The organism is Clostridium sp. HCS.1 (genome assembly GCF_047900555.1).
Lineage (GTDB): Bacteria > Bacillota > Clostridia > Clostridiales > Clostridiaceae > Clostridium.
The window spans coordinates 1807129-2037814 of sequence record NZ_CP170704.1 but is presented as its reverse complement, the minus strand read 5'-3'; the positions used below and the strand labels follow the sequence as shown (position 1 = coordinate 2037814).

At 26.9% G+C, this 230686-nt stretch carries 196 protein-coding genes, 6 pseudogenes, 2 riboswitches and 2 other annotated features (2 of these 206 running past the window's edge); of the genes and pseudogenes, 40 read left to right on the top strand and 162 right to left on the bottom strand.

Annotation, left to right across the window (positions count from 1 at the left end; genetic code table 11):
- Positions 1-416, bottom strand: partial view of a QueT transporter family protein gene (locus tag ACFYH6_RS09650; protein WP_316344759.1) — the 5' portion only. 73 nt of this gene lie to the left of the window's left edge; the window shows 416 of its 489 coding nt (coding positions 1-416); it begins with the start codon at positions 414-416; its stop codon lies beyond the left edge, outside the window.
- 240 nt (positions 417-656) lie between these two features.
- Complete coding sequence (locus ACFYH6_RS09645; protein WP_416178495.1) at positions 657-2594, bottom strand: hypothetical protein; 1938 nt, start codon at positions 2592-2594, stop codon at positions 657-659.
- A 170-nt stretch (positions 2595-2764) separates the two neighbouring features.
- Between ACFYH6_RS09645 and ACFYH6_RS09640 the strand changes: the two genes are divergently transcribed.
- Positions 2765-3742 (top strand): alpha/beta hydrolase, encoded by a 978-nt coding sequence (locus ACFYH6_RS09640; RefSeq protein ID WP_316344501.1) that lies wholly within the window; start codon positions 2765-2767, stop codon positions 3740-3742.
- Between the two features lie 22 nt (positions 3743-3764).
- Here ACFYH6_RS09640 and pyrE read toward each other — a convergent pair whose 3' ends face one another.
- The 20 genes and pseudogenes from pyrE to ACFYH6_RS09540 all read right to left on the bottom strand — a co-directional run bounded on the left by pyrE (position 3765) and on the right by ACFYH6_RS09540 (position 28582).
- Positions 3765-4448: an orotate phosphoribosyltransferase gene (pyrE, locus tag ACFYH6_RS09635; protein WP_316344500.1), complete on the bottom strand. Its 684-nt coding sequence runs from the start codon at positions 4446-4448 to the stop codon at positions 3765-3767.
- A gap of 177 nt (positions 4449-4625) precedes the next feature.
- Entirely contained in the window at positions 4626-5054 is a 429-nt protein-coding gene (locus ACFYH6_RS09630; protein WP_316344498.1) for a hypothetical protein, read from the bottom strand.
- An 86-nt stretch (positions 5055-5140) separates the two neighbouring features.
- Positions 5141-6613, bottom strand: a complete 1473-nt coding sequence (locus ACFYH6_RS09625) for a glutamate synthase subunit beta (protein WP_416178494.1) — start codon at positions 6611-6613, stop codon at positions 5141-5143.
- Positions 6613-11163 carry a glutamate synthase large subunit gene (gene gltB, locus ACFYH6_RS09620; protein ID WP_416178493.1) on the bottom strand — a complete coding sequence of 1517 codons (4551 nt, stop codon included), beginning with the start codon at positions 11161-11163 and terminating at the stop codon, positions 6613-6615. Before gltB ends, ACFYH6_RS09625 begins: the two co-directional genes overlap by 1 nt.
- 178 nt (positions 11164-11341) lie before the next feature.
- Positions 11342-11887: an ANTAR domain-containing response regulator gene (locus ACFYH6_RS09615; RefSeq protein WP_316344493.1), complete on the bottom strand. Its 546-nt coding sequence runs from the start codon at positions 11885-11887 to the stop codon at positions 11342-11344.
- 25 nt (positions 11888-11912) lie between these two features.
- Complete coding sequence (glnA, locus tag ACFYH6_RS09610) at positions 11913-13244, bottom strand: type I glutamate--ammonia ligase (protein WP_416178492.1); 1332 nt, start codon at positions 13242-13244, stop codon at positions 11913-11915.
- A 199-nt stretch (positions 13245-13443) separates the two neighbouring features.
- Positions 13444-14613, bottom strand: a complete 1170-nt coding sequence (locus ACFYH6_RS09605; protein ID WP_316344490.1) for an aminotransferase class I/II-fold pyridoxal phosphate-dependent enzyme — start codon at positions 14611-14613, stop codon at positions 13444-13446.
- Positions 14610-15092, bottom strand: coding sequence for an Lrp/AsnC family transcriptional regulator (locus tag ACFYH6_RS09600; protein ID WP_316344489.1), 483 nt, complete (start codon positions 15090-15092; stop codon positions 14610-14612). Before ACFYH6_RS09600 ends, ACFYH6_RS09605 begins: the two co-directional genes overlap by 4 nt.
- A gap of 45 nt (positions 15093-15137) precedes the next feature.
- Positions 15138-15388, bottom strand: a binding site (T-box leader).
- A gap of 99 nt (positions 15389-15487) precedes the next feature.
- Positions 15488-16822: a tRNA (N6-isopentenyl adenosine(37)-C2)-methylthiotransferase MiaB gene (miaB, locus tag ACFYH6_RS09595; protein ID WP_316344700.1), complete on the bottom strand. Its 1335-nt coding sequence runs from the start codon at positions 16820-16822 to the stop codon at positions 15488-15490.
- Between the two features lie 101 nt (positions 16823-16923).
- Complete coding sequence (locus tag ACFYH6_RS09590) at positions 16924-17838, bottom strand: GNAT family N-acetyltransferase (RefSeq protein ID WP_416178491.1); 915 nt, start codon at positions 17836-17838, stop codon at positions 16924-16926.
- A 120-nt stretch (positions 17839-17958) separates the two neighbouring features.
- A pseudogene (locus ACFYH6_RS09585) lies at positions 17959-19866 on the bottom strand (bifunctional 4-hydroxy-3-methylbut-2-enyl diphosphate reductase/30S ribosomal protein S1).
- 24 nt (positions 19867-19890) lie between these two features.
- Entirely contained in the window at positions 19891-20538 is a 648-nt protein-coding gene (gene cmk, locus ACFYH6_RS09580) for a (d)CMP kinase (protein ID WP_316344702.1), read from the bottom strand.
- A gap of 77 nt (positions 20539-20615) precedes the next feature.
- Complete coding sequence (locus ACFYH6_RS09575; protein WP_416178490.1) at positions 20616-21836, bottom strand: NAD(P)/FAD-dependent oxidoreductase; 1221 nt, start codon at positions 21834-21836, stop codon at positions 20616-20618.
- A 115-nt stretch (positions 21837-21951) separates the two neighbouring features.
- Positions 21952-22848 (bottom strand): MurR/RpiR family transcriptional regulator, encoded by an 897-nt coding sequence (locus ACFYH6_RS09570; protein WP_316344704.1) that lies wholly within the window; start codon positions 22846-22848, stop codon positions 21952-21954.
- 135 nt (positions 22849-22983) lie between these two features.
- Positions 22984-23526 carry a class I SAM-dependent methyltransferase gene (locus tag ACFYH6_RS09565; RefSeq protein WP_316344705.1) on the bottom strand — a complete coding sequence of 181 codons (543 nt, stop codon included), beginning with the start codon at positions 23524-23526 and terminating at the stop codon, positions 22984-22986.
- A gap of 9 nt (positions 23527-23535) precedes the next feature.
- The gene (locus tag ACFYH6_RS09560) at positions 23536-24261 is read right to left on the bottom strand and encodes a pseudouridine synthase (protein WP_416178489.1); all 726 of its coding nucleotides are present in this window, start codon (positions 24259-24261) and stop codon (positions 23536-23538) included.
- Positions 24262-24415: 154 nt separating this feature from the next.
- Positions 24416-24847 carry a MarR family transcriptional regulator gene (locus ACFYH6_RS09555; RefSeq protein WP_316344707.1) on the bottom strand — a complete coding sequence of 144 codons (432 nt, stop codon included), beginning with the start codon at positions 24845-24847 and terminating at the stop codon, positions 24416-24418.
- 93 nt (positions 24848-24940) lie between these two features.
- Positions 24941-25414 carry a glutathione peroxidase gene (locus ACFYH6_RS09550; RefSeq protein WP_316344708.1) on the bottom strand — a complete coding sequence of 158 codons (474 nt, stop codon included), beginning with the start codon at positions 25412-25414 and terminating at the stop codon, positions 24941-24943.
- Between the two features lie 17 nt (positions 25415-25431).
- Positions 25432-25977: a glutathione peroxidase gene (locus tag ACFYH6_RS09545; protein WP_416178488.1), complete on the bottom strand. Its 546-nt coding sequence runs from the start codon at positions 25975-25977 to the stop codon at positions 25432-25434.
- A 265-nt stretch (positions 25978-26242) separates the two neighbouring features.
- Positions 26243-28582: a TIM-barrel domain-containing protein gene (locus ACFYH6_RS09540; RefSeq protein ID WP_416178487.1), complete on the bottom strand. Its 2340-nt coding sequence runs from the start codon at positions 28580-28582 to the stop codon at positions 26243-26245.
- 551 nt (positions 28583-29133) lie between these two features.
- On the opposite strand from ACFYH6_RS09540, the gene ACFYH6_RS09535 reads away from it, so the two are divergent.
- Positions 29134-30960 carry an LTA synthase family protein gene (locus ACFYH6_RS09535; protein ID WP_416178486.1) on the top strand — a complete coding sequence of 609 codons (1827 nt, stop codon included), beginning with the start codon at positions 29134-29136 and terminating at the stop codon, positions 30958-30960.
- 38 nt (positions 30961-30998) lie between these two features.
- Here ACFYH6_RS09535 and ACFYH6_RS09530 read toward each other — a convergent pair whose 3' ends face one another.
- From ACFYH6_RS09530 to ACFYH6_RS09505, 6 genes are all read right to left on the bottom strand, one after another.
- On the bottom strand, positions 30999-32321 hold the full coding sequence (locus tag ACFYH6_RS09530) for a 6-phospho-alpha-glucosidase (RefSeq protein ID WP_416178485.1): 1323 nt from the start codon (positions 32319-32321) through the stop codon (positions 30999-31001).
- A 31-nt stretch (positions 32322-32352) separates the two neighbouring features.
- Positions 32353-33909, bottom strand: a complete 1557-nt coding sequence (locus ACFYH6_RS09525; RefSeq protein ID WP_416178484.1) for a PTS transporter subunit EIIC — start codon at positions 33907-33909, stop codon at positions 32353-32355.
- Positions 33910-34122: 213 nt separating this feature from the next.
- On the bottom strand, positions 34123-34869 hold the full coding sequence (locus tag ACFYH6_RS09520) for a MurR/RpiR family transcriptional regulator (protein WP_416178483.1): 747 nt from the start codon (positions 34867-34869) through the stop codon (positions 34123-34125).
- Positions 34870-34879: 10 nt separating this feature from the next.
- Positions 34880-36016: an NADP-dependent malic enzyme gene (locus tag ACFYH6_RS09515; protein WP_316345055.1), complete on the bottom strand. Its 1137-nt coding sequence runs from the start codon at positions 36014-36016 to the stop codon at positions 34880-34882.
- Positions 36017-36161: 145 nt separating this feature from the next.
- On the bottom strand, positions 36162-36509 hold the full coding sequence (locus ACFYH6_RS09510; protein ID WP_416178482.1) for a hypothetical protein: 348 nt from the start codon (positions 36507-36509) through the stop codon (positions 36162-36164).
- Between the two features lie 121 nt (positions 36510-36630).
- Positions 36631-38136 carry a carboxypeptidase M32 gene (locus ACFYH6_RS09505; protein ID WP_416178481.1) on the bottom strand — a complete coding sequence of 502 codons (1506 nt, stop codon included), beginning with the start codon at positions 38134-38136 and terminating at the stop codon, positions 36631-36633.
- Positions 38137-38492: 356 nt separating this feature from the next.
- Here ACFYH6_RS09505 and hisS point away from each other — a divergent pair, with 356 nt between their 5' ends.
- Positions 38493-39791 carry a histidine--tRNA ligase gene (gene hisS / locus ACFYH6_RS09500; RefSeq protein WP_416178480.1) on the top strand — a complete coding sequence of 433 codons (1299 nt, stop codon included), beginning with the start codon at positions 38493-38495 and terminating at the stop codon, positions 39789-39791.
- A 140-nt stretch (positions 39792-39931) separates the two neighbouring features.
- On the opposite strand, the gene ACFYH6_RS09495 is transcribed toward hisS, so the two are convergent.
- Positions 39932-40135, bottom strand: coding sequence for a DUF1657 domain-containing protein (locus ACFYH6_RS09495; RefSeq protein ID WP_416178479.1), 204 nt, complete (start codon positions 40133-40135; stop codon positions 39932-39934).
- Between the two features lie 193 nt (positions 40136-40328).
- Between ACFYH6_RS09495 and ACFYH6_RS09490 the strand changes: the two genes are divergently transcribed.
- From ACFYH6_RS09490 to spoVAE, 5 genes are read left to right on the top strand one after another with little or no spacing between them, the layout of a single operon-like run.
- Positions 40329-40535 carry a DUF1657 domain-containing protein gene (locus tag ACFYH6_RS09490; protein WP_416178478.1) on the top strand — a complete coding sequence of 69 codons (207 nt, stop codon included), beginning with the start codon at positions 40329-40331 and terminating at the stop codon, positions 40533-40535.
- Between the two features lie 13 nt (positions 40536-40548).
- On the top strand, positions 40549-41409 hold the full coding sequence (locus ACFYH6_RS09485) for a DUF421 domain-containing protein (RefSeq protein ID WP_416178477.1): 861 nt from the start codon (positions 40549-40551) through the stop codon (positions 41407-41409).
- A 13-nt stretch (positions 41410-41422) separates the two neighbouring features.
- Positions 41423-41902, top strand: coding sequence for a stage V sporulation protein AC (gene spoVAC, locus ACFYH6_RS09480; protein ID WP_416178476.1), 480 nt, complete (start codon positions 41423-41425; stop codon positions 41900-41902).
- Complete coding sequence (gene spoVAD, locus ACFYH6_RS09475) at positions 41903-42904, top strand: stage V sporulation protein AD (protein ID WP_416178475.1); 1002 nt, start codon at positions 41903-41905, stop codon at positions 42902-42904. It begins immediately after the preceding gene.
- Positions 42905-42919: 15 nt separating this feature from the next.
- The gene (gene spoVAE / locus ACFYH6_RS09470; RefSeq protein WP_416178474.1) at positions 42920-43273 is read left to right on the top strand and encodes a stage V sporulation protein AE; all 354 of its coding nucleotides are present in this window, start codon (positions 42920-42922) and stop codon (positions 43271-43273) included.
- Between the two features lie 61 nt (positions 43274-43334).
- On the opposite strand, the gene ACFYH6_RS09465 is transcribed toward spoVAE, so the two are convergent.
- From ACFYH6_RS09465 to ACFYH6_RS09445, 5 genes are all read right to left on the bottom strand, one after another.
- Positions 43335-43709 carry a hypothetical protein gene (locus ACFYH6_RS09465; protein WP_416178473.1) on the bottom strand — a complete coding sequence of 125 codons (375 nt, stop codon included), beginning with the start codon at positions 43707-43709 and terminating at the stop codon, positions 43335-43337.
- Between the two features lie 211 nt (positions 43710-43920).
- Positions 43921-45210, bottom strand: a complete 1290-nt coding sequence (gene uraA, locus ACFYH6_RS09460) for a uracil permease (RefSeq protein ID WP_416178472.1) — start codon at positions 45208-45210, stop codon at positions 43921-43923.
- Between the two features lie 118 nt (positions 45211-45328).
- The gene (locus tag ACFYH6_RS09455) at positions 45329-45493 is read right to left on the bottom strand and encodes a hypothetical protein (protein ID WP_416178471.1); all 165 of its coding nucleotides are present in this window, start codon (positions 45491-45493) and stop codon (positions 45329-45331) included.
- Between the two features lie 67 nt (positions 45494-45560).
- A complete protein-coding gene (locus tag ACFYH6_RS09450) occupies positions 45561-46061 on the bottom strand; it encodes a hypothetical protein (RefSeq protein WP_416178470.1) in 501 nt (166 codons plus the stop codon).
- A 13-nt stretch (positions 46062-46074) separates the two neighbouring features.
- A complete protein-coding gene (locus tag ACFYH6_RS09445; RefSeq protein WP_416178469.1) occupies positions 46075-46971 on the bottom strand; it encodes a ParA family protein in 897 nt (298 codons plus the stop codon).
- Between the two features lie 152 nt (positions 46972-47123).
- Here ACFYH6_RS09445 and ACFYH6_RS09440 point away from each other — a divergent pair, with 152 nt between their 5' ends.
- Positions 47124-47432, top strand: coding sequence for a phage antirepressor KilAC domain-containing protein (locus ACFYH6_RS09440; RefSeq protein WP_416178468.1), 309 nt, complete (start codon positions 47124-47126; stop codon positions 47430-47432).
- Positions 47433-47453: 21 nt separating this feature from the next.
- Here ACFYH6_RS09440 and ACFYH6_RS09435 read toward each other — a convergent pair whose 3' ends face one another.
- The 8 genes from ACFYH6_RS09435 to ACFYH6_RS09400 form a co-directional block, all read right to left on the bottom strand.
- Entirely contained in the window at positions 47454-48194 is a 741-nt protein-coding gene (locus ACFYH6_RS09435; RefSeq protein ID WP_416178467.1) for a DUF434 domain-containing protein, read from the bottom strand.
- A 129-nt stretch (positions 48195-48323) separates the two neighbouring features.
- Positions 48324-48839, bottom strand: a complete 516-nt coding sequence (locus ACFYH6_RS09430; protein ID WP_316342564.1) for a ferritin — start codon at positions 48837-48839, stop codon at positions 48324-48326.
- A 127-nt stretch (positions 48840-48966) separates the two neighbouring features.
- Positions 48967-49176, bottom strand: coding sequence for a hypothetical protein (locus ACFYH6_RS09425; protein WP_416178466.1), 210 nt, complete (start codon positions 49174-49176; stop codon positions 48967-48969).
- A gap of 343 nt (positions 49177-49519) precedes the next feature.
- Positions 49520-50917, bottom strand: coding sequence for a hypothetical protein (locus ACFYH6_RS09420; protein WP_416178465.1), 1398 nt, complete (start codon positions 50915-50917; stop codon positions 49520-49522).
- A 167-nt stretch (positions 50918-51084) separates the two neighbouring features.
- Positions 51085-51870, bottom strand: a complete 786-nt coding sequence (locus tag ACFYH6_RS09415; protein ID WP_416178464.1) for a DUF4489 domain-containing protein — start codon at positions 51868-51870, stop codon at positions 51085-51087.
- 212 nt (positions 51871-52082) lie between these two features.
- Positions 52083-52532, bottom strand: a complete 450-nt coding sequence (locus tag ACFYH6_RS09410; protein WP_416178463.1) for a hypothetical protein — start codon at positions 52530-52532, stop codon at positions 52083-52085.
- Positions 52533-52626: 94 nt separating this feature from the next.
- Positions 52627-53568 (bottom strand): helix-turn-helix transcriptional regulator, encoded by a 942-nt coding sequence (locus tag ACFYH6_RS09405; RefSeq protein WP_416178462.1) that lies wholly within the window; start codon positions 53566-53568, stop codon positions 52627-52629.
- Between the two features lie 28 nt (positions 53569-53596).
- Positions 53597-54778, bottom strand: a complete 1182-nt coding sequence (locus tag ACFYH6_RS09400) for an HNH endonuclease domain-containing protein (RefSeq protein ID WP_416178461.1) — start codon at positions 54776-54778, stop codon at positions 53597-53599.
- 188 nt (positions 54779-54966) lie between these two features.
- Between ACFYH6_RS09400 and dndB the strand changes: the two genes are divergently transcribed.
- Genes dndB through ACFYH6_RS09375 form a run of 5 tightly spaced genes read left to right on the top strand, consistent with a single transcriptional unit; the run spans position 54967 to position 61408 of the window.
- Complete coding sequence (dndB, locus tag ACFYH6_RS09395; RefSeq protein WP_416178460.1) at positions 54967-56058, top strand: DNA sulfur modification protein DndB; 1092 nt, start codon at positions 54967-54969, stop codon at positions 56056-56058.
- Between the two features lie 2 nt (positions 56059-56060).
- Complete coding sequence (gene dndC, locus ACFYH6_RS09390; RefSeq protein WP_416178459.1) at positions 56061-57689, top strand: DNA phosphorothioation system sulfurtransferase DndC; 1629 nt, start codon at positions 56061-56063, stop codon at positions 57687-57689.
- Positions 57679-59838: a DNA sulfur modification protein DndD gene (gene dndD, locus ACFYH6_RS09385; RefSeq protein ID WP_416178458.1), complete on the top strand. Its 2160-nt coding sequence runs from the start codon at positions 57679-57681 to the stop codon at positions 59836-59838. The genes dndC and dndD overlap by 11 nt, the downstream gene beginning before the upstream one ends.
- A 2-nt stretch (positions 59839-59840) precedes the next feature.
- Entirely contained in the window at positions 59841-60230 is a 390-nt protein-coding gene (locus ACFYH6_RS09380; RefSeq protein ID WP_416178457.1) for a DndE family protein, read from the top strand.
- Positions 60227-61408, top strand: coding sequence for a cysteine desulfurase family protein (locus ACFYH6_RS09375; RefSeq protein ID WP_416178456.1), 1182 nt, complete (start codon positions 60227-60229; stop codon positions 61406-61408). The genes ACFYH6_RS09380 and ACFYH6_RS09375 overlap by 4 nt, the downstream gene beginning before the upstream one ends.
- 33 nt (positions 61409-61441) lie before the next feature.
- Here ACFYH6_RS09375 and ACFYH6_RS09370 read toward each other — a convergent pair whose 3' ends face one another.
- The 15 genes from ACFYH6_RS09370 to ACFYH6_RS09300 form a co-directional block, all read right to left on the bottom strand.
- Positions 61442-62089, bottom strand: a complete 648-nt coding sequence (locus ACFYH6_RS09370; protein WP_416178455.1) for a hypothetical protein — start codon at positions 62087-62089, stop codon at positions 61442-61444.
- The gene (locus ACFYH6_RS09365; RefSeq protein ID WP_416178454.1) at positions 62086-65268 is read right to left on the bottom strand and encodes a hypothetical protein; all 3183 of its coding nucleotides are present in this window, start codon (positions 65266-65268) and stop codon (positions 62086-62088) included. Before ACFYH6_RS09365 ends, ACFYH6_RS09370 begins: the two co-directional genes overlap by 4 nt.
- Positions 65268-66053 carry a hypothetical protein gene (locus ACFYH6_RS09360; protein WP_416178453.1) on the bottom strand — a complete coding sequence of 262 codons (786 nt, stop codon included), beginning with the start codon at positions 66051-66053 and terminating at the stop codon, positions 65268-65270. The genes ACFYH6_RS09365 and ACFYH6_RS09360 overlap by 1 nt, the downstream gene beginning before the upstream one ends.
- Before the next feature lie 3 nt (positions 66054-66056).
- On the bottom strand, positions 66057-68528 hold the full coding sequence (locus tag ACFYH6_RS09355; protein WP_416178452.1) for a DEAD/DEAH box helicase: 2472 nt from the start codon (positions 68526-68528) through the stop codon (positions 66057-66059).
- Positions 68521-71841 (bottom strand): SNF2-related protein, encoded by a 3321-nt coding sequence (locus ACFYH6_RS09350; RefSeq protein WP_416178451.1) that lies wholly within the window; start codon positions 71839-71841, stop codon positions 68521-68523. The genes ACFYH6_RS09355 and ACFYH6_RS09350 overlap by 8 nt, the downstream gene beginning before the upstream one ends.
- Before the next feature lie 8 nt (positions 71842-71849).
- Positions 71850-73409 (bottom strand): Hsp70 family protein, encoded by a 1560-nt coding sequence (locus ACFYH6_RS09345; protein WP_416178450.1) that lies wholly within the window; start codon positions 73407-73409, stop codon positions 71850-71852.
- 12 nt (positions 73410-73421) lie between these two features.
- Entirely contained in the window at positions 73422-74042 is a 621-nt protein-coding gene (locus ACFYH6_RS09340; protein WP_416178449.1) for a hypothetical protein, read from the bottom strand.
- A gap of 2 nt (positions 74043-74044) precedes the next feature.
- Positions 74045-76822, bottom strand: coding sequence for a hypothetical protein (locus tag ACFYH6_RS09335; RefSeq protein WP_416178448.1), 2778 nt, complete (start codon positions 76820-76822; stop codon positions 74045-74047).
- Between the two features lie 9 nt (positions 76823-76831).
- Positions 76832-79945, bottom strand: coding sequence for a UvrD-helicase domain-containing protein (locus ACFYH6_RS09330; protein ID WP_416178447.1), 3114 nt, complete (start codon positions 79943-79945; stop codon positions 76832-76834).
- Between the two features lie 124 nt (positions 79946-80069).
- Positions 80070-85199 (bottom strand): DNA phosphorothioation-dependent restriction protein DptH, encoded by a 5130-nt coding sequence (gene dptH, locus ACFYH6_RS09325; RefSeq protein ID WP_416178446.1) that lies wholly within the window; start codon positions 85197-85199, stop codon positions 80070-80072.
- Entirely contained in the window at positions 85180-86565 is a 1386-nt protein-coding gene (dptG, locus tag ACFYH6_RS09320) for a DNA phosphorothioation-dependent restriction protein DptG (RefSeq protein ID WP_321129572.1), read from the bottom strand. The genes dptH and dptG overlap by 20 nt, the downstream gene beginning before the upstream one ends.
- 2 nt (positions 86566-86567) lie before the next feature.
- Positions 86568-88940, bottom strand: a complete 2373-nt coding sequence (gene dptF, locus ACFYH6_RS09315) for a DNA phosphorothioation-dependent restriction protein DptF (RefSeq protein WP_416178445.1) — start codon at positions 88938-88940, stop codon at positions 86568-86570.
- Positions 88941-89313: 373 nt separating this feature from the next.
- Complete coding sequence (locus ACFYH6_RS09310; protein WP_416178444.1) at positions 89314-91374, bottom strand: DUF262 domain-containing protein; 2061 nt, start codon at positions 91372-91374, stop codon at positions 89314-89316.
- A gap of 375 nt (positions 91375-91749) precedes the next feature.
- The gene (locus tag ACFYH6_RS09305; protein WP_416178443.1) at positions 91750-93165 is read right to left on the bottom strand and encodes a family 43 glycosylhydrolase; all 1416 of its coding nucleotides are present in this window, start codon (positions 93163-93165) and stop codon (positions 91750-91752) included.
- Between the two features lie 119 nt (positions 93166-93284).
- On the bottom strand, positions 93285-95330 hold the full coding sequence (locus ACFYH6_RS09300; RefSeq protein ID WP_416178442.1) for a right-handed parallel beta-helix repeat-containing protein: 2046 nt from the start codon (positions 95328-95330) through the stop codon (positions 93285-93287).
- Positions 95331-95528: 198 nt separating this feature from the next.
- On the opposite strand from ACFYH6_RS09300, the gene ACFYH6_RS09295 reads away from it, so the two are divergent.
- Both ACFYH6_RS09295 and ACFYH6_RS09290 read left to right on the top strand, forming a co-directional pair.
- A complete protein-coding gene (locus tag ACFYH6_RS09295) occupies positions 95529-95741 on the top strand; it encodes a DUF362 domain-containing protein (RefSeq protein ID WP_316342587.1) in 213 nt (70 codons plus the stop codon).
- Positions 95741-96322, top strand: coding sequence for a 4Fe-4S binding protein (locus ACFYH6_RS09290; RefSeq protein ID WP_416178441.1), 582 nt, complete (start codon positions 95741-95743; stop codon positions 96320-96322). The genes ACFYH6_RS09295 and ACFYH6_RS09290 overlap by 1 nt, the downstream gene beginning before the upstream one ends.
- A 192-nt stretch (positions 96323-96514) precedes the next feature.
- On the opposite strand, the gene ACFYH6_RS09285 is transcribed toward ACFYH6_RS09290, so the two are convergent.
- The gene (locus ACFYH6_RS09285; protein ID WP_316342589.1) at positions 96515-96679 is read right to left on the bottom strand and encodes a hypothetical protein; all 165 of its coding nucleotides are present in this window, start codon (positions 96677-96679) and stop codon (positions 96515-96517) included.
- 112 nt (positions 96680-96791) lie between these two features.
- On the bottom strand, positions 96792-97916 hold the full coding sequence (locus ACFYH6_RS09280; RefSeq protein ID WP_416178440.1) for a DEAD/DEAH box helicase: 1125 nt from the start codon (positions 97914-97916) through the stop codon (positions 96792-96794).
- Positions 97917-98183: 267 nt separating this feature from the next.
- Here ACFYH6_RS09280 and sstT point away from each other — a divergent pair, with 267 nt between their 5' ends.
- A complete protein-coding gene (gene sstT, locus ACFYH6_RS09275; RefSeq protein ID WP_416178439.1) occupies positions 98184-99425 on the top strand; it encodes a serine/threonine transporter SstT in 1242 nt (413 codons plus the stop codon).
- A gap of 94 nt (positions 99426-99519) precedes the next feature.
- Here the strand turns inward: sstT and ACFYH6_RS09270 are convergent, their stop codons facing one another.
- From ACFYH6_RS09270 to hypB, 8 genes and pseudogenes are all read right to left on the bottom strand, one after another.
- Entirely contained in the window at positions 99520-99846 is a 327-nt protein-coding gene (locus tag ACFYH6_RS09270) for a DUF1904 family protein (RefSeq protein ID WP_316344471.1), read from the bottom strand.
- A gap of 71 nt (positions 99847-99917) precedes the next feature.
- Positions 99918-100655, bottom strand: a complete 738-nt coding sequence (locus ACFYH6_RS09265; protein WP_316344470.1) for an ABC transporter ATP-binding protein — start codon at positions 100653-100655, stop codon at positions 99918-99920.
- 9 nt (positions 100656-100664) lie between these two features.
- On the bottom strand, positions 100665-101465 hold the full coding sequence (gene cbiQ, locus ACFYH6_RS09260) for a cobalt ECF transporter T component CbiQ (RefSeq protein WP_316344469.1): 801 nt from the start codon (positions 101463-101465) through the stop codon (positions 100665-100667).
- Positions 101458-102462: an energy-coupling factor ABC transporter permease gene (locus ACFYH6_RS09255; RefSeq protein ID WP_416178438.1), complete on the bottom strand. Its 1005-nt coding sequence runs from the start codon at positions 102460-102462 to the stop codon at positions 101458-101460. The genes cbiQ and ACFYH6_RS09255 overlap by 8 nt, the downstream gene beginning before the upstream one ends.
- A gap of 158 nt (positions 102463-102620) precedes the next feature.
- Complete coding sequence (locus tag ACFYH6_RS09250) at positions 102621-103619, bottom strand: DUF5692 family protein (RefSeq protein ID WP_416178437.1); 999 nt, start codon at positions 103617-103619, stop codon at positions 102621-102623.
- 29 nt (positions 103620-103648) lie between these two features.
- Complete coding sequence (locus ACFYH6_RS09245; protein ID WP_316344465.1) at positions 103649-103990, bottom strand: hydrogenase maturation nickel metallochaperone HypA; 342 nt, start codon at positions 103988-103990, stop codon at positions 103649-103651.
- 36 nt (positions 103991-104026) lie between these two features.
- Positions 104027-106705 (bottom strand): annotated as a pseudogene (locus ACFYH6_RS09240) (FAD-dependent oxidoreductase).
- A 27-nt stretch (positions 106706-106732) separates the two neighbouring features.
- Entirely contained in the window at positions 106733-107404 is a 672-nt protein-coding gene (gene hypB, locus ACFYH6_RS09235) for a hydrogenase nickel incorporation protein HypB (protein WP_316344463.1), read from the bottom strand.
- A gap of 323 nt (positions 107405-107727) precedes the next feature.
- On the opposite strand from hypB, the gene ACFYH6_RS09230 reads away from it, so the two are divergent.
- Positions 107728-108435 (top strand): FadR/GntR family transcriptional regulator, encoded by a 708-nt coding sequence (locus ACFYH6_RS09230; RefSeq protein WP_369076191.1) that lies wholly within the window; start codon positions 107728-107730, stop codon positions 108433-108435.
- Position 108436: 1 nt separating this feature from the next.
- On the opposite strand, the gene ACFYH6_RS09225 is transcribed toward ACFYH6_RS09230, so the two are convergent.
- The 6 genes from ACFYH6_RS09225 to ACFYH6_RS09200 form a co-directional block, all read right to left on the bottom strand.
- Positions 108437-109162 carry a YoaK family protein gene (locus ACFYH6_RS09225; RefSeq protein ID WP_316344462.1) on the bottom strand — a complete coding sequence of 242 codons (726 nt, stop codon included), beginning with the start codon at positions 109160-109162 and terminating at the stop codon, positions 108437-108439.
- 110 nt (positions 109163-109272) lie between these two features.
- Positions 109273-110352: a recombinase RecA gene (gene recA / locus ACFYH6_RS09220; RefSeq protein ID WP_316344474.1), complete on the bottom strand. Its 1080-nt coding sequence runs from the start codon at positions 110350-110352 to the stop codon at positions 109273-109275.
- Between the two features lie 25 nt (positions 110353-110377).
- Positions 110378-110881 (bottom strand): CarD family transcriptional regulator, encoded by a 504-nt coding sequence (locus ACFYH6_RS09215; protein WP_316344461.1) that lies wholly within the window; start codon positions 110879-110881, stop codon positions 110378-110380.
- 334 nt (positions 110882-111215) lie between these two features.
- A complete protein-coding gene (locus tag ACFYH6_RS09210; RefSeq protein WP_416178436.1) occupies positions 111216-112439 on the bottom strand; it encodes a radical SAM/SPASM domain-containing protein in 1224 nt (407 codons plus the stop codon).
- The gene (locus tag ACFYH6_RS09205) at positions 112429-113301 is read right to left on the bottom strand and encodes a class I SAM-dependent methyltransferase (RefSeq protein ID WP_416178435.1); all 873 of its coding nucleotides are present in this window, start codon (positions 113299-113301) and stop codon (positions 112429-112431) included. Before ACFYH6_RS09205 ends, ACFYH6_RS09210 begins: the two co-directional genes overlap by 11 nt.
- Before the next feature lie 20 nt (positions 113302-113321).
- Positions 113322-113900 (bottom strand): class I SAM-dependent methyltransferase, encoded by a 579-nt coding sequence (locus ACFYH6_RS09200; protein ID WP_416178622.1) that lies wholly within the window; start codon positions 113898-113900, stop codon positions 113322-113324.
- Between the two features lie 368 nt (positions 113901-114268).
- Here ACFYH6_RS09200 and ACFYH6_RS09195 point away from each other — a divergent pair, with 368 nt between their 5' ends.
- From ACFYH6_RS09195 to ACFYH6_RS09170, 6 genes are all read left to right on the top strand, one after another.
- Positions 114269-115393, top strand: coding sequence for a tyrosine-type recombinase/integrase (locus tag ACFYH6_RS09195; protein ID WP_416178621.1), 1125 nt, complete (start codon positions 114269-114271; stop codon positions 115391-115393).
- Between the two features lie 2 nt (positions 115394-115395).
- Positions 115396-117336: a tyrosine-type recombinase/integrase gene (locus ACFYH6_RS09190; protein ID WP_416178434.1), complete on the top strand. Its 1941-nt coding sequence runs from the start codon at positions 115396-115398 to the stop codon at positions 117334-117336.
- Entirely contained in the window at positions 117336-117725 is a 390-nt protein-coding gene (locus ACFYH6_RS09185) for a DUF6262 family protein (protein ID WP_416178433.1), read from the top strand. The genes ACFYH6_RS09190 and ACFYH6_RS09185 overlap by 1 nt, the downstream gene beginning before the upstream one ends.
- Positions 117722-118195: a DUF3888 domain-containing protein gene (locus ACFYH6_RS09180; protein ID WP_416178432.1), complete on the top strand. Its 474-nt coding sequence runs from the start codon at positions 117722-117724 to the stop codon at positions 118193-118195. Before ACFYH6_RS09185 ends, ACFYH6_RS09180 begins: the two co-directional genes overlap by 4 nt.
- A gap of 108 nt (positions 118196-118303) precedes the next feature.
- Complete coding sequence (locus ACFYH6_RS09175) at positions 118304-118546, top strand: hypothetical protein (RefSeq protein WP_416178431.1); 243 nt, start codon at positions 118304-118306, stop codon at positions 118544-118546.
- Positions 118539-118892, top strand: a complete 354-nt coding sequence (locus ACFYH6_RS09170) for a DUF2085 domain-containing protein (protein ID WP_416178430.1) — start codon at positions 118539-118541, stop codon at positions 118890-118892. Before ACFYH6_RS09175 ends, ACFYH6_RS09170 begins: the two co-directional genes overlap by 8 nt.
- 94 nt (positions 118893-118986) lie before the next feature.
- Here the strand turns inward: ACFYH6_RS09170 and ACFYH6_RS09165 are convergent, their stop codons facing one another.
- Positions 118987-119181, bottom strand: coding sequence for a hypothetical protein (locus ACFYH6_RS09165; protein ID WP_316342825.1), 195 nt, complete (start codon positions 119179-119181; stop codon positions 118987-118989).
- Between the two features lie 222 nt (positions 119182-119403).
- Here ACFYH6_RS09165 and ACFYH6_RS09160 point away from each other — a divergent pair, with 222 nt between their 5' ends.
- Positions 119404-119994, top strand: a complete 591-nt coding sequence (locus tag ACFYH6_RS09160; RefSeq protein ID WP_416178429.1) for a hypothetical protein — start codon at positions 119404-119406, stop codon at positions 119992-119994.
- Positions 119995-120124: 130 nt separating this feature from the next.
- On the opposite strand, the gene ACFYH6_RS09155 is transcribed toward ACFYH6_RS09160, so the two are convergent.
- From ACFYH6_RS09155 to ACFYH6_RS09145, 3 genes are read right to left on the bottom strand one after another with little or no spacing between them, the layout of a single operon-like run.
- Entirely contained in the window at positions 120125-120499 is a 375-nt protein-coding gene (locus tag ACFYH6_RS09155) for a hypothetical protein (protein WP_316342823.1), read from the bottom strand.
- 26 nt (positions 120500-120525) lie between these two features.
- Complete coding sequence (locus ACFYH6_RS09150; RefSeq protein ID WP_316342822.1) at positions 120526-120837, bottom strand: hypothetical protein; 312 nt, start codon at positions 120835-120837, stop codon at positions 120526-120528.
- Positions 120837-121031, bottom strand: coding sequence for a DUF4177 domain-containing protein (locus ACFYH6_RS09145; protein WP_308780589.1), 195 nt, complete (start codon positions 121029-121031; stop codon positions 120837-120839). Before ACFYH6_RS09145 ends, ACFYH6_RS09150 begins: the two co-directional genes overlap by 1 nt.
- 175 nt (positions 121032-121206) lie before the next feature.
- Here ACFYH6_RS09145 and ACFYH6_RS09140 point away from each other — a divergent pair, with 175 nt between their 5' ends.
- Entirely contained in the window at positions 121207-122646 is a 1440-nt protein-coding gene (locus ACFYH6_RS09140; RefSeq protein WP_416180558.1) for a DDE-type integrase/transposase/recombinase, read from the top strand.
- 276 nt (positions 122647-122922) lie between these two features.
- Here the strand turns inward: ACFYH6_RS09140 and ACFYH6_RS09135 are convergent, their stop codons facing one another.
- The 27 genes and pseudogenes from ACFYH6_RS09135 to ACFYH6_RS09005 all read right to left on the bottom strand — a co-directional run bounded on the left by ACFYH6_RS09135 (position 122923) and on the right by ACFYH6_RS09005 (position 150465).
- Positions 122923-123993 (bottom strand): ABC transporter permease, encoded by a 1071-nt coding sequence (locus ACFYH6_RS09135; protein WP_416179388.1) that lies wholly within the window; start codon positions 123991-123993, stop codon positions 122923-122925.
- Positions 123984-125078: an ABC transporter permease gene (locus ACFYH6_RS09130; protein WP_416179389.1), complete on the bottom strand. Its 1095-nt coding sequence runs from the start codon at positions 125076-125078 to the stop codon at positions 123984-123986. Before ACFYH6_RS09130 ends, ACFYH6_RS09135 begins: the two co-directional genes overlap by 10 nt.
- A gap of 11 nt (positions 125079-125089) precedes the next feature.
- Positions 125090-126025, bottom strand: coding sequence for an ATP-binding cassette domain-containing protein (locus tag ACFYH6_RS09125; protein WP_416179390.1), 936 nt, complete (start codon positions 126023-126025; stop codon positions 125090-125092).
- A 106-nt stretch (positions 126026-126131) separates the two neighbouring features.
- Positions 126132-126347: a hypothetical protein gene (locus ACFYH6_RS09120; protein WP_416246457.1), complete on the bottom strand. Its 216-nt coding sequence runs from the start codon at positions 126345-126347 to the stop codon at positions 126132-126134.
- A 138-nt stretch (positions 126348-126485) separates the two neighbouring features.
- Positions 126486-127130 (bottom strand): response regulator transcription factor, encoded by a 645-nt coding sequence (locus tag ACFYH6_RS09115; protein WP_416179392.1) that lies wholly within the window; start codon positions 127128-127130, stop codon positions 126486-126488.
- Entirely contained in the window at positions 127131-128282 is a 1152-nt protein-coding gene (locus ACFYH6_RS09110; protein WP_416179393.1) for a sensor histidine kinase, read from the bottom strand.
- 125 nt (positions 128283-128407) lie between these two features.
- The gene (locus ACFYH6_RS09105) at positions 128408-129337 is read right to left on the bottom strand and encodes a DMT family transporter (RefSeq protein WP_416179394.1); all 930 of its coding nucleotides are present in this window, start codon (positions 129335-129337) and stop codon (positions 128408-128410) included.
- A gap of 329 nt (positions 129338-129666) precedes the next feature.
- Positions 129667-129864, bottom strand: coding sequence for a DUF4177 domain-containing protein (locus ACFYH6_RS09100; RefSeq protein ID WP_316342813.1), 198 nt, complete (start codon positions 129862-129864; stop codon positions 129667-129669).
- A 49-nt stretch (positions 129865-129913) separates the two neighbouring features.
- A complete protein-coding gene (arsB, locus tag ACFYH6_RS09095) occupies positions 129914-130966 on the bottom strand; it encodes an ACR3 family arsenite efflux transporter (protein ID WP_416179395.1) in 1053 nt (350 codons plus the stop codon).
- A gap of 9 nt (positions 130967-130975) precedes the next feature.
- Positions 130976-131068 (bottom strand): annotated as a pseudogene (locus ACFYH6_RS09090) (arsenate reductase ArsC); the annotation flags it as partial.
- Between the two features lie 26 nt (positions 131069-131094).
- Positions 131095-132840 (bottom strand): arsenical pump-driving ATPase, encoded by a 1746-nt coding sequence (gene arsA, locus ACFYH6_RS09085; RefSeq protein WP_416179396.1) that lies wholly within the window; start codon positions 132838-132840, stop codon positions 131095-131097.
- A gap of 19 nt (positions 132841-132859) precedes the next feature.
- Positions 132860-133228, bottom strand: coding sequence for an arsenite efflux transporter metallochaperone ArsD (gene arsD / locus ACFYH6_RS09080; RefSeq protein ID WP_416179397.1), 369 nt, complete (start codon positions 133226-133228; stop codon positions 132860-132862).
- Positions 133229-133252: 24 nt separating this feature from the next.
- Positions 133253-133579 carry an ArsR/SmtB family transcription factor gene (locus ACFYH6_RS09075; RefSeq protein WP_416179398.1) on the bottom strand — a complete coding sequence of 109 codons (327 nt, stop codon included), beginning with the start codon at positions 133577-133579 and terminating at the stop codon, positions 133253-133255.
- 273 nt (positions 133580-133852) lie between these two features.
- Entirely contained in the window at positions 133853-135100 is a 1248-nt protein-coding gene (locus tag ACFYH6_RS09070; protein WP_416179399.1) for a DNA polymerase thumb domain-containing protein, read from the bottom strand.
- A gap of 16 nt (positions 135101-135116) precedes the next feature.
- Positions 135117-135374, bottom strand: coding sequence for a hypothetical protein (locus tag ACFYH6_RS09065; protein ID WP_316342807.1), 258 nt, complete (start codon positions 135372-135374; stop codon positions 135117-135119).
- A gap of 221 nt (positions 135375-135595) precedes the next feature.
- Positions 135596-137380 carry a methyl-accepting chemotaxis protein gene (locus tag ACFYH6_RS09060; RefSeq protein WP_416179400.1) on the bottom strand — a complete coding sequence of 595 codons (1785 nt, stop codon included), beginning with the start codon at positions 137378-137380 and terminating at the stop codon, positions 135596-135598.
- 181 nt (positions 137381-137561) lie between these two features.
- A complete protein-coding gene (gene uvsE / locus ACFYH6_RS09055) occupies positions 137562-138536 on the bottom strand; it encodes a UV DNA damage repair endonuclease UvsE (protein ID WP_416179401.1) in 975 nt (324 codons plus the stop codon).
- A gap of 118 nt (positions 138537-138654) precedes the next feature.
- On the bottom strand, positions 138655-139212 hold the full coding sequence (locus ACFYH6_RS09050) for a DUF6512 family protein (protein ID WP_316342804.1): 558 nt from the start codon (positions 139210-139212) through the stop codon (positions 138655-138657).
- Positions 139213-139279: 67 nt separating this feature from the next.
- Positions 139280-140278, bottom strand: coding sequence for an adenosine deaminase (gene add, locus ACFYH6_RS09045; RefSeq protein WP_416179402.1), 999 nt, complete (start codon positions 140276-140278; stop codon positions 139280-139282).
- Between the two features lie 221 nt (positions 140279-140499).
- Positions 140500-140599: riboswitch (purine riboswitch) on the bottom strand.
- 48 nt (positions 140600-140647) lie between these two features.
- Positions 140648-141466 (bottom strand): aldo/keto reductase, encoded by an 819-nt coding sequence (locus tag ACFYH6_RS09040; protein ID WP_416179403.1) that lies wholly within the window; start codon positions 141464-141466, stop codon positions 140648-140650.
- An 89-nt stretch (positions 141467-141555) separates the two neighbouring features.
- Positions 141556-143343 (bottom strand): beta-L-arabinofuranosidase domain-containing protein, encoded by a 1788-nt coding sequence (locus ACFYH6_RS09035; RefSeq protein ID WP_416179404.1) that lies wholly within the window; start codon positions 143341-143343, stop codon positions 141556-141558.
- Between the two features lie 99 nt (positions 143344-143442).
- Entirely contained in the window at positions 143443-143697 is a 255-nt protein-coding gene (locus tag ACFYH6_RS09030) for a DUF6171 family protein (protein ID WP_416179505.1), read from the bottom strand.
- 1 nt (position 143698) lies between these two features.
- Positions 143699-145174, bottom strand: a complete 1476-nt coding sequence (locus tag ACFYH6_RS09025; RefSeq protein WP_416179405.1) for an alpha-N-arabinofuranosidase — start codon at positions 145172-145174, stop codon at positions 143699-143701.
- A gap of 97 nt (positions 145175-145271) precedes the next feature.
- Positions 145272-146765 carry an L-arabinose isomerase gene (gene araA / locus ACFYH6_RS09020; RefSeq protein ID WP_416179406.1) on the bottom strand — a complete coding sequence of 498 codons (1494 nt, stop codon included), beginning with the start codon at positions 146763-146765 and terminating at the stop codon, positions 145272-145274.
- A 31-nt stretch (positions 146766-146796) separates the two neighbouring features.
- Positions 146797-147492: an L-ribulose-5-phosphate 4-epimerase gene (locus tag ACFYH6_RS09015; protein WP_416179407.1), complete on the bottom strand. Its 696-nt coding sequence runs from the start codon at positions 147490-147492 to the stop codon at positions 146797-146799.
- A 9-nt stretch (positions 147493-147501) separates the two neighbouring features.
- Positions 147502-149160: a ribulokinase gene (locus ACFYH6_RS09010; protein ID WP_416179408.1), complete on the bottom strand. Its 1659-nt coding sequence runs from the start codon at positions 149158-149160 to the stop codon at positions 147502-147504.
- Between the two features lie 219 nt (positions 149161-149379).
- Positions 149380-150465 carry a GntR family transcriptional regulator gene (locus ACFYH6_RS09005; RefSeq protein ID WP_416179409.1) on the bottom strand — a complete coding sequence of 362 codons (1086 nt, stop codon included), beginning with the start codon at positions 150463-150465 and terminating at the stop codon, positions 149380-149382.
- A gap of 144 nt (positions 150466-150609) precedes the next feature.
- On the opposite strand from ACFYH6_RS09005, the gene ACFYH6_RS09000 reads away from it, so the two are divergent.
- Positions 150610-151311, top strand: coding sequence for a LysM peptidoglycan-binding domain-containing protein (locus ACFYH6_RS09000; RefSeq protein ID WP_416179410.1), 702 nt, complete (start codon positions 150610-150612; stop codon positions 151309-151311).
- 54 nt (positions 151312-151365) lie between these two features.
- On the opposite strand, the gene hsp18 is transcribed toward ACFYH6_RS09000, so the two are convergent.
- Entirely contained in the window at positions 151366-151809 is a 444-nt protein-coding gene (gene hsp18 / locus ACFYH6_RS08995) for a heat shock protein Hsp18 (RefSeq protein ID WP_416179411.1), read from the bottom strand.
- 177 nt (positions 151810-151986) lie between these two features.
- On the opposite strand from hsp18, the gene ACFYH6_RS08990 reads away from it, so the two are divergent.
- Positions 151987-152838: a Cof-type HAD-IIB family hydrolase gene (locus ACFYH6_RS08990; RefSeq protein ID WP_416179412.1), complete on the top strand. Its 852-nt coding sequence runs from the start codon at positions 151987-151989 to the stop codon at positions 152836-152838.
- A gap of 250 nt (positions 152839-153088) precedes the next feature.
- On the opposite strand, the gene ACFYH6_RS08985 is transcribed toward ACFYH6_RS08990, so the two are convergent.
- The 9 genes and pseudogenes from ACFYH6_RS08985 to ACFYH6_RS08945 form a co-directional block, all read right to left on the bottom strand.
- Positions 153089-153241 carry a zinc-ribbon domain-containing protein gene (locus ACFYH6_RS08985; RefSeq protein ID WP_416179413.1) on the bottom strand — a complete coding sequence of 51 codons (153 nt, stop codon included), beginning with the start codon at positions 153239-153241 and terminating at the stop codon, positions 153089-153091.
- 169 nt (positions 153242-153410) lie between these two features.
- Positions 153411-154487 carry a hypothetical protein gene (locus ACFYH6_RS08980; RefSeq protein WP_416179414.1) on the bottom strand — a complete coding sequence of 359 codons (1077 nt, stop codon included), beginning with the start codon at positions 154485-154487 and terminating at the stop codon, positions 153411-153413.
- 49 nt (positions 154488-154536) lie between these two features.
- Positions 154537-154659: pseudogene (locus ACFYH6_RS08975) on the bottom strand (CatA-like O-acetyltransferase); the annotation flags it as partial.
- A 250-nt stretch (positions 154660-154909) separates the two neighbouring features.
- A complete protein-coding gene (locus tag ACFYH6_RS08970) occupies positions 154910-156160 on the bottom strand; it encodes a cytochrome P450 (RefSeq protein ID WP_416179415.1) in 1251 nt (416 codons plus the stop codon).
- A 311-nt stretch (positions 156161-156471) separates the two neighbouring features.
- Positions 156472-156747 carry a hypothetical protein gene (locus ACFYH6_RS08965; RefSeq protein ID WP_416179416.1) on the bottom strand — a complete coding sequence of 92 codons (276 nt, stop codon included), beginning with the start codon at positions 156745-156747 and terminating at the stop codon, positions 156472-156474.
- Positions 156748-156858: 111 nt separating this feature from the next.
- Entirely contained in the window at positions 156859-157140 is a 282-nt protein-coding gene (locus tag ACFYH6_RS08960) for a hypothetical protein (protein WP_416246476.1), read from the bottom strand.
- Positions 157141-157384: 244 nt separating this feature from the next.
- A complete protein-coding gene (locus ACFYH6_RS08955; RefSeq protein WP_316345361.1) occupies positions 157385-157825 on the bottom strand; it encodes a GNAT family N-acetyltransferase in 441 nt (146 codons plus the stop codon).
- Between the two features lie 28 nt (positions 157826-157853).
- Complete coding sequence (locus ACFYH6_RS08950) at positions 157854-158222, bottom strand: ACT domain-containing protein (RefSeq protein ID WP_316345362.1); 369 nt, start codon at positions 158220-158222, stop codon at positions 157854-157856.
- Positions 158223-158274: 52 nt separating this feature from the next.
- A pseudogene (locus tag ACFYH6_RS08945) lies at positions 158275-158424 on the bottom strand (cysteine hydrolase); the annotation flags it as partial.
- 241 nt (positions 158425-158665) lie between these two features.
- Here ACFYH6_RS08945 and ACFYH6_RS08940 point away from each other — a divergent pair.
- Complete coding sequence (locus ACFYH6_RS08940; RefSeq protein ID WP_316345363.1) at positions 158666-158899, top strand: hypothetical protein; 234 nt, start codon at positions 158666-158668, stop codon at positions 158897-158899.
- 133 nt (positions 158900-159032) lie between these two features.
- On the opposite strand, the gene ACFYH6_RS08935 is transcribed toward ACFYH6_RS08940, so the two are convergent.
- From ACFYH6_RS08935 to ACFYH6_RS08910, 6 genes are all read right to left on the bottom strand, one after another.
- The gene (locus ACFYH6_RS08935) at positions 159033-161003 is read right to left on the bottom strand and encodes a class I tRNA ligase family protein (RefSeq protein ID WP_416179417.1); all 1971 of its coding nucleotides are present in this window, start codon (positions 161001-161003) and stop codon (positions 159033-159035) included.
- A 57-nt stretch (positions 161004-161060) separates the two neighbouring features.
- Positions 161061-161333, bottom strand: a binding site (T-box leader).
- 93 nt (positions 161334-161426) lie between these two features.
- Positions 161427-162398 carry a Gfo/Idh/MocA family oxidoreductase gene (locus tag ACFYH6_RS08930; RefSeq protein ID WP_316345311.1) on the bottom strand — a complete coding sequence of 324 codons (972 nt, stop codon included), beginning with the start codon at positions 162396-162398 and terminating at the stop codon, positions 161427-161429.
- Positions 162399-162502: 104 nt separating this feature from the next.
- The gene (locus tag ACFYH6_RS08925) at positions 162503-163687 is read right to left on the bottom strand and encodes a M20 family metallopeptidase (RefSeq protein ID WP_316345310.1); all 1185 of its coding nucleotides are present in this window, start codon (positions 163685-163687) and stop codon (positions 162503-162505) included.
- 209 nt (positions 163688-163896) lie between these two features.
- Entirely contained in the window at positions 163897-164727 is an 831-nt protein-coding gene (locus ACFYH6_RS08920; RefSeq protein ID WP_416179418.1) for an alpha/beta fold hydrolase, read from the bottom strand.
- A gap of 342 nt (positions 164728-165069) precedes the next feature.
- Complete coding sequence (locus ACFYH6_RS08915) at positions 165070-165852, bottom strand: ZIP family metal transporter (RefSeq protein WP_316344711.1); 783 nt, start codon at positions 165850-165852, stop codon at positions 165070-165072.
- Between the two features lie 194 nt (positions 165853-166046).
- Positions 166047-167522: a protein adenylyltransferase SelO gene (locus tag ACFYH6_RS08910; protein ID WP_416179419.1), complete on the bottom strand. Its 1476-nt coding sequence runs from the start codon at positions 167520-167522 to the stop codon at positions 166047-166049.
- A gap of 231 nt (positions 167523-167753) precedes the next feature.
- On the opposite strand from ACFYH6_RS08910, the gene ACFYH6_RS08905 reads away from it, so the two are divergent.
- A complete protein-coding gene (locus ACFYH6_RS08905; RefSeq protein ID WP_416179420.1) occupies positions 167754-169235 on the top strand; it encodes an aldehyde dehydrogenase family protein in 1482 nt (493 codons plus the stop codon).
- A gap of 69 nt (positions 169236-169304) precedes the next feature.
- Here the strand turns inward: ACFYH6_RS08905 and ACFYH6_RS08900 are convergent, their stop codons facing one another.
- The 6 genes from ACFYH6_RS08900 to ACFYH6_RS08875 all read right to left on the bottom strand — a co-directional run bounded on the left by ACFYH6_RS08900 (position 169305) and on the right by ACFYH6_RS08875 (position 173209).
- Entirely contained in the window at positions 169305-169913 is a 609-nt protein-coding gene (locus ACFYH6_RS08900; protein WP_416179421.1) for a nuclease-related domain-containing protein, read from the bottom strand.
- Positions 169914-170110: 197 nt separating this feature from the next.
- Positions 170111-171133: a DUF4179 domain-containing protein gene (locus tag ACFYH6_RS08895; RefSeq protein ID WP_416179422.1), complete on the bottom strand. Its 1023-nt coding sequence runs from the start codon at positions 171131-171133 to the stop codon at positions 170111-170113.
- Positions 171134-171145: 12 nt separating this feature from the next.
- Positions 171146-171685 (bottom strand): sigma-70 family RNA polymerase sigma factor, encoded by a 540-nt coding sequence (locus tag ACFYH6_RS08890; RefSeq protein WP_416179423.1) that lies wholly within the window; start codon positions 171683-171685, stop codon positions 171146-171148.
- 61 nt (positions 171686-171746) lie between these two features.
- A complete protein-coding gene (locus ACFYH6_RS08885) occupies positions 171747-171941 on the bottom strand; it encodes a hypothetical protein (protein WP_416179424.1) in 195 nt (64 codons plus the stop codon).
- Between the two features lie 117 nt (positions 171942-172058).
- Positions 172059-172709 (bottom strand): hypothetical protein, encoded by a 651-nt coding sequence (locus tag ACFYH6_RS08880; protein WP_416179425.1) that lies wholly within the window; start codon positions 172707-172709, stop codon positions 172059-172061.
- Positions 172706-173209 (bottom strand): flavodoxin family protein, encoded by a 504-nt coding sequence (locus ACFYH6_RS08875; protein WP_416179426.1) that lies wholly within the window; start codon positions 173207-173209, stop codon positions 172706-172708. The genes ACFYH6_RS08880 and ACFYH6_RS08875 overlap by 4 nt, the downstream gene beginning before the upstream one ends.
- Before the next feature lie 219 nt (positions 173210-173428).
- Between ACFYH6_RS08875 and ACFYH6_RS08870 the strand changes: the two genes are divergently transcribed.
- Entirely contained in the window at positions 173429-173560 is a 132-nt protein-coding gene (locus ACFYH6_RS08870) for a hypothetical protein (RefSeq protein WP_416179427.1), read from the top strand.
- A gap of 137 nt (positions 173561-173697) precedes the next feature.
- On the opposite strand, the gene ACFYH6_RS08865 is transcribed toward ACFYH6_RS08870, so the two are convergent.
- From ACFYH6_RS08865 to ACFYH6_RS08845, 5 genes are all read right to left on the bottom strand, one after another.
- Positions 173698-175092: an ATP-binding protein gene (locus tag ACFYH6_RS08865; protein WP_416179428.1), complete on the bottom strand. Its 1395-nt coding sequence runs from the start codon at positions 175090-175092 to the stop codon at positions 173698-173700.
- 1 nt (position 175093) lies between these two features.
- Positions 175094-175798, bottom strand: coding sequence for a response regulator transcription factor (locus ACFYH6_RS08860; protein ID WP_416179429.1), 705 nt, complete (start codon positions 175796-175798; stop codon positions 175094-175096).
- A gap of 79 nt (positions 175799-175877) precedes the next feature.
- The gene (locus tag ACFYH6_RS08855; protein WP_416179430.1) at positions 175878-176591 is read right to left on the bottom strand and encodes an ABC transporter permease; all 714 of its coding nucleotides are present in this window, start codon (positions 176589-176591) and stop codon (positions 175878-175880) included.
- Between the two features lie 14 nt (positions 176592-176605).
- Entirely contained in the window at positions 176606-177352 is a 747-nt protein-coding gene (locus tag ACFYH6_RS08850; protein ID WP_416179431.1) for an ABC transporter permease, read from the bottom strand.
- Positions 177353-177354: 2 nt separating this feature from the next.
- Positions 177355-178266 (bottom strand): ABC transporter ATP-binding protein, encoded by a 912-nt coding sequence (locus ACFYH6_RS08845; RefSeq protein WP_416179432.1) that lies wholly within the window; start codon positions 178264-178266, stop codon positions 177355-177357.
- Positions 178267-178529: 263 nt separating this feature from the next.
- Between ACFYH6_RS08845 and ACFYH6_RS08840 the strand changes: the two genes are divergently transcribed.
- Complete coding sequence (locus ACFYH6_RS08840; protein ID WP_416179433.1) at positions 178530-179657, top strand: ABC transporter permease; 1128 nt, start codon at positions 178530-178532, stop codon at positions 179655-179657.
- Positions 179657-180343 carry an ABC transporter ATP-binding protein gene (locus ACFYH6_RS08835; protein ID WP_416179434.1) on the top strand — a complete coding sequence of 229 codons (687 nt, stop codon included), beginning with the start codon at positions 179657-179659 and terminating at the stop codon, positions 180341-180343. The genes ACFYH6_RS08840 and ACFYH6_RS08835 overlap by 1 nt, the downstream gene beginning before the upstream one ends.
- A 103-nt stretch (positions 180344-180446) precedes the next feature.
- Here the strand turns inward: ACFYH6_RS08835 and ACFYH6_RS08830 are convergent, their stop codons facing one another.
- The 8 genes from ACFYH6_RS08830 to ACFYH6_RS08795 form a co-directional block, all read right to left on the bottom strand.
- Positions 180447-180938: a CarD family transcriptional regulator gene (locus ACFYH6_RS08830; protein ID WP_416179435.1), complete on the bottom strand. Its 492-nt coding sequence runs from the start codon at positions 180936-180938 to the stop codon at positions 180447-180449.
- Positions 180939-181066: 128 nt separating this feature from the next.
- Positions 181067-181966: a GNAT family N-acetyltransferase gene (locus tag ACFYH6_RS08825; protein WP_416179436.1), complete on the bottom strand. Its 900-nt coding sequence runs from the start codon at positions 181964-181966 to the stop codon at positions 181067-181069.
- A 141-nt stretch (positions 181967-182107) separates the two neighbouring features.
- Complete coding sequence (locus ACFYH6_RS08820; protein WP_416179437.1) at positions 182108-182704, bottom strand: YdcF family protein; 597 nt, start codon at positions 182702-182704, stop codon at positions 182108-182110.
- 207 nt (positions 182705-182911) lie between these two features.
- Complete coding sequence (locus ACFYH6_RS08815; RefSeq protein WP_316345092.1) at positions 182912-184810, bottom strand: ABC transporter ATP-binding protein; 1899 nt, start codon at positions 184808-184810, stop codon at positions 182912-182914.
- A complete protein-coding gene (locus ACFYH6_RS08810; RefSeq protein WP_416179438.1) occupies positions 184800-186536 on the bottom strand; it encodes an ABC transporter ATP-binding protein in 1737 nt (578 codons plus the stop codon). Before ACFYH6_RS08810 ends, ACFYH6_RS08815 begins: the two co-directional genes overlap by 11 nt.
- Positions 186537-186612: 76 nt before the next feature.
- Complete coding sequence (locus ACFYH6_RS08805) at positions 186613-187044, bottom strand: MarR family winged helix-turn-helix transcriptional regulator (protein ID WP_316345090.1); 432 nt, start codon at positions 187042-187044, stop codon at positions 186613-186615.
- A gap of 179 nt (positions 187045-187223) precedes the next feature.
- Positions 187224-187406 (bottom strand): hypothetical protein, encoded by a 183-nt coding sequence (locus ACFYH6_RS08800; RefSeq protein WP_416179439.1) that lies wholly within the window; start codon positions 187404-187406, stop codon positions 187224-187226.
- Positions 187407-187883: 477 nt separating this feature from the next.
- Positions 187884-188681 carry a DUF368 domain-containing protein gene (locus ACFYH6_RS08795; protein WP_416179440.1) on the bottom strand — a complete coding sequence of 266 codons (798 nt, stop codon included), beginning with the start codon at positions 188679-188681 and terminating at the stop codon, positions 187884-187886.
- Between the two features lie 170 nt (positions 188682-188851).
- Between ACFYH6_RS08795 and ACFYH6_RS08790 the strand changes: the two genes are divergently transcribed.
- Together ACFYH6_RS08790 and ACFYH6_RS08785 are read left to right on the top strand one after the other, a co-directional pair.
- Entirely contained in the window at positions 188852-190573 is a 1722-nt protein-coding gene (locus tag ACFYH6_RS08790; protein ID WP_416179441.1) for an ABC transporter ATP-binding protein, read from the top strand.
- Between the two features lie 11 nt (positions 190574-190584).
- Positions 190585-192318 carry an ABC transporter ATP-binding protein gene (locus ACFYH6_RS08785; RefSeq protein ID WP_416179442.1) on the top strand — a complete coding sequence of 578 codons (1734 nt, stop codon included), beginning with the start codon at positions 190585-190587 and terminating at the stop codon, positions 192316-192318.
- A 128-nt stretch (positions 192319-192446) separates the two neighbouring features.
- Here ACFYH6_RS08785 and ACFYH6_RS08780 read toward each other — a convergent pair whose 3' ends face one another.
- From ACFYH6_RS08780 to ACFYH6_RS08765, 4 genes are all read right to left on the bottom strand, one after another.
- On the bottom strand, positions 192447-193661 hold the full coding sequence (locus tag ACFYH6_RS08780; protein ID WP_416179443.1) for a winged helix-turn-helix domain-containing protein: 1215 nt from the start codon (positions 193659-193661) through the stop codon (positions 192447-192449).
- Between the two features lie 136 nt (positions 193662-193797).
- Complete coding sequence (locus ACFYH6_RS08775) at positions 193798-195174, bottom strand: histidine kinase dimerization/phospho-acceptor domain-containing protein (protein WP_416179444.1); 1377 nt, start codon at positions 195172-195174, stop codon at positions 193798-193800.
- A gap of 4 nt (positions 195175-195178) precedes the next feature.
- Entirely contained in the window at positions 195179-195853 is a 675-nt protein-coding gene (locus ACFYH6_RS08770) for a response regulator transcription factor (RefSeq protein WP_416179445.1), read from the bottom strand.
- A gap of 9 nt (positions 195854-195862) precedes the next feature.
- On the bottom strand, positions 195863-197065 hold the full coding sequence (locus tag ACFYH6_RS08765) for a hypothetical protein (protein ID WP_416179446.1): 1203 nt from the start codon (positions 197063-197065) through the stop codon (positions 195863-195865).
- Positions 197066-197253: 188 nt separating this feature from the next.
- On the opposite strand from ACFYH6_RS08765, the gene ACFYH6_RS08760 reads away from it, so the two are divergent.
- A complete protein-coding gene (locus ACFYH6_RS08760) occupies positions 197254-198606 on the top strand; it encodes an MATE family efflux transporter (RefSeq protein WP_416179447.1) in 1353 nt (450 codons plus the stop codon).
- 63 nt (positions 198607-198669) lie between these two features.
- On the opposite strand, the pseudogene ACFYH6_RS08755 reads toward ACFYH6_RS08760, so the two are convergent.
- Positions 198670-199119 (bottom strand): annotated as a pseudogene (locus tag ACFYH6_RS08755) (GNAT family N-acetyltransferase).
- A 149-nt stretch (positions 199120-199268) separates the two neighbouring features.
- On the opposite strand from ACFYH6_RS08755, the gene ACFYH6_RS08750 reads away from it, so the two are divergent.
- Positions 199269-199838, top strand: coding sequence for a serine/threonine protein kinase (locus ACFYH6_RS08750; protein ID WP_416179448.1), 570 nt, complete (start codon positions 199269-199271; stop codon positions 199836-199838).
- Positions 199839-199885: 47 nt separating this feature from the next.
- Here ACFYH6_RS08750 and ACFYH6_RS08745 read toward each other — a convergent pair whose 3' ends face one another.
- Positions 199886-200452, bottom strand: coding sequence for a class I SAM-dependent methyltransferase (locus tag ACFYH6_RS08745; RefSeq protein ID WP_416179449.1), 567 nt, complete (start codon positions 200450-200452; stop codon positions 199886-199888).
- Between the two features lie 161 nt (positions 200453-200613).
- A riboswitch (TPP riboswitch) is annotated at positions 200614-200715 on the top strand.
- 63 nt (positions 200716-200778) lie between these two features.
- Here ACFYH6_RS08745 and thiT point away from each other — a divergent pair.
- A complete protein-coding gene (thiT, locus tag ACFYH6_RS08740) occupies positions 200779-201420 on the top strand; it encodes an energy-coupled thiamine transporter ThiT (RefSeq protein ID WP_416179450.1) in 642 nt (213 codons plus the stop codon).
- A 126-nt stretch (positions 201421-201546) separates the two neighbouring features.
- Here the strand turns inward: thiT and pulA are convergent, their stop codons facing one another.
- Complete coding sequence (pulA, locus tag ACFYH6_RS08735) at positions 201547-204393, bottom strand: type I pullulanase (RefSeq protein WP_316344488.1); 2847 nt, start codon at positions 204391-204393, stop codon at positions 201547-201549.
- 1208 nt (positions 204394-205601) lie between these two features.
- Here pulA and ACFYH6_RS08730 point away from each other — a divergent pair.
- Together ACFYH6_RS08730 and ACFYH6_RS08725 are read left to right on the top strand one after the other, a co-directional pair.
- A complete protein-coding gene (locus ACFYH6_RS08730; protein WP_416179451.1) occupies positions 205602-206330 on the top strand; it encodes a hypothetical protein in 729 nt (242 codons plus the stop codon).
- 312 nt (positions 206331-206642) lie between these two features.
- Positions 206643-208916, top strand: coding sequence for a glycoside hydrolase family 10 protein (locus tag ACFYH6_RS08725; protein WP_416179452.1), 2274 nt, complete (start codon positions 206643-206645; stop codon positions 208914-208916).
- Between the two features lie 90 nt (positions 208917-209006).
- Here ACFYH6_RS08725 and ACFYH6_RS08720 read toward each other — a convergent pair whose 3' ends face one another.
- The 16 genes from ACFYH6_RS08720 to ACFYH6_RS08645 all read right to left on the bottom strand — a co-directional run.
- Positions 209007-209924 (bottom strand): lysylphosphatidylglycerol synthase domain-containing protein, encoded by a 918-nt coding sequence (locus ACFYH6_RS08720; protein ID WP_416179453.1) that lies wholly within the window; start codon positions 209922-209924, stop codon positions 209007-209009.
- Positions 209925-210074: 150 nt separating this feature from the next.
- Positions 210075-212633, bottom strand: a complete 2559-nt coding sequence (gene xdh / locus ACFYH6_RS08715; RefSeq protein WP_416179454.1) for a selenium-dependent xanthine dehydrogenase — start codon at positions 212631-212633, stop codon at positions 210075-210077.
- Between the two features lie 54 nt (positions 212634-212687).
- The gene (locus tag ACFYH6_RS08710; RefSeq protein ID WP_416179455.1) at positions 212688-214406 is read right to left on the bottom strand and encodes a hypothetical protein; all 1719 of its coding nucleotides are present in this window, start codon (positions 214404-214406) and stop codon (positions 212688-212690) included.
- A 35-nt stretch (positions 214407-214441) separates the two neighbouring features.
- Positions 214442-215770 (bottom strand): putative aminohydrolase SsnA, encoded by a 1329-nt coding sequence (gene ssnA / locus ACFYH6_RS08705; protein ID WP_416179456.1) that lies wholly within the window; start codon positions 215768-215770, stop codon positions 214442-214444.
- Positions 215771-215993: 223 nt separating this feature from the next.
- Positions 215994-216659 carry an HAD family hydrolase gene (locus ACFYH6_RS08700; RefSeq protein WP_316343157.1) on the bottom strand — a complete coding sequence of 222 codons (666 nt, stop codon included), beginning with the start codon at positions 216657-216659 and terminating at the stop codon, positions 215994-215996.
- 17 nt (positions 216660-216676) lie between these two features.
- Positions 216677-217951: a sigma-54 interaction domain-containing protein gene (locus ACFYH6_RS08695; RefSeq protein WP_316343156.1), complete on the bottom strand. Its 1275-nt coding sequence runs from the start codon at positions 217949-217951 to the stop codon at positions 216677-216679.
- A gap of 175 nt (positions 217952-218126) precedes the next feature.
- Positions 218127-219347 (bottom strand): YgeY family selenium metabolism-linked hydrolase, encoded by a 1221-nt coding sequence (locus tag ACFYH6_RS08690; protein ID WP_416179457.1) that lies wholly within the window; start codon positions 219345-219347, stop codon positions 218127-218129.
- Between the two features lie 87 nt (positions 219348-219434).
- Entirely contained in the window at positions 219435-220004 is a 570-nt protein-coding gene (locus ACFYH6_RS08685; RefSeq protein WP_416179458.1) for an NTP transferase domain-containing protein, read from the bottom strand.
- A gap of 76 nt (positions 220005-220080) precedes the next feature.
- Positions 220081-221442, bottom strand: a complete 1362-nt coding sequence (locus ACFYH6_RS08680) for an 8-oxoguanine deaminase (protein WP_416179459.1) — start codon at positions 221440-221442, stop codon at positions 220081-220083.
- A 53-nt stretch (positions 221443-221495) separates the two neighbouring features.
- Positions 221496-221969, bottom strand: a complete 474-nt coding sequence (gene xdhC, locus ACFYH6_RS08675; RefSeq protein WP_416179460.1) for a xanthine dehydrogenase subunit XdhC — start codon at positions 221967-221969, stop codon at positions 221496-221498.
- Positions 221962-222843 (bottom strand): xanthine dehydrogenase FAD-binding subunit XdhB, encoded by an 882-nt coding sequence (xdhB, locus tag ACFYH6_RS08670; protein ID WP_416179461.1) that lies wholly within the window; start codon positions 222841-222843, stop codon positions 221962-221964. Before xdhB ends, xdhC begins: the two co-directional genes overlap by 8 nt.
- A gap of 12 nt (positions 222844-222855) precedes the next feature.
- A complete protein-coding gene (gene xdhA, locus ACFYH6_RS08665) occupies positions 222856-225147 on the bottom strand; it encodes a xanthine dehydrogenase molybdenum-binding subunit XdhA (protein WP_416179462.1) in 2292 nt (763 codons plus the stop codon).
- Between the two features lie 124 nt (positions 225148-225271).
- Positions 225272-227032 carry a sigma-54 interaction domain-containing protein gene (locus tag ACFYH6_RS08660; protein ID WP_316343149.1) on the bottom strand — a complete coding sequence of 587 codons (1761 nt, stop codon included), beginning with the start codon at positions 227030-227032 and terminating at the stop codon, positions 225272-225274.
- 227 nt (positions 227033-227259) lie between these two features.
- Positions 227260-228615, bottom strand: coding sequence for a nucleobase:cation symporter-2 family protein (locus ACFYH6_RS08655; protein WP_316343148.1), 1356 nt, complete (start codon positions 228613-228615; stop codon positions 227260-227262).
- Positions 228616-228755: 140 nt separating this feature from the next.
- Positions 228756-230111 (bottom strand): nucleobase:cation symporter-2 family protein, encoded by a 1356-nt coding sequence (locus tag ACFYH6_RS08650; protein WP_316343147.1) that lies wholly within the window; start codon positions 230109-230111, stop codon positions 228756-228758.
- Positions 230112-230491: 380 nt separating this feature from the next.
- A protein-coding gene (locus ACFYH6_RS08645) for a hypothetical protein (protein ID WP_316343146.1) crosses the window boundary here: on the bottom strand, positions 230492-230686 show its 3' portion. 30 nt of this gene lie beyond the right edge of the window; the window shows 195 of its 225 coding nt (coding positions 31-225); the start codon falls outside the window, past its right edge — the gene reads right to left on this strand; the stop codon is at positions 230492-230494.

The window sequence follows — 230686 nt, the reverse complement described above, 5'->3', positions numbered from 1 at the left end:
ACTACAAACTCACCAACTCCAACTTGAATCATAGTTAATAACATAGGTAATTCTATTACTACACTAAGCATCCATCCAATTATTACAGCATTAAATATAGTTGGCCATAAAGAGGCTATAATTAGGCTAATCATATTATATTTCATATATTTAGCTGTTAATGATATAGCACTTACACTTAAGAAGGTTGCTAAAGTACCAAAGATAATATCAGGTAGTCCATATCCACCAAAAATATTTGATAATAAACATCCTAATGTTAAACCTATTATATATGTAGGATTTATAAAAGCTAGAAGCACTAAAATTTCAGATATTCTAAACTGTATTGGCCCATAGCTTATAGGAGCTAGTATTATCGTCAATACTGCATAAATTGCTGCAATTAAAGCAGCTTTTACTAAATTGTTATTCAAATTAAATCCCTCCAATTATTTATAAAAAAATAAGGAGCCGTCCTAAAACAGCCCCAAAATCACGAATTAAGTAAAGCAATAACTAAACAATATTAGGTATAGAAATAAAAATAGAGAGTTTATATATAAACCCTCTACGAATAAATCACACTTAATATAAATTGCAATTAATAACCGTAGTTTTGTTTAGAGACAGGAGGCTTCCGAACTGTCTTATTTAATTTACTATAACAGTATATTTTATTTATTGATTATTGTCAATTCCTTAATATAATTATTAATCTTATCTAGTTCTTTATATTTATTTATCCACCAATCTCTATACCATAACCTATATATATAGATGTTATTATCCTTATAATATTTATATAGTAAAACATCCTTCTTTAATGAAGTGGTGTTTAATAAAAGTATTATTTTATAATCATTTATTTTTAACTCCATATAAGTATCTATAATAACTATATCTATAGACATGTTTTTATTTAATAAAAAGTATTTTATTTCTGATAGTATCTCATTATTTTCCTTATTTAAATAATTATTTTCTTTAGTAAACTCTATTTCTTTTAGGTTATTATCTATATCTATTAATATTATACTTTTAGATAAGTTACTTAAATAATTTAAATCAATTAGTTTGTCTCTTGCCTTTGATATTACTATAACTTTATCAAAGTATATTTTATTACTTTTAAATTCCTCAATTTTCTTATTAGAAAAATTAGATATTACGCAAGGAAAAAATCTAATTAAAGTATCATCACTTATATTATCTATATTATCTTTTAATATAGAAGAAGCATCCTTTAATTTATTATCCCATATTTTATTTATTGCTTTTGAAATTATAGTATTCTTTTTAGAATTTTCTTCATAGATATCATTTATAATACTATCATATTCCTTATATAGATTAATTATATTTATATTTTTAAACTCCTCTTCTTCTATATCTAAATAACACTTCAATAATGGAAGAAGAGATATTAATTCTTTTATATATTTTTTTTCTTCTAAATCATCATAACAATACTTTAAAATATTTTCTTCAATACTTGAAAGATTACTAATAGAGTCTATAGCGTGTCTATTTTCATATGCAACTTCGAGAATTTTCTTATAGAAAATAAGATTTTCATAAACATTTCCATTTTTTATTATACTTACTATTGCTTCATTATACTTATCTTCTTTTAAAATTAATTTCAAAAAGGATAATTTCTCCTTCAATATTTTTATTGACTTATAATTATTTGTATATTCCTCATAAATCTCATTCTTAATTCTAGAAAATATCTTTAAGTTTTCTTTTTCCTTAGCCCTATTAAACCTATGAAAGATATTAAACCATTTTTGATTAATAGGATTATTTAATAACTTATAATTATATTTTAAATTAACTGTATTAGTTAAGGATAATATATAGTCTTCATCAACAATTTTATTAGATATAAATTCATCAATAAAATCCTTGGTATATGTTGATACGCTTAAACTATAATCAATATCTTTATTATCTATTATAGTTTTTAGTGAAGTAATAGAATTATTTATTAAACTATAATCTAAAGGCATTTTAAAATATTGAGATATATCATTATCTATAAATCTTCTATGCTGTATATATTGATTGCTTATATCTGATAATAAGATATTATTACAAATTTCATTTAATTCATTATAACTATAGTTTTGAAAGGGTTTCTTTATTCTAAAGGTTCTATAATATTTGTTATAATTATTATTACTATCTAGCTTTCTTTTAGTTAGAATATATTTATCTATTAAGGGAATGTCGTTATCACAATTATTAAAAAAAATACTTATTTCTTTTAATGAATCATATTTCTTATTAATACTCCTATAAATTAATTCAACCTTACTTATTATAGTTTTACCAGTTTGATCTTGTAAATTTAATAATAAATACTTTATTAAAGCCTTAAGATTAAAGTCATTATTTAAATTTATTAATCTTTTATCAAGATCTTTAAAGCTATCATTAGCAAGAATATATTCCTCATAAGAATCTGTAATAATTAAAACTTGTTTATCTTTAAATAGATAATAAGATACTATTTCTCTTATAACTTCTAATAATTCCTTTTCATTAATTTTATAACATAGTAGGGTTTCATCATTTTTATTTAAAATATCATTAGCTATATAATTCATGCTTAATAAAGCTTCATTACCATCAAGAGTGAAATAATTACTTATAGTGACCTCCCCCTTATTTAAATATTAATACAATATATTCATATTTTTAAAAAATTATAATTAATTTCATTTATATTTTTTATTTATGTCAATAATATAAGTATTAGTTATAGGAAGGTGATTTTTTGAAGAAAGTATTTAGAATAATTACAGCTTTTTTAATTTCAATATTAATTACTACCTTTTGTATAGGAATTTACTTCAAAAATTCACTTATGATAATATATAGCATATATGAGGAATTAAAAAACTCAAATGAGTCAGTTGCGACATTAGGTAACTTAACAGATTACTATACTACAACATCTATGGATGTAAAGAATATAAAATATAAAGAAAGTATATCAAAGAATGTTTTCCTAGATATATATAAATCTGATATAGAGGATAAACCTTCACCTGTGATTTTATACGTTCATGGAGGAAGTTGGGTTTATGGTGATAATGGAATACCTAAAGGCCTAGATCCCTTATTAAATGCTTTTAATAAAAGAGGATATACAATTATAAGTGTTTCTTATGAATTATTAAAGAAAAATGTACCTTTAGAAAATCCTATAGTAGATGTTAAAGATTCAATTAGATGGGTTTATAAAAATAAAGAAAAGTATAACTTTGATACAGATAATATTGGCATTATGGGTATATCATCTGGGGCTCATCTTGCTTTAATGGCATCATATTCAGGAGAAGATAAATTTCAAGGAGATGAGGAGTTACGAAATTACTCTTCAAAAGTAAAATACCTTATAGACATCTTTGGACCAACAGAGTTAAGTACATTAAATATATCTTCAATAGATGAAGAATATAAAGAGGATATTGAAAGTATAGTAGATTCATGGGACACTTTAGGTAAATATACTCCTATTAACTATATAAGTACTCATACACCTAAAACCTTAATTATACATAGTGAAGAAGATGAAATAGTCCCTTATGAAAACGCAAAGATTCTATATAATAAATTGAAAGATAATAATATTAAAACTAAACTACTTACATTAAAATCAGGTTCTCATTACTTTACTGGTTATAATAAATTTGAACTAACAGCTCTATGCTTTGAAGTACTAAAGTTTTTAGATATAAATAATAAATAAGGACGCATTAAGCGTCCCAGTTTTATTTATTATATGTAACTCCATATTTTTCATAATAAGATTCTATAGCAGTTTTCATATTATCATCAATATATATTTTACCATTAAGTTCTCTATTATATAAATAATCTACTATTTCTCTCATAGTAACTATTGAATAGGTAGTAATTCCAAAGTTCTCTTTAATTTCTTCTTGAGCAGACTTTTCTGATTTTCCTTTTTCCATTCTATCTACTGAAATAATTAGACCCTTTATATCTACATTCCCTTGTGACTTTAATATTGGCACAGTTTCATATATTGAGGTTCCTGCAGTCATAACATCTTCAACAATAACTACCCTTTTATTATCCTTAAGAGATCCTCCTAATAAAATTCCACCTTCACCATGATCCTTTATTTCTTTTCTATTAGAACAATATTCAACATTTATATCATATAATTCATTTAAAGAAATAGCTGTTGTTACTGTTAGAGGGATTCCTTTATAAGCAGGACCAAATAAAACATCAATATCAGTTCCAAAATGTTTATTTATTGCTTTAGCATAGAATTCTCCTAATTTCTTTAATTGAGCACCTGTAGTGTAATTTCCTGTGTTTATAAAGAAAGGAGTCTTTCTTCCACTTTTAGTAGTGAAATCTCCAAATCTCAAAACATTACTATTAACCATAAATTCGATAAATTCTTCTTTATATCTATCCACAATTAATCTTCCTTCCGATACAAATATTAAACGTATAAATATAATAAACATACGTCTTTATAATTTTATCATTTTTTCGAAGAAATTGCTAATATTTTCATAGCTATAACTTAATTACATAAAAATTAGGAACTGACTTAAACAGTTCCTAATAGTTATGAATATCTATGAATTTATTTATTCTCTTGATTCTTTATTTAGCTCATAAAGCCTTTTTCTTTCGGGTAAAGTTAATTCTAAATTACCTTCTCTTTTATTAATTAGTTTTTCAAGTTCTTTAAATTTATCTTCACCAAGCTTTAGCTTTATTACATCAGCCTTAATCATTTTTAGCTCACTACACTCTGTAATAGTTAAATTTTCACCCTTATTAACTTTTTCTCTTAAAGAGTTAATTTTTGCTTTTTGAGTTTCATTAAGGTACCCTTCATTTTTAGGAGTCCAAAAGTCATCAAATTTATCTTCTTTACTTAAATTTATCCTATATTCACTAAATACCCTTAACGCATTTCCTTTAGACTTAACATCATCTGCCTTTATATTACTAAAATTAGATGAAAATATGGTAGTAGATATTATAGAAAGTAAAGCCAAATATCTTATCATCTTTTGTCCCTCCTTTTAGATATTCACATTATTATTATATGGAATTATCTAATAATTAAAGGAAGTAATATTTACTATAATTTTTTTTATTTTCCTGATAAATATTCATTTATACTTTTTGCAGCTTCTAGACCTTCTCTTATTGCCCATACAACAAGAGATTGGCCTCTACGTGCATCACCACAAGTAAATATTTTCTCTCTGCTAGTTTTAAATAGCTTATAATCTGCATTAATGTTTCCTCTATTATCTAGTTTAATATCAAAACTATTGCTTATATATTCTTCAGTACCCAAAAATCCCATTGCAATCATAACAATATCTACATCAATAATTTCTTCGCTACCCTCTTCTTCTTTAAAGGTTAATCTTCCATTTTCATCTTGATACCAATTTACTCTTATAGTTTTAGCTGCTTTTACATTTCCAGCTTCATCTGATATAAATTCTTTTACACTTGTGCAATACTGCCTTGGATCTTGTCCAAAAACTTCAATGGATTCTTCTTGTCCATAATCTACCTTTAAAGTTCTATTCCATTCTGGCCAAGGATTACTGTCTAATCTTTCCTTTGGCAATGAATTTGTTATTTCTAATTGAGTTACAGACTTACAGCCTTGTCTTATTGAAGTTGCTACACAGTCTGTACCAGTATCTCCACCACCAATTATTAGAACATTTTTATCTTTACTAGATATCTGCTTTGAAACCACTTCATTATTTAGCAAACTCCTTGTATTTTCCTTTAAGTAATCCACTGCAAAGTATATGCCTTTTAGATTTCTTCCTGGAACATTTAAATCTCTTGGTTTAGTAGCTCCAGTAGCTAATACAATAGAATCATATTCTTCTAAAACTTTATCTCTTAAAGGTTCATTTATGCATATATCTGATTTAGTGAAGAATTTAACTCCCTCAGCTTCTAACAGTTTTATTCTTCTATTAACTACTTCTTTATCAAGCTTCATATTAGGAATACCATACATTAGTAATCCTCCAAGCCTATCTTCTCTCTCAAAGACATCCACATTATATCCAAATCTATTTAGATAGTAAGCACAGGATAAACCAGCTGGCCCAGAACCTATTACTGCTACTTTTTTATTATTTCTGTACTTAGGAACTTCTGACTTCATAAGACCTTCTTTAAAAGCAGTATCAATTATATATCTTTCATTTTCCTTAATGCTAACAGCAGGTCCATTTATAGATACTGTACAGGCAGATTCACATGGTGCTGGACATACTCTCCCGGTAAATTCAGGAAATGGATTAGTTTTTAGCAGCCTATCTAATGCTATATTTATATTATTCTTATATACTAAATCATTAAATTCAGGTATTAAATTATTTAAAGGGCACCCTGATGCCATTCCTTTTATTAATAAGCCCGATTGACAAAATGGTATTCCACAATCCATACATCTAGCACCTTGTTTTGCTTGCTCTTCTTTAGAAAGCAAGTTATGAAATTCATTGTAATGAGCTATTCTTTCTTCTACAGAATCATTTTGCCCTACTTTTCTTTCAAATTCTAAAAATCCAGTTGGTTTTCCCATTACATAGCACTCCTTTCGTAAAAAGCAGCTAGAAGTGCTTCTTCATGATTTAAGCCTTCAGCTTTTTTCTTATCTATTAATGTTATTATTTTTTTATAATCATTAGGAACTATTTTTTTGAAATTCTTTATTTCCTCATTCCAATTATTTAATATTTCTGTACCACGTTTAGAATCTGTTGATTCAACATGTTCTTTTATTAGAAATTTAATTGTTTCTTCATCATCAATTTCTAAGGTTTCTATATTTACTAACTCCCTATTTAATTTGCTATTAAAAGTATCATCATTATCATATACGTAAGCTATACCACCACTCATGCCTGCTGCAAAGTTAAGACCACATTTTCCTAGTAATACTACTGTTCCACCAGTCATATATTCTAAACCATGATCTCCCACTCCTTCAACTACAGCTGTAGCACCAGAGTTTCTTACAGCAAATCTCTCGCCAGCAACTCCATTAATAAATACTTTTCCTGAGGTTGCTCCATATAATGCAACATTACCAATAATAATGTTTTCTTCTGGGTTTATATTACAATCTTCTGGATTTTTAACGATAATTTTTCCACCAGATAGCCCTTTTCCTAAATAGTCGTTACAATCACCATTTACTTTAATTGTTATTCCCTTTGGCATAAATGCACCTATACTTTGTCCACCTGATCCTTTACAGTTTAATAATATTGAATCATCTTTTAATGTATTGTATCCATATTTTCTTGTAATATTACAACCAAGTAATGTACCTAAAGTTCTATCTGTATTATTTATATCAATATCTATATTTATTGAATTATTACCATTAAAGCTTTTTTCAACTATAGGAATTAATAGGCTTCTATCTAAGGTTCTAGCCTTTACTTCTTTATAATTTTTATTAAATTTATTTTGAGAAGTAAAGAATCTTTCATCATTAATTAATAATGAGGATAAATTAACCTTACTTCTTTTAAAGCCTTTTTTACTTTCCTTTTCTTTAAGTCTATCGAATCTTCCAACCATTTCATCAATAGTTCTAAATCCAAGCTTAGACATATATTCTCTCAATTCTTCAGCTATAAAATACATAAAGTTTATTACATACTCTGGTTTACCTTTAAATCTCTTTCTAAGTTCTTTATTTTGCGTAGCAATTCCTACAGGGCATGTATCTAAATTACAGACTCTCATCATTACACAACCTAATGATACTAATGGTGCAGTTGCAAATCCAAATTCTTCTGCTCCTAGTAAAGCAGCAATAGCTACATCTCTACCAGTCATTAATTTACCATCTACTTCTAGTCTAACTCTATCTCTTAAGTTATTTAAAATAAGAGTTTGATGTGCTTCTGCAATTCCAAGTTCCCATGGTAATCCAGCATTTTGAATTGAAGTTTTAGGTGATGCACCTGTACCACCATCATGACCAGATATTAAAATTACATTTGCACCAGCCTTAGCAACTCCTGTTGCTACTGTGCCCACACCTGCTTCAGCAACCAATTTAACAGAAATATCTGCTTCGTCGTTTGACTGTTTTAAATCATATATTAATTGAGCTAAATCCTCTATTGAATATATATCATGATGTGGTGGTGGCGATATTAATCCTACTGCTGTAGTAGCTCCCCTAGTCTTTGCTATCCATGGATATACTTTTTTAGCAGGCAGTTGTCCACCTTCGCCAGGTTTCGCTCCTTGAGCCATTTTTATTTGTATTTCACTAGCATTAACTAAATATTCAGAAGTTACTCCAAATCTTCCAGAAGCTATTTGCTTTATAGCAGATCTTCTTGAATCTCCATTTTCATCAACTATAAATCTATCTCTATCTTCCCCACCTTCACCAGTATTAGATTTTCCACCGATTTTATTCATTGCAATAGCTAAAGCTTCATGAGCTTCCTTAGAAATAGAACCATAAGACATAGCGCCTGTTTTAAATCTCTTTACTATTGATTCAACACTTTCTACTTCATCTATTGGAATAGGATCACTTAAATATTTAAAATCTAATAAGCTTCTTAATGTAATAAATGAATCTTCACTATCTATTAACTGAGAATATTCTTTAAAGGTATTATAATCTCCATTTCTTGTTGCTTGTTGTAGTTTGTAAATAGTTAATGGATTGTATAAATGTTCTTCTTTATCAGCTCTAAACTTATCTCTTCCACTTGAATTAAATGTAAATTTAAAGTTAGAATTACTCTTTTTATATGCATTTCTATGCTTTCTAAGAATTTCATCTTGTATTTCCTTTAATGATATTCCTTCTATTCTACTTACAGTGTTAGTAAAGTATTTATTAATTACGTGTTCATTTATTCCAACAGCTTCAAAGATTTGAGCACCTTTATAAGATTGGATAGTTGATATACCCATCTTAGACATTATTTTAATTAATCCCTTTAATATAGCTTTATTATATTTTTTAACAGCAACATTATAATCTTCAATTAAAAGCTTATCTTCTTGTAGCTTAAGAATTGATTCATATACTAAATAAGGATTTATAGCTGAAGCACCAAATCCAATAAGAGTAGCAAAATGATGAACTTCTCTTGGTTCTCCACTTTCAACAATTAAATCAACCTTACTTCTAAGGCCTTTCTTAATTAAATAATGATGTACAGCAGATAAGGCTAATAAAGATGGTATTGGAATTATTTTATTATTAACATTTTTATCACTTAAAATTATAATATTATATCCTTCTAATATTGATTTTTCTGATTCCTTACATAACAAATCTAAAGCTAAGTCTAAATCATACTCATCATCTTTTTTACCGTAGGAAGCATTAATAGTCTTTACCCTAAAATCAGGATTATCAAATTTTCTTATTTTATTTAAATCTTCATTGGTTAAAATTGGAGTTGATAGTTTAATTTTAGGTTTATTTTCTTCCAATTCACCTAATAGATTTTCTGATGAACCAAGATATATAGTTGTAGATGTTATAATTTCCTCTCTAATTGCATCTATAGGTGGATTTGTTACTTGAGCAAATAATTGTTTGAAATAATTAAAAAGTGGTTGAGGTTCTGTTGATAATACTGCTAAAGGAGTATCTACTCCCATGGAGCTTAATGGTTCCTCACCTTTTTCACACATTGGTAAAATAGTGTTTTTTAAATCTTCGTATGTGTAGTTATAAATCTGCAGTAGCTTATCTCTATTTATATTAAAGAAGTCATTATTATTAATTAAATTCACCTTTATATTTTCTAATGGGATTATGTTATTATTAATCCAATTTAAGTAAGGCTTCTTTGAATAATATTGCTTTTTAACCTCTTCATTACTTAATATCTTTTTATTTAAGGTATCTACTAATAATATCTTACCAGGTGTTAATCTACCCTTTGAAACTATATCCTCATTTCGTATATCTAAAGCACCGACTTCTGATGATAATACTAAATTATTATCCTTTGTTATATAATATCTAGCAGGTCTTAAGCCATTTCTATCTAAAGTTGCTCCCATAACATTTCCATCAGAAAATACAATAGCTGCAGGACCATCCCATGGTTCCATTAATGTAGCATTATATTCAAAAAATGCTTTTTCTTCTTTAGAAATAAAATTATTTTTCTCCCATGGTTCTGGAACCAACATCATAATAGCTTCTTCTATGCTTTTTCCATTCATAATTAGAAATTCTAAAGTATTATCTAATATAGCTGAGTCTGATCCTTCACTATTTATAATAGGTAGAGCTTTCTTTAAATCCGTTCTTATATCTTCCTTATATAGATTTCCTTCTCTTGCTAATAAGCTATTTATATTACCTCTTAAGGTATTAATTTCACCATTATGAATTATATATCTATTAGGATGTGCTCTTTTCCAGCTTGGAACAGTATTAGTACTATATCTTGAATGTACCATAGTAATTGCTGATTGAACTTTAGCATTTGATAAATCAATATAAAAGTTTTTAAGCTGGCTTGCAAGTAATAGACCTTTATATACGATAGTCTTTGAAGACAAAGATGATATATATGCATTTTCAGTAACTAATTCTTTCTCAAATCGTCTTCTTATAATATATAGTTTTCTTTCGAAATCTCTATAATCATTAATATCTGAAGGCTTTTCAATAATAACCTGTTTAAAACAAGGCATAGATGATATTGCATATTCACCTAGTACTGATTTATTTACAGGTACAGACCTCCAAGCTAATATTTTTAAATTCTCTTCGTAGCATAATTTTTCAAATATATTAACGCAAGCTTTTTGCTCTGTTGAATCTACTGGTAAAAAGAACATACCAACTGCGTAATCTCCTTCACTAGGAAGAATCACTCCAAGTTTTTGTGCTTCTTCTTTAAAAAATCTATGAGGTATTTGAAATAGTATACCAGATCCATCCCCAGTTTTACCATCCGCTCCTGTACCACCTCTATGTTCTAAATTAATTAATATATTTAGAGCATCCTCAATAGAGTTGTGGGTTTTAATTCCATCGATATTAACTATAGCTCCAATTCCACAGGCATCATGTTCAAAAGAACTTCTGTATAGACCTATATCTTTATGCATAAATATCATCCCCTCGTTAGAATAATTTATTATATATTTGTTTCTCTAGTACAATGAATAACATTAGAGAAAACTTATTTTAGAGTTGCTAAAATAGAATTATCGAAGTACTATTTTTTTACTTCAATAATTCTATTTTTTAAATTTTATTTTCCTACTTTTAATGTAGTTTAAAATTTATTATTTATTATGATATAATTTCTTTTGCATACTCAACCATTTTTAATCCAGCATCCATGCTATTTTTTTGGATAAATCTATAAGCTTCTTGTTCACTTATTCCTTTTTGCTCCATAAGTATACCTTTTGCTTTTTCAATAATTATCCTATCATTAATTTTTACTTCTAAATTATTAACTTTGTTCTTTAATTTATTAATTTTTCTCTCACTTTGATAAATAATATCTAAGGTATTTAAAAATAACATAGTATTTATTGGACTTGATATACAAATAATATCAGTTTCCTCTTGTACAATTGATTTATAAGGTTCATTTACAATAGCAAGAAAGCTACAATCATCTCCAGTACTCTCATAGATATCAAGTAAATTCATATCATTGAACTTATAACCACTAATGACTATAGATGGAGACAACTGCTTTATGGATCGTATAAGTTCATTGCCATATTTACACACTGCTATAACATTAAATCCATTTCCTACTAGGATACTTTTTATCTTTTGAGAAGTTTCTTCGTTATTTAGTGCAATTATTACATCTATTGTCATTTACATTGCTCCCTTACAAGTAAAATTAATATTGATTTAAATAATTTTCAATTTCCCAAGCATGAACCTTACTTCTATAGTCATCCCATTCGGCTTTTTTGGCTTTTATATAATTATTAAATGTGTGTTCACCTAAAGTGTTCTTTACTAATTCACTTTCTTCCATATATTTTATTGCTTCTTCTAAGCTACCTGGAAGACTGTCTATTCCTTCTATACCCCTTTCTTCTAAAGTCATTTTGAAGATATTCTTTTCTACACTTTCAGGTGGAACTAAGTTATTTTTAATTCCATCAAGACCTGCAGCTAAAAGACAAGCTAAAACTAAATATGGGTTTGAACTTGGATCTGGACATCTAAGCTCAATTCTTGTACCATTTCCCCTTGATGCTGGAACTCTTATAAGAGGGCTTCTATTTTTTGCTGACCATGCTATATATACTGGTGCTTCATATCCTGGAACTAATCTCTTATAGGAATTAACAAGAGGATTTGTTATAGCAGAGATTCCCTTTATATTCTTTACTAATCCAGCTATGAAACTATAAGCTGTAGAACTTAATCCTAATTTATCATTTTCATCAACAAATGCATTTTTACCATCTTTACATAATGACATATTGACATGCATACCAGAACCGTTTATACCAAAGAAAGGCTTAGGCATAAATGTTGCATAAACACCATGTCTTTGAGCTATTGATTTAACAACCAATTTAAATGTCATTATATTATCAGCAGTAGTTAATGCATCTTCATATTTAAAATCTATTTCATTTTGACCCTCAGCAACCTCATGATGTGAAGCTTCAATTTCAAATCCCATGTCTTCTAATACTAAAGCTATATCTCTTCTAACATTTTCCCCTGCATCTAATGGACTTAAATCAAAATATCCTGCGTTATCTTGTGTCTTTAATACAGGTTTTCCATTTTCATCAGTATTTAGTAAGAAGAACTCACATTCAGGTCCTACATTCATTGAATATCCTAAATCTTCTGCTTCTTTTAAAACTCTTTTTAAGATATTTCTAGGATCTCCTTCAAATGGGTTTCCTTCAGGTCTATATATATCACATATTAATCTGGCAACCTTACCTTGTTGTGGTCTCCATGGAAAAATCACAAAACTATCTAAATTAGGTCTTAGATACATATCAGATTCTTCTATTCTAACAAACCCTGATATAGATGAACCATCAAACATAATTTGATTATCTAGTGCCTTTTCTAATTGCTTGTCTGTAATTGCTACATTTTTTAAGGACCCAAATATATCGGTAAATTGTAACCTAATAAACTTTACCCCATTTTCCTTGACTAATTGAATAATATCGTTTCTTGAGTATTTTGACATAATGACTTCCCCCTTTTTATTTATAAAAAAAGCGCACAATAGAAAACCTCTATTGAACGCCTTTGTTCAAAACTTATTTTTTATAATTATATTATTAAATTGTCAGAATTGCAACTATTTTTTAACAAATTTATTGGAAAGCTTTTATTATAATATTAAAACCTTACCAATACCTTAATATATTTAAAAATCTAATAATTTATATATTTAGTTTACTAATAAATCTTTTTATTCTTTTAACAGCTTCTATTAAATCTTCAGTGGAAGAGGCATAACAAGCCCTAATAAAACCTTCACCACATTCTCCAAAAGCATTTCCAGGAACAGCTAGTACATTTTCTTCTAATAATAATCTTTCACAAAATTCATCAGAGGTTAATCCAGTAGATTTTATACACGGGAATACATATAAGGCTCCTAAGGGTTCAAAACATTCTAATCCCATATCCCTAAAACCTTTAACTAAAATTCTTCTTCTTCTATTATATTCTCTAGCCATTTCTCTGACACTATCATCACCATGCTTAAGTGCTTCTATGGCAGCAAATTGAGCTGTTGTAGGGGAGCACATTATAGCATATTGATGTATTTTCTTTAATGCATCAATTAAAATAGGATGTCCACATACATAACCTAAACGCCAGCCTGTCATTGCATAAGCTTTAGAAAATCCATTAATTACTAATGTTTTATCTTTAACTTCTTCAAAGCTGGCAATAGAATAATGATCTTTATCATAGGATAATTCTGCATATATTTCATCTGAGAGAATTATAATATCTTTATCCTTTAATACATCTACAATTTCTTTAAGTTCTTCTTTAGTCATAATTGCACCTGTTGGATTATTTGGAAAAGGAATTATGACTACTTTGGTTTTTGGAGTTATGGCTTTTTCAAGAAGCTCTGCAGTAAGCTTAAATTCATCCTCTTGTCTTAAATTAATAATTACAGGAGTTGCACCGCAGAAGGTTGCACAACCTTTATAGGCTACAAAACTAGGTTCTGGTATAATAACCTCATCTCCAGGACCTACAAGAGCTCTTAGAGCAAGATCTATACCTTCACTTCCTCCTACAGTTACTAATATCTCATCATCAGGCTTATAGCTTAAATTAAATCTTCTATTTAAATAATTTGAAATTTCTTTTCTTAACTCTATAAATCCTGCATTTGATGAATAGTGAGTTTCACCTTTTTCTAGTGAATAGATACCAGCTTCAATGACATTCCATGGTGTAACAAAGTCTGGCTCACCAACTCCAAGTGATATAACATCCTCCATTTCATTAATTAAATCAAAATATTTTCTAATACCTGATGGAGGCATATTTCTAACATTATCTAATATCATTTCTTCTAATATCATATAAATATAGCCTCCCTATTTTCAGTTTTCTTTTCTTTAAATACTCTTCCATGATCTTTATATTTTTTAAGTACAAAGTGAGTTGCTGTACCTGTTACACATTCTTGTATTGCAAGTTTTTCAGATACAAATAATGCAACTTCTTTCATAGTTTTTCCTTCAACTATAACTGTTAAATCAAAGCCTCCAGAGGACATTAGATAACAAGCTTTTACTTCATTAAATTTATATATTCTTTCTGCTACTTTATCAAAGCCAACGCCTCTTTGAGGTGTAATTTTTACTTCTATTAATGCAGTTACAGTTTCCTTGCCTGTGTTTTCCCAATTTATAAGAGTTGTATAACCTGCAATAATGTTTTTTTCTTCATAATCTCTTATTGCTTCTCTAACCTCTTCAACAGTTTTTCCAGTCATAGTAGCTATTTCTTCATCTTTAAATCTACTATTTTTTTCTAATACTTCTAATATCTCATCCATATTATATCCCTCCATAAAAATAAAAAAATAAGTCCTCCATCCCCAAAAAGGGACGAAGGACATTGTTTCCGCGGTACCACCCTAATAAGTAATATTTTACTCACTCATTATGAATATATTTATATTCAATTCTCTATAACGGGAGAAATCCGTCAATATCTAATTAAGAAATATATTCTTATTTTTCAATACGAGATTCAAAGGCTGCTTTATTTAACATCCCATACTAAACTCTCACCTAACTTTAGCTCTCTTTAATGTTTAGTTAAACTACTCTTCCTTATCATTATCTTTTAAATATTACTTTTTTAATATTATAATAATAAATTTATAATATTTCAATAGATTTTATACGGAAAATCTAAATAATTTTAATTTAAATTTTTAAATTGTTATTATACAACTTCTCCTATTAATGAGAATGGTTGAGCTCTAAGTATTTTGACATTTACTAATTCACCAATATTAACATTTTCACCAGAGAAGTTAACTAGCTTTCCATTTCTTGTTCTTCCAGTGAATTTGCTTTCGTCATTTTTACTTGGACCTTCAACTAATACTTCTACTATCTTATTTTCAAATGCTTTATTTTTACTTATAACACTTTCATTAACAGCCTTTACTAATCTATCAAATCTATGATGTTTATCTTCATCTTTAACTTGGTTTAACATCATATCAGCTGGTGTATTATTTCTTCTAGAATAAATAAATGTGAAGGCTGAATCATATTGAACTTTATTTACTAAATCTAAAGTGTCTAGGAAATCTTCTTCAGTTTCTCCTGGGAATCCTACTATAATATCAGTTGTGATAGCTACATCTGGTATTTCTTTTTTTATTAAGTCAACTAATTCTAAATAAGATTCTTTAGTATAATTTCTATTCATTTTCTTAAGAATTTTACTTGATCCACTTTGAACTGGTAAATGTATTTGCTCACATAATTTATCACATTCTTTTATAGCTAATATAACCTCTTTAGTTAGATCCTTTGGATGTGGTGACATAAATCTAACTCTTTCTAAACCATCTATTTTATTTATTTTTCTTAGAAGCTTAGCAAAATTTATATCCTCTTCTAAGCCTTTACCATAAGAGTTAACATTTTGTCCTAAAAGTGTAATTTCTTTATAGCCTTTTGATACTAAATCCTTAATTTCATTTATAATATCTTCTGATTTTCTACTTCTTTCTCTACCTCTTACATAAGGAACTACACAATATGTACAGAAATTATTACATCCATACATAATAGTTACAAATGCTTTAACAGAACTTTCTCTATCTATAGGTACTCCTTCTATAATTTCTTCCTCTTTATTAAATATTTCTCTAACTTGAACACCTTCAGTTTTTACTCTATTTAAATATTCTGGGAACTTGTAAGCATTATGTGTACCGAATATTATGTTAACATGAGAAAATTTCTTTAAAATCTTATCTGCCATTCCTTCTTGTTGCATCATGCAACCACAAACAGCAATTATTAAATCAGGATTTTCTTTTTTCAAGTGCTTTAATTCACCTAAGTTACCAAATACCTTATTTTCTGCATTTTCTCTAACACAACAAGTATTATATATAATAATTCCAGCTTCCTTTAAATCATCTGTTTTACTATAACCTATGCTTTTAAGCATTCCAGATAACTTTTCAGAATCTTCCTCGTTCATTTGACATCCCCATGTCTCAATATAATACTTTAAATCCTTTATTTCTTCCTTCATAAGTATTCTCCTTTATAGAATTATATTTTCTCCAGTAACATTATAATAAAAATACTTGTTTTTTTAAATAGTTATAATAAAATTTGATAATAGTTTGCATTTTAAACCTTTCTTTCCCAAACAAGAATTTTATTAACTTCTTTAAATCCTATCCATTTATACAAATTTATAGCTTTCAAATTTGTTGAATCTACTCTTATAAATAATTCCTCTATGCCATAGTTTTTAGCTGCATCAACTATTTTACTTAGAAATATCTTACTTAATCCCTTCCCCCTATATTTTGCTACTATGCCAAAGTTAACAATGGTATACATATTTCTATTAAATATTATTTGCCCATATCCTATATAATCATTATTATGAATTCCTAAGAAGCAAAGATCTTGTATAAAATAGTCTTGAGTCATATCTGCATAAATATCATCTACATTTAGAGGTTTTCTATCTAGTTGAGCAAAAATATCATTTTGTATGTTACAACGTAGAATTTCATCCTTACCTATATTTAAATTTCTAATAGAAACATCAGCATAATTATCAATATTCATATTATATTTAAGGCTATTTTGTTTTTCATTTTCTAATTGCATCTGCAACACATTATAATTATAATTAGTAATATTCATTTTCAATAATAAGGTGTAATTTTCTTTACTAAATCCTAATTTATTTAATAATATATTTGTTATTAGGGAATCAAATTCTTCATAGCAAAGAATATTTTTATCAAAATATGATAAAGTTGAATAATTAATTAAATCTTTGAAATCAACATCTATATATAATGCCCATACTTTAATATATTGCCCATATCCACCTTCATACCATATATAACCTATATAATTATTATCTACTTTTATAAGTCGAATAAACTTTCTATAAATATATTTAATTAAAAAATTTTGTTCTTCATAGCATCTAAAGAAATCTTTATTATAACTAGCTTCTTCAAAGTTTTTATTATAAAGTTCCTTAAATATATTCATATTATTCAAAGACAATCTTTCCAACATTACCATATAACCCCTTTTAATCACTATATAATAAGTATATTTCTAATAAGATACTTTGGTCAATATATTAATAAAAATAAAAAAATAGGTCACATATAAAGTTATATGTGACCTGTTTTTTTATTTAGCATCTCTTATACTAAGTGCAATTTTCTTATTTTCTGCATCAACTGAAAGAATTATAGCTTTTACTTCATCACCTATATTTAATACATCAGCAGGATTGTTTATTCTTTCATTGCTTATCTTAGAAATATGAACTAATCCATCTACTCCTGGTTCTAATTCAACAAAAGCACCAAAATCACTAATTCTTACAACTTTTCCTAGTACTGCAGAGCCTTCTGGGTACTTTTCTTCAATATTGCTCCATGGTTCTGGAGTTAAAGCCTTAATACTTAAAGAAATTCTATTATTTTCTCTATCAGCTTCAATAATCTTTACATCAACTATTTGACCCTTTTTAAGTACGCTTTCAGCTGACTTAACATGATTCCATGATATTTGTGATAAATGAATTAATCCATCTACTCCATTTATATCAGCAAATGCTCCAAAGTTAGTAAATCTCTTAATTTCTGCCTTAACCACGTCACCAACTTTAATATTTTCCCAAGCTGCATCTTCTACAACTTTTTTAGCTTCTTCAAGAATTACTCTTCTTGATGCAACTATCTTTAATGGATTTCCTAGGGCAAAGTCAATTAGTCTAACTTCTAACTCTGTACCTACTAAGTTGCTTCTATCATTAGAAAATCTAATATCTACTTGTGATGAAGGAACAAAAATTCTTACTCCATCATAGTAACCTATTAATCCTTTTTCTATAGCATCTTTAATTTTAATAGTAAAGTTTTCTTTGTTGTTAAACTTATTTTCTAAATCCTTTAAAGTTTCTTTTTTCTCATATTCTAGTCTTGAAAGAACTACATTACCATCTTCATTTTTTAATTTTATAACTTTAGCTGTTATTTCATCTCCTACCTTTATTTTTTCAAGGTATGATTCTAAATTTTCTTCAGATGTTAATTCTTTAAAAGGTATTACTCCGTCAGATTTATATCCAACTAAAGAAATAGTAATTTCATCTCTTCCTAAAGATAAAATTTCACCTTTAATTTCATCACCAATTCTAAATCTTCTATCCATTTCGTCCATTAGCTTTAATTGATCTTCCATTTAGTTTCTTCCCTCCATAATATCAATTACTTCTTTTATTATCCAGTCAGGAGTAGATGCACCTGCAGTAACCCCAACTTTTTTACCTCTATTTTCTTCAATAAATTCATTTGTAAGTTCTTTTGAATTTTCAATATGAATTGTATTAGGGCAATTTGCCTTTGATATTTGATAAAGCTTAGTAGTATTAGAGCTATTTCTACCTCCAATTACAATCATAGTATCTACATCTTTGGATAATTCATTAGCACTCTTTTGTCTTACTTCTGTAGCAGAACAAATAGTGTTGAATGCTAATAATTCCTTAGTATTAGAAGATAAATTGCTTACTGTATTTTTCCATGTTTCTTCTTTTTCTGTAGTTTGAGATACAACACATATCTTCTTTGGTAGTTTTTGATCAAAAGTACCATCCTTAGTGATAATAGCACTATTATTACACCATCCATTAATTCCTATAATTTCTGGATGTTTGTCATCACCAAGAATTACTATATTATATCCAAGCTCTGAGTACTTATTAACTTTCTTGTGTATATTAGTAACATAAGGACATGTTGCATTTACAACTTCTAATCCTCTTGCTTCAAGATTTTCAGTAACTTCCTTAGATACTCCATGAGACCTAATTACTATTACATCACCTTCATTTAATTTATCAATGTCGTTGTAGTCAATTGCATAAATATCATTTTCTTCTAAATACATAACAACATCGTTATTATGTATTAAGGGTCCTAATGTATATATCTTCTTATTATATTGTTTTTTTACCTTTAGAGCTTCTTCGACAGCTCTTTGTACTCCAAAACAAAATCCAGCATTTTCTGCTAAAATAACTTTACTCATATTAATTCTCCTAAGATTATATTTTTATTTTTTTATACTTAGGGATATTTTTTCAACAACTTCATCAATTGAAAGATTTGTTGTATCTATTTCAATAGCATCTTCAGCCTTCTTTAACGGGTCAATTTCTCTATGGCTATCAATATAATCCCTTTTTATTATATCTTCTAATATAGTAGAATAGTCTACTGATAACCCTCTATCTTTTAGTTCCTTATATCTTCTTTCAGCTCTAGCTTCTGGAGTTGCAGTTAGAAAAAACTTAAACTTTGAATCTTTTAATACCACTGTACCAATATCTCTTCCATCCATAATAACATCAAATTTCTTTGACATATCTCTTTGAAGTTTTACTAATTTACTTCTTACTTCTTTTATTGATGCATATTTAGAAACTATACCACTAATTTCTGGCATAGTGATCTTTTCTTGAATATTTTCACCATTTAAAATTAAATCATCATTTTCAAATTTCATATCAAAAGAATCAATTATTTCACATAATGCATCAACATCTGTATCCCCTATGTTCTTTTCTTTAGCTACTAAAGCTACAGCTCTGTACATTGCACCTGTATTTATATACATTAAATCAAAATTCTTGGCAACTAATTTTGCAATTGTACTTTTACCAGCTCCAGCTGGTCCATCTATAGCAACTGATATTCTCAAAATAGTATTCCACCTTTCGTCTTTGAAAAACATTTTCATATAAATTATATTATTATTATATATTTTTAACAAGTCTATTATATATTGCTTCCAGCTAAATAACCAGTAGATAATGCAATTTGAACATTGTATCCTCCTGTGAAAGCATCAACATCTATAACTTCTCCAGCAAAGGATAAGTTATTTATTAACTTAGATTTCATTGTAGAGGGATCTATTTCTAAAGTATCTACTCCACCTGAAGTTACTATTGCTTCTTCTATTGGTCTTAAGCCCTTTATACCTACCTTTAGGCCTTTAATTAAGTTAACTAAATTTTTTCTTTCCTCTTTAGTTATTTCATTAACCTTTTTATTTTCTTCAATATTAGATAAAGAAATAACTATAGGTATTAATTTTTGAGGAAGCAATTCATCTAAAGAATTTTTAAAATCTTTATTTATATACTTTTTAAAATCCTTTTGTACTCTCTTATCCAATTCGTCATAAGTAAGAGCGGGTTTTAAATCAATATTTATATAATAACTTTTATCTTCTTCAATATATCTTGAAGCTTTTAAAATAATAGGTCCAGACAAACCATAACTTGTAAATAACATCTCACCTTGATTTTTATATATAGGTTTTTTTGAAATACCATTATATAGAGATATCTCGATATTTTTAAGAGTTAAACCAGTTAAGTCTTTTATCCATTTATCCTTTAATTCAATTGGTACTAATGATGGTTTTAAATCTATTATATTATGTCCAAGAGATTTTGAAAACCTTATGCCATCACCACGGGATCCAGTCAAAGGATAGGAAACACCGCCAGTTGCAATAATAAAATGGTCTCCCTCTATGTAATATTTGTTATTAACTTCTATAGCTTCTATTGTATTATTACTAAACTTAATATTAGTAACAAGACTATTCAATTTTAGTTCTATGTTATTTTTGATTATTTCCTTCATTAATCCTTTTATTATATCTGAAGATTTATCTGAAGCAGGAAAAACCCTACCCCCTCTTTCATTCTTTAGCTTTATTCCCTGAGATTCAAAAAAATTTATGGTATCTTCATTTGTATAAGAATATAATGCACTATATAAAAAGTGAGGATTCCCTGGTATAAAGTCAAAAAACTCTGATATATCCTTACTATTTGTTACATTACATCTACCTTTCCCTGTAATGAATAGCTTTTTACCAACCTTTTCATTTCCATCAAGTAAAATAACTTTATTATTTTTTGAGGCTGTTATAGCAGCCATCATACCTGCTGGGCCTGCTCCAATTACTATAACCTTTTTCATTACAATCCTCCAAGCATTATTTTGTCTTAATAAATATATCATTTAAAATTATTAAATTCAACTTTTATAAATGAAAAAACGACCAAATAATGGTCGTTTTTATACAATATCATAATTAATCATCAGCAACATTTTTATTATTATAAGAATAAACGTTATATTCTCTCCAAATTTCTTCTAAATTATTAAAAGTAGCAGTAATACTTTGTTTTTCTCTCATACCTACAGCTATTATTAATGCATTAATAACAGATAATGGTGCAACCAAAGAATCAACAAAGGAAGCCATGTTACTTTGTGCTATTAAAGAATAGTCTGCTTTGGCTGCTAAAGGTGATAGAAGACTATCTGTTATAGCTACAACATTAGCACCTCTATCTTGAGCAAAAGCTAAAGCATCAATGGTTCTTGAGGCATATCTTGGGAAACCTATTCCTATAACTAAATCTCCCTCTTCTAAATTAATCATTTGTTCAAAAATATCTGATATTCCATTTCCAACAGTTCTTACATTTTGTAAAATTATATTAAGATAAAAGCCTAAGAATTCTGCTAAAGCTGTAGAACTTCTAAGCCCAATTATGTATATTCTTTTTGCTTCGAATATTTTTTTTACAACTTCTTCAAAGGTATTATAATTAATTTTTTCTAATGTAGCTCTTATGTTTTCCATATCAGCTTTAAGAACTCCTTTAAGAGCGTATCCTTCACTTATATAGTCATTTGATAACTCTAATCTTTGTACTGTAGTAAGTTTATTTTTTATTAGTTCTTGCAAAGCCTTTTGAAGTTTAGGGTATCCTGAAAAACCAAGTTCATTTGCAAATCTAACTACTGTTGATTCTGAAACTCCTACAGATACACCAAGTTTAGCCGCAGTCATAAAAGCAGCTTTATCATAGCTCTTTAAAATATATTCAGCAATTAATTTTTGCCCTTTACTCAATCTTGGGAACCTTGATTGTATTAATCGCATTAAATCTTTTGAGTTGTCGTTAAGATTAGTATCCATCCGTATCCCTTCTTTTCAATAAAACTAAAAATTGTTAATTATATATTATCATTTTCTGAATAAATCATCAATAATTATTTCATTTTGTTATATATTTACTATAAAAACTTCTCTTATATTTGTAAGTTGTCAATTCTATTTTTTCTCAACTATAACTAATATAGGTGAGATATTCTGCCTATTTAAATAAGATTGAATCATTACTCCAAACTGGTTTTTTGGTAGATCCTTTAGATAATCTAAAATGCAAGTTTCTTCTATTTTACCTTCATAATGACCTCTATAAATACAAATTGTCATTATTCCACCGCTATTTAATATATCTAATCCAGCTTTAATACTTTCTAATGAAGTTTCATGTAAAGTCGTTATTTCTTTATTCCCACCTGGGAGAAATCCTAAATTATACATGATACAATCAACTGGCTCATCTACATAATTTTTTAACAAATGATGTGAATCATTTATTATATTAACATTTTCATTATTCTTCTTTATATAATTTTCACAAGCCTCCTTTTGAATATCAAAGGAATAAACCTTATGAAATAAAGATGATAAAAAATCAGTATCAAATCCGTTACCTAGAGTTCCATCTATTGCAACATTTTTATTTTCAACAAAATCTCTAATTATATAATGAGATAAGTCACTAATATTACCTACATATTTAAACATATTACACCTCTATAATGAATTTAAATATTTTAATTCATTTTCTGTTAAGTTTCTCCACTCACCCTTTTTTAGATAACCTAATTTAAGATCTCCAATAGATATTCTTTTTAAAGAAATTACAGGATGACCAAGAGCTTCGCACATTCTTCTTATTTGCCTATTCTTACCTTCATGAATTGTAATTTCTACTAAGGTATTAATAGAATTATTTTTCCCTTTTTCCTTATCTAGAATTTCTATTTTTGCCTTTGCAGTTACATAGCCGCCAATATCTATACCATTTTCAAATCTAATAAGTTCCTCTTTACTAAATTCACCTTTGCATAACACTATGTACTTTTTCCCTATTTTAACTCTTGGATGAATTATTTTATTATATATATCACCATCATTAGTTAATAAAATTAATCCAGAACTATCATAATCTAATCTTCCTATGGGATAAATTCTTTCATCTACTTTGACTAAATCTAAAATAGTTTTTCTTCCTTTTTCATCTTTCACAGAAGTAATATATCCTTCAGGTTTATTAAGCATAATATAAAGCTTCTTTTCTTCTGGCTTAATTATTTTACCTTCATAAGAAACAATATCTATTTCTGAATTTATTTTAACTCCAAGTTCATTTACTAGCTTATTATTAACTTTAACTTTCCCACTAAGTATGATTTCTTCACACTTTCGTCTAGATGCTACACCACATCTTGCCATATATTTTTGTAATCTTTCTACCATATTAATCACTCCGACTTTTTAATAAACACTTAATATAGTACTCTAGTATGTTGGTTTGTGCAATAAATTTGTTCATATAAAAAGAGCTGCAAAAAAAACAGCTCTAAAAAAAGTATTGAATTATTAATTTATAATTATTAGTTTATGTCTAAAACTATTCTAAGTTATCCAATAATTCATCTAAGCTATTTTTTAATTCAACAGCTTTTTCTACTGGAAGCTTAATATTACATAATACTTTATTAGGAATATTTTTAGCTTTTTCTTTAAGAGAAGAACCTTTCTCAGTTAGTTCAGCTATAACAACTCTATCGTCACTTTGATCTCTATACCTTTTTACAAGGCCCATAGCTTCTAGTTTTTTTAACAATGGAGTTAAGGTTCCAGAATCTAGATGTAACCTATTTCCAATATGCTTTACACTTGCTTTATCTTCTTCCCATAATACAAGCATCACTATATATTGAGTATAGGTTAAGTTCAATTCATCCAATAAAGGTTTATATAGCTTTATTATTTCTCTGGATAAAGCGTACAAAGAGAAACATAATTGATTATCTAATTTTAGACTACTATATTCATTCATATTTTTCACCTACAATATAAGTATCAAATTTAATTTTACTAAATTAAATTGATTTTACATTTTAAACGTATTTATGTCAATATATATTTTATTTTATAGTATTTTATCTAAGTCTTCTTTTATCTTCAAAGGAGATGTTGTTGGCGAATATCTTTTTACTACATTTCCATTCCTATCAATTAAGAATTTTGTGAAATTCCACTTAATATCTTTAGTAAAGATTCCCTTTTCCTGATTTTTTAAATATTTATATATTGGATGAGTATTACTTCCATTAACATCTATTTTTTCAAACATATCAAATGTAACACCGTAATTAATTTCGCAGAAGTTTTTAACATCCTTATTATCACCAGGTTCTTGATTTAAAAATTGATTGCATGGAAAACCTAATATTTCTAATCCTAAATCTTTGTACTCTTTATATAAATATTCAAGATCTTTTAGTTGAGGAGTAAAACCACATTTACTTGCAGTATTAACTACTAACACAACCTTACCTGAATAATCACTCATTGATTTTTCTTTTCCATCTATATCTTTTGCAGAATAATCATAAAAGCTCATAAATAAAACATCTCCTATTAAAGTAATTTCTTTATATCTTCAACCATATCTAGAGGATCTACAGTTGGCTCATATCTTTTTATAACATTCCCATTTCTATCTATAAGAAACTTTGTGAAGTTCCATTTTATTGAATCATCAATTAAATATTCAGGAAACTTTTCGCTTAATATACTATTTAATAATTTGCCATTTGCTTTAGTTAAATCAAAACCTTCAAAAGATTTTTCACTACATAAATATTTAAATATTGGATGAACAGAGGCCCCTCTTACATCAATTTTTTCAAATAAATCAAATGTAACTCCATAATTAAGTTCACAAAAACTTTTAACTTCACTATTATTCCCAGGTTCTTGTTCCATAAATTGATTACATGGGAAACCTAATATTTCTAATCCACTTTTATTAAATTCCTTATAGATTTTTTCTAAATCAGCATATTGAGGAGTAAAACCACATTTACTTGCAGTATTAACAACTACAAGTACTTTACCTTTGTAATCACTCATTAATCGTTCATTTCCATTGATATCCTTTGCTTTAAAATCATAAAAACTCATTTCACTTTCCTCCATTTATGTATTTATTAAAATTAAATTGTATACAATTAATTTTAGTTTATACCTTTTAAATATTTAAGTCAACTAGTCTAAGCAAATATTTATCAACTATATAACTAATTGTTTTTATAGGAAATTTTATTGAGTATAATTAGTTTATATTATATTTATAATTTTAATAATGAGATATTATATATATAGTATTGATTTTATATTTACTTAAATAAATGCTAGTAGGATTTTCTCCCTACTAGCCATTTGCTTATTATATATTAAATTCTATAATATTATTATTTAAAGTGACCTTTTTAGCATTTATATATATTTTTTTCTCTTCCTTTAAGTTATTTAATATAAATTTAACTTTAGAATATTTATTAATATAATGATTTTTAATTACTGTAAAGTATATATTTATAGTATCCTTATTTGAAACCTTTATCTCATATTGGTTATAAACTCCTTCTTTATAGTCAAAGCTTTCACCATCATCATTATAATGGGTATAATTAAACTCTCTACCATCTTCTCCTAAATAGACATTTAAAATTAGTTCATCATTATTTACTTCACCTATATAATTTTGGCTAATCCCCATTGGAATAATTGAAGATTCTTTTATAAATATAGGACAAATATCTAATGGTGAATTTTTTATTATATATTGGCCTCCATTATAATTTTCACCTGTCCAATAGTCTATCCAACTATTTCCCTTTGGTAAGTAAACAAGCTTTTGTTTCATTCCTTGCTCTAATACTGGTGCAACTAAAATACTATCTCCACAAAGGAATTCGTCATTTATTTCATAAGTATTCTTATCATATTGATATTCAAATAGAAGAGGTCTAATAATTGGTGCACCTGTACTTTCACCCTTCCACATTAAATCATATAAATATGGAATTAATTTATATCTAAGATTTATATATTTTTTATTAATTTCTTCTGTTTCTATATTAAAGGCCCAAGGCTCTTGATCTCTAGTACCCATTGCTGAATGATTTCTAAATAAAGGAGTAAATGTACCTACTTGAACCCATCTAGATAATAATTCTCCAGTACAATCATGGCCAAAACCTCCAACATCTGTTCCACAAAAGCTCATTCCACTTAAACCTAAATTCATTAGCATAGGAATTGACATTCTTAAGTGTTCCCAAGTACTTTGATTATCTCCAGTCCATACAGTTGAATATTTTTGAGTGCCAGAATAACAAGCTCTTGTAATTACAAAAGGCCTTTTATTTGTAGCTTTCTTTATTCCTTCATAAGTAGCTTTGCTCATCATATGTCCATAAATATTATGAATTTCCTTATGAGTAACCTCTAACCCATCTTCATTGAAAGTTACATCATCAGGTAAAGGTCCATTAAAACTAGCTGGCTCATTCATATCATTCCATATTCCTGAAACACCAGTATCAATGATAATTTTTTGATTATCTGCCCACCATTTTCTAACCCTTGAATTCATAAAATCAGGATATACAGATTCACCTGGCCATACTCGATTTTTATATACTATTCCATCATTATCTTTTGCAAAATAATCATTTTTAAGCCCTTGAGAATATATACTATACTCTTTATCTATTTTTACCCCAGGATCTATAATAGTTACAACTTTAAAACCCATTTTATTAAGTTCATCAATAAAAGCCTTAGGATTTTCAAAGTTTTTATTATCCCAGGTAAATACTCTAAAACCATCCATATAATCTATATCTAAATATAATGTGTCACATGGAATATTTTTCTCTCTAAAAGCTTTTGCTATTTCTAGAACTCTTTCCTTTGGAGAATATGACCATCTACATTGTTGATAACCTAGTGTCCACATTTGAGGAAGAGGAGTTTTACCTGTTAGATTTGTATATTCATTTACTACATCTTTAACTTCTGGTCCATATATAAAGTAGTAATCAACATTCCCATCTACTGCTGAAAAATAATAGTAATTAGAATTTTCTTTTCCCATATCAAAATGAGTTTCAAAATGATTATCAAAAAAGATACCAAAGGCATTATTATCCTTTAAAGAAATTAAAAATGGAATTGATTTATATAATTGTTCAAAAGTTTCTCCATGAGGACTTGGATCGTCTGTATTCCAATTTTTATAATGATATCCTTTTTTGTTTAAAGAACCTGTTCTCTCACCAAGACCATAAAAATACATATTATCCTCCATAATCTTTGGAATAAAAATCTTATAATCTTTATGTCCATTAAGATTATGACCTTCTTCTTCTGCTAAAAACAAGTTATTTCCATGTCTTACAAAGGGCTCTCTTTCACCACTATAATCTCTACATAATATATTTCTATCTTTATCATAGATATTAACTATAAAGTTATCTTTTATTTCTATTATTAGGTTAGTTGTTTTTAAAATAATACTGCTTTCTTCTTCTTCAATAGAAAAATCTACATTGGTATAATTAATTTTCTCTACTGCTTTTGAGTTTCTTTCTTTTCTGTGAAGAGGAACAAAGAAATTAATAACACCTTCAGTAATAATACTTATAGTTGCTTTAATTTTTTCATACTCTATTGTAATTTCATTTTTATTAACTTCATATCCTTTTAATTTTCCAAACATCTTATCACCTCTATAATTAAATAAATATCTTACTTTTAATAACTACATTATAAAATATAAATAATTGTATTTCTTGGATTATAGTAGCAAATAATATAATAAAATTGCTTTTTTATTATATTAATATTTTAATAACATCTATTTACTTAATAATGATAAAAGGCCTTAAGGATTACTATTTCCTAAGGCCTTTTATCTTTATTTGAATAAATCTTTTAGAATATCTTTTGCTACCTTCTTTATTTTTTCATTATTTACGATGTATTTATTTTTATATCTACTATTTAAATAAGTAATATAATTTAAATTGTCATTAATGGTGGAACAAACTGCAAATATTATTACTGGGGTTAATTTAGGGATTTTCCATATAAAACTCCTTTTAATCATTAATAATACATTATATATATTTATAAATATATTGTTATAAATAAACACTATCTTTTTATAATAAATATTTATTAATTTTTATTTACATAAGATTATAATTGTAGCAATAACTACAAAATTAATATAAAATAGGTAGGTAAATTACTTTGGGAGGAATTGATATGAAAAATATTTCGAAAAAGCTAATATATAATAACTGGCTTTTTATATTAATGGTTTTAATAATACAAGGTAAATCGATGTTATTACTATCAATGCTAAGAACAGATGATTCATCCAGTATTAATTTTGCTACAATGTATTTTGGCACTCCAGCCATTTGGGCACATTTAGTAATTATTACTTTAATTTTAAGCATTATTTATCTATTTAAGTATAAAGGGAAATTAAGAGCAGCCTTAACTATAGATATTATTATATCTATTATATTTTTGTTAGATATATGGTATTACAGAGCAAATGGTACTTTCTTATCAATAAGACATTTAATTCATCCAGAAATTTTTAATCCAATAGGAAAGAACTTATTTAATTTTAGAATTGTAGATTTATTATTCTTTGTAGATTTTATATTTTTATTTATTTTATTTAGATTCAATAAAGTTAGAAATTATAGAGATAATTCAAAATTAGTGTTTAGAATAATAAAAGCTTCAACAATATTTGTATTAAGTGGAATTATAATTTATTTAGCTCATTATTATATAGATATTAAAGGCGTTATACAAAGTCAATCATTTTTAAGATTATCTTGGGCACCTTATCAAACTTTTAGTGATATGAGTCCACTAGGATATCATGGATATGATTTATTTTATTATACAAGTCTTAATAAAGAATTAAACTCTTCTGAAATAGAAGAAATAGATAATTGGTTTAAAAACAATAATGAAAATATAAAAGATAATGAATATGCTGGATACTTAGAAGGAAAAAACTTAATAGCTATACAAGTGGAATCCTTAGAAAATTTTGTAATAAATCAAAAGATTAATGGACAAGAAATAACACCAACATTAAATAAATTATTATCAAACAGTTTGTATTTTAATAATATATATGAGCAAAATAATTCTGGGACAAGCTCTGATGCAGACTTAATGGTTAATACTTCTATTTTCCCAGTAAGAACTAATAGTACCTTTCCAACATATCCATGGACTAAATATAATAGTCTTCAAATGCTTTTAAACAATGAAGGATATAATACAATATCAACCCATGCAGAACTACCAGGGAGTTGGAATTGGGCTGAACCACATAAGGCTTTTGAAGCAGATAAGCTTTGGGATATAAAGGATTTTAATTTAGATGAAGTTATAGGACCAGGTTTATCAGATGAATCATATTTAAAACAAATTGCTACTAAGCTAAAGGATGAAAAAGAACCTTACTATACTTTTATAGCTACTTTAACTAGTCATGGCCCTTTTGATATTCCAGAGGATAAAAAGCTACTAGACTTGCCTAAGGAATTAGATGAAAATATGTTAGGGAGTTATTTTCAAAGCATAAGATATACAGATGAAGCTATTAAATTATTCTTAGAAGAACTTGCTAAAAATGGTCAGCTAGATAATACAGTTATAATGATTTATGGAGATCATTGTGGTGTTCATAAATTCTATGAAGATATGATAACAGATGCTCCACTTGATGGAGATTGGTGGAAGGATAATAATAAGCAAATTCCTTTTATTATATATAATAAGGATATAGAACCTTCTACAATTTCTAAGGCTGGTGGTCAAGTTGACTTTTTACCTACTATAGCTTATTTATTAGGTATAGATAAGGAAAAGTTCGTAGAGACTTCTATGGGTCGTATTTTAGTTAACACTAATAGAAATTCAACTATATTAAATAGTGGTGAAATTATGGGTAATCCTGTAGATGAAGAAGAAAGAACTCTTCTACAAGATATATTTAAAATAGCAGATAATATTATTGAAGGTGACTATTTTAAGGAGAAAAATAGTACTTTTTAAAGAAAAGGCCCCAAGCTTGAAGCATGGGGCTAATTTTATTATTTTAAATACCAATAATCTTTATTTACTTCCATTAAATCATCTAATACTAATTTAGCCTTTTCAGGATTTACTATAGTTCTATTTAAAGTTAATGCTTGTAATGCCTTGGTATAATTTTTCTCTAGGCATGCTTCTACAGTAAGAAGTTCATAAGCATATTGAGATTCCATAAGTCCCTTGTAGAAAGGTTTAATTTCTCCATATTGGTATGGATTAGCACCATCTTTACCTACAGTTCCTGATACTTCAACTATAGCATCCTTATTGAAGTTAGTAATTATATTACTGTTTCTTTTCATTAATATAAATTCATTATTAAGATCATAAGCTATAGATTCTGCAAGTTCAACCATTAAATTACCAAATACACTATCAGTGATAATTTCAATTTCATCAATGGACTTAGCATTTTTAGCTTTTGAACATATGTCCCAAATTTCCTTTTCCCTTGAATCTTTAGCTTCATCAGCTCTAGTATAATTAGGATCACTTTCCTCTACTATTTCATCAGGGAAAAAGTAATATTGAAGGTAAGTATTTGGTATATATTCATCAAAGAATTTCATATATTTATTTACTCTTAAGTAAGTATCTAACCAAGATTTTGAACGTTGTTCTGCATTATAAGGTTTAAAATCAGAATCTCTTAAATAAGTTCTTAATTTGTCAAAGTAATTTTTCCCATTAACATCCCTTATATCAGTAAACCACCCAAAGTGATTTAGTCCAAAGTAAGTAGCCCTTAATTCTTCTTGTGGAACTCCTAATATTTTTGCATAAGAACGCATTAAAGAGTATGGTTGATCACAAAGATTTAGGATTCTATCATCATCTGGAAAAACTTTATCTAAAGCTAATGCTACTATTGCTGCTGGATTTGTATAATTTAGTATCCAAGTATCCTTTGAATGCTTTCTAACATCCTTAACCATTTGTATCATAGCATCAATGGATCTCATACCATATGCAAAGCCACCAGGGCCACAGGTTTCTTGTCCTACTAATCCATATTTCAAAGGAATTTTTTCATCGAAACTTCTCATTTCATTCTTTCCTGCACGCATTTGACAAAAAACAAAATCTGTTTTCTCATAGGCTACATCTTTGTCTATCGTAAATACAACTTCAGTTTCAGGAGAATAAGATTTTAATACTAATCTAATGTAGTCCTCCATCTTTGAAGTTCTTTCATCATCAATATCATAAAAAATTATCTTTTTTAAAGGAAATCTATCCTTTAACTTTACTAAACTTCCTATTAATGCGGGAGTTCTTGCACTTCCTGCTCCAGTTATTGTAATTATGTTACTACTTCTCATCTTCTATCCCTCCACTTAATATTATATTAGATTACATATTTTGTAATTGCTCATCAACGGCATTTCTTACAAATTCAACTAATGGTCCATATACTATGTGTATATGTTTTGGTGCAGGTAAGAATATACCTGTACAGCCAGAACTCTCTAATAATTTACGATCTATTACATTCACTTCTCCTAAATCTATTCTTAAACGAGTAATACAATTATCTACGTTTTTAATATTTCCCTTACCGCCTAAGGCTTCAATTACTATCTTAGCAATTTCATCATATCTCTTTTCTTTTATTAAAGTATTATCTACTGAAGGTGAATCCTCTCTACCTGGTGTTTTTAAATCAAACTTTAATATTGCCCATTTGAAAACAAAATAAGTAACCACTGCTAATATTAGTCCAATTAGTATAAACCAAATCCAATTTGTTTTTTCATAAAGTAATCCAAAGATTGTAAAGTCAAATATTGTTCCTCTAATATATCCTATTCCTACATTAGCAAGAGATAAAGCAACTGCTCCTACCCCAATAATACATGCATATACAACATATAATAATGGAGCTATAAATACGAATGAAAATTCTAATGGTTCAGTTACATTTCCTAAAAGTGCTGTTAATATACATGTAACCATTAATGACTTAACTAACTTTTTGTTTTCTTTATATGAAGTTTTGTACATAGCTAATCCTATAGCTGGAAAAGCAAATAAAGTACATAACATTTGTTGTTGAGCCATAAATCTTGTTAATGATGGCATCATACTCCAATATTCACTACTAGGTCCTTGATTGAATAAAACTTCATTTAATGTAGGAACTACACCAACAAAAGTTTCTCCGTTTATTACATAGGATCCACCAGCTTCAGTAAACCTAAATAATGCATTCCAAAGATGATGTAATCCAAATGGAATAAATAGTCTTTCACCTGCAGCTGTAAAGAAAGGTCCAACTGGACTTAAGAATACTACTGATAATTTAGTTAAAGCCTTTACAAAAAACTCCCATAAGAATGGAACTGTTAAACCAATAACCATCATTATTCCCATTGTAATAATAGGAACAGATTTTTTACCAGAGAAAAACGCAAAAGCAATTGGTAACTCAAGCTTATAGAATTTATCAGTAGCCCAGGCAGCCACTAAACCAGTTATAATACCACCTAAAGCATTAATGTTCATAGTTTGAATTCCAAGAACCTTAATTTGTCCAAATTGACTCATTACTTCTGGTGCAGCTAACTTACCAGTTACTGTTAACCAAACATTCATAGAAATTATTAATATTATATATCCTATTACTGATGCAAAAACTGATATTCCTTTATCTTTCTTTGACATTCCATAAGCTACTCCCATAGCAAACATTAATGGAATATTATCAAATACAGCTCCAGCAATAGTTCTTATATTTACCAAAATTGTATTTAAGACTTCATTGCCTAGGAAAGGGAATCTTGCAATCATATAGGATTGAACCAAAGCTCCAGTTATTCCTAGAATCATACCAACAGGTGCCATTACAGCAATTGGAAGCAATAAAGTTCTACCAAATTGTTGAATTTTTTGACTAAACTCTTTTGACATGTTATTTTCCCCCATATTATTAAATTTATTTTATGAATACCTTTACTTTAAAGAGATCTCTTCTTAATGCTTATTTTAAAGACTCAAATAAAATCTTTCAATAGAAGTTAGTGATACTCTTTTTCTTTATAAATACAAAGGTCCCCTAAAATGACTTATGTCATTTTAAAGATTACAATGGATTTTTTATAAAGAAAAAGCCTGATTATAAATCTAGGCTTTTTCTTTGTAAAATATCTTAATTGAATTTATTAACATTTCGATAACTATAAACATACTTATTCTTGATATGCTATCATTATCTTTAGTTTCAGTGTCATTAGAAACACAATGTAAAGTATAATCACTTATTTTTGATAACTCATTATTTCCAAAGGAAGTTATTGCAATTACTTCAGACCCTCTTACTTTAGCAATGTTAGCGACTTCTAATATCTTAGTAGTATTTCCTGATAAAGATATTAAAATAACTAATTCACCCTCTTCTAAGGTTTTACTAACTAAAGTGAGAAGATTATAATCTTTTACAAAAATACACTTAATTCCTACAGTTAATAATAAATGATTTAAATAATAGCCAGCTGCTTTGCTTGTACCACGAGCAAATACATATACTGTTTTTGCTTTTATTACTTTTTCGGAAATTCTTTTATATAAATCTCCTTCTGCTACAATAAAAGTTTTCTCAATATTTTGTTTAAGTTCATATTGCAAATCTTCCATTATATTAATGATATCTTCAGAGTTAATATTGGATTTTAAATAATATTTTAAATCAGAAAATCCTTCAAAACCTAACTTTTGAGCTAAATTAATAATTACAGTTTTAGAAGTAAAGGTTTCTTTAGCTAAATCAGTTATTTTCATCTTCATAACTTTTTGCTGATTATAATAAATATATGTAAATACCTTTTGTTCACTATTAGTTAACTTATTAAATAATTTAGCTAAATTCTCCATATAATACTCCTTAATTTTTAAAACTATAAATAATATTACAAACTAAATTAGCAATTTTTTTATCAAATACACTTGGTATAATATTGTTTACATTTAGATCATTTTCACTTATACAACTAGCTATACCTTTAGCTACTTCTAATTGCATTTCAGTTGTTATTTTATTTATGCGAGCAATTAAAGCTCCCTTTATAATCCCTGGGAAAACTAGTAAGTTATTAATTTGATTTGGATAATCACTTCTTCCAGTTGCAATAATTTTTGCCTTTGCTTCCTTTGCAACTTCAGGCATTATTTCAGGCACTGGATTAGCTAATGCAAAAATAATAGAATCTTTATTCATAGATTCCACCATTTCTTTAGTCACTATATTTCCTGCACTTACTCCTATAAATACATCTGCATCAACTAGAGCATCTTGAAGTAATCCCTTTTTGTTTTGGTTGAATTTATATGCACATTTCTCTTGATAAATATTTCCTGCATTGTTAATAGTGATTATACCATATTTATCACAAATTACAATGTTAGTAAAGCCAGCATCATAAAGTAAATTAGAAATTGCTATTCCAGCTGCACCTGCTCCATTTACTACTATCTTTACATTACTATCCTTATTAACTAGCTTTATAGCATTTAACAATGCAGCTAATACAGCTATAGCCGTACCATGCTGATCATCATGAAATACTGGAATATTACAAATCTCATTAAGCTTTTCTTCAATTTCAAAGCAACGAGGTGCACTAATATCTTCTAAATTAATGGCTCCAAAACTACCCTCTAATAATTTTACTGTTTCAATTATTTTATTAGTATCATTACTATTTATACATAGTGGAAATGCATCTACATCAGCAAATTCCTTAAATAATACACATTTCCCTTCCATAACAGGCATAGCTGCTAATGGTCCAATATTCCCCAATCCTAATACAGCACTTCCATCAGTAATTACACCTACTAAATTAGACCTTCTAGTATATTTATATGAGTTTTCACTATCTTTTTGTATTTCCAAACATGGATACGATACCCCTGGGGTATAAGAAACTGCAAGATCCTCCCTAGTATTTACTGGACATCTACTTATAACTTCTATTTTACCTTTCCAATTTTCATGTGATTTTAAGCTTTGTTCTTTCATAATACATCCCTCCATATATGAAATAATAGGATGTATTTTTCTTTGATTCAATATACTTAAGCTATTTATGACCTAGGTAATTTTCTATAGTATAAAAAAGTAATCTTATTTACCATTATTTCCCAGTAAATAAAAATCTAATTTACTAATTAAGTCTTAATACTATTTCTAATCCATATTTATTTAATAAATCTAAAGGTACATCTTCTTCAAATTCCATTAGCTGACTTATGATTATATTTCCTTCAGTTTTATAACTTAAAATCTTACCTTTAGCTTCATCCTTAAAATCACTCCATGTCCAAAGATGAGCTGTTCCTTCAATAGCTTTAATTTCATATATATAGTTATTGGACATTAAAATATATTGAGATAATAATAACCTTCTGTTCTCTTTATCATAAATATATTCTTTAGAATATTCTTTAATACATTCTTTAATTTCTTTATCTAAATTTAAATATTTAATATATATTTCTTTAAACCTTCCCATTTAAGTACTCCATAAATATAATTTTTATAAATATTATAACATTTTTATCTTTAGTTTTTCTATTGAGTATAAAAAAGATACTGTAATACAAAGGATGTTCTGTATTACAGTATCTTTAATTCTACTCTACATCATAAATTTTATAGTATTTATTCTTTAAATAATCTATAAAGTATTTAGGGTTAAGTTCTTCACCAGTAATTCTCTTTATAAGTTCTTCTGGAGTATAAATAGCACCATGAACATGAACTTTTTCATTTAGCCATTTAGTAATTTCAGTAAGATTTCCATTCTTAACTTCTTCCATTACATTTGGTTTTTCCTTTAAAAGTGTATTAAACATTTGTGCACCATATAGATTTCCTAAAGCATAGCTTGGGAAATAACCAAAGGATCCATCTGACCAATGCATGTCTTGAAGAATTCCTTCCGCATCATTTTTAGGCTCTACTCCTAGATATTCTTTATACTTTTTATTCCATGTATCTTTAAGTTCGTTTACAGTTATTCTTCCATTAATTAATTCTTTTTCAATTTCATATCTAATTATAATATGAAGTCCATAAGTTAACTCATCTGCTTCTGTTCTTATTAATGATGTTTCAACATAATTCATAGCTTCATAAAATTCATCTAAAGTAACATCTTTAAAGTCAGAAAAATATTCTTTAGCCACAGGTAAAAGATATGAACAGAATTCCTTACTTCTTCCTAATATATTTTCATAGAATCTTGATTGTGATTCATGAATTGCCATAGATGCTCCTTGTTGTAATCCTGTTGATTCTAAATCATCACTAATATTTTGCTCGTAAATTCCATGACCACCTTCATGTATTGTGCTAAATAAAGCTGATGTAAATTCATCTTCGTGATAATTAGTAGTTAATCTAACATCCTTATTACCAAAGTTAGTTGTAAATGGATGAACGCTTACATCTAATCTACCTGCTTCCATATCAAAACCTATTTTCTCTAATATAAATAAGGATAGTTCTTTTTGCTTACCTTCATCAAAATGTCCATATAAGAAATCACGATTCAATTTCTTATTACTTCCTTTAACCTTATTTAATACTTCAATTATACCATCTTTTAATTCAGAAAAAATTTTATCTAGCTTTTCTGTAGTAAGACCTAGTTCATATTTATCTAATAAAGTATCATATTTATTATTTTTATATCCCCAGTAATTAATAAATTCCTTTTGAAATTCCACTACTTTTTCTAAGTAAGGTTTAAATATTTCAAAGTCACTAGCATCTTTCGCCTTTTCCCAAGCAATTTCTGAGTTACTACAAAGGCCTACATATTCTACATATCTATCTTGTGGAATTTTCTTAGTTTCATTATAATTCTTTTCTAGTTCTTGAAGAATTCTTTGTTCTACTTTATTCATTTCATCCTTATAAGGAGTTAAGTCATTAATAAACTCTCCTACTTTTGGACTTGTTATCATTTTAAAAGCTTCGCTAGATAGATACTCTAAAACCTTACCTCTTGATTCACCAGCTTTACTTGGAATGTTAGTTCTCATATCCCAATAAATTATGCCAATAGCCTGTTCTAATCTTTCATATTGGCTTAAATAATCTTTTAATTCATCTATTTTTTCTTTTAATTCCATTTCTTTTCCTCCTATTATAAGTTTACCTTACTATAAATATACCATATTTTAGATATATATAAAAATAATTAATATTATTTTTATACAAATTACGCTCTTATTATTGAATTATTTTTGTCCTTAGTTTATTATATTAATAATAAAATTAGGAGGAAAAATTATGAAAGTACTAATGTATTTAAATTACATACATCATCATTGCTAGAGAGACTTCATCTTATATAAGATGCAAGTCTATTTTCAGTAGGCTTGCTTCTCTAGGCTATGATTAGTACAATCATATTGTTAAGCCCTGTAGAACTTGCCTACAGGGCTTTTCTGTACAATTATAATTATTTATATAAGGAGAGATTAAAATGAAAAATACTATAATAAAACCAAGTATATTACCAGGCTTCATGGAATTATTACCTATAGAACAAAGAATTTTTAATGACATAGTTGAAAAAATAACAAAGGTTTACGAGGATAACGGATGCTTACCAATTGATACACCAATAATTGAAAAATCAGAAGTATTATTAGCTAAGAGCGCAGGAGAAACTGAAAAACAGGTATACTCCTTTAATAAAGGAAGTAAAAGTTTATCCTTAAGATTTGATTTAACAGTTCCCTTTGCTAGATATACTGCTCAATATTTTAATGAATTAACATTTCCATTTAAGAGATACCAAATTGGAAAAGTATATAGAGGTGAAAGAAATCAAAAAGGCAGATATAGAGAATTCTATCAATGTGATATAGACATAATTGGTAAGGATAAACTAAGTATTAAAAATGATGCCTTTGTAATAAGTTTAGCTTCAAAAGCCTTTAAATCTATAGGTTTAAGTAAATATAAATTTCAAATTAGCAATAGAAAGATCCTGTCAGGTCTATTGGAAGATTTAAAAATTGATAATATAAATGAAGTTATGATTCTAATAGATAAATTCGATAAAATTGGTAAGGAACTATTTGAATTAGAATTAAAAAAGATAGTAGAAAAAGAAAAAGCACTAAAGATAAGTGAAATAATAAATATATATGGTTCTACTGAAGATGTAATAGATGCTTTAGATTCCTTTAAAATAAATAATGATAAATTTCTTTTAGGAATTAAAGAATTAAAAGAAGTTACAACTTCATTAGATTTCTTAGGGGTACAGCCTACTGAATATGAAATCAATTTAAAAATAATAAGAGGATTAGATTATTACACAGGAACTGTATTTGAAACTTTATTAGTCAATAATGAAGGATATGGATCTATTTGTTCAGGAGGAAGATATGATAACTTAGCAGAAAATTATACAACTAATATTTTACCTGGAGTTGGTATTTCCATAGGATTAACTAGGTTATTCTTTGTCTTAAAAGAGATAGGTTTTATAGATAAATATAAATTGCCATCAAAGGTTGAATATTTAATAATTCCAATTGGTGATACTTATAAATATTCTTATGAAGTTTATAACAGACTCTCCTCTTTAGGTAAAACAGTTGAAATTTATTTTGAAGAAGATAAGCTTAAGAAAAAAATAAGTTATGCAAATAAGCTTAATATCCCATATGTTATTCTTTTAGGAGAAGAGGAAGAAAAAAATACTACTATAAATATAAAAGAGATGAGTACTGGGAATCAAACAATCATTAAGTTTAATGACATAAAATAAAGATACTAATGAAGTGATAGAAAATGTAAACTCTTAATAAATGGGTAATACCAAATAATTAAATATATTACAAAAAAACATAAGGACATTATATAGATCTAAACTATATAATGTCCTTTTCTCATTTCAATATAATAATTCTATTTATCATATTGAGGCTCTTGTTCTTTTACAAAATCTAATCTAGATTGAAGTGATTGTTCTACGCTATCCATAGTAGTTGCAAGTTGATTAAACATTTGTTTTGCTTCTTGATTGTCAGTGTCTAAAGAAAATGTCTTCATATCAGCTGCTAATCCCTTTGCACTAGCTAAGGCTGTTTCAAGTTTAGTTCCTGTTGGCATAATAATTCCTCCTATATAATTTTATTTTTCTAATATATTGTTAGTTATAACTAATTTAAATATTCTATATTCACAAGATGAAATTTTTCCCTTTATATGCCTAAATAATAATTTTTGTAAAGTAATGAATTAAAACACTATATAAAGGTTAAAGTAATGCTATAAAGATTTCAATAATAAAGGAGACTTTAATATGAGTGCTATTTCAAAAGTAAAACAAACCTTAGCTACTTTAAAAGGTGCGGAAGCTACTTTAAGAATGTATTACGTTCAGGAACAAAATAAAGAAGCTAAATCTATATACAGTGATGCATTAGAGCAAATAAATAAAATCAACATGGAATTAGACAAAAGAATAGGAGTTATGGAATTTGAAGAACCACAATACAAGGGTAACTAAGTGAGGTGAAGAAATGAGTACTTGGTTAATAATATTATTTAAATCAATATTTTTATTTTTTGTAGCAATAGTAATAACTAAATATAGAAAGAGAAAAACAATAGCTAGGTCTACTACTTTTGATTTAATTTCAAATTCTGTTGTTGCTGTGATAATTGCTTTAATGTCATTAAATATAATAAGTAATTTCTATTTTGGATTAGTTGCATTAGCTATATGGGCTTTTATGCCTTTAGCTTTAGATTATGCAGAAATGAAAAGTAAAACAATTTATAACATATTGCATGGAAAAGAAAGAGTGCTAATTAAGAATGGAAAAATAATGGAAGATAATTTATCTAAAGAAAGAATTACAGGTCAAGAATTCTTGCAGCAAATGCGTTCAAAAAATGCCTTTAATTTGGCAGATGTAGAATTTGCTTTAATGGAGTCAAATGGAGATATTAATATAAGCTTAAAAGCTGATAAGAAACCTGTTACTTCCTTTGATTTAGGGAAAAAATTAGGTGCAAAATCTGAACCACAAGCAGTAATTCTAGATGGAAATATTCTAAATGAAGGTCTTACTAATGCTGGTTTAAATCAAGGATGGCTAAGTACACAATTAGAAATTCAAGGAGTATCTCTTGAAAATGTGTTTCTTGGTCAAGTAGATTCCTCTGGAGACCTATATGTTGATCTTTATGATGATATGATACAAGTACCTAAGGCACAAATTAAAGAAGTGCTTTATGCAAGTATTCAAAAATCAGTATCAGATCTTATGTCTTATTCATTAGATACAGATAACATAGAGGCAAAAAATATGTACTCTAAAAATGCAAAAAAGCTTGAAGAAATCTTAGAAAAATTAGAACCACATTTATTACGTTAGAAGGTGATAAGCTATGTCAAATATGAAGAAGAAAAAAATGACTACTACACAGCAAGAATTTGATGCGTTAGTTAAAGGAATAGAACCAAAAAGACCTATATTAAAAAATTGTATAAGAGCTTTTTTAGCTGGAGGGGCTATTTGTACAATAGGTCAAATTCTACAATGGATATTTATAAACTATTTTGGATTTGATGAAAAAACTTCAGTCTCTCCTACTATAGTAGTATTAATATTTTGTGCTGCTCTATTAACTGGCTTTGGTGTTTTTGACCATATAAGCCAATGGGCAGGATGTGGAACTGCCGTACCTATTACAGGCTTTGCAAATTCTATTGCTTCTGCTTCAATGGAACATAAAAGTGAAGGCCTAGTTCTTGGAGTTGCTGGTAATATGTTTAGACTTGCAGGAGCTATTGTAGTATATGGAGTTATTTCTGCCTTTATAGTAGCGACAATTAAGATGATAATCATATGGCTAGGAGGGATGTAAATGCTTAAAGGACATCAATCTTGGATATTTGAATCAAAACCAACAATTATAGCTTCTGCTGCTGTTGGTGGGCCCTTTGAGGGAAATGGAGCTTTAGCAAAGGATTTTGATATAATTACTGAAGATTTATGGGTAGGTCAAGACAGTTATGAAAAGGCTGAAAAAGCAATATTAGAACACGCTTGTCATAGAGCAATTCAAAAAGCAAAACTAAAAAAAGAAGATATTAATTTCTATTTTAGCGGAGATTTAATGAATCAAATAATATCTAGTAGTTTTGCTGCTAGAACACTGGGAATCCCTTATTTAGGTATCTTTGGTGCCTGCTCAAGTGCTATGGAAGGCTTAGCATTATCTGCTCAATTAATAGATAGTAAATCTGCAAAATACGTTCTTACATCTGCAAGCAGCCATAATGCAGCTGCAGAAAAACAATTTAGATATCCCACAGATTATGGAGTCCAAAGGCCTCCTACGGCTCAATGGACAGTAACAGGAGCCGGCGCTGCAGTACTTTCTGAAAAAGGAAATGGTCCCAAGGTAACATCAGCTACTATTGGAAGAGTTATGGATATGGGGATTTCAGACCCATATAATGTTGGACCAGCAATGGCACCTGCTGCTGTAGATACTATTGAAGCTCATTTTAGAGATTTAAATATAGACGCTACATATTATGATTTAATTGCAACTGGTGATTTAGGAAAGGTTGGTCATGAAACTGCAAATGCATTATTTCAAAAACATAATATAAATATGCCAAAAGATATATTTACAGATTGTGGACTTTTAATTTATAAAAAAGAACAACCAAGTTTTGCTGGTGGAAGTGGATGTGGATGCTCAGCAAGTGTAACTTATGGCCATTTATTAAATCGTATGCGTAAGGGAGAGTTAAAAAGAATATTAGTAGTTGCCACTGGTGCTCTCTTCTCCCCTATTTCTTTTCAACAAAAAGAAAGCATACCATGTATTGCCCATGCAGTATCTATAGAAATGTAAAAAGGTGTGATATATATGGAAAAATTTATTTTTGCTTTTATTATAGGTGGTATAATTTGTGTAATTGGTCAATTGCTAATGGATATTTTGAAAATTACACCAGCCCATACAACTTGCACATTAGTTGTTATAGGTGCAATTTTAGGAGGGCTTGGTTTATATGATCCATTAGTAAAGTTTGCAGGTGCAGGTGCCTTTGTTCCAATTAGTAGTTTTGGGAATACCCTTGTAACAGCTGCAATAAACGAAGCTAAAGAGTTTGGCTTTATTGGAATTTTTAATGGATTATTAAAAACAGTAAGTGCTGGAGTATCTTCTGCAATAGTCTTCGGATTCTTTACTGCAATGATATTTAAACCAAAGGGATAGGTGCTGCCGCATTATTAGTTTTAAAATTCTAAATTTTTAATTAGGGGCTGTGCCACAGCCCCTAAAATAACAAAATAAGATCTATTAAACTATTTGTATATATAATTAATTCATCATAACTTAATGGATTTATTGTTTTGAAGATTCCATTTAAATTATATTGATAATCCTTTAAATACTTTAGTAAGTAAATCTTACTATTAGTATATCCTTGAGCAAATTTATCATTTTCTAGACCTTCAATTATATTATCTACTACGGCTTTAGATTTTAACACTTTCTTTTTTATTTCATTAAGAAAATCTTCAGTAAAATTTTCTTTAAAGACTATTTTTTCTCTCATTATTGATGTCATATTTCTTAGAATATATATTTCATCATTTAAATCGACATAATATTTCTTTCCTATAATTTTCTCAATTAATTTTCTATCCAAAATTTCCTCCTAAAAATAATTCATTAGCTTTATTCTAATACTGTTAATATTCATTTTCAACATATTAATACCTATATTAAATATTATAATCCTTTATAAACACATTAAAGTAAAGATAATACTATTTAAAATATAAAAATATGGAATAGATTTATACTTAGTAAATCTATTCCATGGGAAACATTAGATATATTATTTAATTACATATACATTAAGCTTCTTCATTCATAATTCCAAGCTTATCAAATATTATAAATGCTAAGTTTAATGCTATTCCTACTACTGCAGCAAGACCCATTCCCTTTAATTCTACAACACCTATGCTTAACTTAATTCCACTTAAGCCAACCATAAATATTATTGATGTAAGAATTAAGTTTCTTGATTTAGAATAATCAACTTTTTCTTCTATAAAGGTTCTAAGACCTGATGTTGCTATAGTACCAAATAGTAATAAGCTAACTCCTCCTACTACTGGAGTTGGTATTGTGCTTATTAATGCTGAAAGCTTACCTGAAAATCCTAGTACTATTGAAATTAAACCTGCACCACATATTACATATACACTATATACTTTAGTTAATGCCATAACACCTATATTTTCACCATAAGTTGTAGTTGGTACTGAACCAAAGAAACCTGAAACCATAGTTGATAATCCATCACCTAAAAGAGATCTATGAAGTCCTGGATCCTTAGTTAAATCTCTACCCACTATACTACTAGTAACCTTTAAATGTCCAATATGTTCAGCTAATACAACGAATGTAGCTGGAAGTATAGTTAATATTGGAGTCATTTCAAATTTTGCTAAGTGTATTTGTGGAACTGCAAAGAATGATGCATTACTTACAGCAGTAAAGTCTACAAGACCTACAAAATAAGCTGTTATGTAACCAACAACAACCCCTATTAAGATAGGAATTACCTTTAAGAATCCTTTAAGTAGTACATTACATAGTATAACTGTTGCAAGAGTAACCATTGATACTATTACCCATGTAGTATTTAATTCTGGTGAATTTGAGCCTCCAACTGGGAAACCTGCCATATCAGCTGCATTTGATGCAAGCTCTAAACCTATTATAGTTACTATTGCACCCATTGCTGCTGGTGGAAATAATTTGTTAATCCAGGAAGTACCTGTATAACTTACAATAATTGCTACTATTGAAAAAACAAGACCTGAAATTACAAAACCACTTTGTACACTTTGGAAACTATAACCTTCACTAAATAAGAGGAATGTTGGTGCTAGATAAGCAAAGCTTGATCCTAAATACGCTGGTATACCTCTTTTTGTAATAAAGGCATAAAGTAATGTCCCTACTCCATTAAAGAATAGTACTGTTGTTGGATCAATGTTAAATAAGATAGGAACTAGAATTGAAGCTCCAAACATTGCAAATAAATGTTGAATGCTTAACGGAATAGCTTTCCTTAGTGGAACCTTCTCGTTGACGTCCACCATTGCTATTTCTTTTTCTGATGTATTTTTCATAATATTATCCCCCTTCTTAGTTTCTCTGAACTAAATTAAAAGTATTTCTTATGAAATATACCACTTTTAAAAAGAAAATACAATATTTTTTACTAATTTGTATAGAATATTATAGAAATTAATCATCACTGCAAACACAAAATCTATTTTGAAGGGCTATATACTCCTCATTACTTAAGCTATCTAAATACTTTAAATAATGTTCTTCACTACAAAAAAATCCTATCTTATTTTCAAAATATTTATTATTTAATTCTTTTTTACAATACATACATTTTTTCATTTTATCACCTTTATAATTTAGTTTATCTATATTTTATGTTCTCAATAATTAGTAATACTTATACTATTTATAGATTCTTAAATGCTTCTCCTTGTTTCATAGCTTTTATATAACTTATAATGCTATTATACACTTCTTCCTTTTTAATTTTCATAAATTTTGTATTTCCATTTAATAAATAGTAAAGCAAATTTAAATCTAATAAAGTTGATGATTTTAATAATTCTTCTTTGCTTTTTCTTAGAATAAATTTCACTACATCTGTCTTTGTATTAAGATTATTGTATTTTAATTTTATACCATTAATTTTATTAAAATCTTTGCTTTCTAATAATTTTATAACATCTAAAAAAGATTGTTTATTAGTATTCTTACTATCCTTATATTCTTTAATATCTAATTTCAACCTCATATCCTCTAAAGAAATATCACTATATAAACTAATATAATTAATAATCTTATCAATATCTTTTAATTGAGAATTAAGATTTTTACATTTGATAACTTTTAATATTCCACAATATTTAGTCATTATATTAATAATATCTTTAACATATATGTTTTCCATAATTACCTCTCAATTATTCTATTAAATCAATTATTTCATTAGTTAAGTTTTCATATTCATCAACAATAATTCCTTCTGCTGTATTTCTAGCAATATCCTCATAATTTTTTATAATTGAATTAAATAAATAAGGACCTTTGCCCTTTAACTTTAATACAGTATCTACAGATGAGTTATCTAACATAGCATTTAATTCATTTAATACACTATTATTATTAACAGATCCCTTTTTTAATGTTTGAAATATTCCTAAAAACTTTGATCTTTCTCCAAATAACAATTTAGCAATATCAGCATTTTCATGCTCTTCACAATATTTATTATATATTTTTTCTACTGTCTTAATATAATGGGCTACTCCTCTTATACTTATACCTTGTACAATTGTTGGAATTATAAAGTAGTCTGAAAGTAAAAATGCTCCTTGAGTTATAACATTATTACTTGGAGGACAATCAAATAAAATATAGTCATAAACATTATCTAATCCTTGTTTTTGTAGAAATTGTTGTAATACAGTTAAGTCATCCAAATTATCTTTCATTCTCATTGCTATCTCATCTAATCCCCCTCCACTATAAAATATATTAGATGGAATATAATCTAGGTACATATTTAATTCTAGCGGAATTCTTTTTATTAGGATATCATTTTTAAAATTGAACTCTATATGTGGATATTGTTTTGCTTTTAACCATATATCATATATATAATTTAAAGACTCATTAAATTTAAGTTCATCTAAAGTATTTAGTTTTCCAATGCAAATCTCACTTAATGAACATTGTGGATCTAAGTCAATAAGTAATACCTTTTTACCTTTATTAACGAGATGGATACCAATTTGATATATACTTGTTGTCTTTCCAACCCCACCTTTATAGTTTCCAACAAATATTTTTTTAGCCATTTCAAACTCCTTAAACTTATTTATCCCTTTATATATATTTATTTTTTATTATTTTTATGAAAATTTTAAAATTAATAGATTACTTTCGTATATAAAAGATAGAGAAGATAATTGATAAAATATCTAAATAAAAGTAATATGGAGGATTAAAAATGGAAAACTTATTGAATTTTAAAAATGATAATTTACTTATTCCAATAACACTTATATCAAAGGATTATGGAATGTCTGGATTAAAGATGAATAAGCTACTTAATGCCCTAAAAGTTCAATATAGATTAGGTAATAAGTGGGTTCTATATCAAGATTATGCTAAGGATGGATATACTCATTCTAAGACTATTAATACTGCTAGTGGAAAAGCTGTAGTTGTAACCTATTGGACAGAAAAAGGTCGTGAATTTATATATAAGATTTTAAAGGAAAAGCTAGATATTCTTCCATTAATAGAAGTAAAGTAAAAAGACATATCAGATTGAAATTTAATCAGTCTGATATGTCTTTTTTATATTTAATTTACTAAAATCTATACAATTAGAATTCGGTATTTTCTCTTCGATAATATATTTATTTAAGTTAATCCAACTAATACAATTATCAAGAATTATAGCATCACTAGTTACTACATTTTCTTTTGATTTTAAAACACTATCTACATTATCTATATTCACTACTTCTATTTCAAGTTCTAAAGCTTCAAATATTTCTAAAATCTTTATTTTTAATCTACCAGAGTTTGAAACTGGCTTATCTAAATAAAATATTGCTTTTTCTATTTTATGTTCTAATAGAAAATCACCTATTAACTTAATTGCAATTTCTGTTTTATCTATAACTGAATAAGTACCTCTAAGCCCAGCTAAATCTCTTATGGTTTCATCCATAGATTTAATAATTAATGAGTTAGACAAAGCAACTTCTAAGGTTATTATTGTGTTAAATCCATCTATGTGAATTACTTTAGCACCTGAAAAGTCATTTACTTCCTTATCTTTTCTTATTTTAATATCATCATTTTTAGAAATTCCTCTTACCAATGCAAGCCTTTGTCTTTCAGATAAAAGATAATGATTCCCTACAAAGGTTGATGCTCCTTTAATTTTATATTCTCTATTTAAAAGATATAGTAAATCTTCGGATGCGTTATATAATTTATTTAAGTTATCACCCTTAAATTCTTTTTCATCTGTTGGCACATATCCTCTTCTTGTTGTTTTACTCATAAGCCTTCCAATCTTATTATTATAGTCTTAAACAGTTTTTCTTTTAATATCTTTGTTAGTATTTCTAAAATTAATAAAATAATGTATTAAAATGCAAAAAAGAAGCCCATATAGGACTTCTTTATATAGTTAATTATTTGTATTTGTGATTGGTGTATAAACCCTTGTTGCTAATTCATCATCCATTAAGTAAAGACCTGCTGGATTATCTTCAACCCTTCTTACTCTCTTTACTAATGAATTAAAGTTATTTTCTTCTTCAACTTGTTCATCTATAAACCATTTTAATAAGCTTATAGTAGAATGTTCTCTTTCTTCATATGCAATATCAGCTAATTCATATATTTTTCTAGTAACTAATTGTTCATGCTCATAACCCTTAACAAAAACATCAATTACTCCATCAAAGTCTCCTTTAGGTTTATCTACTTGCTCTAATTTAACAGTGCCATTTTTTTGATATACATAATCATATAATTTCATTGCATGATCTAGTTCTTCTTTTGCTTGAACTCTGAAGAAATTCGCAAATCCAGTTAAATCTATAGACTCACAATATCCAGCCATAGCAAGATATGTATATGAAGAATAGAATTCAAAATTAATTTGATCATTTAAACCTTCTAATAATTTTTTACTTAACATATAATATGTACCCTCCTCTGAATAAACTATATCTCACTTATATTCTATACCTTTTTTATGATTTTTCCAATATTATGTTAATATAATTAATTTAAGCTATATTTATTTATATTACTTTTAGATGAATTCATTTTATTATTTCAATAATTTTATAATTATTTATAAATTCAATATTTCTTATTAATATTTTCTCTACTTTAGCTTTAACTATGTTCACCCTTCTATGTCTTAGCTTTAAGCGTTTATAGATTTTATAAGCTTCAATTTCACTTAATCCGCAGTATCCAATATCTTCATCATAGGTGTTCATATCTGTTATAACTAAAAATTCTACCATTTGCCCTCCCAAAGTTGATTGATATTATAGAGGCTAAAATATTTCATCTTAAATTAAAAATATTTTAGCCATAAATTTAATACCAATAAATTACATTGCATATTTATTATATAGTATTTTCAATAGTATTTATAACTAAAATTATACATTTTTATAACTATTATGTAAATAATAAAAATACCTTATAAAGTAGTTATATATCTACTCCATAAGGTATATGGCTAATAATAATTTACATTTTTAATTTTTATAAATAAACTTCAAAAAATAAAAAATCAAAATAGATTAATTATATTATCTACTTTGATTTTTTATATCTATTAATATTGTTCTAGAAGAAGAGTTAAATTAAAAATATTGCAACTAAAGTAGTTACAACTAACCCAATTATAACAGGTTTAAAATTTTTCTTAGTAAGTTCAAAAGGATCCACTCCACATATTGCGGCAACTGGGATTACAGCCCAAGGTACTAAAGTTCCTCCACCTACCCATATTCCTGCTAATTGTCCTAAAGCTGTAAGTGTTGCTATTCCTCCACCTAGGGAAGTGGAAAATATCTTTGCAACAGATCCAACTAAGGATATACCAGAAAAACCAGAACCATCTAAGCCTGTAATAGCACCTACTATAGTAAGTGTACTTGATGATATTGCTGAATTTAAAGGTACTATATTGGCAAGAGCTAAACCTAAATCATTTACTATTCCATGAGAAGCTTCAGGAAGTATATTAGCAAAAATTTCATTGAAGGCTGAATCACCTAAATAGAAGAAAGCAGCAACAGGTATAACAATACCAAATATTTTAAAACCGAATTGTAATCCCTTAACAAGATCATCTGTTACTTTTTCAAGAGCCTGCTTTTTATATGAAATTATAGATATTAAGCATAATATAAATACTGCAGTACCTCCAATAAGAGCTGTTGCATCCCCACCTTGTAGATTTGCTATAAACATTATAACTATGTCTAAAGCAAAAAGTACTAAAATCAATAATGCCAATGCTCTTCTTAATTTTTTCGAAGAAATTAGCATTTTATTTTCTTTATTTTCTTCTTCTCCGTTAATGTTATACTCAAATGAAACTTCATTTGATTTTATATCCTTTCTAAGAAAATAAAATCCAGCAATAGTAGTTACAAGTCCCATGGTTATAGTTAAAGGAATACTAGCTGAAATTACACTTGAAACACTTATTCCTGCTGCATCAGCTGTAAGCTTTGGTGCTGCTTGAATAATATAATCACTTGATAAAGCAATTCCATGTCCAAATAAATTCATAGCCATAGCTACCCCTATAGCTGGAAGGCCTGCTTTCTTAGCTAAAGGTAAAAATAAAGCACCTACAAGTGCTACAGCTGGTGATGGCCAGAAAAACCAAGACAATATCATCATAACTATACCAATAACCCAGTAAGCTATCCAATAGTTTTTAATTACTCCCTTAAAAGGCGAAACTAGTTCATCATTTATACCAGAATCCATTAAAATACTACTCATAGCAGTTATTACTGAAATAATAAATATAGTTGGCATTAGCTCCTTTGTTGCATAAACAAAGCTATTGAAAATTCCCATGGCTGCCTTAGAAATCGACCCTGTTCCAATTAGACCTAAAATAAATATACCAGCTATACAAATAAGAGATATATCTTTTTTCTTTACCATAGCCACTATAATAATTATTATCAAAACAAGATAAATGTAGTGTAGTGGTGTTAATGTTAAGTTAATCATGTATTTCTCCACTCTATAAATTACTCTAGTATAAATTATGATAATTGTAATGGCTTAGTTACAGATTATTCGTCAATAAAATACATATTACTTATTAAATTTTATTAATATCCTAACACTACATTTTACTTTTTTAATAGCTTTCATTATTTTTCCTAGCTAAATATTTAGAAAGATATAGCTCCAAAAGTTCCATTTGTAATAACACTAGTTCCACTAGTAAAAGATTTTTCTATTATCTCTCCATTAAAAGGCATAACTGTTAAACTTATGGTTCCATTTAGAATAGTAATTTGATTAAATCCAGGTGCTTCAGTAAATATAAAGCTTCCTGCTTCAATATTATTAACAGTTATAGTATTTCCAACTTGAGAAACACTACCAAATAAACCTTGTATATTTATATTACCGTGAAGGTTGTTCAATGTAAGATTAGTACCTGGATTAATAGTAAATAAAGCACCATCAGCTATAAAGGTAGCAGGTCCCACTAGAGTTACATTATCACTTCCACCAACAATATCTGTTAAATAAAGGCTACGAAATGAACTATCAATAATAGTTGCCTGTACATTATAGATACAGCCATTATTTAAGCATATATCATCATCACAAACAAAGAATGATAAAATATCTGCTCCAGTATTTGCAACTGGAAATGATAATATCCAAGGTGGTCCAATTGAAATAGATTTAGAGTTATTATTAAAAACCTTAAATATTTGAAAGCTTATAGTTCCAAGAAAATTAGTATTGATTATATTACAAGCAAATTCTAATAATCTTCTATTTATGTTATTTACATCAATAGAAGAAATAATATAAGAGGTTCCCATTTCAGTACCATTAGGTATTAGTGCTGAACCTATATATCCATATTCTAAATTAATATTATTATCAGTACAGCTGGGATTAAACTCATCTTTAAGCTGAACACATGATAATGAATTCATAAAAAGTCCTCCATTTTAAACATAGTCTATGATAAACATAGATATATTTTTATTAATTGTTAATATATTATATTATATTAGTTATTTTAAGTTACATATGTTGAGTGTAATCTTTTTATAGCATTTATTATGTAATCTAAATACAATTAAAAAGAACAAATACCACTCGTATTTGTTCTTTCATATATATTGAATTACAGTTTATTATTATGTTAAATATAAAAATATCCTATGGCCCATCTAAAAATTCTACATTTTATAAATTCATCTCCCAAAACTCTATACCTACTTGGTAACTCTTCTATTTCAGGTATCTTATCAATATATCCATTAGTAACTTCTATTTCCCACCCTTCAAAATTATATTTATCATTCGTTCCTTCTTTAGGAATAATAGCTACGTGTACATTATGAGGATAATTTTTTTTAGCTGAATATCCTTTACTTATTACTCCACAAATGTAAATTGCTTTAAAATCATCAACTTCATCAAATTTAATTACTTTTTCATTATTAAAATTTTCATTATTTTTACTAAATTTTTTACTATATTTACCCTTTAAAGAATTAGTACAATGATATTTATCATTTCCTGCAATTACATACTTACTCCAAAGCCATTTAAATTTTTCCTTTTCAAAATTATGTTTAATTTCTATCATAAAATCACCTCAAAAATTAATATTACACTATTAATTATAAATACTAATAGTGACATATATTGCACTATTAAAAAAGATCTAGTAAAAACTAGATCTAATATCTTTCTAATGTTTTTCTTATTTCATTTTTCACTTGTTCAACTAATTCATTAGGTGAAATAACAGTACAATTGCTTCCCATTCCTAAAATCCAATTAGATGCTTCAACAATTCCTCTACAGCTCCCTTTATAAATTATGTAACCTTCATTTTTATAGTCCTCAATTTTCTCATTAACTAGCCATCTAAATTCTTGAAACCCTTGAGCATATGGATAATCTATTTTAAGAGTAATATCTATAAGCTTTTCCCCAATTAAACCAATTCCCTCATTTATGTAATCATCTATATCAAATTTCTCTCTATTAAAAGTTTCACTTAAAAGCTTAATTTCTTTTATTCTGACAAGCTTAAATTGCCTAAATTCATTTCTGAAATTACAAAAACCTATGAAAAAATTTGCACCATAATAAGTAAATAACTCATATGGATCAACTATTCTTTCAGATTTTTCTCCAATAGCATTTATATAAGAAATGGAAATCTTCCTATTATTGATTATTGCATCATTTATTGTAAGCCATTTATTACGCTCTTCTTCGTAGGAAACTTTTATAGATATTCCTTTAGCAAATTGCGTAGATAAATAACTTTCATCAATAGTCTTTCTACTAGCTATAATCTTATCATTTATATTTCGCATATCATAAAATAAATGGCTCCCTTGATATTTTAGTGTTTCCTCTATTGCTTTTAATGATTTAATCTCTGCTTTAGACAAATCTAATGATAATAAATAATCATTTCCTTTAAGTTCATAGCCACCATATCGTCCTAAGGTATTAATAATATTAACACCAGCATATTCTAATGCCTCTTTATATCTAGTAATCTCCCTTGCTGATACTTCTAGTTCTTCAGCCAATTCATTTCTTGATACTTTTTTTCTACTTCTAAGAATAGCAAGCATTCTTAGTGCGTTGTTTACCTTCCCCATATTTCTCCTTAATGTTATGAAATTAGTTCTAATTTTCAATTAATATTTGTACTTCTTTATAATTTAAATCTTTTTCAGAAATATAACTTTTCTCTTTATATTCCCATATATTAAATCCTTGATTGTATGCTATCTGATATAACGGGGTTATTGTTTTCTTTATATCATCTTTAATTTTAAGTATATTTAATTCATTTTTTATATCTATAATACTTCTTATATCTAGTTTACTATCAATAGCAAAATAATCTTCAAAAACTTTTATATTTTCTTTTGTCTTTCTTATATATTCAATAAGCTTAATTTGTTTATCTAAGAAGCAATCAAAATATATATCTAAATTAGGTAAATTATCACTTTTACTACTATTTACATTTTTAAAGGTAGGAACCAAATTCCAAATCATATCATGTCCAATAAAACTCCAAGGGATAAAATGATCTATGCTAACATCCCCATAAATTTCATAATTACTTTCATTAAATATCTTTCCTGTATATATATCTAATTCATTTGAGTCTTCTATTATTTGTCTCCACAATTTAGTTGCTTGTGATAAATCTCTTTCATTTGGAGGTTCCAATTTATTTATAATAGCTGGGGTATTTGGATTTTTTCTTTGAAGATATTCTATAACTTTATATTTTATCCATCCGGAAATTATCCCTTGATTTTCCACTATATATTTTTTCCATTTTAAATTTATATATAATTTTTCATTCTTTGAATCAAGTTTATATAATACATTATCACTTTTTAACGCTAACTCTTCTATTATTTTATTTTTAATACCATCTTTTTTACCTTTTAATTCTTCTTCGAAAAAAGGTGATATAGCCCTATACGGAACATATTTATAAAGAAATCTAATCTCATTATATATTTCTCTATTTTCCTTTCCTTCAGATATTATTCTATACAAATCAAATTTATTAATATCTATATTTTTAATACTATTTTTATTAATATTATTTATACAAATGTCCAGCTTATCTTGCGTTCCAAAATTCAAATGGTATTTCAGTTTTGGATACCAAGAATTAGCAATCATTCCCGAAATTATATCGATAAAATATATTTCATCTTTTCCTCTAATTACTTCATCAAATAATCCTTTAAACCAAAATATTTTGTAACTATTAGTCATATCATCAAATAATTTCAGCAACATCCTAACATTAATTTCTTCACTTTCTGGTAAAACTATCACCTTATCCCCCGCTTTTCCAAAGTAATATTACTAATATTATATCAAATATAAGATTCATATGTATAATATAATATTTTATGCATTTGAAATTTATTAAAACAGAACATAGATTCTATTTTTATATATCTTTTTACGTACGTATATGTTATAATTATTAAATAGCAAATACGTACGTAGGAGGTTTTAAAATGAAAAATAATTTCTTTTACACATTTCCTGCTATTAAGGGAAAGCAAGCAAGTAGAGATTTTTTTGTTATTATGTGTCCACTCTCTATACTCTCTAAGTTGTTCATTTTTACTGATGATGAATTACCTCCAGAACATAGAGCACAAAGACTTTTAAATAAAAATCGTATACCTGAGATGGCAACATATATTGTTGACAATCCAAAGGATTATGTATTTTCATCATTAACAGCTTCTATTGATGGTGAATTTAATTTTTCCGCATTAGATAATAGTTTTGATGATAAAATTGGAATTCTTAAGGTATCTATGGATAGTAGATTATTAATTAATGATGGTCAACATAGGAGGGCTGCTATCGAAGAAGCATTAAAGGCTAATCCAGATTTAGGAGAAGAAACTATCTCAGTTGTTTTATTTATTGACGAAGGTTTAAAACGTAGCCAACAAATATTTGCTGATTTAAATAAACATGCAGTTAATGTTTCAAAATCAATTGGAATTCTTTATGATTCTAGAGATCCTGTTGCAATGATTACAAAAACAATACTCGAAGAGAATATTTATTTAAAATATTATACAGATAAAGAAAATCCATCTTTACCTAAGTTCTCTCCAAAACTATTTACTTTAAGTAGTATTAATGAGACTAACAAAAAGTTATTATCTAAACTTAATTTTGATGATCCAAAAACTTTTGAATTTGCAAAGGAGTTTTGGAATATTCTATGTTCTGAAATGAAAGAATGGCAATTTGTTTTTGATAAGACATTAAGTCCTAATCTTTTTAGAAAAGATTACATTAGTTGTAATGGAGTCGTTCTAGAAGCTCTAGGTATCATTGGTAATTATTTATATAAAAATAATCATAATAATTGGAAAGATATTTTGTCTAATGTAAATACCATAGATTGGAACAGAGCTAATCTCAAAGATTGGCAAAATAGAGCCATTGGTACTAATGGTCGTATTGTAAAAAGTGCTACTTATGTTAGATTAACATCTAATCTAATTAAGAAAAAATTAGGTCTTCCTCTTACTAAAGATGAGGAAAAAGCCGAAAATGATTATAAGAAAGCAAAGGGTAAATAAATATGATCAAATTTGATATACAAACTAAAATAAATAATATAATTGAAGAAATGAAAATAGTTTACAAAAATGATAATAGACCTTGGATTATTGGTTATAGCGGTGGTAAAGACAGTACTGTAGTTGTTCAATTAGTCTTTATGATGTTACAAAGCTTAAAACCTGAAGAATTACATAAGGATGTGTATGTTGTATCATCGGATACATTAATTGAGAATCCTATTATATTAGCTTATTTAAAAGATGCTTCTGAATTAATCAATGAAGGTGCCAATAAGCTAGGATTACCTCTTTATACTCATATGGTACATCCAGATTATAATAATACCTTCTGGTCTAATATAATTGGTAAGGGACTTCCTACCCCTACTTCAATTAGATTTAGATGGTGCACAGAACGTTTGAAAATAAAACCATCTAATAAATTTATTGAAGAAAAAGTAAGAGAAAATGGTGAAGTTGTTGTACTTCTAGGTGTTAGAAAATCTGAAAGTATAGCAAGAGGTATAAGAATTAAAAATAGAGAAATTGATGGATACATTCTTACTCCTCATGGTTCATTACAAAATACTTATGTTTATAATCCAATTGTTGAATTATCAACAGATGATGTTTGGGAAATTCTATTAAGTAATAATGGCAAAAATCCTTGGGGTGGAGATAATAATCAATTATTTGATTTATATATGGGTTCTGATGGTGGTGAATGCCAATTTACAATAACTAAAAATGAAAAAGGAGAAGTTGATACTCCCTCTTGTGGTAATTCAAGATTTGGTTGCTGGATCTGTACAGTTGTAAAAGAAGATAAATCTCTAACTGGATTTATTAAAAATGGAGAATCTGAACTTCAACCATTATTAGATTTTAGACAATGGTTATTAGATATTCGTGATAAACATGAATTTAGAATGCAATATAGAAGAGATGGAAATCATTATTACAAAAAAGTATATTTATCTAAACTTCCATTAAATGAAAATTACTTAATTAATCAAGACTATGTCTTTACGGATGAGAATTGTGAATCATATATAGATTTAAGAAACTCTCATAGCTCGATTAAAGATGGTAAAATTCTTAATTCTACAGATAAAGATAAGATTTATCTAGAACTACTACCATTGATAGAAGAAACTAAAATAGATACCACTAAAATATTAAAGGACGACAATGGTGAATATGTAAATATCCTTGGATATGGACCATTTAACTTTAAAGCAAGAAAGCTTATTTTGGAGAAATTATTAGAAACGCAAAATAAAATACAAGAATCATATGATATTAGTTTAATTACTACGGAAGAGCTAGAAGCTATTGATAAACTTTGGGATAATGAAGAAGATTTAACTCGTAGATCTTTAGTAGATATTTATAGTAAAGTAATAGGTAAAAAACTACCGTGGGATGATTATAAAAAACCTTTATTTGATAACTTATCAATAAGTAAAATATCAAATTTATGCGAGAAACATGATATTTCTGAGGATTTAATAAATAAATTACTTATAGAAACAAATAAATTTAAGCATTACACCAATAAAACAATTTTAGATAAATCACTAAGTAAAATTCTTAATCAAAAACACTTACACAAAAGCATAGTTGAGGAGATAGATAATGATAATTAATAGTATAACACTTAAAAATTTTAGATCATATGAAGATGAAACTACATTTTCATTTTCACCTAGAGGTAAAAAAAATATTGTTCTAATAGGTGGTGAAAATGGTGCTGGTAAGTCTACATTATTTGAAGCAATAAAATTATGTATTTATGGTCCTATAATCTATGGATACCTAGGGCAAAATCATAATTATATTACTAGGATTAAGAATAATATTAATGATAATGCTTATAAAAATAAAGAAATAGAATCATCAATTTCACTAAATATCTCCTTTACTGAAGGAACTCAAATTAAAGATTACACTTTAACTCGTTCATGGAACTATATTAATCAAAAGCTTACAGAAAGCTTTAAAGTATTCTTATTTGATAAAGAATTAAATGAAGATGAACTCGTATACTTTGACAAATTTTTAAAATCAGTTATACCACCTTCTCTATTTGACTTCTTCTTTTTTGATGGAGAAGAGTTAAGTGATTTCTTCACTGGTAAATCTGCTAATACTAGTCTAAAAGAATCTGTATTGCAGTTATTTAATTATGATACTTTTGATATTTTGAAGAAGCAACTTCTAACTTATCAAAGAGCTCAATCTAAATCAAACAAAGAATTGGAAGAAGCACAACACAATTTTGATGAAGCTAATGCTGCTGTTTCATTATTAAAAGAACAAATTAATTCACTCGAAGAATCTATTTCTATACATAAAGAAGAACTAGATAATTTATTAGTAAAAAAATCTCAAACTGAAGAAAATTTTAGAAATAGTGGAGGTATTTTTGAGGAAGAAAGAGCTTTATTAATTAATGAGATTAATAAACTTGATTCTGAAAGAGGCGAAATAAATCAATATATTAAGGATTTCTGTAATGAAATACTTCCATTTATAATATTACCTGATTTACTTCATAATACTAAAATTCAAATTAAAAAGGAAGATTCACTTAATTCATTTAATAGTATAAAAGAAAAGCTATCTGGAGAAGTTGTAAAGAAATCATTACCTATAACATACTCCTCTGATTCAAAATCTACTGATTTTGATGAAATAGCTGTAACAATACTAAATAATATGTTTAATGGTGAAGAACTTGAAAATGTAGAAAATATTCTACAGCTATCAAATGATCAAAAAGGTAGTATAGAATTTACTATAAATAATATTTTAACTAAACAATATCAATTTAAAGAAACTTTATTAGGTAAATTTGAAAGGTTAAAACAAATATCTACTTTAACAAAAAATCTCCGTGATAGATTAAACTCAACAATATCTGGTGATTTACTTAATAGTTACTTAGAATCTATTAATGTAATAAACAAACAAATTACTGAAATTGAAAATAATATAGCTGTTGATTCTTCAAAATTAGAACACTCTCTAATTGAGTTGAATACTAAAAACTACACTCTAACTAGAGCTAAAAATGCTTATACTACTTTACTTCAAAGTACAAATGTTTTAGAAATATCTAAGAATTTGATAGTTTATTTAGAAGAATTACTAAAGAGCTTAACTTCTGATAAAATTAACCTTATTCAAGATGAATTTATCGATATATTTAGCAAAATAATAAGAAAAGAAAATTACGTAAATAGTATTGTTATTGATGATGATTTTAACGCTACTCTTTATATAAATAAAGAGTATGATTGTACTGAAATACTTAATATAATAAAAAATCTTGGTTTTGATGGCATATCAAAAAAGTATGGTTCTAAGTTTCTAGAAGATTTACTTAAACATTATAATGTTACTACTAATAGTGAATTAGAAAAAATTGTGAATGATAGTTTTAGCTTTGAATATATAAAATTAAGTACAAAAGTTAATATAAATGATTTCTCTAAAGGTGAAAAGCAGATATATATATTATGTTTAATATGGGCAATCATTAAGGCTTCTGGAGTTCAAATACCATTTATTATTGACACCCCATATGCTCGTATAGATGAAACTCATAGAAATGCTTTAACTACTACTTATTTGCCAAATATAAGTCAACAGGTTATTATACTTTCTACTAACAAGGAAATTGATGGTGGATTATATGAAGTAATTAAACCGTATGTTTGTGATGAATACTTACTTTTATATAATACTAATTCAAGAAAAACTGAAGTTAAAAATGGATATTTTGAGGTGTAATTATGGGATTTAGATTAAAAACATCAAAAAGAACTAAAGAAATATTTGAGGAAGTAGGTGCAAGCTCTAACTTAAAACCTTTTGCATTAAGTAAAATTGCTATTTCATTATCTTTAAAAAACACTACTCCTATTGATGAATATACAAGTAATGATGGTAATGGCTTAGAGCTTCAAAGAGCTACTGTTACTGGTGAATTTGACTATGTATATAAGGCATTAATAGAAATGAACCTAGGTAGACATATTACTGATGATGAATATTATCCACAGTATATGAAGCTTCATATGGATAGAGGTGCTGAACTACTTTATAATAGCTATAGATATTCAGGTGGTAATTTAGAGAAATTTCTAAATCAATTACTAAATAAAGGAGATGTTATCATATGATTTATCTTGATAATAGTGCAACTACTCCAATTGATCCAGAAGTGTTAGATGCAATGTTGCCATATTTAAAAGAGGAATATGGCAACCCCTCTAGTAAATATTATACATTAGCTGTAAATGCTGAAAAAGCAGTAGAAAAAGCTAGAGAACAAGTGGCTTCATTAATAAATGCTGACACTAGAGAAATAATATTCACTGGTGGTGCTTCTGAAACTAATAACATGATTATAAAAGGTGTAGCTGATTACATGAAGCATTATGCTGAGAAAGGTAACCATATTATTACTTCAACTGTAGAACATAAATCTGTTCTACAAACTTGCAAATTTCTAAATGGAGATGTTTTTGATAACAATCCAACTAAATCAGTAGCAAGTAAATTGCTAAAGAAAAAGAATTCAATTAAAAGAATAGATAGAGGTTTTGAAGTAGACTTTCTTTCAGTAAATGAATATGGTCAAGTTAACCTAGATGATTTTAAAAATACTTTACGAGAAAATACTATTTTAGCATCATTTATATATGGTAATAACGAAATTGGATCTTTAAATGATATAATGACTTTAGGAAAAATAGCAAAGGATTCAAACGTATTATTTCATTCAGATGCTACACAGGTTCTAGGTAAAATTGATATAGATGTTAAAAAGTTACCTGTAGACTTCCTTTCATTCTCAGCACATAAACTATATGCTCCAAAAGGGATTGGGGCTGCATTTATTAGGCAAGAAGGGTTATCTAATTATAAAATGACTTCATTAATACATGGTGGACAACAAGAATTTGGATATAGAGCTGGAACTCATGCTGTTCATAATATAGTTGGATTTGGTAAAGCTTGTGAAATTTCTAAAAGAGATATGAAAGAATACATGAAAAGAATAGCTGAACTTGAAGTTGAAGTGAAAAAAATGATATTAGCGAAATATCCAGGCACTGAATTCTTAGGAGATCCTAATAATAAAATCCCTGGAGTAATTGGAATGTTAATTCCAAACATAGTAAATGAAATGTTTATTAAAAATATGGCTGAAGAAGTTGCTTTATCTGCTGGGTCTGCCTGCGGAATAAGTGAACCATCTTATGTTATAACTGAAATAAATAAAAATGATTTTAGTTCAAACTTTATAAGATTAACTTTAAATAAATATTCAGACATAAGAAATATAATAATTTAAAAATAAGAGGCATTGAAATAATGCCTCTTATTTTTATTTGAATTTCAATTTTATTTTCGATTCATATCTATTATCTTTTATCCATTTTAATATATTAGGTGTTAAATCAGCTATAGTTGCACTATTATTTGTTATTTTTAAAATAAATCTATTTATATCCTCATTTAATTCTAAAGAATTTATTTTAACCTTTGATAAGTTTATTAACTCCTCAAATTTATTATAATTTTCTCTATTAATAGGCCATTTTTTTTCAAAGGCTTTTAAATTGTTTATTATTGTTTCTATTTCTGACTCATCACTAAAAAATGGTTTAACATTACTCATAGTATGAATTATATTTCCAATTTTAATATTATAATGTTTTTGCCATTCATTTTTCAGCTCTGATTCTACCCCATCTAATGCTGAATTTAAAAAAGCGCTTTCTCTATCATTAATATTATAATTAATTATATTTACTTTTGTTTCTTCTAATAGTTTAGAAAACTTTTTTAAAGAAACATTTTCTATATTTTTACCTAATACATATTTGACTTCTATTAATTTGGATAATTTAAAACTTAAATTTTGCAAATTATTATTTAAAGTTTTATATTTTTCAAGTTTTATTTTTCTATCTTTCTCATTCTCTAAGTCATCTATTTTTCTTATAATTATATCAGCCCTACTTGCTATCATTTTAATTTCTCCTCTATCAATTTAACATCCTTTTCCATATTATCTACTACTAAAATACAATTTTCTTTAATATTTTCAATATCTTCAGAGCTTATATTATTACTTATAGATCTATTTTTATATTCCTCCTCTTTTTTAAATATTAAATCTTCTATATTTTTTAGTATTTCATTGCATTTCTTAAATTTTGTAGGTGTATCACTTTGTAGCAAGTAAATTTTATCTATTTTACTAAAGTTGTTAAATCCTCTTAAAATGTTTCTATTTTCTTCATATTCATTATAAGATACTAAGTCTCCAAAATTTGAGGTGAAGTCACTCTTAATATAACCTGGATAATGTATATTCTTATCTTCTAAAACAGAAAATAATTTATTTATTATACCAATATCATTAAATGAATTTAAATAATCCTTATCATTAATAAAAATTTTATCTTTTACTTCTGATAAAGCATTCTCTAGTGACTTCCCATAAATCCCTTTAAGTAAATCATAGGGTTTTCTCCAAAATTCCTTATTACTTATAAACTTTACATTTTCAAAATTATCAACTTCATATTCTTTATCTTTAACTCTTTCTATAGCCTTTATCATTTCTATAGCATCTAAAAATATACTTTTCCCCATACCTAATGGACAATTGATGCTTTCAATTACAAATCGATGATTATCTTCCACTTCTTGCTTTTTATCTAAATAATTAATTGTATACTTATTTCCTAGTAGTTGTTCTAAATCATTCTTTTCTTTAACTTTTAATTCGTCTGTTAGAATATCATATATTTCTGATATATGAATATCTGATAGTTTTATCTGTTTTCCTTTACCCTTATCTTTATTTATAATATAGCTATAAATATCAGCACTTATAGCATAATCATAAATGTTATAATCCGTATCCCCTAAATTTTTAGCATAGTTTACTATTCTTTTTTTATTATTCTCTATCCATTTTGTAATTAATATAATATCGTCTTGAGCTCCTTCATAGTCCCATCTTTTCTCCCCAATAATAGAGTATTTCATTAAGGATAATAGGAAATAATAATCCTCTTCTGTTTTTTCTATCCAAATTATATTACTTCCTCTTTCTTCACCTAATTGTTGGTCTACTATTTTTACATTATTTTTATTTATTGCTTCTCTTGCTAAATATAATGGAACTTCTTCTATATCCCAATTTATAAAATTCAATATTAAATTTATAATTTCCTCTCTTATTTTTGAGTGTATTTTTAAATTTTTATTTTCTTTAAACCAAGTATTTAATTCATCTTGTATATCATTATAAATCTTAATCTTTTTAGGTATATTATTACCTTTTTCTTTTAATTGATATTCTTCAATTAATTTAAAGTCATCATTTTCTACTCTACTTCTAACACTATTATCTTTTTCATGTTCATCTCGTTCTTTATGGGAAATATCTATTTTTCTTTTTTCATCTTTTTCACTTATTTCTTTATTAGTATCATTTATAAAATTACTTTCTGATTTTACTTTATTAATTTTATTTCCTTCTATCTTAATAACATTAAACTCATCAAATATTCTTTCATCTATGTTTCCAATATACTTTATTCCATTATCATTATGAGTATCAATTGTTCCATCTCCCCAAATTCTTAATAGACATTTAGTTCTACTATTTTCATAAGGATCATTTATTTCAGAATCAATTCTTCTATTTAATAATTCATTTGCTAATTTAGGAATTAAAAGTTCTGATTCGAACTCTAAAATACCTTCTGGAAATTTTTTATCATTAGCAAAATGATTTAATACTGGTAATAATACATTTTTTATAAATCTTCTTGGAGTTGCTTTTTCCCTAATTTGATAATATAAATTCAAAATAGCATTTTCCGTTAATGGATATAAAGAAAATTTCCTTCCATTATTATCAATATAACTATCCCATTCTTTATTGCTATCTTTTATAGGTAAATTAATATCACTAGATCCTAGCGATATCCATTTCTTCAACTCATCTTTATCTATATTTATTGCATTTATATATCTTGCTGCTAATTCTAAAACATCTCTTTTATCATCAAACAAGCTGTTACTATCAATAAATATTCTTCCAGTTACCCTATCTTTCAAATTATCTGGGAAATAAAATTGATAATAACCAGTTGTTACACCTATAATGGAAAATAGTCTGCATAATCCATTATCTTCTCTATGCTCTACAATAAGGCTTTCTATAACCCCTTTATCTATTCCTGTAAATGATGTAATATCTTCTATAAAAAATACTAGATTTTTATTTAATTCTTTAAGTTTTTTTCTTATTTTTTCTAAAATAGAATTTAAATCTGTTGCGTTTAACTTTATAGTACGTTGTATAACTGTATCTATTTTAGAATTTAGATATTCAGAAACTTTACTTCTTATCTCTCTCCTATTTCCTTCTAATGCCTCAGCAAACTTTATAGCTTTTTGATTTGCATCACTTTCTTCCAAAGAATTTAACATATCAATACTAATATCAAAATCTTCTTCCTTAAATCTTATATCTTCTTCATTAATAGAATTATTTTGTGAATTAATAAGTTTATTAGCTATTCTTTTTATAGGCCCATCTTCTCTAAATAAAATTTGTTTTTGAACTAGATTATCTTTTAAAAATTCTACTATTCTTTCTCTCTCACGTAGCTTTAATGTCTCTTCATCTTCTTCATTTTCAACTTCTATAATAAAATTATAATTTATCATAGATATAAACCTTTCTTCCGAAAGTTCTATACCTGTATTTTTAAGCTTTATTTTTTCCTCTTCAGATAAAAATCCACTAATAACCTCATTATTTATTAATTGATTAATTGTCCCTTGCAAAGTATTTTGAGATCTTTCTAAAAATATAACAACATCTTCTGGAAATACTTCTTCTGATTCTATTTTATTTTTAATCCATTTAATAAAATGTGACTTTCCTGATCCATTATCCCCTTGAATCACTATAAAATTATGCTTGTCCCTAGTATTCTCTATGAATTCATAAAAAAATTCCTCTTCTCCTAACTCTTTACCATTTATAGTTTCTATTCCACTATTATAATATTTCAATCTTTTAAAAGGTACATGAGTAGCCATAAAATCCTGTAATTCTACTACAGTAGCATCAGTTTTTATAACCTCATTAATCCTTTTTCTCATAACTTCTTTATTCATTATTTGTTCTCCCTTACTATTTCAATATCAGTTACTTCTAACTTTTCAATAGCACTATAATATAGTCTCCAAATGTCTGTTGAATCCTTTATATTAACTAATTTCAAGTTTCCTAAAGACTCTAAAGTTCTCAAAGCCAGGGTTAAGCTTAAACCAACTTTATTTTCTTTTAAAGAATTTTTTAGTTCTGGACATTCTTCTTTTATTATAGAAACAAATCCACTCATTTTATAATTAGTTTCTTTATATGCTTCATTATCAATTATTCTTTCCATTATCCTTACATAAGGATTAGCTAAAAATTGATTATTTATTATATTCCCAAATCCTAAAAATTCCGCCCAAAATCTCCAAGCTAATATGAACTCTTTATCAACTTCTCTATTCTCTAAATAATTAGCTATATCTTCAAAATTTTTTATTTCATAAAAGTCTAAATCTTTACTTAAAATTTCAGAAGTTATTTTAAAGAATAAAGTTTCATTAGTCATATCTTTAAATATATTTTCTGAAAAATAACTTCTAAAGCTTTTTAAATCTTTTAAATATTTTTTATCAATTATTAATGATATTTCTCCTTTTCCATTTTCTGATATCATATTTTGTTCAAGTAAAAAATTTAAAGTTTTTTTTACATCATCTTGATTTTTTACAAGGTTCATTGGTTGGATTAAATTATAAACCTGTTTTTTTTCTAGCCTTCCATTAAAGGACTTTATTAATTTTAAAACTGAAAAAACTCTTTTGGGAGTTACTTCCTTTCTTAATTTATTTTCTATTAACATCTTTTAACTCCTTACATAAGAAATATTATCTATGCATAATTCTATATTTCTTGTTTCCGATTTTATATAAACATTTTTTTCTGAAATAAATATTAACTTTTTTAACTTTCCATTAGAATACTTCTTTTTATATCTTCTAAAAATCATATCATTGTTATCATTATTTCCTGCTATCATCACAATCGCAACTGCACCTACAACAAAGTCTATATCTTCTTTTGCCTCTTCATATGTATATAAATATGAATCTAAATCTACATTACTATTAATAAAAAAATCAGTCATATTTTTATCAAATAAAATCAAATTATCTATATCATTAGTTTTACATATTTGCGCTATTTGATCTATATAGTTATAAATATTCTTATCTTCTATAATGAATAATTTTTCATCTCTATTTATATGCTCATTAAAAGATTTTCTAAAAATATCTTCTCCTTCAGCTATTTCAAAATAATCTTCAGATTTCACTGTTTTTTTATTATGTTCTCTACAAAATGGACATCCATAACATTTATAACTAGTATATTCATATGATTTTTTAATTTTTCTTCCCCAACAAGTTTTATTTAGCTTAATCATCTCTAAAATATTTTGTATATCTTTTTCGATATATTCCCTATCATCTTTCCTTAATTCATTTATTACTTTTTCAAAATCTTTTTGATTATTAATTAAATCTAAATCTTTAAGCTTAATATGAAGCAATCTACTCCTATCAATCATATTAATTTTTATATCTAAAATATCCAAAAAATTATTTCTATATAAAAATAATATTACATATTCATTCCAATTTTCACTTTGCTTGCCAGTAAAAGCACTATCAAATAAATATTCTGGTACAATATTTGTGGATAACCAATATTCATCACCTGAAATTTTTTCATATGGTTTTTTTATCATTTCATTCCATCTAGAAATAATTTTTTCTGCTGATAATACTTTTGAACTAGTGAAATAGTTTATATAATCACTATCTTCTTTTGATGTAAATACAAAACTATAGCTTTTATATCCATCTCTTCCACCTCTTCCAACTTCCTGATAGAATCTATCAATATTTTCTGGAATAAAAGTATGAATTACACTTCTAACTTCTTTCTTATCTACTCCCATTCCAAAAGCTGATGTAGCTATCATAATATCAATTTTATCTTCGTTCCATTTATCTAATATATCTTTTCTATCTTTAGAACTAGTATTACTAGTAAAAACAGCTAATCTTTCACATCCTAAAGACTTTAATAATTCAAAATATTGATTCGAATGATCTATTGTAGGTACATATAAAATTATAGGTTTAGGTATAGTAACGATAATATCTTTTATTTTTTTTATTCTTTCTATATCATTTTTACATTTTATTTTATAAAAACTTATTTCTTCTCTTAGAGAATCCCCTCTTATTTCTATAAAATTATTTTCTTCAGAATATAATTTTCTTAATATTTTTTGACTTTTTTCTGTTATTGTAGCTGAAATTAAAAGAGTTTTTAATCTTCCCTTTGTAATTTCTAATATCTTTCTTCTAAATACTGATAAAAATTGAAATTCTGTTCTAAAAGATTCTCCCCAATCAGCAACTAAATGAGCCTCATCAATAACAATTCTATCTAATATTTTCATTTCAGCACATTTTATTATTTTTTCATAAAACAAACCATTTAAAATAGACTCAGGAGAAATATATAGTATAGCAACTTTACCTTTTAACAAATCATTAAAAATTTTTTGTTTTTTATCTTTATCTACACCTTCATAATAAGCATAAACTTTTCTATCTTGTTCTTCGAAAAATTTTTTACTACTTTCTTCTTGATCCATAGTCAAAGCTACTGTAGGTAATACTACTATCGTAGTACCTTTTTTTTCATATTTAGATACGTATTGTATTAATAAACTTTTTCCTCCCCCCGTCTTCATAGTAGCTAATACTGTAGTCCCAAATTTTTGTTTTTCTAGAGCTCTTATAATAAGTTTTTGACAAGATGACTTATATTCTTTGAATCCAGTCATTCTTTTTAATCTTAGATCTCCAGTAGCACCTTTTGACTTATATCTGTTTTTTATATATATTTTCCCAAAATCATTTAATACTTCTTCATCATTTAGTTCGGGAACTTTAGCTTTAACACTATTTATTACAAATTTATCTTTAGATTCTTCTATTAATTCTAAATATAGATTAATTTTGTTTAATTCTTTAAATTTATCTGAAATAAATTTACTAACTTTCACTCTTTTTTTATAGGTATTTATAAATTGCCTTAAGTTAACAAAAAAGTCATATCCATTAGATTTGTTTAAAATTAAATCACTAAAAGATTTTATTAATCTAACTATAATATTATATTTAGACTTATCATTTTCTAATATGAACTCATTAAACATATCATTAAATTGTCTAACCGATAATTTATTATTTAATACATCTTCAACTTTATCTAAAATAGTTTCTTCACTAATCATTTTTATATCCTTCTTTAAAATCTATATAAATAATTGAATCTAAATATATACTAGGATTAAAAATCCCTTTGCATACTAATTCTAATGCTTTTTTTATTTCATCATAATTAACTTCATTTTTATTTAAATACTTAGTAGAAGCCTTTATTCCTGCTAATATCATCTTAAAATCTTTAATTATTTCTTTCTTGCTAATGCTATAGGTATAATTTTTTATAACTTCTTTTTTGGCCTTCTCATTAGCAGTTTTTATAATATCATTCCATCTTCCTTTGTAATATATTTTTTTAAATTCCTTTAATCGAGGATTACTTCTCTTACCTAAATGTATAAAATTACTTTTGTTATTATAGTTATTTTCTATAAAACTTAATAAATAATCTTTTTTATCTTTATTTAAATCATCTTCTTCATTAAAAGATACAAATATTTTTATTTGGTTTAATGGCATATGTCCTTTTGCAAATACTTCATAATTTAAAGTCATATTTTCTTCTATTAGATATTTATTTTCAAATTCAGTATTAAAGGTAAATATAAAGCCTTCCCAACTTAATTCACTATTGTAAGCTTGTACCGCACAACATCTTCCTCTATATCCTTCTTCCACATTTTTCATTATTGAATCAAATATTTCTTCCCCTGGTGAAAAGAATGATAAATTTTCTTTGTTTACAGCTATTGATCTATCAAATGTTCCTTTTATTCCTGGAGAATCTTTTCTTTTTAAAGCTTCTATAGTGTTAGGAATATCAAACATTGTATTACTCATAGCTTTATAACTTATACTTTCTTCTGAAAAATATAGAATCTTTTCTTCCTTACTTCCAATAACACTTGGTGAAAATCCAACAGCTCTACACCACTTAATCATAGCTCTAGCTAATAGTTCCCCACCTTCACTATCAAACTTATTAATTATACTCTCATAACGTTTTTTAGTTTTATTATCCAGTTGCCTAGACATATCATAATATCTTTCTTCTTTTACTACATTTCTAATTTTTTTAAGATTATCTTTTATTTCTTCTAGTATATCGCTTAATCCAAACTTCAAATCATTAAATATAGCTTTCTTTATATACTCATTTATTTTGTCTAAAGTAATTTCAAGTCCACTTAAGGATTCAGAAAATATCTTTAATCCATCATTCCATAATTTAAATAAATCATTTTCTAAAGTATCCTCTGAAAATATAATTATGTTTTCAATTTCTTTATCTGGATTTCTTCCTATTCTATCTAGTCTTCCTATTCTTTGCTCCAATATTGTAGGTATAAAAGGCAAATCAAAATGAATTAAGGAATCAGCCATTTGAAAGTTTCTGCCTTCCCCTCCAGTTTCATCACAAATCATAATTTTACATTCTTGATCATTTTGAAATCTTCTAACATTTTCTTCTTTTTCATCTCTATTCTCTATTTCACTGAAAGTAACTACTGAGTTTTCTCCAAATAAATTTATTAATATATCCTTTAAACTTAATAATGTTTCTACATATGATGTGAAGATAACAATTTTCTTATCATATAATTCTTGATCTATATAATCTGCTATTAGTGCAAATCTGCCCTTTATATCACTTGCTTCATTAACTATAGTTGTTATATTGTCTATTTCATTTCTTGTGTACTTTTTCCATTTTTCAAGTTCATTTTGTATTAAATTTATATAATCTTCTTCTAAATCTAAAATAGGTAACTTTTTTAAATAATTTCTTAAATTTAAACAAGAATCTTTTTTATTTTCCATACTATAATTTTTTATTTGATTCATTCTTATATTTATTATACTCTCTAAAGCCCATGGAGAACTAAACATAGAATTAATTAACTTTATTATATAAGTAGTTATTTCATGATCTCCTTCATTAGAACTTATTAAATACTGACAATACTCAAACAACCTTTCATAAACATTTAATTCATAGAAGCTTTCATCTCCTCCCTTCATTTCATATTGAATTGTTTTAAAGACTCTTTTAGGAAGATTACTCTGTATTTCTTCTCTTCTATGTCGTATTATATTCTTTTCAAACTGATAATTTTCTGATATATAAGCTAATGCTTCTCTTATACTTTCTTCTCCGTAATCTTCTGACTCTATATCAATACTCTTAATTATTAATTCTAAACCTTTATCCTTTAACTCTTCATTTATATCTTCTAAATCTTCTTTAATTTCCTCACATACATCTGGATCTAAATCATCTAAATCATTTATTATTCTATAAACTCTTTTTCTTATAGCTATACTTTTATTGTATCTATCCATGAACTCTTCTTCATTCATAGAATCATAGACTTCTGCTTTTAATAATCTAAGTAATTTTAAATAATCCTCTTTACTATCTTGAATAGGTGTAGCACTTAATAAAATAACTTCTTCTATACTGTTAGATAATTTATAAAGTCTTTTAAATAATTTATCATCTGATAAACATCTATGAACTTCATCTATTATACAAAAATCATATCTAGATATTATTTTTTCTATATCTATTTCTTCTAATTTTTCAAGTGGAATTAGTGTTATTCCCTTTTTAGGAAAGTCTCCCCTCTCATAAATATAACTTTCCATCCACAATTTTACATATATTTCAGTTTTCCATTGATTAATAAGTGCATCTGGTACTAAAATAACTGCATTACTTGGAGATTTTCCTTTTAATACTACTAATGCTTCTATAGTTTTTCCTAATCCAACTTCATCAGCAAACATTAATCTTATTTTATCTTCTTTTAATGCTTTAACTATTGTATCTATTTGATGTTGTAATAGATAAGCTCTAGAACTAATCAAGGTTTTGAAATTTTTATCTAAGTTATTTAAAGTATTAAGTATTTCTGCTGGTAATAATCTTTGACCATACCAAAATGGAGAATGGAATTCATAGTTTTTCATTTGAATTAAAGGACTTATTTCACCTCTAGTAAAATCAACTATCATATCTTTCTCTGATATTACTTTTATTTCTCCATTACTTTCTACATAATATCTATAATATCCTTCACTATCTTGATCTTTATATTTTTTCAATAAAAACTTTTCAAATATATCAAATATACCAACTGTATTTTTTAATATTTTACACCTTTTTACTTTACTTTGAGGATAAGTTCTTTCATTTGGTATGTACTCATAAATTATTTCTTCTTCTTTACTCCTAAATTCTTTATTAAAAACAACTTCTATATTTCCATATATATCAATCTTGTTGACTTGTCCAATTGCAAACATTCTAGGATCTGCATCATCCTCATAATCTACAGAAACTCTTACATACATTCCTCGTTTAAACTTATTTTCCATTTATCCTCCTAAATATAATTCAACTTTTTATTTATAAATTCTCTACCTGCATTTATTTGCTTAGAATTTAATCTATTTTTATTATTTATCTCCATTTCTAAAATTTCTTTTGAATCATCATGTTCTGCTTCAAATTTCATAATTCCTTTTTCATCTATAAAACATTTTAAATTTAAAATATCTCCTGTATAAAAGCATGGATGATAAAATTCAATTTTATCAATTTCCGTATCATCTTCTTTTATTGATACAGATATACTACTACATAAAGAATAAGGTATTTCAACTTTTTGAATTTTCTTACAAGGATAACTTGCTCCTTTTTTGAAAATCAAATAACTCTTGTTATTAAAGGATATAAAAATATCTTTAGATAAAACTGAATTTAATCTATTGCTTCCAAAAGGTTCTATATTGGCTCCACTATTAAGTCCTGATGCAATCGCTGCACCTAAAGATATAGCATTAATATATTCTTTATCAGTAGTTATTTTTTTATTTTTAAATTTGTTTTCAAGAATATTTTTTATATAAGGTATTTGAGACATTCCTCCTACCATTACAATTTCATCTATTTTATAAGTATTTTCTGAATTAAATTCATTAATTAAATCATTTATTCTCTTAGATAAAAGACCGTCTATTACATTACTTTCAAATTCTTCTCTTTCAACTACTATATTTTTATAATTTAGAATTTCAGTGTTAACTCTTTCTTCTTCAGATAGCCTAATTTTTAAATTTTCTGCATATAATATTAAATCTTTTATAAATAGCCTCATTTTTAAATCTACATTTTCCTTTAAATATCTATAGTCACTGTTAATATATTTTTGTATATATATATTTAAAATTTTAAAAGCTTCCTCTAACCATTCATCCATATATTTTTCTATATATATCTCTAATAAGTATTTAGCAAATAATAGATCTAATAAATATCCCCCTAAATTCCTAGCCCCCTTAGTATTATTAATTATCAATTTTATACCCTCTTTATTATAATCTATTTCTACAACTGATAAATCTAAAGTTCCTGTGCCAAAATCAAAAACTAGTAAATTATTTCCTTTAAGAAAAACTTCTTTATCTTTTCTATATTTCTTATATATATGATATAAAGCTGCTGCCGAAGGTTCTTCTATTAATTCAACTTCCTCTATAGATGCTTGTTGTGCTGACTCATATAAAATCCGTCTATCTATTTCTCCATAGATTGTTGGGATTGTTATTACTACTTTTTTCAAGTTATCTTTTCTTGCTACCTTTTTAATTAAATAATTTAATAATACCGCTCCACAATATTGAATACTTCTTATTTGCCCTGATACTATTTCCTCACCTTTTTCTATACCAAATTTAGATTTTATTAATTCTATATTTTCTAATTCATCACTTTTTAATATTTCTTTACCTACTGAAACATTTTCTAAATCAATAAAATGTATCTTAGATTTTATTTTTTCTTCATTAGATATATTTTTTAATAATTCTAAATTACTACCTGTTTCATCTATTTTTGAAATAGAACAAGTTCCATTCCCAAAATCTATTCCAAAGAACTCCATATCTCCACCTCTTTAAAACCAAAAAATACTAGTTATATTAATATAATTATCATTAGTTTTATATCTATAATTAGTATTTCTTTTATCTATAGTCTCTTTATATCCAACAAAAAAAACATCTTTTGAATTTAAAAATTCTCTATAATGTATTTCTTTCTCTTTTAATAAATTTTCATTATTTTTTTTCAAAATATACTCCCAGTATTTAATCCATCTAGAGTCCTTTATTTTAAATTCCTTATTAATTCCTTCTGAAATAAATTCTATATAATTTTTAGAATTTTTTATAAATATCTTTTTAATTATTTTAGGTTCTATAACTAAAAATCTAATCCCAGAGTTATTAATACTTTTCATAAAATCAATTTTATTTTCTTTTAAAACTGTTTTTAATTCCTCTTTAGTTAAATATTCACACAGTTTAGAATCACCTATAATTTCTATATTATCTTCATCTATATTTCTAAAAGATTCAACTTCAGTAATAGCCCCTATATCCCAGCATCTCCTATTTTCTTTAACTACATAACTTAATTTAAATTTACAAAATTTATTTGTTGCTAAAATAAATCCTATAACTTCATATTGATTTTTATCATTTTCGTATATTCCTAAGCTTAAAATTTTAACCATTTTTATCCCTGTCTCTGTCCTACACATATTTGTCTATATTTACAATATAAACATTTTTCTTCTATATCTTTCTTTCCTATATATTTTCCGCCTTTTAAATACTGCTTAATTTCCTTCAAGCTTTTTTCACTTATTTTATATTCCGTTAAAAGTTCAGTTAAATCATCTTTACTAAACTTAGCTAATATAAAGTCTTTTATGATTTCTTTATAATTTAAATCTACTCCCCCATACTTTTTACAGCTTTCTTCTAAATATTTAACTTTTTGAGAAATTGAAAATTCAAGATCATTTAATAGACTTTCATTGGCGTAAGGAATTACAGATTTTATCCCTGCTTTAATATTTGTTCTATTTCTCTTTTCATAAACACTTATAGCTATAAAATTTTTCAAGTATTGTTTTATTAAAAAGTTATTTTTATATGATCCATTTCCTTCTATAATTGATTCATATAAAAATCTATCTTCGCAAAAATTATAATTAATTACATCTAACTCTCTTATAGTATTATCTGATATTATAGTATTTTCTGAATTTATTGAATTCTTACTTTTAAAATTTAAATTTTCATTGTTTAATACCACATTTTCTTTTAAATTTAACATTCTAAGAACATAATATAATTGTTCCTTAAAATTTTCCTCTTTATTTTCTATATAACTTATTTTAATATCTATCTCTCCAACATAAAATAAGGCGTAAAAAAGTGTAAATCTTAAATAGTTTTTATATTCACTTTTACATAAATTAATTACTTCTAATATATTATTGTTATTTATAAAGATACTTTCATCTAAGGGCCAACTTAAACTTACCTTTTTCTTTCCTTGCATATCACTATCTGAAACTTCCATAAAGTGATATGTACTTATTTTTTCTTTAAATTTTCTTTCTTTAGCATTAGGATCTGCTAGCAGTATTCCTCCATCAATTTGATTGAAATCTCTAACTATCCAATTTGAAGTATTTCCATCTTTATTTTGAGCTAAGTAGAAATGTAAAGTTTCTTTAATTGCCCCTATTGACTCATTAGTACTTCCATCTAACTTTTTTATTCTTTCTTCAATTTCTTTTACGAAAGAAACTTCCTTTTTAAAGTTATCATCATCATTTATTCTCTTAGATATTAAAGTTAAAAGTGTTTTATAATGATTGATCATATTAACTTCTCTACCATCCCCCATTAATATCTCGATCAATTTTTTTATTTCTAATATTATACTTTCAAAATATAATATTTCATTTAAACTAAGATTATAAAAACCTAATTTTTTATAATCTCTTTTTCTATTTTCAGGTTTCAATCCATCTATAACTTGTATTTTTTCTATTAATATCTTTATTCTTTCTAAATATCTTTCTATACTACACTCTTCTAAATCTTCAAAATAAACTTTTATATATTCGAAGATTTCTAAAGGTGTGTATTTTATATTATCTTTATTCCTAGCCCATATATTTGTTGAAAGACATTCTTTAATTACTTCTTCTTTAATTATTATTTGATTTTTAGATTCATCCCACAAATTATATATAGCTAAAATTAATTGTCCTACTGGATAAGCTAAAAAATGTTTTTGTTCAAATTGTTCTGGAAAATATACTTTCAAAATATTATTTATATTAGTTCCATCAACAGAATAAAATTGTTCTTCCATTTTCGCTAGTATTTTTGTAGGTGAAAAATCTTCTTTAATAGATTGTTTCGCTTCTTCATATTTATCAGCTATATAATGAGCCATTTCTGTATAATTATCAAATTTAGTTATACTTATCCCATCATTATCTTCTGAAATATCTTCAAAATTCCCTTCAACTATTGAAGCATAATTTTTAGCTATTTTTAATTGATCATACTTATAACCTGTTATTTTCTTTTCTATTTTACAACCAGTCCATTTATATACTTTATCCCAAGTTGAATAAATTCTATTAAATTCATTATTATAATTTATTAAAAATATAACTTCTATATTATTTTTTTCTAAGTATTTTATAAGCTTTAATATAATTGGGGTAAATTGATGAATTCCATGAAAAATAACTTTTTCAATCTTTTCATTTTCATAATTACTCAGTATGTCTTTATAATTTTCGAGCCTCTTTTTTAGTATTTTTTTACTTCTATCCATATTTTCATTAGATAAAGTTTTAATCTGATGGTTTAATTTATTTATAATGTCATCTAAATACTTTTCTTTATCGCAATCTACTAATTTTGTGAAATCAATTTCTTCAATAACTATATTATTCTTTTCACTAATTTCACTATTAATTTCATCAATTACTATTTCTTTTATAGATTCTTTTAAAGAATATATAGTCTTAGAATCTAATTCTTTAAATTCTGCCCAATCTATATTAGTTTCTACTTTTTTATAGATATCAAAAAAAACTTTTTTTTCATCAGTTAAGTTTTCTAAATTCAACTGATCAGTTGACAATTCACATTCAATTAAAAATTTCACCGAATTATATACTTCTAGTTTATTTTCCATAAAAGCCTTTTTTAATTTTAGATCTTTAATCTCTTGAATATATCTTCTTATATCTAAAAAATGTTTAACGTCTCTTTCTTTATTATCTGACCATTCCCTATAAAATTTCTTAATCAGTTTATCTACCGTGGTTAATACTTTAAATTCAGTTCTACCAAATTCTCTAGATAATCCTTGAACTAAAGTTTGAGATATACAAAAATGATGATAATTTTTCAATTCATTCCACTCGTCAATTTCATTTAATTTTCTTGGATCATCATATCCTATTATTCTCATATATTTCTCCTATATATTTTTATTTATAAAATCTTGCCATCTTATTTCATCTTTTTTTCTATCTTTTTCTTCTGAAAAATAAACTATCCTACTTATAGCTCTTGTTAATGCAACATAAAGTATTCTAACTTCCTCATTTAGTTTTAACTTTAATTCATCATATCTAACCATATTATAAATATTATTATTAATTCTTTTATAACTTTTCCCCATTTTTTGATCATCTCTAAAACTATATCCTACTTTTTTAGTTACTTCATCTATTAAAATTTCAACTTTCCCAATATCTTGTTTTATATTTTTATTTTTATTACAATAAGGAATTATAACTGTCTCATACTCTAATCCTTTAGTTTTATGAACTGTAGCACAGATTATTTCTATATCACTTTTATTACTATCTTCTAAAAATCTACTTTCTTTGCTAACATTAGTAAAAATAGCTATTTCTAATTTATTAGCTAATTTATTAATAGTTAAATAGTCATTATTCGAACTTCTTATTATCCATTCTATTAATTGCTCTAAATCCCTTATATATATAATAGCTTGTTTTTTCTGTTCATTCTCATCTTCAAACTTAGAAGCATAAACATTCCAAGGCTTTAAGTCAATAATTATTTCTCTAATAACTTTCATTATGGGTTCATTTCTTGTACTTTCCAAGTAATAATTCCACTTAACAATACTATTTACTTTATTAAAATATTCTATTTGCTTACTTCTTTCCCCTCTAAATTTTATTAATTCACTTTTTGAATAAGAAGATACTACATAATTAGTATTAAATAAACCAAATAAGCATTTAGGATCTAAATTAAATTTAATTGCTATAACTAATCTATATAAATCTTTTACGGCAATAGTTTCAAATAAATTATTACCTACATCTGCCTTGATATTTATCCCATTTCTAGCTGCTATTTTTATTATTTCTTCAATCTCATTATTTGTCCTAACTAAAATAGCAATTTCACCTTTTGTATTACATTCTTTCATTAAGTTTATTTCATTTTTTAATTGTTGTACAAAATACTCCTCAAAATTATATTGATTATATTTAACTTCTTCTAATCTTTTTTCAGAAATATACAGTTCTTTTATTCCTATAAGCTTTGTTTTATAATCTAAATAGTTACCAAAGGTCCAAGTTTCAAAAATATTATTTAAATTTTCTAATAATATTTTATCTGACCTATAGTTTTTAGTAAGTTCAAAATTTTTAAAGGTATTTTCATTACCTTCTCTTAATCTTTTAAAAGCACTTTCATCTGCTCCTCTAAACCTATAAATGCATTGTTTTATATCTCCAACAACTAATAAATTAAATCCAATTATCTCTTTAAACTTCTTAATAATATCAATTTGTACATCATCTGTATCTTGAAACTCATCAATAAATAAATAATCTATTTCAAAAATATCTTTAATGTACTCCTTTTTATTATTTAGAACATCCAATATTATAATCATAACCTGAGATAATTTTACCTTATTATTTTTTATAGATTCCTCTATAGACTGAATTTGAATTTTAGGCAAAATTTCATTTATTATTTCACATTTTTTATCTTGGCCTTCATCTAATATATATCCGTTAGATAAATATATATTTTTTTGTTCTAGTTTTTCTAAAATGATTCTTATTATTTCAGAAAACTTAAATAATCTATATTCTATGTCTTCAACCATATTCTCATCTTTATAATTTTCTAAATTATAATTATTTAAATGTTGGTTAATTATTTTATCTAATTCATACTTCCCACTATATATACTAGAATTAGTTCCTAATCCTATAAGGTGTGAAAATTTATCTATTATATTTTTAGACAATGAATGTATTGTAGATATTTTCATATTATCAATACCTTCAATTAATTCTAAAGCTTTTATATTTTTAGTCAGTAGATAATAGTTTTCATAATATTCTTTAAGTCTTTTTTTCATATTATTAGCTGCTTCATTAGTAAATGTAATCATAGCTATTTTTTTTAATATCTCTTCTGAACTATAATTATGCTTATAAATTAAATAAGTAATTCTTGATATCATAGAATAAGTTTTTCCTGTTCCAGCACCTGCCTCAACAATAATATCTTTATTAACTTCATAATGTTCTAAAATAAATTGATTGTAATTAAAATTAGTATACTTATCAATTTCCTTTAATGCTTCATCATAATTATTTATAATTCCATTAATTAAATAAAAACTTGATTTAATATTTTTTTCTTTATAATGATAAAAATTGAAATTATATATACTATCTTTGAAAGAATTATTTTTATCTATAATATTAAAACTTTTATATTTAGATAAAAATCCAAGACTTGTTAATAATTTATTCTTAACCACATCTAATAAGTCATTATCATCTGATAATAAGTGTACTTTAGCTCCTTTTTTCCAACTATTTATTAACGTATTCAATATCTCTTGTTGATAATCCACTTTTCTTAAGTAAATAAATATTGAATATAAATCATTATATCTATCGCTTAAAAATTCATTAACTATTTTTTTATTTTCTAAGTTAATTTTATTAGTTACATTTATATTTTCAAATAATGATCTTATTTTTAAAAATTCCTCTTCACTTATTTTCTTATTATTAATATCATCAATCTCTTTTATTTTTTTTAACTTATTAACAAAAATATCTTTAGATAATAAATCATTTTTTAAGATACATCTTTCTCTTTCTGTATATAAGTTCATATTCTTATTATTAAAATAATTTTCACTCATTTTAGGATAAACTGCTACATGCACTATTCTAACATCTATATCAAATTTTTCTTTCAGCTTATTTAATATATTAAACTTATATAATCTTGCTTGTTTTAAGGGGTTACCATCATATTCTTCAATATCTAAATTATTTCTATAAGTTATTTTACTTGAATCATGTACATCTATAATTTCATAACCACTCCAACTTTTAACTTCAAATATAAACAAACCCAATTCTTTATTTATTAAAAAAAAGTCGAACTCTTTACCTTTAATTTCATAATTGTGATATAAAATAAATTCATCATTTAAATTATCATTTAAAAATTCAAAAAATATCTTTTCTCCTTCATTTTCAATTTTCATATTGTTTGGCATTGATATCATAAAATTTACCCCTTTTTGTTTAATATCATATAAGTAACTAATTTATCTTATATTAATCTTAAAAATAATCCTTTTAAACTTTAAAATTAATATTCTAATTCATTTAAAAGGATTATTTGTTTTATTATTTAATTAATTCCCAGAAAGCTTTATCCTTCATATATATAGGCCTATCATTATCTCCCATCTTAACTAAACTATGATGTTTATTTAAACTTTTAATTTTATTACAAATAATCTCTTGATCACTTTTATCTTGAGCATTAAATATATATTTTGCATCTTTAGGATTTATTTCTGCAACATTATGAACTATCCAAGTTAAAATGTAATCTGAATATTTATTTTCTCCAGTAGAAAAATGACTTAATAATTGAGTTGAAAGTATTGTTCCTACTCCAAACTCTCTGCCTTCTTTAAGTATTTTCTTTAGTGTTTCAAAATCCTTACTTAAGAAATTATCTGCTTCATCAACCAATATCATCTTGTTTAATTGTCTTAGACTACCATTAATTTCACTATGCCCATAAGCTTGCATTTGTGAGTAGAATAAATCTAATGTTATAGCTACAACTAAGTTTTGAATATCTGGATCGTACCCTGATAAATCTATTACCGTTACCCCATTAATTAATTCAAATAAACTCTTAGTATTAAAAGCGTCTGACTCAAATATTTCAAAGTCTATTAAGTTACTAAATGCAGCGTAAAGACTATCTTCCTTTAAGTCTTCTCGATTAACATAGATATCATAAACATCTTTTAATGTAGGTGCTGGTTTATACCATGTATCAGGATCGTTTTTAACTATTCCTTTCTTCTCATAAGCTTCCATTATTAAATCTCTTAATAATGTTTCTTGTTTAATTCCAAGACCAAATGCTTTAGCTAATGTAACTTTTAAACTATTTGCTGTATGAAGTGGTAACATTGGCTTTGAGTTTTTAGCCTTAATAATAGATAAAGGATTAAATGGTAAATGGTATAATTCATATACACTAGCATTTGTTGCTTCTATAAAATCTGTTTTAGACTTATTATAGTCTCCCTTATAATCAAAAATTAATATTCCAATATCTTTACCACCTATATTATATTTTGATTCTCTATAAATTTGAGTAATCATTGATTTAGTAAATTGAGTTTTGCCTGTTCCCATAGTCCCAATAATACCAGTATTTGTATGAAAGACCTTATTTGTATCATTTGGATACCAATAAATTTCTTTGTTATTCCTTTCGTTAACTCCAAATAATATCTGTATATTCCTTTTCTCATCATTTCTTTCTGTTATATATGGGTTTTCAGTTTCAATTACTGTAGAAACTGGTTCATCACAGCTTTCAGATCCACTTTGTACTATTTCTTCTTGAGTATATCTAGGTTTGTCATCAATAATATTAGGAACTATATCCTTAGGTTCTGTACCTTCTATATTAATTCCAGCAACAATTTCTCTAATTTCTTTAACACTCTTAGTTATAAAATTTATTCCATCTTCTTCTGACATTTCTATTACCATAACTTCATCTTCTATTTTAATATCATTAAATGTTACACACTTTTTAAATGATATTACTGCCGCTTTTCCTATTGAATTATCAAAAGAATTACTTATTTGATATTCTTCATTAAGTAATCTTCTTCTTAAGTCAGAATCAATAACTTTTATCCAATTTTCTTCATCACAAACATTATATAAATTTAACTTTTCAGCACTAGTTATAACTAATTGCATTAAGAAATTTCTATAAACTTTTTGAGTAGCTGTTAAATCACCATTTTCATTTGATAATAATGTTTCATTAAATATCTTTTTAGTTGATTTCGCTTGTTCAATTCCCTTTTGTATATATGTTGAACTATTTTCTCCTATTTTCACCTCAACAGGATAATAATGAACAAACACTTCATTGTTTATATTTTCAATTCCAACAAGTAAAATATCATCACTTGTTGCACCACTATCAAATCCTAAATTCTTAGCTGAGAAAAATCCTTCACTTTGCTTTAATCCAGCTCCACCAGATACTCTTAACACCTCTTCTAAAGATATAGGAACCCAAATTATATTATCTTTCTTAAACTCAGCAAGTGCTAGCTTTATTGCAGAAAGTATACTTATCTTTTCTTTAGGAAAATATGATTTGCTTGATAATAATCTTAATAACCAATCACCATTAACGGCATTAAACATATTTATTACCGCCGGTGAGTAATCATATGCATTTTCTACTCCTTTTTTAGTTAAAAACTCTTCTATAACTCTTTGATATGGACCTGACTTTCTTGTAACAGTTATAGCATCATACCCCCCTGCTGTAGTATATTGATCACTATAATGAATAATAAGTAAATCTTTAGCCTTAGGATCATTTTTAAAGAAATTTAAATCAACCTTTGGATCTATAAAAGTTATCCAGTGACTTGCATCATATATTTTGTCTAATGTAGATTTACTATTATTAGGTACTGATATAGCTTTACATTGATTACAATTAAATGGTTCACCAGCTGAGCAAGCATTAATTGCATTTAATCTTGTTGCTATATTCATTACTTTATTATCTGTATTTGCATACTTCTTTCCAAATCCAGTTCTATATGAATCACCTAAAAATACTGAAGGTACTCCTGAAATCATTCCATTTAATATAATCCCTGATGGTATATCATCCATAATAGAAGTAATTTTTTTAGCCTCATTATTCATTTCTAAGAAAGTTATATGTGCATATTCTATTCCTTCTTCTAATTTTTTTGTATAAAAATGCACTTTTTCTCTATAAAGATTTAATACATCTTCCTCAGACATATGCTCAACCTTAAGATCTAAATTATAAATTTCTTTTAAACTATTAATATTTTCATTAAATGCAACTTCTTCAAATGCATTAGTTATATTTTTATTTGAATATATAAATAAATCCATAGGTAATACTTCTTTACCTTTATCACCCTTAAGTTGCTTTACATAATACTTAAATATACCTTGAAGTATTTCTTTACTATCTCCAGTATTAATTAAGTTAATTCTAATAGGGGCATTATTGCCCATTTCAAACATATATTTAAAATGTCCTACAAACTCCTCTATTTTTTCATTAACTAACTTAGAAACAAAATCTCTAGAACTCTTATATCTTGGAAGCTTTTCATCTACATAGTACTTCCATTCAGGCGTATGCTGTTGCTCCATAGGTATATATAATTTATCATTTTCATCAACTATATAAGGTAAAAGATATGTTGAAGTAAATTTCTTTAATACTTCATCAGCCATTATTTCATCACCAATAGAATTATTTAGATGTAGTTGATATGCTATATTTAATGGGTGTAATGAAGTAAATATTAATTCTCTATCTTCAATTTCTCTTTTTATTGTTCCTATTTTAAATAAATTCTTCTCGGATTGTGTTAAGTAAGAACCTTCTTCAATATTATCTAATGATTTTATATATACACTAATAAAGCTTTCATATAAATCCTTTAAATCATCATTTAAATAAGTTAAACTTGGTAACTTTTTAGATACTTTATAATACTCTAATATGTTAGAATAAGCCTTCTTAACATCACTATTTACATCTAAATCTACAGCCTCAAATCCATATACTGTTTCAGTAAAACTTAAACTACTCATATCTATTATTTGTTTTTCTAAATTTAAGTTTTTTCTAAATTCATCTCTAGCAAAGTATTCTCTAGTACCATGCTGCAACTTATTGTCTCCTATCAATTTAAAATCGCAATTTTTTTCTCTTTTTAGCTTCCAAACTTTGAATCCTTCTATAGGTACTATTTTTTCTGTAGTTCCAACTATTCCAATGGGAACTTGTTCACCCTCTATTTTAAGATTAAATCTAATTAAATCACTATCATTTTCATATATAAAATTTTCACTTATCTTAATATTTAATTTTTCGTCACTTTCAATATTTATAATATCATTATTAGAATCTATTTGATAATTAGTTACGTTTCCCTCAGCAAACTCATTAAAAGTTATAGAAGAATCATTAGTATTAACTGATATATACTCTTCATTCTTTTTAATTACTATTGAAAATCTAGATTTTATACTTTCCAGGTATTTTTCATTACATCTAAGCATAACTATTTTAAATTCAAACTTTACTTTTTCATCTTTATAAATAACCTTATAAAAATTAGATTTTCCCTCTATATCTTTTATTGTTACTTTTAATTTTTTACCAGAAGTTGAGACTTCAACCTCTCCTTCAGGTTTTTTAATATATTCTTTCTTTAAAAAATTATCAAATACGAACTCTAAATCTATTGATTCAGATCTATTTTCATTAAATACTATTATATTTCTTATTCTAGATTTTGACTTTGATGGTCCTTCTTCTTTATCCCATTCCTGAGATGAAGATAAATATTCCAAAGGAGTAATCTGTTTCTTCTCATCAACTGATTTTCTTACATCTCTATACTCAACATCTTTCCAATCGCTACCTTTAAGTTTATCTATACCTTTTTCTTCAAAGTATTTTTCTAATTGAGTTTCTGGAGTACCATAATTATGTATTTCATCAACTCTATTAAAATATAATGCATTATCTTTTATTCTATTTCTTAATTCTTTTCCTTCAAATTCATTTAATTTACTATCATAAAATAAACCAAAGTCTCTATATTGTTCTTTAGAAATACATCCTCTATTCAAAATATCTAAAACTTCTCTATATTCAAATATAGAATTGCTATCTTGGAATAGATTATTCTTTTTTCTCTCTAAATCCATATTAATAATTTCTCTATCGACTTCAGTAAAAGAAGAACTTTCTAACTCTGCTTTAATATCATTTTGTATAGAGTCTATATGAAATGGCATTCCTTCTTTTGAAAAAGATTCTGTTCCCCCCATAATACTATCTAAAGTAGTATTATGAATAAATAAAATTGCTTTCGTTTCATATCCCACTTCAATACCAACCATATTTCTTAATCTAGTTAAAAAGTCTGGTTGAACATTATCTATTGTTGCTGATACTATCAATTGAACTCCATTAAAATCTAATTGATATGCCTTATATTTAACTACTCCATTTGGATCTTTATATTCATACTCTTTATAATACGTATTGTCTTTTAATTTCTCATATAATTCCCTTACTTCTTTTTCTTTCTCAAATTGAATATTATACTTTGATCCAGGGGTTAAAGGATTAATTCTAAAAAAACTTATTATTTTTTCTGCTAAATAACTATAAAACTGATCTGACATATTGTGCATCCCCACTATCTGATTTCTTTTCTAATAAATTTAACTTTTCATATAACAGTACAATTTTTGCTTTCGAGTCTCTATCAAAGAATATTCCTCTTAATTCAAACTCATCAAACAATTTATTAAGTTTCATTCTTCCTTTGTTATTAATACATATTTTAGTTATTAAAATAATATCATCCTCTGTCATATTTAAATTATATCCTAGTTGACCTCTTCTCTTAGCAAAATTATCATATACAAATCTTACAAACCAATTTCTATATGCTTCATATGCTCTTGTTCTACTTGACTTTATAAATTGATATTCTATTGCATCAAATAACTTGTATACATATTTAAATCCATTTGCTTCTGTTTCTCTTTCTATCTCTTTAAAATCGTCCCATGGCTTATCTTTTATTTGACCTGTATAAGCATCCAATACAGCTAAGACTTCATTTTCTATATGACATTTATCACTTTTATTAAATATATCAGCTAACTCGATATATCCTAATTGCCTATCTATATTATGATAATTTAATAATTCTAATGTTATAGCATGAGAAAATAATGAATTTACGCTTTCTTTTATATTTTCCCATCCTAACTGATAAGCAGTTCTATTTTTAGATGTACTTTCCCAAGATAATGTATAATAAAGCTTATCAGGAGTAGTAACATCAGCCTTTTCAAACTTCTTAAGTTTCATTACTAATTGAGAAACGTAAAACATATAATAATATTCCAAGAATCTCTTTAATGAGTTCTTATATAACTCTTCATTACTTAATAAAAATTTTAAATCTTTTATAAATAATTCTCTTACAAATGGTAAATAACAATTATATTCATCTGCGGCAAATTCCTTATCCTTTAGCTCTGGCAATGCATTTAACACTAATCTATATAAAACATTGTCTATTTCTCTATCATAATGAATGCTAACATCTTCACTTAAGCTTTTATCAAATAATGCTGAGAATAAAAATTTTGCGATTTTTTCATCTGCTGAAGTAGCTGAAATATAATTTATTGTTTTTATATCAAAATCAACTAGATTATTTCCATCTATAAACATAGTTCTTACAATATCCTTAAATACTTCTTTACTAGAACTACCCTCATATTCTCCTATTTGTTCTGCTATTTCATTAATTAATTTATCTGCATTAAATTCGCTCTTTAATTCTTTATTAGATATCATCCTTGAAAATGCACCAACAACACCTGAAAACTCAGATACTAATGTTTTTTCATTAGCTGCATAAGGTAAAAGTTTATATCTTCCACCTTGCTTATGAGTTAAACCTTTCTCGGTAAATTTAAAAGCCGTACTTATTTCTTCTAAATCTAACTTATATTTAAATTCTTCACACATATCTAAATCTCCACAAATCTATATATTTCAAATTCATCATCAAACTCTAATCTATACTTCTTATTAATCTCTCTATTTTTCTCAGCAAATGTTAATTGACTATTTTGAGATCCTGCACATTCTAATTTATTTATGAACTCAATAAATTTAATAAAATGATTCTTATCCTTTTTGTTTGGCCTATAACCTTTTCCAACTCTTATTAATAATTCATATAATGAATAGTCTATATCTATACCACAAGAACTATCTAAGTTACCTCCTCGATATCTAATATCCATTTCAGTTAAAAATTTTATAAGCTCAGTATCCATATTAATCGGTAAGTTACTTGCATCTGCTTTTAATTCTAGCAGTTCACTTACTTTATATTTAACTTGTTTCTTGCCAACAAATATATTGATATGATTCTTTTCAGATTCACCATTCCATTTTAAAATTCCTTCTTTAATTTCTCCATATAGACCAATAAGCTTTCCCTTATCACCTTTATTCCAGTAGTATAAATACTTTATAAAGTTTTCATATACTTCATCTTTTAATGTGAATAAATCTCCTTTTCCACAAAGATAATAGCTTCTTATGAATAATTTTAATAAATTAGGTCTTATTCTTCTACCTTCTAATTCATCAAAATTAACATTATACACTTTATCTATATAACCTTTTGGGTAGTCTATATAATCATCAAAAAATTCAATTAACTCTATTGAGTTATTGAATTTAATTATAAAATCATCAACTTTTTCATTTCTTACATTTAAAGGGTCTAAAGTGCTTAATGCATTAAATATAAATGATAATTCTTTATGATCAAAAAGTATATTTGGTATTAATGAATTTACATACTCTTCATTTTTAAGTTTTCCTATTTTATCCTTAAACATAGGTGAATTAACATCTATATATGATCTTGCTATTATTAAATCATACATAAAGTTTAATAGTGCTCTTGTTGAAATTATTATTTTTTTCTTTATGATACATTGAACTAATAAATCTACTATTGCATTTTGAACATTATCCTCACTTATTAATTCATAATTCGATTTAACAGGGCATTTATCCTTATTTTTACAATTGCTACAATTTTCTTTATATGAACTATAAAAAATATTTATTTCTGATGGGTTTGTTATTTTGTTTATTAATTCTTTTATATACTTTGATTGTACTTTTCCATCTTTTAATGTATATAAATTATAATCACTAAAGTTAATAAATTGAATATTACTAGATGGATCAAATGTATTTTCAACTATGCTTTTTTCTAAAATCTTTTTGTTTTCAACATATTCTCTTAGTTTAGTAAATCTATGTCTATATTTTTCTGAGTCAATAAAATTATTTAATGTTCCTAAATTAATAGCTAATATTAATTTTTCAGTACTTGTCTCAATTTTTTCATCACTAAAACTATCTAAAATATCATTTAAAGTATCCATTGATGTTTTATTTGGCTCTAAACTTTCGGTTGCATCATTATATAATTTTATTCTTTTATCCATGATATCTGGATATTTATTTTTAAAATAAGAAATAATATGTGATTTACCATCACCAACACTACCACAGACTAAAATCAACTGAGCAAACTCGTGTCTATCAGCAGCTAATATTATTTTTTTTAATTCCTCTTGGGCATCTCTATTAACATGCATATACTTTTTAAAATGACTAAATGTATTTAATCCCTCTACAGCTTCTCTTGATGATTCCTTTAGTTTAGATAACTCTTGTATAAGACACTCTTTATTTACTTCATTAGCTTCTTTAATATCAGAAATATGTTCCTTAAAATTTATATTGTTAGTTATTTCTTTTTCATCATCTTTATTGCTGTCTTCTAATATACTTTTTTCGTCATTTTTCTTATTTGAATGTATAAGTGATTCTACTTTCACCATTAACTTCGTTAATAAGTTTGACTCTTCTTTTATCTCTTTATTATCTAAATCTGGTAATGGATCTTTATATAAAGGGGAATTAAAATTATAATCTACATATGTTTCTATAAACCAACATATAATTTTAAAGATATATTTATGTATACTTAGTGCAATTTGCAATTCTCCTTCAATAGCTTCATGTGCTGCTTTATTAGCATTAACTCTTATTTGGAAAAAATAATCATTAATATCATTTGGAAATACATCCGCAAATTTTAGTTTACTTAACCTTTCTGCTAAATTTAAAGAATTTAATTCTTCCATATTTTCGTAATTAGCGATCTCTTTACTCAATAATTCTATAAAAACTCTTGATTTTAATATGACACTATGGGGAGATATAAATACTAAACTATCAATATCTTTTCCTAGACTATAGAGTTCTTTATAATCACTTTCTAAATATTTTAAAATATCAATTTCCAACTTAGTACTTCCTTTCAGGTTTATTCAATTTATATAATCCAATATGACAAGTATATCATAATTGTTATATTTTTCTACATAAAACTTACCATATTTATACTAAAATATAATGTTATAAATTTGCATTTGATAAACATTTTAACTTTTAGCAATAAATATATATTTATTAAGTTATATTAACATTACTTATTTTCCATACTTTCCCTATATATTATTCATAATTATTATTTAAAACATAAATATTATATTTATATTATATACACAATTTGTTTATATAGTTATATATTAGCATATCTTTCATAAATATAACAAAAAATCTTTATCTCTCAACATTGAAAGATAAAGATTTCTATAGATTTCTTTTTACATGAAACTATTTAATATAGAACAACAATTCATTATAATCTATTCCATATTCATCAAAAATAATTCTTAATGTTTGGAGTTTAGATTCTGTACTTAAATTCTTCTCTATATAAACATTAGTTGCTATTTTATATGGATTTCTAAAGCCTTTGGGCCCATTTGAAAATCTTCTATTTAAGTATTCTTGGCTAAATTCTTTTTTAGTTAATCTTATAAATGGCATAGGATTTATTTCATATAATATTGAGCAAATACTTTCATACAATTCTGTCCAGCTTTTAACTTTTATGTTTTCATCCCTAAAGACAAATTTATCAACTTTTGTATTTGTAAAGTCATCTTCATCTTCTAAACTAAAAATGCTATTATTTCCATCTTGGAAACTAAAGTTACTTATAGGATATTCCCATATGTTAGTTGCTATTTTAAATAATTGATTAGCTCTAATATTTATTGTTTCTTCATTCCATTCATTTATTTCTGTTAGGTATTTATTTAATTTTAATCTGCTATCCTTAAATCCCTTTTCCATATCTCTTTTTTCAAGGAAAGGTTTATTCCCTAAATTAGAGTTATAACCTGTTAAAGTTAAATTTCCTATTGTTCCTATATATTTAGAATGAATATCTAAATAATTTTCTCCTAATGAATTTTTCCATGAAGGACTTAATGATTGAGGCATAATGTGCTCAATGCTTAACTTTTTATCATTAATTAGATTTTCTATATCTACTTTTTCATTGTTATCATAGTTTTCTAACTGTTCTAGTAAATAAACTTTATTTTTACTCTTCCAGCTATAAACATCACATTCTATGAAATTCAATTTAAATTCTTCTTCATTAGGGAATCTTTGAGATGCTTTTTTATTACTTAATATGTATTTGAATATCTCTAAATAATTCTCTTTATAGTTTGTAACTCTTTTTATTTCTTTACTTAAATTCATAAAGACTTTATTTAATGCATTTGTAGGAGCTTTACATATTATCCTCCTGAAAATATAAGATTCTATTGTTTTTAGAATTTCAATTAACTCTGACTTATTTATTTCATTATTATTATAGTCATCAAGGACTTCTAATAAGAATGGATAAGATACTGTAACTTCTAATTTATTTATATTCTTAATTACTATATTTGCTTCCTTTATATCTGTATTGCTTGTTATAAGTGATTTATAATATATCGAAAACTTTAACATATCCTTTAAACAATCTTCTATATCAGTTTTACTTTCTTCAATATATCTCTTAAAACTCACATATATCTTGTTTATATTAGGAATTTTATTTTCCTTCATAGTTAAATAATCTCTTATAAATTGTGTTACAGCATAATTAGTATTTTTTTCAACCTTATTCCAGTAGTTATTGTATAGTTCTTCCTGCTTCTTAGAGGGTTGATTCATTAAAATAAAATTTCTTACTTTATCTGCATCTGTTAAATCTAAACCAGTTGAATTAAGACTTTCAAATATAAGTTGAGGATCATCTTCCCCATTTTTAAGTTCGATTTCTACTATTATTAATCTTTCTATAGCTGAATAAAGTTCATCAATAGTAATTTCTCCATCAATTATTCTTTCATAAAAATATTGATAATTTAAAGTTATATTTGATTCTTCTATTAAATCTTCCTTATTAAATAGTTTTTCAAAGGCATTTCTATCTTCCTTAATTGGCTTTAACTTAATCTTCAATTCCTCATCACAATATTGATTTATTAAATATTGATTTAATATTTTTTCCTTAATTATAGTATTTGAACTTAATCGTCCACTATCTAATAAATTATAAATTGCAAGTAATAATAATGATATTGTAGTAGTTCTTTGCTGACCATCAATTATCAAGTATTCTCTATTTCTAGCATCATCATTATATATTGAAACTATAGTACCAAAAAAATGTGTCTTATATTTATTTCTAATCATACTAACTAAGTCATCATAAAGCTGCTTACATTGTTCCTTTTTCCAATCATAGTTTCTCTGATAAACTGGTATCACAAAATTAGTGTCTGATGATTCTAAAAATCTTATTAAGTATTTTTCATTTGCTTTCATTTTATATTCCCCTTTATACCTATTAATAATTATATATTATCATAGATAATTGTATTCAATTAAAAAACTTCATCTTATGATTGCTTTTATAAATATTATATCATAATAACATTAAATATAATAATAAATGGCTAATAACATCTATTAACTCTTCTTGTTCTTAGGCTTCTATAATATTTGTTTAATTTAATGACACTAACTACTTATATTTTAATGAAATTTAATAGCCCCATTATCTATAACTTCATAAAAAAAGGACATATATCCCCTTAACAGAGAATATATGTCCTTTTATATATAGTTCTATTATTTCTTTATTAGTTTTAGAATTTAAAATACTTTTTCTAAATTTATCATGCTATCAGTATTAGGTTCCTATTCCAAAGTAAAGGATGCAAGACTTGCACTTCCCTGACCTGTATAGGTGAAATATAATGCTTGAATTCCATCAGGTATTACAATATCAGATGAATATTCCTTCCAGACATTTGAAAAACCAATGGATATTTTTCCAAGAGCTGGGCCATTCCAAGATGTTTTTACTTCAAAGTCACCAGAAGCATATCCACGGGTTTTAATCTTAACTTTCTTGATACCTTTGCAATTAAAATACTTAAAACCAGCTGTGGCAGACTCCTTCATATTAGCAATATATCCTATTTCTTCGTCACCATCTTTTCCATCTTGAGTTATCTTAGGAAATTGGTTATTCATCCATGATGCTGTAAAATCAGTATATAGAGACTCTTCTTTACAAAATAGATTGCAAGCCAAATAGGCAGGATATTCTCCGCGTCCTTCCAATGGTCCATCATTGGCACCACAGGAAGTCATTTCCACCTGAGGAATTCTTCCATCAGGCAAAATTTCAATTTTCTCCATGCAGCCCTGTCTACTAAAGTTAGTTCCATTGGTATGTCTATGGTAGAAAATATACCATTGCCCATTAATTTCAACTATGCTTCCATGATTATTGCCACCGTAAAACATTGGTTTTTCAGCTGGCTTGTAGGAGCTAATATGAAGATCACTATTACTTATAATGACTCCTCCGTATTTAAAGTCCTTAGTTGGATATTTACTTGTAGCATAACATAGCTCATGCATGGAAATAGAAGAATATATAAAATAATAAGTATCTCCATGTTTTCTAATGGATGGAGCTTCAAAAAATTCAAAACCTTCAAAGCCAGAACCTTTACTATAAGGTTCACTTGGTACAATAATCACTGGATCTTCAATAATTGTCAGCATATCTGAACCAAGTACTGTGGCCATAGCTCCACTTCTTGATTTGTCACCTCTTGAACAAAAACCAGTATATAAGTAAGTCCTGTCTCCTTCTCTAAGTACACCTGGATCAAATTGAGGTTCGTCTCCCTCCCTATTTCCAAGGTATGTGCCATCAGAGTATTGGACATATCCATAAAATTCATATTTACCTGCTGGTGTATCACATACAGCAACAGAAACAATTGAACGCTTGCTGTCTACATAATATAAATAGTATCTACCGTCAGGTCCTACTGCAACATCTGGAGCATATAGACAACTATCACGGTCTTCATTATTTTCAACATCAGTAGCTTTTAAGATAACACCTTCATAACGCCAATCTGCAAGGTTATCTACTGGTGCAGACCAACACACATAATCATTTAAACAATATGCATATCCATTAAAACGATCATGAGATCCATATACATAAACTCTGTTATCAAAAACATATGGTTCCCCATCAGGAATATACTCCCAAGATGGCAAATAAGGGTTAAATCCTTGTTTTTTCATTTTTTATTCTCCTTTTTGTGTAATATATTTTTAAATATGTGTAAAATTCATACAACTTTTATTTTGCTATTTAAAAAGCACTAAAGCAGGCAGTTGTAGTTATGTCAACCTATAAGCATTTATTTAAATGAAAACTCAAATTTTTGTTTGCCTGTTACTTGGAATGGTCCAGGAACTGCCATTATGCCACGTGAATTTCCAAAGAAGTCTATATTAAAACAATATTGTGTTCCATCAGGCTTTTCAAAAAGCTGTTCTGTTTGGAATCCATAACCCAGTATATTGGTAGTTATAATATCAGCAGTATTTTCCATAAGCATTTCAGGATTTGTTATATTAATAATGACCTTTTTCTCTTCCCTGTCAATTTCATATTCAATTCCTGAATCTTCGTATAACTTAGCTCCCTTTTCTTTTTTATAGGCAAGGGCTCTATTGAAGTAAACATTATTTTCAATATATACTGCTAGTGGATCTGGATTGGAAAGGCTTGCATATGCTGGTTTTTCATCCTCCTCATTATTATCCACTTCATTTTCATTTGGTTTTGGTGACTTGCTGTTGGATGCAAGCATTTTTTGAATTTTATCCCATGGCTTCACATCATCAGGACCTGGACACTTATTATAAACAGCTGTTCCTACAGGATATGTTAAAACTGGGCTAGCAAATGGAGTTATTTCTTCTGGCTTTAAAATATTATTGCCAAAAAATGCTTCGAAATAAGGCTCATCTGAGCGTGTATCCCCTTTTTCTCTAAGGAAAATATTATTATAATAACGATCATCCCCACCTATAAATCTTGTCATCCCAGCAACAGAGGTGCTATGTGGAACATGATAAGGTGTATGCCTGTTCAATTCATTTCCAATGGATATTGTTCCAGCTAGGAGATTATGAACAAGGGCACAACTATGACTAAGGGTTTTGAAGGCATGACCAGAAAGTAAAATATTATGGTCTATCATCGTTGGCCCATGACTCACTTCAACTAATATATCTTCACTGTCATTTCCAAACATAATATTATTACTAACACGGGTTCCTTGAGCTTGCCAATCTAACCAAACTCCTCTAAATGAATCATGAATCACATTATCTTTAATAATTGTATCAATGGCTGCATGTAGCTTGATTCCTCCAACCTCTGCACCTTCAAATTCTCTTTTATGCCTTATATCATAGATGTGATTGTTTTCAATTAAACTAAAAATACAGCCTAAATGTCCCACAATTCCTGCTTGACCACAATTATATATAAGATTATTACGAACAATATGGCTACCTATATTGTCCTTATTCCAACCATTATTAAGTGCTCTGAAGATAACTTCCTGCTCTCGCTGATGACCCATTTTGGTGTGAAGATTAGACCATTCATTTTGCCCTGTGCTCTCTTCTTTTCCAAGACTTATTCCACTGCAGCGAGAATCACTGATAATATTATTTTCAATTATCCAACCCTTACTCCAGTGAGGTCCGATGAGACCTTCTTGTAAAGCGGTTGGTGGTGCCCACTGAGTAGCAGCTTGTCTCATTGTAAAACCACGAACTGTTATGTAGTTACGTCCTGGATTCACAGGCCAAAAACAGAAAGGGCGCACATTTATCTCAACGTTTCCTTTTGTGGGGTTTTCTCCTTGGAAGTTTGCATAGATGGTAGTATTGCAATCGTCTACATCAGCATACCAAGTATATACGGAAAATTCTGGTTCCAGGGATGTTTCTGACTTTTTCGGATTTCGTACTACATCTATAGAAGTCGCTTCATACATAGAGTGTCCATTAAGATAAACATCTCCTAAATGAAAAACTCTATCAGATTTAAATAACCAATCTCCAAATAAAACTTCATTAAAAGGATTGAAATCCCCAAAAAACTTATTATCAATAACAGTCTTCCATATATCTCCGTCTCTTTCCCATTCAGTAATAACCTCAGCACCGGTAATAATTACATTTTCACCTTCAGCTGCCTCATAGGTTATTCTCTGTGCGGAAGTTCCGCCACTTTTAGGACTTACCCATTCTCTATAAATTCCCTCATGGACAGTAATAATGTCACCTGGTTTTGCAACATAAGCTGCCTTGCCAATAGTTAAAAAGGGTTCCTTCTCTGTTCCAGAATTTAAATTGCTACCTGTCTTTTTAACATGATAATTCATGCTTCCAACCTCCTAGTTAATTTATATAACTCTATCTTATATGAGATTAGAAAAAAAACAATGTATTATATTATAATGTATTATATTATCCAGTTCTCCAAGATTTTTTATATAGTATGTGATTTTGTTACAGTCTAATTTGAAGTATTATCGTAAAATAGGCAATGTGAAAAAATCTATATTTTTAGGAGGATTATAATGACAAAACAAACAATTAGAAGGAAGGCTTATGTTGATACAAAATATTGTGTTGCTTGTGGAGTCTGTGAAAAAGTTTGCCCTTTTGGAGCAATTTCTGTCTATAAAGGAATTTATGCAGATGTTACCTTAGATAAGTGCGTGGGTTGCTCTAAATGTGCAAAATCATGCCCTGCTTCTGTAATCGAAATCAAAGAGGGGGTAGTTCAATAATGAATAAAAAGAAGAAGAAAAAGAATTGGTATGATTATCTTTGGATTGGAACTATAGTGTATTTTACTTTAGGACTATTTAATATTTTATTTGCTTGGCTAGGTTTATTATGTTTTACTATCCCTTTAATAATTAGCTTTACTAAAAAGGACAAAGCTTATTGTAATATATACTGTGGCCGAGGGCAATTGTTAGAGATTATTGGTGCAAAATTTTCTAGGAATAAACCTATTCCTAAGTTTTTAAAAACAAAGTGGTTTAGATATGGATTTTTAATATTCTTTTTAACTATGTTTGTTAATATGTTATATGTTACAACCTTAGTATTTAGTGGAGCTACAGAATTAAAAGAAGTTATAACTCTTATGTGGACATTTAAATTACCATGGAAGCTTACGGATTTAACAAATGTTACTCCATGGATTGGTCAATTTGCTTTTGGTTTTTATAGTATGATGCTTACATCTACTATTCTTGGTTTTGTTACTATGTTTTTATACAAGCCTAAATCTTGGTGCGTATATTGTCCTATGGGAACTATGACTCAAGGTATATGTATTGTAAAAAGTAAAATTAAATAAAAATTGATTACGGGGTAATATTTTTATAAATATCAATAAAATAAAAAGGCCAAGATATAAACTTGACCTGAAATTATTGTATATTTATTTTAAATTATGTTATAATATTAGTAAGGAAAGGTCAAGTGTTACATTTGACCTATGGCTTATGATATGTTTAAAGAAAAAGTAGCTTTACTTTGCGAGTGTGGGCTACTTTTTTCTTTTTGGATCTTTATCTTCAGTTACAGTTAATTCAGCTGTAACACCATCTATACTTTTATCAACTTTCGTTGAGAATTTCTTTCCAAATACAATTGAAACTATAGCAACTATAGTTACACTAATTATAAGCAAAGCCTGTATAAATTCTGACATAGATACCACCTTCTTTCTTTGTATAAATTGCCATAGACAATTTGTAACACTTAACCTAAGAAAGAAGGATAACTTACCATAAGTTTCCTTACCTTACTATTATACCATATTTTTATTCAATATTTCCTTTATAAAGATGCTTTTCTTTAATATTAATTTTGAAGTTCTTTTCGTGATTCTTTATTATTTTTTCTTCTCTATCATCAACTAATGAAAATACTTCTCCTGTTTCTCCTGCTCTTCCTACTCTTCCTGCTCTGTGTAGATAATCATTAGAATCTTCAGGAATATCCATATTAATAACATGTGTTACTCCCTTTATATCTAGGCCTCTTGCTGCTACATCTGAAGCAATTAATACTTGAATACTACCTTTTCTGAAGTCTTCTAGGGCTTTTTTCCTTTCTTCCATTTTATTATTACCACCAATAGCTGCTACCTTTATTTTGCTAGCTGTTAGATTTTCAATTGCTGTATTTGTAGTATAAGTATCATTATTAAATACTAAAATTCTTTCTGCCTTTATTGCATGTATAAGCTTTCTTAAAGTATCAATTTTTCTTCTGCTATCAGTTTTTATGTAGTTATGACTTATATTTTCATTAACCTTGTTATTTTTAACTGATATAATCTTTATATCATCTTTTAAAGACTTAGCTATATCTAAAGTCTTACTATTTAATGTTGCTGAAAACATCATAACTTGAGTTTGTTTTTGAGTAGCTTTTATTATGTTCTTTATAACTGGAAGATTATTTTTATCTAAAAGCTTATCTACTTCATCAATTATAATAGTTTTTATAGTATGTGCTGATACTTTCTTTTTACCTATTAATTCTAGTATTCTTCCAGCAGATCCAACTATAATATGTGGTTTTGCCTTTAAGCTATCTATTTGTCTTTTTATATTGGCACTACCTATTAATGATGTAGAAGTAATATCTAAATTAGCTGCTTTTTTCAATTCATTAATTGTATTATTTATTTGAATAGCTAGCTCATGTGTTGGAGCTAGTATTATGCATTGCATTTCCTTTTTAGATATATCTATTTTTTCTATTGCTGGTAAAAGATAAGCTAAAGTTTTACCAGTACCTGTTTCTGATTGACCAATTAAATTTTCTCCATTAAAAGCTACAGGAATAACTTCCTTTTGTATTTCAGTGGGTTCTTTTATTCCCATAGTGTTTAATCCATTAATAATATTTTCATTTATTTTAAGATTTTCAAAGTTCATTTATATATCTACCTCTTTCATTTCACTAATGCTTATTAAACTTTATCAGTAGTTTAAGGTAATGTCAAAACATATAGTAATATTTTCTCATTATAAATATAGTATCAACAAAATCTTTATTTTATTGACACCTTTCTAATTATTTACTTTTATTAGTGATAAACTTATGTTAGAATATTTAGAATATATAATAACTTTATTATAAACAATTATAAAAGTTATATATAAAAAATAATATTTTTATAATATAATTAGGGGGCAAAATAATTGAAAAACTTACTAAAGAAATGGAATGAACTAAGTATAGTTAAAAGAATAATACTGGGTTTAATCGTTGGTATTATACTATCTTTAACTATACCAGAAAAAGGGAAATTTATTATTATCTTTGGGTCTTTATTTGTAGGAGCATTAAAGTCTATAGCACCTATACTTGTATTTTTCTTAGTTATGTCAGCTATATCTCATCATAAAAGTGGGCATAAAAGTAATATGAAGTCTATTGTTATGCTTTATTTAATTGGAACATTTATGGGTGGTTTTATTGGAGTTTTAGTAAGCTTCATTTTCCCAGTAAATTTAACATTAGTGTCTGTGCCAGAAAGTATTGCACCTCCTGGAGGAATTGTAGAGGTTTTAAAAAACCTATTGCTTAATATTGTAGATAATCCAATAAAGGCACTATTTAACGCTAATTACATTGGAATATTATCTTGGGCTATAGTTCTTGGAATTGCTTTAAAAAATGCTAAAGAAGAAACTAAAGATATGATTGAAAATTTTTCAGATGCATTATCTAAAATGGTAGGATGGGTAATTGAATTTGCACCATTAGGTATTATGGGACTAGTATTTGATGCTATTGCAACTAATGGGATTCAAGCTTTCGTAAGCTATGGAAAATTACTTGCAGTTTTACTTGGATGTATGATCTTTGTAGCACTTATTGTAAATCCAATTATAGTATATTTTAATATCCGCCAAAATCCTTATCCTCTTGTTTTTAAATGTTTAAAAGAAAGTGGAATTACAGCCTTCTTTACACGTAGTTCAGCTGCAAATATTCCTGTGAATATGGCACTTTGTGAAAGATTAGGATTAGATAAAGATACATATTCTGTATCAATACCATTAGGTGCAACTGTTAATATGTCTGGAGCATCTGTTACAATATCTGTATTAACTTTAGCTGCAGCACATACTCTTGGTGTTCAAGTGGACATCCCTACAGCCCTTATATTAAGTTTATTAGCTACAATAGCTGCTAGTGGTGCCTCAGGAGTATCAGGTGGATCATTATTACTAATACCATTAGCTTGTAGTTTATTTGGAATACCAAATGATATCGCTATGCAAGTAGTTGGAGTTGGATTTATTATAGGAGTTTTACAAGATTCTTTCGAAACTACTCTTAACTCTTCAACTGACGTTCTCTTTACTGCTACTGCTGAATTTGCAAAGAGACGTAAAAATGGAGAAGAAATAATTATACCTAAAGAAGTGGTTTAAGTTTTAAATTAAAAATATTATTACAAGTAATATAAAAAGTCATGTATAACAAATTAAGATTGTAATACATGACTTTTTTAATATATTATAATAATTAAAAATGCTCACCATTTTCATAGTAACTATTTTTATCTAAGGGATAAAATATAACATCTACATTTTTATAACCTACTGAATTAATATGTTTAGTAATTATTTTTGCAGCTATATCTTGAATAGCTTGTCCCCTATCAAACCATGAAACTTCAACTACAGCTTCTCCTTTTACAAAATCTCCATCCTTTACGTATATAGATCTCTCTACAGATAAACTAAAATAATCTCTTGGACATTTAATTAATTCCTCTAATTCATCTATTAGTTTCTTACTTACTATACAAACCTTTTCAATTTCTATAGCTTTAAACTTTAACATCGGCATTTTTAAGCCCTCCAATTTTTAAAATCATAATCTGATTATATCACTTTCATAATGTTTATATAATCAACATTTTATATTATTTTTTGCATAGAAAGTGGAAGTTCTAAATTATTAGCTTCTAAAAGAACTTTGTCAGTAAGAATTTCTCTTGTATCTCCATCTTTTATAATTTCTCCCTTTGCCATAAGAATAGTTCTATTACAAGTATCTAAAATCATGTCTAAATCATGAGAGGCGATAATCTTTAAATGCTGAAATTCATTTAATATATTAATTAAGTTTCTTCTATTTTTAGGATCTAAAGCAATTGATGGCTCATCCATTAGAATAATATCTGGTGTCATAGAAAATATTGTGGCTATGGATGCAAGCTTTTTTTCTCCTCCAGAGAGTTTATGTATTTTTTTATCCTTAAGATTATTTATATGAACCAATTTTAATGCATTTTCTACTCGAATTTTAACTTCATCTTCTGAAAGTCCATAATTACGTGGTGCAAAGGCAATATCTTCATATACATTAGACATAAATAGTTGATTATCTGAATCTTGAAATACAAATCCTATCCTTTCTCTAATTATACTTAAGGTATTCTTTTCTACTGGAATATTTTCTACTCTAATACTACCTTGAAAATTTAAATTAAGTCCTACTAATAATTTTAATAAAGTTGACTTTCCAACTCCATTTGCTCCAATTATACCTATAGAATCATTTTCTTTTGCTGTAAATGTAATATTCTTAAGTATTGGTTCCTCTTTTTCATAAGCAAAGGATAGATTTTCTACATCTATATGAATATGGCTCATATCTTCCTCCTAAATAAATATATTTCCTACTATTTGTAATATGGGCAAGAATCTCATAGTAATAAATAAAAATAACCATATAATAAAATAAATATAATCTTTTTTATTATATTTAATATTGTAAGAATAATAAAAGTTACCAGAATATCCACGTAAAGACATACTTTCATATATATTTTCAGCTTTATCAATACTTCTAAGCAAAAGTTGCCCTAAAAGAGAACCCCAGGCCTTATAATTAATTCCTTTTTGATTAGGAGCTCTAAGACTATAAGCTTCTATAATCTTACTTGCCTCCTTAATTAATACTGTTACATATCTATAGATAAATAAAACTTCTGTTATAAATATCTTTGGTAGATGCATTTTATCCATTGAATAACAGATTTTATCAATAGTTGTGGTAGCTATTAATAAATATGATACTAGTATAGTTAAGATTCCTTTTATTATAAGAGTAATCATTGAAATTACTCCAGTAGAAATTTTAATATCATTTATAGTAAATAGTATTTTATTATCAAAAAATGGATTGAAGATTCCAATAAGTAATATAAATGGTAATACTATTTTTAACTTTTTAAAGGTATCTTTAAAAGGTATATCACAAATTATTAAAAGGAATATTGGATAAATACTCATTCCAATAACTCCACCTATATTATATTTATCTATAGATACTACTAAAAAAATATAAGTAATTGTTAAAATGAATTTAATTAATGGGTGAATATTATTTATGAAGGAGTCCCTACTTGATAAATCTTCTATACTTTGTATTTCATAAAGGGCTTTATTTAATTTATTCATTTATAACTTTTTTTCTAAAAAATTTAAATATATAACATCCACCTATACAAACAGCAGCCACTACTAATCCTCCAATAATTCCTGATAAAGAGGTTCCTATAACTAAATCTGAATCTTTAAAATTATAATCAGGTAATACTGAAGTGGTTTCCTGTATTTTTTCGAAGCCTTCATATATCTCTCCTGATACTTCTATTTCAGTAGAATTTGTAATCTTCTTAATAGACCACTCTAATCCATCTGGATATTCAGAGGCAAACAGTGAAAGTCCACCAGCTATTAAAATTGTAAGTAATGAAAATATTATTATTACTTTTCTAAAAGAAAATCTTCTTTTGTTTTCATTTAAATCTTCCCTAATTCCATATAATAATTCAGGTCTTACTTCATATATAAAACATAATACAGCTGAAGTAATAAGTCCTTCTATAATTCCAATGGCTAAGTGTATAGGTTGCATAACTGAAATAAAAGTTAAAAATGGTAAGGCACTAATTCCTGATGCGAAGGTTTCAATTCCAACAGAAAAAGCTCCTATTTGTAAGGTAATAATAGAGCCAAATATAGATGCTATAATAATTTTACCTTTGGTAGCCTTTCTTTTCATAATAGGCTTCCATATTAATAAAGCTCCTATAAAACATCCATAAAAGGCTATATTCCATATATTACAGCCTAAGGCAAGTATTCCTCCATCAGCAAATATTATAGCTTGTATAGCTAAAACTCCAATCATTGTAAGGAAGCCTGCAAAGGGTCCTAATATTGCAGATAATAAAATACCTCCACAAAGATGGCCAGAGGAACCTGTCCCTGGAACTGTAAAATTTATCATTTGAGCTGCAAATACAAAGGCTCCCATAACCCCCATTACAGGAATTTTTTTTGGATCATTTTCTTCCCTTACCTTTTTTATTGAATACCCTGTTACTGTTGCAGTAGCTCCATACATTATTCCAGCTACAGTTGCACTAACAAGTGCATCAGCCATATGCATAAAAAAACCTCCCCTTTTTAAATTAAGAATGTAGAATGAAAAATGTAAAATTAAGTAATAAACTCCTTATGGAGTTTATTAAATAATATTTTAGTAATTTGGAACAAATTACTAAAATAATTCTACATTTTTCATTATTAATTCACATTTTATTAGATTTATTTGTATATTAAATAACCTTCTGATAGTTCTTTAACTTCTTTGTATTTCTTTAAGTCAGTGTAAAGTTCACCTTTATATGGGTGACGATTTGTTTTTCTAACTTTATAAATCATATATATAGCTACAGCTATATTTGAAAGAAGTGCTAATAAGCTAAATATAAATAAATAACTTTCGTTATAGGTAGATGAAACAGCAAATTTACCTTTGTCGATAAAAGCTGGGAAGGTTTGTGCAAACATACACCATAATGCTAGAGTTTGTGCACGATGTTGAAGCCATGCACCTTTTCCTATTGTAAAGGCACATACTGTAGGCGCTAATAATAGTGCAAAACCACAATACCATGAATGTCCTGGTAAAGCATTATAGGTATAGGCAAAATTCCATAAATCATAAGCTATTATCCAAAACCAGAGCATGTCAGGCCAAAGCATATCCATACTTCCATCTTTCTTAGTCTTCTTACGAATACATATACCTACCCATCCTGTAATTGTAATAATATTTAAAATTCCTGCAATTGCATTCATATAGTTCCAAGGTCCACCTAATACATACATACTTCCATCTTCAAGGATTCCTCCTCCAGCATATTGAAGTCCTATTTGAATATCACGTGTAACTGCTTCTAAAATATTAATTGCAAGAATTAGAGGAGGAAAGCATAAAGCTAATTTATTATCTGCTAATCTCCACTCTCTTCCTGTCTTTTTATTTTTTCCATGTAAATGTCTTATACACCAAAATCCAATACATCCTGCTACTGCTGAATATACCTTAGCTAAATGAAACCAATCTGTATAAGTAGTGTCTTTTAATACTGTAAACCATAATACAGAAAGTGAAATTGGTAATACTACAAAGCATATAAAACCACCTAATTTAGAACGTCTTGAGAATTCATTTAATATAAATAGAATTAAAAATACAGCAATCCAAACCATCCATACTGAAAAAAACGAAGATCCTCCTTCATAGTTAAAAGTAAACATAATTTTTCCCCCTACTAAATATTTAATTTTTAATAACAAACTATTTCCTTAATATACAACTCTTTTCCACTTAGTATTTCACAGTTATTACTTTTGCAATTAGGGCATGTTCCTTTATTTAAGATTATATTAAAGACTTTATTACAATCTTTACATAAAGCATTAGCTGGAAGTACTTCAATTTCTAATTCTGATCCCTCTAATATAGTACCTTCAATTGAAGCAGGATATAAATTTTTCATATATTTAGGAATCATTGAAGAGAGTTCTCCAATTTGTAAAACTAAAGTATCTATTTTTTGAACATTATTAGCTTTTGCAAATTTTTCTACACTCTTAACAACTTCAAATAAAACTCCTATTTCATGCATATAAACTCTCCTCTATTTACATTTATCAAAATAATATTAATTTGCCTTAAATATATTAATTGCTTTTTTAATAGCAATCTTTCCCTTACGTTTAATAACTTGCTTAATTACCACTGGCTTTAAATCTTCAAAGGCTACTCCTTCTCCATTGTATTTTCTAACAAGTGATATGGCATCAAACTTACATTTTGTTACACAGGCTCCACAGCCAACGCATAAGAATTCATCTACTGTAGTGGCACCACAACTAAGACAACGTTCTGTTTCTCTCTTCATTTGCTCTTCTGTAAGTGTACCACGTAAATCTTTAAAGGATTCTTTTGCTTCTTTTCCATCACCATGACTTGGGTTTTGTCTTGGAATATTATCATAACCCTTAAGATCAAGATTTTCTTTATCTAGTGATCGATATTCTTTTCTATCTCTTCCTATAATTAAACTTTGTCCTGGATGTACATAACGATGTATTGAAATTGCTCCTTCTTTACCTGCTGCAATAGCATCAATAGCAAATTTTGGTCCTGTAAAAGAGTCTCCACCTGCAAATACATCTGGTTCTCCTGTTTGATAAGTGAACTGGTCTGCCTTAATTGTATTATTAGGATTAATTTCTATATTGCTATCTTCTATTAAACTTCCTAAATCAATTGATTGTCCTACAGAAAGTAGTACTGTATCTGCTTTTACAAATAATATATCCTTTTCATCATAGGTTGGATTAAATCTTTTATTTTCATCAAATACTGATATACATTTTTTAAATTCTATACCAGTAACTTTTCCATCCTTTGTAACAATACGTTTTGGTCCCCAAGAATTATTTATATTAATTCCTTCTGATAGGGTTTCTTCAATTTCTTCATTAAGTGCTGGCATTTCATTTCTTGATTCAAGACAGAATATATTTACCTTTTCTCCCCCTACTCTTTCAGCAGTTCTAGCTACATCTATGGCAACATTACCACCACCAATAACTACTACATTTCCCTTTAGTTTTATATCTTCCCCTAAGTTAACTCTACGTAGGAAATCTACTCCTGTAAGTACACCTTCAGCATTTTCTCCTTCTACTCCTATTTTTCTTCCAGCCTGAGCACCAATTGCAATATAGAAGGCTTCATATCCGTCTTCTCTTAATTCTTTTAAAGTGATGTCTTTTCCCACTTCAATACCAGTTTTAAATTCTACACCTAATTCCTTTAATACATTAATTTCTGCATTAACTACATCTTTTTCTAATCTAAAGGATGGTATTCCAAGAGTTAACATTCCACCTAGAATTTTTTGTTTTTCAAATACTGTTACCTTATAGCCTTCTATAGCTAAGAAAAATGCACAGGAAAGCCCTGAAGGACCTGCACCTACTACAGCTATTTTCTTATTATATTCATGTTTAATTTTAGGTATATAACAGTTTTCTTTATTCAAATCCTGATCTGCAATAAACTTCTTAATTTCATCTATTGCTATTGGATCATCAATATCCCCTCTTGTACATTCTGATTCACATTTTCTTGGACATATACGTCCACATACTGCTGGAAATGGATTTTCATGTTTTATTAATTCAAGAGCTTCTTTATATCTTCCTTGAGAAGCTAGCTTTATATATCCTTGAATAGCAATATGGGCTGGGCACTCTGTTTTACAGGGACTTGTTCCAGAATCTACAACATTTTTTCTATTAATTCTGTAATTTGGATTCCATCTATCTGGCCCCCATTCTGTATCTCTTGGAGTCTCCATATTTTCTTTTGGTAGTGGTTTTACTGAACATAATTTTTGTCCTAATTTTAATGCATTAACTGGACAATTTACAACACACTCTCCACAGGCAACACATTTTTCTTTATCAACTTGTGAAACATAATTTGAACGTACCATATCAACATTTTTAAACATTGATGCAGATCTTAATGCAAGGCAAGAGCAACCGCAACAATTACATATTGCATGAGTTTTTCCTGAACCATCAAGATTTGGTATTTGATGCATTAACCCATTTTCTTCTGCTCTTTTAATTATTTCAAAGGCTTCTTCTCTAGTAATTTGTCTTCCTCTTCCAGTACGAATATAGTATTCTGCTGCATGTCCCATTTGAATACACATGTCTTCTGCTAAATGGCCGCAGCCTTCTCCCATTACTTTTCTTGCTGTACGACAGGAACAATCAGAAACTGTGAAAATATCGTTTTCATTAAGGTACTTAGAAACTTATTCGTAAGAAGCTCTTCTAGTTTCTCCATCAATGGCTTTTTCTATAGGTATAACACGCATTAATCCTACACCTACTGGAAATGCTCCTGTACTCTTTGGTCCTCTTACTCTTCCATAGGCTTCAAAAGCTTCCGCAATTTGAGGATATTTATTAACGTTTTCTTTGTTGTTAACCATCATTTCCATAATTCCTGGAACCCAAGTGTCATACCAATAGGTATCAACTCCATTAATAGTATTTACAAAACATACACCTGCCACTGCTAAATCCCATAGTAGCTTTGCAGTTTCATCTATAGATTTATCGCATAAAGGAGCAAGTTCTTCTGCGGTATATTTTGTTCTTATTTTCATACATAAGGCTACCTCTGCCATTTCTTCTGTAACAACAGGCTCTAAAATTAAATATTCTGGATCCTCTGCCTTTATTTCATTTTTTGAACCAGTTTTTTTCCTACTAATATGATTTGCAAGATCCAATACCTTTTCTTTTACCATTATTCTCCCCCTAATTTAATAATAAAATTAATTTTCATTCCATTCTTTAATTTCTTTCCTAAGCCATTCTGCAAACTCCTCAATACCTTCTCCTGTTCTTGCAGATATAGGAATGATTTTTATATTAGGATTTAATTTTTTTACACGCTTAATGCAGGTTTCCAAATTAAAGTCAAAATAATTAATAACATCAATTTTATTAATTAATAAAACATCGCAAATGGAAAACATTAATGGATATTTTAATGGCTTATCATCTCCTTCAGGAATACTTAAAATCATTGCATTTTTTGATGCTCCAGTATCAAATTCTGCTGGACATACCAAATTACCTACATTCTCTAAAATAGCAAAATCAATATCATTTGTTTCTAAAGCTTCTAAGCCTTGCTTTGTCATATCTGCATCAAGATGACACATTCCTCCTGTATGCAATTGAATAACTTTTGCTCCTGTTTTAGAAATAGTATGAGCATCAACATCTGAGTCAATATCTGCTTCCATAACACCTATTTTCATTTCATTTTTTAAAGTATTAATTGTTCTTGTAAGAGTTGTTGTTTTCCCTGAACCTGGTGATGACATTAGATTTAGCAAAAATACTTTCTTTTTCTTAAGTTCTTCCCTAAGTAAGTTAGCTTCATGATCGTTGTTTTCAAAAACACTTTGTTTAATTTCGAGAATCTTAAAATTCTCCATTAATTTATCCCTCCTAATTATAAAGAATATATAATTTGAACTTTTTGTTGTATTATTAAAGGATTTTCTCTCTTAAATTACTTCTATGAAATACTCTTTATATAATATAAATATTGAAGACTCAAATCTGGTATGACCAGATTAATAATCTTGATAAAATTTTAACATGATTGTTGATTTAAAGTCAATATATTCCTATAATACTAATATATGTTTATAATAATATTTAAATTATTTACTTTTTATTTATTTTGGAATATTATTGAAGTAGATTATTAATTGGTATTTGGTTGAACCAGATTCAGCTTAGAGAGGTGTATTTTATGATAGAATTTTCAAAATTAAATTCTCCAACATTAAAAGATTTATTTATTAAAGAACTAGAAACTATGATTTTATCTGGAAAACTTCAGATTGGTGAAAAACTTCCTTCAGAAAGAGACCTTGCTAAGTCTATGCAAGTAAGTAGAGCTGTTGTTAATGCTGGAATTGTAGAATTATCTAGGAAAGGTTTTCTAAATATAAAACCAAGAGTTGGTGCTTTTGTAGCTGATTATCGTAGAAATGGAACTATGGAAACTTTAATTTCTATTATGAAATATAATGGTGGAAGGTTAAGAGATGCTGAAATACGTTCTATTCTTGAACTTCGTATAGCCTTAGATAGTTTAGCTGTAGAACTATGTATTCCAATAATTAAAAAAGAAGAAATTGAAACCTTAAAAGGGTATGTAAGTAAAATGAAAGAAACAGATTCTGTTGAAACTGCATCTAAGTTAGCATTTCAATTCCAACATGAATTGGCTTTTCTTTCAGGAAATACTCTTATACCTTTAATTTTCCACTCTTTTAAGGCTCCTATTTTATCTTTATGGGAACGCTTCTGTATATTATATGGTATAGATTCATTAATAAATAATACATCTATTTTATGTGATTACATAGAAAAAAGAGATACCAAAAAGGCTATAGAATGTTTAACTATAAATATTAATGATACTATAAGTGGTAAAAGGCAAATATATTATTAATTTAATGTCCTAAAGGAGTTCTTTCTAATAGATGGCGTTCTTGTATAAGATCTGCATACACCAATATGCAAAGATTTATGAATAATGGTATCATAGCAATCCATATTGCCTTTTCTTTCAATATATTACAAGCAGCTGCTAAAATAATAGCGCCCATAATAAAACTTGAAAGCATTAAGGTATGTGTTTTACCCTTTTTAAGTAAAGATTTATCTCCCTTTCTTAAATACTTTGCAATAGAAATTCCAATTTGTCTTAAATGATTTGTACAAAAAGTAGTTGACATTGGTATTCCTTGTGCTTGGCGGAAAGTATTATATTGCATAGAGCAAATAAAGTTTATAGCTACTTGTACCACCTTATCTGTTACTGTTAATGGAATAAATCCTATAATTAATAAAACTATTAATTCAAAGCCTATTAAATATGTATCCCAACGGAATAAGCCTATTTTCTTAATTGGATTAGGTAAAAGTTCTGACATAATTGCCCCCATAAGATAGGCTGTAATAGGAATAAGATAATAAAAACCTTCACTCCACTTTCCATTTCCTAATTCAATAGCCATTAATACGAAATTAGCAGTTTGTGCATTACAAAATACTCCTCCACGAAGAATCATAGTATATGCACCCATCATTCCTGAACTCATCATTAATAGTTCAAAAATAACTCTACTTTCACAAGCTAAATACTGATTTGCAATATCCCCATCTTGTTCTTTCATTTTAACACCTTCTTTTGTCCATTTGTTTATACTTCTATTATTAAATATAAAACAAAATATAAATTGCTACAACCCAGGGTTAAAAAAATTCACAATATACAGACAATTTCTTAGCTTATTTCTTCTTCTATTTTACCTTTTTTAGCTGTTTTAGCTGCTTTAACTGTTTTTTCTACTGTTTCTTTTTTATCTAAATTTAATATTGGTAAATTATATTTTTCTTTTATAGCATTTTCTACTTCAATAGCTATATCTTTATTTTCTTTTAGATAAATCTTTGAGTTTTCTCTACCTTGGCCTATTCTTATATCATTATAAGCAAACCATGATCCACTTTTATCTATTATTCCTTCATTTACAGCTATATCTATTAGATTTCCTTCCTTTGATATGCCTTCATTGTACATAATATCAAACTCTGCTATTTTAAATGGTGGAGCAACTTTATTTTTTGCTACTTTTATTCTAGCTCTACTACCTAATATATTGTCTCCAACTTTTATGGTATCTATTTTTCTAATATCTAATCTTACTGATGAATAAAATTTAAGAGCTCGTCCACCTGTTGTAGTTTCTGGATTACCAAACATAACTCCTATTTTTTCTCTTAACTGATTAATAAATATTACTACACATTTTGATTTATTAATTGACCCTGTAAGTTTTCTTAAAGCTTGAGACATTAATCTGGCCTGTAATCCCATATGAGAAGCTCCCATTTCTCCTTCTATTTCTGCTCTTGGAACTAAAGCTGCTACAGAGTCAACAACTAATACATCTATAGCATTTGATCTAACAAGAGCCTCTGTTATTTCTAGTGCTTGTTCACCATTATCTGGTTGGCTCACTATTAAGTCATCAATATTTACGCCTAAGTTTTTAGCGTAAGAAGGATCTAATGCATGTTCAGCATCTATAAAAGCTGCAGATCCCCCCATTTTTTGAGCTTCTGCAATTATATGCAATGCAATTGTAGTTTTACCTGAAGATTCAGGTCCATATATTTCTATTATTCTTCCTCTTGGAACTCCACCAATACCTAAAGCTATATCTAATGATAAACAGCCTGTTGATATTGTTTCAATATCCATTATGGAGTTGTTATCAAGTTTCATAATAGATCCTTTTCCAAATTGTCTTTCTATTTGCTTCATAGCTGTTTCAATTGCTAAAAGCTTATCTTTATCAATATTCAAAAATTATCACCTCTACTTCTTAAATTTTTGTATTACTTATATATCCATTTATTTGATCTTTTATTTCTTCTAAAGTAGTATTTAATATAAATGCTAATTCAGTAAATAAAATACTTTGTATACCTAGCAATATTTTTTTATCTTTCTCATGAAATTTTTTTCCATTGCTTTCTAATTCAATCTTTTTTTTCATTAATGTATTAGCTATTTTAGCAATTTCCGTTCTATTTCCTTCTTTTATAATTTCATTATATTTTGTACATCTCTCATTATCTATATCTATCCACTCATAGCCTTCAAAATTAAATGATTCAATAATATTTTCTGCCTCTTCTTTAGTTAAAAGTTCTTGCATAATTACCTTATCATTATCAACTGGAATACTTATTTTTAATTTTCCATCTTCCATAGGATGTAATGAATAATAACTTTTTTTAACATTAGAAATTGTTTTTTCACAAATATCATCAATTTTACAAATTCCATGTGCTGAATAGAGAATTAAATCTCCTTTATTAAACATTTTATTTTCCTCCAACTTCTATATTTTGTAATCTAATAAATAATTCATATATTATCCGCATTTATATTCAAAAAAATACGTAATATATGAATTTAGAAACATTTACCAGTATATATTTTTTAAAAAATTTACATTTCCTAAGATTACCTTATATTCTTATTGTAACATAAAAAAATTAAGGGATGTAAGCAAAACTTTTAATTTAAATATTACTTACCCCTTACCCTAATATTTATATATAAAGTATATTAAATAATAAATTTCTTCTTGATAATAGTATACCCAATTTAAATAATATATACTATTAATTAATAAATTAAAATATTACCTTATTTTAAACTTTCTCTCCTTTTAGCAATTTATAATATTTAGGTAACTCATTTTCATTACATTTATCACATTTCTTAGCATAGCAATAATTTCTAGCGTATTTTAATTTTCCATGCATTTTATCCCATATCTCTTTAATATCTTCATTTAACACATTTCCAAAGGATTCAGGCACAAAATCACAAGGTGTAAATTTTCCTTCAGTATCTATATAAGAATGTTGTACGCCTGCTCCACAACCAAATTGATCCTTTGACTCAATATATGGAAATACTGAGGTCTTTGGATACTCCTTATTTCTATTGAAATTTACATGAAGTTTTATAAGTTCTTCTTTATCTTCTTTAGAGAATATTTCATCTGACTTTACTAAAAGTGATCCACAGGGAATTGGTTCTAGTATCCTAACTTCATCTACTTCTAAAGTTTTTAAGTATTTACCTAACTCATATATTTCTCCGCTTTTAAGCATTTCCTTTGTGCATACAACTTGAGCCATAGTATAAAGTCCAACTTTTTTAGAATTTTTTATTGCTGAAATTGAATTTTCATAAGCTCCATTGTATCCTCTCTTTTTATCATGAGTTTCTTTATACAAACTATCTATGCTTATTCCTATGCCAAAAAGTCCAGCATTTTTTAATGACTTTGCTTTATTAAGGCTTAAAGAATATCCATTTGTAAATAAATATGAAATGCTTCTCTTATCAATACTTCTTATTATTTCTTCTAAATCATTTCTAAGTAAAGGCTCTCCTCCTGTAAATCCAATTATCCCAACCCCTAAATCTTGAAGGGATTTTACTATTTTCTTTATTTCATCTGTTGTCATTTCCTTTGATTTATCATCTTTATCTTTAATGAACCTTTTTGCACTACAATGCCAGCAGTTATACATACATTTTCCTGTAATAGCTATGTATGTAGAAATTGGAGCAAGTCTTTTGCCAGTTGTATGATTATAAAAGAATTCAGCCTTTTCTCCAGGAACTGCATCTACAATACTTTTATAAGCCCTACTATTTAAAGGAGGTAAAAATGAGTTAACTACAAAATTCTCATTGTGAAGAACTAATCTATCATTTTTTATAACATTCATTCCACACTTTATAACATTTATAGCCTTATAATCTTTGCTTTCTTTGAATCTCTTATGTATATAGAAGAAATTGTTTCTTACATCTTTACTTAAGATTGCTTTTATTATCGGTATTGTATTACTTAGCATTTTTAAAGACCCCCCAAACATATTTATGAGTTATTGTTGTTATATTTTTAGAGTTAAATAAATGTACCATTTTATCTTGAATCCTTTTATCCATGACATCTATCATAGAATCAAAGCCTGCTAAAGCTCCAGTAGATGTAACAAAATTTACAGCATCTTCTGATGTGTTAAATTTAAATATATGATTTCCTGATTTAATTGCAATTTTACTAAATTTATTTTTTATAAACCATTTTTTAAAGATACCTGTATTAATTGGATTAGGTAATTCCTTCATAATTTTATCTACATATATGTAATTTTCTAAAAGAAGGCTTGGATAAATCTTTCTTACTTCTGGCAAAGTACTTTTTAAATTCACTATTACTGCAAAATATCCATCTTTTTTTAAAACTCTTGATACTTCTTTTACAATATTTTTAGGCTCTTGATATTTAATTGCCCATGCACATATAACTATATCAAAGCTATTGTCATTACATTCTTTTAAAAAAGAAAGCATATCTTTTTCAAAAAAACTGGCCTTAAAGTTACAATTGTTTTTTGCTTCATTTAACATTCCTTTAGATATATCTACTAAGGTAAACTTAGCTTTGTTTAAAGTTTTATTTAAAAATCTACTATTGAAGCCTGTCCCACAAGCTAAGTCAAGTATATTTAATTCTTTATCTAAATCCATATCACAATATTGTATAATTATCTCTTTTAACATTTCTTCATTATATTTATGCATTTCTTTTAAGAATATATATTCATAATTCTTACTGAGTCTAGTATAAGAATTAGCTATATCCTCTAAATCAGTAAATTTTTTAGTTAATAATAATTTGCATAGCTTTGCAATACCACTGATTTTTTTCATTGTTATCCCCTTTTGAATGCCTATTTTGAACCTATGTATATATACTCATATTTAGATATTTCTACTATCTCCCCATTTTTAAAATATTTATAAGTTAATTCTTTCATTTCATTTATAGTAAGCATCTTTATTCTTTCAAAGCAAAGAGTTTCAAATATAAATATAACCTTGCCTATAAAGCTTTTTTTATCAAACTCATAAATTATAATTTTTCCATCTTTCTTTAATACTCTTTTGCATTCTTGTAAGGTTTCTTCTTTTTTACTTATATGATGGAAGGAATCTCTCATTATTACTATATCTATAGAAGAATCTCTTATAGGAATATTATCTGAATATCCATTAATTATTTTTACTTCGTTAGATTTTTCTTTTGCTATCTTAGTCATATTTATTTCAGGATCTAGAATAGTCACATTTGCTCCTAAGGATATAAGTTCTTTAGCTAAAGATCCTGTTCCCCCACCAATATCTAAAACCTTTATACCATAAGTATCTTTTATAGATTTTATTATTAGATCATTTTTATCTAATTTAAATTTTTCCATGAACTTATCATATTGTTTACTATAAAATTTAAACAAATAGCTCATATATATCTCCTTAAAGTGTTGATGTTATATATTTATTCTATCAAAACTATTACTAATATGTTATATATTTCTTTATTTTCTAAAATATATATTTTATTTAGTCCATTAGTATAAATTTTAATATATAATATATTTAGATACTCCAAAAGTATTTTATTTATTAGTAAATAAACAATAATCAATAATTAATGATATAGTTTTACATATAAATATAAGAATATAGTGTAGGAAATTAAATAGTATTTATAGTAATTCAAATAGCACTTTCATAGAGAGAAATGACTAGGAGTACAGAATAAATAGTTGTAATAAAAGTAGTTGTGATGGTAAACACTATGGTTAGAGAAAAATAACTATAGGAGTGAATAATGGATATGGAAGTAGTAAAAGTAAAAACCGATGTTGGTAATGAAAGATACTACCTTGCGGATAGCGATGGATTACCTATTGATGCAGTATTAAAATTTATTAGATTTAAGGATAATACAAACTACTCAAGAAATACTTTAAGAATGTACTGTCAACATTTAAAGTTATACTTTGAATACTTAGAGCAACGAGAAATTAACTTTCAAGATGTTACAATAGATGATTTAGCTTTATTTGTTAACTGGCTACAAAATCCTTATGAGAGTTTAAAGGTTATACCAGTACACCCTACTGATACAGCAAGAAGTCCAAGAACAGTAAATATTGTTATAAATACAGTATTAGCTTTCTATGATTATATTTTAAGACATGAAGAATACAGCAATAATATATCAAATAGACTTAAAAAGTTCGTATCTACCCCAAGTAGAAATTTTAAAGGATTTTTATATGGTATAGCTTATGATAAAAAGAAAATTACAAGTAATATATTAAAGGTAAAGGTTCCTAAGTCAAAACCTAAAACTTTAACTAAAGCTGAAATTACAACACTTATAAAGAATTGCAATAATTTAAGAGATAAGTTTTTATTAACGTTACTTTATGAAACTGGCATACGCATCGGCGAAGCCTTGTCATTATGGATCGAGGATTTTGATGTTAGTGAAATGATTATAGACCTTAAAGATAGAGGTCAACTTGAAAATAATGCTGAAATCAAAACAGTATCAAGTCCGAGAAGAATAGATGTATCACAAAATCTTGCAGATATGTTTATGAAATATATAGCCGAATACCATACAGATGAAGTTGAAACCAACCATATTTTTATTAGAATTAGTGGTAACAACAAAAATAAAGCTATGACTTATACCGATGTTGATAATTTATTTAGAATGTTAAATAAAAAAACTGGTATATATGTTACACCACATATGTTTAGGCATAGCTCATTGACAGTCCTTAGAATGGCTGGATGGCAACCAGAACTATTAAGAATAAGAGCTGGTCATAAAAATATCTATACTACAATGAATACTTATATACATCCTTCTAATGAAGAAATAATGGAAGAGTTTAATAAAACTCAACCTAATCTAAATTTAGATATCTATAATGAAGGAGAATAAGTATGAATAATTTACAAAAGAGAGATAATCAACAAAGTAAATATGATGAAATTATTGAATATCTTAAACAAGACAAGGAATATTGGTTATACAATGATAAATGGGATATGACTAAAAGTTTTTTTATTGGTGAGGTACAAAGAACATATAGATATTTAGACTTTTCTACCTTTGAAAATAAAAATTTAAAGAATGAAATTAAATATTTTATAGTTTATTCATACAAGAATAAACTATTGAAAGAAAGTTATATTGGGGGAATTGGACGTACACTTAAAAGATTAGGAATATTTCTTGGAAATAAATTAACTTTAGTTGCATTTGATAAAGATAAGTTAATTAATAAGTGGAAGCTTTATTTAATTGATAATGGACTTAAAACATTAGATACTCGTAATTTTTATTTTTTATCATCAAGCATTGATTTTATTAAAGATTTCTATGATGATAGAGAAGAAACTGAGAAAGATGTATGGTATTCAAAGAATATTAAAGGTATTAAAATAAATGCCACTTCAAATAGAAAAAATAGCAGTTTAAATTTTACTGAAATACCAATCTATTATAGATATACGGTTAAACGATATTTAATAACTGTAATAACTAAAAAAAGTTGGAGTCATTGTTTTAATATTCTTGTTTATTTAAAATATTTCTTTAATTATTTTTATTCAAATGGCTATAATGACGGATTCATAGAATATTTATCAAGACAAGACATAGAGAATTTTCTTTTTTATTTTAATGAAAATAGAAAAGAAAAAAGTAAAGATGAATCTAATAAATATATTTCTCAAATCAGGTCTTTTTTAGAATATATTCAGATAGCTCAATATGAAAAAGCACCTAAAAAGGAAGTGTCATTTTTGATATTTCAAGATGATATTATCAAGCAAGAAAATAAAAATGACCAACTTAAAAGAATTAAGTTTATTCCAGAACCTATATTGAGACAATTAGATAATAATATTATGGATTTAGATAGACCACAATTTATACTTATTTATATTTTACTTCGTGAAACGGGGTGGCGTGGTACAGATATATTAAATCTTAAATATCATAATTGTTTAGAACAGATATGGAATAGTAAAGAGCAAACTTATAATTACTATCTTTGTGGAGAAATAACTAAAACAGGAATAGCAGAATTGAAAATTCCTATAAGAGATAAGGTAGCTGAAATGGTTCAAAAAGCTATTAATAAAGCTAAATTATTAAGTACAGAAGAAAATAATCCTAAGAAGTATTTATTTAATATTTATGAAGGAAAACTTAAGGGGAAACCGCTAACGAAGAGCAAGTTATTATATACAATTAATAGACTTATCGCTCAAAAAGATATTAGAGATGTTAATGGTGAGTTGTATCATTTTAGACTTCATTCTTTAAGGCATACAAGAGCTAAAGAATATGTAGAACAAGGTATGGGCATTAGTATTATACAACAGATTTTAGGACATCAGAGCTTACAAATGACAGTTCATTATGCTACTGTTTCGGAAAATGTTTTGTATGAAAAATGGAAAAGTACAGAGGACTTAGAGTTATTTAAAGTTAATACTGAAACTAATGAATTAACAGCAATAGATATAACAACTGATTCTGGGGAAAATCTTATTAGATATGAATATGTTAAGAAGAACTTGGATGCTGTTAGAGTTCCTTTTGGAGTATGTTTTAAACCATCTAAATTACATTGTAAGCAACAAATGAATCATTGTTTAACTTGTGCAAGTTTCTGTACTACAACAGAAAATATTCCTGAATATGAGGAAGAAATAGAAAAGGTTAAATCTCAAATAGAGATCAGTAATAGATGTGGTAGGGAACTTTGGGCTGAAAAGAATAGTCAATATTTAAGCGTATTAGAAGAAACCCTACAAAAGATAAAGGAACAAAAGTTAGTTCATAAGAACAGTAAATCAAGGGAGGAATCATGATGTCTGGAAGCACTAAAGGATTAAAGGAATATGCTAAGTACAAAAGTGAAATCACTTTGGAAAAAGTTGATAAAGCCATTAGAGAACTTTCATTGACGGAACAAAAGATTAACTTTAATAGTGTTTCACAGTTAAGTGGAGTATCTAAAACTTATCTTTATAACAATGAAGAAATTAAAAATAGAATCGAGGAGCTTCGTCAGAAGCAACTAAGTAAAACTATGAACCAAAGAGCTAAGTATGATAAAACTTCGAAGTCTAAGGATATTGTTATATTAGCTAAAGATAAGAAAATAAAAGAATTAGAACAAGAAAATAAAAGACTCAAAGAACAATTAGAAGTTCTTAGAGGTAAATTATACGAAGGAATATATAGTGATGGCAGGTGATTACTTTGAAAAAGCTAATAATAGTATTAAGTTGTGTACTATGCTTCACGTGGCTCTTTTATACAGATAAATCTTTTGCTTTAGATATAGAAAAGAATTATAACAAAAAAATCTCTGAACTACCTGAAAATTCAAAAGAAGCAATATATCGAGATGTGTCTATTTCATTACTTATTCCATATATACAAGAAGAAATAAATAATTATTATAAAGATTACTTCACTGAATTGCCAATAGTTTTTCCATATAGTGTAGATATAGTAAGTGTTAAAAGAGAAGGTGGAAGCGGATATTTAATCGAATTAGAGGTTATAGTACATCCATTCGTCGGACCTATTAATATTGTTGGAGATGACAGAATGATAATTGAAACTGGAGCTTTTGGCTCAGTTAAGGTTGTTAAATTTGAACATATTAAAAGTTACCAATTGCCATGGAATTGGCAACATATAATAAAGAAAGCATATTAAAATTAGTTTAATTATAGACTACATTGTTTATATGTAGTCTATGTATAAAATAAGTAAGTTAAGTCGGTGTACAAGCATGTACACGAGATATATATAAGAGGTGATTTTATGAGTGATTATAGATATGATAATAGTTTACACCAAAGTACATCTTGCCCTTTCTGTGGAAGTAAAAATATAAAAATTATAATTGAGAAGGAAAAAGAAGAATTTGATTTAACTAGTGGAATTATTGGTACAGTATGCTTTGGTCCTATTGGACTATTATGTGGATTATGCTTTGCTGATGGTGTAAAAGAAAAAAGGACTTGTATATGCAATGATTGCGGAAAGAGATTTATAGATGATTAAAAAGGATGAACTTTGGTTGTTTTTAATGAAATTATTCTCTACAACTTGTCATCAAAAGGCTGATAGAAGCTTTTTCTTTAATAACTATCAATGCCCTATATGTGCAAGATGTACAGGCTTGTTAATAGGGTATATCTTAGGGATTGTAGCTCTATTTTTTAATTATAAAATTTCTATTGTTTTAAGTTTATTTCTTATAGGTATTATGTTTATTGACTGGTTTATACAGCATAAAAAAATTCTTTATTCTACTAATATTCGAAGATTACTAACAGGTTTATTGTGTGGATTTGGAATCATTAATATATTATCAATTATTTTTACTAAAATTCTAATGTTATTTTAATATATTGTAAATATTATAGTAAGGAGATAGATATTATATTCTAGTGCCTTGGAGCCTCATAGGTCACAATAAATATAATTTCTATCTCCTTTTTTTATTCGTATAAATTATCTTCAATTATTTTATTTGCAAGAATTCCTATATTAACTTCCCTTGTATCCATATAGACATCTATAATTCTATCTACAAGAGTAACCTCAACATATTCTACCTGCTTTCCATCTTCATCTTTATAAGTTATTATGTCCCAAGTTATTATATCTTCTTTAAGTTGTTTTTTAGAAATCATCTGATGTCCCTCCATAAGCTTTACTAAGTATATTTTATCAAATACAATTAACTATGTCTATTTTATAGAAACTCATTTGATGATTTTATACATATTTTTCACACTTAATATCCATTTAATGGTATATTTTATGTCATATTTAACCTATTTATTGGATTTTATTGTTATATTATAGTAAAATTAAATATATAATTGTTTTATTGAAGGAGATGGTATTTTAATATGAAAACTAAGATAGCAAAAATAATACGTGTTATTACTATACCCCCTATAATGATTTTAGGACTTATTATAATTCTGTCATCTCTAGGAACCGATATTTTTCAAAACAATACCCAAATAATTATATCAATTTTCTTCTTGGGCATTGTTCCAATCCTTGCATATCCATTGCAACCTATACTTCCAAAGTTTAAAGATAAAGGTCGTGAAGGGCAACGTAAGCTTGCATTTATATTAAGTATTGCAGGATATCTCCTTTCAGTTATTATTGGTTATTTTATGGGAGTTGGTTCAAATCTACAATTTATTTATAATACATACCTTATTTCAGTTATTTTACTGACTATACTAAATAAGGGCTTTCATATACGAGCTAGTGGTCATGCATGTAGTGCAACTGGGCCTTTATTATTTCTAGTGTATTTATTTGGCTTTAAAGCAATTGTTCCTTGCATTATTGTAGGAGCCTTAACTATCTGGGCTTCCTTAACACTGAAAAGACATACTAAAAAGGATATTACTATGGGTATCATTACATGTATTTTTGCCTTCGGTTTTGCATGGCTTCTACAAAGGTACCTAATAAAATAAAAACTTATATGATACAATATAAAAATGAAAATAGGCACTAATAAAAGCAGGGTATAAACCCTGCTTTTATATTCTTAAATATTTGAATTACAAACTAAAAACTTTTGAATAACAGGGTACTTTCCTAAATTTAAAAACTAAACGCAGTTACCCAAAAACAAATTGCAGTAATAAGTGATAGTGGTGTCATAACATACTTCTCTTTTTTACTTTTCGATAATAAATTCATAATAGTGTTTAAAGATAGGTAAATTGCAAAGAAGAAGCAGATATACTTTGTTATCATAGGAGAAAAGAATAAGGTGATGAAGCCACCTGCTTGTAAAATAATAACCATGGCAAAAAGTTGAATTACAACAGAAACTATTGCCATAATTCTATATTTTTTAGGTAGTACTTTATGTTGTCCACCCATTGTAAATTCTCCTAATGGTAAACCTAAAGCAACTAAAATAGATATTACAACTACAAATAGAAATAAAGTTGCTCCTAATATTGCAAACATAAACTTATACCTCCTAAATAATCTGCCTATCTATTTTTAACTTTATTAACTAATTCCTCATAGATGTTATATGGCAATATTGCTGCTTTTCCTTTTCCATAAAAAGCAACATCATCTATAGCAAGCCATCTGCTTTTTTGTCCATAAGTAAAATCCAAAATACAATTGGCACCTAAAGCTTTTGCTTTAATTGCCATATCTTGCTTTACATCATTTAAGTTTTTTAATTGTGCTCCTATTTTAAAGCTTAAATCTGAATTTATATTTCCAACAATATTTGCATCTTTATTGTTCCCTTCAATAAAAACTATCTCATTGTATAAAGTGGTATAAGCCATTAATCTTCTTCCCTTTCCATAATTGCAATAAATTCTTGCCTATTTCCTCCAAAGGATGGAATATCAGCAGTAGCTGCAGCTTTTAATTCCCAGCCTTGATCAGCATATGAATTTAATGCATCCTCTAATTTTTGTGGATCAAATTTTCCTGAAAACCATTTATCTTTTTGACTGAGAACTTTATACTTTTTCATTTTAACCCCTCCCACTAATTATGTTAGTGTAAAGTTTTTTACACTATTTTTCTTTTAATTTCTTTATATATCAAGGTTTCGAAAGTTTTTTTGCATAAAAAAACAACGACCCCCTAATTTCATGTTAAAATTGAATCGCTAAACCACAAAATCAACACGAAAGGTTGTCGTTATTATGGATTCAATTATAACTTATTTACTTGCATATAATCAATATTTAATTAAAATTATTTATCAACTTCTTTTATTTATTTCAAAGCATATTCCACTTAAACAAATGGCCTTTGATGACTCAAATAGCCCGGAATATCAAAAATTTAAAGTAGACAAGCTGCCTAAAATTCTTAAATTCGAAAAAGTAGATTATAAATTACTTTTAGCTTATTACAAGCATAGATATAATAAAACTGTAAAACCAGTCCAAAGGCGAAACGGTAAGTCTATTCCCGAAAAAACTATATGTCCTAAATGTGGTGCCCCTCACGAATATATTTATGATAACAATGGTAGTAAAGGACAGTTTCAATGTAAAGTTTGTGGTCTTACATTTAAAGAAACTAATTATGCTACTAAGCCATTAGTATTTATCTGTCCATATTGTGGAGCTACGCTTACGGAACAAAAACAACGTAAGCACTTTAGGATACATAAATGCACTAATCCTAAATGTTCCTATTATCAAAAGAATCTTAAAAAGATTCCTAAAGATATTGATCCATCTGAAAAGTATAAATATAAGCTTCATTACATATATCGTGAGTTTACTATTAACTTTTTCAAAATGGATTTAAATCGAATATCTAAGTATGCTACAGGCTTTAGTTTTAAAAAGTTTAATCCGCATATAATGGGGCTTTGCTTAACTTATCATGTTAATTTAAAGCTTTCTACAAGACAAACTGCCAATGCACTAAAAGAAGTTCATGGAATAGATATTTCACATACAATGGTAGCTAAATACGCATTAACAGCAGCTACTGTTATTAAGCCATTTGTAGATACATTTAATTACAAACCATCTAAAATACTCTCTGCTGATGAAACCTATATTAAAGTTAAAGGTATCAAGCATTATGTTTGGTTTGTAATGGATGCTTGTAAAAAATCAATTCTTGGCTATCAAGTATCTGATACAAGATCTGTAGGCCCTTGTATTCTAGCTATGCGTATGGCTTTTTATAAGTTTAAAAACTTCCCTGGTAAAGCTCTAAAATTCATTGCTGATGGCTATACAGCCTATCCGTTAGCGAAGCAACAATTTGAACTTGAAGAAAATAAAGACTTTGATTTAATTCAAGTTATTGGGCTTACTAATGATGACGCTGTATCATCTGAACATCGTTGGATTAAACAAATAGTTGAACGTCTTAATAGAACCTTTAAATCCTCTTATCGCATAACCTGTGGTTATGGTAGCGAAGATGGAGCTCTTTATGGGGTTAGTCTTTGGGTTGCATATTATAACTTTCTAAGACCTCACCCATATAATTATTGGAAGCCATTAAACGAAATTCCTGCGCTAGATGGTATTGATAATATGCCAGCTAAATGGCAAATACTTATCTCACTTGGTCAACAAACTATTTTACATATGCAAGAATCTAAAACTTCTTGATAAATAACAAAATCGCATATCGATTAAATTTTTGCCTCCGCCATCGAAGGTCTTTTCGTCATACTTAAATTTGGTGTAAATTTTAAATTTTAAAGAATAAATTGAAATTTATTCCTCTAATTTAATTAACTCTACTTTTCATACGAAACTTTACACTATCCTAATTATATCTAATAACATTATATACTTTTTATACCATTTATTCAATTTAATTCTATATAATGGCCACTAGAGTTTACGACGGAGCAACGAATATACTATTTATTTCCCATTTTTTTATTCTTTTACATAATCTCTTAGTTTAAAACTACCTGCTGTAAATAAAGCTAATGACATTAATACTATTACTATAATAGGAGCAATTATTTCACCATTATTTATTATTCTACCTATCCAGGAAAATGGTGATAATATGCTTAGATATTTTATTACATCTGGTATATTTTTAAAGCCAGTTAAGTTACTACCTACTATTCCAATTCCAAAAGATATTAAACCACACATTATAATTGCTAAACTAGCCATAGATTGATTTTTTATCCATCTTGTAGCAGCCACTACTATTGAAGTGGTCATTAAACTACATAAAGCTATTGCAAGAAATCCTTGTGTTAAATTATAGTTTTCTATTTTAAATAGTGTTATAGCTAATACTAATGTTAATATACTTATTAAACTTTGTATAATGAAACTAGATAAATATAATGAACCTAAAATTGTTGTATCTGTATTTCCAGTAGATATTGTTCTTTTTAATACTTTTTGTGTCTTAAGTTTAAGTATATCCTCTGTTAATATAGAACCACCTATAATCATAAAATAGCATATCATAAGCACTACCATATAATAACTAGAATTATCTTTTTCATTATTATCAACTATTACTGTTTCTACTAAATTAGTACTAAGACCTATATTAATTTTTTCTTCTAATATTTTATTTATACTATCAGTTATTATTTTTTCTGCTATAACTGATCCCATTCCTGATTCTATGCTATAACTTTTTATATTTGGAACACTTTTGTTATCTATTGTACTTTCAAAATTTTCATCAAAAACATAAATAACTCCAATTTTATTATCCATTAAAGCATTATAGCTATCTTCTACATTTCCTTCTAAATTTTCCACATCATATTTTTCAGATAAACTTTCTATTATCTTTTTTGAATATTTACCTGAAGACTTATCTAATATTCCTATTTTACCTAAAGAACTTTCCTTGGAGCTTGGACCTACTATACCAAACAAAACAATCATTGGTAAAAGGAATGTCATTAAAAAAATTGATGGATTCTTTAATATTCTTCTTATATTTATAATAGTTAATCTCATTAAGCGCATTTTTTCCCCTCCTTTGATAAAATTATTTTTATATTTGTAATTGCAAATAATGTAAGAGAAAATACAATTATAAATATAAAGTCTTTAATATTATCATTGAAGTTTCCATTTAAATTATAAATATTAAATAGCTTTGAAATATAATGAGTTGGAGCTAAAACCTTTAGTGCGTTACCTTCACCAGTAAACATCTCCATTCCTATTATTGGGATTGAAAAAATTAATGCTCCAACAACCTTACCATATTTTGCCCCAAATAATTCATTAACAAATTTACTCATAGAAACTATTAAAATAGATGATAGTAAAATCAATATAATAAGTGGAAATTCTCTTCCATTAAAACTTATTCCTAAGACTCTGAAAAATAACACGTAGCCTGAAATTATAATTGCTGAATAAATTAATAAAGCAAAGGAGTCATAGTAAAAATATTGAATTTTACTTAGAGGCGATGATACTATTCTTTTATCAAGGTTAATACTACTTTCAGCATAACTTCCTTGTATAAGTGAGAATATTAGCATACTAATAACAAAACCAATCATGGATGCTGATAGAATTTCATAACTAGTAGAAGTCTTACTAGCATTAATATTTATATTTTCAATAATGGTTTTTCCAGAAATATTTTGTAAAGCCTCATTAGAGCCTCCAGAGAAACTTACGTAAAGACTTTGATGATATTTATCTAATATAGTTTTTAATGTGTTTACAGAATTATTTAATTCATCAGTTAACTTATTTATTTTTATTTCATTTTTTTCTAATGATGAAACACTTTCTTCATAGCCTTTAGGAATAATAATTTCTATATCATTATCATTAGGATTTTCCTCTATTAACTCCTTCATTTCATCACTTTTTAGAAATGATACTAAATCTCTAGACATATTGCTTTTATCATTATCAATTATAGATACCTTAATTGTACTAAGCTTTAATGGATTTTCCTTAACAGAATTTTGGAAAAACCCCATAAAAGCTGCTAAAATAACTGGAAATAATATAAAATATATAACTGTTATTACTACATTTGATAGCATCCCCTTTAACACTGTCTTAGTATAATAAAATAATTTCACATTAATCACCTCTAATCCCTTAAAGTTTTTCCTGTTAGGCTTAAGAATACATCTTCTAATTTTGATTCTTCATAACTTATTTTCTTAATATTAACTTCATATTCTTCCATAATAGTTAGTACAGTATGAAGCTTAAAATTAGAATCTATGGTTAGAGTAATACTATCTTCTTTTTCTTTAATATTTAATACCCCTTCTAATTTTTCTATCTTTATAATTACTTCAGCTGACAAGCCTTTTGCTTCGATAATTACTTTATTGTTAGGAAAAACTGAGGCTTTTATTTCCTCTTCACTGCCATAGGCTATTTCTTTGCCTAAATCAATTATAAAAACTCTCTTACAAAGCTCTTCAACTTCCTCCATATAATGAGATGTATAAATTACTGTAGTTCCCCACTCTTTGCATATATTCTTAGTAAAATTAAATATATGATTTCTTGATTGAGGATCTACACCAACTGTTGGCTCATCCATTATCAAAACTTTAGGATGATGCATAATTGCTGCTGCTATATTTAATCTTCTCTTCATACCACCTGAGAACTTTTTGACTTTTTCCTTCTTCTTTTCTACAAGTCCAGTAACCTCAAGAGCTTCCATTATTCTTATCTTAAGCTCTTTCCCCTTTAAGCCATATAAGGCTCCAAAAAACTCAAGATTATCATAAGCTGTAAGTTCCTCCATCAATGATATATCCTGTGGTACATATCCAATACATTCTTTTGCTTTTATTGGTTCTTTTAAAATATCATAGCCACAAATTTTAATTGTTCCACTATCTGGAACTAAAAGGCTTGTCATTATATTAATTAGTGTTGATTTCCCTGCACCATTAGGACCTATAAATCCAAATATTTCACCTTTTTCAACCTCATAACTTACATTGTCTAGAACTAGTTTATCATTAAATCTCTTTGTAACATTTTTAACTTCTATTATACTCATAAAAAATACCCCCTAGACTTTTCTTACTTCTATAGTAGTAAAAACCTAAGGGGATTGAAATCACTTAAAGTCACTACATAAATGACTTAAGTCACTATTCTATTTTCTATCTTCTGTATTTATTTTTCTCACTATTTTTTTGAACTCTTTCGTTTCCGTATTTAAAGCTTCCAGTAACTCTAGCCATTAAAAGTTGTGCGTCATATTCGTCTATATCCTCTAGTTCTTCTATAAATTTAGCAGCTCTATTGCCACTTAGTGTAACCACCTGTTTATTGTTCCAGTAAATCAATACTTTGTTATCCTTTGTAATTTTGTACATAAACATCTCTTGTTCTAGTCTGTGCCTTTTATCTATTTTTCTTATATTATCCATTTATTCCACCTTGTAATATAATTTTTTATGGCTCAATATATTTTTAACAGTAAAAGTTATAAAAACCTAGAGGATTAATATTATCTAAGTCACTATTCCATTTTTAAATGCAAAAATTGCAATTTGAGTTCTATCTCTAAGATTAAGTTTTGATAATATATTTGTAATATTATTTTTTATAGTACCTTCAGATAAATATACTTTATCTGAAATTTCTTTGTTACTTAATCCTTCTGCAATATATTTAATAATTTGAAGTTCTTTTTCTGAGAAGTTGTATTTTTCTAATTCCTTAAATTTATGTTCAGAATTATTTTTAGATAAAATCTTATTAGCAACATCGGGATGAACCACCATATTTCCCATGTACGCAGCTTTTATTCCTTCATATATAACATAATGAGAGCTATCCTTTAGCATATATCCAAAAGCACCATAAGCTAATGCATCTTGAATATATTCTTTATCATTAAAGGTAGTTAATATAATAACCTTAATTTTAGTAAATTGCTCCTTTATGAGCCTTGTTCCCATAACACCATCACATTCTTTCATTCTTATGTCCATAAGAACAACATCAATATCCCTTGATTTACATATTTCTAAAGCTTTATATCCATTTTCTGCAGTATCAACCACTTCAATATCATCAAAGGTTGAAAGCATAAGCTTTAATCCTTCTCGTATTAATTTTTCATCATCTACAATTAATATTTTTATCTTTTCCACTTATATCTCCCTTTCTCTAGGAATAACAATCTTAACAAAGAATCCATTTCCTAATTTAGAAGTAATATCTACTGTCCCACCAATTTCTTCAGTTCTTTCTTTTATATTTTTAAGCCCAAAACCACTTTCAATTATAGTGTCAGCTCCATTTCCATTATCTTTAAAAGAAATAACAAAGTCATTTTCTGTAAAATTCATAATTACGTTTATTTTAGTTGCCTTTCCGTGTTTTAATGAATTAGATAAAATTTCTTGAGTTATTCTATATAAATGAGTACTTTGCTTTGTAGATAATGTCCAGCTTCCCTTACATACTATAATTTTCACTTCAATTCCAGACATCTTCTCAAAATTTTTACATAGATCCTGTATTCGAATTATTCCTCTGTAATTATCATAATCATCAGATTTAAGTTCTTTCACTGCAGATTTAACATCTTGGAAGCTATCACTTATAAAACTTCTTAAGGAACTAATCATATCTTTTAAATTATTTCCTTCCTTAGTTGCTAATACTTCCATGGCTGATAATTGAATAATAGCTGTTGACAATGCATGTCCAACACTATCATGTATTTCTCTAGATATTCTATTTCTTTCTTTTAGTATTGTTAACTCTTCTATTGATGATACATATTCTTCAAGTTTATTATTAGCTTCAAGTAAATTTTCCTCAGATACTTTAAGTTTATCATATAGCCTCTGAGCTTCTTTTTTTGTATTATAAAGTCTTGATATATAATTTAATAAAATAGAAAAAATAATTATAATTACTAGATTTACAAATCCTTCTTCTATACTCTTATTAAATTTTGTGTATGCTGTTAATAGATATATTATAGGCAATAATATATATTTAACGCTTTTTACATTAAGTGAAATTGTATCTATAGTTGCTCCCACTAGATAAAATAATATGTTTCCTCCAAAGTTTAAACATGCTATTGAAGATATTATTAACTCTAAAATTATTGAAAGTATATTTATTCTATCACTTTTAAAATAGAAAATTCTAAGATTGTTATTTATAATAAATAGCAAAACAAATAGTACACTACTAATTCCAGTATTTTTTCCACTAATAATAATTTCAAATATTAATATAATAAAAGATATATATCTTATTAATAATAGTTCCTTACTTTTACTCATAATAATCTCCAATTTCTATATTATAAGTTAATAATACAATAAATTTTCCATTTATTGAATATCTATATTCTTCTAAAAAGAAAAGCACTCCAATTTTAATTTGAAGTACTTTATCTAAATATTATTTAATTATCTTTTCTTTTATATACTAGGTAAATCCCTGTACATACTAATAATAAGGCTACTAATATTTTTATATCGAAGATATTTTCCTTAAGTATTATTGCTGATAATATTGTTCCAAAGACAGGTATTAAGAAATTAAAAACAGATATTATTCCTACCTTATTATATTTTAAAAGTTGTGACCATAATGCAAAGGCTATGGCAGATAATAATGCCATATATATTAATAATGCAATTGATTTAGGGGTAAAGTTTATAAGATTTCCCCCTAAAATATACCCTATTATAGTTAAAATAAATCCACCTATAGCTAGTTGATATCCAGTTACAGTATAAGCATCTTTATTTTGACTTATTTTCTTGCTATATAATGATGAAACTGAAAGCATAAAAGCTGCTATCATTATAAAGCCTTCTCCTCTGAATGAAAATCCTCCTTGCAAAACTGAAGTTCCTCCTCCAAGATTTACAAGTACAACTCCTAAAAATCCAACTATACAGCCTAAAACTTTATTAAAATTTAACTTATCGTTTTTATATACAATATGAGCTAGTATAATACTAAAAAATGTTCCAGTTCCATTTACAATAGATCCTCTTACACCTGTTGTATATGTAAGACCTAAATAAAAAAATATATATTGAATGGTAGTTTGTCCAATTCCTAATATTGTTATTTCTTTTAAGTCTTTAGTAGTTAACTTAAATATGTTTTGCTTCATTATTATTTGTAATATAAGCACACAAATTCCTGCTAAGAAAAATCTATATCCAGCAAATATAAGCTTTCCTCCAACATCACTACTTGCAATATTAAAAAGTTCATATCCAACTTTAACAGCTGGAAAAGCACTTCCCCATAAAAATGTACAAATTATTGCTATAAAAATTATATTTATCTTATTAGTATAAAATTTTTCTTTATTCAAAAACATTCCTCTTTCCTATTTATCATTTTATTGCACATAAAAATAATTATACTCTATAATTTTATAAAAAGAAGTGCTACCTTTGAATTATTAAACTAATACTAATCTTTTTCATGCTTCAATTCTATAAAAACAGAGTAAAGATAATACTTTACTCTGTTCCTTCATATACTATATAATTAAATTAGCTGGTATATAAATTTTAATTTATGTGTTTTAGCGGACCATTAATTAATTTCTATACTGGCTATTTTTATTTTTAAAATCATATACTCACCTTTATGACATATCTCTATATCTTATTAATCAATATAATGGAATATTTATAGTTAAACAATCTGTCTTTTAAAAATTACTGAACCTTCATCTTCTTTTGGAATCCAGCCTACACCTTCATGAGGCTTTTTTAAACCCCCAACTAATTCCCATCCTGAATTTCCATAATCATTAAGTTCTTTCTGTAATTCTTCTGAATTCCCTAATCCTTTTATCGAAGTTATTTTAATGACTTTATATTCATATTTCATAATTTACATAGCCTCCTTCCTATATTTATTATTTACTTAAAATACTAATTTATTCTTCAATAGGAAACAATTTTCTTGTTTTGTTTGCTATTTTAACTAATGTCAACATTACTGGCACCTCAACTAGTACTCCAACAACTGTCGCTAGTGCTGCTCCCGATTGCAATCCAAAAAGAGAAATTGCTACTGCAACTGAAAGTTCAAAGAAATTACTTGCCCCTATCATTCCTGCTGGTGCTGCAATATTATGAGGTAACTTCCAAAGTTTTGCCCAAATATATGCAAATCCAAATATAAAAAATGTTTGAATTGTAAGTGGAATTGCAATTAGTAATATATGAATTGGATTATTTAATATAGTATCACCTTGGAATGAAAATAGTATTATTAAAGTTAAAAGTAATCCTATTATTGTTACATTGTCAAACTTCTTTAAAAATACATTTTCAAAATAATCTTTTCCCTTATTTTTAATTACTAAAGTTCGTGTTACATATCCTAATACTAAAGGAATTACAACAAATAATATAGTTGATAATATTAAAGTTCCAAATGGTATAGAAACATTCCCTATTCCTAGTAAAAATGCTACTATAGGTGTAAATGCAATTAAAATAATTAAATCATTTACTGCTACTTGAACTAAAGTATAAGCTGGATCACCTTTAGTTAAGTGACTCCATACAAATACCATTGCTGTACAAGGTGCTGCCCCTAATAAAACTGCTCCTGCTAAATACTCTTTAGCTAAATCTGGTGCAATAATCCCTTTAAATACTATAAGCAAGAAAAATGCTGCTATTACATACATAGTAAATGGCTTTATCAACCAGTTAGTAGTGCAAGTTACAATAAGTCCCTTTGGTTTTTTTGTAGCATTTAAAACACTTGAAAAATCTATTTTTAGCATCATTGGATATATCATAAGCCATATTAATATAGCTACTGGTATAGATACATTGTAATACTCAAACTTGTTTAATGTTTCAGGTATAATAGGAAGTAACTGTCCAATTGAAATACCTATTACAATACATACGGCAACCCATATTGTTAGATACTTTTCAAATACTCCTAGTCCCTTTCCTTTATTTTCTCCCATAATTCCCTCCTATATATCATTATTATAAATTCTCTTTGCTAAATTTTTTGTTTTTTCTTCTATAATTTTTGCAACTTTAATAAATTCTTCATCAGAGCTACCTTCTTTTTCATCATTAGTATCTCCTCCTATTTAATTACTTCTAATAATTTATCGCCTTTTACTTCTTCTGCTTTCCACTTTATTACTGCAAAGTTTCCATGAGATATTTCATCCACTTTATTTATCCATTTTATTTCATTACTTGCCTTAGCTTTTAATATTTCATTACTTGTATTAGTAGCATATAGGCTTGAATTTATTACCCACCACTTGCTATTTATACCCGCTCTATTTAAGTCTTTTTGTAATCTCATAGCCTCATATACAGGAGTAGTTTCTGCTAAAGTTACAATTATAACCTCTGTTTCTTTTTCATTTCTTAGTGTTGGTAAAAGCTTTTTAACTGATTCTGGTATATCTCCTTCTGATCTTTGAATTTCTCTATGATAGCTTTGAGTTGAATCTAGGAGTAATAGTGTATGACCTGTTGGTGCAGTATCAATAACTACAATTTCATTTTCTGATTTTTCAACGATTTCAGCAAAGGCTCTAAAAACTGCTATTTCTTGAGTGCAAGGGGATCTTAAATCTTCTTCAATATACTCAATATCAGCGCCACTCATTGTTTCTCTTGCTTTATTTAAAACTTCTTCCTTATAATTTTCTAGTTCTTCCTTCTCATCAATACGACTTAATGTAATTCCATAACCTTCATCTATAACAAATTTTAAATGTGCTGCAGGATCTGTTGTGGTTAAATGGACCTTTTTACCCTTTTTAGCTAATCCAATTGCAATGGCAGCTGCAATAGTTGTTTTACCTACGCCACCTTTTCCCATTGTAAAAATAACTTTTTTATTGGTATTAAATAAATCATCTATAACATTATTTAATCTTGGAATAAATGCTGAATTTAATAAATCTGTGCTTGCCTTAATATTATTATCTTTTAATAGTGATCTTACATTTTCAAGGCCTGTTATATTATAAGGTCTTAATGGTATTTCATAAGTTATAGTATTTTTTAATTCTTTTGGAATCTCTTCTAATGCACTTTGCTGTTTATAATATAATGCAGTAGATAATTCATCATCATGGCTTTGTAAAACTCCATTTATAACTAATATTTGATTTTTCACACCTATATCTTTAAGCTCATTTGATGCTCTTTCAGCTTCTTTTAATGGCGATTCTTCTGGCCTAGATACAAGTATAAGAGTGGTCTTTGTACTGTCAGCTAAATTAGAAACTGCATTCTTATAAACTTCCTTCTTGCTTTCAAGACCTGACAATTGTCCTAAACATGATGCACCATGAGTATTTTCACTTATAAAATTACTCCAAGCTGATGGTAATTGAAGCATTCTTAATGTATGTCCAGTTGGAGCCGTATCAAAAATTATATGATCAAATTCATTTGCCGCTTTTTCATCTGTAATAAATGAAGAAAACTCATTAAAAGCAGCAATTTCAACTGTACAAGATCCTGAAAGTTGCTCTTCCATATTGTTTAACACAGCTTCTGGTAATTTTCCTCTATATGGAGCTATAACACTTTCCTTATATTCTGCTGCTGCTGATTCAGGATCAAAATTTGCTATAACTAAATTAGGAACATCTTTTATTTCAACACCTTTATTATTTAGTTCTGTATCGAAAACATCTTGAAGATTTGAAGCTGGATCTGTACTAATAAGCATTATTTTCTTTCCTTTATCTGCTAAGAATACTGCTGTTGCACAAGCTACTGAAGTCTTGCCAACTCCACCTTTGCCTGTGAAAAATAAATATTTAGTTAGGTTTATCTCTTTTATATCAAATGTTTTATACATTTATATCACTCCTCATTAATTAACAGCATCCACCTTTACAGTTACAGCCATTAGATTTATTAACTTCTGCTTTTAATAAATCAGGAGATATACCTAGTAAATTACATATCTCTTCATTAGTTGGATAACTTCCTTTTTTTACAACCTTTCCATCAACCATTGTTACTGGTAGTACATCAACGCCTTGTTTCATCAATATTTCATTTATTGTTTTGTTATCAACAAATATTTGAGGATTACTTGTTAAGTTATATCTTTCAACTAATATACCTTTACTATTTAAGTTATTTAGTATTGTTGATATTCTTAAAAGTTCTGGATTTACAGATGGTCCACAAACCCCTGTAGAACAACACATTGCAGGATCGAAAATAATCATTTTTTTCATAATAATACACACTCCTTTAAAAATTTAATTATTTTTGCATACACATTCCTTTTGCTTACAAATACATTCTTCAGTATCAGTAATAATATTCATTAAGGTTAAAACTAATCTGTTAGCATTAGTAATATGTAATTTATAATAATTCCATATCCCATCTTTTCTAGATAATACTAGTCCACATTCAATCAATACCTTTATATGATGTGATAATGTGGGTTGAGTAAACTCAAAACTTTCTAATAAATCACATGCACATTTTTCTCCACATGATAAAATATCTAATATTTTCAACCTATTAGGATCACCTAATGCCTTAAAAATCTTTGCATTTATTTCGTAATCATTATTCATATTACTCCTCCTTAAATAGATGACCTTCTATTTATAATATAGATAAATATCTATATATTGTCAATATATTCCTGTTTAATATTAGTTTTATAATTAATTAAATAGACATATATCTATATGATATGATTTAACATTAACTTTGTTACATTTATAAAAGAAAAAAATGCATCTATGTAATTTTATTTATGACCTGGGATTTGCTCCAAGTCATCGTAAAATTAATAGATACACTTCAAAACTTAAGGAAGGAATTTATAAATACTTTTTTAAATATTATAAAATGCTTCCCATCATTGGATAATCTTCCTCTCCATTTCCTCCATTTATAGCCTTTATTCCAGAATGAAGAAATGTTGATCTTATTACTGAATTATTCCCATATCTATTTCTTATAGAATCAATAGCCTTATCTAAAGCACGTCGCTTTTCTATGGTTTTATTATCAAATAAAGAGCTTTGAAAAAATTCATTACTGCATAGCTTAGTTACTCTAACTCCAATTTGTCTTATAGCTTCTCCTCTCCAGCATTCTTCAAAAGCCTTAGATACTTCATTAAAAATTTCTTCCGTTGAATCTGTATAATTTTCTAGAGTCTTTTGATGAATATATCTTTCAAAATTAAATCCTTTTATTGATATTGCAACTACTTTACATAAACTCTCATTATTTCTTAATCTACTAGAAACAGATTCAGTAAGAGATAATATTACCTTTAATGCCTCTTCCTTAGTAGTAACATCCCAAGCTATAGTAGTTGAATTTCCAATACCTTTAACATCTATATAATTATATTTTCTAACAGAAGATTCATCTATTCCATTTGCATAATTATATATAACTTTACCATGGCTTTTAAAAACGCTTTGAAGTAGACTTAAATCAAAATTAGCTAAATCTCCAATAGTGCTTATATTTAGTTTATCTAAATTTCTTTTAGTTGCCCTTCCTACCATAAATAAATTATCTACAGGAAGTGGCCACATTTTATCTTTTATATCTTCTTTAAATAAAGTGTGTATTGAATCCTTAGGATCAAAATCACTAGCCATTTTAGCTAATAACTTATTACTGCTTATACCTATATTAACAGTAAATCCAAGTTCACTTTTTATTCTATTTTTTATTTCCAATGCTTTCTCCATATAAATTTCTTTATAATGACTCATATCCATAAAAACTTCATCTACTGAATATCTTTGTATTATGGGTGAATATTCATAAAGAAGGTTATACATAGCATTGCTACAATTTATATATAGCTTATAATTAGGTCTAAATATTTTTAAGCTTGGGCATTTCTTTAACGCTTCTACAATAGTTTCTCCTGTTTTTATTCCATATTTTTTTGCAGGTATAGATTTAGCAAGTACAATTCCATGTCTTTCATCTCTATTTCCACCTACAATAGATGGAATTGTTCGAATATCTTCTGTAATTTCTCCTAATTGTAGCATCCTAATAGCTGTCCATGAAAGGTATGCTGAATTAACATCTATGTGAAATACTATTCTTTCATTCAAGATATTCCCTTCCCTTCTAATACTTAAAAAGTATCCATTTATAAGTGCTTGAATCATATTTTATTTCATATAATTTTTCTTCCCCATTTATACAACTGCTACATAAGAATTTTTCCATTATACTACCTGCTAATCTTTCCTTTTCCCTTTTTAGTATTTTTTCTATTTTTATTACTTTAACTTCATCTTCATCTAACTTAAATCTAAGAGGATTAATAGAACCATCCTTATTAAACCATGCTATCATTTGTATTGGTTTAGCAACAACTTTCAAATATATCCCTCCCTTGGAAATCCCTAAATCAATTATATCGAACATATGTTCTTTTGTAAAGATAATTATATTATGCCTTTTTATTGGACAAAATATTCAAAAACTTATTTTCTTAAATAAAAAACCCAGTAAGATATCAAAGTGAACTGCCCCCTGTCTACTTGACAGGGGCAGTTCAGTCTTACTGGGTTTTTCTTATTTATTTAAGATATTAATTAAACTTATATATTAAACATTTGTACCATTTCATTTAGTTTTTGAGCAAGCTCTGCTTGGCTTTGAGCAGATTGAGCCACTTGTTCTATAGCCTTTGTAGCTTCTTTCATACTTTCTCTAATGTCTTCTGCTTTTTCACTTGATACTTGTGAAGATATAGATATATTTTGAACTGCTTCGGTAACTTGTCCAACTGTGGCTGTTATTTCTTCAGACATAGCTGCAATTTCATCAGACATATTACTTACAAAATCAGAATCATCATAATACTTATTGCCTGTTTCTCCATAAGAGTCTAATTGAAAGTTTACTTTAGTATTAATAAATTCTAACATATCAGTTCCAGCTTCAATACTAGCTTTAAATGCATTCTGAACTTTTGAAATTGTTTCTTTAATATTTTTTACTGCTTCTGCTGATTGCTCTGCAAGGGTTCTTACTTCCTCTGCAACAACTGCAAAGCCTTTTCCTTGTTCCCCTGCTCTTGCTGCTTCTATAGCTGCGTTTAAAGCAAGCAAATTAGTTTGACCAGCTATATCTCCAATGGTATCCATCATGATTTTTATATTTTCAACAACTTTACCATCTTCAATTGCCTTCTCCATCTTTTCTTTTTTCTCATTATAAATTTCTCTAGTTTCTTTAATTGCTTCTTCACTACTATTCTTAACTTCTTTAGCTCTCTTTTTAGCAGAATTTGATATATTACTTCCATCCATAGATTTTTCTGATAAAATATTTACACTTGCATCTACTTCTTCCATAGAAGCACTTATTTCTTCTGTTACTGCTCCATTTTCTTGTATTAAACTAGAAATGGAGTCTATAGATTCATCTATAATTATAGCTTTAGAAAATAACTCCTCTACTGTTGCTGATAATTCCTCTGATGATGCACCAATATTTTCAGAATCCTGAACTATTAATTTTACTAAAGAACTTACATTTTCTTGAGCCTTATTTAGTGCATCAGCAGTTTCTCCAAACTCATCCTTACTCTTAAAATTAATTGGATCACTAAAATCATAGGAAGATAGTCTTAAGGCGAAATCTTTAATTTTCATAATTGGATTTGTAATTTGTTTACTTGAAATAGATGCTAAAATTATGGAATTAATTAATGCTGCTATAAGTAAAATTATATTTATTATTATTCCATTTATTAAATCTCTTCTAAATTCTTCTGATTTTATATGTATTATATCATTAATATCGTCTATGTAATTTCCTGTTCCTACTACCCAATTAAAAGGCTTGTAAAGCTTACTATAACCTCTTTTTTCTACAGCTTCACTTCCTTCTCTTCTAGTAAACCAATAATCAGTATACCCTCCATTTTCTTTTTTACCATTTTCAATTATATCTTTTATCATATAATTTCCCTTAGCATCTTTGTCATTAAGCCTATTTTTGCCTTCTGTATTAGTTCCTAAATAAACAACATTTACCCCTTCAACAGTATCTGCCCAAAAATATCCCTCTTCTCCAAATCGTAGATTTCTTAATAACTCAGCACTTTGCTTTTTAGCTTCATCAATTGTAAGTTCTCCTGTTTTTGTTTTTTCATTAATTACATCAATCATAGAAATAGCAATTTCTACTTGTTCTTTAATCATCTTATCATAATCTTCTATTAAACTAGCTTTTTGAGTAGCTAAAACTTTATTATTATTTTCAATACTTCTTAAAGTCATTGTAATAGTTATTATTAAGGCTGTAACTAATGAAATTAGCATTGTCATAACAATTAATCTCGATCTAACCTTTAATCCTAATTTAACTTTTTTCATAAAATAGTCCTCCTTTTTAAAAAAATCCTTAGTATATATTTTTATAATTTCTTACTACTAATTATCTACATATAAATACTCGTATGAGAGTATTAAAACTGTACTATAAAATTTATTTTTTAATAATTTTTATTATTTAATATTTTTCTTTCTACTTATATATACTTAGGATAAAGTAAGACTATACATTTAAAGTTGTTTCATCAATCCACTTATATTCTGGTTTTATTTCTTTTATATCTTTAACTAATTTAAATAAAGCCACATCTTTTTCTTTGCATTCTAGCATTATATCTACATCTCTATTAAATATTTTTAACAATTCAATAAATTTTATAAAATCCTCTACATCTATATAATCTGAATGTTTTTTATCAACTTTATCTACCAAGGTCTTATCTTTTGGAGAAGAAAAATGCATTTTAGCAGGTAATTTTTCATTGCTCCATGTATTTAATATATCCTCTAATAAATCTTTAATGTCTTCTCCATTATTATTACAGTTATGATGATGTATATCTAAAACCATTGGAGTATTTAACTCTTGGCATAATTTTAAAGTTTCTTTAACTGTATAGGTTTTATCATCATTTTCAATTATAACTTTTTCTCTTATATCCTTAGGGAAAGTATTAAAATTTTCTACAAATCTTTTTAAGGCAGCTTCTTTTCCACCAGTAGCTCCACCTACATGAATTACCATTTTCCCTTCTTTATAATCCATATCTTCAAACCATTCAACTTGCCTTTGTAAATTTATAAGGGTATTTTCTACAACCTTAGAATTTGTGCTATTTATTACATTAAATTCATCAGGATGAGTATCAACTCTCATGTTAGATTCTTTAATAAGCTTTCCTATGTACTGAAAATCCTTTTTAAATATTTCTCTATGTCCCCAATAGCCAACCTCTGGATGAGTTACTAATGGAATTAAGGCAGAGGTTATTCTATAAAAGTGTATTTCCTTTTCTATATTATATTTTAATATTTCTTGAAGAGCTGCTAAATTTGATAATGTTACTGTTTTTAGCTTTTCTAATCTTTTTTCTTCAGAAAAAATTTTATTATAATTAGCAAAAGTAACAGTACTAGAGCTAGTCACTTTTTTACCTAATACCTTTGAAATTGCTACATAACCAATTCTTATTCTCATAATCAGTCTCCTTTGTTGGAAATAATTTTAAAAAATATATATAAATATTAAAAAGACCTCAATTGAGGTCCTAAAAATTTGGAAGTCATATTTTATGTTATTATACAGTTTCATTAATTTAACCCTTCATTTTATAAATGCCATATTCTCCTGTTTTTGCATCTTTAAAATATTCTTGCATAGGTGGCTTAAAGGTAAAAATTACAAATACTATAATATGAAGTAATATACCAATTAATGCAATATATCTTAACTTTTTATTCGGTAAAGTTATACAACCTATTATATAAGATACAGTTTGCCCTATTAGTATTCCTAATAAATAGGCTACTATGTCCACTATCATTTCAGTTGTTGCTCCAAGATCTTTGAAGAAAAAACTCCATAAAGCAGTTATAGAAAAGCAAACAATTTCAAATACTAAAATACAAATAAATTTACTAAATAAAAAGTTATTTGCTTCTTTTTTCACAAAAGCATATTCTACAATTGAGTATATTAAAATTGGATATAATCCAAGTTTCCAATGCTCCCAGATGCTTTCATTTATTGGTGCTATAAGTCCTACAATGATATTTTCATTTGATAGGTTATATAGGGAATGCCATAATACACCTAAAGCAAAAATTACAAATACACCTACTATTTCAAAATTAAATAACCTTTTGCACTTCATTTTATTTCTCCTTAAAACACTTCTATATTATTTTATGGAGAAATTTTAAAATAATACGTAAATAAAATTAGTAATTAATAAATTCAATTAATTTTTCCTTTGTTTTATCATCACAAAAGGATGCTTGTACACTATTTATATATATTTCTCTATATTCATCTAAAGTTATATTAAAGGTATTTAATACATTATTAGTTTCTTCATTTAATGTTACATTAGAAACTGTTCTATTATCAGTACTTATATTTACCTTTATACCCTCCTTATGATAGTTATATATCGGGTGATTAGAATATAGATTTACAGCTTTTGTGTCAATGTTACTCTTTGGGCACATCTCCAAAGTAACGCCTAAATTCTTTACTAAATCATAGGCTTCTTTATCATTATAGATAAAAACACCATGTCCTATTCTTTCAGCTCCTAAAAGATTTATAGAATCTCTTACATTTTTACCAAAGCCTGTTTCTCCAGCATGGATAGTAATTCTAAATCCCTTTTCCTTAGCTAATTTCATTGCATCTACATATTCATATGCGAAATCTTCTTTTTCTGTAGCAGCTAAATCTATTGCAACAACACCTTTTCCAAGAAACTTTGAACCTGCTTCTATAGAATCATATACATGTTCTAGGTCTAATCCTCTTATACAAGAAATTATTACATTACCTTTTATATCATAAAGTTTTTCCGCATACCTAATTCCTTCAATAACACTTTCAATTATTTCTTCTAATTCAAGGCCCTTTTTAGTATGAAAAATTGGAGCAAATCTTATTTCTATATACTTAATGTTTTCCTTTGCTGCATCTTCTAACAATTCAAAGGCTGCTCTTCTTAAATTTTCTTTAGTTTGTAATACCATATTAGGAAGATCAAATTTTTCTAAATACTCATCTAAAGAACTACAATTTTCTCCAACTGTCAATAAATTTTTAACATACTCATATTCATAACTATCTAAAGCTATTCCTTCTTCTTTAGCAAGTTCTATTACAGTTTCCACTCTTAAGCTTCCGTCTAAGTGGCAATGTAATTCTACTTTGGGCAACTTATTAATATCCATAAAATCACTCCTCTTTTTAAATAAACTTAAAATAAATATATAAAAATGTATAAAAAGGATATAGATATTATATTCTTTGCTCCGTCGCAAGCTCCAAGTCGCCAGAATATAATATCTATATCCTCTAACACTGAAGGAAAGGAATTTATAAAAAATTATTAAAAGGGTAATATTTTTATAAATTCCTAAAAAATAAAAAAATTCCTGATTACGAAGAAATCACAAATAAATGATTTCCCCGTAATCAAGAATTATTGGTTCTTGGTAGAGACCCCTAAACCATATTATTAGGGTTATACGAAGTATTTTATATCCATAATTTTAAATTATCATTATTTTACCATAGATACTAAATAAGTCAATATATTATTAGAAATTAAATGTATCTGGATCTGAACCAGTTCTAAGATTTTTATTCATGCCATTCATTAATTCAACTTCTTCATTAGTTAATTCAAAATCAAAGACATCAGCATTTTCTTTAATTCTATCTTCATGGACAGATTTAGGGAATACTACAATGCCTTTTTGTAGTAACCATCTAATTATTACTTGTGCTGCTGATTTATTATACTTTTTACCTATTTCTATTATTTCACTATTATTTAAGCAAGCACCTGAACCAAGTGGTGACCATGCCTCCAAAACTATCCCTTTTTCTTTGCACATTTCTAATATATCATTATCTTGCATTTGAGGATTAAATTCCATTTGATTTGCAGCTGGAACAATTTCCGTGTTATCTAATAAATCTTGTAAATGGTGTGTTTTAAAGTTTGAAACTCCTATTGCCTTTGCTCTTCCACCTTTATATATTTCCTCCATAACTTTATAGGATTTAATATATTTATCCTTAACTGGCCAGTGTATTAAATATAAATCAACATAGTCTAAACCAAGTTTCTTTAAGCTAGTTTCAAAAGCTTCCATTACTCTTTCATCTCTCATATCTTGATTCCATAACTTAGTTGTTATAAATAATTCTTCCCTTGGAATTCCACTTTCTTTTATGGCTTCTCCAACGGCTTCTTCATTTCCATAAACAGCAGCTGTATCTATATGTCTATAACCAGCTTTTAATGCAGCAAGAACTGCATTTTTAGTTTCTTCACCACTTCTCCAAACCCCTAAGCCTAATTGATAAATGCCATTTCCAGTATTCATCTTTATCTTACTATCTATATTCATATTCATACCTCCTAAAATATTAATTATATTTATAATTATATCAAAATAATTAGAAAAAACAAAAAATTCTAAATATAATTAATGAAAAGTTAGTTGGATTTACTTATTTTTGTAAAATAAAGACTATATCTTTCATGATGAAGATTATAAAAAGGTATTAATCTTACAACATCATTAGATTCATTACTAAAACTAAGTTCAAATTCTAAGTCATCTTTATTTTCTATTTTTTTCACTTTATTAAGTAGATTATGATCTTCGCTTACTATAATAGGTATATCTATATCCTTATGATTATTTAACTTTAAATGGTCTTCTACTATATCACTTTCTGGGAACTCTTCTCTACCAAAGGCACCTGCTAATACTAAAGGTCCATACATAAAGCAAACTTTATTTTCATCTTCCCTTGAATTATAGATGTGTAAATTCATATTTAATTTTATCTCTAAAGTATCACCTTTTTCCCAGAGTTTATTTACTGAAATATACCCTTTTTCTTTTGTAAAGCTTATTTCCTTATGATTTAATAGGACTTCAATATCACTACTAATCCAATATGGCACTCTAATTTTTAAAGTATACCTTTCATTATTACTTTCCTTGAAAATTATTTTTGTTTTTTCTTCCTTTGGAAAATCAGTAATTTGATTTATTTTTATATTTCTTTCTTGTAATTCTAGAGTTGAACTTATAAATAAGTTTACATATATATCATTATTATCTACATAATATATGTTCCTTGTATATTTACCTGGATTCTCCATTCCACTTCCTGTACAACACCAAAAAGAATTATCAGGAGAACAATACACCTTAAAATGTCCTGGCTTAGTAGATACAAAATAAGTTTTCATTCCAGTTATAGGATCTTGAGATGCAAGTATATGATTGTATAATGCTTTTTCATAATAGTCCATGTATTTACTATCATGATTCCACTTATATAAGTATTCTGTAAGCTTTAACATATTGTAAGTATTACAAGTTTCTGCTGTTGTAACTCCTAAAGCTTCAGTTCCTATCTTACCAAAGTGTTCATCAATACTATTTCCACCAAATGAATAGGATCTTTCATTAGTAACTATATTCCAGAAATATTCACAGGCATTTTTATATTTCATATCTTTTGTTATATCATATAATTTAGCTATTCCATGGATTTTAGGAATTTGAGTATTTGCATGCTTTTCTTCTAATTCATCTCTACTATTCATTAAAGGATATATAATTTCTTTATCTATAAATCTTATAGCTAAATTTAAATAATCCTTATTATTAGTTATTTCATAAAGTTCTCCAAAAACTTCACACATTCCACCATGTTCACAATAAAGCATTTTATCAAATTCTTCTTCTGTTAAATTATCTAATCCCTTTTTTGCCCAATCAGATAATTTAATTAATATTTTTAAAGCTTTTTCATTATTAGTTAACTTACAACAATCTAAAAGTCCTGCATATATTTTATGGATGCTATACCAAGGAACCCAACTATCTCCTAAATCAAATCTTGATACATTAAAATTTTTACTAAAAACCTTATCAAAGCAATCCTTTTTAAAGCCACTTACATAGCCACTTTTTTCTACCTCTTGTAAGTAACTTAATTCATCTATTACATAATTTATCTTTTCTTTAATCTTTATATCATCTGTTGCTATATACATATAGGATAATGCTGAAAGGTAGTGACCAAGAGAATGACCACTTATTTCTCTTTCTTCCCATCCACCATATCTATGTTTTTTAGGTTTTAGTCCAATTGCTTCATAGCAAGGTGCTAATAGGCTATCAGCATCTAAGTAAAGTAAATATGCCTTTCCTTTATTTTCTGAATCCTTAAATATTCCATTTAATAAACTTATTTTATTCATATATAACCTCTCAAAATTTTATAAAAAAATAATATCAATTCTTATACTAGTGGTACTCAAATTGATATTATTTTTTATATTTAATTAGTATTTATTATTTTACCAATATCGATTTTTATTTGGACAATAATTCTTTTTAACAGCAGCTCTAATTTCAACGAAGCATCCACAAAGCTTGCACATTCCATTTATTAATAGGTCACATTCCTTACATATATTTAGTCTTCTTTCATATTCTTCATCACTAGACTTAATATAATCATCAATTGCAGAAATGTATTCCTTCATATGAATATATTCTTCATCACTTAAAACTTCATCCATAAGGCATCTTTTGCAAAATGGTTTACTCATATTATTCAATAATAAATCTCATAACACTGCATTTTGGAATTGTAAAGCTTAATCCTTTTTCTGTTACTGTGAAATCATTAAATTCTTTAATAGTAACAGTATTAGGGTCTTCAAATGTATTGCACGCATTCATTTCATTAGTTAATATATTTGCTGTAATCTTTGTAGGATTTTTACCTAACAATTCTGTTTCTACATTATAATCCTCAGTTAAAGATAAATTATTAATAGTAAATATTATTCTACCATTCTTATCTACTGAAGCTGATTCATGTAAATTAGGTACTAAACTATCCTCTTCTAATCCTATTTCTTTAGTCTCAATATAACTTTCTAAAAGAGTTGCTTCTTGGTGATCTTTATACATATTAAATACATGATAAGTTGGTGTTAATATCATCTTTTCACCTTCTGTTAATATAACAGCTTGTAGTACATTTACTATTTGAGCTATATTAGCCATCTTTACTCTTCTTGAATTTTTATTAAAAATATTTAAGTTAATACCAGCAATAAGAGCATCTCTCATAGTATTTTGTTGATATAAGAAACCTGGGTTAGTTCCAGCTTCAACATCATACCAGCTACCCCATTCATCTACAATTAAAGCAACTCTTTCTTCTTTATCATATTTATTCATTATTTTCATATGATTTTTTATAAATTCATCCATTTCAAGAGTTTTCTTCAATGTTTTATACCAAGCTTCATTATCAAAATCTCTAGCATCACCTTTATTACTCCATCCACCTGGGAAAGTATAATAATGTAAACTTAATCCGTCCATGAAATTACCAGCAGATTTCATTAGCTCTTCTGTCCATTCATAATCATTATCATGAGGGCCACAAGCTATTTTATATAATTGATTTCCTGGATAGTTTCTGCAATAAGTTTGATATCTTCTATACATATTAGCATAGAATTCTGCAGTCATATTTCCACCACAGCCCCAATTTTCATTACCTACTCCAAAGTATTTAACCTTCCAAGCTGCTTCGTGTCCATTTTCTTTTCTAAGATCAGCCATTGGAGATACTCCATCAAAAGTTAAATATTCCACCCATTCTGACATTTCTTGAACTGTACCACTACCTAAATTACCATTTATATAAGGTTCACATTCAAGTTGTCTGCATAACTCCATAAATTCATGAGTTCCAAAACTATTATCTTCTAAAGTTCCACCCCAATGAGTGTTTATAAGTTTCTTTCTATTTTTCTTTGGACCAATACCATCTTTCCAATGGTATTCATCAGCAAAACAACCACCTGGCCATCTTAAAACTGGAATTTTTATTTCCTTTAAAGCTTCTACAACATCTTTTCTCATCCCATTTACATTTGGTATATCAGAATCTTCTCCAACATATATTCCTTCATAAATGCATCTTCCTAAATGTTCTGAAAAGTGTCCATAGATTTCCTTATTTATTTTTGAAAGTTGTTTTTCAGTGTTTATTATATACTTTGCCATTTCTTCACCTCTTAAGTTTTATTATTTTAAATATTATAATTATTTTAAATATTATAATTATTTAAATTTGATTTTTACTACTAAATTCCTAAGTTTATTATTTATTTAGCATCCAATAAATACCATTCCACTTTAGTTCATTTGAAAAATCTCTTATATTTGTATTTTTTCCTATAACAACAACTTCTAAGTCATACATATCTGCAAGACTACATAATTGTTCTGAATCAACTACATATGAAAATGAAGTATGATGAGCTCCACCAGCTAATATCCATGCTTCAGCACCTATTTTTAATGATGGTTCTGGAGTCCATAAAACTCTAGCAACTGGAAGATTAGGTAAATCCTTTTCAACTTCCTTTGCATTTACTTCATTAATTATTAATCTCATTCTTCCACCTAAGTCTACTAAGGAAGCACATATAGCCTTACCTGCTTGTCCATTAAATATAAGTCTAGCTGGATCCCCCTTATCTCCAATTGATAAAGGTTTTACATCTATTATTGGCTTATTAGCAGAAATTGTTGGGCAAACTTCTAACATATGAGCTCCTAATATCATTTCATTACCTGGTTCAAAATGATATGTGTAATCTTCCATAAAGGAAGTACCAATATTATTTGCCATTATTTTCATAAGTCTTACTAAGCCAGCAGTTTTCCAATCTCCTTCTCCGCCAAAGCCATAGCCCTCTTCCATAAGTCTTTGTACAGCTAAGCCTGGTAATTGTTCCATACCATGTAGTACTTGGAAATTAGTTGTGAAAGCAGTATATTCTCCTTTTTCAAGGAATCTTCTTAGTGCAATTTCTACTTTAGCTTGATATTTTATAGAGTCTCTAATAGCACCATCGACTTGTCCTTCTTTACAAATATCATATTTTTCTTCATAAACCTTCATTAAATCTTCTACTTCTTCTGATTTAACTTTATCTATTTCTTCTACTAAATCTCCAATTCCAAAAGCATCACAAGTCCATCCAAGTTTTATTGCTGCTTCTACCTTATCACCTTCAGTTACAGCAACATTTCTCATATTATCATCAAATCTAGCTATTTTTATATTTTGTCCTTCTACAAAGGCAACAGCAACGCCCATCCATTTATTTATATCCTTATGAACTTCTTTGTCTTGCCAATGTCCAACTATAACTTTTCTTTTATTTTTCATTCTTGTATTTATGAATCCAAATTCTCTATCTCCATGAGCTGATTGATTTAAATTCATAAAGTCCATATCTATAGTTTCCCATGGTATATCTCTATTAAATTGAGTGTGGAAATGAAGTTGTGGCTTGTTTAAAATAGATAAGCCTTTAATCCACATTTTAGCTGGTGAAAATGTATGCATCCATGTAATTATTCCTGCACAATTTTCATCATTATTTGCTTGTAAACAAACATCATAAATTTCTTTAGCATTTCTAACTGTTGGCTTATAAACTATATTGTATTTTATATCTTCAATTTCATTTAATCCTTCAACAATTTTTTGAGAATCTATAGCAACTTGATTTAATGTTTCTTCTCCATATAAATCTTGACTACCTGTTACAAACCAAAAATTATATTCTTTAACATTTAACATATAAAACCCTCCTATTCCTTATATTAAATAATTATTTTTGACCATAATATGCATTTGAACCATGTTTTCTAAAGTAATGTTTATCTTGAAGCTCCTTATCTATAGGAGTTATACTATTATTTAAATTTTCTGTTATAAGAGCCATTTTTGAAACTTCTTCTAAAACTATTGCATTAGCAACTGCTTTATTTGGAGTTTCTCCCCAGGAAAATGGGCCATGACTTCCAACTATTATTCCTGGAACACTTAATACTTCTATTTTTCTTGATTCTAAGGTTTCAATTATTACAAAACCTGTATTTCTTTCATATTCTGTTTTTATTTCTCCAGTTGTCAATTTCCTAGTACATGGAACTTGTCCATAAAAAGTATCTGCATGAGTGGTTCCATATGGTGGAATATCTCTTTTAGCTTGTGCCCAAGATGTTGCAAAGGTAGAATGAGTGTGAACTATTCCTCCTAAATTAGTATATTTTTTATATAATTCTATATGAGTAATTGTATCTGATGAAGGTCTTAAGTTTCCTTCTACTATATTACCTTCTAAATCTACCACTACCATATCCTCTTCTTTCATATTTTCATAACTTACACCACTTGGCTTTATAACTACTAATCCATTTTCTCTATCTATTCCACTAACGTTTCCCCAAGTTAAAACCACTAGATTATTTTTAACCAGAGCTAAATTTGCTTCAAAAACTTCTTTTTTTAATGCTTCTAACATATTTACCTCCTAAAGTTTTCTCATTTTCTTTAGATCCTTCATTACATCGTTTTCACCTCTACCAAAGTAATCATGTAATCTATCATAATGAGAATAGATTTTTGAGTAAACTTCTACATTTTTTTCTATAGGTGTTATTACTTCATCTAATAATTTAGGAATTACTCTTGCAGCTTCATCTATTGATTCAAATCCACCATTTTCTTTTCCTGCTACAACTGCACCAAACATAGCTGATCCTAATGCTGGTGTTTCAGTAGATTTAGAAATTCTTATTGGAAGATTTGTTACATCTGCATAAATTTGAATAAGCATTCTATTTTTTTGTGGCAAACCTCCACAAACATATAATTCATTTATTTCAATACCGTGTTCTACAAAAGTGTCTACTATTTTTTTATGACCATACGCTGTAGATTCAATTAAAGCTCTATAAATTTCTTCTGGTTTAGTATTTAAATTTAATCCTAATATAAGCCCTGTTAAATCTGTATCTACTAAGACTGTTCTATTTCCATTAAGCCAATCTAAAGCTAAAAGCCCTGAATCTCCTGGATTTAATTTTTCTGCCTTCATTGTTAAGAATTGATGTATATTCATTCCTAGCTTGTCCGCTTCATTTATATAGGATTGTGGTACACAATTATTAACAAACCATGCAAAGATATCTCCTACAGCTGATTGTCCAGCCTCATATCCGTAAAGACCTGGTATTATACCATCTTCTACATATCCACAAATTCCTGGAACTACTACTTCTTTATCTGATAAAACCATACTACAAGTTGAAGTACCCATTATCATAACCATTTTCCCTGGTTCTGTAACTCCCATAGCAGGAACAGCAACATGAGCATCTACATTAGCTATAGCTATTGGCATTCCAGCTTTTAGGCCAAATTTTTTTGCCATTTCTTCAGTTAGTTCCCCTGCTTTTTCTCCTAGACTTGTAACTTCGCAATCATATTTATCTTCAAATAAGTTTTCAAGTCTAGTATCTAAAGCTTTTAGGAATTCTTTTCTTGGGAATCCTTCTTGTTTATGCCAAACTGCCTTATAACCAGCTGTACAACTATTTCTAGTTTCTTTACCTGTAAGCTGCATTATTACCCAATCAGTAGCTTCTATAAATTTATCTGTGGCATCATAAACTTTTGGATCTTCATTTAATATTTGCCATACCTTTGGAATAAACCATTCAGAAGAAATTTTTCCTCCATACCTACTTATAAATTTTTCACCCATGTTATTTGCTATTTCGTTTAATTTATTTGCTTCATCTTGAGCTGCATGATGTTTCCATAGCTTAACATAGGCATGGGGATTACTTTTAAATTCATCTAAATAACAAAGTGGAGTACCATCTTTTTTCATAGGTAATATTGTACATGCTGTAAAATCAATTCCAAGACCTATAATATCTTCTGCATCTACACCTGATTTCTCAATTATCTTTGGAATAATGCAATCTAACACATCAATGTAGTCCTTTGGGTGTTGAAGTGCCCAAAAAGGTTCTAATTTTTTGCCACAAGGAAGCATTTCTGTCATTACAACATGAGGATAGGTCATCATTTCTGATATAACTTCTTCACCTGTATCAACATTAAGAAGTAATGCTCTTGCAGATTCACTACCATAATCAACTCCTATAGAATATTTACTCATAAATTCCCTCCATTTTACATATATAATATAAAATATTTTAGCAAATTAGTGCGTACAATTATACTGTTAATATAAATGTTACGTACAATCTCATAATAACAAATAAAGATTCCATTGTAAACATTTAAAGTAACTTATTTTTACACTTTTTAAAATATTTTTAAGTATAAAAAAGTAAGTATTAACATAATTATATTAATACTTACTTTAATTACTTATCTATTTATTTATATTTTTAACACTATCTCTTTTTATTATTACTGGTTCATATACATACTTAACTTTATTCTTTTCTTTATTTATAAGAGAAATTAAGATTTCTGCTGCTTTCTTTCCCATTTCTTCTTTAGGATGATTTATAGTAGTTATTCCATAATCTAATATTTCTGAAATAGTTTCATCATTATCGTATCCTACAATAGATAAATCCTCTGGTATTTTTAATCCTAATTCTTTAGCTACTTTAATTACTTTAATAGCTGTTTTATCATTATAACAAATTATGGCTGAAGGTCTATTAGCTCTGCTTAATACATTCTTAGCAAAGGCATATACATAGAAATCTTCTTCATAAGTTTTAAAATTACCTATTATTGTACTATCAATTTCTATTTTATTTTCTTCTAATGCTTTTAAATACCCCTTTTTACGCTCTAAACCTTGTATATCATCTTCTTTAAAGATTCCTGAAATCTTTTTATGACCTAAGCTAATTAAGTAATTGCAAAGATCATAAGCACCTTTTTCATCATCTATTATTACATAGGATTGATTTTCTTTGTTATAGGTTGCATTTATCATTAAATAAGGTATATTATTTTTATTTATTTCATTATATAAATCTTCATTACTATTTCCTAAAGCACTAGCTGTAGGCTCAATTATTGCCCCAGCCACATCATATTCTAATAATTTTTGTAACTGCTCTCTTTCTTTATCCTTTTCATTATTAGTGTTTAATAATAATATATCATATCCCTTTTCATTTAATTCTTGTTGGATACCTTTAATTAAATGAGGAAATATATATTCAGATATATATGTAGTTATTACAATAACAAGCTTACTATGTGTTTTTTTTGATTTATTTAATTTCTTAGCATAAGCTCCTTTACTCTTTTCTCTATAAATATAGCCTTCCTTTTCTAGTTCCACTATAGATTGTCTTACAGTATGCCTACTTACAGAAAAAATTTCACCAATTTCTTGCTCAGTTGGTAGCTTTTCATTCTCTTTTATTTCTCCTGACAAGATTTTATCTCTATAAAATTCAAATATTTCAATGTATTTTATTACTTTTTCCATTTTTAACTACCTTTCTTATATTGTACATACAATTATATTATATCATGAAAGTTAATTGCAATTATTATTTATAATATATTTTTTGAATATTGTAACTCCTGTTTGTTAATAATCAAAATAGATTATTAAAGGGAGGCAAATGCTTTGAATAAAATAAATAAATTAATAATACTATCTCTTATACTTCTTCTACCTACTGGCTTAATATTTTATCAAATATATTCCAAATCTACAGAAGATTCAAAAGCAAATAGTAATTCTATTTCATCTTTAAAAATTGACCATGGTAATGATTTAACAAAAGATAGTACTATCCCAAAATATGAATATACCGAACCTTCAAAAGAATTATCAGAAGAAGAAGGTAAATTGAATTATACATATAAAGATGATTATAGCGAAGAAAAAGAATATGCTTCAGATGAAAAGGATACTATTAGCATAGAAAACACTGCCTCAGTATTTAAAGATATCTCTATAGATAGTTATAAATTAAATTTAGAAACTACTAAATATAAGGTTCAATCTGGAGATACTATAAGCAAAATTCTTAGAAATTATGAAAATACCTGTAATTATAAATCTGCATTGAAACACTTAAAACTAATTAATCCTGAAATAGATTTGGATAACCTAGAGATTGGTTCAATTCTAAATTTACCTACTACTGCTTTCAGAGATGGAAGTTTATATAAAGTTTCAAAAGGTGATACATGGTATAAAATATCTAAATTAAATTATCCTAATTATAATACAGATGATATGGTAGAGTTTTTAATTTCTATTAATGACTTACCTAATTCTGAGCTTCCATTAGATGAAAATGTATTTTTACCTAACTTATAAATTTTTATATAAAGAAAAACCTATAAAAACTAATTTATAGGTTTTCCTTATATACTATTTAACTTCTATTTTTTTAGTTTCATGAATTTCTTTATTTAGCTTTGGTAAATTTACTTTAAGAACTCCATTATCGAAGTTTGCATCTATCTTGTCTTCTTCAACATTATCTATATAGAAGCTTCTCTTAAATTCACCATAACTTCTTTCTTGTCTTACATAATTATCTTTCTTTTCTTCTAGGTTATTTTCTCTCTTTGCAGAAATATTTAAATAACCATTCTTATAGCTTATGTCTATATCCTTTTTATCAACTCCTGGTAAATCTGCTTCTATGATATAATTATTGTCATCTTCTTTTAGGTCTACAGAGAAGTTATTCTTCATTAAGCTAAATGAGTTAAAGAAGTCATCATTAAAGAAACTATTTACCATGTTTTCAAATTCATCTCCTTTTTTTGTTATTGAATTATTTTTTCTCCAAGGAACTATATCAAACATACTAAAAACCTCCTTTAATATTATGTATTTGCTATTTCCTTTTACAATTACATTATAAAACGAAGGTCAAAGAAAGTCAAGGTTTAATTGATTGAAAAATGGAATTATTTATATAATCTATTCCCTTATTAATAAAGTATTAGTATAATTTAATAAAAAACATAAGGAGTAAAATATATGAGCAATATAAAAGTAATTATTATGGATGTAGATGGAACATTAACAAACAGCGAAAAAATAGTAACTGATAAAACTAGAAATGCATTAATTAAAGCTCAAGAATTAGGAGTAAGATTAGTTTTAGCTTCAGGAAGACCTACATCTGGATTAGTAGATTTAGCTAAAGAATTAAAAATGGATGAAAATAATGGTCTACTAGTATCCTTTAATGGCTCTAAAGTAGTTGATTGTGAAAATAATAATGTTTTATTCAATAAAACCATGAGGGTTGAAGAAGGACAAGCAGTCCTTGAACATATGAAAAAATTTGATGTTAAGCCTATGATAGATAAAGGTGATTATATGTATGTTAATGATGTATTTAATAATACTATAAATTACAATGGTGGACCCTTTAACATAATTCAATATGAATCTCGTGGTGGTAAATTTAAATTATGTGAAAAAGATGATTTAGCTGCCTTTGCTGATTACCCATTAAATAAAATATTAACTGCTGGAGATCCTGAATATTTGCAAGCTAACTATAAAGAAATGATGGAACCCTTTAAAGATACTTTAAACTGCATGTTTACAGCAGCTTTCTTCTTTGAATTTACTGCTAAAGGAATTGATAAAGCAAAAGCTATAGATACAGTATTGATTCCTATGGGATATAAAAGAGAAGAAATTATTGCTTTTGGCGATGGTCATAATGACGCTTCCATGGTTAAATATGCTGGTATTGGAGTAGCTATGGATAATGCTGTAGATGATCTAAAGGCTATAGCTGATGAAGTAACTTTATCTAATGAAGATGATGGTATTGCTTATACTTTAAGTAAACACATTAAAGGTATAGAGTTTTAAATTACAGAAAATAAATAATACATATATAAAACAATACTGTTTCAGGGTTTTACCTTAAGATATTACTAAGACTTATAAATAAAATAAAAGGAGCTGTGGCACCTTTCCAAATTATTAATTTGTTATTGTGTCTCAGTTCCTTATTAATTAAAATTTATTTTGAATTCTTAAGAAATTTTAAATTATGTTTTTTATTATAATAAAACTTAAAAAGGTTGTAGTTTAAACTACAACCTACAACAATCTAAAATTATCTTCTATTTTGTTCTTTTTTAGCTCTTCTACAAGATATACATCTTGTTGGCTCATTATCGAATCCTTTTTCCTTGTAGAATTCTTGTTCTCCTACTGAAAATATGAATTCACTTCCGCAATCTCTGCATGTTAATGTTTTATCTGACATATATATTCCTCCTAAAATTAAAGATTCTAATTTGATATAATAATCTCTAATTTTCGAGAAACTACTTATCCAAATGAAACTTTTTTTGTTAGCAATCTTGCTACTTATTTATAATAACATAATTTTCATTTAATTGCAACTTTTTTATTTTTTCTCAATACATTTCATACTAGATTTCAAAATTAAAATTTTTAAATAAAATCATAATTTCTATAACCCTATATCCTTTCCACCAATTTTCACTGATATAAAATTCTCTTGCATATTTATCCATATTATCAAACCAAGTCCAGGTTATTCCCCAAACATCATTTTCAGGCTTAGTATTAAATAAATATTCAATTTCCTTATTCATTATTTCTGCATTATCCTTATAAAATATATCATTGGGACTACCTATATAGCTTGATGGTCTACCCCCATAGTTTTCCCACTTCTTTATATCATGTTGTATTGCACTTTTTATCTTATTCCCTAATATATTGGTTAATTCATCATAATCATATTTATCTAATTCTAACTCTTTAAGAGTATCAGTCAAGGTTATATATCCTTTTATCCCCATATCACCATAATATCTATCTAAAGTAAACTCTTTTATTAACTCATCTGCCAACCTCAAAGCTTTTTTATATAAATTACTGTCTCTATCTCCAAATCTAAGTATAAATGAAGTTAATTCGGCTGTTATACCAAAATATTCTTTTTTATTGTCCTCTTCACTATAATTCCACCAAGGTGCATGAGGATAATTATCATTACTAGGAATAGTAAATCTCCATACATATTCTAATAAATCTTTTTCACTATTAAGATACTTCCATATTCCTTTATAAATTTTATGTTCCATATCATAGAAATTAATTAATTGTAATATTTTCAATGCATGTTGTGTGGTTATTGGGCTAGAGTTTGGATTCCAATTATCTGCTTCCAAAGCATTTCCAAAACCACCATCATCATTTTGATACTTCATTAAAGCAATAAGTACAGACTCTCTATCTCCATCTTCAAATAAATATCTCCATAGACACAAATCAATATACCTAGCGTTTCTATACATCCAAGATTTAATTTCTTTAAAAAACTCTTCTCTCATAATTCCAACATTCCCTTCTGAATTAATTATTCCTCTTAATTTTAAAACTTTATACAAAATATGTAAATAAAATATGATTTTTATTTTAAATACACGTAAATAAGCACCTATTAATCTTTTAAAAATTAAATATTTAAGGGAAGTCATATGACTTCCCTTATTTTTTATAATAATCTATAATCTAAACTTAACAATTCTAATTTATGTCTAACCAGTTCTTAGAATTTAACACTAATTCTTGTACCTCATTAATAAATCTACTTATATGGTAGCCATCACAAAATGCATGATGAACCTGTACGGATAAAGGAATAAATACTTAATTATCCTTTAGTAGGTGCAGGAAGCGCATTTTAACTTTTTATGTTTCATACAAACTCCTTTTTATTTTTATAGTATGTGTTAAATGAAGTTTGATGAATAAAACATACTGTTAGAAATGGTATTAAAAGTTGCAACCACTAACTAACTCTACCACCTTTCATTTTGTATATTTTTCAGTATATAGGAAATCAATCTAGTTACTAAACTTACAGTATGTAGTATTCTATCTTCTTTATGTTTTATAATTAATTATTTTGACTCTTTCGTCTAATATTACTCATTATAAATTTACTTTCAGGCAGAGTGGGCATTTTTTTCATGCTATAACTTAAATTCTGATTTGGAACATCATAATCTATCTTATTAACAAGAAAATCTAGACTAGCTTTCATGATTTCAATAGTAATTCCTTCTCCTGGACACCTGTGTCCCTTTTCAGGATTACTTCCACCTTGAGGTATAAAATCAAATAAGTTTTCCTTTCGTTCTTTAAAACGCTCAGGACAAAATTTATCAGGATTATTCCATATTCTCTGGTCATGGTTAATACCATAAACATCAAGTAGTACAAGCATTCCTTCTTTAAATTTACAATTATTCCAGACAAAATCCTTTTTAACCCTTGCACCTAAAAGAGGAGTGAATGGATAGTAGCGTCTAACTTCCTGTACAAAGATTTTAAGCTCATTCTCATCTACTGATAATAGCTTATCTTTGGACTTTGGATACTCATGTAGTGCTAATGCTTCAAAGATAATAAATGTTGAAATAGCAACAATAGGACGTAGTACGTTTATAAGTTCAATCCCAGCCATATGGCTATCTAGATGATTTTTATCAATATCTCTATAAAAAGCCATAGCATAAAGTGCTGAGCCTTCTTCAGCCTTAATATTCCCCGAGCGTACATCTTCTATGATTCCCTTAATCCACTCTTCTGCTCTAGTTCTCGCTCTTCTTCCCTTCCAATGTCGAGGTCCAACTGCACCGAAAGCATCTACCATTAAAGTAAAGTCTTCTGCTCTCTCTTTTACTTCATATTCTTTTAAAGGAACTCCAGCCCACTGGCATGCTACTCTGCACAAGATTTTACTTACTTCATCGAAAAGAACAATCTGTTCTTTATTTTCCCACCCCTTAATAGAATCTTGTAACCTATCCATTGTAAGCTTAGCAAGTTGATCCTGATGTGATGCAGCCATCAATGACATAAATAAATTCTTCCTATGTATATGTGCTTCACCATCCATAGACTGAATAGCACCAACACCAAATAATGTTTTTTGTACTCGTTTTGGTGTAGCACCATTTCGATAAAATAATTCTGTATCATAAAAAACTTTTGCAGCCTCTTCTCCAGTCATACAAATTACTTTTTGCCCAAGTAAATGAGTTTCAAATATATCAGACTTATATATAAACATGTATCCCTCATTCAATAGATCTATAGTATTGTCTAAACCTCTATCATGTGGAACATGTTTCTTAGTTGTCATATATTTTCATTCTCCTTTCTATATAATTTAGAAATAGATTTAATGTTTTAAATTTTTTAATATATTCTGTCATATAATTTAAGATAAAAATAACTCTTCTCTATTTTTCCCTTATAGGATACTATCACCTTAATTAGTATGTCAGATTCTATTTTTATTTATTACAAGTGCTACATTTAAATAGATTTACTCCAAATGTTTCTATTAATCTTTCCTTAAAACTCATCTTCTTTGTATTTTGCTTATTAATTATTTCATATATATTTCTTTATTTAATGAAGTTATATAACTTCACTATTTCAATAATTAATTTATTCTTTGATCTTACATACAAGCCATATCATCTGTTTTGTTATTCCCCAATAATCTTTTATAGATACGCCTTCTTCTTTACTTATATACTCTACTAACTTATCATTTATAGTTAGGTGTATTGAATCAACTTCTCTTAACTCATTAATTGTTATCTTAGAAATTATCATATGCAATAACTTCTTCTTCTTCTCTCTTGACTCTTTACTATTTAATAACTTACTGAAATTATCTAGTACACTTTTAATGAATTCATAAGATATTGTCGACGTCACATAATTAGCTACTATAAAACTTATTCTTCATTTTAACTATTTCCTCTTACTTATGATACGGTATTTTTATTCATAAAAATAGCCTTAGACAAGTTATATCAATGCCTAAAGCTATAAACCTAATTTACTTGTGATACGGTTCTCCGTATCGGTAGTATCATATAACTTCTGTGATATTAAGTTAACCTTTTCATCAAAGTTATTTAAGTAATCTAAAATATTGTTTCTTTTGTTTTCTAAGCTCCCTTTTACTATTGATTCATATTGTGTCTTTGTAAAAGCAGTTAGTTTTTTATTATCAAAGCCTTCTGGTAACCATCTTGCGTAATTTGATTGCTTATCAATACTATTTAACTGTTCTTTTAAATTTATCTTATCATTACTAGTATTCATTCTAAAAATATCAAGTGCAAACTTTGCACCTGATGGCAACCCATATTAACATTCAGCACCAGCTCCAAAAAACAAAGAAACTTTAGTCATCACAATCCTCCCTTTTACAACAACAGTCATGTTAATTATAATACAAATTACATTTTTTAACATAATAATTTACATATAAAATAGCCATTATTTTCTTTAACCAATAATAAATTAATATTTAATCAATTTCTTTCTTTTGCACTTGAATAATATATTATTTTCCTAATACAACAAGATTGCCTAATATTTTAAAACCATTTTTTTCATAGAAATTACAAGAAGGATAATCTCTTTCTGTATTAAGTATCATTCCTTCTACCTTCTCATCAATTAATAATTCTTCTATGTCTTTCAAAAATGAGCTTCCAATACCTTTTCCCTGAAAATCATAGCTTATACAAAATTCATCTATGTAATATTCCATACCACAGATCCACGGCTTTTTCATTCCTAAACTTAATGCTACTATTTTTTCATCTATTAATCCTATATATCCTAAGAAATAATTATTTCTCATATGATTTATAAAAAAATCCTTTACCTGTTGTCTTGAATCATATTCATCATTCCAAGGTTCTCTTGAAAATGTATCTATAAATAAATCTACAGATTCTTCTAAATACTTTTCTGTTAACTTAATTACTTTTAGTTCCATTTACCCATTCACCTTTCAAGATTAAAATTTATTCTTTTATTATATATCCATTTTTCTCAAGAACTTTTATTGATCTTTCAAAGTTTTCTTCCTTAGTTAAAATATAATCTGTATTATATGTAGATACTGCGAATATTCCGATTTCATTCTCTGCTAATAAAGTTGATATTTTTGATAATATACCAATAAGAGAAAAATCTAATACCCCCTGTATTCTAAATGCTTTCCATCCATCATCGCATTCAATTACATTTTTAGGCACCAAATTTGTACTGCATACTAATGATAATTCTTCATCTGTTTTTCCAATAAAACAATATTCATCTGAATAGTTTACTTCTGAAAGATCCTCTACTTTACAAATTGAAAAATCCTTATTTATTATTTTTATCTCCATTATTATTCTCCTTTTTAACTTAATATCTTTCTGTAAATAATTTAGCTTAATTTTAAATCCTCATTCTCTTAATTGTTTTCTCCATTGAAATACATTCTGCATATCTTCCACTCCACATAAATTCATTATGATATTTATAGCTTTGTTCTGATGTCATAAATTCATTATCTACTGTTGTATTTGCATGTGCTGGAACTAAATCTAATAAGCCTGTCTCCTTATAAAATTCTCAAATAGAGTGAGAACTTTTATTATATTAATTTATTTTCCATATTCTCTTAAAAGATTTTATATAGGTATTGTATCATATTTGTAATTATTCCTATAATATTGTATATACAAAATGAATTATATTTATATATTCATTTTTACTTTAAATTAAAAGAGAAATGTTTTATCATAATTAATGAGTCTTAAATACATATACAATTTGGAGGTAAATTATGAATCAAGGACAAGAAAAGTTTTTAGGATTTATTTTAGAAAGAGTACAAAAAGATAAAGTTGATGAAGCAAAAGCATTATTAGCTGAAAGCTTTAATAAACAAGCAGAAGGTACTTTTTCACATGAATACATTATGGAATTTATTCCTAAGATGATTGCTTTATTAAAAGCTGATAAGGTTGAAGAAGTTAAAGCAATTATGGAGCAATTTGCTAAAAATATAAATAATTAAGTTATTATATAAAAATTTATATTAAACTATCATACTATATATTTTTAATATTAATAATTTATATAAATATAACAAGGCTGCATCAAGCTTTTTATAACTTTGATGCAGCCCTATATTTTATACCTCTTTTTGTTTATAAAAATTGATGTTCCATTTTCTCAAAGAAATCAACCTTAGGTTCAAGGAATTTAAACTTGTGCTTATCACCATCTTCAAAATAAGAATTTAAAGAATCAAATATTTTATCCCAATTCCATAATTCATCACCAACATTTAAATAATCCTTAAACATTTCACAACCTTCTGGTGCTATAGGGTGTATTAATATTGCTATAACTTTACAAGCATAAAAACAGTCTGCTAATACATTTCTTTTTAACTCTTCTTTTTTGGAATTATTAACCCAATACTTATTAATTTCTCTTATATAATCATCAAGAACATAGGATATTCTATGAAAATCTTGATTATACATATGTCTTTCATATTCAAATACTGCTTTTTCTGTTAATACTTTAATTTTTTCACTTACTTCTTCTCTAGGAATATTTTCATTTAAGCTTTGTAAAGTATAAAAACATGAACGAATAAGTCTATTAAATACATTTGTTAATAGGTTTCCTTCCTTTAATACTGGGTCTGTTCCATTCTTTTCATCTTCCTTCATATATACTTGTGGTTTAAATCCAACACTTTTTGATGATAACCCTAAACTCATAAAATGCATTCGCAATTGATCACTAGTGTAATAGCTTAATAATTCATCTGCCATTGGTGGCTTAATATCTGAACTACTACTTGCCTTCTTATCCATAAATAAAATGTGTTTATTAGGAACTATATGTGGTAGCTTAATATTATTAATATTTACATCTTCTCCCTTAGATATCTTTAATCCTATTAGGATAGACATTTCAGCAATTGAGTAAAAATAAATATTATCTTCTCCTATAAATTGATATACCATGGAATTTTTATTTTCCCACCAGTTATGCCACTCTTTAGGATTCTCTCCTATTGATTCTAAATATGTCTTTATAAAAGAAATTGGTGCCCATAGTGATTCTGGCCATACCCAAAAGGTTAGATTTTTTAAATCCTCCTTATCTGGCACTCTTACTCCCCAAGAAATATTTCCAGATAGCCTAAAGGGAACTAATGTCTTACCATTAGTATAATGAATATTTAAATCATCTAGCTTTTCTTTAGCTTTATCTCTGTCTTCTAATTTATCAAAAATAAATGTTATTGAAGATTTATTCTCTTCATTTATAGTTTTATGACTAGGAAGAATAGTTTCTAAATTATTAAGGTCATTAATATATTTTTTTGGAACATATATCATTGGTTCCTTTAAAAATTCATCTATAGCCTTAATTTCAAATTTTCTTCTATTAGTATTTTTCTTTAAGAACTCATTTAGCTTCTTCATAATATCAAGAGAGTCATCTAATGTAAAATACCAATTATCTACGCTTTTTAATATAGGTTTATTCCCTGATAATGTGCTAATAGGATTTATTAATTCTGAAGACATATATTGATGTCCTAATGAACACTCATCTCCATATGCTTTATCAGAATTACAGCCAGAAATTGGGCACTTTCCAATTACTTGTCTTCCATTAAGAAATGTCTTCTTATCCTCGTCATAAAATTGTAATGCTGATAACTTTTTTATATAGCCATTTTTAAATAAGGTATTAAATATTTCTTTAGACACTTCACTATGAACTTCTCCAGACCTTCCAAAAGCTGAAGCTCCAAAAAAATCTAAACTAATTTTATAATCATCTAAGGTTTTCTTTTGTGATAGATGATTTTCTTTAACATATTCTTCTATAGTTTTATTGTACCCATTTTCTTTTAGTTTTCGATAACTTTCAAGAATAGGAGATCCATAACAATCTGTACCAGATACAAAAATAACATTATCTTTTCCTATTCGATCCCTTAAAAATCTTGCAAATATATCTGCATGAATAAACATTCCACCAATATGACCAAAGTGAAGATTTTTATTACCATAGGGCATTCCTGCAGTAATTACAGCCTTCTTAGGAAATATTGGTCTTTCATTTTTTTCTAATCTTTTACTAATCATCATTATTACCCCTTTGTAATTATTTTAAAAACAAAAAGCCCCTGTAGAACTATATTCTACAGGGGCAAAATTTACATTTCACGATACCACCCTTTTTTCCTAAAATGTCACCATTTTAGGCTCTTCAAGTACACCATCTACCATATTTAGGTTGAATCATACTCTAGTTCTGTAACGTGAACTTACGTCATAGCATCACTTATAACATACATTAATAAGATCCGTATGCAGCTCCGAGGCTTGTTTCATTATGATTTCATAATTTCCTTCCACCCTACGGAAACTCTCTTTGTATTCATTCATAATTACTCTTCTCTTCATAGCTTTTATTATTTGTAATATTATATATAAAATAATTGTAAGTGTCAATTATCTAATATAGGATATATCATAATATTTTTTGTTTTTTCACAAATTAAGAATTTATTCAAATGGATATACTAAACCTATTTGTTTTCTTATTTCATCCATTATTTTAGCTAGCTCTAGTGTATTATTATGAGAAGCAACATTACTTTCTAAAATATTATTCTTAATGCAATTATTTACTTCCTCAATTTCATACTTGTATCCCGCTTCCTCATATTCATCTTTATACTTCTCAGTATTTTCTTCAGTATATAAATATGCTTCTTTTGATGACCAAAATCTTGGTATAACTATCTTTCCATTTTCTCCATATATCACTGCTTCATTATTAAGTTTAGCTGTTAGAGAACAATTTAAAGAAGATAAAATTCCATCTTTATATTTTAAGTTAATTATATCACTTTCATCTACATTAGTTTTTGTAAACTCAGCATTTGACTTTATTTCAATAGGATAACTATCTGCAATATAGTTAGAAAATAGAATTGGATAAATACCTAGATCTAATAATGCTCCTCCAGCTAAATCAGGATTATATAGTCTATGCTTTGCATTAAACTCACTTTTAATTCCAAAGTTTGCTGTAATTAATTTGATTTTTCCTATTTTACCTTCTTCAATCCATTCTTTTGCTTTATTAACTGCTGGTAAAAATAATGTCCAAAGAGCTTCCATTATAAATACATTATTTTCTTTAGCTAAATCTATAACTTCTTTACCTGTTTTTTGATTATATGAAAAAGGTTTTTCACATAATATATGTTTTTTAGCTTTCACACATTTTTTTGCATATTCCATGTGGTAATTATGTGGTGTTGCTATATAAACAGCATCTATATCCTTATCCTTTAAAAATTCATCTATATCACTATAATATTTATCTATTTTATGCATTTTAGCAAACTCTTTTGTTTTATCCTCATTTCTCCCATAAACTGCAGAAAGAATTCCATCCTTTGTCTTAATTACTTCTTTAGCAAAAGCATTAGCTATTCCTCCTGGAGCTATTATTCCCCATTTTATCATAAATCAACTACTCCTTTCTTTTATTACTATTATTATATAAAACTTCTTATAGTAATATCAAATAAAAAAGGTGCTTTTAACACACCTTTTTTTAAAAAATCATTTTATTTATTATTTTTTAACCAATTAATAGCACAATATGTATGTATAGCTGCTCCTGTAGTTAATATATCTTCATTAAATACTACCTTTTCATTATGCATTGGCTCACCATATAAAGAATTTTCTTGTTTTGTTCCAGCACCTAACATAATATATACACTTGGAACTTCATATGAATAAGAAGCAAAATCTTCTGATCCCATTCCTCCTCCTTCAAATAAAACAACTGATTTTTCACCAATTAATTCTTTCATGTAGGAAGTTAATTCTTTAGCCAAATCATTATTGTTAGCTAGTGGAGGTACTGAGGATAATTCTATTAGTTCAGCTTCTCCTCTAAACATTTTAGCAGTAGAAACAACTATATCATTTATTCTATTAAATATAAATTCTCCTAATTCCTTATCTAAACTTCTAATAGTTCCTTCCATAATAACTTCATTAGGTATTATATTAGGAGCATCTCCACCTGCAAACTTACCTATTGTTACAACAGCAGGCTTAGTAGCTGATATTTCCCTGGAAATTATTTCCTGTAATGATATATATATATGTGCTGCTATATTTATTGGGTCTACTCCCAGTTCTGGCATTGCACCATGACATCCAGTTCCTTTTACAACTATTCTAAATCTATTACAACCTGCTATACTAGTTCCTAAACCACATAATACAAGATTAGAAGGTGTGCCAGAATGTACATGCATTGCCAAAGCTGCATCAACCTTAGGATTTTCAAGTACTCCAGCTGCTAACATTTTTTTAGCTCCAGTAAATCCTTCTTCATCTGGTTGGAATACTAATTTAACAGTTCCTTCTATTTCATCTTGATTTTCTTTAAGTAATTTTGCTGCTCCTAAAAGCATTGTTGTGTGCATGTCGTGTCCACATGAATGCATACATCCATTTGTTGATTTAAAATCACATTCTGTTGCTTCTGCCATTGGAAGAGCATCCATATCAGCTCTAAGCAAAAATGTTTTTCCAGGTTTCTTACCCTCAATAGTAGCAACTATACCACTTTCACATATCTCTTTTGGATCATATCCAAATTCTTTTAACTTATCTATTACATAAGCCTTAGTTTTAGGTAATTCAGCTCCAACTTCAGGATTACTATGAATTGTTCTCCTATAATTTATTAAGTCATCTTTTATTAATTTTGCTTGATCAATAATTTTATTCATTAGTACACCTCATTTTTATTTAGAATTATTTCTATATAGCAATTATTTACTAATATATACTGTATTTTATTATTATGATTTACATTAATAACAATCTTAATACTATCATTATTTTATTATAATATTTAAATAATATTATAATAAATTTTACATAAATATTCCACATTTTTAATTTCTTTAAATATTTCTAAATATCTCTTAAGTAAGTTTTAAAGTTTATTACTTTTTAACCATTCTATGATTTTATCTACTACCTCCATATATCTTTGTCCTACGAGTAACCCAGTATGAGTTGTATTCCATAATCCTTCATACTTGGCATTAAGTTGTTCTGCTAACACCTTTCCTCTTCTATTAGAATCATCACTACTTACAGATTTAATCACAAGAGAAGGGCACTTTATTTTGTTATAATCTATAGATATTCCTCCCTTTATTTCATAATCTAAAATAGTACTCATTACTTTTGAAGATTCCATTGATAGATACTTTCTTTGAAAAGCTATATCATCTTCTGATTCATCTATACTATAATTCTCAGGACGAGTTGGAGCTGTATCTATAATTCTTTCTATTGAAGATTTATAGTTTTCTTTGTATGGAGCAATTTCATATACTTCTTTACTTATACATGTATCAATAAGTACTAAGCCTTGGAGTTCAACTAACTCTGCTAACTTTTGACAAAGTATACCACCCATGCTAAATCCAATTAAAATAGGAGTTTCACCACATTCTGTAATGACTTCTTTAATATCATCTAAATAGTCATCAAAGGATATTTTAGTAAAATCCATTACTCTACTTTTATAATGACTTCTCATATTCATTACATAGCACTTCCAACCTTTATTTATAAAATGAGGTATATACTTGCTCCACATCCAACTTCCAGTATAAGCACCATGTACAAAAATTAGAGGAGGTCTTTTTTGAATTTCTTCTAAATGACCTTCAGCCTCAAATATTTCTAAGAATAAATCATTTTCTCCAATATATTTTTCAGTATGATTAGGTAATATTTTTGTATAATCTTTCATAAATATTTCCTCCACTATAATTAATATAATCTTAAACATAGTCTTTTTCTTTATATCTTGTCCATATATTACCATATACTTATCTATCTGTATATTATTTCTAATAGATAAATATATATTAAATTACTAATAAAAATTTTTATTTAGTAATTGCATGGACAACAGTTCGTGCAGCATCATACTCATAACTACAAGTAACTAATGTTATTATCTTTTTACTAGTATTAAAATCTATATCCTTATTAAAAATTTATAATCATTAATAAAAAAAAGTAGATAATGATTACTCACTATCTACTTGAAAATTTAATTTTAAATTTAATTCTATTATTATCTATATTTTTAAGATAAGGCTACATCTAAGATCATCATAATTATAAAGCCTAATGAAAATGCTATTGCACTAATATCTGATGCATTATCTTCCGCTGCTTCTGGAATTAATTCTTCTACTACAACAAATATCATTGCACCGGCTGCAAAAGAAAGAAGATATGGCATAAATGGTGTAATAAATCTAGAAAACATTATAGTAATAGCTGCCCCTATAGGTTCTACTATTCCAGATAAAACTCCATAAATAAAGGCTTTATTTTTACTTAATCCTTCACTTTTAAGTGGCATTGATATTATGGCACCTTCTGGAAAGTTTTGAATTGCTATTCCTAAAGAAAGAGCAAGAGCAGAAGCAAAATTAATAGCATTTCCTTCATTCATAACTGCTGCAAAAGCAATTCCTACAGCCATTCCTTCTGGAATATTGTGAAGAACTACTGAAAATACAAGTTTTGTTGTTTTACTTATATTATATTTTTTTATTCCTTCTTGTTTATTACCGTCTTCTACATGAATATGTGGAATAATCTTATCTAAAGAAAATAAAAATAAAACTCCAAGAATTATACCAACAGCAGCTGGAATAAAAGATAACTTCCCCATTCCACTAGACATATCAATTGATGGAATAATTAATGACCATATTGATGCTGCTATCATAATACCAGAGGCAAAGCCTAGTAAAATCTTATTTACCTTTTTACTAATTTCTTTCTTCATTGCATAAACACAAGCTGATCCTAATGATGTTCCTATAAATGGTATAAGAACTCCTATTAAAATATTCATTGTATTCCCCCTTATGAATATTATTTCATCTATTTTATAAATTTATATTCTTTTATTAACTAATAACTATTATCAATTAAATAATACATCTTTTTAGATAATATATCAAGTATTTACATATTTTAATTTTATTTCATTTAATAAGTAACAAAAATAAAACAGCCAAAAATATTAGCTGTTTTGTTACTTAAATTTTATGTGCCACAAAATGTCCTATATGGAATATTTGTTGGCTTTGGTAATGTTATATATTCTTCTTGATCTTTACTGTATTCAAATGGATTTGATAATACTTTTAATAATTTCATCATTACACTGTAATCATTATCTTTTACTGCTGCTTCAATAGCTTCTTCCACACGATGATTACGAGGAATTATTGAAGGATTTATACTCTTCATTAATTTTATTACTTCATCCTTTGTGTTATCCTGCCTAGATAATCTTTCACTCCATTTATTATACCAGTTACTAAATTCAGATGTAGTAAACATTGGAATATTATCTTTTTTCTCTAAGGTTAAATCTCTAAAGGTATTTGTATAATCTGCACCATATTTATGCATTAAGCTTAAAAGATTATATATTAATTCTTCATCTTCTTTTTCCTCATTAAATAATCCTAGTTTTAATCTCATTCCTGAAATATAATTTTCCTTATATATATCATTGAATTTAGAAATTGAATTTTGGGCTATATCTATTGCTTCTTCTTGATTATCACTTAATAAAGGTATTAGTGTTTCAGCAAATCTTGCTAAATTCCATGCCATTATATTAGGCTGATTACCATATGCATATCTGCCTTGATGATCTATAGAGCTAAAGACAGTTGCTGGGTCATAAGTATCCATAAATGCACATGGCCCATAGTCTATTGTTTCACCAGAAATACTTACATTATCAGTGTTCATAACGCCATGAATAAATCCTACTTGAAGCCATTTAGAAACTAATTTTGCTTGGTTTTTAATTACTTCTTCTAATAAAAATAAATAGGGATTTTCTTTATTTAATCCTTCAGGATAATGTCTTTTTAAGGTATAATTAGCTAAAACTTTTAAAGCTTCATAACTTGTATATCTAGCAGCATATTGGAAAGTTCCAACTCTTATGTGGCTAGATGCTATACGAGTTAATATGGCTCCAGGTTCTATTTTTTCACGCGGGACTGACTCACCTGTAGTTACTACAGCTAAACTACGAGTAGTAGGAATTCCAAGTGAATTCATTGCTTCACTTATAATATATTCTCTAATCATAGGACCAAGAGCTGCCTTACCATCTCCACCTCTTGAATATGGTGTGATTCCTGATCCTTTAAGTTGAATATCTACTCTTTCTCCATTAGGATTTATATTTTCACCTAACAAAACAGCTCTTCCATCTCCAAGCATAGTAAAATATCCAAATTGATGGCCTGCATAAGCTTCTGCAATTGGTTCAGAGCCATTTATTAGTTTATTACCTGAAAAAATATCTGCTCCATCATTACTATCTAGAATTTCTAAATTTAATTCTAAATCTTCAACTAATTTCTTATTTAATATAGCTATTTTAGGATCTTGTACAAAGCTAGGTAATTGTTTAGTATAAAAAATTTCTGGTAATTTAGAATAAGTATTTTCTATATTAAATCCTGTATCATATACTACTTCTCTTTTTTGCATTATAAATTTCCTTTCTATATATATCTATATATCAATCTATTTACTATAGTTTTTCTTACTATTATTTAATTATTCAAATTTATATTAGCATTTTAAACACTTTAAGGTCAATAATTATTATTAATTAATTATTACAGTTAATTGTTAAACTATTATCCAAATTGCAAATATTCAGATATACCGTTATAATATAATATATAAATAAATTAACCGTTTTAGGAGGGTGAAAACATGGAAATCAATTTAAGAAAAAAATATCAACTATTTATTGATGGCGAGTGGAGAGACTCTTCAGATGGGGCAACATTAAAAACTTATAATCCAGCAAATGGACAACTACTTTCAGAAATTGCTGATGCTACTGAAGCTGATGTAGATGCTGCTGTTAAAGCTGCAAGAAAAGCTTTTAATAGCTGGAGTAAGACTACAGTAAATGAAAGATCTATTATATTAAATAAAATAGCTGATATAATTGATGAAAATTCAGAATACTTGGCTACAATAGAAACTATGGATAATGGTAAACCTATTAGAGAAACTATGGGTGCCGATATTCCTTTAGCCGCTGATCACTTTAGATACTTTGCAGGTGTTATTCGTTCAGAAGAAGGCATTGCAAGTAATATAGATGAAAATACATTAAATTTAATATTAAGAGAACCTCTTGGGGTTGTTGGACAAATAGTTCCTTGGAACTTTCCATTTTTAATGGCGGCTTGGAAACTAGCTCCAGTTCTTGCAGCTGGTGATACAACTGTATTTAAACCATCTAGTACAACATCATTAAGCGTATTAGAATTTATGAAGTTAATTGAAGATATAGTTCCAAAGGGAGTAATTAATATAATTACTGGTAAAGGTTCAAAGAGTGGTGAATATATACAACATAATGAAGGAATAGACAAGCTAGCCTTTACTGGTTCAACTGAAGTTGGTAGAGAAATCGGATTATCTGCTGCTAAACGTATAATTCCTGCAACATTAGAGCTTGGTGGTAAATCTGCTAATATATTCTTTAGCGATGCTGATATGAATATGGCATTAGAAGGAATTCAACTTGGTATATTATTTAATCAAGGTCAAGTTTGTTCTGCAGGTTCAAGAATATTTGTACAAGAAGATTTTTATGATGAATTTATGGAAAAAGCTGTTGAAGCCTTTGAAAAAGTTAAGGTTGGTGACCCATTAAATCCAAATACTCAAATGGGAGCTCAAGTAAGTGAATCACAATTAAATAAAATTCTTAAGTATATAGAAATAGGTAAAAATGAAGGTGCAAGAGTACTTACTGGTGGAGAAAGATATGTGGAAGGTGACACAAAAAACGGATACTTTATGCAACCTACATTATTAGTGGATGTAGATAATAATATGAGAGTTGCTAGAGAAGAAATCTTTGGACCAGTTGGTGTAGTTATTAAATTTAAAACTGAAGAAGAAGTTATAGAAATGGCTAATGATAGTAACTATGGACTAGGTGGAGGTGTATTCACTCGTGATATAAATCGTGCTATAAGAGTTGCCAAAGCCATAAGAACAGGTCGTGTATGGGTAAATACTTATAATACTTTCCCTGCTGGAGCAACTTTTGGTGGATATAAAGAATCTGGAATAGGTAGAGAAACTCATAAAACTATTTTAGATGCCTACACTCAAAAGAAAAATATTCTTATTAATTTATCTGAAAAACCAGGTGGAATGTACATTAAGTAATTAATATAAAGAAAAGAAGTTAAGGTATCAGTATAATTTATACTTCCTACCTTAACTTCTTTTAGTATTTTATGATATTTTATTTATTCTTTTAACATGTTTTTTTCTTGCTCTACTGCTTTCAATATTACACTTTCTTATACAAGTATATATTTCATCAATTTCCTTCTTAGATAATATTACATCTGATTTATATCTTTTTATAAATCTTTTTAATTTATTTATTTGTAATACTGGTGTTTCAGTTTTAACTTTTTTTAATTTAGATTTATTAGTAAAGACTACTAAAGATATAAATATATCCTTTCTTTTTATACATTTTTCTAATGCTTTAATATGTCCATAATTTTGTCTAATTGGATTATAAAATTGATTACTATTTCTATTTATAACTTGAGTCCAATACTTAGAATATTCATCACCATATATTAGTCCACTATAATCCTTAGTTTCTATTACAAAAACTCCCTTTTTTCCTATAAGGATATGATCTATTTGACTTGTTCCGTTTTTCCCTTCTATCATTATATCACTAAGAAGTTTGTATCTACTTATTTTATTTAAAATATTATTTACTTCTACTTCCCCTATATTTACTATCTTAGAATTTCTTTTTCTCTTAACTATAATAACTAATAAAATTACTACCGCAATTATAATTGCAAATTTTTCCAACATATTTTCTCTCCTAATTTTAACTTTTGTTATGTATTTTATATTTTATTATTTATATTAAATTTTGTAAATATCTACTTTTTTGTTTATTTTTAATTATCATTTACGAGGATATTATATAAGATATATATTATCTAAAAATAAGAGCTACTTATACTAATTTCTTTAAGTAACCCTTTTTTATCATACCTAATTTTATCCTAAAGTTTTAATGAAATTGTTTTATCAGAGCCATAATATTTAATACTATAATTATTCTCCTCTATATCATCAATATAAAATTGAATATATCCTTTTTTGTCTTTATATCTAGAAAAGCTGTTATTAATTCTCTCTCCTTTTGAATTTACTACATATAACTTCCTACTATACTCTTCATTGTCTTTATCAGTAATTACATCATAGTTTATTTTTATTGATAAATTTGACTTAGTTACTTCTGATAAAGTAATAATATCACCATCTGAAAGTTCAATATAATCCTCTTTATTTACATCTAGTTTTCTTACATTTTTAGTAATTTCATTAGAATCTAGTTTGAAATTAAAAATCCAATCACCTTGAATTTTATTTGTTATGCCAAACTCTCTATTATCTTCTTTAATAGGAGTGGTATAAGTAAATTCATTATTTATTAAAATTTCAGGATTTGCATTAATATTATCTATTGCAAATACGCTAATCCAATTATAAGTATTATCATCAATCTTATTTAAAACACTATATGATACTTTACTTAATACTCCGTCTACTAAAATTTCTCCTAAATTATCTGATTTTCTAATTTCATTTATATTTTCATATACTTCTCCATCAGCTTCAGTTACCATTGAATAATCTATTGTTCTATTAATAACTAATTCATTTCCATCAATTAAAACTTCATTTAATTTTACTGTTATATTTTTATCTGTAATTTCACTATTAAAATTATCAATATAACTATTAATATCCCTATTTATTACTTTAGTGAAAAATGACTTTATATTCATTGTCACTTTATCTATATTTGCATAAATCTCATTATAATTAGTGAATAATGTAATAACTATAACTCCAAAAATCAAGGCTGCTATAGGCAATTTAGAAGTACTTTTCTTAGTGATTTTCTTATTTAAAAAACTTTTCTTATATTTTAAAATTTCTTCATCTGATAAAGATATATTATCATAAACAGATAAATCAATTTCTATATTATTAAATTCTTTATAAATATTCCCCATATTCTCACCTCTTTAATATATTTCTTTTAAAATGCTACTAAGTTTCTTTCGTCCTCTAGATAGCCTATTATATATTTGATAACTTTTCATGTTCATTTCTCTTGATATGTCAATTATATTTTTATTTTCTAAATAATACTTAATAAAGAGCTCTTTATCTATATTCTTTAAATTACTTAATAGTTCTTTTACTTCTTCTTTGAATTCATTATAAATTACTATTTCTTCAACTGAACCTTTATTATCTGATATATCAATTTCATCTATATCTAAAATTGAATTTAACTTTAAATATTTACGTTTATAATCAATTGATTTAAATTTAGAAATTATAGCAACCCAATTTTTAAAAGAACCAGTTTCATTAAAAAGACTTATATTATTCCAAATTGAAAAGAGAATATCATTTATGCATTCCTCTTCATAAAATGAAATATCTTTTAAGTGATGTTTCACTACTGATTTTATCAATCCTCCATAGCTCTTCAATAATAATTCGATTCCAATTTCATCTTTATTTTTAATACTTTTTATAATTATTGAATCTTCCATACTCTCCTCCTTTTAACTCTCTAACTTATATATCGAAGAAAGTTAAAAATATCTATCATAATTATATAATAAAAATACACCCATGTCCTATTTTAGGAATTAAAGGGTGTATTAACTGAGCCATAGCTAAAGTTGGACTATCTCCAGATATAGATTCTGGAGATATTAAAAGTGTTAAGAAGGAAATAACAACTAAAGCTAAACCAACGATTTCAATTCTCATCCATCTTTTTCTTGAATCCTTATTTGTTTTCATTTGTATTCTTCTAACATTTATATTTAATATTATGATATTTAATATAAACTTTTACAAAATGGAAGAAATCTGGCCCCCAGGGGAATTTCCCTTTTGGGCCAGATTTCTTCCATTTTTTTATTTCCTTATATATAAATCCTTAACTCTTAACTTATTAGCTTTAATAGATTTTTTCCATCCCATTTCTGCTGCAAATTTATATGCAAACCTTGGAAAATTTGCTGTTATAAAAAGATTGTTATCACTTATTTTATTTAATATATTATTTGAAATAATATTTAATGCTTTTCCTAAGTTTTTCTTAGGGCCATGCTCTGCAGGAACACTTTTTACTGAGTGTAGAAGTGGTCCTGCACCAATGCCAAGACCTTGTCCCCATTTAAGGCCACATTTTTCACACCAATTTCCAATTATTTCAATAGCTAATTTGTTTTGCTTTCCTTCATAAAAACCACAATTAACTAAAGCATAAACTTTAATATCTTTTTCTTTTATTTTATTAAAAGATTCTTCTAGCTTTAAAAGGCATCTTAATAAATGAGACGGTACTCCATCTACATATAAAGGAAATGAAAAAACTAAAATATCAGACTTTATTACTTCTTCAATTATATCATTATCCACCTTATTATTTCTAAAATAATATTCAGAAATGCTTAAATTCTTAATGGATTTATTATTATTTAAGTAATTTTTTAATTCATTTAAGATAATTTCTGAAGCACTATCTTTTACTTTAGGGCTTCCATTAATTAAAGATATTCTCATAATAAGTGCCCCTCCACTTCCTTTATGTTTTTAACAAATGATAATTTTAATACATTCCAATAAAAATTTATACAATTTGCTTTTACTATTCCTTTTGAAGTTTCTTTTTCTTTATCAGTTATTTTATCTCCATAAAAGAAAATCTTCATATCTACTTTATTATCATACCTTCTTCTATGGTGCATTTCTCCATTTCTTATTTTAAAGAATGGATGCACATAAGAAATACTTCTGTCTAAAACATTTTTTACAAAGGGGCTAAGTCCTCCATAAACACATTTACTTATTATAATAACTTCATTGCATTTTGATAAGCACTCTCCCATATTCTCATATTTGTCTTTTATAATGCACTCTCCAGGTGTTTTTATCCAACATCCAAAGCATCCCATACAATGATGAATACTTCCATCATCAGAAACTACAATTAAGTCTTTTACTTCATTAGGACATAACTTTTTAAATTCATCACCTTTTAAATCATGTATTATTAACCTCATAATACTCCCCACTCCTAATTATTTATTTCTCCCTTTTTACCAATATATTTTTTATTAGTGAATAATTTCTATATTATAATTATGAACTAATAAAATAGAAGTTTATATATTTTTATTTATTTAGTAATACATTCTATTATAGTCTCAAAAGTAGTTTTCTATATTTATACATATATTTATGTAAGTATTAATTTATATAGTATTAGGGGGTATATTCTTATGATTAAAGATAAAAATGATTATTATTCAAAAAATAAAACTATAGTAAGTAAAACTATAAAAAAAGTGTTATCCTTTGGTTCTTGCTTAGCTATGATTATTTCATATACTGCATGCCAATCAATACCTTGAGCAATTTTCCATGGATTACTAAGCTGGGTATATGTTTTGTATTATATCCTTAAGTATTAAAATTAAAAATAGTAACTTGATTAGTACAAAAAATAAAGTTACTATTTTTTAACTTTACACCCAGGGATGTTAATTACTTAAAAAGCTATAATTATTTTAGTGCCAATTCCAGGTTCACTTTCTAAATTAATACTACCACCATGGCATTCTATAACTTCTTTAGCTATTGCCATACCAAGTCCTGATCCATTAGATGAAGAACTTGTAGTTACTCCTTTATAATATCTATTAAAGATATTTTTTAAATCCTCTTTTCTTATACCTTGTCCATTATCCTCTATTTTTATAAATATGCTAGTATCTTTCTTTTGAATAGACACATCTACAATAGTGTCCTTAGAATTATGCTCTAAGGAATTGATTATAAGATTATTTATAGCTCTTTTTAAATATTTTTTATCACAATTTACTATTATATTTTCATAATAATAATTGAGGTTAATTTCTCTATCACTATATTTACTATTGTTTAATAAATCTATAATACTTTCTTTAATTAAACTAATTAAATTTTCTTCTTTAAAATTAATAGGGATTACTTTATTTTTTAACTTATAAACTAAAGATAAATCATTAACTAAGTCTTGAATATAATTGCTGTTATCTAGGATAGCACTACCATACCTTTTTGCTTCTTCAATGTTTATTTCATATTCATCTCCCTTTAAAAGTTCTGCATATCCTTTAATTGAACTTAATGGAGTTTTTAAATCATGGCTAATATTAGCTATCCATTCTTCCTTTGCTTTATCTACTTCTTTTCGTTGAATCTCATTTTCCTTTAACACACTAGATAAATTATTGATATTTTTACTTACATCTTTAAAAATACCTTTCTTATTTGCCTTTTTATCATAAATTCCATTTTTCAAATCATCTATATCTTCAACAAGAGATAACATTGGTTTAACTAAGCTTCTGCTAAATAAATAAGCTACAATAATCATTAAAACTAATGCAAAAACAATAATTGACTTATGATATTTTAAGCTTTCTTCTGTAAATGTCATCTTAAATTTAAAAATTTTATTTATTGGAAAGCCAACTAATAAGGTATAGCTTTCATTTTCCTTAACTATATTATTTGTATAAATAGTGGTCGGTGCATCACTTCCCCATGGATTTTGAATAAAATCTATTAAATCTGCTGTAATATAATTATTAGGAACATTTTCAGGTTTATTCACCTGATACACTTCATTATTTTCTTTATTTAAAACCTGTATCCATACATTATTATCAATTAATTTATTTATATTATTCTCATCTAAACTAAAGTTATTATCTTTTTCTAAGTCTTCTACAAATGGCTCTATAAATTCTGATGCCCTAAAAGATACACTAAATACTTTTTCTCCAAAAGTTATATTACTATTGTATATTACTAGATTTAGCACCACGTAAACTGTCATTGTTATATAATAAACCAGAATCATAGATACTAGTAATTTAATTGTTAATTTTACTTTCATATTAATCAACTAGCTTATAGCCAATCCCCTTTAAAGTTTTTATATGTTTAGGTTCACTTGGATTATCCTCTAGCTTTTCTCTTAAGTGTCTTATATGAACCATTATTGTATTATCATACCCATCATATTCGTATCCCCAAATTTCATCGCATAATGAGCTTTTGCTAAAGACTCTATTTATATTTTTAGCAAGAAATAAAATTAGTGAGTACTCCTTAGCTGTTAATAATATATTTTCTTCCCCCTTTTTTACTACTCCAGTTTCTTCATTAATGGAAATGTTCCCAAAAGTATATATACTACTATTAACTTCATTAGTAATACTTCCTCTTCTTAGTTGAGATTTAACTCTAAGAACAACTTCTTTTATGTTAAATGGCTTAGTTACATAATCATCACCGCCAGCTTCTAATCCTTTAATTTTCTCTTCATCTTCTCCCTTTGCAGTTAAAAATATAATTGGACACATAGAAAATTTTCTAATTCTATCACAAACCATATAACCATCTATATCAGGCAAATTAACATCTAGTATTATTATATCTGGATTATTTTCTTTAACTTGCAATATTGCATCTATCCCATTGTCCACCTCGTATATTTCTTTAAAACCTTCCTTTATAAATACTTCCTTTAATAGGGATAGTAACTCTCTTTCATCATCCACTAACATTATTTTTTTATTTAGTATATCATCTGACATCATGATGTTACTCCTCTCTTTTAAGCTTTTAAATGCTCAATTACTATATTTTCTCTTTTTTATATTTTACCATACTTATCCTTTACTTAATATCTGACCTAGTAAAACTTATAAAATCTATAGAAAACATTATAATAGTTAATAATATGGATATTATTAATGTCATATATCTTTCTACCCTACTTATATCACCTCCAACTATCATAATAGAATATGTCCAAGGAGCATAAATCCAAAATCTACTTTGAGCTATAAAAATATTTGTTATTAGCATAATAACTCCAGTTGAAATTAATGGTATTATACTTGAGAAATTTCGTCCTATTATAAATAGTAAAATTAATATAGGTAATGTTGTTATAAAAATTTCTATAGCATATGATAATAATTGAAAATTAAAGCTTACACTTTTGCTTAAGTAAGCTTTAGATAAAAATATACAAGCAAAATATGATAATATAGAAATAGTTAAGGTTATTAACATAACTTTATATTTATTTAAATAAATACTACTTTTCTTTATAGGTAAAAGTAATAATTGCTTCCAACCAGAATTATCATTTTCAACTTTTGTTATTACAGATGCTGTGTATATATTTTGTAATGGTAAAATAAAAGATAGATAAGTAATAGCTGAAAAAATAAATATTCCATCATCAATGCCTATACCATTTGTACTTCCCATAGCTTGCACTTTTTTCATAACTATTAGTACTACTGGTATTGGAATAATCAATGCTAAAAATAATAAAGAGCTTTTTTTAATTTTTAGTAATTCTATTTTCAATAATTCCATTTTTATCACCTCACTTAATAAATTTTCTTATTATTAAAATAAGTCTTCACAAATACAGAACCTATTATTAATATAGCTATTGATATAATTAAAACTAATGTTATTTCATTTTTACCTTGAGTTATGGAAAATAGAGAAAATCCATAGGGATTAATATTTTTAATAAAGGAATCATTATGATATAAATTTGAAGAAATAAAACTTAAAATTGCTGCTATTATTAAAGATATAAGAAGATTTTTATTTTTTAAATTTATAAATAAATGTATAACCATTATTACTAAAGATGCTATTAGCTGAATAACAAACATAATTATTAAAAACCTATAAGGTATTGGTTCCTTAAACTTAAATATTATTCCTACTGTAATTAATGAAATAACATTTAAACTTAACATTAAAATTGAATAAAAACTTGCTACTATATATTTAGATATTAAAATGCTACTTCTTTTTATTGGCTGTGTTAATAAAAATGTCCATGAGTTATTCTTGTACTCACTTTCAAATAATGTAGCTAAAATAAGTGCAGCAAACATTGGCATAAAGTCATTAAAATATAATATTCTTTGTTCTTTAATTAAAACTTGCCAAGATGTTAATCCTTTTTCCATAGCTTGAGGCAATAACCAGCTTTCATATCTTATTAAGAAGTCTACACATATAAGTGCTGCTACTCCTAAAGGAATTGCTAATATAAATAAAATTACTAAGTTTCTTTTTTCTTTTATAAATTCATTTTTTATTAAATTTAATAACATAATTAAACCTCCTTAGTTAATCCTAAGAATATTTCCTCTAAAGAACTCTTTTCTTGTGATAAATAATTAATTTCATATCCTGCCATAACAAGCTCTCTACAAATTCTAGCCGCAGATACATTATTGCTTTTAACTTTTATCTTACTGTTTTCCTCTTTAACTCTATACTTTCTAGATTTTAGTAAGTTAAATACTGAATCCTTATCCTGTATCTTTTCTAAACCAATTGTTACTTCATTAGTTGAATTCTTCTTTAAATTATCTAATGATCCTTGATATAATAGCCTTCCTTTATTTATTACAGCAACTTCAGTTGCTACTAATTCAATTTCACTTAATATATGGCTTGAAATTATTATTGTTATATTTCTTTCATTAGCTAAATATTTTATTAAGTTTCTTATTTCTATGATTCCTGCTGGATCTAGTCCATTAGTTGGCTCATCTAAAATTAAAAGCTTTGGATTTCCCATAAGAGCTTGTGCTATTCCTAATCTCTGCTTCATACCTAATGAAAATTCTTTAACCTTTTTATTTTTTGCATCCAATAAATTTACTAACTTAAGCTTTTCCTCTATTTCATCCTTACTTAACTTTAAAATTCTTCTTAGTATATCTAAATTTTCATAAGCTGTTAAATGACCATAATAAGAAGGACTTTCAACTAATGCTCCTATATCTTTTAATATTTCTTCTCTATTATCCTTAATGGATTCTCCGAAAATCCTTATATCTCCACTATTAGGTTTTACTAAGCCTAATAGCATTTTTATAGTTGTTGTTTTGCCAGCACCATTTGGGCCTAAAAATCCATAGACTTCTCCTTCCTTAACATTTAAATTAATTCTATCTACACATCTAACATTATTAAATTCCTTTACTAAGTTTTCTGTATTAACAATATATTGACTCATATTTTCCTCTCCTTTTTAACTTTATGACTCAATTGTACACGACCAATATTAATTGTAATTTTAGCTTACCTTAATTTAAGCTTAATTGGAAAATTTCTGGGCCCCAGGGGCCCAGAAATTTTCCATTTAAACCTTATCAATAAAAATTATTAATAAAAAATTGCTATTAGATATTGATTTTTTTTATGAACAAGGTTCATAATGTACCTATGGAAACAAAAACAGTATTAAATAAATATTAATCAAAAGAAGGAGAATAAATTATGTTTTTAGCACTAAAAGAATTAAAGCACAATAAAGCTAGATTTAGTTTAATAATTGGAATTTTAACTCTTATTATATTTCTAGTATTATTTTTAGCAGGAATTGCTAAGGGGTTATCTGCTGCTACTGTATCTACAGTTGAAAACTCTAAAGCAAATTATTATATATTATCGGATTCAGCAGATAAATTAATAAGTCGTTCATCTTTTACAGATGATGATGTAACAAATTTAAATGATTCTAATGACTTAATAAAATTAAATGAAAATGCTACTCCTATTAATTTATTTACAAGTAATTTCACTATGGACTCTGCAGATAAGAAAACTAATATAGTTTACTTAGCAATTGATCCATCAGCATTTCTAATGCCTGAAGTTATTGATGGAAATACTTTAAATAATAATAAAGAAATTGTTTTAAATAATTCATTTAAAGAAGATGGTATAGAGATAGGCGATATAATTAAAGATTCATCTTCTGATTTAGAATTAAAAGTAGTTGGATTTACTAAAAATCAAATGTATGGACATATGTCTGTAGGAGTTATATCTTTAGATACCTATAAGGAAATGATGACTTCTGCAACTGGAAAGGAATATAATAACTTCCAGGCTCTAGCTATAGATATGGACAAGTCTACAGAAAACCAAGATTCACTTACTAGCTTTGTTAATGATAATTTAGATAAGAAAGTATTATTAACTAAATCTGATGTAATTAAAAATGTTCCTGGATATTCAGCAGAACAAGGTACTATTATCATGATGTTAGTATTCTTATTGATAATATCATCATTTATAGTCGGTGTATTTTTCTATATAACAACTATGCAAAAATTACCTGAATTTGGAGTTTTAAAGGCTTTAGGATCTAAAATGTCAACTTTAGCATCATCTTTAACATCTCAAGTATTTATGCTTTCAGTAATAAGCATGGTTATAGGAAATATTCTAACATTTGCTTTAGCTAGTATGCTACCAGCAAGTATGCCATTTGTCTTAAGTTCTAGAGATGCAGCTTTAGTATCAATATTATTTATAGTAATAGCACTAATAAGTAGCCTATTTTCAATCAAAAAAATTAGAAAAGTTGATGCAATTTCTGCAATAGGAGGTAATTATTAATGGAAAGATATGCTCTTCAATTAAAAAATATAACTAAAAAATATAAAGATGGAGATAATGTAAATACAGTTTTAAATAACGTATCTATCAATGTTAAGCCTGGTGAATTTGTTGCTATTGTAGGACCTTCTGGATCTGGTAAAAGTACATTTTTATCTATTGCAGGTGCCTTACTTTCAGCAAGTAATGGTGAAATAAAGATTGGAGATACAAATTTAAGTAAGAAAAATAAAAAAGAATTAGCTGATATAAGAAGAAATAAAATAGGATTTGTATTTCAATCTCATCAACTAATACCATATTTAACAGTTATAGATCAGTTAAAATTAATACCAAAGCTTTCTAAAAATAAAAATTCAAAAGAAATTAATGAACATGCTAATAAACTTTTAAAAGACTTTGGACTTGAACATAGAATAAATCAATATCCATCTAAGTTATCTGGTGGTGAGAAACAAAGAGTTGCAATAGCAAGAGCTTTAATGAATAATCCAGATATAATTTTAGCAGATGAACCAACTGCTAGCCTTGATGGAAATCGTGGTCGTCAAGTGGTTTCTATGATTAAAGATGAAATAAAAAAGTACAATAAAGCTGCTTTAATGGTAACTCATGATGAACGTATACTTGATTTAGTAGATACAATATATAGAATTGAAAATGGAAATATTACTTTAGAAATATAGAAGTAAACTAAAATGGCTGTTGCACTAAATTGTGTACCAGTCATTTTAAATAAAAATTCACTTATAAAATCATAAAAAAATACTATTCTATCCTTTAAATATTTTATTGAATACATTTTTTTATGTAATCATCTACTTCATTTATGTTAATTCCTAAAACTATTGATATTTCTTGATATAATTGCTTTTTAGCATTTATTAAAATATCATCCTCTGTTTTATTAATTCTCTTTCCTAAAGATGCTTTTTCATCTTTTTCCAAATTAATTGAATTAATAACTTTTATAATTTCTAAAACATCACCACTTCTAATTATTGACTTATATTCTTGATTTTTCTTTCTAAAATCATCTATTTCAATAGTTTCTTTCTTAGAAATACATTCTATTAAATTCATAACTTCATTTTTACTCATAAGCTCTCTAATAGCAATTGTTTTATTATTTACAGGAATTTTTATAGTCATTTTTTTATTATTAATTGGAGCTAAAATATAATATTCTAGTTCTTTATCTTTTAATAGCATTTTTTCTATATCTTCAATCATGCACACTCCATTTAGCCCATATACAACATAATCATTTATCTTAAACATAATTCTTCCTCCTTAAGAAATTATTTATGCTGAAAAAAGTAGCTTCTACAGTTGAAACTCTTAGAAGCTACACATATTGTATCTTTATTATACCACAAAATAATTAATATTTCTAATAATATGAATATTTAAATATTTATATTATAATAATTCATAATAGATTGTTCTTTAAAACCACAATCTTTATATAAATTCAAAGCTTTTTTATTACTGATTTCTACATCTAATTCAACATCATATATTTTATCAGCTTTTAAATTATTTAAAGCTTTTCTTAGTGCTGATTTCCCATACCCCCTACTTCTATGTTCTGGTATAATTCCAAAGCCACTAATAAATGCTGAATCTAGCTCTTTACTTACCTTTATTTTCCCAATTAAATTATTATTATTATTGTAAATTAAATAAGTAATAATATTATTTTTTTCTTCATCTTCTGGCATTATTATTTCCTTCCATGAGTCTCCAAAGAAAATATTATTTAAGTTATTAATTTCACCTATATTATTATTTTTAGCTTTAACTAAAGTAATGTCCTTATTTACTTCTTGGATAATATTATTGTAACATTTCATCCTACATTCTGAAAAAGAATAAGCTCCATTTATATCTTCTATAAACTTAATTGCAGAATGAGCTTTATCATCACAAAGAAGCAATATTTCATTAAAGTTTCTCCTTTTGCATTCTTCTAATGCTAAATTAACAAGTCTAGTAAATATGCCATTTCTCCTATACTTAGGATGAACCATTCCGTTTATTTCAGCAATATTTCCTCCAAAACTTGAAATTCCTAAATATCCTATTAATTTATTATTTATATAAAATAAAAATTCATTAATATCATTTCTATTATTTTCATAATCCTTTTTTATTTCTCTTCTATAGCTTAATTCTAGCTTCAAGTTTACTTTATCTTCATTAAGAATAATATTTTCTAATTCTTTTATTTCTTGAATATCTTTATATTCTAAATATTTTTTTAAAATAATCTCTTTTGAAAATATCTTTTCTTTTATGTCTTTCATTGTTTTTCCCCCCAATACAGATTTATTTTATATAAACTTATATATTAATTTTACCATAAAATCCAATATTATTTTATTAAATAAAAAGATGACTACTATTCATAATAATAATCACCTCTTAATTATATTCCTTATTAACTTTTATAATTCTTTTAGTATATCCTTAAACTGCCATCCATATCTTTCTAATTCGCCTAATACAAAATTAATTCCTTTTTCAGTTTTATGCCAGTTATCTTTTGTTATATTATCTATATCCACTGGATGAATAATAAACTTAGTATCTTGATATAAAGTTTCATAATACATAAGACACCGTCTTGCATGATATGATTTACAGCATATAATTGCCTTGTTAATTTTTATTCCTAAGGAATCTGTTACCTTCTTAGAAAAAATAGCATTTTCATAGGTGAAGGTTGCTTTATCTTCTTTTAATATACAATCTTCTCTTACAGAATTTTTAATAAGTACATCTTTTAAAAATTCCCATTCAGAATTATATTTTTCATCATATATTTCCTTTTTAGATGAAGGTCCTGTAAAATATCCACTGTTAATTCCATAGGCTCCAGAAGGTAAAATCAAATTACTATATCCACTTTTCCATAACTTAGCTGCTTCTTCTGCCACTTCAGGATAAGATCCTCCAGGTATAAATATAATATCAGCTTTTTCTAAATCATCCTTTATAAAAACAAAATTACTTATATCTTTTAAATATCTAAATTCATTCATTCTCTAAATTATTCCCCTTCTTACTGCTCTATAAATTAAAGCTATAAAAGCTTTATTCTTTCATACTTTAATTATATCATAAGCTATAATTTTTTATTATATTATAATCATTTACGAGTATTTTATTTAAAAGTTATTTTTGAAATATAATAAAAGAGCATTAAATTTTTCTAATGCTCTTTTTCTTATTTTATTTATATTTTAACCTTATTCTAATTCAAAGGCTCCTGTGTATAATTGATAGTACTTTCCTTTTTTCTCAATTAAGTCTTCATGATTTCCACGTTCAATAATTCTTCCTTGTTCGAGAACCATTATAACATCAGAATTTCTAACTGTTGAAAGCCTATGAGCAATTACAAATACAGTTCTTCCTTGCATTAATTTATCCATACCTTCTTGAACTATGGATTCAGTTCTAGTATCTATACTTGATGTAGCTTCATCTAATATTAATACAGGTGGATCTGCTATAGCAGCTCTTGCTATGGCAATTAATTGTCTTTGTCCTTGAGATAAATTAGCTCCATCTCCAGTTATTTTAGTATTATATCCATTAGGTAAGTGTTTAATAAATACATCTGCATTAGCAAGTTTTGCTGCTGCATATACTTCTTCATCAGTTGCATCTAATTTACCATACTTAATATTTTCTGCTATAGTTCCTGTAAAAAGATGTGTATCTTGTAAAACTATACCTAAAGATCTTCTTAAGTCATCCTTTTTAATTTTATTAATATTAATTCCATCATATCTTATTTTTCCATCTTGGATATCATAGAACCTATTAATTAAATTAGTAATTGTAGTCTTACCTGCTCCTGTTGCTCCAACAAAGGCAAGCTTTTGTCCTGGTTTTGCATAAAGAGTTATATTATGAAGAATTGTCTTCTTATCATTATATCCAAAGTCAACATCATCAAATACCATATCTCCAAGTAATCTTGTGTAAGTAAGTGTTCCATCACTATGTGGATGCTTCCAAGCCCATATTCCTGTACGTTCATTAACTTCATGTATATTACCATCTTCATCAATTTTTGCATTTACTAAAGTAACATATCCATCATCAATTTCTTGCTGTTCATCTAACAATTCAAAAATTCTTTCAGCTCCTGCGAGTGCCATTATAACTGAATTAAATTGTTGAGACATTTGACCTATTGGATGGTTTAAATTTCTTGTTAATTGCAAGAATGAGGCTAAAGCACCAATTGTAAATCCTCCAATTTCATTTATAGCAAGTATACCTCCTACTATTGCAGTAAGAACATAATTTACATATCCTAAATTCCCCATAATAGGCATTAAAATATTTGCAAATGTATTAGCTTTATCTGCACTATCTCTTAGTTCTTCATTTAGTATATCGAAATTTACTTTACTTTCTTCTTCGTGACAAAATACTTTTACAACTTTTTGTCCTTCCATCATTTCTTCAATATATCCATTTAGTTTTCCTAAATTACGTTGTTGCTTACCAAAATATAGTGAACTTTTTCCTCCAACAGTCTTAATAACTTTAAGCATTACTAAAATCATAAAAACAGATACTATTGCTAAAGGAATATTTAATACTATCATGGAAATAAATACACTTATTACAGTTATTATTGATGACATGAGTTGCGGAATACTTTGGCTTATCATTTGCCTTAAAGTATCAGTATCATTTGTATATAAACTCATTATTTCACCATGTGGATGAGTATCAAAATATCCTATTGGTAAAGATTCCATATGCTTAAACATATCATCTCTAATCTTTTTAAGTGTACCTTGAGATACAAATATCATAACCCTATTATATAGATAAGTTGATAATGTTCCTGCATAATATATTATTGCCATAATTACTAGAGTCTTAAGTAATGGTACAAAATTAGGATTTGATTGACCTAAAAATGGAGTAATATAATCATCTATTAATGTTTTGAGAAATAATGTACTTATAACTTGAGTAATAGAACTAATTATAATTAAAACTATAACTAAAAATAATTTAAACTTATATTCTTTAAATATATAATCTAGGAGCCTTCTTAAAGTTTTCATTGGGTTCTTTCCCTTACCATGTTTCATTCCTTGTCCCATCCTAGGCCTCATTCTTATCAGCTCCTTTCACTTGTCCTTCATATACTTCTTTGTATATTTCATTAGATTTTAATAATTCTTCATGTGTACCAAAGCCATCTATTTTTCCATCATTTAAAACTATTATTTTATCTGCTTCTTCAACGGAAGAAATTCTTTGTGCAACAATTATTTTTGTTACGTTTGGAATTGATTCTTTAAATGCTTTTCTAATTAATGAATCTGTTTTAGTATCAACTGCACTAGTTGAGTCATCTAAAATTAATATCTTTGGCTTCTTTAATAAAGCTCTAGCTATACATAACCTTTGTTTTTGTCCTCCAGAGACATTAGTACCACCTTGTTCTATATGAGTATCATACTTATCTGGAAGATTTTCAATAAATTCACTAGCTTGTGCTGCATTACATGCATTTACTATTTCTTCGTCAGTTGCTTCTTTATTACCCCATCTTAAATTTTCTTTTATAGTCCCAGAGAATAATACATTTTTTTGAAGAACCATAGAAACTTCATTTCTTAATGTTTCTATATCATAATTTCTAACATCAATGCCCCCAACCTTTAAAGAACCTGAAGTTACATCATAAAGTCTAGGTATTAATTGAACAAATGTTGATTTAGCACTTCCTGTTCCACCTATAATTCCAATAGTTTCTCCAGAATTTATATTTAAATTAATATTTTCTAAATTTAAGTTTTCTTTATTATTAGTATAACTAAAGTTAACATTTTCGAAACTTATAGATCCATCTTTTACTTCATATATTGGATTATCGCAATTTTTCAAATCACTTTCTTCACTTATTACTTCTACTATTCTTTCTGCAGATGATTTTGCCATAGTAATCATAACTAATACCATTGATATCATCATAAGACTCATAAGAATATTACCTGTATAAGTAAATAAACTCATAAGTTCACCAGTAGTCATACTATTTGAGACAATTAATTTTGCTCCAAACCATGAGAAAAGTAATATTATTGTATAGGTTGTAAATTGCATTATTGGTGCATTTAAAATAATTATCTTTTCTGCCTTTATAAAATAATCATATAAATTTTGAGATGCTTTATGAAATTTACTTATTTCATGTTCTTCTCTAACATAGGCTTTTACAACTCTAATTCCAGTTAAATTTTCTTGTACACTAGCATTTAAATCATCATACTTTCTAAATACTTTTTTAAATATTGGATGAGCATTAGAAATAACGAAAAATAAAGCTACTGATAGAAAAATTGCTGCACCCAAGAAAATTAATGCCATCTTTGCATTGACATAAAAACTCATTATCATTGCTGCAATAAGCATAAAAGGTGCTCTTGCTAATGATCTAATTATCATAAGATATGCATTTTGTACGTTAGTAACATCTGTAGTTAATCTTGTAATTAAACCAGCAGTTGAATATTTATCAATATTAGAGAATGAATAGTCCTGAATCTTATAGAACATTTCTCTTCTTAAATTTTTTGCAAATCCAGTAGATGCTTTTGCTCCTGTTTTACCTCCTAAAACACCAAATGTTAATGATAGAAATGCCATAACTAACATTATAATTCCTAAGGTAGTTACATATTTCATATCTCCATTTTGAATTCCATTATCCACTATTTTTGCCATCAATACTGGAATAATAACTTCTAGTATTACTTCACAAGCCACAAAAACAGGAGTTAAAATAGAATCTTTTTTATACTCTCTTATATAGCCAGCTAATTTTTTTATCATACTATTCCTCCTTTTGTTTAATATATTTTAAATTTAAAATTCTTTGTTAGATTTCTAACTAAATTATTAAATAAAATTAATCACCTATATTTTTAATTAGTTTATCCAAATTAGAAATAAATATATTTAATTCCTCTTCTGATAGGGTATCAGCTATAGTTTTTTCTATAGATTTAATTTCTTTATAAACTAATTTATTTACTTCAATCCCCTTTTCAGTAATTATAATTTTCTTTAGTCTAGCGTCTTCAGATACACTTTCTCTTTTAATAAGTTGATTTTTTTCCATTAGTGTAAGTACACTAGTTACAGAAGAACGTCTTATATCAAATTCTTCTTCAATAGTCTTTTGAAATATGTCTCTATTAGCAGAATTTACATATATAAATCCTAAAATCTTAGCTTGCATACCACTAATTCCATATTCTAAACTTACTTTACCTATTCTTCTTTTAATTTTATGGGAAAGTATATTTATTTTTTTACCTACGTGTCTCATTTCACTCATTCTTTCACCTGCATTTTGTTAGACTTCTAACTAATTATATACCTACTAATTTAAATAGTCAAATAAATATAATTTCTTTTTTTTATATTCTTTTTTCTCTACAAATATAGTATACTCAGCACCTTAATAAAGATGCTGAGTATTTTAATTAGTTTGATTTAATAATTTCATTTGATTTTCTATCTTTTTTTTAATAATGTAACTAATCCCTTGAAAAAATTAATTTTTTTTATATTATATAAACTATAAATTTCACTTTTAATTAGTAATGAACTTACCCCTTCATTCTTGCAATATTTTTCAAATTCTATATTGCTATTTGAAGTAGTAATGATATTATTAAATTCTCCGCTGGTTATCATATAAAACACCTCCATTTCTGCTTCTAGCCTCAAATTTCTTATTATTTTTCGCAAACATTAAATTACTCATTATAAATATCCTCCTTTATTTTATTTTTTTATATAAAAATGACCCCAGTTACCCAGGGTCATATTAATATCACTTTTTTTAATATAAGTGTATAAAAAAACCATGAGTATAATAACTCATGGCTGTGTTAACATAATTTAAATTTCATCTAAAAAATTACAAACTATCTCCACTGGTAGAGCTATTAATAAAATATAATCTATATTCACTTTCATTCTTCATTGTTAATAAATAATTTGACATACCTCTACCTCCTTAATTTGAATTTATAATTTATTACTTTATTATTATATAATTATACTCATCTTTTGACAATTATATTTATAGAATTTTTTGAATTTTCATAAACCGTCTATATACTTTAGATATTATTAATAAATATACAATTAACAATATTAATTTTTAATCTATTCATTTCTACTAATATAATATGTAAATATAAATCCAATAATTCCAAGTATTATTCCAATAAGAGTGCTTAAACCATCTACTCCAGGAAAAACTGAAAAAACCGAACCTAAGATAAACCCAAATATCAATATATAAGTTTGTTCTGGAAATTTATTCAATAATACTTCAATTATACGAGCCGTAAGTAATGTTCCAACTATCCCACCTAAAACTATAGGTATCAAAATAGGTATATTAAACTTCACAACTGCTGTTATAGCAGTATTATAAAGTCCTAAAATATATAGCATAAATGATCCACTTATCCCTGGTAAAATAAGTGCTACAGCTACTACTACTCCTCCAATGAAAAGCCAAATAAAATTAAAAAGATTTAATGAAGTAATTATTGCTGATGCATCATTATTGGGAATTCCCATCATAAGTACTATTAATATACCTAAAACTAAATATAATAAGCTTTTTTTATTTATCCCTTTAACTGTTGCTTTTCTATACATAAGTGGTGCTCCCCCTAGAATTACACCAATAAATAAATAACCAATAGGAATAGGATAATTATCAAATAAAGTCTTTACTATATTACTAAATAATAAAATTCCAACAACTGCTCCAATTCCAACTTGTAACAGTATTCTATATTGATTTTTAAAATCTTTAAAAATATTATTAACTGAATGAAGTAACTTATCATATATACCTAATATCATTGCAATAGTTCCTCCACTAACACCAGGAACTATTTGAGATATACTCATTGCTACTCCTTTAAAAAAATTCTTTATAAAATTCATTACTACACCTCAAAAAATTATTTAAAATATATTATATTATATTTTTCAAAGTAAAAGTTTTTATACTTAATTAAGATATTATTAATATTTGTAAAGATTTATTTATTTTATTATTTTAATATGATGATATAATGAGTATTATTAAATATTTATTAAAAGGACTGATGCTATTGTTAAAACTAATTTATTTTATGAAAGACTATAAGAAGGAATCAATTCTTGGTCCAATATTTAAATTAATAGAAGCTATTCTAGAACTTTTTATACCAATAGTAATGGCTAAAATTATAGATATTGGTGTTCTTAATAAAGATGTTAATTATGTATATAAAATGGGAGGACTTCTAATTCTTTTAGGAGCAGTTGGTTTAGGGTTTGCTCTAGTTTGTCAATATTATGCTTCTATTGCTTCCCAAGGCGTAGGTACTTCAATAAGAAGTAAATTATATAAACATATTAACAAACTTTCTCATTCTGAAATAGATAAAATTGGAACTCCAACTCTTATAACTAGATTAATTAATGATATAAATCAAATTCAAACAGGTATAGCTATGTTAATAAGACTTGGTACAAGAAGCCCCTTTATAATTATAGGTTCTACTATTATGGCAATTACTATAGACTTAAAGCTTTCTATAATATTTTTATTAACTACACCATTAATTGCCTTAGTAATTTATTTAGTTATGAGTAAGTCTCTTCCTCTATATAAAGTAATTCAAGGAAAACTAGATAACTTATCCTTAATTACAAGAGAAAATCTTGAAGGTGCAAGAGTTATTAAAGCATTTTCTAAAGAAACTAATGAAAAGGAAAGATTTAAAGATGCTACTATTGAACTTACCGATACTTCTATTAATGTAGGTAAAATTTCAGCATTACTTAATCCAATTACATATATGATTATGAACTTAGCTATTATTGCTCTTTTATGGTTTGGAGGTATAAGGGTTAATATAGGATCATTAACTCAAGGTGAAGTAATTGCTTTTATAAATTACATAACTCAGATTTTACTTTCTTTAATTGTATTTTCTCAGCTTATTGTAATTTTAACTAAAGGTGCTACATCAGCTAATAGAGTTTTAGAAATATTAAGCATTAAGCCATCAATTACTGATAATCATATTAATAGTTATATTAAAGATAAAAAAACTAATTCATTAATTGAATTTAAAAATGTTTCATTTTCATATAATGATTCTAATGAATATTCTTTAAAAGATATTAACTTAACCATTAATAAAAATGAAACTATAGGTATTATCGGTGGAACTGGTTCCGGTAAATCAACCTTAGTAAATTTAATTCCTAGATTTTATGATGTTACTAGTGGTGAAATTTTTGTTAATGGACTTAATACTAAAGATTACAAATTAAAAGACTTAAGAAAATTAATTGGAATAGTTCCTCAAAAAGCTGTTTTATTTAAAGGTAGTATTTTAGAAAACTTAAAATGGGGAAAGGAAGATGCTGATATTAATGATGTAAAGGAAGCTTTAGAAATATCACAGGCAAAATCCTTTGTGGATTCTTTACCTGAAAAATATAATGCTACTGTTCTTCAAGGTGGCAAAAACTTTTCTGGTGGTCAAAAACAAAGGCTTACTATTGCAAGGGCATTAATTTCTAAACCTGAAATTTTAATATTAGATGATAGTTCAAGTGCTTTAGATTTTGCAACAGATGCAGCACTTAGAAAATCTTTAAAAGAAAAAACTAAGGATATGACTGTACTTATAGTTTCTCAAAGAGTAAGTAGTATAAGAAATGCTGATAAAATAGTGGTTTTAGATAATGGTGAAATTAAAGGAATAGGAACTCATGATTATCTTCTTAAAAATTGCCAAGTATATAGTGAAATATATTCTTCACAATTAAACAATTAGGAGGTGAGCTTTTGAATACTACCATAATAAAAAGAATTTTAAAATATACAAAACCTTATAATAAATATATTATTATAGCTTTTTTTAGTGCAGTAATTAATATTAGCTTGACTTTATTAACACCTATATTAATTGGTAATGGTGTAGATCTTATTGCAAGTAAAGGTAATGTTGATTTCACTAATCTTTTTAATATATTAATACTACTTTTGTTAACTATAATCTTCTCTTCATTATTTCAACTAACAATGACTAGATGTACAAATATAGTAAGTTATAAAACTATTAAAGATTTAAGAATTGATGTTTTTAATAAATTGAATGACTTACCACTTAAATTTATTGATGGCCATTCCCATGGTTCCATTATAAACAGTGTTATAAATGATATTGAAATAGTTTCAGATGGATTACTTCAAGGCTTTACTCAACTATTTACAGGAGTAATAACAATACTTGGTACTTTAATATTTATGCTATCAATTAATGTAAAAATTGCTTTAATAGTAGTTGTAATTACACCTATATCCTTATTTACTGCTTCCACTATAGCCAAGCATTGCCATTCAATGTTTAGAAACCAATCTCAAGTTCGTGGTGAACTATCAGGCTTTGTAGAAGAAATAATAGGAAATCAAAAAGTTGTAAAAGCCTTTTCTCATGAAGAAAAAGCAGAAGAAGAATTCGAAGAAATTAATAAAAAGCTTTATACATATGGGCAAAAAGCTCAATTTTATTCAGCTCTTACAAATCCAGTCACTAGATTTGTAAATGGTATTGTATATGCAGCTGTTGGTATTATAGGTGCTTTAAGTGCTATAAATGGTAATTTATCAATAGGTAATCTTTCTGCTTTTTTAAGCTATGCTAATCAATATACTAAGCCTTTTAATGAAATTTCTGGTGTAATTACTGAGCTTCAAGCTGCCTTTGCATCTGCTAGTAGAGTATTTAAAATACTAGATGAAGTTCCTGAAGTCTCTGACAAGGAAGGTGCTATTAACTTAAAAACTTGTACTGGAAATGTTGATATAAAAAATCTTTATTTCTCATATAGTGAAGATAAGCCTTTAATCGAAGATTTTAATTTACATGTAAAACCTGGTGATAGAATTGCAATAGTTGGTCCTACTGGTTGTGGAAAAACTACTTTAATTAATTTACTTATGAGATTTTACAATATTAATTCTGGAGAAATAAAAATAGATAATATTAATATTGAAGATATTACTAGAACTAGCACTAGAGGTCTTTATGGAATGGTTCTACAAGATACCTGGCTTTTCTCTGGATCAGTTAGAGATAATATTGCCTATGGCAGAAAAGATGCCACTTTAGAAGAAGTTATAGAAGCTGCTAAGGCAGCTCATGCTCATAAATTTATTATGAGGCTACCTAAGGGATATGATACTATACTTTCAGAAGATAGCTCCCTTTCTCAAGGACAAAAGCAACTTTTATGTATAGCTAGAGTTATGCTATCTAAGCCACCTATGCTTATTTTAGATGAAGCTACTAGTAGTATAGATACCAGAACAGAAATTTATATTCAAAGAGCCTTTAATAAATTAATGGAAGGAAGAACTTCCTTTATAGTAGCTCACAGACTTTCAACTATTAGAGAAGCTAATTTAATCTTAGTTATGAAGGATGGAAAAATTATAGAAAAAGGTAATCATAATGAATTATTAAATAAAAATGGTTTTTATGCAAATCTTTATAATAGCCAATTTGCAACAACATAAAAAGTGCTGCCGCACAATGTAAAATGAATAATAGAAAATGTAAAATTAAGGATAAAACTCCCTCATGAGTTTCTAAATTTTTATTAAGGGCTGCTTAGGCAGCCCTTTAAACTTTTAATTTTAAATAGTTATATTTTCTTTATTATTTTACTAAATGAATCTTTAGATATTCCCTCTGACCTTAAATACTTACAGAATCTATCTAGTGCTACCTTTACAGAATCTATACAATCATCTGTTGGTTTAAAATCCTCTTCCCACCACCATTTTTTTATTACTAATGGACTATCTCCTCTATTAAGTTCTGGTTCAAATCTTGCTACAATTCTATCTCCATATAAGACAGGTAATACATAATATCCATATTTTCTTTTATCTATTGGCTTATAAACTTCCCAAGTATAATCAAAATCAAAAATATCTCTAGTTAACTTCCTATCCCAAATTAAATTATCTAATGGGGCTAAAAATTTTACATTACTTTCATTAATTGAACTAGAATCATTTAAAATTGATATATCTTCTTTTCTTATATAAAATGTTTCTTTTAAATTTTCTACTTTAATAAGTATTAATTCTCCTTCATCTACTAATTCATTTAATATTCTTTTTCTTAAAGCTTTATTAGAGATATAGTTACCTAACCATCCTTCTCCACTTCTATCCCAGTAGGCTCCTATGCTCCCTATTCTCCTTTTAATATACCACTTAAAGAATTCATCATCATTTTGAAAGGGCTCAGCCTTATATAATATTTCTTTAGGCAATAATCTTTCAATTAAATCATATTTCTTTTGAGTATTTTTCTTTTCACTTACTCCAAGTTCACCACTATTCCATAAATAATCCATTGTAGCACTTGAAAGTTTTCCATGACCCCATATTCCTTTTTCTATAGACCCCAAATCAATTTTTGATGGGATAGTTGCACCATTTTTTTGTATAAATTCTTTTACAGTATCAACGTAGTTTATTGCATCAAATGAATTTCTATGCTTTAGTACACTTTCAACCTCTTTTTTTCTCTCAGACCTTACCCTCTTAAAATACGGCCAGTCATTTACAGAATAAATAGACATCATTTTATCCCATCCATCTATTAACTCTCTTTTCTTATAAAGTAAATCCTCTAACATAACAGAATCATAATCTTCTATTCTTGATTGAATAACTAAATCTGCATTTCTCCCTACAACATTTAACGGATCATATTGAATACATCCAACTCGCTCTATAAATTTCTTAATTCCCTCTTCCCCAATAAAGGTATTGTTAGTATATAGTCCTTGATATAAAACCAAAAATTTTCTTAATTCAGCTTTTGACATAATAAATATTTGCATATTCCTACCTCTTAGTATTCTTAATATATAACTTATGTAGCTATATATAGTTTAACATATTTTTACAAAGCGATAGTGTTTTAATATTAAAAACCTATGCATTTTAGTAACTTTTTAATTTAGCATAGGTTTAGTATCATATATTTAATTTTAATGTAAAGATAATATCATTACTTATTATTTCATAAGTCAAGTTCCATCCATTTTCTTTTGCTAGTTCACTACATAAATATAATCCAAGGCCTGAACTACTAATTTCTTTAGATATATCCTTGTAATGATTAAATTTTATAAATGGTTCTAAAAGCCTGTCCTTTATATCCATGGGAATTTCTAAAGATTTATTTTTTATCTTTAGTAAGATATTCTCATTTTCTTTATATAATTTTATTGAAATATCATTAGATATTGAATACTTTATACTATTATCTAAAATATTTAATATAATTTGTTCAAAGTCTTCTAAAACTCCAAAGAAGGATATTTCCTCTAATTCCTCTTTTATATATAAATTCTTATCTATTAACCTTACTTCTAAGTCTTCTATTATTTCTTTTATTATATTAGTTAATGAAAATTCAGTCTTATTCTTACTCTTATATATACTTCCCCTTGAACTTTCTAAGATTTTCTCCACTAGTTTTTTCATCTTCTCAGATTCTAGTGCTATTCTTGTACTTGCTCTTTTTAAAAATTCTTCATCTATTTCTTTTATATCCTTATCTCTTATTATTTGAGAATATAATGAAATAGCTGTAATTGGAGTTTTTAATTCATGAGTAGCATTATTAAAAAACTCTCTCATAGCCTTATCTTGATTCATCAATTGATTTTTCATTAAATTATAGGTTTTAGCTAAATCAGAAATCTCATCTTCTGAATTAATTTCTATATCTTCAATATTCTTACCTAATTTAAAAGCCTTCATAGAATTTTTCAAATCATTTAATGGTTTTATAGACTTATTAATTATTAAAGTTATTGCTATAACTATTGCTATTATTACAAAACCTTGTCCTAAAACAATAATTAATATGGTTTTTATCATTTCATTATATTTATAAGAAAAATCTTTTTGTAATATTAAATTCCCTATAAAACTATCCTTAACATAAAGAGGATAGTTATATGTTATAAAATAGCTACCATCTAATAATTTAAATTTAATTATGGATTTAATATTATTACTTTCTAAAATTGTATTTTCAATTTCCTCAATGCTTATTGTTTTACCTACAGATTGATTTATCCTTCCATTTATATCAGAAATACTTACATAACCTTGAAAAATTTCATTTATTGGAGATAAACTTTTCCAAATGGGTTCTTCCATTACTTCATTTTGATTTATTATATTTAGTGCAGTTACTTTCACTTTATTCATTTCCTCTATAATATTATCTTTAAAGGAACTGTTTAAATAAATTGAAATAAAGATAGTAAATATTATATTAATAGATATAACTGAAACTATAGTACCTATTAATAGCTTTCCTCTTAAGGTCCTAGTCAATTTATCACCTCATTATATATCCTATTCCAAAGACTGTTTCTATTATAGAGCTATCCTTATCTTCATTTAATTTTTCTCTTAGCCTTCTTATATGAACATCTACAGTTCTAGTGTCTCCTTCATAGTCATATCCCCATATCTTTTCTAATAAATCATTTCTTGAAAAAACTATCCCCCTATTTTCATATAGAAAATTTAGTAAATCAAATTCCTTTCTTCTTAAAACTATTTCATTTCCATCTTTTATTACTCTTCTATCATTGGGATACACTTTAATAATTTCATTGTCTTCGCTTATATTCTCTTTATCTAACCCCTTAGCTTCTCTTCTAAAAATAACTTTTATTCTAACTAATACTTCTTTAATTTCAAAGGGCTTTACTATATAATCATCTGCACCAAGTTCTAAACCTAATATTTTATCTAAGGTCTCTCCTCTAGCTGTTAACATAATAACATAAGCTTTTTTAGATATTTCTTTGCAAATATCAAAGCCATCAATATCTGGAAGCATTAAATCTAAAAGCACTAAGTCAGGCTTAAATTCGTTAAATCTTTCTAGTGCATCCTTTCCATTAAATACACTTCTTACATCATAACCCTCTTTTCTAAGGGAAAAGGTTATTGCGTCATTTATTGAGTATTCATCTTCAACAACTAGTATTTTTCTCTTATCCATAGTACCTCCCTAATTATTCTCTATATCTAAAAATAAATACTTGGAATCCTTTAAAAAAGGTTCTTCTCCTTCAATGTAATTATAAGATTCTAAAGCAAAGAATATACTACTACTATCCTTATTTGCCTTTACCATAAAGCTATCATAATTTTCTAATTCTGATAATTTATAAATCAAATCAAATTCATAATTATCACCAACCTCTGCAATATAAACCTTATTATCTAGTAATGTACTCGTATTAACAACAAAAAATTTACTATTTTCTACTTCACTTAGAATATATATTTCCTTATTCATTAATTTAATGTTTTTTGTATTTATATTATATATTACATTTTCAAAAACAGCTTCACCTCTTATTTCAAAAATTAAGTTATCCTCACTTACTATATATCTATTAAACATTGCTTTTTTATTATCAAATAAGCCTTCTATTCCAAGGGTTGAAATATTTATTTTATAAAAATCTTCAAAGTAAATTTTTCTATCTTTTAAATTTACTTTTTGAATTTTACCTTGATAGTCTATAGCCATTATAGCTTCTTCTTTTTTATCATAATAATACATATTTGGATCCATTTTTATTATCTCTGTATAATAAGTTTGATTTTTTATATCTATAATTAAAATTAATTTTTCTCCCTTGTATTCATAATAATCTGTCATATTATAAAGTTCTGTTATAAAATAATCGTCATTTATTTGAAAATCTTTTGAATGCCTATATTGGAATTTATCAATGGCTTTATAATATATTTCATCATATCCATCTAACTTGAATTTAATATTTTTTTCTATATCCATATAATAAAAAATATGACCTCTTGTATGAAGACCTTGGCTATATATTCCTCTATATGAGTTTTTTCCATTTATTTTAATGAAGTCTACACCTTCCTTAGAAAAATATTTATTTTCTTCTTTAATAAATTCTCCATCTTCCTTTAATATATAAGGTACATTAATTTCATCCTCATCAAGGACTCCCGATTTTCGAGTATCTAAGATCCCATTTACTCCATCTTCATCATAAAAAAGTGGTTCAAAAATTTTATCTTCATATTTAATATTTACATTTCTTTCTGTAATCCTATATTTATTTAATAATTTATTGCTTTTAGTATTTTCCTCTAATATTTTGGTACTGTTACAACTAATTAAACTGGCTGACAATAATACTCCTGTAATTAATGAAATTATTTTTTTCATTAAATAACCTCCCTTTATCTTATTTAATTATATATTAAATGGAAGTTTTTAAATAGTAATGTTTAGTTGTTACAAAGTTATTAAATATTTTCTAAATTTGAAAATAAGTTGATAATGAATTAGTACAATGGTATTATTTATATGTTTTAAAATCATATATTAAATAAATATTTAAAGGGGGAATAAGCTTGACTAAAGATATGACTGTAGGGAATCCTGTAAAACTTATTTTAACTTTTTCAGTTCCTCTCCTTATTGGAAACATATTTCAGCAATTCTATAGTATGGTTGATACAATAATAGTAGGAAGATATTTAGGTGTGGATGCTTTAGCAGCAGTTGGCTCTACTGGTGCCATGGCTTTTTTAGTTAATGGTTTTGTAATAGGTTTAACTAGTGGGTTTTCTGTTCTAGTATCTCAAAGATTCGGGGCAAATGATGTAGAAGGAGTTAAAAAGTCCTTTGCAAGTTCTTTAATTTTATCAGGAATTATGACTATAATAGTTACTGCTTTAAGCATGTTTTTTGCAAAGCCATTATTAGAACTTATGAATACTCCTGAAAACATTATTAAGGATGCTTTGAACTATATTATTATTATTTTTGCTGGAAACATAGCAATCATTTTTTATAATATGCTTTCAAGTATTTTAAGAGCTTTAGGTGATAGTAGAACTCCATTATATTTTTTAATTATAGCTTCAATATTAAATATTATATTAGATATTGTATTTATCGTTAATTTTAACATGGATGTTGCTGGAGCTGCTTATGCTACAATTATCTCTCAATCTATATCTGCTATACTTTGTTCTATACACATAGTAAATAAAGTTCCTATATTAAAATTAAAAAAACGCCACTTAAAATTCAGAAAAGATTATGCTAAAAAGCAATTAAGAATCGGTGTTCCTATGGCATTACAATTTTCTATAACTGCTGCTGGAGCTATGGTTCTACAAGGAGCTCTTAATAACTTTGGTTCAAAAATTATAGCTTCTTATACTGCTGCTTCAAAGGTTCAACAATTAGTTATGCAGCCTGCTGTTACCTTTGGTGTTGCAATGGCTACTTATTCTGGTCAAAACTTAGGGGCAGGTAGAATTGATCGTATAAAAGAAGGTGTTAAAAAATCTGCCATAATTAGTATAATAGTTAGTATAATTTCAACAATTATAGTAGTTTTATTTGGTGGAACCTTTACTAAGATGTTTATGAGTGGAAATGATATGGAAGTTATATCTTATGCTAAACAATATTTAAATACTGTTTCAATTTTTTACATACCACTAGGACTTATATTTATATATAGAAATACATTACAAGGTGTTGGAGAAAGTTTTGTACCTATGATGGCTGGATTTGCTGAAATGATAGCTAGGACGGTGGTAGCCTTTACTCTACCATTATTACTTGATTTTACTGGAATAGCTCTTGCTGATCCTGCTGCATGGTTTGCAGCTTGCATTCCTCTTATGATAACTTATTATAAAAGGATAAATATAATAATGAAAGAAAAGCAAATTCCATTAGAACAGTAATATAAATTATAATTTTAGAAACTCCCACAGGGAGTTTCTACCTAAGTTCTACATTCTTAATTTTTAATTCTTCATTTCATATAACATTTCTATATGAGGAATATCATCCTCTAAATAAATATCTGAAACTTCTATAAATCCTAGGCTTTTATAAAAATCCTTAATATAACATTGTGCTGAAATTCTAATAGGATTATTGCCATAGGTTTCTTCAATATAATTTATAGCCATTTCCATAGACTTTCTTCCTAATTGTTTTCTTCTGTATTCTTTCTTAACTGCCACTCTTCCTATAGAAAATTCATCATAGGATACTCCTTTATTAAGTATTCTTAAGGTTGCAATAACTTCCCCATTTTCAATGCAAAATAAATGGGTTGCTTTGATATCCTTTTTATCACAATCTTGATATATACATTCCTACTCTACAACAAAGACTTCACTTCTTAACTGAAGAATTTTATATAGTTCTTCTGTAGATAACTCATTAAAGTTTTTTATTTTCCAATGCATTTTATAATCACTCTTTTCCTATGTAGTTGTAGCTAAATTATACCATATAAATTAATACTCTTATTTAAATAAATCTTATTAATTACTTTACTAACATACTAAAATTAATAGCATATAATAAATAAAATCAATATTTATAGGTGGGTGCTATGAATTACCTCTTAGAAGTACAAGAACTTAAATTATTAGGTTCAGGTGCTGAAGGTGCAGTTTATTTAACTCCTGAAGGTTATGCTTTAAAAGTCTTTAAAGATATTAAAAACGCTAAAAAGGAAGATGAAATACTTAAGCAAACTATTGATAGTAGGTTTTTCCCTAATTCTATTGTAAGGTTTTCTAATATTTTAATTAGAGAATATGTTGGAGGAGTAACACTTAAAGAATATATTTCTAAACATGGATTACCATATAATTTATCTAAAGAAATAATAGACTTAATAGAAGACTTAAAGAAGCTTAATTTTAAAAGAATTAACTTTAGAAATGCTCATATATTTGTAAACTCCAATGGGAAAATCCAAGTTATTGATCCAAGGAAACCCTACTCTAAAGTTACTCCTTATCCTAAGGACATAATAAAAATACTAGTTAAATATCATTTGTTTGATATATTTTTAAAGGATGTATTAAAATATAACCCATCCCTTCTACCTTATTGGACTTTAGCCTATGATTATCTTGCAGAACCACGAGTAAAAAGAATTCATAGATATGGATAAAAAAGTGAGGCTGTTACTACAGCCTCATCTAAAATCAATATTATATACTACTGATTTTTTAATAATATTCCATAAAGACTTTCACTTATATTAATTTCTTCTACAAAATCAAATCCTATTTCCTTACTTAGATTTATTAATTCTTCACTCTCTATTCTTATATCTACAGGTGGCCCAAATGAAGTTTCTTTCTTATAAAATTCAACTATATATGCTTTACCTGAATCCTTTAAAATCCTTTTTGCTTCTTTTAAAGTACATTCCATATCATTAACTTCATGTAAAACTGTTATCATTAAAGCTAAGTCTACAGTATTACTTTCTATAGGAAGTCTATCTCCTTCTATCTTTATTGGAATTAAAGATTCTAATGATAGTTCATTTTTTTTAGAGTTTAAATAATCTACCATATCTTGTGAAATATCTATTGCATAGATTTTATTTTTACTAATATTTGAAGCTTGGATAGAAAACAATCCAGTACCTGCACCGATATCGCATAAGGTCATTCCATCAGTAAATCCTAATTTTTCTAAGGTTTCCTTAGGTTTTAATTGATTTACTCTATTTGTACTTTCTAATTTAGATTTCATTTTTTCTACAAATATACTCATATTATTCTTCCTTTCTAATATAAATTATGTTACTTTATATTATACTTCAAAATATATATTAGTCCATCCTAATATTACGTTATATAGTAGTATTATATTCTTTGTGCATTTATTATTGACTTTATAAACCATATTATATAAAATTTAGTTATAACATAATAATTAAGTGCTAGGGGTGCCTTTGTGCTGAGAAATGATTTTTCATTAACCCTCTTTAACCTGATCTGGATAATACCAGCGTAGGAAAGCCGTCAGAGATTTATTAGTAATATTTTTAGTATTACTAATATTGTACCTCCTAGCATTTAAATAAGGAGGTTTTTTTTATGAACAATTTTTTTAATACATTAAAGGAAGGCTTTAATGAAATTTATAATAGTCCTTTATCTTTAGCTACTCTTATTGGAGTTATTCTTATAATTTTAGCTCTTATAAGATTTAAGAAGATAAAATTAGACACTAAAGTAATAACAAGAATAGGTATAGCTTTAGCATTAGCTACAATACTTCATCTTGTTAAATTAGTTGATTTACCTAATGGCGCTGGAAGCATTAATCTTGGTAGCATGGTTCCAATTCTTATAATATCCTTCATGTATGGTCCTGAAATAGGAATGCTTACAGGTTTCTTATTTGGAGTAATTTACTTAATTATAAGTCCTTATATATTACATCCAATACAAGTATTATTTGATTATCCCCTTCCTTTTATGGCTGTTGGACTATCTGGATTTTTTAAGAATAAGAAATTATTAGGTACAACTTTGGGAATGTTTATAAGATTTATATTTCACTTTATCTCTGGTGTATTATTCTTTGGAGAATTTGCTCCAAAAGGTTGGTCTCCAGTACTTTATTCCTTTATTGTAAACGGATCTGTAGTACTTGGAAACTTATTAGTGATTTTAATTATTATTTCTCTGTTACCTATTTCTAAAATAATCTTAATGAATAATAGTTACAGTTAAAGCTTAGCTATATAAAATAATTAGAAATAATATATTTATGGCTTTACTTTATGAATATATTTAAATTAAAAAGGCAGAAAATTTAATTAAATTTTCTGCCTTTTATTTAAATAAATATGATTTTTATTATGAATACATTATTAAAATAGAATAAGAGTTTAAAGTTGGAATTTCATTTCTTTTTACCCTCATTATTACTTCATCATTTATTATTTCATTTATAGCTAGAATATTCCATTCTTCACTTATAGTGTTTGTGATAAATTTATTAATATCATAATTATCATAGGTAGTAGCATTAAATATTACAATTATTTCTTTTGCGCCGCCTGTAGCATTTTCATCTTTATAATGCCATTTTATTACTCCAACCCTTTCATCACCATTTAAAAAGCTAATATCAATTTTATTAATATCTTCTCTTTTATCGAATCTAAAGGCTTTAAATTTCTTTCTTATTCTTATTAGCATCTTTACAAAGTTAAACACCTCATAATATTTAACTTTATCAACCCAGTATATAGCATTTATATTGTCAGGACTTTTATAGCTATTATGATCACCATTTTTACTTCTTAATAATTCTGCTCCACCTTGAATAAATGGAATACCTTGAGATAATAAAATTATAGAAAGTGCTAAAACATTTCTTCTTACTAAGTGATTATCAAAGATATCATCTTCTTTTATTATTCTGTATTCATTAGGTTTAATATTTTGATTTAGACTTTTTTCTATTTGATCCCAAAGGGTATAATTATCATGAGCATCTACATAATTAATGCTTTCTACTGGATTTAAGGAAATAGTATTAATAGATCCCTTTAATCCTTCTATTATGCTCCAAGCAGTAGGTCCATCATGTTGCTTTCCGTTAACAAATCCATTAGATGGAGAATTATTCCCTCTGATGTAATCTCTAAAAGTATCGTTAAACACCGAAAATTCTTGACCTCTTTGCATTCCTTTACTTATACCATTTGAAAGTGGTGAATCTCCACCCTTCCATGGTTCACCATAAATTAAAATATTATCATTAACTTCATTTGAAAGCTTTACTATTTCTTTCATAGTATCCACATCTATTAATCCCATAAGGTCAAATCTAAATCCATCAATATTATAATCATTAATCCAATGCTTTATAGAATCAACTATATATTTTCTTACCATAGGTTTTTCAGTAGCAAGTTCATTACCGCAGCCAGATCCATTTGTATATCTACCTCTATAATTAGATCTAAAATAATATCCTGGTACTAACTTATCTAAATTGGAGGTATCCTGCATATGATTATATACAACATCCATAACTATTCTAATATTATTTTTATGAAGGGTATTTATCATACTTCTAAGTTCTACTATTCTTGAAATAGGAGAATAAGCATCGCTAGAATAACTTCCATCAGGAGCATTATAATTTATAGGATCATATCCCCAACTTCTATTTTCTTTTTTACGACTTCTTCTTTCATCTACAGAACCAAAATCAAAAATAGGTAAAATATGCAGATGGGTAATTCCTAAATCCTTTAAGTGATCTATTCCAGTTTTTACGGCAATATTTCTATTGGTATCTATTAATGATGTTCCTTCTTTGGCTAATCCTAAATACTTACCTCTTAAAGCTTTATTTATACCACTATCCTCACTTATAGTAAAATCTCTTATATGCAATTCATAAATTATACTATCTTCTTTCCTTAAAAGTTCTGGTCTTTTATCTAGTAACCATGCTTCTGGCATAGTAGTACTTTTATTTAAATCTATTAAACATCCCTTTTTTCCATTAACTCCTACAGCATTAGCATATGGATCTATTGCATAATTCACTTTTTTACATTCATAACCATTTATATCTAAATCCCTAAAAGTAGTTTTATACATATAGAACTTACCTTCATTGCCTTCTCTATTTAACTCACAGGTATAAGTTCCACTTATAGGTTCATAAATCATTTCATATTTACTTTTTTCTACTGTATCATACCATTTATCATAAAGGCATAACTCAGTTTTCTCTGAAGTAGGAGCCCATACCCTTAGTTTTATTTTATCTTCATAAAAGGTTACACCCATATCATTTTCTTCATAATAAAAATTATCTAAATATCCTCTCATAGTTACCTTACAGGATATAAAGGTGTTACTTGCCCTGACTTCTATTAAGTCTCTTGGAGAAATTTCTAAATTTAAATTGATAAATTCTACTTTCTTAAATACTTTATCAACTTTATACTGAATATTCTCCTGCTTAACTCCATTTATATAAATATAAAATTCTGTTATATCCATAGGTACTTTAGATAAAAAAGCTACAATACTTTTACTATCATCCATTATTGCAACTTCTATTCTTGGTTTAATATAATCTACTAATTCATTTAAATCTGTTATTAATCTATTTTCACCATAAACAATATAACAGTTCTTAACTTTACTTGGAATTTCAAAAGTTATTGTTTGCTCTGACCAATCATTTCCCCATGCTCTTCTTCTTGCAATTACATTTTTCTCTTTTACAAAAGCACATCTTCCAAAGTCACTTTTATCATTTAATTGAACATCATAAGCAAGTCCCTCATTTGAGAAGGTCCAAAGATCCCATATATATCCATCACCAAAATAATCTCCATCATTTTTAATAAAGTGTACTAATGTATCTTTTCTTTTTTCAAAAATTACAGGAAAGTTTCTAGATATTTTAACTCCTGAAACTATATCAATAAAGCTAACCTCTATATATTTTAAATCATTATTAAGCTCTTTAATTTGTATTACATTACCCTTTAATAAAACTTCATTATCTTCACAATTAACTTCCCATTCAACATCTTTAATTTCCTCTATTCCATAGATGGATTCTTTCAATGCAACTAATTGTATCTCTTCCTCTAAATAGAATTCATTACAAGATGCCTTTATATACATTTTAGTTTTATAATTCATATTCTCTATACAATTATTCATCATTTCAACTCCAAAACCATTATATTATATTTTACTCTTTATAAAAATTATTGTTTCAATATACTTAATCTTAATATTGTATATTTCTAATCTTCTCTCTTATTATTTATATTTGCAAATATATAAATGAAGTCCTCCTTTGACTTTATACTAAGCTGCTATTTAAGCTAACGACTTTTATATAAGAAAATCATTGGCTTTTTTATTTTAAGGAGTATTAAAATGTTAAATAACTTTAGCACTTATTATTCTACTTAGAATTATAACTAGATTTACTTTTGAAAATATTTGTAAACCTACTCTTCTTATTTATATTTTATCATAATTTTATTTACTTAATTGTTATAAGTGTGATTAGTACCTATGTTAAATTCTTTAATAATACCTATATAACGAACTATATAAATATTTTTAGGCATGTTTTTATCCTTAATAAATATTAATTTATTAAGGATAGTAAAAATATTATTACTTTTTCATATGTCACTAAACCTATATACAATAGCTATAGTAAAATTTAGTTATAAATAAATTTAAATTATAGTTAATTTATAATTATTTTATCAATATTAATAAATATTATATTATTTTTTAATTTTAAATTACTATTCCTTTTATAAACCCTTTTATATATTCTAATGTTATAATTTTTATATTTATAAAATATTGTACTAAAATTACAATATATCCATATTTAATCAAATAAGGATATTTCACATAAACTCTCCGAATAATATGCAAACTTTTATAATCTTAGTATATCACATAGAATATTTTACTTCATCATAATTTTTTAATAATATCTATAAATATATTATAACTTATGTTTAATATTCATTTAATTTTCAGAAAATTGTATTACAATTTTATAACATATATTGAAACAATAGATCTTCTAAGTTAAAATTCACATAAATTGCTAAATAAATAATAGCAATTAAATAATAATAATTTTTAGGAGGTCTTTTTATGAAAAAAATTTTTTAACAATATTTTTAGTAACTACTCTTGCTATCCAACCAATAGCTTGGAATAGTGCTTCTGCATCTGTTAGTAAATTCAAATTTCAAAAACTAAATTCCACCCTGGATTTAGACAGAAAAATATCTATTGAAGATACAGACTTAACAGACGAATCTTATGCAGATTTAACTTCAGAAAAAGTTATTGCAGTCATAGAAGCTCTACCTGAAGTGGATGATATAACCTTGAAAGACGAAAAGGCAGTAGTTAAAGCGAGAAAATTAGTTATGATCTTTAATGATGATTCCGCTATAACTAATTTAAATAAACTTGTTGATGCTGAAAATAAAATAGCTCAATTAAAAGAAGATACAACTGATAAAGCACAAAAAAATAAAGAATTAGCTGCTATTAAAGCAATAGACAATCTTCCAGAAATTGATGCATTAACTTTGGAAGATGAAAAAGCTGTTATAAAGGCTAGAAAACTAGTTTCAATAGCTAACAATGATGCTGCTATAACTAATTTAAATAAACTTATTGAAGCAGAAAATAGAATAACTCAATTAAAAGAAGATACAACTGATAAAGCACAAAAAAATAAAGAATTAGCTGCTATTAATTCAATAGAAGCTCTTCCTGCAATTGATTCATTAACTCTAGAACATGAAAAAGCTGTTATTAAATCTAGAGAATTAGTTTCAATAGCTAATAATGATGCTGCTATAACTAATTTAAATAAATTAATAGCTGCTGAAGGAAAAATTACAGAACTTAAAGCAAATAAGGATGCAATAAGAGATGATAAAGACAATTGTAATGATAGAAGTGAAAAGCCTAAAGGCCCAGAAAATAATAGAAAGCCTAATAATAACAGAAATAATAGCAGAGGTGAAAATAGAAATAATGGCAGAGGTGGAGATAAAGGACATAGAAATATGGGACAATCTGCTAATAGAGGAGGAAGAAGATAACCCCCTTTGTTAAAAACATAAATAAAATCCTTATTTTACAGTAATATTTTAAGATATAACTAAGTGTTGTTCATATTTTGAACTTCCCTTAGTTATATTTTTTGTAACTATATAAACTTTAAATTATATAATATATTTTAATTTATTATATAATTTCTTTATAAATTTAATTAAATATTCGTTTATTTTTAGAAAAATTATTTCATTATTATAAAATTATATTGAAATGTTCTTTCTTTTAGGCTACAATAATATTAAATTGTTGTGGTAAACATTTACAATTTAAAATTATTACTTATGGAGGGATATTTAATGAAGAAAAAAGCTTTAACTTTATTTCTATTAGCTAGCTTATCAACCCAATTTATTAACTTAAAAATTACTAATGCTATGGTTAATGAATCACCACTTTATAACTTTAAATCTTATGACTTTAATTCAATGGAAGTTATTTATGATGAAACTACCCCTATCTATTTAAATAGTAATAAAACAGAACAAATAACCATTCCAAATGAATATAAGCATAAAAAAGAAGATTTTAGGACTGCATGGCTATCAACAGTAGTAAATATTGATATTAATCCTGTTACTCAGGATCCTAATTTATCTGCTGAAGAAGAATTTAAATTACAATTAAATTCTATATTGGACAAGTTCCAAGAACTAAATTTTAATGCTGTAACCTTCCAAGTAAGTCCAATGCTTGATGCTTGGTATCCATCTGAAGTAGCTCCTTGGTCTCAATATCTTCATAGTGGAGGCTCTGATTACACTTATCAAGGAAAGGATCCAGGTTTTAATGGTTTTGATCCACTAGAATGGTTAATTTCAGAAACTCATAATAGAGGTATGGAATTCCACGCATGGTTTAATCCTTATAGAGTTACTAACAACCCTTTAGATGAGAGAACTGTTGAAGAAAAATTAAATGATCTTGATGCAAATAATTTTGCACGCAAAAACCCTCATTTAGTTTATACTTTTCAAAATAAATTATTTTTAGATCCAGGTGAACCAGAAGTAATTAATTATGCAGTAGCTAGAGTATCTGAAGTGGCAAATAAATATGATGTTGATGCTATTCATTTTGATGATTATTTCTATCCTTATAAATACAGTGCAAATGGACAAGATGTTTTCTTTTATAAACAAGATTTAGATAAAGAAACATATGAAAAATATGCTACAGGATATGGAGAATATAATTATGAAAATGCTGCTAAGTGGAGAGAAGATAATGTAACTAACTTAGTAAGAGCAGTTAGTAATGCAGTAACTAATATAAATAATGAAAGTAATAAATCTATACAATTTGGAATATCTCCTTTTGGTATATGGGGCCACTTCTCTGACTATCCTGAAGGATCAGTAACTCCAGTTGGATCAACATCTAGTCTTAGAGATCAATTTGCTGATACAAGGAAATGGGTAAAAGATGGTTTAGTTGATTACTTAACTCCTCAAATTTATTGGGCTTTTAATACTTCTGCAGCACCTTATGGAGAGTTAGTTAAGTGGTGGAATGACCAATTCCAAGATGTTACTAATTCTCATTTATATATTGGGCATCCAAATTATAAGTATATAGATGCCTCTTGGGATAATAATTTTAAAAACCCATATGAAATAGCAAATCAATTAAAATATAATCAAAAATTTGAAAATGTTAAAGGTAGTGCATATTTCTCCTTTGATAAATTATTAGACAAAACTGTTCAAACACCTGGAGATAAATTTGATGTATTAAATCATTCAAATACTATTCTTAAAAATCAATATTTGAATGTTCCTGCTAACACTCCTGGAAAACCATGGCTTGATAAGGTTGAAACTGTTCCTGTTTCAAATCCTTCTTATATAATAGATGGAAATGCCATTAAATTAAGTTGGACTGATACAAATACAGATAGTAAATTCTATGCTATTTATAGACAAGAAGGAAGCTTAAATGAAGTTGATATTACTAATCCTGAAAATTTAATAGCCCGTTTTGGAACTGATTTAGGAACAGAATTTATAGATACTAATGTTGACTCTACTAAGGTTTATACTTATGCTGTAACAGTAATAGATAAAGCATCTGTTGAAAATAACCCTACTTTATTCAATAAAGAAGATTTAGATTTAAAAATAGAAGCTAATAATATTATTGAAGCTATAAATAAATTACCTAAAGCTTATGAATTATCTTTAAATGATGAAAAACTAATAATAGATTTAAGAAATTTAGTTACTCTTTTCAATAATGATTCATATATAACTAATTTAGATAAGCTGATAGAAGCTGAAAATAAACTACTAGAATTAAAGGAAACTCAAAGAATTAAAGAAAAAGCTGCTATAGATGCTATAGCTAAATTACCTGATGTAAAGAAAATCAAATTAAAAGATGAAGCCGCTGTTGTTAAAGCTAGAGAACTAGTAACCATTGCAAATAATGATAGCGCCATAACTAACTTAGATAAGTTAGTTAAAGCAGAGAAAAAAATTGCTGAACTGAAGGATAAACATAATAAAAATAAAGACAAGCATAAAGACAAGAATAAAGATAAAAATAGCAACAAACATAAATCTAGAAACTAATAGTATTATAAAAACTAAATATATGTATTAGAAACTATTTCTATAATACTTAAAATTTTTAATAAAAATAGCCATAAATAATAATTATGGCTATTTTTTATTAAATTTAATTTTTCTTTCATAAACAAATATAAATAATCCAACTGTTAAGGGAATTATATAATAACTTATACGATACAAAACTAAAGCTAGTAAAGCCTCTTCCTTATTTATACCAAGAGATCCAACTCCAAGAATAAAAGTTATATCAAAGCCTCCAATTCCCCCTGGCATCATACTAATAAGTCCTATAGCTGATGATACAACATAAATTGGAAATATCTTAGACAAAGGAAGTGCTGCCCCTAATAGTTTAAGTATTAAAAATAATAACATTGCCATTGCAAACCACTCAAATATTGAAAGTACCATTACTTTAATAGTTTTAATTGCACTTTCTCTATTTTTATTATTTCTTAATCTAATTAGATTATATAATAAAAGAACTGGTGCATATAAGCCTGCTAATAATATACCTAGTTTTACAAATTCAATTTTATCTAAACTTCTTATATTAGAAACAGAATATATAAAGCAAATTGTAGAAAATCCAGTAAAATTTAATAATACCATTTTTGAAACTTCTTTAACTAAAGCTGCCTTATCCTTAATATAAGGTGAATAAAAATAACTTTTTAACGCTATTGCAGCAGTGCCTCCAAATCCAACTATACTTGATATTGAACTTGCAATCCAAGATGATTTATAAAGACTCTTATTATCTAATGATATTTTACAAGTATCTTTTATAATAAAATCATATAATGACAATGGTAAATAAGATAATATCCCTAAAATTGCAATAGCACTTAATCTTATTAAAGTAAGCTTGTCCCTATATGTATAAAAAGTATTTATATCAAAATCTGAAAGTATCTTACTAAACTGAAAGAGAATTATGGTGAAAATAGTAATCATTAGTAATATCTTAATCCATAATTTCACTTTATTATCAACCTTAACTAACATCTAAAATCTCCCTAATAATTTATTCAACCTTTATAAGTATATATCAATTGTTATATAAATTCAAAATTTTTTATTTTTTTAATATTTTATCTATAATTTATAATATAAATGATAAGGATAGCCTTAAAATTTTAAGACTATCCTTGAGATTTACTTTTTAGATTTTCTATAAAATGTATTTTCAAGAGGAAGTTTAGTTCTAAATTTTCCATCCAACTTATAATATGCTCCTTGCATTGCAGGCGCCACTGGTACTACTACAATTTCTCCTACTCCTTTAGCTCCATATGCTAAAGTTTCGTTATTTTTTTCTACTAAAATAGATTTAATTTCTGGTATAGAAATTGATCTAAATAAACCTAAAGTACCAAACTTAGCAAGAGGAATACTATTATTTAATGGATAGTCTTCTGTTAAGGCATAACCAAGTCCCATAACAACTCCGCCTTCTATTTGTCCTTCTACTGATATAGGATTAATTGCTCTTCCAACATCATGAGCAGCCACAATCTTAATTACTTTACCATTATCATCTAAGACAACTACCTGTGTTGCATAGCCATAGGCAACATGACTAACTGGATTTTCTTTTTCACTTCCCATAGGATCTGTTTTCGGACAAAATTCAGCGAAGAATTCTTCACCTTCTAATTCTTTTAAAGAATTATTATTAAGAGCTTCCTTTAATTTTAATGCAGCTAATCTTGTTGCTTCCCCTGTAAATACAGTTTGTCTTGATGCTGTTGTAGTTCCTGAATTTGGAGTTGTAAATGTGTCTGGATGATCAAAATACACATATGAAGGATTTAACCCAGTAGTTTCACAAAGAATTTGTGTTGCTATTGTTCCAACTCCTTGTCCTATACAAGCTGCAGAAGTTCTTATAACAGCCTTTCCATCTTTAATTACTATCCTACATCTACCAGTATCAGGTATTCCCACTCCTAATCCTGCATTTTTAAATGCACAAGCTATACCAACGTGCTTATTATTATAAAAAGTATCTTTTACTGCTTCTAAAGTTTCTACCAAAGCTGTACCTTCATCTGCTATTTGTCCATTAGGTAATACTTGTCCTGGTCTAATTGCATTTCTATATCTAAATTCCCATGAAGAAATGCCAACTATTTCAGCAAGTTTATTAATATTAGCTTCATTTGCAAAGGATGACTGAGTAACACCAAAGCCTCTAAAAGCTCCAGCAGGAGGATTATTAGTATAAACTGCTATACCTTCTATATCTACATTTTGATAATTATATGGTCCTGCAGCATGAGTGCATGCTCTTTGCAGAACTGGTCCCCCTAAGGATGCATAAGCACCAGTATCAGAAACTAATCTAGCTATCATTCCTGTTAATATTCCATTTTCATCGCAAGCAGTTGTAAATTCCATTTCCATTGCATGTCTTTTTGGATGAATTATAATACTTTCTTTTCTACTTAAAGTTACTTTAACAGGCATTTTTGTGTAATATGTTAGTAAAGCTGCATGATGCTGTACACTCATATCTTCCTTGCCTCCAAAGCCTCCACCTACTAGCATACTTTTAATTCTAAGCTTATCTTTATCTAAATTTAATAACTTTCCTATTTCTCTTAGTTCATCATAGATACCTTGTCCCCCAGTATAAACAGTTAAAATTCCCTCTTCATAATTTGCCACTGCAGATTCAGGTTCTAAAAATGCATGTTCAGTTGGAGGAGTACTATATTTTTCAGTAACAACATATTTTGATTTTCTTATAGCTTCTTCTGCATTTCCTCTTTTTAGTACTTGTTTACTTAATATATTCCCATTTGGATGAATATTTCCCGCGCCTTCTTCCATTGCCATTTTAGGACTAGTTAAAGGAGTTAGTTCTTCGTAATCTACCTCTATAAGACTTAATGCTTCTTTTAATGTCTTTTTATCCTTAGCTGCAACTAAAGCTAAGGCATCTCCTAAATATCTTGTAGTTTCACCAATATCAATTAAAGCTGGCCAATCTTGCACTAAATGTCCTATATATCTATCACCTGGAATATCTTTAGCAGTTAATACTGCATGTACTCCTTCTAGATTCTTTGCTTTTGTAGTATCTATATTTTTTATTAAAGCTCTAGGATATTTTGTTCTTAAAGCTGCTCCATAAAGCATCCCTTGAAAATACAAATCATCAGCATATTTACCTACTCCTAAAGTCTTTACTTCAGCATCTATTCTAGGTAAATTTTCGCCAACTAATCCTTTGCAATAAACTTTTGGAACTTCCTTATTATCTCTTAAGAATTCTGCTACTAGTTTTACAGCCTGTATTATTTTTACATAGCCTGTACATCTACATATATTACCTTTTAAAGCATTTTTTATTTCCTCTTCAGTTGGATTTAAATTTTTATCTAACAGTCCTTTAGCACTAATAACCATTCCAGGAATACAAAATCCACATTGAACAGCTCCACATTTCCCAAAGGCATATGCAAAAACATCTCTTTCTCTTTCACATATTCCTTCAACTGTTATTATCTCTTTATTATCTAGCTTACTTAGCTTTTGAATACATGCTCTTTGAGCTATGCCATCTATTAATACCATACAAGCTCCACAAGCCCCTTCTGCACATCCATTTTTTACAGAAGTTAAATTTTCTATATCTCTTAAGTAGTCAAGTAGTGGCATATCATTTTCTATAGTTATAGCTCTTCCGTTGAGCTTAAAATTATACATCTATATTGCTCCTCCTAATTATGAATATTTCCCTCTTATATTCTATTTCTTTAATTAATTCTTATTTAATTCCTTTATTTCTTCAAAATAATAAGAATAATCATTAATAAATTTTTCAGAGGTAATTTCTAAATTACTCTTATCAACCTTTGAATTCACTTCATATATATAATTTTCCCCATTTTCTCTTAATAACAATTTATTTTCTCCAACTCGTAACAAACCAGTATTACTAGAATTATTATATTCATCTAAATTATCATAAATAGTTGTTTTCTTTAAATATGGATATCCGCCCTTAGGACAGAACATATGACAATTGCCACACTCATTACAATTTTTTTCAATATGAACTATTTGATAATCAGCTGAAAGCTCCTGAACCTTAACTTTCATATTAGCTCTATTAGGACATACATCTACACATATTCCACAACTTTTTAAGCAATCAAAGGTTTCAAGTTTGTCTTCTATAACTTTAGCATTGCCTTTATTCTTATAATTACTGTCTGTTTTTGCTTTATCAGCTAGTATATTAAGCTTTTCTAAATCCAATTCTTTAGGAATCTCCCCTAACTTTTTCATTTCATTTAATACAGCATTATTATTTATATATCCTTTTGGTTTTAAATATAATGTTGCTATAGTAATGGGAGCAATTCCTGTAGAGAATACATCTAACACATTATTTTTATCTATTCCACCTGACATAGATATTATTATATCTTTAAATTCAGAAGCTATTAGTTTAGCTACGTTTATAGCTATAGGATAAAGTGGTTTACCAGACATATACATTGCAGAACCTGGCATAATATTTTTATTATTTATTACAGGTAATGTATTTGTTAATTTAACACCAAAGATTAAATCATTATCTTTAGCTACTTTTAATAATTTTGATATTATTTCTTTAGCAACATCAAATTTTAAATCATTTTCAAAATCTTTAGGATTTAATTCTATGTCTTCATACCCTAAATCATTTAATATTTTTCTTACATTACTGTATCCTAATAAAGTAGAATTACATTTTAATAAGGTGTTTATTTTTTTATTTTCTATTAAATGAGTTGCTATATCTAAAATTTCACTTGCCTTACATCCATGCATAGTAGAAAGAGTAATTATATTTGTAATTTTTGATGAAATTTTATCTATGTCTTCTAACTTGAATCTTTTAAAGCTTTTTATATTTTTCTTTAAAATTTCTATGGATTCTTTATATACATCAGTGTCTTTACAGTCCTTTAAATCATCAATGAAATTAGATATTTTATCTGATTTTATTCCTTCTAAATCATAGCCTACACTTATGTTAAATATAAAATCCTTTACATCTGATAAGCCAAGCTCTATTCCTATAACTTGTAATAGAATAGAAGCTTTAATGTACTCCTCTTTTGCTTCTTTAACTGTTAGCTCTGTAGACCATTCAACATTGTATCCTACGTTTTTAGCATCTATACATGGTCTTTCTATCATTTCTTGCATATCTTTTCCATCTACTATTTGAACAGTCTTTGGTTCAAAATACCTGCAACCTGTTAAATAACCAGCTATAAAATTTTGTGCTAATTGTGTATGTGGGCCTGCTGCTGGACCTATTGGAAATCTTAAGTATTCATTGCAAAAATTCATTTCTATACTATTATCAATATCTCTATAGAAATCTTTCTCTTCTATTCCAAATATCTTACCCTTTGTGTAATAATCCTTAAGAGTTATTTCTAAAAGTTTCTCAAAAGATATTACTTTCATTACATCGCTCATTTTATCTCCACCTTTTAATATATAATTTGTATCTATTACATTTGACTCCATAACTTACTTGCAAGTTTTCTTGATGTATCAAATATTTTTTCTTCATCTATATTAATTAATTCTCTATCCTTCATTATGACTTTTCCATTTATTATAGTTGTAATAACAGATCTTCCTGTAAATCCAAATAGTATATGTCCAAATAAATTACCTGAATTCATAGGTGTTAATGGATTGTAATCTAATATAATTACATCACCATAAGCCCCTTCTTTTAAAATTCCAATTTCCTTTTTAAAGTATTTATTTACAATATTTCTATTATTGTCAAATAACATTTTAAAGGTTTCATTAAATGCAACGCTAGGATTACAGTTATTATGTCTTTGTATTATAGGAAAAACCTTCATTGATTCAAAAAGATCACTTGTATATCCATCTGTTCCCATACCTACATTAATACCTTTATTAATCATTTCTAGAACTGGGGAACATCCAACTGCATTTCCCATATTAGATTCTGGATTATTAACTACACTTGTATTTGTAGCTTTTAAAATATCCATTTCTTTATTATTAATATGAACACAATGAATAGCTAAGGTTTTTTCTCCAAGAATTCCAAAATCATTTAGTCTTTCAACAACTCTTTTACCACTATGTTTTAATGAGTCTTCTAAATCTTTAATACCTTCAGCTACATGTATATGAAATCCTGAATTTAATCCATTCATTTCTTGTACACATTTTTCTAGAGTATTATCGCTTAAAGTAAAGGATGCATGTAATCCAAATAATCCCTTTATCATATCGCTATTATCTTTATTGGCATATTTTATAAAGTTTAGATTTTCACTAATTCCTTCATTTCTTTTCTCTAATCCATCTCTATCTGAAACTTCATAACATAAAGAAGTTCTAATACCAATTTCCTTACTAACTTCACCTATTGTAAACAAACTATTTGTTATACTCATTGGACTAGCATGATGATCAAAGACTGTAGTAACACCATTTTTTATACAATCTATATAAGTTGTATAAGCACTGTATTTAGTTTCTTCAAGACCTAACTTTTTATCTAATTTCCACCATAATCTTTCTAATATTTCATTAAAATTTGTTGCTGGATTTTCCTTATTATCCATACCTCTAGCAAAGGCACTGTAAATATGGTGATGAGTGTTTATGAGTCCTGGCATTATAACTTTGCCTTTAGCATCAATGAATTCATACTCTTTATATTTATCTTTTAAATTATCAAAATCTCCTACTTCTAATATAAAATTATCCTTTAAAACTACAGCTCCATTTTTTATAAATGGCATTTTTTCATTTTGTGTAATAACCATACCATTTCCTATTAGAATCATTAATCTTCCCTCCAATATAATTAGAATTATCAATATTTCTAGCATTTATCATGCCAATTGCTGATTATTCTTCTTATCCCCTTTAATTTTTATTTATTGGATTATTTTTTTCTGAATTAGAAATAATTTTTATCATATCAATAAATTTAATTATCATTTTAAGAAAAATTAAATATTCACCATATTTTAATAACTTTATAAATAAAAAAGGATAATTGTCATATCAATTATCCTTTTCAAATATTAAGTTTCTTAATTCTTTAACATCTCGTAAATAATATTTTGAATTATCTTTCATATAGTTAATTATTTCTGGTATTAAATGTGACCAACCTGCACTAGCAAAATCTACTCCACCTGCATTTGCCATATCTAAACCTGGTTTCAAATCATCAACTACAAGAATATCTTCTTGCTTTAATTTAAATAACCTAATTGTTTCTTCTATAGAATAAGGGCTTGGTTTTCTTTTATCTTCATCAATGTCCCATCCAAATATTTTATCTGGTTCTATTCCACAATTCACTATATAATCTCTTTTTATTCTATGACTTTCTGAATGAGATGAAACACAAACTATTCCTCCATTTTTCTTAAAGTCATTAATTAACTCTTTAAATCCAACATAAAATTCAGGTATATTAGTTTTTGTATAATTAGTCCAAATATTATATTGATATTCTTGTTCCTTATCATTAAAATGTAAAATATTCTTACATAACTCTGAAAAGCCTGGATTAAAACATTTCAAAATGAATTCTTCTAGAGATATATTACTATAATTTGGTCTTAGTACTTTTAATGCTTCTATAAAAGAAGGGTAATGTATATCTGGAGTACTCTTAGCTACTGTATCATCATGATCTAAAATTAAACATTTATATTTCATAAATTAAATTACCTTTCTTAGCTTTTTCTATATAAGGTAGCTAGCCCTATTCCTAATTTCTTAGCTGCTTTAGATTTTCCTTTTGTATCATGTCCATACTTTTCTAAGGCATAATTTATATATTTTTTTTCTAACTCCTCTAAGGTTATTAAATCTCCCTCTAAAATATCATCTAAAGGTTCTTCTTTACTATAATAAAATTCAGTTATATATTCTGGTAAAATACTTGTAGTTATTAAATTATCTTCATCAACTAGATTAATCATAAACTCTACTGAATTTTGCAGTTCTCTTATATTCCCCTTCCAAGGATAGTGCTTTAATTTTTCAATTACATTATCTTCAATATCTATTTTAGGTAAATTATTAATTGTACAATATTTATCTATAAAGTTTAATACTAATGGTTTTATATCTTCTTTTCTTTGAGAAAGATTAGGTATTTCTATAGGAATTACATTTATTCTATAAAATAGGTCTTCTCTAAAGTTTTTCTCCTTAATCATTTCTCTTATATTTTTATTAGTTGCAGATATAACTCTAATATCTAAATTTATCATTTTATTAGAACCAATCTTAGAAAACTTTCTTTCTTGTAGTACTCTAAGTAATTTCACTTGTAATGCTAGTGGCATGTCTCCAATTTCATCTAAAAATATAATACCACCATTAGCTAATTCAAATTTACCAACTCTTCCTGAATTACTAGCTCCACTAAAAGCTCCTTTTGAATACCCAAAAAGTTCACTTTCTAGTAATGGTTCTGGTATAGCAGCACAATTAATAGCAATAAATGGTCTATTTTTTCTATTACTTTGTGAATGTATTGCTCTTGCTATTACTTCTTTTCCTGTACCACTTTCTCCTGTAATAAGAACTGATGAAGTAGAATTTGCTATTTTTAAAATTTTGTCTTTAATATTTTTCATAGCTTCTGATTCTCCAATTATAGAATCTAAAGCCACTTCTCCCCATACATTATTTTGAGTTTCATTATTACATTTGTCTTTGTTACATATTTTGTTCAATACAATTACACTTTTATAGTTATAAGAACTACTATTAATATTTAAAATTTCTCCTATTCCATCAAACTCAATTTCATTATATCTTATTATTATTTTATTTTCTTCTTTTTCTAAATCCACATTTATCTTATTTATATCTTTATTTCCTACATTTAAAGCTTTTCTTACATAATTATTTGCATAGATAACTTCATTATTAGAATTTAAAATAATAATTCCATCACTAATTTTATTTGCAATATTCTCAATAAATCTCTCTTCCATACTATCACCTTTATCCCATAGTATTTATAAACTCAATTTATTATATGTTACCATTTTTGTCTTAATTGTACAAACAAAAAAAAGAGATAGATATTTATATTCTTTAAAACTTAATAAACTCTAAGTTCAAAAATTAAATATCCCTCTCTTTTTATAAGTCTATATACATATAGCTTTAATTATTTTTTATTTTTTCTAAATATATCAATGGAATTAAAGAATACATAGCTGCTGATTTAACTATTTCACTTTTCCAAGTTCTTTCATTTGGTGAATGAGCTTGATCTTCATGACCTGGTCCAAATCCTATACAAGGAATATCATATCGTCCCATTATTGATACTCCGTTTGTAGAAAATATCCATTTATCAACTATAGGAGTTGTTTTAAAAAGTAGTTGATAGGTATCTACTAAGGTTTGACAAACTTCATGACCTTCTGGTATTAACCAAGTTGGGAAAAAGGATGTAGTGTTGTATAAAAGCCCTGTATAAGATTTTTTCCCGTAGTTATACATTTCTACTTTTGCATTAGTGTTTTTTACAGAAGTTAAATTCCTTATCTGCTCTAATGCGGATTCATAAGTTTCCCCAAATGTTAGCCTTCTATCAATTGAAATACTACAACTATCAGGTACAGCACATCTTGATGGTGATGAATAAAAAATTTCTGATACAGTTATTGTTCCCTTACCTAAAAAATCGTTATCAATTATTTTATCATCTAAATCCTTTAATTCATTAAGTATTGGAGCCATTTTAAATATTGCATTTTCTCCTCTTTCTGGAGCAGACCCATGACAACTTATTCCAGAGGTAGTAATTTTAATTTCCATTCTACCTCTATGACCTCTGTTAATATTACATCCTGTAGGTTCTGTAATAATAACAAATTCAGGTTTTATATTATCTTCTTTAATTATATATTCCCAACATAGTCCATCACAGTCTTCTTCTTGAACTGTACATGTAACTAATAATGTATAATCATCTTCTAAATTTAATTCTTTTATTATTCTTCCAGCATAAACCATAGCAGCAATTCCGCCACCTTGATCACTAGTTCCTCTTCCTAATATTATTTCTTCGTCTTCATCCCCTTCATAGGGATTATAATTCCAAAGACTTGGATCACCTATTCCAACTGTATCTACATGCCCATCCATAGCTATTAAGTGGCTTCCCTTACCAATGTAACCTAAAATATTGCCCATTGGATCAATTTCTATGTTATCAAAGCCTACCTTTTCCATTTCTCTTTTTATTCTAATTATTTTAGCTTCTTCATTACAGCTTTCACAGGGTATTGCTATTAGTTCTCTTAAAAAGGTACTCATATCCTCTTTATATTTTTCTGCACATTTTATAACATCTTCAGATATAAATCTATAATCCATCCTTAGACCCCCCACCTTATTTCTAAAGATATATTTCTTTATTATTTAACGCATAGCTATGCTTTTTTATAATTTGCATTTCATTTATTATTTAATAATAAACCTCATATAATCCTCTAGAGTATCAATATCTTGTAAAAAAAGTTCATTATTTAAATCTACATATTTAACTTTATCTTGGTTATCTTTTATTACTTTTCGTCCTCCTACATCTCCCTCTAGAGCTTCTAATTCACTCCTTAAAAGTCTTGGAAAAATAACAGGACTTCCAACTTTATCTTTAACTCTAGGTATTACAATGCTATCTTTAAACTTTAAAGAAAAATCTATTAATTTATTTATAGAGTAACAATCTATAAAAGGCTGGTCTCCACAAAAAAACATAAAATTATTATCTGCATCTGCTTTATCTAATCCAAGTCGTATGGACTGACTTTGCCCAAAATCTGCAAATTCATTTTTTACTACTTCTATTCCTTCTTCTATTCCAAGTTTAATAACACTTTCTTCTCTTGCTACTAATATTAAATTAATTATATTGCATTTTTTAATTTCTCTTATTACCTTTTGGAGAATTACTTCTTCACCAAAGTTCATTAATAATTTATTTTTCCCCATTCTCTTACTAAACCCTGATGCTAAAATAATACCATTCATTTTATCCACACCCTTGTCATTAGATAAGCTATCTATAAATTAAGTTATTTAATTTATAATAATTATCCTTCTTAATTTATATTTTAGAAAATAAATTATCTACAGCTTTCCTAGCTTCAAATACAGTTTTTTCTTCATCTATAGTAATAAGCTTTCCATTTTTAACCACTACTTTTCCTGCAATAATAGTGTAATCTACAGGAGATTTAAAACCAAGTGTTCCTAATATTGATTTTGGATCATATTCTGCTCCTATAAACTCAATTCTATTAGAATTTATCATAAATAAATCTGCTGCCTTTCCTACAGAAAGTTCACCTAAGTCTTTTCTTCCTAGAACTCTAGCACTACCTTTTGTAGCTAGTTTTAAAATATCATATCCAGTTGGTGCCTTATTACTCCAATTTGATCTATGAAGTAAATAACAAACTCTAAGTTCTTCTAAAAGATTTGAGCCATCATTACTAGCACTTCCATCAACAGCTAATCCTACTGGAACATCTAAACTTATCATTTCTGGAATTCTTGCTATACCTGATGATAATTTCATATTAGAAATTGGACAATGTGCTACTCCTGTTTGTGTTTTTGCTAAAACTTTAAGCTCCTCTGTATTAAAATGAATACCATGTGCATACCAAACATCACTACCAACCCAATTAAGAGTATCCATATATTCAAGAGGTCTCATATTAAATCTTTCAAGAGTATATTTTTCTTCATCTCTTGTTTCAGCTAAATGTGTATGAAGTCTTACATTATATTTTCTCGCTAAAGCTGCACTTTCTTTCATAAGTTCAGCTGTAACATTAAATGGCGCACAGGGTGCTAGAGCAACTTGTCTCATTGAAAATTCATTAGCATCATGATATTTTTTTATAACTCTTTCTGAATCATATAAAACTCTATCCATTCTTTGAACTACTGAATCTGGTGGCAATCCACCATCTTTTTTACTTAAGTCCATACTTCCTCGTGAAGCATGAAATCTTATACCAAGCTCTTTAGCTGAATTGAATTGTTCATCGATAAGTGTTTCTTCTGCATTTTGTGGAAATAGGTAATGATGATCAAAACAAGTAGTACAACCATATTTCATTAACTCTCCCATTCCAACTAGAGAACTATATCTTACTGATTCAGAAACTACCCCTTTCCATATTTCATATAATGTAGTTAACCAATCAAAAAGCTCCATATTTTGAACCTGTGGTAAATTTCTAGTAAAGGTTTGAAATAGATGATGATGACTATTTACAAGTCCTGGATATACATTCATATCCTTCCCATCGATTACTTCATTTGCTTCATAAGCATCATTTCCTATATACTTTATAACGCCATCTTCAATATATAAATTCACATTTTCAAATAAATTATCATTTTCATCACAAGTTATTAAAGCTTTAATATTTTTTATAAACAAGCTATTTTTCATAATAACCCCTCCACCTTTAATAAATTAATCATTTACAATGCATATTAATAAATTTATTCTTCTAAAGATTTTTTAGTAGCATTAAATATTTTTTGATATCCTGTACAACGACATAAATGTCCTGATATTTCTCTTTTTATTTCTTCATCACTATATTTCTTACCACTATTTACAAGAGATGTAGTTGTAAGAACTAATCCTGGAGTACAAAATCCACATTGTACAGCACCTTCATCTATATATGCCTTTTGTACTTTAGATAATTCTCCATTTTTCTCTAATCCTTCTACAGTCAAAATTTCTTTTCCATCTGCCCATACAGCCATATATATACATGAATCTATTGGAACTCCATCAACTAATACAGTGCAAGCACCACATTCTCCAACAGAACATCCTCTTTTAACTCCAGTATAATGAAGTCTTTCTCTTAGTACATCTAAAAGTGTTTCTCTTATATCAACTTCTATATTATGTTTTTTCTCATTTATTGTTAATGAAATTTTCTTCATAAATTCATTATTCATTAACTACACCTCCAGCTCTTTTAATTATTTCTATAATTCCTCTTTTAGTTAATTCTTTTATTAAATGCTCTCTGAAATCCTTTGAACCTCTCCAGGAATTTCTTGGCCTTGCATCTAATAAAGCTTTTTCTGATATTTCAATAATATTATTCATATTCACTTCAATACCCTTTGAAAATTCTTCTGCTTTTAAGCATCTTATTGGCGTTGGAGCTGCTACTCCTAAGGAAATTCTTAAATCTTTAAAGTAGTTATTTTCAATGGCTCCTACAACAGAAACTCCTAGCATTGCAATATCCATAGCTTTTCTATTACTAAATTTTATATAATTTCCCTTATAACCTAAATATTCTTTTTTTCTTATTATTATTTTTACTAATATCTCATTTGGAAGTATACTTACTTTTCCTGGTCCTAAATAAAATTCCTTAATAGGTATTATTCTTTCTTCATTTTTTGTTTTAAGTAAAAGTTCTGCATTAAGGGCAAAAAGACTTGTAGCACTATCTGCTGAAACAGCACCATTACATACATTTCCACCTATTGTAGCCACATTCCTTACTTGTGGTCCTCCCATGGAAACTGCTGCTTCTGATAGCACATAAATATTTTCATTTATTACATTGCTTCTAAAAATATCACTAAATGATGCCATTGCTCCAATTTCTATATCTCCTTCATCATTTAGAGTTATTTCCTTTAATTCTTCTATATCTCTAATACTTAATAGTTCAATTCCAGCAAGATCTCCATGATGTAATTTTATTAATACATCTGTTCCACCTGCAATAATCTTTATATTCTCTTTATTATCTAACAGATCTAATGCTTCTTTTAATGTTTTAGGTTGGTAAATATTATTTATATCAAACATTTTTCTTCCTCCTTATATTAAGCCAAGCTCTTTGAATTTTTCAAAAACTGACTGAGGATTCATTGGAATTTTATTAAAAGCAACTCCTGTTGCATCTAGTACAGCATTACGTATTGCTGGAGCTGGAGATATTGTAGTATTTTCACCAAGAGACTTTTGTCCAAATCCTGCTGCTGGTTCAAACTTCTCTATAAAAGCAGAACCTATTGTTGGTGTATCCATTATAGTTTGAAGCTTATAATCTAATAAATTATTATTTAATGGCTTACCAGTCTTTTCATCAAAAAGCATTTGTTCAGAAAGAGCATAACCTAATGACATACTAACACCACCATCTACTTGTCCTTCTGCTAATTTATGATTTAATATTATTCCTGAATCATGTACATTATAAATTTCTAAAACTTCTATTTTCCCTGTTTTCATATCCACTTCAACTTCTGTAAATGTTGCTCCATAAGCAATAGAATTAACTCTAACATTTACTGAAGTATCACTTGTAATAGGTTCATATTTTATTCTGTCGTAATATGATTCCATAGCAACTTCTTCTAATGTGCAAACAGTTCTGCCTAATAATTTTTCAACAACATTACAATTTTCTATGTCTAATGCTTCTTTTTCTAATCCACACTTGTGTCTTGCAAATTCAAGGACCTTGTCTTTTATTTCTAAAGCTGCTTTTCTTACAGCTGCGCCAGATACAAAACTTTGTCTTGATGCATACGATCCTGTATCAAATGGTGTTATATCAGTATCTTGGTTACTTATAACATGTACCATATCTAAAGGAATTCCTAATACCTCTGCCACCATTTGTCCAAATACAGTATCACTGCCTTGTCCTATTTCAGTAGCTCCAATTTGTAATTGAACTGAACCATCTTGATTCATAACTATTCTTGCTCCAGCAGGTTCTAAAGCTACTGGATGAGTTCCAGTAAAATAACTAAAGCATGCCATTCCTAGGCCTCTTCTTTTATCTCCCTTTTGATTTTTATAATTTTTCTTCTTTTCATCCCAATTTATTAACTCTTTTCCTTTTTGTATACATTCAGGAAGTGCAAAAGCTCTTGCAATATTTTTACTAACTGGTTCTATATAACCTTCACTAATTAAATTCTTTAATCTAAACTCTATTGGATCCATATTTAATTTTCTTGCTATATCTTCAACATGACTTTCTATAGCAAAAAACATTTGTGGTGCACCATAGCCTCTCATTGCACCTGCTACTGGTAAATTAGTATAAACTGTTTTTGGTTTGTATTTTATTGAATTAAAATTATATAATGGTCTAAATTTACTACCAGCACTCATAGTAACTGAATGTCCGTGAGATGCATAAGCTCCATTATTAACTAAATTATCTATAGATAATCCAAGTAATTTTCCGTCTTTAGATACTGCAGTTTTAAATTTTAACTTCATAGCATGTCTAGTTCTTGTATCAATAAAACATTCCTCTCTATCTAATGTATATCTAACAGGTTTACCATTTACAGCTAGACTCATAGCCACTGTTAGCGGTTCCAAAACTACATCTTGCTTGTTTCCAAAGCCACCACCAACATATGGCTTAATTACTCTAATTTTTCCCCAAGAAATTCCAAAAGCTTGCCCTACAATTCTTCTTACTATATGCGGTATTTGTGTAGATGAAACTACTACAATTCTTCCTTCACCATCAACATAGGAATATGCACTATGATTTTCCATTTGGCAATGTTGTACTATGCTAGTTTCGAAGGTATCTTCAAAAATTTCATAAGCATTCTTAAAGTCTTCATCAACATTTCCAGACTCTGATCCCATTTCACTTAATACATTATTTGGTCTTTCATCATGTATTATTGGTGCTCCATCTTTAATTGCATCTTCTGATTTTAAGATATGTGGTAAAACCTCATATTCTACTTTTATAAGATTTAGTGCTCTTTCTGCTATTACTTCATTAGTTGCTACAACTGCTGCTATAGCATCTCCTACAAATCTTGCTTTATCAGTTAATATAAGTCTATCTTCAATATCTCTATGACTAACCTCTAAAGACCATGGATGACCTGCTGTGGCAAATTTTATTTTAGGGAGCTCTTTATGAGTTATTATTGCCTCTACTCCTTCTAATTTACTTGCTTCGCTAAAATCTATATCGATTATTTTTGCATGGGCATAAGGACTTCTTAAAACCTTACCAACAAGCATGTCCCTCTCGAAAAAATCATCAACATATTTTGCTTTCCCTGTAACTTTAGCAACTGCATCAATCCTATTTATATTGCTGCCTATTACTTTATAAGTCATTTTACACCTCCAAAAAAATTTTAATTCCCTTTTATATTTAATATTTATATTGTAATATCCTATAATATCATTTATATTACATGGATATTTTATATGCATAAATTATAAATAAATGCTTTGTCTTTTATTTTAAAAGCTTATATTCATCAATTTTTCTATATAAAGTAGCTATTCCTATTCCTAATTTTTTTGCTATTAATTTTTTATCTTCTGTTGTTGTTCCATATAGCTCTAATGCTTTTTTTATTTCTATTTCTTCTAATTCCTTAAGAGGAATTATTTCTTTTCTATCTAAAGCACTATCTATTCTATCCCTTGATAAAATATTTTTAGGTATAACTTCTTTATCTATTATCCCATCTGTACCTATCATATTAACTATAAATTCTATTGTATTTTCCAATTCTCTAACATTCCCAGGCCAGGAGTATCTATAAAAAGCTTTCTTTACATCCTCTGTTATTACTATATTTTCAAAGCTTTTGTCTAATAAATTAGTATATTTATCTATAAAAAATTCTATTAGTAATTCAATATCTTCTATCCTATCCCTTAAAGGAGGTATAACAAAAGGTATTACATTTAATCTATAATACAAATCTTCTCTAAATTTATTTTCTCTTATTAATTCACTTAAGTTTTTATTGGTAGCTGCAATAACTCTAACATCTATATCAATTTCTTTATTTGATCCAACTCTAGTTATTTTTCTTTCTTGTAATACTCTTAGTAATTTTGTTTGTAAATAAATTGGCATATCACCGATTTCATCTAAAAAGATTGTCCCCTTATTTGCAAGTTCAAATTTTCCTATCTTACCCATAGGATCAGCTCCTGTAAAGGCACCTTTAACATATCCAAATAATTCACTTTCTAGTAATGTATCTGGTATAGCACCACAATTTATGGCAACAAAAGCCTTAGATTTCCTGTTTCCTTCATTATGTATTGCTCTTGCAAATACTTCTTTACCTGTACCACTTTCACCAGTTACTAATACTGTAGATGTAGATAAGGCTATTCTTTTTACTTTTCTTTTTAAATCTTGCATTATAAGAGTTTGTCCTAGAATATTCTCAGTTTTAATTGTATTTTTTATATTAGTATATTCTGAAATATTATCTCTAAAGCCTTTATAGTCTCTAAATACAAATATTTTATCAAACTGATTATCATTTAAACCCATAGGAAATATGTTTCCTATAAACTGATAGCTTTGATTTCCAATGGATACCTTATATATTTCCATTTGAAATAAACTATCTCCAGTACTTTCAATAGTTACCTTTGAAGCAAAAAAATTATCTACATGCTTAATTAATTCAACACCTTTTGAATTAATATGAGTTACTTTATCATTTTTATTTAAGACCATTACTCCTTGATCCATTTTATCGATAATTAAATTTAAAGATTTTAAAACTACATCTTCTCTTTTTCTTTGCAGATTTTCATAAGCAGCTGTACTTATAAATTCAGCTATTTGCTCCATAAAAGCTTTATAATTATCAAATTTTTCAAGTATTTGTTCTTTTTGCTCTTCATTAAAACAAACAAGTCCTAAAACTCCTATTATTTTACCCTGAAGTTTTATAGGAGTACTCATTTCAAATAACTCTTCGCATTTACCTCTTTTTATACAATTTCTACATATGCTATCTTTTCCTGGCTCTGTTATAGCCTTGAATTCTCCACTTTTTAATACTTCTCTATAAGCATAACCTTGTTTTGATATGTCTTTATCAATTCTATTTTTATATGCACCTGTTGCAGCTATTCTAATTAAATTTTCATCAACTACTTCAACGTCAACACTTAATATTTTTTCAACTATATTTATATATCTCATTACAGCACTTTGAATCTCTTTTAATATGGATGACATATCTAAACACCTCTTTTTGTTTTCTAGCCTTAATTTACTTATATATTTATAGCAATTTATATGCCACTTTATTCATATAAATAATAGAGATGTATAATTTAAAATTAAAGAAAAAACTCCTAAAGGAGCTTTTACATTTTATATTGATTTAATATTTTTATTAAATAATTTTTATAACATAAAAATTATTATGGAGCTGTTAAATAAGCTCCATAATCTTTAATATATTATCCTTCTATTTTACTTCTTTCAATTTCTTCATCTTCAATACTTTGTTTTGGTAATATTGAATTTAGTAGTATAACTGCTATAGTAGTTATTACAACTGGTGAACTTCCAAAAACCATACCTACTCCACTTGGAAAAGCATCCAAGACACCTGGGACTTGTGTTACTCCCATTCCTAAAGCAACAGAAAGACCTACAATAGTAACATTTCTACTTGATAATTCATCTTTAATTATTATTTTAATTCCAGTCATTGTAATCATTGCAAAAACTATAATATTAGCTCCACCTAAAACACTTTGTGGTATAGTTGTAATTAATGCTCCAAATTTCGGAATAAATCCTGCAATTAACATAAATACAGCTGCTAACATTACAATAAATTTACTAATAACTTTTGTCATTGCTACTATTCCAACATTTTGACTATAAGTTGCTGTTGGAAGACCTCCAAATATTACTCCTAAGGAACTAGCTATTCCACTTGCTATTATTCCTCCAGATATTTCAGTATCCTTTGCATCTCTACTTAAACCACCTTCAGTTATAGCTGAAAGATCCCCTACAGCTTCTACAGAATTAACAATATATATTACGCTAATTGCTATTATAGCTGCAGGTTCAAATTTAATACCAAAAGGCATTATAGTTGGAACTTGAGCCCATGAGGCCTCTATAACAGGAGTAAAATCAATTCTTCCTAAAAATAATACAAAGATATATCCTACTATTATTCCAACTAAAATAGATGCTAATTTAAAATATCCCTTTGTAAAATGGTTGCAAAATAATACAACAATCAAAGTAATCATTGCTATCATCCAATTTATAGGTGATCCAAAATCAATTGCGCTAGAGCCACCTGCCATATATGTTACTGCTGTTGGATATAAGGATAATCCTATTGAAAATACAACAGTTCCTGCAACTAATGGTGGAAATAGTTTTCTCATTGGCTTTAAAAAAGCACCAAATATTATAGCTACTAGTCCACCTATTAATTGTGCACCAAAAATAGCTTCAATACCATAATTTAATCCTATAGCAACTAAAGTTGGTACATAAGTAAAACTTACACCAATTACCATTGGTAATCCTGATCCTATTCTCCACAAAGGATATAACTGCATTAATGTAGCTATTCCAGCTATCAAAAATGAAGATTGCACTAAAAGAGTTGTATCACTTGTTCCAAGACCTGTTGTTCCTGCAACGATTAAAGCTGGTGTAACGTTTCCAACTATCATAGTAAGTAAATGTTGTAGTGATAATGGTATTGCTTTTTCTAATGATGGAACTCCATCTAAATCAAAAACTGAAGTACTTCTATCTTCTCTCTTTCCTACTTGTATCATAGTAATATATTCCCCCTCATGTAAATTAATTTAATTCAATACATCACTCGAGAATCTATGATAATTATCAATATACTTTTCTCATTTTGATAATGATCTTATTCTTATTTCATTAGTAATTTTTATAGTATATTTTTCTTTTAACTTTCTATTTTGCTTCTTTCATTATCTTCATCTTCAATAGTTTGTTTTGGTAATATTAAATTTAATAATATTACTGTTATAGTTGTTATTACAACTGGAGAGCTTCCAAATACCATATTAACAGAGCTTGGGAAAGCATCTAAAGCTCCTGGAACTTGAGTTATACCCATTCCTAATGCAACAGAAAGACCAACAACACTTATATTTCTACTAGATAGTTCATCCTTTATAATTACTTTTATTCCAGTCATAGTAATCATTGCAAAAACTATTATTGTGGCTCCTCCTAAAACACTTTGCGGTATAGTAGTAATTAAAGCTCCAAACTTTGGAATAAAGCCTGCTATTAACATAAAGACAGCTGCAAGCATTATTATATATTTGCTTACAACTTTAGTCATAGCAACTATTCCTACATTTTGACTATAGGTTGCTGTAGGTAGCCCTCCAATGAATGCACCTAAAATACTTGATACCCCATTTGCCATTATTCCTCCTGATAATTCATTATCATATGGTTCTCTACCTAAACCACCTTCTGTAGTAGCTGAATAATCTCCTACAGCTTGAACAGAATTAACAATATAAATAATAACCATTGATATAATTGCTGATAGTTCAAACCTCATTCCATAATGAAGTGGTGTTGGTACTTGTATCCATCCTGCTGATGAAATTGCAGTAAAGTCTACTTTTCCTATAACAATAGAAAATATATATCCTACAATTATCCCTACTAATATAGAAGCTAACTTTACATATCCCTTTGTAAAATGATTGCAGAATAAAACTACTATTAAAGTAACCATTGCTATTATCCAATTAGTAGGTGATCCAAAGTCACTTGAAGCTACTCCCCCTGCCATATATTTTATAGCAGTTGGGTATAAAGATAAGCCAATTGTAAAAACAACTGTTCCGGCAACTAATGGTGGAAATAGTTTCCTTAGTGGTTTAATAAAGGCACCAACTATTATTGCTGCAATACCTCCAATTAATTGAGCTCCAAAAATGGCCTCTATTCCGTAAGCTGATCCTATTGCTGTTAAGGTTGGTACATAAGCAAAGCTTATTCCCATAACTACCGGTAATCCTGATCCTAATTTCCATATAGGATACAACTGCATTAATGTAGCAATACCAGCCATAAATAAAGAGCATTGAACTAATAAAGTTTTGTCGCTTAAGTCCATTCCTGTAATACCAGCAACTATAATGGCAGGTGTAACATTTCCAACTATCATAGCAAGTAAATGCTGAAGAGATAATGGCATAGCTTTTTTTAAACTTGGTATACCGTTTACATGAAATATGGAAGTGCTCCTACTGTTTTTCTTTTTCATCTCTACCATAAAAATAAATTCCTCCTCATGTAATATATAATTTTATTAATACATAATTCTACAATTATGCCATTATCAAATTGAAAAGCTTTTCTCAAATTGATAACAATACTATTTTTGATACATAATAATATTAATTTTTTCACATAGCTATATGTTTTTATTTTATTAAACTAAAAAGCCTTTAATGTTTCATTTATTATCTAAGCAATAAATGTGCCAAAACATCAAAGACTTTTTTTATATATATTTCTTCATTATTTAAGTTAATTATAATTAAAATAATCTTAAAATGATAAATAATACTATTCTAATTGCCTAAAAAGCTATTAATTCTTTATTTGTATCATATTAATAAAAATTATCATTTTGATATTAAAATAACTATATTAACTTATTGTTTTTTTATTTTTTTGTTTATCTTCAAAATAAGATATTAGGATTGATAATAACATAAGAAAAATCCCTATAAATAGTATAGGTCTATTGTCATTAACAGGACATACTCCTGAAGGTAATACTTGCCTAATAATATATATTTTATATAACCCATATATAAATGTACATATAGCAGCAATAAAAAT

Excerpts from the sequence above, each read along its gene's own strand:
- ACFYH6_RS09645 (WP_416178495.1), bottom strand. The coding sequence starts at position 2,594 with ATGAATTATATAGCTAATGATATTTTAAATAAAAATGATGAAACCCTA.
- ACFYH6_RS09630 (WP_316344498.1), bottom strand. The coding sequence starts at position 5,054 with ATGATAAGATATTTGGCTTTACTTTCTATAATATCTACTACCATATTT.
- ACFYH6_RS09625 (WP_416178494.1), bottom strand. The coding sequence starts at position 6,613 with ATGGGAAAACCAACTGGATTTTTAGAATTTGAAAGAAAAGTAGGGCAA.
- gltB (WP_416178493.1), bottom strand. The coding sequence starts at position 11,163 with ATGATATTTATGCATAAAGATATAGGTCTATACAGAAGTTCTTTTGAA.
- ACFYH6_RS09615 (WP_316344493.1), bottom strand. The coding sequence starts at position 11,887 with ATGACAATAGATGTAATAATTGCACTAAATAACGAAGAAACTTCTCAA.
- glnA (WP_416178492.1), bottom strand. The coding sequence starts at position 13,244 with ATGTCAAAATACTCAAGAAACGATATTATTCAATTAGTCAAGGAAAAT.
- ACFYH6_RS09605 (WP_316344490.1), bottom strand. The coding sequence starts at position 14,613 with ATGATATTAGAAGAAATGATATTAGATAATGTTAGAAATATGCCTCCA.
- ACFYH6_RS09600 (WP_316344489.1), bottom strand. The coding sequence starts at position 15,092 with ATGGATGAGATATTAGAAGTATTAGAAAAAAATAGTAGATTTAAAGAT.
- miaB (WP_316344700.1), bottom strand. The coding sequence starts at position 16,822 with ATGAAGGAAGAAATAAAGGATTTAAAGTATTATATTGAGACATGGGGA.
- ACFYH6_RS09590 (WP_416178491.1), bottom strand. The coding sequence starts at position 17,838 with ATGTTGGAAAGATTGTCTTTGAATAATATGAATATATTTAAGGAACTT.
- ACFYH6_RS09575 (WP_416178490.1), bottom strand. The coding sequence starts at position 21,836 with ATGAAAAAGGTTATAGTAATTGGAGCAGGCCCAGCAGGTATGATGGCT.
- ACFYH6_RS09570 (WP_316344704.1), bottom strand. The coding sequence starts at position 22,848 with ATGGATACTAATCTTAACGACAACTCAAAAGATTTAATGCGATTAATA.
- ACFYH6_RS09565 (WP_316344705.1), bottom strand. The coding sequence starts at position 23,526 with ATGTTTAAATATGTAGGTAATATTAGTGACTTATCTCATTATATAATT.
- ACFYH6_RS09560 (WP_416178489.1), bottom strand. The coding sequence starts at position 24,261 with ATGGTAGAAAGATTACAAAAATATATGGCAAGATGTGGTGTAGCATCT.
- ACFYH6_RS09555 (WP_316344707.1), bottom strand. The coding sequence starts at position 24,847 with ATGAATGAATATAGTAGTCTAAAATTAGATAATCAATTATGTTTCTCT.
- ACFYH6_RS09550 (WP_316344708.1), bottom strand. The coding sequence starts at position 25,414 with ATGAGCTTTTATGATTATTCTGCAAAAGATATAGATGGAAAAGAAAAA.
- ACFYH6_RS09545 (WP_416178488.1), bottom strand. The coding sequence starts at position 25,977 with ATGAGTTTTTATGATTTTAAAGCAAAGGATATCAATGGAAATGAACGA.
- ACFYH6_RS09540 (WP_416178487.1), bottom strand. The coding sequence starts at position 28,582 with ATGTTTGGAAAATTAAAAGGATATGAAGTTAATAAAAATGAAATTACA.
- ACFYH6_RS09535 (WP_416178486.1), top strand. The coding sequence starts at position 29,134 with ATGAAAAATATTTCGAAAAAGCTAATATATAATAACTGGCTTTTTATA.
- ACFYH6_RS09530 (WP_416178485.1), bottom strand. The coding sequence starts at position 32,321 with ATGAGAAGTAGTAACATAATTACAATAACTGGAGCAGGAAGTGCAAGA.
- ACFYH6_RS09525 (WP_416178484.1), bottom strand. The coding sequence starts at position 33,909 with ATGTCAAAAGAGTTTAGTCAAAAAATTCAACAATTTGGTAGAACTTTA.
- ACFYH6_RS09520 (WP_416178483.1), bottom strand. The coding sequence starts at position 34,869 with ATGGAGAATTTAGCTAAATTATTTAATAAGTTAACTAATAGTGAACAA.
- ACFYH6_RS09515 (WP_316345055.1), bottom strand. The coding sequence starts at position 36,016 with ATGAAAGAACAAAGCTTAAAATCACATGAAAATTGGAAAGGTAAAATA.
- ACFYH6_RS09510 (WP_416178482.1), bottom strand. The coding sequence starts at position 36,509 with ATGGGAAGGTTTAAAGAAATATATATTAAATATTTAAATTTAGATAAA.
- ACFYH6_RS09505 (WP_416178481.1), bottom strand. The coding sequence starts at position 38,136 with ATGGAATTAAAAGAAAAAATAGATGAATTAAAAGATTATTTAAGCCAA.
- hisS (WP_416178480.1), top strand. The coding sequence starts at position 38,493 with ATGAAAAATACTATAATAAAACCAAGTATATTACCAGGCTTCATGGAA.
- ACFYH6_RS09495 (WP_416178479.1), bottom strand. The coding sequence starts at position 40,135 with ATGCCAACAGGAACTAAACTTGAAACAGCCTTAGCTAGTGCAAAGGGA.
- ACFYH6_RS09490 (WP_416178478.1), top strand. The coding sequence starts at position 40,329 with ATGAGTGCTATTTCAAAAGTAAAACAAACCTTAGCTACTTTAAAAGGT.
- ACFYH6_RS09485 (WP_416178477.1), top strand. The coding sequence starts at position 40,549 with ATGAGTACTTGGTTAATAATATTATTTAAATCAATATTTTTATTTTTT.
- spoVAC (WP_416178476.1), top strand. The coding sequence starts at position 41,423 with ATGTCAAATATGAAGAAGAAAAAAATGACTACTACACAGCAAGAATTT.
- spoVAD (WP_416178475.1), top strand. The coding sequence starts at position 41,903 with ATGCTTAAAGGACATCAATCTTGGATATTTGAATCAAAACCAACAATT.
- spoVAE (WP_416178474.1), top strand. The coding sequence starts at position 42,920 with ATGGAAAAATTTATTTTTGCTTTTATTATAGGTGGTATAATTTGTGTA.
- uraA (WP_416178472.1), bottom strand. The coding sequence starts at position 45,210 with ATGAAAAATACATCAGAAAAAGAAATAGCAATGGTGGACGTCAACGAG.
- ACFYH6_RS09455 (WP_416178471.1), bottom strand. The coding sequence starts at position 45,493 with ATGAAAAAATGTATGTATTGTAAAAAAGAATTAAATAATAAATATTTT.
- ACFYH6_RS09450 (WP_416178470.1), bottom strand. The coding sequence starts at position 46,061 with ATGGAAAACATATATGTTAAAGATATTATTAATATAATGACTAAATAT.
- ACFYH6_RS09445 (WP_416178469.1), bottom strand. The coding sequence starts at position 46,971 with ATGGCTAAAAAAATATTTGTTGGAAACTATAAAGGTGGGGTTGGAAAG.
- ACFYH6_RS09440 (WP_416178468.1), top strand. The coding sequence starts at position 47,124 with ATGGAAAACTTATTGAATTTTAAAAATGATAATTTACTTATTCCAATA.
- ACFYH6_RS09435 (WP_416178467.1), bottom strand. The coding sequence starts at position 48,194 with ATGAGTAAAACAACAAGAAGAGGATATGTGCCAACAGATGAAAAAGAA.
- ACFYH6_RS09430 (WP_316342564.1), bottom strand. The coding sequence starts at position 48,839 with ATGTTAAGTAAAAAATTATTAGAAGGTTTAAATGATCAAATTAATTTT.
- ACFYH6_RS09425 (WP_416178466.1), bottom strand. The coding sequence starts at position 49,176 with ATGGTAGAATTTTTAGTTATAACAGATATGAACACCTATGATGAAGAT.
- ACFYH6_RS09420 (WP_416178465.1), bottom strand. The coding sequence starts at position 50,917 with ATGATTAACTTAACATTAACACCACTACACTACATTTATCTTGTTTTG.
- ACFYH6_RS09415 (WP_416178464.1), bottom strand. The coding sequence starts at position 51,870 with ATGAATTCATTATCATGTGTTCAGCTTAAAGATGAGTTTAATCCCAGC.
- ACFYH6_RS09410 (WP_416178463.1), bottom strand. The coding sequence starts at position 52,532 with ATGATAGAAATTAAACATAATTTTGAAAAGGAAAAATTTAAATGGCTT.
- ACFYH6_RS09405 (WP_416178462.1), bottom strand. The coding sequence starts at position 53,568 with ATGGGGAAGGTAAACAACGCACTAAGAATGCTTGCTATTCTTAGAAGT.
- dndB (WP_416178460.1), top strand. The coding sequence starts at position 54,967 with ATGAAAAATAATTTCTTTTACACATTTCCTGCTATTAAGGGAAAGCAA.
- dndC (WP_416178459.1), top strand. The coding sequence starts at position 56,061 with ATGATCAAATTTGATATACAAACTAAAATAAATAATATAATTGAAGAA.
- dndD (WP_416178458.1), top strand. The coding sequence starts at position 57,679 with ATGATAATTAATAGTATAACACTTAAAAATTTTAGATCATATGAAGAT.
- ACFYH6_RS09380 (WP_416178457.1), top strand. The coding sequence starts at position 59,841 with ATGGGATTTAGATTAAAAACATCAAAAAGAACTAAAGAAATATTTGAG.
- ACFYH6_RS09375 (WP_416178456.1), top strand. The coding sequence starts at position 60,227 with ATGATTTATCTTGATAATAGTGCAACTACTCCAATTGATCCAGAAGTG.
- ACFYH6_RS09370 (WP_416178455.1), bottom strand. The coding sequence starts at position 62,089 with ATGATAGCAAGTAGGGCTGATATAATTATAAGAAAAATAGATGACTTA.
- ACFYH6_RS09365 (WP_416178454.1), bottom strand. The coding sequence starts at position 65,268 with ATGAATAAAGAAGTTATGAGAAAAAGGATTAATGAGGTTATAAAAACT.
- ACFYH6_RS09360 (WP_416178453.1), bottom strand. The coding sequence starts at position 66,053 with ATGTTAATAGAAAATAAATTAAGAAAGGAAGTAACTCCCAAAAGAGTT.
- ACFYH6_RS09355 (WP_416178452.1), bottom strand. The coding sequence starts at position 68,528 with ATGATTAGTGAAGAAACTATTTTAGATAAAGTTGAAGATGTATTAAAT.
- ACFYH6_RS09350 (WP_416178451.1), bottom strand. The coding sequence starts at position 71,841 with ATGGAAAATAAGTTTAAACGAGGAATGTATGTAAGAGTTTCTGTAGAT.
- ACFYH6_RS09345 (WP_416178450.1), bottom strand. The coding sequence starts at position 73,409 with ATGGAGTTCTTTGGAATAGATTTTGGGAATGGAACTTGTTCTATTTCA.
- ACFYH6_RS09340 (WP_416178449.1), bottom strand. The coding sequence starts at position 74,042 with ATGGTTAAAATTTTAAGCTTAGGAATATACGAAAATGATAAAAATCAA.
- ACFYH6_RS09335 (WP_416178448.1), bottom strand. The coding sequence starts at position 76,822 with ATGAGAATAATAGGATATGATGATCCAAGAAAATTAAATGAAATTGAC.
- ACFYH6_RS09330 (WP_416178447.1), bottom strand. The coding sequence starts at position 79,945 with ATGATATCAATGCCAAACAATATGAAAATTGAAAATGAAGGAGAAAAG.
- dptH (WP_416178446.1), bottom strand. The coding sequence starts at position 85,199 with ATGTCAGATCAGTTTTATAGTTATTTAGCAGAAAAAATAATAAGTTTT.
- dptG (WP_321129572.1), bottom strand. The coding sequence starts at position 86,565 with ATGTGTGAAGAATTTAAATATAAGTTAGATTTAGAAGAAATAAGTACG.
- ACFYH6_RS09310 (WP_416178444.1), bottom strand. The coding sequence starts at position 91,374 with ATGAAAGCAAATGAAAAATACTTAATAAGATTTTTAGAATCATCAGAC.
- ACFYH6_RS09305 (WP_416178443.1), bottom strand. The coding sequence starts at position 93,165 with ATGAAAAAACAAGGATTTAACCCTTATTTGCCATCTTGGGAGTATATT.
- ACFYH6_RS09300 (WP_416178442.1), bottom strand. The coding sequence starts at position 95,330 with ATGAATTATCATGTTAAAAAGACAGGTAGCAATTTAAATTCTGGAACA.
- ACFYH6_RS09295 (WP_316342587.1), top strand. The coding sequence starts at position 95,529 with ATGACAAAACAAACAATTAGAAGGAAGGCTTATGTTGATACAAAATAT.
- ACFYH6_RS09290 (WP_416178441.1), top strand. The coding sequence starts at position 95,741 with ATGAATAAAAAGAAGAAGAAAAAGAATTGGTATGATTATCTTTGGATT.
- ACFYH6_RS09285 (WP_316342589.1), bottom strand. The coding sequence starts at position 96,679 with ATGTCAGAATTTATACAGGCTTTGCTTATAATTAGTGTAACTATAGTT.
- ACFYH6_RS09280 (WP_416178440.1), bottom strand. The coding sequence starts at position 97,916 with ATGAACTTTGAAAATCTTAAAATAAATGAAAATATTATTAATGGATTA.
- ACFYH6_RS09270 (WP_316344471.1), bottom strand. The coding sequence starts at position 99,846 with ATGCCGATGTTAAAGTTTAAAGCTATAGAAATTGAAAAGGTTTGTATA.
- ACFYH6_RS09265 (WP_316344470.1), bottom strand. The coding sequence starts at position 100,655 with ATGAGCCATATTCATATAGATGTAGAAAATCTATCCTTTGCTTATGAA.
- cbiQ (WP_316344469.1), bottom strand. The coding sequence starts at position 101,465 with ATGAATAAATTAAATAAAGCCCTTTATGAAATACAAAGTATAGAAGAT.
- ACFYH6_RS09255 (WP_416178438.1), bottom strand. The coding sequence starts at position 102,462 with ATGCATATGGCTGATGCACTTGTTAGTGCAACTGTAGCTGGAATAATG.
- ACFYH6_RS09250 (WP_416178437.1), bottom strand. The coding sequence starts at position 103,619 with ATGTTTACTTTTAACTATGAAGGAGGATCTTCGTTTTTTTCAGTATGG.
- ACFYH6_RS09245 (WP_316344465.1), bottom strand. The coding sequence starts at position 103,990 with ATGCATGAAATAGGAGTTTTATTTGAAGTTGTTAAGAGTGTAGAAAAA.
- hypB (WP_316344463.1), bottom strand. The coding sequence starts at position 107,404 with ATGGAGAATTTTAAGATTCTCGAAATTAAACAAAGTGTTTTTGAAAAC.
- ACFYH6_RS09230 (WP_369076191.1), top strand. The coding sequence starts at position 107,728 with ATGATAGAATTTTCAAAATTAAATTCTCCAACATTAAAAGATTTATTT.
- ACFYH6_RS09225 (WP_316344462.1), bottom strand. The coding sequence starts at position 109,162 with ATGAAAGAACAAGATGGGGATATTGCAAATCAGTATTTAGCTTGTGAA.
- ACFYH6_RS09215 (WP_316344461.1), bottom strand. The coding sequence starts at position 110,881 with ATGTTTAATAAAGGAGATTTAATTCTCTATTCAGCACATGGAATTTGT.
- ACFYH6_RS09210 (WP_416178436.1), bottom strand. The coding sequence starts at position 112,439 with ATGCTAAGTAATACAATACCGATAATAAAAGCAATCTTAAGTAAAGAT.
- ACFYH6_RS09205 (WP_416178435.1), bottom strand. The coding sequence starts at position 113,301 with ATGAAAAAAATCAGTGGTATTGCAAAGCTATGCAAATTATTATTAACT.
- ACFYH6_RS09195 (WP_416178621.1), top strand. The coding sequence starts at position 114,269 with ATGGAAGTAGTAAAAGTAAAAACCGATGTTGGTAATGAAAGATACTAC.
- ACFYH6_RS09190 (WP_416178434.1), top strand. The coding sequence starts at position 115,396 with ATGAATAATTTACAAAAGAGAGATAATCAACAAAGTAAATATGATGAA.
- ACFYH6_RS09185 (WP_416178433.1), top strand. The coding sequence starts at position 117,336 with ATGTCTGGAAGCACTAAAGGATTAAAGGAATATGCTAAGTACAAAAGT.
- ACFYH6_RS09175 (WP_416178431.1), top strand. The coding sequence starts at position 118,304 with ATGAGTGATTATAGATATGATAATAGTTTACACCAAAGTACATCTTGC.
- ACFYH6_RS09170 (WP_416178430.1), top strand. The coding sequence starts at position 118,539 with ATGATTAAAAAGGATGAACTTTGGTTGTTTTTAATGAAATTATTCTCT.
- ACFYH6_RS09165 (WP_316342825.1), bottom strand. The coding sequence starts at position 119,181 with ATGATTTCTAAAAAACAACTTAAAGAAGATATAATAACTTGGGACATA.
- ACFYH6_RS09160 (WP_416178429.1), top strand. The coding sequence starts at position 119,404 with ATGAAAACTAAGATAGCAAAAATAATACGTGTTATTACTATACCCCCT.
- ACFYH6_RS09155 (WP_316342823.1), bottom strand. The coding sequence starts at position 120,499 with ATGTTTGCAATATTAGGAGCAACTTTATTTCTATTTGTAGTTGTAATA.
- ACFYH6_RS09150 (WP_316342822.1), bottom strand. The coding sequence starts at position 120,837 with ATGGCTTATACCACTTTATACAATGAGATAGTTTTTATTGAAGGGAAC.
- ACFYH6_RS09145 (WP_308780589.1), bottom strand. The coding sequence starts at position 121,031 with ATGAAAAAGTATAAAGTTCTCAGTCAAAAAGATAAATGGTTTTCAGGA.
- ACFYH6_RS09140 (WP_416180558.1), top strand. The coding sequence starts at position 121,207 with ATGGATTCAATTATAACTTATTTACTTGCATATAATCAATATTTAATT.
- ACFYH6_RS09135 (WP_416179388.1), bottom strand. The coding sequence starts at position 123,993 with ATGCGCTTAATGAGATTAACTATTATAAATATAAGAAGAATATTAAAG.
- ACFYH6_RS09125 (WP_416179390.1), bottom strand. The coding sequence starts at position 126,025 with ATGAGTATAATAGAAGTTAAAAATGTTACAAAGAGATTTAATGATAAA.
- ACFYH6_RS09120 (WP_416246457.1), bottom strand. The coding sequence starts at position 126,347 with ATGTACAAAATTACAAAGGATAACAAAGTATTGATTTACTGGAACAAT.
- ACFYH6_RS09110 (WP_416179393.1), bottom strand. The coding sequence starts at position 128,282 with ATGAGTAAAAGTAAGGAACTATTATTAATAAGATATATATCTTTTATT.
- ACFYH6_RS09100 (WP_316342813.1), bottom strand. The coding sequence starts at position 129,864 with ATGAAATATGAATATAAAGTCATTAAAATAACTTCGATAAAAGGATTA.
- arsB (WP_416179395.1), bottom strand. The coding sequence starts at position 130,966 with ATGGGAGAAAATAAAGGAAAGGGACTAGGAGTATTTGAAAAGTATCTA.
- arsA (WP_416179396.1), bottom strand. The coding sequence starts at position 132,840 with ATGTATAAAACATTTGATATAAAAGAGATAAACCTAACTAAATATTTA.
- arsD (WP_416179397.1), bottom strand. The coding sequence starts at position 133,228 with ATGAAAAAAATGATTATTTTCGATCCTGCAATGTGTTGTTCTACAGGG.
- ACFYH6_RS09075 (WP_416179398.1), bottom strand. The coding sequence starts at position 133,579 with ATGAATAATGATTACGAAATAAATGCAAAGATTTTTAAGGCATTAGGT.
- ACFYH6_RS09060 (WP_416179400.1), bottom strand. The coding sequence starts at position 137,380 with ATGAAAAAAGTTAAATTAGGATTAAAGGTTAGATCGAGATTAATTGTT.
- uvsE (WP_416179401.1), bottom strand. The coding sequence starts at position 138,536 with ATGAGAATAAGAATTGGTTATGTAGCAATTTCAAAGGTATTAGGTAAA.
- ACFYH6_RS09050 (WP_316342804.1), bottom strand. The coding sequence starts at position 139,212 with ATGAAGTGCAAAAGGTTATTTAATTTTGAAATAGTAGGTGTATTTGTA.
- add (WP_416179402.1), bottom strand. The coding sequence starts at position 140,278 with ATGGATATTAATAAGTTGCCCAAAGTAGAATTACATTGCCACTTAGAC.
- ACFYH6_RS09040 (WP_416179403.1), bottom strand. The coding sequence starts at position 141,466 with ATGAATATAGATAGTAAGATAAAGATGAATACTGGAAATGGCATTTAT.
- ACFYH6_RS09035 (WP_416179404.1), bottom strand. The coding sequence starts at position 143,343 with ATGAATAAAATAAGTTTATTAAATGGAATATTTAAGGATTCAGAAAAT.
- ACFYH6_RS09030 (WP_416179505.1), bottom strand. The coding sequence starts at position 143,697 with ATGAGTAAACCATTTTGCAAAAGATGCCTTATGGATGAAGTTTTAAGT.
- ACFYH6_RS09025 (WP_416179405.1), bottom strand. The coding sequence starts at position 145,174 with ATGGCAAAGTATATAATAAACACTGAAAAACAACTTTCAAAAATAAAT.
- araA (WP_416179406.1), bottom strand. The coding sequence starts at position 146,765 with ATGTTAAATGTTAAAGAATATAATTTTTGGTTTGTAACAGGTAGTCAA.
- ACFYH6_RS09015 (WP_416179407.1), bottom strand. The coding sequence starts at position 147,492 with ATGTTAGAAGCATTAAAAAAAGAAGTTTTTGAAGCAAATTTAGCTCTG.
- ACFYH6_RS09010 (WP_416179408.1), bottom strand. The coding sequence starts at position 149,160 with ATGAGTAAATATTCTATAGGAGTTGATTATGGTAGTGAATCTGCAAGA.
- ACFYH6_RS09005 (WP_416179409.1), bottom strand. The coding sequence starts at position 150,465 with ATGGAAAAAGTAATAAAATACATTGAAATATTTGAATTTTATAGAGAT.
- hsp18 (WP_416179411.1), bottom strand. The coding sequence starts at position 151,809 with ATGTTTGATATAGTTCCTTGGAGAAAAAATAATTCAATAACAAAAAAA.
- ACFYH6_RS08990 (WP_416179412.1), top strand. The coding sequence starts at position 151,987 with ATGAGCAATATAAAAGTAATTATTATGGATGTAGATGGAACATTAACA.
- ACFYH6_RS08985 (WP_416179413.1), bottom strand. The coding sequence starts at position 153,241 with ATGTCAGATAAAACATTAACATGCAGAGATTGCGGAAGTGAATTCATA.
- ACFYH6_RS08980 (WP_416179414.1), bottom strand. The coding sequence starts at position 154,487 with ATGACTTCCCTTAAATATTTAATTTTTAAAAGATTAATAGGTGCTTAT.
- ACFYH6_RS08970 (WP_416179415.1), bottom strand. The coding sequence starts at position 156,160 with ATGACAACTAAGAAACATGTTCCACATGATAGAGGTTTAGACAATACT.
- ACFYH6_RS08960 (WP_416246476.1), bottom strand. The coding sequence starts at position 157,140 with ATGAATACTAGTAATGATAAGATAAATTTAAAAGAACAGTTAAATAGT.
- ACFYH6_RS08955 (WP_316345361.1), bottom strand. The coding sequence starts at position 157,825 with ATGGAACTAAAAGTAATTAAGTTAACAGAAAAGTATTTAGAAGAATCT.
- ACFYH6_RS08950 (WP_316345362.1), bottom strand. The coding sequence starts at position 158,222 with ATGGAGATAAAAATAATAAATAAGGATTTTTCAATTTGTAAAGTAGAG.
- ACFYH6_RS08940 (WP_316345363.1), top strand. The coding sequence starts at position 158,666 with ATGAATCAAGGACAAGAAAAGTTTTTAGGATTTATTTTAGAAAGAGTA.
- ACFYH6_RS08935 (WP_416179417.1), bottom strand. The coding sequence starts at position 161,003 with ATGATTAGTAAAAGATTAGAAAAAAATGAAAGACCAATATTTCCTAAG.
- ACFYH6_RS08930 (WP_316345311.1), bottom strand. The coding sequence starts at position 162,398 with ATGATAAAATGGGGAATAATAGCTCCAGGAGGAATAGCTAATGCTTTT.
- ACFYH6_RS08925 (WP_316345310.1), bottom strand. The coding sequence starts at position 163,687 with ATGAATAAAATTATTGATCAAGCAAAATTAATAAAAGATGACTTAATA.
- ACFYH6_RS08920 (WP_416179418.1), bottom strand. The coding sequence starts at position 164,727 with ATGAAAGATTATACAAAAATATTACCTAATCATACTGAAAAATATATT.
- ACFYH6_RS08915 (WP_316344711.1), bottom strand. The coding sequence starts at position 165,852 with ATGAATATTTTAATAGGAGTTCTTATACCATTTATAGGAACATCATTA.
- ACFYH6_RS08910 (WP_416179419.1), bottom strand. The coding sequence starts at position 167,522 with ATGCAAAAAAGAGAAGTAGTATATGATACAGGATTTAATATAGAAAAT.
- ACFYH6_RS08905 (WP_416179420.1), top strand. The coding sequence starts at position 167,754 with ATGGAAATCAATTTAAGAAAAAAATATCAACTATTTATTGATGGCGAG.
- ACFYH6_RS08900 (WP_416179421.1), bottom strand. The coding sequence starts at position 169,913 with ATGTTGGAAAAATTTGCAATTATAATTGCGGTAGTAATTTTATTAGTT.
- ACFYH6_RS08895 (WP_416179422.1), bottom strand. The coding sequence starts at position 171,133 with ATGGGGAATATTTATAAAGAATTTAATAATATAGAAATTGATTTATCT.
- ACFYH6_RS08890 (WP_416179423.1), bottom strand. The coding sequence starts at position 171,685 with ATGGAAGATTCAATAATTATAAAAAGTATTAAAAATAAAGATGAAATT.
- ACFYH6_RS08885 (WP_416179424.1), bottom strand. The coding sequence starts at position 171,941 with ATGAAAACAAATAAGGATTCAAGAAAAAGATGGATGAGAATTGAAATC.
- ACFYH6_RS08880 (WP_416179425.1), bottom strand. The coding sequence starts at position 172,709 with ATGAGAATATCTTTAATTAATGGAAGCCCTAAAGTAAAAGATAGTGCT.
- ACFYH6_RS08875 (WP_416179426.1), bottom strand. The coding sequence starts at position 173,209 with ATGAGGTTAATAATACATGATTTAAAAGGTGATGAATTTAAAAAGTTA.
- ACFYH6_RS08870 (WP_416179427.1), top strand. The coding sequence starts at position 173,429 with ATGATTAAAGATAAAAATGATTATTATTCAAAAAATAAAACTATAGTA.
- ACFYH6_RS08865 (WP_416179428.1), bottom strand. The coding sequence starts at position 175,092 with ATGAAAGTAAAATTAACAATTAAATTACTAGTATCTATGATTCTGGTT.
- ACFYH6_RS08860 (WP_416179429.1), bottom strand. The coding sequence starts at position 175,798 with ATGATGTCAGATGATATACTAAATAAAAAAATAATGTTAGTGGATGAT.
- ACFYH6_RS08855 (WP_416179430.1), bottom strand. The coding sequence starts at position 176,591 with ATGGAATTATTGAAAATAGAATTACTAAAAATTAAAAAAAGCTCTTTA.
- ACFYH6_RS08850 (WP_416179431.1), bottom strand. The coding sequence starts at position 177,352 with ATGTTATTAAATTTAATAAAAAATGAATTTATAAAAGAAAAAAGAAAC.
- ACFYH6_RS08845 (WP_416179432.1), bottom strand. The coding sequence starts at position 178,266 with ATGAGTCAATATATTGTTAATACAGAAAACTTAGTAAAGGAATTTAAT.
- ACFYH6_RS08840 (WP_416179433.1), top strand. The coding sequence starts at position 178,530 with ATGTTTTTAGCACTAAAAGAATTAAAGCACAATAAAGCTAGATTTAGT.
- ACFYH6_RS08835 (WP_416179434.1), top strand. The coding sequence starts at position 179,657 with ATGGAAAGATATGCTCTTCAATTAAAAAATATAACTAAAAAATATAAA.
- ACFYH6_RS08830 (WP_416179435.1), bottom strand. The coding sequence starts at position 180,938 with ATGTTTAAGATAAATGATTATGTTGTATATGGGCTAAATGGAGTGTGC.
- ACFYH6_RS08825 (WP_416179436.1), bottom strand. The coding sequence starts at position 181,966 with ATGAAAGACATAAAAGAAAAGATATTTTCAAAAGAGATTATTTTAAAA.
- ACFYH6_RS08820 (WP_416179437.1), bottom strand. The coding sequence starts at position 182,704 with ATGAATGAATTTAGATATTTAAAAGATATAAGTAATTTTGTTTTTATA.
- ACFYH6_RS08815 (WP_316345092.1), bottom strand. The coding sequence starts at position 184,810 with ATGAGGCCTAGGATGGGACAAGGAATGAAACATGGTAAGGGAAAGAAC.
- ACFYH6_RS08810 (WP_416179438.1), bottom strand. The coding sequence starts at position 186,536 with ATGATAAAAAAATTAGCTGGCTATATAAGAGAGTATAAAAAAGATTCT.
- ACFYH6_RS08805 (WP_316345090.1), bottom strand. The coding sequence starts at position 187,044 with ATGAGTGAAATGAGACACGTAGGTAAAAAAATAAATATACTTTCCCAT.
- ACFYH6_RS08800 (WP_416179439.1), bottom strand. The coding sequence starts at position 187,406 with ATGATAACCAGCGGAGAATTTAATAATATCATTACTACTTCAAATAGC.
- ACFYH6_RS08795 (WP_416179440.1), bottom strand. The coding sequence starts at position 188,681 with ATGAATTTTATAAAGAATTTTTTTAAAGGAGTAGCAATGAGTATATCT.
- ACFYH6_RS08780 (WP_416179443.1), bottom strand. The coding sequence starts at position 193,661 with ATGCAAATATTTATTATGTCAAAAGCTGAATTAAGAAAATTTTTGGTT.
- ACFYH6_RS08770 (WP_416179445.1), bottom strand. The coding sequence starts at position 195,853 with ATGGATAAGAGAAAAATACTAGTTGTTGAAGATGAATACTCAATAAAT.
- ACFYH6_RS08765 (WP_416179446.1), bottom strand. The coding sequence starts at position 197,065 with ATGAAAAAAATAATTTCATTAATTACAGGAGTATTATTGTCAGCCAGT.
- ACFYH6_RS08750 (WP_416179448.1), top strand. The coding sequence starts at position 199,269 with ATGAATTACCTCTTAGAAGTACAAGAACTTAAATTATTAGGTTCAGGT.
- ACFYH6_RS08745 (WP_416179449.1), bottom strand. The coding sequence starts at position 200,452 with ATGAGTATATTTGTAGAAAAAATGAAATCTAAATTAGAAAGTACAAAT.
- thiT (WP_416179450.1), top strand. The coding sequence starts at position 200,779 with ATGAACAATTTTTTTAATACATTAAAGGAAGGCTTTAATGAAATTTAT.
- pulA (WP_316344488.1), bottom strand. The coding sequence starts at position 204,393 with ATGAATAATTGTATAGAGAATATGAATTATAAAACTAAAATGTATATA.
- ACFYH6_RS08725 (WP_416179452.1), top strand. The coding sequence starts at position 206,643 with ATGAAGAAAAAAGCTTTAACTTTATTTCTATTAGCTAGCTTATCAACC.
- ACFYH6_RS08720 (WP_416179453.1), bottom strand. The coding sequence starts at position 209,924 with ATGTTAGTTAAGGTTGATAATAAAGTGAAATTATGGATTAAGATATTA.
- xdh (WP_416179454.1), bottom strand. The coding sequence starts at position 212,633 with ATGTATAATTTTAAGCTCAACGGAAGAGCTATAACTATAGAAAATGAT.
- ACFYH6_RS08710 (WP_416179455.1), bottom strand. The coding sequence starts at position 214,406 with ATGAGCGATGTAATGAAAGTAATATCTTTTGAGAAACTTTTAGAAATA.
- ssnA (WP_416179456.1), bottom strand. The coding sequence starts at position 215,770 with ATGATTCTAATAGGAAATGGTATGGTTATTACACAAAATGAAAAAATG.
- ACFYH6_RS08700 (WP_316343157.1), bottom strand. The coding sequence starts at position 216,659 with ATGAAATATAAATGTTTAATTTTAGATCATGATGATACAGTAGCTAAG.
- ACFYH6_RS08695 (WP_316343156.1), bottom strand. The coding sequence starts at position 217,951 with ATGGAAGAGAGATTTATTGAGAATATTGCAAATAAAATTAGTGATGGA.
- ACFYH6_RS08690 (WP_416179457.1), bottom strand. The coding sequence starts at position 219,347 with ATGGATTATAGATTTATATCTGAAGATGTTATAAAATGTGCAGAAAAA.
- ACFYH6_RS08685 (WP_416179458.1), bottom strand. The coding sequence starts at position 220,004 with ATGAATGGTATTATTTTAGCATCAGGGTTTAGTAAGAGAATGGGGAAA.
- ACFYH6_RS08680 (WP_416179459.1), bottom strand. The coding sequence starts at position 221,442 with ATGAAAAATAGCTTGTTTATAAAAAATATTAAAGCTTTAATAACTTGT.
- xdhC (WP_416179460.1), bottom strand. The coding sequence starts at position 221,969 with ATGAATAATGAATTTATGAAGAAAATTTCATTAACAATAAATGAGAAA.
- xdhB (WP_416179461.1), bottom strand. The coding sequence starts at position 222,843 with ATGTTTGATATAAATAATATTTACCAACCTAAAACATTAAAAGAAGCA.
- xdhA (WP_416179462.1), bottom strand. The coding sequence starts at position 225,147 with ATGACTTATAAAGTAATAGGCAGCAATATAAATAGGATTGATGCAGTT.
- ACFYH6_RS08660 (WP_316343149.1), bottom strand. The coding sequence starts at position 227,032 with ATGTCATCCATATTAAAAGAGATTCAAAGTGCTGTAATGAGATATATA.
- ACFYH6_RS08655 (WP_316343148.1), bottom strand. The coding sequence starts at position 228,615 with ATGATACAAGTAGGAAAGAGAGAAGATAGAAGTACTTCAGTTTTTGAT.
- ACFYH6_RS08650 (WP_316343147.1), bottom strand. The coding sequence starts at position 230,111 with ATGGTAGAGATGAAAAAGAAAAACAGTAGGAGCACTTCCATATTTCAT.